This window comes from Nonomuraea indica (assembly GCF_002850745.1).
GTDB lineage: Bacteria > Actinomycetota > Actinomycetes > Streptosporangiales > Streptosporangiaceae > Nonomuraea > Nonomuraea indica.
On the sequence record NZ_PJOK01000064.1, the window covers coordinates 1 to 177,872 of the forward strand.

184 protein-coding genes and 1 other annotated feature are annotated in these 177,872 nt (G+C 72.7%); of the genes, 92 read left to right on the plus strand and 92 right to left on the minus strand.

Annotation, left to right across the window (positions count from 1 at the left end):
• Positions 1-369: 369 nt before the first annotated feature.
• Positions 370-1,167 (plus strand): hypothetical protein, encoded by a 798-nt coding sequence (locus CXR44_RS36350; protein ID WP_144070214.1) that lies wholly within the window; start codon positions 370-372, stop codon positions 1,165-1,167.
• A gap of 157 nt (positions 1,168-1,324) precedes the next feature.
• Here CXR44_RS36350 and CXR44_RS41880 read toward each other — a convergent pair whose 3' ends face one another.
• Positions 1,325-2,599, minus strand: a complete 1,275-nt coding sequence (locus tag CXR44_RS41880; protein ID WP_219602224.1) for a sensor histidine kinase — start codon at positions 2,597-2,599, stop codon at positions 1,325-1,327.
• Positions 2,600-2,680: 81 nt separating this feature from the next.
• Here CXR44_RS41880 and CXR44_RS36360 point away from each other — a divergent pair, with 81 nt between their 5' ends.
• Entirely contained in the window at positions 2,681-3,754 is a 1,074-nt protein-coding gene (locus CXR44_RS36360) for a hypothetical protein (RefSeq protein WP_101790702.1), read from the plus strand.
• Positions 3,755-3,851: 97 nt separating this feature from the next.
• Here the strand turns inward: CXR44_RS36360 and CXR44_RS36365 are convergent, their stop codons facing one another.
• From CXR44_RS36365 to CXR44_RS36390, 6 genes are all read right to left on the minus strand, one after another.
• A complete protein-coding gene (locus tag CXR44_RS36365) occupies positions 3,852-4,286 on the minus strand; it encodes an SRPBCC family protein (protein ID WP_245899870.1) in 435 nt (144 codons plus the stop codon).
• A complete protein-coding gene (locus CXR44_RS36370; RefSeq protein WP_245899872.1) occupies positions 4,283-5,368 on the minus strand; it encodes a winged helix DNA-binding domain-containing protein in 1,086 nt (361 codons plus the stop codon). The genes CXR44_RS36365 and CXR44_RS36370 overlap by 4 nt, the downstream gene beginning before the upstream one ends.
• Positions 5,369-5,420: 52 nt before the next feature.
• Positions 5,421-5,831: a RidA family protein gene (locus CXR44_RS36375; protein ID WP_101790704.1), complete on the minus strand. Its 411-nt coding sequence runs from the start codon at positions 5,829-5,831 to the stop codon at positions 5,421-5,423.
• A gap of 167 nt (positions 5,832-5,998) precedes the next feature.
• The gene (locus tag CXR44_RS36380; protein WP_101790705.1) at positions 5,999-6,409 is read right to left on the minus strand and encodes an SgcJ/EcaC family oxidoreductase; all 411 of its coding nucleotides are present in this window, start codon (positions 6,407-6,409) and stop codon (positions 5,999-6,001) included.
• A 47-nt stretch (positions 6,410-6,456) separates the two neighbouring features.
• A complete protein-coding gene (locus tag CXR44_RS36385) occupies positions 6,457-7,410 on the minus strand; it encodes an alpha/beta fold hydrolase (RefSeq protein ID WP_101790706.1) in 954 nt (317 codons plus the stop codon).
• A gap of 29 nt (positions 7,411-7,439) precedes the next feature.
• Positions 7,440-8,060, minus strand: coding sequence for a DsbA family oxidoreductase (locus tag CXR44_RS36390; RefSeq protein ID WP_180903879.1), 621 nt, complete (start codon positions 8,058-8,060; stop codon positions 7,440-7,442).
• Between the two features lie 157 nt (positions 8,061-8,217).
• Here CXR44_RS36390 and CXR44_RS36395 point away from each other — a divergent pair, with 157 nt between their 5' ends.
• The 5 genes from CXR44_RS36395 (at position 8,218) to CXR44_RS36415 (ending at position 14,193) form a co-directional block, all read left to right on the plus strand.
• Positions 8,218-8,784 carry an NADPH-dependent FMN reductase gene (locus CXR44_RS36395; protein ID WP_101790708.1) on the plus strand — a complete coding sequence of 189 codons (567 nt, stop codon included), beginning with the start codon at positions 8,218-8,220 and terminating at the stop codon, positions 8,782-8,784.
• Between the two features lie 2 nt (positions 8,785-8,786).
• Positions 8,787-9,773 (plus strand): zinc-binding dehydrogenase, encoded by a 987-nt coding sequence (locus CXR44_RS36400; RefSeq protein WP_101790709.1) that lies wholly within the window; start codon positions 8,787-8,789, stop codon positions 9,771-9,773.
• 11 nt (positions 9,774-9,784) lie between these two features.
• Complete coding sequence (locus tag CXR44_RS36405; RefSeq protein WP_245899874.1) at positions 9,785-12,526, plus strand: helix-turn-helix transcriptional regulator; 2,742 nt, start codon at positions 9,785-9,787, stop codon at positions 12,524-12,526.
• A gap of 63 nt (positions 12,527-12,589) precedes the next feature.
• On the plus strand, positions 12,590-13,477 hold the full coding sequence (locus tag CXR44_RS36410) for an endonuclease/exonuclease/phosphatase family protein (protein ID WP_101790711.1): 888 nt from the start codon (positions 12,590-12,592) through the stop codon (positions 13,475-13,477).
• Positions 13,478-13,557: 80 nt separating this feature from the next.
• Positions 13,558-14,193, plus strand: coding sequence for a LysE family translocator (locus CXR44_RS36415; protein ID WP_101790858.1), 636 nt, complete (start codon positions 13,558-13,560; stop codon positions 14,191-14,193).
• A 24-nt stretch (positions 14,194-14,217) separates the two neighbouring features.
• Here CXR44_RS36415 and CXR44_RS36420 read toward each other — a convergent pair whose 3' ends face one another.
• A complete protein-coding gene (locus CXR44_RS36420) occupies positions 14,218-15,846 on the minus strand; it encodes a multicopper oxidase family protein (protein WP_101790712.1) in 1,629 nt (542 codons plus the stop codon).
• Positions 15,839-16,246 carry a hypothetical protein gene (locus tag CXR44_RS36425; RefSeq protein ID WP_101790713.1) on the minus strand — a complete coding sequence of 136 codons (408 nt, stop codon included), beginning with the start codon at positions 16,244-16,246 and terminating at the stop codon, positions 15,839-15,841. The genes CXR44_RS36420 and CXR44_RS36425 overlap by 8 nt, the downstream gene beginning before the upstream one ends.
• A 108-nt stretch (positions 16,247-16,354) precedes the next feature.
• Here CXR44_RS36425 and CXR44_RS36430 point away from each other — a divergent pair, with 108 nt between their 5' ends.
• Positions 16,355-17,254 (plus strand): LysR family transcriptional regulator, encoded by a 900-nt coding sequence (locus tag CXR44_RS36430; protein WP_245899876.1) that lies wholly within the window; start codon positions 16,355-16,357, stop codon positions 17,252-17,254.
• Positions 17,255-17,301: 47 nt separating this feature from the next.
• Here the strand turns inward: CXR44_RS36430 and CXR44_RS39880 are convergent, their stop codons facing one another.
• From CXR44_RS39880 to CXR44_RS36455, 5 genes are all read right to left on the minus strand, one after another.
• Positions 17,302-17,706: a hypothetical protein gene (locus CXR44_RS39880; RefSeq protein WP_180903880.1), complete on the minus strand. Its 405-nt coding sequence runs from the start codon at positions 17,704-17,706 to the stop codon at positions 17,302-17,304.
• Position 17,707: 1 nt separating this feature from the next.
• Positions 17,708-18,253, minus strand: a complete 546-nt coding sequence (locus CXR44_RS36440) for a dihydrofolate reductase family protein (protein WP_101790715.1) — start codon at positions 18,251-18,253, stop codon at positions 17,708-17,710.
• A 104-nt stretch (positions 18,254-18,357) separates the two neighbouring features.
• Entirely contained in the window at positions 18,358-19,002 is a 645-nt protein-coding gene (locus tag CXR44_RS36445; RefSeq protein ID WP_180903881.1) for a response regulator transcription factor, read from the minus strand.
• Positions 18,993-20,138, minus strand: a complete 1,146-nt coding sequence (locus CXR44_RS36450) for a sensor histidine kinase (RefSeq protein ID WP_101790716.1) — start codon at positions 20,136-20,138, stop codon at positions 18,993-18,995. Before CXR44_RS36450 ends, CXR44_RS36445 begins: the two co-directional genes overlap by 10 nt.
• A complete protein-coding gene (locus tag CXR44_RS36455) occupies positions 20,122-20,739 on the minus strand; it encodes a DedA family protein (protein ID WP_219602225.1) in 618 nt (205 codons plus the stop codon). Before CXR44_RS36455 ends, CXR44_RS36450 begins: the two co-directional genes overlap by 17 nt.
• Before the next feature lie 99 nt (positions 20,740-20,838).
• Here CXR44_RS36455 and CXR44_RS36460 point away from each other — a divergent pair, with 99 nt between their 5' ends.
• Entirely contained in the window at positions 20,839-23,712 is a 2,874-nt protein-coding gene (locus CXR44_RS36460; RefSeq protein ID WP_245899877.1) for a DEAD/DEAH box helicase, read from the plus strand.
• Entirely contained in the window at positions 23,709-24,848 is a 1,140-nt protein-coding gene (locus tag CXR44_RS36465) for an SWIM zinc finger family protein (protein WP_101790719.1), read from the plus strand. Before CXR44_RS36460 ends, CXR44_RS36465 begins: the two co-directional genes overlap by 4 nt.
• A 100-nt stretch (positions 24,849-24,948) precedes the next feature.
• On the opposite strand, the gene CXR44_RS36470 is transcribed toward CXR44_RS36465, so the two are convergent.
• The 3 genes from CXR44_RS36470 to CXR44_RS36480 form a co-directional block, all read right to left on the minus strand.
• On the minus strand, positions 24,949-25,566 hold the full coding sequence (locus CXR44_RS36470; protein ID WP_219602226.1) for a MarR family winged helix-turn-helix transcriptional regulator: 618 nt from the start codon (positions 25,564-25,566) through the stop codon (positions 24,949-24,951).
• Entirely contained in the window at positions 25,563-26,198 is a 636-nt protein-coding gene (locus CXR44_RS36475; protein WP_101790720.1) for a hypothetical protein, read from the minus strand. The genes CXR44_RS36470 and CXR44_RS36475 overlap by 4 nt, the downstream gene beginning before the upstream one ends.
• A gap of 111 nt (positions 26,199-26,309) precedes the next feature.
• Positions 26,310-26,687: a NucA/NucB deoxyribonuclease domain-containing protein gene (locus tag CXR44_RS36480; protein WP_180903882.1), complete on the minus strand. Its 378-nt coding sequence runs from the start codon at positions 26,685-26,687 to the stop codon at positions 26,310-26,312.
• Between the two features lie 99 nt (positions 26,688-26,786).
• On the opposite strand from CXR44_RS36480, the gene CXR44_RS36485 reads away from it, so the two are divergent.
• From CXR44_RS36485 to CXR44_RS36505, 6 genes are all read left to right on the plus strand, one after another.
• The gene (locus CXR44_RS36485; protein WP_101790722.1) at positions 26,787-27,566 is read left to right on the plus strand and encodes a transposase family protein; all 780 of its coding nucleotides are present in this window, start codon (positions 26,787-26,789) and stop codon (positions 27,564-27,566) included.
• 1,087 nt (positions 27,567-28,653) lie between these two features.
• The gene (locus CXR44_RS36490) at positions 28,654-29,688 is read left to right on the plus strand and encodes an Acg family FMN-binding oxidoreductase (protein ID WP_245899879.1); all 1,035 of its coding nucleotides are present in this window, start codon (positions 28,654-28,656) and stop codon (positions 29,686-29,688) included.
• Positions 29,681-29,818 (plus strand): hypothetical protein, encoded by a 138-nt coding sequence (locus tag CXR44_RS39885; protein WP_180903883.1) that lies wholly within the window; start codon positions 29,681-29,683, stop codon positions 29,816-29,818. Before CXR44_RS36490 ends, CXR44_RS39885 begins: the two co-directional genes overlap by 8 nt.
• Entirely contained in the window at positions 29,815-30,996 is a 1,182-nt protein-coding gene (locus CXR44_RS36495; protein WP_101790723.1) for a TIGR04053 family radical SAM/SPASM domain-containing protein, read from the plus strand. Before CXR44_RS39885 ends, CXR44_RS36495 begins: the two co-directional genes overlap by 4 nt.
• Positions 30,997-31,140: 144 nt before the next feature.
• Positions 31,141-32,367 carry an MFS transporter gene (locus tag CXR44_RS36500; RefSeq protein WP_101790724.1) on the plus strand — a complete coding sequence of 409 codons (1,227 nt, stop codon included), beginning with the start codon at positions 31,141-31,143 and terminating at the stop codon, positions 32,365-32,367.
• A gap of 97 nt (positions 32,368-32,464) precedes the next feature.
• Entirely contained in the window at positions 32,465-34,930 is a 2,466-nt protein-coding gene (locus tag CXR44_RS36505; RefSeq protein WP_245899881.1) for a multicopper oxidase domain-containing protein, read from the plus strand.
• 121 nt (positions 34,931-35,051) lie between these two features.
• Here CXR44_RS36505 and CXR44_RS36510 read toward each other — a convergent pair whose 3' ends face one another.
• Genes CXR44_RS36510 through CXR44_RS36520 form a run of 3 tightly spaced genes read right to left on the minus strand, consistent with a single transcriptional unit; the run spans position 35,052 to position 37,554 of the window.
• A complete protein-coding gene (locus tag CXR44_RS36510; protein WP_101790725.1) occupies positions 35,052-35,801 on the minus strand; it encodes a DUF2249 domain-containing protein in 750 nt (249 codons plus the stop codon).
• Between the two features lie 24 nt (positions 35,802-35,825).
• Complete coding sequence (gene cysK / locus CXR44_RS41885) at positions 35,826-37,328, minus strand: cysteine synthase A (RefSeq protein ID WP_101790726.1); 1,503 nt, start codon at positions 37,326-37,328, stop codon at positions 35,826-35,828.
• A 10-nt stretch (positions 37,329-37,338) separates the two neighbouring features.
• Positions 37,339-37,554, minus strand: coding sequence for a hypothetical protein (locus tag CXR44_RS36520; protein ID WP_144070216.1), 216 nt, complete (start codon positions 37,552-37,554; stop codon positions 37,339-37,341).
• 251 nt (positions 37,555-37,805) lie between these two features.
• Between CXR44_RS36520 and CXR44_RS36525 the strand changes: the two genes are divergently transcribed.
• The 3 genes from CXR44_RS36525 to CXR44_RS36535 all read left to right on the plus strand — a co-directional run bounded on the left by CXR44_RS36525 (position 37,806) and on the right by CXR44_RS36535 (position 41,323).
• Positions 37,806-39,041 carry an MFS transporter gene (locus tag CXR44_RS36525; protein WP_101790728.1) on the plus strand — a complete coding sequence of 412 codons (1,236 nt, stop codon included), beginning with the start codon at positions 37,806-37,808 and terminating at the stop codon, positions 39,039-39,041.
• Between the two features lie 233 nt (positions 39,042-39,274).
• Complete coding sequence (locus tag CXR44_RS36530) at positions 39,275-40,210, plus strand: putative protein N(5)-glutamine methyltransferase (RefSeq protein ID WP_101790729.1); 936 nt, start codon at positions 39,275-39,277, stop codon at positions 40,208-40,210.
• A 243-nt stretch (positions 40,211-40,453) separates the two neighbouring features.
• Positions 40,454-41,323 (plus strand): cytochrome P450, encoded by an 870-nt coding sequence (locus tag CXR44_RS36535; protein ID WP_101790730.1) that lies wholly within the window; start codon positions 40,454-40,456, stop codon positions 41,321-41,323.
• A 68-nt stretch (positions 41,324-41,391) separates the two neighbouring features.
• Here the strand turns inward: CXR44_RS36535 and CXR44_RS36540 are convergent, their stop codons facing one another.
• From CXR44_RS36540 to CXR44_RS36565, 5 genes are all read right to left on the minus strand, one after another.
• On the minus strand, positions 41,392-41,973 hold the full coding sequence (locus CXR44_RS36540) for a hypothetical protein (protein ID WP_101790731.1): 582 nt from the start codon (positions 41,971-41,973) through the stop codon (positions 41,392-41,394).
• Positions 41,974-42,101: 128 nt separating this feature from the next.
• A complete protein-coding gene (locus CXR44_RS36545) occupies positions 42,102-42,785 on the minus strand; it encodes a hypothetical protein (RefSeq protein WP_101790732.1) in 684 nt (227 codons plus the stop codon).
• A gap of 151 nt (positions 42,786-42,936) precedes the next feature.
• Positions 42,937-43,710: a SigB/SigF/SigG family RNA polymerase sigma factor gene (locus CXR44_RS36550; protein ID WP_101790733.1), complete on the minus strand. Its 774-nt coding sequence runs from the start codon at positions 43,708-43,710 to the stop codon at positions 42,937-42,939.
• Positions 43,711-44,124: 414 nt separating this feature from the next.
• The gene (locus CXR44_RS36560) at positions 44,125-44,571 is read right to left on the minus strand and encodes a DUF6292 family protein (RefSeq protein ID WP_101790734.1); all 447 of its coding nucleotides are present in this window, start codon (positions 44,569-44,571) and stop codon (positions 44,125-44,127) included.
• 185 nt (positions 44,572-44,756) lie between these two features.
• Positions 44,757-45,818, minus strand: coding sequence for a helix-turn-helix transcriptional regulator (locus CXR44_RS36565; protein ID WP_101790735.1), 1,062 nt, complete (start codon positions 45,816-45,818; stop codon positions 44,757-44,759).
• 61 nt (positions 45,819-45,879) lie between these two features.
• On the opposite strand from CXR44_RS36565, the gene CXR44_RS36570 reads away from it, so the two are divergent.
• The 3 genes from CXR44_RS36570 (at position 45,880) to CXR44_RS36580 (ending at position 49,596) form a co-directional block, all read left to right on the plus strand.
• Complete coding sequence (locus CXR44_RS36570) at positions 45,880-46,866, plus strand: MDR family NADP-dependent oxidoreductase (protein ID WP_101790736.1); 987 nt, start codon at positions 45,880-45,882, stop codon at positions 46,864-46,866.
• Between the two features lie 113 nt (positions 46,867-46,979).
• Positions 46,980-47,951 carry a pirin family protein gene (locus tag CXR44_RS36575; protein ID WP_101790737.1) on the plus strand — a complete coding sequence of 324 codons (972 nt, stop codon included), beginning with the start codon at positions 46,980-46,982 and terminating at the stop codon, positions 47,949-47,951.
• Between the two features lie 370 nt (positions 47,952-48,321).
• A complete protein-coding gene (locus CXR44_RS36580; RefSeq protein WP_101790738.1) occupies positions 48,322-49,596 on the plus strand; it encodes an NAD(P)/FAD-dependent oxidoreductase in 1,275 nt (424 codons plus the stop codon).
• 102 nt (positions 49,597-49,698) lie between these two features.
• Here the strand turns inward: CXR44_RS36580 and CXR44_RS36585 are convergent, their stop codons facing one another.
• The 4 genes from CXR44_RS36585 to CXR44_RS36600 form a co-directional block, all read right to left on the minus strand.
• Positions 49,699-50,328 carry an SRPBCC family protein gene (locus CXR44_RS36585; RefSeq protein ID WP_101790739.1) on the minus strand — a complete coding sequence of 210 codons (630 nt, stop codon included), beginning with the start codon at positions 50,326-50,328 and terminating at the stop codon, positions 49,699-49,701.
• Positions 50,325-50,696 carry an ArsR/SmtB family transcription factor gene (locus CXR44_RS36590; RefSeq protein WP_101790864.1) on the minus strand — a complete coding sequence of 124 codons (372 nt, stop codon included), beginning with the start codon at positions 50,694-50,696 and terminating at the stop codon, positions 50,325-50,327. Before CXR44_RS36590 ends, CXR44_RS36585 begins: the two co-directional genes overlap by 4 nt.
• A 38-nt stretch (positions 50,697-50,734) precedes the next feature.
• Positions 50,735-52,216 carry an apolipoprotein N-acyltransferase gene (lnt, locus tag CXR44_RS36595; protein ID WP_219602227.1) on the minus strand — a complete coding sequence of 494 codons (1,482 nt, stop codon included), beginning with the start codon at positions 52,214-52,216 and terminating at the stop codon, positions 50,735-50,737.
• A gap of 109 nt (positions 52,217-52,325) precedes the next feature.
• Entirely contained in the window at positions 52,326-53,063 is a 738-nt protein-coding gene (locus CXR44_RS36600) for a TetR/AcrR family transcriptional regulator (RefSeq protein ID WP_101790741.1), read from the minus strand.
• 135 nt (positions 53,064-53,198) lie between these two features.
• Here CXR44_RS36600 and CXR44_RS36605 point away from each other — a divergent pair, with 135 nt between their 5' ends.
• From CXR44_RS36605 to CXR44_RS36635, 6 genes are all read left to right on the plus strand, one after another.
• A complete protein-coding gene (locus CXR44_RS36605; RefSeq protein WP_101790742.1) occupies positions 53,199-53,612 on the plus strand; it encodes a TOBE domain-containing protein in 414 nt (137 codons plus the stop codon).
• A 9-nt stretch (positions 53,613-53,621) separates the two neighbouring features.
• Positions 53,622-54,413 carry a molybdate ABC transporter substrate-binding protein gene (modA, locus tag CXR44_RS36610; RefSeq protein WP_101790743.1) on the plus strand — a complete coding sequence of 264 codons (792 nt, stop codon included), beginning with the start codon at positions 53,622-53,624 and terminating at the stop codon, positions 54,411-54,413.
• Positions 54,410-55,225 carry a molybdate ABC transporter permease subunit gene (gene modB, locus CXR44_RS36615; protein WP_101790744.1) on the plus strand — a complete coding sequence of 272 codons (816 nt, stop codon included), beginning with the start codon at positions 54,410-54,412 and terminating at the stop codon, positions 55,223-55,225. Before modA ends, modB begins: the two co-directional genes overlap by 4 nt.
• Positions 55,222-56,307 (plus strand): ABC transporter ATP-binding protein, encoded by a 1,086-nt coding sequence (locus tag CXR44_RS36620; RefSeq protein ID WP_101790745.1) that lies wholly within the window; start codon positions 55,222-55,224, stop codon positions 56,305-56,307. The genes modB and CXR44_RS36620 overlap by 4 nt, the downstream gene beginning before the upstream one ends.
• Positions 56,308-56,433: 126 nt before the next feature.
• Positions 56,434-56,862: a DUF6463 family protein gene (locus tag CXR44_RS36630; RefSeq protein WP_219602228.1), complete on the plus strand. Its 429-nt coding sequence runs from the start codon at positions 56,434-56,436 to the stop codon at positions 56,860-56,862.
• A 148-nt stretch (positions 56,863-57,010) separates the two neighbouring features.
• Positions 57,011-57,412: a hypothetical protein gene (locus tag CXR44_RS36635; protein ID WP_101790748.1), complete on the plus strand. Its 402-nt coding sequence runs from the start codon at positions 57,011-57,013 to the stop codon at positions 57,410-57,412.
• A gap of 58 nt (positions 57,413-57,470) precedes the next feature.
• On the opposite strand, the gene wrbA is transcribed toward CXR44_RS36635, so the two are convergent.
• On the minus strand, positions 57,471-58,082 hold the full coding sequence (gene wrbA / locus CXR44_RS36640; RefSeq protein ID WP_101790749.1) for an NAD(P)H:quinone oxidoreductase: 612 nt from the start codon (positions 58,080-58,082) through the stop codon (positions 57,471-57,473).
• A gap of 145 nt (positions 58,083-58,227) precedes the next feature.
• Between wrbA and sigJ the strand changes: the two genes are divergently transcribed.
• Positions 58,228-59,151, plus strand: a complete 924-nt coding sequence (gene sigJ, locus CXR44_RS36645; protein ID WP_101790750.1) for an RNA polymerase sigma factor SigJ — start codon at positions 58,228-58,230, stop codon at positions 59,149-59,151.
• Between the two features lie 211 nt (positions 59,152-59,362).
• Here sigJ and CXR44_RS36650 read toward each other — a convergent pair whose 3' ends face one another.
• The gene (locus tag CXR44_RS36650) at positions 59,363-60,232 is read right to left on the minus strand and encodes a quinone oxidoreductase family protein (protein WP_219602229.1); all 870 of its coding nucleotides are present in this window, start codon (positions 60,230-60,232) and stop codon (positions 59,363-59,365) included.
• A 141-nt stretch (positions 60,233-60,373) separates the two neighbouring features.
• On the opposite strand from CXR44_RS36650, the gene CXR44_RS36655 reads away from it, so the two are divergent.
• A complete protein-coding gene (locus CXR44_RS36655) occupies positions 60,374-60,826 on the plus strand; it encodes a MarR family winged helix-turn-helix transcriptional regulator (RefSeq protein ID WP_101790751.1) in 453 nt (150 codons plus the stop codon).
• Positions 60,827-60,884: 58 nt separating this feature from the next.
• On the opposite strand, the gene CXR44_RS36660 is transcribed toward CXR44_RS36655, so the two are convergent.
• Together CXR44_RS36660 and CXR44_RS36665 are read right to left on the minus strand one after the other, a co-directional pair.
• Entirely contained in the window at positions 60,885-61,544 is a 660-nt protein-coding gene (locus tag CXR44_RS36660) for a response regulator (protein WP_101790752.1), read from the minus strand.
• A complete protein-coding gene (locus tag CXR44_RS36665) occupies positions 61,541-62,695 on the minus strand; it encodes a sensor histidine kinase (protein ID WP_101790753.1) in 1,155 nt (384 codons plus the stop codon). Before CXR44_RS36665 ends, CXR44_RS36660 begins: the two co-directional genes overlap by 4 nt.
• Positions 62,696-63,023: 328 nt before the next feature.
• On the opposite strand from CXR44_RS36665, the gene CXR44_RS36670 reads away from it, so the two are divergent.
• Entirely contained in the window at positions 63,024-63,938 is a 915-nt protein-coding gene (locus CXR44_RS36670; RefSeq protein ID WP_101790754.1) for an alpha/beta fold hydrolase, read from the plus strand.
• An 89-nt stretch (positions 63,939-64,027) separates the two neighbouring features.
• Here CXR44_RS36670 and CXR44_RS36675 read toward each other — a convergent pair whose 3' ends face one another.
• Together CXR44_RS36675 and CXR44_RS36680 are read right to left on the minus strand one after the other, a co-directional pair.
• Positions 64,028-65,287, minus strand: coding sequence for an NAD(P)/FAD-dependent oxidoreductase (locus CXR44_RS36675; RefSeq protein ID WP_101790755.1), 1,260 nt, complete (start codon positions 65,285-65,287; stop codon positions 64,028-64,030).
• A gap of 116 nt (positions 65,288-65,403) precedes the next feature.
• On the minus strand, positions 65,404-66,960 hold the full coding sequence (locus tag CXR44_RS36680; protein WP_101790756.1) for a PucR family transcriptional regulator: 1,557 nt from the start codon (positions 66,958-66,960) through the stop codon (positions 65,404-65,406).
• A 199-nt stretch (positions 66,961-67,159) separates the two neighbouring features.
• Here CXR44_RS36680 and CXR44_RS36685 point away from each other — a divergent pair, with 199 nt between their 5' ends.
• Complete coding sequence (locus CXR44_RS36685) at positions 67,160-67,921, plus strand: class I SAM-dependent methyltransferase (RefSeq protein WP_101790757.1); 762 nt, start codon at positions 67,160-67,162, stop codon at positions 67,919-67,921.
• A 30-nt stretch (positions 67,922-67,951) separates the two neighbouring features.
• Here the strand turns inward: CXR44_RS36685 and CXR44_RS36690 are convergent, their stop codons facing one another.
• Positions 67,952-68,389: a hypothetical protein gene (locus CXR44_RS36690; protein ID WP_101790758.1), complete on the minus strand. Its 438-nt coding sequence runs from the start codon at positions 68,387-68,389 to the stop codon at positions 67,952-67,954.
• On the minus strand, positions 68,386-70,950 hold the full coding sequence (locus tag CXR44_RS36695) for a multicopper oxidase domain-containing protein (protein WP_101790759.1): 2,565 nt from the start codon (positions 70,948-70,950) through the stop codon (positions 68,386-68,388). The genes CXR44_RS36690 and CXR44_RS36695 overlap by 4 nt, the downstream gene beginning before the upstream one ends.
• Before the next feature lie 337 nt (positions 70,951-71,287).
• On the opposite strand from CXR44_RS36695, the gene CXR44_RS36700 reads away from it, so the two are divergent.
• Positions 71,288-72,685: an MBL fold metallo-hydrolase gene (locus CXR44_RS36700; protein WP_101790760.1), complete on the plus strand. Its 1,398-nt coding sequence runs from the start codon at positions 71,288-71,290 to the stop codon at positions 72,683-72,685.
• A gap of 28 nt (positions 72,686-72,713) precedes the next feature.
• Here CXR44_RS36700 and CXR44_RS36705 read toward each other — a convergent pair whose 3' ends face one another.
• Positions 72,714-73,427 carry a TioE family transcriptional regulator gene (locus CXR44_RS36705; protein ID WP_101790761.1) on the minus strand — a complete coding sequence of 238 codons (714 nt, stop codon included), beginning with the start codon at positions 73,425-73,427 and terminating at the stop codon, positions 72,714-72,716.
• 165 nt (positions 73,428-73,592) lie between these two features.
• Here CXR44_RS36705 and CXR44_RS36710 point away from each other — a divergent pair, with 165 nt between their 5' ends.
• The 3 genes from CXR44_RS36710 to CXR44_RS36720 all read left to right on the plus strand — a co-directional run bounded on the left by CXR44_RS36710 (position 73,593) and on the right by CXR44_RS36720 (position 76,320).
• Positions 73,593-74,063, plus strand: a complete 471-nt coding sequence (locus CXR44_RS36710; RefSeq protein ID WP_342748637.1) for an erythromycin esterase family protein — start codon at positions 73,593-73,595, stop codon at positions 74,061-74,063.
• Positions 74,064-74,129: 66 nt separating this feature from the next.
• Positions 74,130-74,894 (plus strand): PIG-L family deacetylase, encoded by a 765-nt coding sequence (locus tag CXR44_RS36715; protein ID WP_101790762.1) that lies wholly within the window; start codon positions 74,130-74,132, stop codon positions 74,892-74,894.
• Positions 74,895-75,060: 166 nt separating this feature from the next.
• Positions 75,061-76,320 carry a methyltransferase gene (locus CXR44_RS36720; protein ID WP_101790763.1) on the plus strand — a complete coding sequence of 420 codons (1,260 nt, stop codon included), beginning with the start codon at positions 75,061-75,063 and terminating at the stop codon, positions 76,318-76,320.
• Here the strand turns inward: CXR44_RS36720 and CXR44_RS36725 are convergent.
• Both CXR44_RS36725 and CXR44_RS36730 read right to left on the minus strand, forming a co-directional pair.
• Entirely contained in the window at positions 76,298-77,392 is a 1,095-nt protein-coding gene (locus CXR44_RS36725; RefSeq protein ID WP_101790764.1) for a serine hydrolase domain-containing protein, read from the minus strand. The two genes, CXR44_RS36720 and CXR44_RS36725, sit on opposite strands and share 23 nt — an antisense overlap.
• A 75-nt stretch (positions 77,393-77,467) precedes the next feature.
• Positions 77,468-78,178, minus strand: coding sequence for an SDR family oxidoreductase (locus tag CXR44_RS36730; RefSeq protein ID WP_219602230.1), 711 nt, complete (start codon positions 78,176-78,178; stop codon positions 77,468-77,470).
• Between the two features lie 173 nt (positions 78,179-78,351).
• Between CXR44_RS36730 and CXR44_RS36735 the strand changes: the two genes are divergently transcribed.
• On the plus strand, positions 78,352-79,227 hold the full coding sequence (locus CXR44_RS36735; protein WP_101790766.1) for a helix-turn-helix domain-containing protein: 876 nt from the start codon (positions 78,352-78,354) through the stop codon (positions 79,225-79,227).
• Between the two features lie 195 nt (positions 79,228-79,422).
• Here the strand turns inward: CXR44_RS36735 and CXR44_RS36740 are convergent, their stop codons facing one another.
• The gene (locus CXR44_RS36740) at positions 79,423-79,998 is read right to left on the minus strand and encodes a DUF2867 domain-containing protein (protein ID WP_101790767.1); all 576 of its coding nucleotides are present in this window, start codon (positions 79,996-79,998) and stop codon (positions 79,423-79,425) included.
• Positions 79,999-80,058: 60 nt separating this feature from the next.
• Between CXR44_RS36740 and CXR44_RS36745 the strand changes: the two genes are divergently transcribed.
• A complete protein-coding gene (locus CXR44_RS36745; protein WP_101790768.1) occupies positions 80,059-80,628 on the plus strand; it encodes a TetR/AcrR family transcriptional regulator in 570 nt (189 codons plus the stop codon).
• 256 nt (positions 80,629-80,884) lie between these two features.
• Here CXR44_RS36745 and lexA read toward each other — a convergent pair whose 3' ends face one another.
• Positions 80,885-81,544: a transcriptional repressor LexA gene (gene lexA, locus CXR44_RS36750; protein WP_101790769.1), complete on the minus strand. Its 660-nt coding sequence runs from the start codon at positions 81,542-81,544 to the stop codon at positions 80,885-80,887.
• 240 nt (positions 81,545-81,784) lie between these two features.
• On the opposite strand from lexA, the gene CXR44_RS36755 reads away from it, so the two are divergent.
• Both CXR44_RS36755 and helR read left to right on the plus strand, forming a co-directional pair.
• A complete protein-coding gene (locus CXR44_RS36755; protein ID WP_144070217.1) occupies positions 81,785-82,492 on the plus strand; it encodes a hypothetical protein in 708 nt (235 codons plus the stop codon).
• 409 nt (positions 82,493-82,901) lie between these two features.
• On the plus strand, positions 82,902-85,055 hold the full coding sequence (gene helR, locus CXR44_RS36760) for an RNA polymerase recycling motor ATPase HelR (protein WP_101790771.1): 2,154 nt from the start codon (positions 82,902-82,904) through the stop codon (positions 85,053-85,055).
• 89 nt (positions 85,056-85,144) lie between these two features.
• On the opposite strand, the gene CXR44_RS36765 is transcribed toward helR, so the two are convergent.
• From CXR44_RS36765 to CXR44_RS36775, 3 genes are read right to left on the minus strand one after another with little or no spacing between them, the layout of a single operon-like run.
• Positions 85,145-86,485, minus strand: a complete 1,341-nt coding sequence (locus tag CXR44_RS36765) for a glycosyltransferase (protein WP_144070218.1) — start codon at positions 86,483-86,485, stop codon at positions 85,145-85,147.
• A 48-nt stretch (positions 86,486-86,533) separates the two neighbouring features.
• Positions 86,534-87,145, minus strand: coding sequence for a TetR/AcrR family transcriptional regulator (locus CXR44_RS36770; RefSeq protein WP_101790773.1), 612 nt, complete (start codon positions 87,143-87,145; stop codon positions 86,534-86,536).
• A gap of 29 nt (positions 87,146-87,174) precedes the next feature.
• A complete protein-coding gene (locus tag CXR44_RS36775) occupies positions 87,175-88,167 on the minus strand; it encodes a helix-turn-helix domain-containing protein (protein ID WP_101790774.1) in 993 nt (330 codons plus the stop codon).
• Between the two features lie 110 nt (positions 88,168-88,277).
• On the opposite strand from CXR44_RS36775, the gene CXR44_RS36780 reads away from it, so the two are divergent.
• The gene (locus CXR44_RS36780; protein WP_101790775.1) at positions 88,278-89,306 is read left to right on the plus strand and encodes a saccharopine dehydrogenase family protein; all 1,029 of its coding nucleotides are present in this window, start codon (positions 88,278-88,280) and stop codon (positions 89,304-89,306) included.
• 80 nt (positions 89,307-89,386) lie between these two features.
• On the opposite strand, the gene CXR44_RS36785 is transcribed toward CXR44_RS36780, so the two are convergent.
• Positions 89,387-89,926: a TetR/AcrR family transcriptional regulator gene (locus tag CXR44_RS36785; RefSeq protein ID WP_245899883.1), complete on the minus strand. Its 540-nt coding sequence runs from the start codon at positions 89,924-89,926 to the stop codon at positions 89,387-89,389.
• A 194-nt stretch (positions 89,927-90,120) separates the two neighbouring features.
• On the opposite strand from CXR44_RS36785, the gene CXR44_RS36790 reads away from it, so the two are divergent.
• Both CXR44_RS36790 and CXR44_RS36795 read left to right on the plus strand, forming a co-directional pair.
• Positions 90,121-91,035: an NmrA/HSCARG family protein gene (locus CXR44_RS36790; RefSeq protein ID WP_101790777.1), complete on the plus strand. Its 915-nt coding sequence runs from the start codon at positions 90,121-90,123 to the stop codon at positions 91,033-91,035.
• Positions 91,032-91,493 carry an LLM class oxidoreductase gene (locus CXR44_RS36795; protein WP_219602231.1) on the plus strand — a complete coding sequence of 154 codons (462 nt, stop codon included), beginning with the start codon at positions 91,032-91,034 and terminating at the stop codon, positions 91,491-91,493. The genes CXR44_RS36790 and CXR44_RS36795 overlap by 4 nt, the downstream gene beginning before the upstream one ends.
• On the opposite strand, the gene CXR44_RS36800 is transcribed toward CXR44_RS36795, so the two are convergent.
• Complete coding sequence (locus CXR44_RS36800) at positions 91,460-92,449, minus strand: VOC family protein (RefSeq protein WP_245899885.1); 990 nt, start codon at positions 92,447-92,449, stop codon at positions 91,460-91,462. The genes CXR44_RS36795 and CXR44_RS36800 overlap by 34 nt on opposite strands.
• 84 nt (positions 92,450-92,533) lie before the next feature.
• Here CXR44_RS36800 and CXR44_RS36805 point away from each other — a divergent pair, with 84 nt between their 5' ends.
• Positions 92,534-93,112 (plus strand): TetR family transcriptional regulator, encoded by a 579-nt coding sequence (locus tag CXR44_RS36805; protein WP_101790778.1) that lies wholly within the window; start codon positions 92,534-92,536, stop codon positions 93,110-93,112.
• Positions 93,113-93,139: 27 nt separating this feature from the next.
• Here the strand turns inward: CXR44_RS36805 and CXR44_RS36810 are convergent, their stop codons facing one another.
• Positions 93,140-95,620: a tetratricopeptide repeat protein gene (locus tag CXR44_RS36810; protein ID WP_101790779.1), complete on the minus strand. Its 2,481-nt coding sequence runs from the start codon at positions 95,618-95,620 to the stop codon at positions 93,140-93,142.
• A gap of 175 nt (positions 95,621-95,795) precedes the next feature.
• On the opposite strand from CXR44_RS36810, the gene CXR44_RS36815 reads away from it, so the two are divergent.
• Positions 95,796-96,251: a carboxymuconolactone decarboxylase family protein gene (locus tag CXR44_RS36815; protein WP_101790780.1), complete on the plus strand. Its 456-nt coding sequence runs from the start codon at positions 95,796-95,798 to the stop codon at positions 96,249-96,251.
• A gap of 70 nt (positions 96,252-96,321) precedes the next feature.
• Positions 96,322-96,774 carry an iron chaperone gene (locus CXR44_RS36820; RefSeq protein ID WP_101790781.1) on the plus strand — a complete coding sequence of 151 codons (453 nt, stop codon included), beginning with the start codon at positions 96,322-96,324 and terminating at the stop codon, positions 96,772-96,774.
• Between the two features lie 34 nt (positions 96,775-96,808).
• On the opposite strand, the gene CXR44_RS36825 is transcribed toward CXR44_RS36820, so the two are convergent.
• A complete protein-coding gene (locus CXR44_RS36825; protein WP_101790782.1) occupies positions 96,809-97,660 on the minus strand; it encodes a MerR family transcriptional regulator in 852 nt (283 codons plus the stop codon).
• Between the two features lie 29 nt (positions 97,661-97,689).
• Positions 97,690-99,012 carry an aminotransferase-like domain-containing protein gene (locus tag CXR44_RS36830; RefSeq protein WP_245899887.1) on the minus strand — a complete coding sequence of 441 codons (1,323 nt, stop codon included), beginning with the start codon at positions 99,010-99,012 and terminating at the stop codon, positions 97,690-97,692.
• Between the two features lie 72 nt (positions 99,013-99,084).
• On the opposite strand from CXR44_RS36830, the gene CXR44_RS36835 reads away from it, so the two are divergent.
• Complete coding sequence (locus CXR44_RS36835; RefSeq protein WP_101790867.1) at positions 99,085-100,002, plus strand: branched-chain amino acid transaminase; 918 nt, start codon at positions 99,085-99,087, stop codon at positions 100,000-100,002.
• Positions 100,003-100,074: 72 nt separating this feature from the next.
• Here CXR44_RS36835 and CXR44_RS36840 read toward each other — a convergent pair whose 3' ends face one another.
• The 4 genes from CXR44_RS36840 to CXR44_RS41890 all read right to left on the minus strand — a co-directional run bounded on the left by CXR44_RS36840 (position 100,075) and on the right by CXR44_RS41890 (position 103,787).
• Entirely contained in the window at positions 100,075-101,334 is a 1,260-nt protein-coding gene (locus CXR44_RS36840; protein ID WP_245899888.1) for a serine hydrolase domain-containing protein, read from the minus strand.
• A gap of 315 nt (positions 101,335-101,649) precedes the next feature.
• The gene (locus tag CXR44_RS36845) at positions 101,650-102,027 is read right to left on the minus strand and encodes a DUF1048 domain-containing protein (protein WP_101790784.1); all 378 of its coding nucleotides are present in this window, start codon (positions 102,025-102,027) and stop codon (positions 101,650-101,652) included.
• Positions 102,028-102,029: 2 nt separating this feature from the next.
• A complete protein-coding gene (locus CXR44_RS36850) occupies positions 102,030-102,359 on the minus strand; it encodes a PadR family transcriptional regulator (protein ID WP_101790785.1) in 330 nt (109 codons plus the stop codon).
• Positions 102,360-102,458: 99 nt separating this feature from the next.
• Positions 102,459-103,787: an alpha/beta hydrolase gene (locus CXR44_RS41890; RefSeq protein WP_101790786.1), complete on the minus strand. Its 1,329-nt coding sequence runs from the start codon at positions 103,785-103,787 to the stop codon at positions 102,459-102,461.
• Positions 103,788-103,853: 66 nt separating this feature from the next.
• Here CXR44_RS41890 and CXR44_RS36860 point away from each other — a divergent pair, with 66 nt between their 5' ends.
• On the plus strand, positions 103,854-104,468 hold the full coding sequence (locus CXR44_RS36860; RefSeq protein ID WP_101790787.1) for a TetR-like C-terminal domain-containing protein: 615 nt from the start codon (positions 103,854-103,856) through the stop codon (positions 104,466-104,468).
• On the opposite strand, the gene CXR44_RS36865 is transcribed toward CXR44_RS36860, so the two are convergent.
• Positions 104,443-105,876 carry an alpha/beta hydrolase family protein gene (locus CXR44_RS36865; protein ID WP_101790788.1) on the minus strand — a complete coding sequence of 478 codons (1,434 nt, stop codon included), beginning with the start codon at positions 105,874-105,876 and terminating at the stop codon, positions 104,443-104,445. The genes CXR44_RS36860 and CXR44_RS36865 overlap by 26 nt on opposite strands.
• A 213-nt stretch (positions 105,877-106,089) precedes the next feature.
• On the opposite strand from CXR44_RS36865, the gene CXR44_RS36870 reads away from it, so the two are divergent.
• A complete protein-coding gene (locus CXR44_RS36870; protein ID WP_101790789.1) occupies positions 106,090-106,692 on the plus strand; it encodes a TetR/AcrR family transcriptional regulator in 603 nt (200 codons plus the stop codon).
• 70 nt (positions 106,693-106,762) lie between these two features.
• Here the strand turns inward: CXR44_RS36870 and CXR44_RS36875 are convergent, their stop codons facing one another.
• Positions 106,763-107,344 carry a TetR/AcrR family transcriptional regulator gene (locus tag CXR44_RS36875; protein ID WP_101790790.1) on the minus strand — a complete coding sequence of 194 codons (582 nt, stop codon included), beginning with the start codon at positions 107,342-107,344 and terminating at the stop codon, positions 106,763-106,765.
• A 110-nt stretch (positions 107,345-107,454) separates the two neighbouring features.
• On the opposite strand from CXR44_RS36875, the gene CXR44_RS36880 reads away from it, so the two are divergent.
• The 3 genes from CXR44_RS36880 to CXR44_RS36890 all read left to right on the plus strand — a co-directional run bounded on the left by CXR44_RS36880 (position 107,455) and on the right by CXR44_RS36890 (position 111,488).
• Positions 107,455-109,026 (plus strand): MDR family MFS transporter, encoded by a 1,572-nt coding sequence (locus CXR44_RS36880; protein ID WP_101790791.1) that lies wholly within the window; start codon positions 107,455-107,457, stop codon positions 109,024-109,026.
• 203 nt (positions 109,027-109,229) lie between these two features.
• On the plus strand, positions 109,230-110,099 hold the full coding sequence (locus CXR44_RS36885; protein WP_101790792.1) for a hypothetical protein: 870 nt from the start codon (positions 109,230-109,232) through the stop codon (positions 110,097-110,099).
• Positions 110,100-110,225: 126 nt separating this feature from the next.
• Entirely contained in the window at positions 110,226-111,488 is a 1,263-nt protein-coding gene (locus tag CXR44_RS36890) for a hypothetical protein (RefSeq protein ID WP_144070219.1), read from the plus strand.
• Positions 111,489-111,606: 118 nt separating this feature from the next.
• Here CXR44_RS36890 and CXR44_RS36895 read toward each other — a convergent pair whose 3' ends face one another.
• Together CXR44_RS36895 and CXR44_RS36900 are read right to left on the minus strand one after the other, a co-directional pair.
• A complete protein-coding gene (locus tag CXR44_RS36895) occupies positions 111,607-112,503 on the minus strand; it encodes a glycoside hydrolase family 16 protein (RefSeq protein ID WP_101790794.1) in 897 nt (298 codons plus the stop codon).
• Positions 112,504-112,686: 183 nt separating this feature from the next.
• Positions 112,687-113,685, minus strand: coding sequence for a helix-turn-helix transcriptional regulator (locus CXR44_RS36900; protein WP_101790795.1), 999 nt, complete (start codon positions 113,683-113,685; stop codon positions 112,687-112,689).
• 62 nt (positions 113,686-113,747) lie between these two features.
• Between CXR44_RS36900 and CXR44_RS36905 the strand changes: the two genes are divergently transcribed.
• Together CXR44_RS36905 and CXR44_RS36910 are read left to right on the plus strand one after the other, a co-directional pair.
• Positions 113,748-114,335, plus strand: a complete 588-nt coding sequence (locus CXR44_RS36905; RefSeq protein ID WP_101790796.1) for a DinB family protein — start codon at positions 113,748-113,750, stop codon at positions 114,333-114,335.
• Positions 114,332-114,793, plus strand: a complete 462-nt coding sequence (locus CXR44_RS36910) for a VOC family protein (RefSeq protein WP_101790797.1) — start codon at positions 114,332-114,334, stop codon at positions 114,791-114,793. The genes CXR44_RS36905 and CXR44_RS36910 overlap by 4 nt, the downstream gene beginning before the upstream one ends.
• Positions 114,794-114,853: 60 nt before the next feature.
• Here the strand turns inward: CXR44_RS36910 and CXR44_RS36915 are convergent, their stop codons facing one another.
• On the minus strand, positions 114,854-115,384 hold the full coding sequence (locus CXR44_RS36915; protein WP_101790798.1) for a MarR family winged helix-turn-helix transcriptional regulator: 531 nt from the start codon (positions 115,382-115,384) through the stop codon (positions 114,854-114,856).
• A 182-nt stretch (positions 115,385-115,566) separates the two neighbouring features.
• Between CXR44_RS36915 and CXR44_RS36920 the strand changes: the two genes are divergently transcribed.
• Positions 115,567-116,169 (plus strand): class I SAM-dependent methyltransferase, encoded by a 603-nt coding sequence (locus CXR44_RS36920; protein ID WP_101790799.1) that lies wholly within the window; start codon positions 115,567-115,569, stop codon positions 116,167-116,169.
• 31 nt (positions 116,170-116,200) lie between these two features.
• On the opposite strand, the gene CXR44_RS36925 is transcribed toward CXR44_RS36920, so the two are convergent.
• Together CXR44_RS36925 and CXR44_RS36930 are read right to left on the minus strand one after the other, a co-directional pair.
• Positions 116,201-116,650, minus strand: a complete 450-nt coding sequence (locus CXR44_RS36925; RefSeq protein ID WP_219602232.1) for a cupin domain-containing protein — start codon at positions 116,648-116,650, stop codon at positions 116,201-116,203.
• 184 nt (positions 116,651-116,834) lie between these two features.
• Positions 116,835-117,890 (minus strand): protein kinase family protein, encoded by a 1,056-nt coding sequence (locus tag CXR44_RS36930; RefSeq protein WP_180903884.1) that lies wholly within the window; start codon positions 117,888-117,890, stop codon positions 116,835-116,837.
• A gap of 190 nt (positions 117,891-118,080) precedes the next feature.
• Between CXR44_RS36930 and CXR44_RS36935 the strand changes: the two genes are divergently transcribed.
• From CXR44_RS36935 to CXR44_RS36945, 3 genes are all read left to right on the plus strand, one after another.
• Positions 118,081-118,680 carry an RNA polymerase sigma factor gene (locus CXR44_RS36935; RefSeq protein ID WP_101790801.1) on the plus strand — a complete coding sequence of 200 codons (600 nt, stop codon included), beginning with the start codon at positions 118,081-118,083 and terminating at the stop codon, positions 118,678-118,680.
• Between the two features lie 2 nt (positions 118,681-118,682).
• Positions 118,683-119,576 (plus strand): CU044_5270 family protein, encoded by an 894-nt coding sequence (locus CXR44_RS36940; protein ID WP_101790802.1) that lies wholly within the window; start codon positions 118,683-118,685, stop codon positions 119,574-119,576.
• A gap of 81 nt (positions 119,577-119,657) precedes the next feature.
• Complete coding sequence (locus tag CXR44_RS36945) at positions 119,658-120,398, plus strand: 3-keto-5-aminohexanoate cleavage protein (protein WP_101790803.1); 741 nt, start codon at positions 119,658-119,660, stop codon at positions 120,396-120,398.
• 291 nt (positions 120,399-120,689) lie between these two features.
• Here the strand turns inward: CXR44_RS36945 and CXR44_RS36955 are convergent, their stop codons facing one another.
• Positions 120,690-121,679, minus strand: a complete 990-nt coding sequence (locus CXR44_RS36955) for a TerC/Alx family metal homeostasis membrane protein (RefSeq protein WP_101790804.1) — start codon at positions 121,677-121,679, stop codon at positions 120,690-120,692.
• A 204-nt stretch (positions 121,680-121,883) separates the two neighbouring features.
• On the opposite strand from CXR44_RS36955, the gene CXR44_RS36960 reads away from it, so the two are divergent.
• Both CXR44_RS36960 and CXR44_RS36965 read left to right on the plus strand, forming a co-directional pair.
• A complete protein-coding gene (locus tag CXR44_RS36960; RefSeq protein ID WP_101790805.1) occupies positions 121,884-122,441 on the plus strand; it encodes a TetR/AcrR family transcriptional regulator in 558 nt (185 codons plus the stop codon).
• Positions 122,442-122,518: 77 nt separating this feature from the next.
• Positions 122,519-124,201, plus strand: a complete 1,683-nt coding sequence (locus CXR44_RS36965; RefSeq protein ID WP_101790806.1) for an alpha/beta fold hydrolase — start codon at positions 122,519-122,521, stop codon at positions 124,199-124,201.
• A gap of 58 nt (positions 124,202-124,259) precedes the next feature.
• Here the strand turns inward: CXR44_RS36965 and CXR44_RS36970 are convergent, their stop codons facing one another.
• Positions 124,260-124,952 carry a TetR/AcrR family transcriptional regulator gene (locus CXR44_RS36970; RefSeq protein ID WP_101790807.1) on the minus strand — a complete coding sequence of 231 codons (693 nt, stop codon included), beginning with the start codon at positions 124,950-124,952 and terminating at the stop codon, positions 124,260-124,262.
• Between the two features lie 35 nt (positions 124,953-124,987).
• Between CXR44_RS36970 and CXR44_RS36975 the strand changes: the two genes are divergently transcribed.
• Positions 124,988-126,184 carry an FAD-dependent oxidoreductase gene (locus tag CXR44_RS36975; protein WP_101790808.1) on the plus strand — a complete coding sequence of 399 codons (1,197 nt, stop codon included), beginning with the start codon at positions 124,988-124,990 and terminating at the stop codon, positions 126,182-126,184.
• Positions 126,185-126,198: 14 nt separating this feature from the next.
• Here CXR44_RS36975 and CXR44_RS36980 read toward each other — a convergent pair whose 3' ends face one another.
• A complete protein-coding gene (locus tag CXR44_RS36980) occupies positions 126,199-126,648 on the minus strand; it encodes a hypothetical protein (protein WP_101790809.1) in 450 nt (149 codons plus the stop codon).
• A 132-nt stretch (positions 126,649-126,780) separates the two neighbouring features.
• On the opposite strand from CXR44_RS36980, the gene CXR44_RS36985 reads away from it, so the two are divergent.
• Positions 126,781-127,410, plus strand: coding sequence for a TetR/AcrR family transcriptional regulator (locus CXR44_RS36985; protein WP_101790810.1), 630 nt, complete (start codon positions 126,781-126,783; stop codon positions 127,408-127,410).
• Between the two features lie 94 nt (positions 127,411-127,504).
• Here the strand turns inward: CXR44_RS36985 and CXR44_RS36990 are convergent, their stop codons facing one another.
• From CXR44_RS36990 to CXR44_RS37005, 4 genes are all read right to left on the minus strand, one after another.
• The gene (locus CXR44_RS36990) at positions 127,505-128,524 is read right to left on the minus strand and encodes an NAD(P)/FAD-dependent oxidoreductase (protein ID WP_101790869.1); all 1,020 of its coding nucleotides are present in this window, start codon (positions 128,522-128,524) and stop codon (positions 127,505-127,507) included.
• 168 nt (positions 128,525-128,692) lie between these two features.
• Positions 128,693-129,634 (minus strand): LLM class F420-dependent oxidoreductase, encoded by a 942-nt coding sequence (locus CXR44_RS36995; protein ID WP_101790811.1) that lies wholly within the window; start codon positions 129,632-129,634, stop codon positions 128,693-128,695.
• Complete coding sequence (locus tag CXR44_RS37000; RefSeq protein WP_101790812.1) at positions 129,631-130,770, minus strand: acetyl-CoA C-acyltransferase; 1,140 nt, start codon at positions 130,768-130,770, stop codon at positions 129,631-129,633. Before CXR44_RS37000 ends, CXR44_RS36995 begins: the two co-directional genes overlap by 4 nt.
• A complete protein-coding gene (locus tag CXR44_RS37005) occupies positions 130,767-132,200 on the minus strand; it encodes a carotenoid oxygenase family protein (protein ID WP_101790813.1) in 1,434 nt (477 codons plus the stop codon). Before CXR44_RS37005 ends, CXR44_RS37000 begins: the two co-directional genes overlap by 4 nt.
• Positions 132,201-132,292: 92 nt before the next feature.
• On the opposite strand from CXR44_RS37005, the gene CXR44_RS37010 reads away from it, so the two are divergent.
• Positions 132,293-133,822, plus strand: coding sequence for a class I adenylate-forming enzyme family protein (locus CXR44_RS37010; protein WP_245899892.1), 1,530 nt, complete (start codon positions 132,293-132,295; stop codon positions 133,820-133,822).
• Complete coding sequence (locus CXR44_RS37015; protein WP_101790815.1) at positions 133,819-134,997, plus strand: acetyl-CoA acetyltransferase; 1,179 nt, start codon at positions 133,819-133,821, stop codon at positions 134,995-134,997. Before CXR44_RS37010 ends, CXR44_RS37015 begins: the two co-directional genes overlap by 4 nt.
• Before the next feature lie 13 nt (positions 134,998-135,010).
• On the opposite strand, the gene CXR44_RS37020 is transcribed toward CXR44_RS37015, so the two are convergent.
• The 3 genes from CXR44_RS37020 to CXR44_RS37030 are packed head-to-tail and all read right to left on the minus strand — an operon-like array spanning position 135,011 to position 137,774.
• The gene (locus CXR44_RS37020; RefSeq protein WP_144070220.1) at positions 135,011-135,928 is read right to left on the minus strand and encodes a winged helix-turn-helix transcriptional regulator; all 918 of its coding nucleotides are present in this window, start codon (positions 135,926-135,928) and stop codon (positions 135,011-135,013) included.
• 29 nt (positions 135,929-135,957) lie between these two features.
• On the minus strand, positions 135,958-136,893 hold the full coding sequence (locus CXR44_RS37025; protein WP_101790817.1) for a sterol desaturase family protein: 936 nt from the start codon (positions 136,891-136,893) through the stop codon (positions 135,958-135,960).
• A complete protein-coding gene (locus CXR44_RS37030) occupies positions 136,878-137,774 on the minus strand; it encodes a helix-turn-helix domain-containing protein (RefSeq protein ID WP_245899894.1) in 897 nt (298 codons plus the stop codon). The genes CXR44_RS37025 and CXR44_RS37030 overlap by 16 nt, the downstream gene beginning before the upstream one ends.
• A gap of 103 nt (positions 137,775-137,877) precedes the next feature.
• Here CXR44_RS37030 and CXR44_RS37035 point away from each other — a divergent pair, with 103 nt between their 5' ends.
• From CXR44_RS37035 to CXR44_RS37055, 5 genes are all read left to right on the plus strand, one after another.
• On the plus strand, positions 137,878-138,312 hold the full coding sequence (locus CXR44_RS37035) for a helix-turn-helix transcriptional regulator (protein WP_101790819.1): 435 nt from the start codon (positions 137,878-137,880) through the stop codon (positions 138,310-138,312).
• A gap of 154 nt (positions 138,313-138,466) precedes the next feature.
• On the plus strand, positions 138,467-138,835 hold the full coding sequence (locus CXR44_RS37040; RefSeq protein ID WP_101790820.1) for a YciI family protein: 369 nt from the start codon (positions 138,467-138,469) through the stop codon (positions 138,833-138,835).
• Positions 138,836-138,876: 41 nt separating this feature from the next.
• Entirely contained in the window at positions 138,877-140,127 is a 1,251-nt protein-coding gene (locus CXR44_RS37045) for an RNA polymerase sigma factor (protein ID WP_101790870.1), read from the plus strand.
• 138 nt (positions 140,128-140,265) lie between these two features.
• The gene (locus CXR44_RS37050; RefSeq protein WP_101790821.1) at positions 140,266-140,694 is read left to right on the plus strand and encodes a MarR family winged helix-turn-helix transcriptional regulator; all 429 of its coding nucleotides are present in this window, start codon (positions 140,266-140,268) and stop codon (positions 140,692-140,694) included.
• On the plus strand, positions 140,684-141,196 hold the full coding sequence (locus CXR44_RS37055) for a hypothetical protein (protein WP_219602233.1): 513 nt from the start codon (positions 140,684-140,686) through the stop codon (positions 141,194-141,196). The genes CXR44_RS37050 and CXR44_RS37055 overlap by 11 nt, the downstream gene beginning before the upstream one ends.
• Positions 141,197-141,307: 111 nt before the next feature.
• Here the strand turns inward: CXR44_RS37055 and CXR44_RS39890 are convergent, their stop codons facing one another.
• Complete coding sequence (locus CXR44_RS39890; RefSeq protein ID WP_101790822.1) at positions 141,308-141,934, minus strand: transcriptional regulator; 627 nt, start codon at positions 141,932-141,934, stop codon at positions 141,308-141,310.
• Positions 141,931-142,320, minus strand: a complete 390-nt coding sequence (locus tag CXR44_RS37065) for a DNA-binding protein (protein WP_101790823.1) — start codon at positions 142,318-142,320, stop codon at positions 141,931-141,933. Before CXR44_RS37065 ends, CXR44_RS39890 begins: the two co-directional genes overlap by 4 nt.
• 59 nt (positions 142,321-142,379) lie before the next feature.
• Here CXR44_RS37065 and CXR44_RS37070 point away from each other — a divergent pair, with 59 nt between their 5' ends.
• Together CXR44_RS37070 and CXR44_RS37075 are read left to right on the plus strand one after the other, a co-directional pair.
• Positions 142,380-143,627, plus strand: a complete 1,248-nt coding sequence (locus CXR44_RS37070; RefSeq protein WP_101790824.1) for a PEP/pyruvate-binding domain-containing protein — start codon at positions 142,380-142,382, stop codon at positions 143,625-143,627.
• A gap of 113 nt (positions 143,628-143,740) precedes the next feature.
• On the plus strand, positions 143,741-144,355 hold the full coding sequence (locus CXR44_RS37075) for a histidine phosphatase family protein (RefSeq protein ID WP_101790825.1): 615 nt from the start codon (positions 143,741-143,743) through the stop codon (positions 144,353-144,355).
• A gap of 98 nt (positions 144,356-144,453) precedes the next feature.
• Here the strand turns inward: CXR44_RS37075 and CXR44_RS37080 are convergent, their stop codons facing one another.
• Together CXR44_RS37080 and CXR44_RS37085 are read right to left on the minus strand one after the other, a co-directional pair.
• On the minus strand, positions 144,454-145,323 hold the full coding sequence (locus tag CXR44_RS37080; protein WP_101790826.1) for a GNAT family N-acetyltransferase: 870 nt from the start codon (positions 145,321-145,323) through the stop codon (positions 144,454-144,456).
• A gap of 7 nt (positions 145,324-145,330) precedes the next feature.
• Positions 145,331-145,705 carry an FtsX-like permease family protein gene (locus CXR44_RS37085; RefSeq protein WP_101790827.1) on the minus strand — a complete coding sequence of 125 codons (375 nt, stop codon included), beginning with the start codon at positions 145,703-145,705 and terminating at the stop codon, positions 145,331-145,333.
• Positions 145,706-146,051: 346 nt separating this feature from the next.
• On the opposite strand from CXR44_RS37085, the gene CXR44_RS37090 reads away from it, so the two are divergent.
• Entirely contained in the window at positions 146,052-146,273 is a 222-nt protein-coding gene (locus CXR44_RS37090; RefSeq protein WP_101790828.1) for a hypothetical protein, read from the plus strand.
• A 7-nt stretch (positions 146,274-146,280) separates the two neighbouring features.
• Here the strand turns inward: CXR44_RS37090 and CXR44_RS37095 are convergent, their stop codons facing one another.
• The 4 genes from CXR44_RS37095 to CXR44_RS37110 all read right to left on the minus strand — a co-directional run bounded on the left by CXR44_RS37095 (position 146,281) and on the right by CXR44_RS37110 (position 149,910).
• Complete coding sequence (locus tag CXR44_RS37095) at positions 146,281-146,922, minus strand: Pr6Pr family membrane protein (RefSeq protein WP_245899908.1); 642 nt, start codon at positions 146,920-146,922, stop codon at positions 146,281-146,283.
• Positions 146,923-147,072: 150 nt separating this feature from the next.
• Complete coding sequence (locus CXR44_RS37100) at positions 147,073-147,933, minus strand: class I SAM-dependent methyltransferase (protein WP_101790830.1); 861 nt, start codon at positions 147,931-147,933, stop codon at positions 147,073-147,075.
• 111 nt (positions 147,934-148,044) lie between these two features.
• Entirely contained in the window at positions 148,045-148,638 is a 594-nt protein-coding gene (locus tag CXR44_RS37105) for a helix-turn-helix domain-containing protein (protein WP_180903889.1), read from the minus strand.
• A 99-nt stretch (positions 148,639-148,737) separates the two neighbouring features.
• A complete protein-coding gene (locus CXR44_RS37110) occupies positions 148,738-149,910 on the minus strand; it encodes an alpha/beta hydrolase (protein ID WP_101790831.1) in 1,173 nt (390 codons plus the stop codon).
• A gap of 195 nt (positions 149,911-150,105) precedes the next feature.
• On the opposite strand from CXR44_RS37110, the gene CXR44_RS37115 reads away from it, so the two are divergent.
• Together CXR44_RS37115 and CXR44_RS37120 are read left to right on the plus strand one after the other, a co-directional pair.
• Positions 150,106-151,230: a sensor histidine kinase gene (locus tag CXR44_RS37115; RefSeq protein ID WP_245899896.1), complete on the plus strand. Its 1,125-nt coding sequence runs from the start codon at positions 150,106-150,108 to the stop codon at positions 151,228-151,230.
• The gene (locus CXR44_RS37120) at positions 151,218-151,871 is read left to right on the plus strand and encodes a response regulator (RefSeq protein ID WP_101790832.1); all 654 of its coding nucleotides are present in this window, start codon (positions 151,218-151,220) and stop codon (positions 151,869-151,871) included. Before CXR44_RS37115 ends, CXR44_RS37120 begins: the two co-directional genes overlap by 13 nt.
• Before the next feature lie 224 nt (positions 151,872-152,095).
• On the opposite strand, the gene CXR44_RS37125 is transcribed toward CXR44_RS37120, so the two are convergent.
• Positions 152,096-153,013: a LysR family transcriptional regulator gene (locus tag CXR44_RS37125; protein ID WP_101790833.1), complete on the minus strand. Its 918-nt coding sequence runs from the start codon at positions 153,011-153,013 to the stop codon at positions 152,096-152,098.
• Between the two features lie 111 nt (positions 153,014-153,124).
• Between CXR44_RS37125 and CXR44_RS37130 the strand changes: the two genes are divergently transcribed.
• From CXR44_RS37130 to CXR44_RS37150, 5 genes are all read left to right on the plus strand, one after another.
• Positions 153,125-153,847 (plus strand): aspartate/glutamate racemase family protein, encoded by a 723-nt coding sequence (locus CXR44_RS37130; RefSeq protein WP_101790874.1) that lies wholly within the window; start codon positions 153,125-153,127, stop codon positions 153,845-153,847.
• Between the two features lie 29 nt (positions 153,848-153,876).
• Positions 153,877-154,353, plus strand: a complete 477-nt coding sequence (locus CXR44_RS37135) for a RidA family protein (protein ID WP_101790834.1) — start codon at positions 153,877-153,879, stop codon at positions 154,351-154,353.
• Between the two features lie 67 nt (positions 154,354-154,420).
• Positions 154,421-155,296 carry an acetaldehyde dehydrogenase (acetylating) gene (locus CXR44_RS37140; protein ID WP_101790835.1) on the plus strand — a complete coding sequence of 292 codons (876 nt, stop codon included), beginning with the start codon at positions 154,421-154,423 and terminating at the stop codon, positions 155,294-155,296.
• Positions 155,293-156,297: a 4-hydroxy-2-oxovalerate aldolase gene (gene dmpG / locus CXR44_RS37145; RefSeq protein ID WP_101790836.1), complete on the plus strand. Its 1,005-nt coding sequence runs from the start codon at positions 155,293-155,295 to the stop codon at positions 156,295-156,297. Before CXR44_RS37140 ends, dmpG begins: the two co-directional genes overlap by 4 nt.
• 75 nt (positions 156,298-156,372) lie before the next feature.
• Positions 156,373-157,095, plus strand: a complete 723-nt coding sequence (locus CXR44_RS37150) for a 2-keto-4-pentenoate hydratase (RefSeq protein WP_245899898.1) — start codon at positions 156,373-156,375, stop codon at positions 157,093-157,095.
• A gap of 219 nt (positions 157,096-157,314) precedes the next feature.
• Here the strand turns inward: CXR44_RS37150 and CXR44_RS37155 are convergent, their stop codons facing one another.
• The 4 genes from CXR44_RS37155 to CXR44_RS37170 all read right to left on the minus strand — a co-directional run bounded on the left by CXR44_RS37155 (position 157,315) and on the right by CXR44_RS37170 (position 159,709).
• Positions 157,315-157,641, minus strand: a complete 327-nt coding sequence (locus CXR44_RS37155; protein WP_101790838.1) for a DUF1048 domain-containing protein — start codon at positions 157,639-157,641, stop codon at positions 157,315-157,317.
• Between the two features lies 1 nt (position 157,642).
• Complete coding sequence (locus CXR44_RS37160; protein ID WP_101790839.1) at positions 157,643-157,999, minus strand: DUF1048 domain-containing protein; 357 nt, start codon at positions 157,997-157,999, stop codon at positions 157,643-157,645.
• Positions 157,996-158,322: a PadR family transcriptional regulator gene (locus CXR44_RS37165; RefSeq protein WP_101790840.1), complete on the minus strand. Its 327-nt coding sequence runs from the start codon at positions 158,320-158,322 to the stop codon at positions 157,996-157,998. Before CXR44_RS37165 ends, CXR44_RS37160 begins: the two co-directional genes overlap by 4 nt.
• Before the next feature lie 157 nt (positions 158,323-158,479).
• Complete coding sequence (locus CXR44_RS37170) at positions 158,480-159,709, minus strand: serine hydrolase domain-containing protein (RefSeq protein ID WP_101790841.1); 1,230 nt, start codon at positions 159,707-159,709, stop codon at positions 158,480-158,482.
• A gap of 182 nt (positions 159,710-159,891) precedes the next feature.
• On the opposite strand from CXR44_RS37170, the gene CXR44_RS37175 reads away from it, so the two are divergent.
• The 3 genes from CXR44_RS37175 to CXR44_RS37185 all read left to right on the plus strand — a co-directional run bounded on the left by CXR44_RS37175 (position 159,892) and on the right by CXR44_RS37185 (position 162,392).
• Positions 159,892-160,566 (plus strand): GbsR/MarR family transcriptional regulator, encoded by a 675-nt coding sequence (locus tag CXR44_RS37175; protein WP_245899900.1) that lies wholly within the window; start codon positions 159,892-159,894, stop codon positions 160,564-160,566.
• Positions 160,567-160,740: 174 nt separating this feature from the next.
• The gene (locus tag CXR44_RS37180) at positions 160,741-161,499 is read left to right on the plus strand and encodes a hypothetical protein (protein WP_144070222.1); all 759 of its coding nucleotides are present in this window, start codon (positions 160,741-160,743) and stop codon (positions 161,497-161,499) included.
• A 152-nt stretch (positions 161,500-161,651) separates the two neighbouring features.
• Complete coding sequence (locus tag CXR44_RS37185; RefSeq protein ID WP_101790843.1) at positions 161,652-162,392, plus strand: hypothetical protein; 741 nt, start codon at positions 161,652-161,654, stop codon at positions 162,390-162,392.
• Positions 162,393-162,491: 99 nt separating this feature from the next.
• On the opposite strand, the gene CXR44_RS37190 is transcribed toward CXR44_RS37185, so the two are convergent.
• Both CXR44_RS37190 and CXR44_RS37195 read right to left on the minus strand, forming a co-directional pair.
• A complete protein-coding gene (locus CXR44_RS37190; protein WP_219602235.1) occupies positions 162,492-163,307 on the minus strand; it encodes an SDR family oxidoreductase in 816 nt (271 codons plus the stop codon).
• A 91-nt stretch (positions 163,308-163,398) separates the two neighbouring features.
• Positions 163,399-164,229, minus strand: a complete 831-nt coding sequence (locus tag CXR44_RS37195; protein ID WP_101790844.1) for a class I SAM-dependent methyltransferase — start codon at positions 164,227-164,229, stop codon at positions 163,399-163,401.
• Positions 164,230-164,304: 75 nt separating this feature from the next.
• Between CXR44_RS37195 and CXR44_RS37200 the strand changes: the two genes are divergently transcribed.
• Positions 164,305-164,907: a TetR/AcrR family transcriptional regulator gene (locus tag CXR44_RS37200; protein WP_101790877.1), complete on the plus strand. Its 603-nt coding sequence runs from the start codon at positions 164,305-164,307 to the stop codon at positions 164,905-164,907.
• Between the two features lie 469 nt (positions 164,908-165,376).
• Here CXR44_RS37200 and CXR44_RS37210 read toward each other — a convergent pair whose 3' ends face one another.
• The gene (locus CXR44_RS37210) at positions 165,377-166,780 is read right to left on the minus strand and encodes an MFS transporter (RefSeq protein WP_219602236.1); all 1,404 of its coding nucleotides are present in this window, start codon (positions 166,778-166,780) and stop codon (positions 165,377-165,379) included.
• A gap of 90 nt (positions 166,781-166,870) precedes the next feature.
• Here CXR44_RS37210 and CXR44_RS37215 point away from each other — a divergent pair, with 90 nt between their 5' ends.
• Together CXR44_RS37215 and CXR44_RS37220 are read left to right on the plus strand one after the other, a co-directional pair.
• Positions 166,871-167,440: a TetR/AcrR family transcriptional regulator gene (locus CXR44_RS37215; RefSeq protein WP_101790845.1), complete on the plus strand. Its 570-nt coding sequence runs from the start codon at positions 166,871-166,873 to the stop codon at positions 167,438-167,440.
• An 84-nt stretch (positions 167,441-167,524) separates the two neighbouring features.
• Complete coding sequence (locus tag CXR44_RS37220; RefSeq protein WP_144070223.1) at positions 167,525-167,716, plus strand: hypothetical protein; 192 nt, start codon at positions 167,525-167,527, stop codon at positions 167,714-167,716.
• A 38-nt stretch (positions 167,717-167,754) separates the two neighbouring features.
• On the opposite strand, the gene CXR44_RS37225 is transcribed toward CXR44_RS37220, so the two are convergent.
• A complete protein-coding gene (locus CXR44_RS37225) occupies positions 167,755-168,420 on the minus strand; it encodes a TetR/AcrR family transcriptional regulator (RefSeq protein WP_101790847.1) in 666 nt (221 codons plus the stop codon).
• A gap of 105 nt (positions 168,421-168,525) precedes the next feature.
• On the opposite strand from CXR44_RS37225, the gene CXR44_RS37230 reads away from it, so the two are divergent.
• The 5 genes from CXR44_RS37230 to CXR44_RS37245 all read left to right on the plus strand — a co-directional run bounded on the left by CXR44_RS37230 (position 168,526) and on the right by CXR44_RS37245 (position 172,386).
• Positions 168,526-169,137 (plus strand): NADPH-dependent FMN reductase, encoded by a 612-nt coding sequence (locus tag CXR44_RS37230; RefSeq protein WP_101790848.1) that lies wholly within the window; start codon positions 168,526-168,528, stop codon positions 169,135-169,137.
• A gap of 2 nt (positions 169,138-169,139) precedes the next feature.
• On the plus strand, positions 169,140-170,162 hold the full coding sequence (locus tag CXR44_RS37235) for an aldo/keto reductase (RefSeq protein WP_101790849.1): 1,023 nt from the start codon (positions 169,140-169,142) through the stop codon (positions 170,160-170,162).
• Positions 170,159-170,296, plus strand: coding sequence for a hypothetical protein (locus tag CXR44_RS39895; protein ID WP_180903886.1), 138 nt, complete (start codon positions 170,159-170,161; stop codon positions 170,294-170,296). The genes CXR44_RS37235 and CXR44_RS39895 overlap by 4 nt, the downstream gene beginning before the upstream one ends.
• Positions 170,297-170,427: 131 nt before the next feature.
• Positions 170,428-171,189: a globin domain-containing protein gene (locus CXR44_RS37240; RefSeq protein WP_101790850.1), complete on the plus strand. Its 762-nt coding sequence runs from the start codon at positions 170,428-170,430 to the stop codon at positions 171,187-171,189.
• Between the two features lie 24 nt (positions 171,190-171,213).
• On the plus strand, positions 171,214-172,386 hold the full coding sequence (locus CXR44_RS37245; RefSeq protein ID WP_101790851.1) for a low temperature requirement protein A: 1,173 nt from the start codon (positions 171,214-171,216) through the stop codon (positions 172,384-172,386).
• Here CXR44_RS37245 and CXR44_RS37250 read toward each other — a convergent pair.
• The 4 genes from CXR44_RS37250 to CXR44_RS37265 all read right to left on the minus strand — a co-directional run bounded on the left by CXR44_RS37250 (position 172,373) and on the right by CXR44_RS37265 (position 175,067).
• Entirely contained in the window at positions 172,373-172,702 is a 330-nt protein-coding gene (locus tag CXR44_RS37250) for a thioredoxin domain-containing protein (RefSeq protein ID WP_144070224.1), read from the minus strand. The genes CXR44_RS37245 and CXR44_RS37250 overlap by 14 nt on opposite strands.
• Before the next feature lie 57 nt (positions 172,703-172,759).
• On the minus strand, positions 172,760-173,077 hold the full coding sequence (locus CXR44_RS37255; protein WP_101790853.1) for a winged helix-turn-helix domain-containing protein: 318 nt from the start codon (positions 173,075-173,077) through the stop codon (positions 172,760-172,762).
• A complete protein-coding gene (locus tag CXR44_RS37260; RefSeq protein WP_101790854.1) occupies positions 173,077-173,550 on the minus strand; it encodes a hypothetical protein in 474 nt (157 codons plus the stop codon). Before CXR44_RS37260 ends, CXR44_RS37255 begins: the two co-directional genes overlap by 1 nt.
• A gap of 353 nt (positions 173,551-173,903) precedes the next feature.
• Entirely contained in the window at positions 173,904-175,067 is a 1,164-nt protein-coding gene (locus tag CXR44_RS37265) for a coiled-coil domain-containing protein (RefSeq protein WP_245899902.1), read from the minus strand.
• Between the two features lie 448 nt (positions 175,068-175,515).
• Between CXR44_RS37265 and CXR44_RS37270 the strand changes: the two genes are divergently transcribed.
• Together CXR44_RS37270 and CXR44_RS37275 are read left to right on the plus strand one after the other, a co-directional pair.
• A protein-coding gene (locus CXR44_RS37270) for an IS3 family transposase (protein ID WP_425437463.1) occupies positions 175,516-176,765 on the plus strand; the annotation gives its coding sequence in 2 pieces (ribosomal slippage) (positions 175,516-175,825 and positions 175,825-176,765; 1,251 coding nt in all).
• Positions 175,818-175,931 (plus strand) — a sequence feature (AL1L pseudoknot). (Overlaps the previous gene by 114 nt.)
• Positions 176,766-176,939: 174 nt before the next feature.
• Positions 176,940-177,809 carry a hypothetical protein gene (locus CXR44_RS37275; protein WP_101790856.1) on the plus strand — a complete coding sequence of 290 codons (870 nt, stop codon included), beginning with the start codon at positions 176,940-176,942 and terminating at the stop codon, positions 177,807-177,809.
• Positions 177,810-177,872 lie beyond the last annotated feature (63 nt).

A 177,872-nucleotide genomic window follows, 5' to 3' on the forward strand; every position in this document is an offset into this window, starting at 1 on the left:
CTGCTGGCGGCGCTGGCCGTCGTCGTCCTGCTGGTGATCTCCGCGCGGCAGGAGGCCGTCACACAGCCCCGGCCGCGCGGCTTCACCTTGGCGGGCCTCGCCCTCACCGCGCTGATCTTCCTGCTGTGAGGAGTACGCGAAACCCTTGAACTCGGCCGCGCGGACAGGCCCGCCGCCGAGGGTGGGCGGCCCTGGGACTGGAAGGAGACCGGCACACTCTCGGAATCCAACCTGCCGACGTCCAGGGGCTCCTCGGCAATGGAGAAGGGCGTCGAGATCTATGTGGAGGAGACGACGGCCGCCGTCGAGCGTTACAGCGCCAAGCTCACCTTTAAGGCAACTGGAAGATCTGTTCCTAACGTGGCGCGCATGAGATTCAGCCCCTTCCTTGCGGCCGTCGCCGCCGCCATGCTCCTCGCTCCCTCCCCTGCCACGGCCAGGACCGCGGCCCCTGCCGCCGCCGAGGAGTCCGACCGCGAGGTCGCCTTGGCTCAACTCGACTACACGACCGGGCTGTCGGTGACCTTCACCGACAGCGTCCCGTCCGACGAGGTCGGGATGGTCCAGACCGGAATGATCGGTCGCGCCCCCCTCATCGCCCGTGACGACGAGGACACCCTCCTGGAGACCTATCTGGAGATCACCCCGCCCGACGTCGCGGTCCCCCGGCGTCTCGTCGAGGCCCACGGCGCCGACCTGCCCGCCGAGCTGCAGCGGCGCAGGATCACCGGCGAGCCGGTTACGGCGGGTGGCCTGACCGCCCCGGCGAGCGCGGTCCGCTCCGGCACGTCGACCTGCACGTGGTCACCTTTCGGCTGGACGCTCTGGCACGACGACGGCGTGCCAGGCCTGCCGGCCAAGTCGTACAGCACGTTCGACTTCGGCGGCTTCAAGCAGAGCATCGCCGAGAGCTACGTCGCCAACTGCACCCCGCAGAGCTCGTCGAGCAACCTCTGGGCCCGGCACCGGATCTACTACAGGAACATCCTCGGCAACTTCGTGAAGCACTTCGAGGGCCTGGTGCCGCCGGGGCACCACCAGGCCGTGGTGAAGTCGGGCGCGATCAAGCGGCACCGCACGGTCTCCTACGACGACGCCTGGAACGCCGACCCGTCCTGCGGCGGCGGCACCTGCGTCTACGCCCGTGAGGGCCGATTCCGCAGCTAGAAGCTCGGCGGCCGCCTGCCGGTGAGCAGCCCGCTCTGTGTGCCGACCGTCGAGAACCTAGGAACCTGCCGCCGGAGCCCGCTGCCCTTTCGGGTCGCCGCCACGACTGCCGGAAAGTCGTACGACAGGCAAGAGAGGTCAGCATGAGAGGGAGGGGTCAGCCGGTGGCGCGGGACGGGGGAAGGCGGGCGGTCAGCTCGAAGCCGCCCTCCGGCAGCGGGCCCGCCTCGATGCGGCCGCCGGCCCGGGCCACGCGTTCGGCCAGGCCCGGCAGGCCGCTCCCGCCGCCGTCCCGGCCGGGCGCTCCTGCCGGGTGTTCCGGTGTCGGGAGCGCCGGGTGCCCCGGTGGCGTGTACGCCGGTGGCGGAGGTGCCGGTTGCTTGCGACGCCGCTGGTGGCGCTGCGGCTGGTGTGAGGGCGTCGATCGTGTCGTCCGCGTCGATCGCGGGTGCACCGGTTGTGTCGCCGCCGGGCGGCCGTCGTCGCGGACGCGGACCATGTCGGCGCCCACCTCGATCTCCACCCGGGTGGCGCCGCTGTGCCGGATCACGTTCGTGACGCCTTCGCGCACCACCCAGCCCAGCAGCACCTCCCGCTCCCCCTCCGGCGCCGGGCCGATCCGGCGGACGGCGAGGTCGATGCCGGCGGCGGCCAGCGCGTCGCGGGCGCGGGCCAGCTCGTCCGGAAGATCGGCGCGGCGGTAGCCGGTGACGGCCTCGCGCACCTCCGTCAACGCCTGCCGGCCCACCGCCTCGATGTCACCGGCCTGGCGTTCGGCCTGCCCGGGGTCGCGCCGGGCCAGCCTCCGCACCGCCTCGGCCTTGACGACGATCACCGAGAGCGTGTGGCCGAGCAGGTCGTGCAGGTCGCGGGCGAAGCGCAGCCGCTCCTCGGCGACGGCCGCCTCGGCCAGCCGCCGCCGGGTCTCGCGCAGCTCCCCGATGACCGCGTACAGGTGCAGCAGCGTCGCCACGACCACGCCCGTGCTGAACGTCCCCCACGAGAACGCCATGACCAGCTCCACGGAGGCGCCCTGCGCCCACACCGTCGCGGCCGTCAGCACGGTCAGCGCCGCCAGGACGACCCGCACGGCCCTGCCGTACAGGGCGATCCCGCACGCCACCCCCACCAGCGGGAACAGGTAGCGCCAGCTCGCGCCGTAGCGGGCCGCCATGACCGTCACCACGGCGGTCAGCGCCGCGAGCGCGACCCAGGCCGGCCGCGGCCTGCCGCGGAAGGTGAGCACCACCACCGCCGCGTACAGGGCGCATCCGGCTGCCAGGCCCGTCCACGACGGCCAGGCGGGCCGCAGCGTGCCGTCCACGGTCTCGGCCACGACTCCGACGCCGAGCAGGGCGAAAGGCATGAAGCCGGCAGGGCCGGGCGGCCGGTGCGGCTTGCCGTCCAGCGGCGTCAGATGGGCGGGCAGCATGCCCCCACGGTAGGCCCGCCAGATCGGTTCAGGCGCCGGGCGCGACGAGGCCATCCCCCGCTCCGTGAGAAGATCACCCTCATGACCGGTCTCCCAGGCGCAGCGACGAGCGACCCCCGGGTCAAGGTCAGCGGCATCGGGCGGCTCGCCGGGCTGCGGCCCCGCCGCCGGCCCGGCGACGGCGGCGAGGTGAGCGGCGCCGACGTCGACCTGGTCGACGCGCTGGACCCGCTCGGTCGCGGCACGGTGACCGCGTGGCTGCGCGACACCCCCTCCCCCGCCCAGCGGCAGGTGCGCCTGCGGGTGCTGGCGTCGTTCCTGCGCTGGCTGCGCGCCACCGAGCCGGGCCTCGGCCTGCTGGCCGTCACCGGGGCGGAGGTGGAGCGTTACTGCACGGCGGCGCTGGCGGGCGGACCGCCCGCCGGGCCGCCCGCAGCGTCGTCCAGCGGGTCGTCCAGCGGGTCGTCGCGTGGGCCGTCCGGCGGGCCGTCCGGCGGGTCGGGTCTGCCGGGCAGGCCGCTGGCGACCGCCACGGTGGCCAGGCGGCGCGCCGTCCTCGACGCGTTCTACGCCTACGCCTGGCGGTGCGGCGCGTTACGGGCCGGCTGCCAGACGGGGACCGCCGGGACCGCCGGGGGCCGTGAGGTGCCGTGTGACCCGCCGTGTGACGGCTCGCGTGACGGGGGCGCGGCTGAGGGGATCACCCGTGAGGAGCGGCGGCTGTTGCGGCGGGGCGTCGCCCGCCTGGCCACGGGCGGCCTGGCGGCGCAGGCGGCCGCGGTCGCCCTGCTGGACGCGACGGGCGCGGACGTGGACGCGCTGGCCACGCTGACCCCGCAGGACCTGTGCGCCGTCGCCGACGGCGCCGGCGGCGACAACACCGTCGTCGTGCTGCGGACCGGCCGTGACGACATCGCCGCCTTCCCCGTGCCCGCGCCGGCCCGCCCGCTGCTGCGGACGCTGTGCCGGGACCGGGCCGCGACGGAGCCGCTGCTGCGCCGCGACGACGGCGAGCCCGCGGACCTGGGATGGTTCGGCGCCGCACTCATCCGGGCGGCGCTGGCCGGTGGCATGCCTGAGGAGCGGGCGAGCCGGCTGCATCCGCGGATGCTGCGCGCCGTCACCGTGGGACGGCTTCGCGGCGGCTCCGGCTGACGCCCGGCCCGTGATCGGGCGGGGCCATGATCGGGCCGGGCCGCCTCCAGCGGCGTGCGCCCGGGGAGGGGCCTGGGGCGATCGGCTCACGACGCTGTCATGGAGCGGGGGGCGTCGCGGCCAGGCGGGCCAGGCGGCGCAGCGACAGGCGGGCCAGCGCGCCGGCGACCGGGCGGGCCAGCGGCCACAACGCCCGCCCGAGCGGGCCGAACGGCAGATCGAGCCGTTCGGCCCACACGACCCGGCTGCCGCCCGGGCAGGGCTCGACGCGGAAGACGCCCTCGCCGCGCACGAGCCGGCCGGTGTGGCGGACCCGCACCAGCCGGGGCGGCTCCCAGCGGGTGATCGTCATGGTGTCCAGGAAGCCGAACGGCCCGATCCCGGTGAACGCCTCGACCCGGTCCTCGCCGGCGCTCCAGGCGTTGGTCAGCACCATCCACTCCCGGTGCCGCGGCCAGTCGGTGAGCAGGGCGAAGACCCGCTCCGGCGGTGCGGCCGCCCGCAGGGCGGCTCCCATGTACGCGTGGCTCACCCTTCGACCACCCTGACCTCGTGGACGGCGGACCTGCCCGGCTCGGCGAACGCCAGCAGGGCGAGCGCCTCGGCGCGGACCTCCTCCACCTGCCCCGCCGTCAGCGGCGCGAACGGCTCGACGGTCACCACGTGCTTGTCGCGCCGCCACACGCCGCGGACGAAACCGTCGACGAGGACGGTGCCGAGGACCTGACCGTTGACGGTGATGACGCGGCGGCGGTGCTCGTCGGAGATGACGCGGGTGCGGTCGGCGTGGCTGAGCAGCACGTTGTCGAACGGCGCCACCAGCCGCACGGGCGCGGGTTCGTCGGCGTCGGGCCGGGGCGCCTCGGGCAGGTCGAGGAGTTCCCTGCCGTTCTCGTCCCGCAGGCGCAGCAGGCTCGGGCGCAGCGGTTCGACGATCTCGCGCAGCCCGGTCAGTCCTGACCAGGCCTGCACGTCGGCCACCGTGGCCGGTCCGAACGCTGCCAGGTAGCGCAGCACCATCGTCTCCGGCGACGGGGCGGGATGCTGCTCGCGGCCGAGCCACGTCTCGATGGTCGCGTACGCGGTCTGCCCGGCCTTGCCCCACACGGCCCGTGGAGGCACCTGCACCAGGGGCACGAGGCAGCGCATCGCCTGCGCCAGCGTGTCGGCCCCGACGGCTGGGAAGTGTTCGGCCAGCTGGGCGGCCAGCTTGGCGGCGGTGAGCGGGCCGGCCTGGTCCAGGGTTTCGCGGCCCACCTTGACGAGCTCCTCGACGTCGACGTCGCGCAGGCGCGGGCCGTGCGCGGCGGTGAGGAACTTGGTGAGCATCGGTTGCACGAGGGGGCGCAACGCCAGGCCGTCGGCGGCGCTGACCAGGTGGACGGTGCCGCGCATCAGCACCATCCTGACGACGTCGCGCTCGACCAGCAGCCGGGCCAGCTCCTCGGGCCCGAATCCCTCCAGGCGTGACCACAGCCCGAAGTACGGCGGGAACGGCGCCTGCGCCTGCAGGCCGACGAGGTGCTCGACGGCCTGCAGGGCCGGCATGGCGTGGCGTCGCAGCAGCAGCTGGCGGGCGAGCGTGGCACGGTTGAGTTCGCGACGGGTGATCACGGCCTCACCCTAGTGCTCCGGTGGTGGCTCGCCGGGCCGGTCCCGCGGTGGGCTACCGGCGCGGCACCGCGGCCACGCCCTCGATCTCGACGGCCAGCTCGGGGGTGGCCAGCGCGGCGACCACCATGAGCGAATGGGCGGGCCAGTCGTCTTCCGGATACCACCGGGTGAACGCTTCCTGCATCGCGGCGCGGCAGCCCGGCAGGTGCTCGGCGCCCGCGACCATGGTCAGCAGCTTCACCAGGTTCTCCGGCCCCGCGCCGAGCGATGCGAGCAGCTTGTCGATGTTGGCGAGGACCTGCCGCGTCTGCGACTGCGCGTCCGGGCCCGCGAGGGTCCCGTCTTCCAGCACGCCGACCTGACCGGCGATGAACACCAGCTCGTGGTCGGCCGGCACGGCGGCCAGGTGGTTGTATCGGCCGATCGGCGGTGCGACGGCGTCCGGGCTCCAGCGGCGGATCATCGATTGTCTCCTTCGCCCACGACGGGCTCATCGATCAGGGTCGGTGCCGGCGATCGCCCATTCTGCCAGCGGGTGATCACGGGTCGGGCCCGCGGCCCGGCCCCGCCCTCATGCCGGCGCGCGGCCGTGGCCGGCGGGACGGTGACACGGGCGGTGGATCTCGGCCCTCACGCCACGTTCGTGTTGTGCATGGCGCTGATCCACCACGCTCCCTCCTTCTTGATCGCCACGATCGTGCCGTGGTTGGTGAAGGCCCTGTCCGGGGTGGTGGTGTGCTGTTCCACCTGGACGACGGCGATCTCGGCGGTCAGGAAACCCATGTCCAGGACGGAGACCCGCGTGCTCCAGTCGCGGACGGCGCCCGCCAGGCGGGCGGTGTGGTAGGCGAAGAGGTCGTCCCATCCGCGGAGCGTCGTACCGTCGGGCACGGTCAGGATGGCGTCGGCGGTGAAGCGTCCGTCGAGCAGGGCCGCGTCCTTGCGGTTGAAGCCGGCCTCGATGTCGGCGACGACCTCCTCGAGGTCGCGGACGTCCTGCTCGTCGGAGGCCGGGCGGTAGGCGTGGGGTCGTGCCGTCATGGTTCACTCACTTCCGGTGTCTTGGCTGGTCGAGCTGCGGGGTCGTCTCACAACGAGTTCAGGAACCGTACGAACGCCTCATTGACCTCCGCCGGACGCTCCTGCTGGGTCCAGTGGCCGCAGCCCGGCAGCACGACGGCCCGGCGCAGGTTCGGCACGGCGGCCGAGGCGCCGGAGATCAGCTCCGCGCCTCCCGGCAGGGCCGCGGCGCTGTCCCTGTCGCCGGTGATGTACAGGGCGGGTGGGGTGACGGCGGCGTGCCGCCAGGGGCTGGTCAGCGTCCAGTTGCGGTCGAGGTTGCGGAACCAGTTCAGGGCGGCGGTGAAGCCGGTGCGTTCGAAGTCGGCGGCGTAGACGTCGAGGTCGTCCTCGGTCAGCCAGCCGGGCAGTTTCTCGGGTTCGCTCCAGGTGTCCAGGAGCCCACCGCCTGGCGGGATGACGGGATTCCACGGATATCCGTCACCGGAGGCGCCGTAGAGGGCCCGGCGGATCGTGGCGCGCGGGTCGCGGGCCAGTTCCCGGTCGGCGACTCCCGGCCGCTGGAAGTAGGAGATGTAGAAGTCGTCGCCTGCCTGGGCGCGGATGCCGGCCAGCGGCGCGGTGTCGGGCCGCCACGTGTACGGGCCGCCCAGCGCGATCACGGCCCGTACCCGGTCGGGCCGCATCAGGGCGCTGTGCCAGGCGACGCCCGAGCCCCAGTCGTGGCCGGCCACGACCGCCTGCTCCTCGCCGAGTGCGCCGATCAGGCCGATGACGTCGCCGACGGTGTGCAGGATGGTGTAGTCCTCGACGGCGGGCGGCCGGTCGGTGCCGCCGTAGCCTCGCTGGTCCGGGGCGACGGCGTGGTATCCCGCCTCGGCCAGGGCCAGGAGTTGGTGGCGCCAGGAGTACCACGATTCGGGGAAGCCGTGGAGCAGGATGACGAGCGGGCCCGAGCCCGCTTCGGCCACGTGCATGCGGATGTCGCCCACGTGCAGGTGACGGTGGGTGATCTGGGTCATCTGGGGTCCTTCGGGGTGGTCGGTGTTTCTCACAGGTGGTGCGGGTGTTCCTGGGCGGCGGAGGTGAGCGCGGCCAGCAGCGTCTGTTCCGCCTGGGCGCCGGTCAGCGGCGGCCGGCCGGCGAACCGGTAGACCGGCACTCCGCGCACGCCCGAGTTCCGTACCAGCTCCAGCGCGGCCCGTGTCTCCTCGGCGCCTTCGTGGCTCCATCGGACGCCGGTCTCCTCGGCGAGGGTCTTGAGCGTGTCGAGGTCGGCGATGTTGAGCTCGTCGGTGTGGTGCGCGCGGAACAGCCGTTCGGTCATCTCCTCGCCCAGCCCTTGCCGGGCCGCGACCGCGATGAGGCGGTGCGCTTCGAAGGAGTTGGAGGAGATCGCGTTCTCGTGGCGGAACAGCAGGCCTTCCTCCGCCGCCATGGCCGTGATCCGGGTCACGGCGGCCTCCGCGTCCGCGCCGAAGGCCCGGCGGAGCACCTGGAGCTTGGGCTCTCCTTCCACGCTCGCGTCGGGGTCCAGCTGGAAGGGGAGCAGCACGACGTCGGCCTGACCGCCGTCGGCGCGGAAACGGGCCAGCGCCCGCCGCAGGCGGGTGAACCCGAAGTAGGACCACACGCACGGGATGTCGAAGACGAACTGCACGGTTGTGCTCATGCCGGCAACGCTAGGAGCGACGCCCGGCCGGGCTCCTCTGTCACCTGACTGGGGTCGGCGATCCAGGTCGGGGCACCCCGGTCGATCGACAGAGGAGTCACCGCCGCGCGGCGTCCTAGCGTCGTTGTCCTCACGCCCGACAGTTGAGGAGGACACGATGCTGAATGTGGCGATCATCGTCGGCAGTACCAGGCAGGGCCGGTTCGGGCCGGTGGTGGCCGACTGGTTCGTCGCGCAGGCCAAGACGTACGGCGGGCTGGAGCTCGACGTGATCGATCTGGCCGATTTCGACCTGCCGGTGACGCTGCCGCCGGGTCTGCCGCCCACCCCGATGATGGCGGACCTGTCGCGGCGGTTGCACGCGGCCGACGCGTTCGTGGTGGTGACCCCGGAGTACAACCGCAGCTTCCCCGCCTCGGTGAAGAACGTCATCGACTGGCACTACGCCGAGTGGCAGGCCAAGCCGGTGGGCCTGATCTCCTACGGGGGGATCTCCGGCGGGCAGCACGCGGCGCAGGCGCTGCGCGGGGTCTTCGCGGAACTACACGCGGTGACGCTCAGGGACACGATCAGCTTCGTCAACCCCTGGCACAGCTTCGACGCCGAGGGCGGGCACGTCGATCCCGAGGAGCCGGAGCAGGCCGCCAGGACGATGCTGGGCCGGCTCGTGTGGTGGGGGCGCGCGCTGAAGAACGCCAGGGCCGCGCATCCGTACGGGACCTGACGATGAGGGCGATCAGGCAGTACGCGTTCGGCGGTCCGGGTGAGCTGGTCCACGAGGGGGACGTGGCCGCTCCCCGGCCGGAGGCGGGCCAGGTTCGCATCGCGGTGGCCGCGGCCGGGGTCACCCGGCTGGACCTCGCCGTGCGCGCGGGCGCCGGCCGCTGGCTGCCCGAGCTGCCGACGATTCCGGGCAGGGAGGTGGCGGGCGTGGTGGAGTCGCTCGGCGACGGCGTGGAGCCGCGCTGGCTGGGCCGGCGCGTCGCGACCTGCCTGGGCCTGGCAGCCGGTGGGTACGCGGAGCTGGCCGTACGCGAGGTCGCCGCCGTGCACGAGCTCGCGGACGACGTGTCCGACCACGCGGCCGTGACGGCCATCGGCACCGGCCGCGCCGCGGTCGGCGTCCTGGACGTCGCCCGGCTGACGCCCGAGGACGTGGTGCTGGTGCTCGGCTCGGCGGGCGGGGTCGGCAGCCTGCTCGTCCAGGCCGCGGTACGCATGGGGGCGACGGTCGCCGCGGTGGCGGGCGGGCCGGCCAGGGCCGCCGTCACGCGCCGGCTGGGCGCGGCGGTCACCGTCGACCACACCCGGCCGGGCTGGGCCGAGCGCGTCCGCGAAGGGCTGGACGGCCGGGAGGTCTCCGTGGCGTTGGACGGGGTCGGCGGCGGTCTCGGCCGTGCCGCGCTGGATCTGCTCGGTCACGGCGGCAGGTTGGTCATGTACGGCTGGCTGAGCGGGCATCCCGTCGAGGTGACCCCGCGCGAGCTCTACGAGCGCGGGTTGAGTCTCTGCGCGGCGCCGGGGCCGAGGATGCCGGGGCGGCCGGGTGGGGTGCGCAGGCTGGAGGAGCGCGCCCTGGCCATGGTGAGGGACATGGTGCGGGGCGGCGGCCTGACGCCGCTGGTGCAGCGGTTCGCCCTGTCGGACGCCGCGGACGCGCACGCCGCCATGGAACGCAGGGACACGACGGGAAAAGTGATACTAGTTCCATAAGTTGTCCACTAATGTCCGAAAAGGTAGGCATGCTGTACGGGCGGCCCGAGGAAACGGCCACGATCGACCGGCTCCTGCAGCGAGCGCGCAATGGCGGCAGCGGCGCGCTCGTCCTGCGGGGCGAGGCCGGGATCGGCAAATCCGCCCTCCTCGATCACGCCGTCGAGACCGCCGCTGACCTGCGCGTCATCCGCGGAGCCGGGATCGAGTCGGAGAGCGAGCTGCCGTTCGCGGGCCTGCACCTGCTTCTGCGGGGCGTGCTCGACCGGATCGACGCCTTGCCCGACCGGCCGGCGCAGGCGCTGCGCGGAGCGCTCGGCCTGGCCGCCGCCGTGGAGAGCGACCGCTTCCTGGTGGGGCTGGGCGTGCTCCTGCTCCTGGCCGACCTGGCCGAGGAGCGGCCCGTGCTCTGCGTCGTCGACGACGCGCACTGGCTCGACGGCGCCTCCGCGGAGGCGTTGCTGTTCGCCGCTCGCCGGCTGGAGGCGGAAGGCGTGGTCATGCTGTTCGCCGTGCGGGAGGTGCACGCCCCCGCCTTCCCCACGCCCGGCGTGGCCGAGCTGCGGCTGGCGGGCCTGGCCCCGGAAGCGGCCGCGCGCCTGCTCGACGAGCAGGCGCGCACCCTGCCCCGGCATGTCCGTGACCAGATCCTCCAGGAGGCGCAGGGCAACCCGCTGGCCCTGCTGGAGCTGCTCGCCGCTCAGCGGGAGGGGCAGCTCGTCGCCGAACCCTACGGCGCCTACGCCCTGTCCACGTTCAGCCGTATCCAGCAGACGTTCGCCGACCGCATCGCCACGTTGCCCGAGGCGACGCAGACCCTGCTGCTGGTGGCCGCCGCCGAGCAGGACGGCGACCCGGCGACGGTGTTCGGCGCGGCCGAGCGGCTCGGCGCGGGCGTGTCCGACCTGGAGCCCGCCGAGGACAGGCGCCTGCTCGGCATGTCCGGCGACCGCCTGACGTTCCGGCACCCCCTGATCAGAACCGCCGCCTACCGCGGCGCCACGGTCAGCGCTCGCCTGGCCGTGCACCGGGCCCTCGCCCAGGTGCTGGACGGGGACCGGCGGGCCTGGCATCTGGCCTTCGCCAGCACAGGACCGGACGAGCAGGTGGCGGCCGAGCTCGAACGTACCGCCGAAAGCGCACGCAGGCGCGGTGGCCACGCCGCCGTCGCCGCCGCCTACGAGCGCGCCGCCAAACTCAGCGCCGACCCCCGCGAGCGCGGCCGCCGCCTGGCCCACGCGGCCCGCGCCGCCGCCGACGCGGGCCAGCAGGAGCGGGCGGCGACCCTCGCCGACGACGCGGCGGCCCTGATCACCGAACCGGTCGCCACGGCGGAGGTGGCCAAGTTCCGGGCGGGCCTGGCCGACGAGCGCGGCAACGCCACCGCCGCGCACCAGCTCCTGGCCGAGTCGGCCTGCGCCGTGGCGGGCCGGACCCCTGAACTCGCCGCCGACCTGCTGTTCTCGGCCGTCGAGATCGCCTGGACCGCGGGCGACTTCACCGCGGTCCGGACCGTGGCGGACCAGGCGCACCGGTTGCGGGTGCCCGGCGCCGGACGCATAGGCGAGCTGGCCGCCCGCATCACCACCCTGAACGGGCCCGGGGGCGACGTGGTCGAGGCCGCCGTCGCCGTACGCCTGCTCCTCGACCGGGATCTCGCCGCGGGCCCGCCCGGCCTGCGGGGGAACGCCAGGATCGCCTGGTGGGAGATGCTGCTCGGAGACTACGGAGCCGCCCACGACCGAGCCGTCGCCCTGGAACGCGAGAGCAGGGCCCAGGGGGCGATCGGCGTGCTGCCACGCGCGCTGATGCTGCTCGCGCGCGGCCAGCTGTGGGCGGGCGCGCACCATGATGCCCGAAGCAGCGCGACCGAGGGCGTACGCATCGCCCAGGACACCGGCCAGACCCACAACCTGGCCTTTCTCTGGGCCGTCCTGGCGCAGCTCGCCGCGATCGAAGGCGACCAGGAACGCTGCAGACAGCTGACGGCCGAGATGACGGCCCACGGCACCGCGCCCGGCCAGGCCCGCGCCACGGCCATCACGGCGCTGCTCGACCTGGGCCTCGCCAGGCACGAGGCCGCGCTGGTGAGACTGACCGAGGCGGTCGAGGGAGCCAACAAGCTGGGCACCGTCCACAGTCTCCCCGACCTGGTGGAAGTCGCGGCACGGACCGGGCACCGGGCCCAGGCGCAGGCCGCCGCCCGCCGGTACGCCGACTGGGCCGACCACACCGCGCAGCCGTGGGCCCACGCCATCGCCGCACGATGCCAGGCGCTGCTCGGGGCGGGCGAGGACGCCTGGGAGCGAGCCCTGCACCTGCATCGCCAGGAAGGCGATCCACCGTTCGAACGGGCTCGTACGGAACTTCTGTACGGAGAGTGGCTGCGCCGGCAACACCGCAAGATCGACGCCCGCGCTCCGCTGCGGTCCGCGCTGGAGACCTTCGAACGCCTGGGCGCCCGGCCCTGGGCCGACCGCGGAGCCACCGAGCTGCGCGCCGCGGGTGAGAGCGTCACCCGCCACGCGGAGGACTCCGACCCGCTGGCCCGCCTCACGCCCCAGGAGCTGCAGGTCGTCCGGCTGGCCGCCACGGGGCTGAGCAACCGCGACATCGGGGCGCAACTCTTCCTCAGCCCCAGAACGGTCGGATATCACCTGTACAACGCCTACCCCAAGCTCGGCATAACCTCCCGCGTCGAGTTGGCGGGGCTCGTGTCGGGGCTCACCTCGGGGAGCGGCTCCCCGAGGTGAGGTCGGGCCTTCGCCGACGCCGGCCCTGGACGGCCGCCGGGATCCTCGGTTGGATGACGGATCATGAAGAGGCGACCGACGTGGGCGGCCATCGCCGCCCTGGCCATGATGCCGCCCGCCCCCGCCGTCGCGGAGACGCGGACGGAGCTGGCCGTGATGACGTGGAACGTCTGCACGGCGACGAACTCCGCCTGCGGCCTCTACCGGGCCGACGCCGCGCGGCTGGCGCGGACCGTCGGCGAGTACGCGACGAGCCGGCCGATCAGGCCGGACGTGCTGTTCCTGCAGGAGTTCTGCAGCGGCGCGGACCAGGCGCTGGAGGCGGGGCTGCGGCAGCGGACCGGCCGCACCTGGCTGGTGCGCTCGTGGAGCCTCACGTCCGCCGCGGGCGCCCCGTACACCTGCCACCCCGACTGGCAGGGCCGCCCGCGAGGGGTCCAGAGCATCGCGATCGCCGTCGCCGCCGACACGGCGACCTTCCAGGCCCACCCGCTGCCCGCACCCCCCTGGTACGTCAGGCGCGCGGTGCTGTGCGCCACGATCGCCGCCAAGCGGGTCCACGCGTGCGGCACCCACCTGTCGGTGGGCACCGCGTACGACGACCGGGAGCCGGGGGCCCCGTACCGCACCAGGCAGATCAGGCGGCTGATGGCCGTCGCCGCCAAGCCCGGCCACCACAGCGTCTTCGGTGGCGACCTCAACGTCGCCCCGCCGGACAGCGGTACCGGCAGCGCCGCCGGCCGGCGAGCCGTCGCGCCCGTCTACCGGGCCTACCGGGAGTGTGACCAGCGCGGGACCGGCCGCACCGGCCGCTGGACGCACAGCGCCGGCGACAGGCGCAAGAAGCTCGACTACCTGTTCGCGCCGCGCGGCAGCGTGCTGCGCTGCCATGTGGCCGCGGCCACTCCCCTGTCCGACCACAGGCCCGTCTACCTCGCGGTGACGTTCTAGCCGCGCGCTCGTGTCCGCGCACGGGCCCGGCGGCCGAAAGGCGTTGAAGCGTCGTGGCGCGGTCGGCGAAGATGCGGGCCATGGACATTCTTTCCTCATTGCCCGCCTTCGTGGTGGCCGTCGTGCTGATCTCCGCCTCGCCGGGCCCGGCGATGGCGTTGATCCTGCGCCGGGCCGCGGTGCGCGGCCTGTCCGGCGCGGTGCCCACGGTGCTCGGGCTGGAGGCCGGCCTGTACGTGTGGGCGCTGTTCGCCGCCGCGGGGCTGGCCGCGCTGGTGGCCGCCTCCGAGGTGGCCTACCTGGTGTTGCGCGTCGCCGGTGCGGCCTTCCTGCTCTACCTGGGGGTGAAGGCGTGGCGCTCGGCGTGGCGGGGGGCGCCGCCGGCCGCCGCCGAGCCCGGCCCGGAGACGGCGCGGGGCTGGTGGAAGGCGTTCGGCGAGGGGGCGGTGGTGATGCTGGCCAACCCGAAGGCCGCCGCCTTCATGATCGCTTTCTATCCGCAGTTCGTGCCCGCCGACCGGCCGCTGTTCGCCACGACGGCGCTGCTGGCCCTGCTGCAGGTGGCCATCGAGACAGTCCTGTACCTGGCGCTCGCGGCGGTGGTGGGCCGGGCGGGGGCGTGGTTCCGCCGTCCGGCGATCCGGCGCCGGCTGGACGCGGTCAGCGGCACCGTGCTCATCGCCCTCGGCCTGCGGCTGGCCGCCGAGAGCCGCTGACCGGGCCGGCTGCCCGGAGCCCGCTCAGATGATCTCGAGGTTGGCCATCATGCCCATGTCCTCGTGTTCGGCGTTGTGGCAGTGGAAGAGATAGCGGCCGCGGTGCCCGTCGAAACGGGTGATGATCTCCACCGATTCGCCCGGCCGCAAGGAGACGGTGTCCTTCAGGCCTGCGTCGTGGGGCAGGGGCGGCCGGCCGCCGCGTGACAGCACCCGGAACCCGACCAGGTGCAGGTGGACCGGATGGTGCACGTCGGCGACCAGCCGCCACACCTCGACGTCCCCGAGACGCGTGACGACGTCGGAGCGGGCGGGGTCGAACGGCAGCCCGCCGATCAGCCATCCGCGACCGCCGTGCATGCGTCCGGCGCGGAAGGACAGGTCGCGCACCCGGACGGCGTCCGACCGGCGCCAGTCCGGCAGATCACTGGAGAGCACGCGCGGGATACGGCTGTCGTCGGCGGCCCTGCGCACGACGCGGAAGGCCATCACGTCGCGGGCCCGCCCCGAGCCCAGCCGGTTGACGACGGTGACGCGGCCGCCGACCGGGACGTCGGCGAAGTCGATGATCACGTCGAAGCGTTCGGCAGGCGCCATCGGCAGGAACCGGTGGGTGACCGGCGCCGCCAGCAGCCCCTGGTCGGCGCCGATCTGGACGAGATCCAGCCGGCGTCCGTCGTCGCCGACCGCTTCGAGTTCGTAGTGGCGGGCGTTGGAGGCGTTCAGGATCCGCAACCGGTAGCGGGCCGCGTCGACCTCGTGCACGGGCCACGGGGCGCCGTTGACCAGGATCACGTCACCCAGAACCCCGGCCAGATACGGCTCCCGGACGCCAGGCCGGTCGCGCAGCGTGGGGTCGAGGGCCGGGTAGTCGAGGCCGCCGTCGGCGGCGAACGCCCGGTCGGCGATCATGAGAGGGAGCTCGCGCTCCCCTGCGGGCAGGCCGAGCGCGTCCTCGGCGTCGTCGCGGACGATCTGCAGCCCGGCCAGGCCCCGCCAGATCGCCGGGGCGGTGAAGTCCATCCGGTGGTCGTGGTACCACAGCAGCGTCGGCCGCTGGTCCAGCGGGAAGGTGTAGTCCCGCGTCAGCCTGGTCACCACCGCCCGCGGATCACGCATGCCGTGCCCTGCCCCCATGCCGTGCCCGGCGGGTGTGTGGTGTCCGGTGGGTGAGCCGGCGTCCGGCCGGCTCGCGGGCAGGACGAGGTCGGTCGGGTAGCCGTCCGACTCCGCCGGGGTGCGGCCGCCGTGCAGGTGCATCACGGTCGGCACGGGCAGTTCGTTGCGATGCGTCACGGTCACCGGCCGGCCGCGGCGCGACTCGATCGTCGGCCCGGGGAAGGTCCCGTTGTAGGTCCACAGCGTGGTCCTGACGCCCGGCAGGATCTCCACGCTCGCTTCGCGCTGGGTGATCTCGTAACGGTCGGCCTCGCCCGAGGTGCTCACCGGCGCCAGCACGGCGGGAAGCGGCAACGGCACCCGGAACGCGGGGGGCAGCGGCACGGCGCTGCGCAGTTCGGCGCCGGTGAACGACGGCCGGCGGGCGAGCCCGGCCGCGGCCGTCAGCCCGGCTGCCGCGGTCAGCCCGAGCGCCCCGCCGATGCCCAGCAGCCGCCGCCTGCTCAGGTCGCGGCCGTCATCGTGCTCACGCATCGCGGGCCTCCCGTCGCAGGAGGGGCCGGCGCCAGACGGCGACGAACTGCACGACGAGCGCGGCGATGGTCATGACCCCCAGCGGGAGGTGCAACCACAGCGCGCCGTCCAACCCGGCGAAGTACTGCACCGTCTCGGCCGCCACCACCGCCGTCGTGGCGAGAAACGGCCAGCTCTGACGCAGCCGGACCCAGACCACGATCGCGGCGATCGCCTGCAGGTAGCCGAGAGTGGTGGCCACGTCGGCGCCGACGGCGTGCCAGCGCAGGCTGTCGAAGTCGCCGCTCAGGTACACCCCGGCGAACACCGGCTGGCCGGCGATCGCCACCGTGTGCGCGCTGACGACGGCCCGCAGCGTCCATCCCGTGGGGGTGGTCCGGGATGCGGCCACGGTGAGCATGGGATCCCTCCTCGCTCTGTGCTGGATGCGTGAACGATCCCGAACACTATGACTCGCGAGTTATCTTGTCTAAGATCTATATTGCTATGCGGTTATGCCTTGGGGGTCATGATGGACCTGAACGCGCTCAGGCAGTTCGTGGTGGTGGCGCGACTGGAGCACCTCAGCCGGGCGGCCGACGAGCTGCACGTCGCCCAGCCGTCGCTGAGCCGCACCATCGCCCGCCTGGAGAGCGAACTGGGCACACCGCTGTTCGAGCGGAGCGGCCGGCTGCGGCTGAACGAGGCGGGCAGGCTCTTCCGGGATCACGTCGAGCGTTCCCTGGGTGAGCTGGAGGCCGGACGACGCGCCGTCGCCGAGGCCGCCGGCGAGGGCCTGGGCACCGTGCGGCTGGCGTCGGAGACCTTCCTCACGCTCACCGGGCCCCTGGCGGCCTACAAGCGGGCCCATCCCCGCGCCGAGATCGAGCTCCACTGGTCGCCGGCCGAGGACATGGCGCGCCGCCTGCGGGCCCAGGACGTCGATCTGTGCGTCGCCTCGCAGCCGATCTCCGCCGAAGGCCTGGAGTCGAGGCGGCTGTTCGACGAGGCGGTGGGGGTCGGCGTGCCCCTCGATCATCCGCTGGCGGGCCGCGCCTGTGTGACCGTCGACGAGCTCGCCGGCCATCCGATCGTCACCGCCCGCAAAGGGCACTGGCAACGCCGGCTGCTCGACCGGCTCTTCTCCGCGAGAGACCTCACACCGAAGATCGTCTGCGAGGTCGACGAGTCCAGCGCCATCGCGAGCCTGATCAGCGCTGGTCTCGGCCTCGGCCTCGTCCCCGCCTTCGCCCGCCGCACCTCCACGCGCGCCCCCGGCACCTGGATCGCCGTCGACAGCGCCGAATGCCGCCGCACGGTCACCCTGTACTGGAGCGCCGGCAGCCATCTGTCGGCCGCCGCCCGGCTGATGCGCACCATGATCACCGATTGGGACTGGACCACCGGCGAAACCCCGCAGGAACACTGATCGGCTCGCGGGTGGGCGCGACGCGCCCCGGCCGTGCGCGCCTCGACTCAGGCGGAGCGGCCGCCCGTGAACGGGGGCTCGCCCTCCTTCAGCGGGCGGAAGCGCAGAGCCGACCAGACCTCGTCCACCGCCACCTGCCCGTTGGGGCGCAGGCCGTACTCGCCGACGATCGGCCACAGGGTGTCGCGGTTGATGTCGGAGGCGTTGCCCTTGGGGTAGGCCACCCACAGCGTCGCCGGGCGGGTGAGGTCGTCGCGGTGCTCATCGAGCAGGCTGCGGGCGGCGGCCGCGTCGGCGGCGAACAGCACCGCGACCGCGGCCTGCGCCAGGTCGTCGGTGTGGGTGGCCCCTCCGGGCAGCGGGCCCACACGGTCGCGGTGGTCGGGGCCGGAGATCCACAGGGTGCTGCCGGGCTTGACGAGGAGCTTGTCGGCGACGGTCTTGGCGGCCATGTCAGGCCCTCCCGTAGGTGAGGTAGACGATTCCGGAGGTGAGGGTACGGCTGGCGAGCAGGGTCAGCGGGAGGTGCCCGGTGCCGTCGTCGAACAGCCGCTTGCCGCCGCCCACGACGACGGGGTGGATGGTCAGGTGCAGTTCGTCCAGCAGGCCGTCGCGCAGCAGGCAGCGGACCAGGGTGGGGCTGCCGGTGACAGAGATGTTCGTGCCGGGCCGCCGCTTCAGCTCGGTCAGGTGGGCCGTGACGTCGCCCTTGACGAGCGTGGTGTTCTGCCAGGTGGCGGTGTCGAGGGTGGTGGTGACGACGTGCTTGGGCGTGTCGTTCATGTAGGGGGCCATGTCCTGGGCGCGCGCCTCGGGGTTCGGCCAGTACGCGGCGAACTCCTCGTAGGTGTGCCGGCCGAGCAGCATGGTGTCGGAGCCGGCCATCTGCGCGCCGACCACCTCGGCCAGCTCGCCGTCGAAGTAGGGGAAGTGCCACTTCTGCGGTGACTCGACGACGCCGTCCAGCGAGATGAACAGCCCTGCGACGATCTTGCGCATCGCTCTCTCCGTTTCTGGGGATGCCCCCACCGTCCCACCGACAAAAAAATTTGTCAAGGCGGGCGCGCGCCCGCCGGGTCACCGACCCGGCGGGTCTTGTCCCCTCAGGACTCCAGGTAGCGCAGGACGGCCAGCACCCGACGGCTGTAACCGGCCGTGTGCGACAGCTCCAGCTTGTCGAACAGCGCGTTGACGTGCTTCTCCACGGCGCTCTGCGACACGTGCAGCTCCTGCGCGATCGAGGCGTTGGTCAGGCCCTGCGCCATGCGCTCCAGCACCTCCCGCTCGCGCGGCGTCAGCCGGGCCAGCGGATCGACGTGCGAGGTGCGGGCGAGCAACTGACGCACCACCTCCGGGTCGAACGCCGCTCCCCCGGCCCCCACCCGCTCCAGCGCGTCCAGGAAGTCGGCGACCTGGGCCACCCGGTCCTTCAGCAGGTAGCCGACGCCCTCCACGTCGCCGCTCATCAGCTCGGTGGCGTACCGCTTCTCCACGTACTGCGACAGCACCAGCACGCGCACTCCCGGCCAGCGGCGCCGGATCTCCAGTGCGGCGCGCAGCCCCTCGTCGGTGTGGGTGGGCGGCATCCGCACGTCCACCACCACGACGTCGGGCACGTCCGCGGCCACGGCGGCCAGCAGCGCGGCGGCGTCGCCCACGGCGGCGGGCACCTCGTGGCCCTCCTCCAGCAACAGCCGCACCAGCCCCTCACGCAGCAGCGTCGAGTCCTCGGCCAGCATCACCCGCACGGCAGCTCCGCCACGATCGTCGTCGGCCCGCCCGCCGGGCTGTCCACCTGGAACCTGCCGTCCAGCGCGGCCACCCGGCGCGCCAGCCCCGACAGGCCGCCGCCGGAGGCGTTCGCGCCACCGGATCCGTCGTCCCGCACCGTCACGACGACCATGGTGCCGCACCGCCGCACGTCCACCGTGATGAGCCCGGCCCCGGAGTGCTTGGCGGCGTTGGTGACCGCCTCGCACACCACGAAGTACGCGGCCGTCTCCACCGCCATCGCCGGCCGTTCGGGCAGGTCGCAGGTGACCCGGACCGGCACGGACGAGCGTTCGGCGACGCCGGACAGCGCCTCGCCCAGCCCGAGGGAGTCCAGGCCGCTCGGATAGACGCGCCAGGCCACCTCACGCAGCTCGGCCAGCGCGCGCTGGGCCTCCTGATGGGCCTGGTCGAGCAGCTCGGGGCGGCCCCGCCGCGAACGGCCGATCAGCATCGACAGGGCGACCAGACGCTGCTGGAGGCCGTCGTGCAGGTCACGCTCGATCCGGCGGCGCTCGGAGTCGACCGCCGCCACGATGCCCGCCCGGCTCTCGGCCAGCTCGGCGATCCGGCGGTGCAGCGCCTCGGTGGGGTCGGGGGCCAGCAGCCGGCGGGCCAGCCGCCGCTCCAGGGCGTACACGCCGGCCAGGCCCGACAGGTCGAGGAAGAGCAGGACGACGCCGACGACGGCGGTGGACAGCGCCAGCGACAGGGAGCGGTGCATGCCGTCGTACGGCTGCCCGCTCGACCAGGCCAGCGCGAGGTCCACGCCGATGTAGGCCCCGTAGACCAGGAGCACCAGGATGAGGCCGCCGAGCACACCGGCGGGCAGGCGGGCGGCGAGATAGCGAAGCGCCCGCCCACCGTCCGTGGGGTCGTCGTCCGTCCGGCCACCCGGCCGGACGTCCAGGGGGCCGGAGGCCAGGCGCAGCAGGGCCGGGTCGAGGCGGAGCCGGCGGGCCTCCAGCCTCGCCAGCCGCACGGCGCCGGCCGAGACGTTCGGGTTGCCGAGGAACGGCAGCGACAGCAGCAGGAACGCCGCCTCCAGCACAGCGGTGACCACGCCGAGCGTCACCGCCGCCACGATCCTGGCGCCGTCAGCGACGTGAGGCATGCCGTCCCTTGCGCCGCTCGACCAGCCGCACGCCGACGAAGACGACGACCGCCAGGGCCACGAGGCCGAGCACCACCTTGGAGCCGACGCCGACGTAGGCCTCGACCAGCTCCCACTGCTCGCCCAGGGCATAGCCGGCCAGGACGAAAGCGGTGTTCCAGATCGCGCTGCCCGCCGTGGTCAGGGCGAGGAAGGTGGGCAGCGGCATGCGCTCCACGCCGGCCGGGACGGAGATGAGGCTGCGGAAGATGGGGATCATCCGCCCGAAGAACACCGTCATGCGGCCGTGCTTGAGGAACCACGCCTCCGTCTTCTCGATGTCGGACGGCTTGACCAGCGGCATCTTGGCGGCGATGGCCAGCACGCGGTCCCGGCCGAGGAGCGCGCCGACCCAGTAGAGCGCGAGCGCGCCGAGCACGGAGCCCAGCGTGGTGAACACCAGCACGTCGATCAGCCCCATGTCGCCCCTGCTGGAGGTGAAGCCCGCCAGCGGCAGCACCACCTCGCTCGGCAACGGCGGGAACAGGTTCTCCAGGGCGATCGCGATGCCCGCGCCCGGTGCTCCGAGGCGCTCCATGAGCCAAACCATCCATTCAGTCATGCGACAAGGCTAGGGGCGTTCTCGGGTGCGGGTAATGCGGAAGGCAACCAGGTGTTGCTGTGGTAAACCACAGCCCCATGTACCGTACACTGTACGGTCGTGAGCTCCTCAACGGATCTGGCCAGGCAGGCGGTCGTCTTCGAGCCCGGAGACCCGCCACGGACGGGCCGGATGGCCTTTTTCGACCCCGACGACGACACCCCGCCCGACGGCCTCCCGTCCGGAGATTCTCAGGCCGGCGACGCCCTGCTCGCGGTGGTGCAGCCGCACGAGGGCGGGCTGCGCACGCGCCGGGTCGGCGCCACCCGCGTCCCCGTCGCCGAGGCCGTGGCGGGCCTGGTCAGGGCCCGCCGAGACGAGGCAGCGCACCCGGCCGCCCGCTTCTGGGGGGCGGTGGCACTGGTGGCGCTGCAACTCGTCACGCGGGGCCGCATCGTGCCGGGCGTCACGGCCGGGGGGCACGACTCCTGGCGGGCTGGCCCGTTCGACCCCGCCGACATGCTGCGCATCAGGGAACTGGCCGACGCGATGCCCGCCACCGCGAGGGCCGTGCCCCTGGCCGGCGCGCAGTCCGACGGGCCGGTGCCGCACTCCGACGGGCCGGTGCCGGCCGAAGCGGAAGGGCCGGCGGACGTCGACGGGCCGGTGCTGGCCGGCGCCGACGGGCTGGTGCTGGCGGACGCCGAAGGGCTGGTGCGGGCCTTCATCGACGCGGTCGCCGACGCGATGCCGCGCTCGCCCGGCGCGGTGCGCGCCACCGGCACGACCGCGTTCGCGGCCGTCAGGCCGGTCAAGGCGGCGCACCTTCGCGGGTGGGCCGACGAGGTGGCCGCCGGGCTCGACTCGGGGGTGCGGCTGTCGCTGCGGCTGGAGGCCGACGACCCGGGCGAGGCGGAGTTCCGGGCTGTCGTCCAGGTGCACAGCCTGGCCGACCCCTCGCTCGTGGCCGACGCCGCCGAGCTGTGGGACGGCGGCGACCACGGGTTCGGGCCCCGGGCGAGGATCGACACGACCATGGCCGTGCGCCGGGCCGCCCGTGCCTGGCCGGCCCTGGAACGGCTGCTCGACAGCGCGGTGCCCGACGAGCTGACGCTGTCCGACGCCGATGTCGGGCACCTGCTGGCCGAAGGCGCGCAGCGGCTGGCCGCCGCCGGGGTGCAGGTGCACTGGCCGCGGTCGATGGTGCGCGGCCTGAGCGCCCGCGCGGTCGTCGGCGAGCGTGACGCCGCGCCCTCCGACCTGCCGTCGTTCTTCGGCGGCCATCACCTGACGAGCTTCGACTGGCAGCTCGCCCTCGGCGGCGAGCGGCTGACGGCGGCCGAGATGGACCGGCTGGCCGAGGCGCACCGCCCCGTCGTGCGGCTGCGCGACCAGTGGGTGCTCGTCGACCCCGAGACGGTGCGCAAGGCGCGCCAGCGCGACCTCAAGCCGCTGACCGGGCTGCAGGCGCTCGGCGCCGCGCTGACCGGCGCGGTCGAGGTCGACGGCGAGCAGGTGCCGGTGGAGGCCAGCGCCTGGCTGGCCGAGCTGCGCGAGCGGCTGACCGAGCCCGAGGACGTCCGGGCGCCCGAGGGTCTGGCCGCGACGCTGCGCGACTACCAGCTGCAGGGATTGCGCTGGCTGGCCAGGATGACCTCGCTGGGGCTCGGCGGCTGCCTGGCCGACGACATGGGCCTGGGCAAGACGATCACACTGATCGCGCTGCACCTGCACCGGCGCGGGCTGGGCGCCGGCCCCACCCTCGTGGTGTGCCCGGCGTCGCTGCTCGGCAACTGGGAGCGGGAGATCACCAGGTTCGCGCCCGGCGTGCCGGTGCGCCGCTACCACGGCAGCGCCCGCACCCTCACCGGGGAGGGGGCCGACGAGGGGTTCGTGCTGACGACGTACGGCACCATGCGGCTGGACGCGGCCCGGCTGGCCGAGCACCCGTGGGGTCTGGTCGTGGCCGACGAGGCCCAGCACGTCAAGAACCCCGCCTCCGGCACCGCCAGGGCGCTGCGCGAGATCCCGGCGGCCGCCCGCGTCGCGCTGACCGGCACCCCGGTGGAGAACAACCTGTCGGAGCTGTGGGCCGTCCTCGACTGGACCACGCCGGGCCTGCTCGGCTCGCTGGGCAGGTTCCGGACGCGGTGGGCCAAGCCGGTCGAGTCGGGTGACGCCGAGGTGGCCGAGCGGCTGGCCCGGCTGGTGGGGCCGTTCATGCTGCGCCGGCGCAAGTCCGACCCGGGCATCGCGCCCGAGCTGCCGGCCAAGACCGAGACCGACCGTCCGGTGCCGCTGAGCGCCGAGCAGGCCGGCCTGTACGAGGCCGCGGTCCGCGAGATGATGGCGCGGATCGAGGCTGCGCACGGGATGGCCCGGCGCGGTCTGGTCGTCAAGCTGCTGACCGGGCTCAAGCAGATCTGCAACCATCCGGCGCAGTACCTGCACGAGGCGCAGCCGCGGCTGGCCGGCCGGTCGGGCAAGCTGGAGCTGCTGGACGAGCTGGTCGACACGATCGTCGCCGAGGACGGCGCGGTGCTGGTCTTCACCCAGTACGTCGCCATGGCGCGGCTGCTGGAGCGGCACCTGACCGGCCGGGGCGTGGCCACGCAGCTGCTGCACGGTGGCACGCCGGTGGCCCGCCGCGAGGAGATGGTGCGGCGGTTCCAGGACGGTGGCGCCCCGGTGTTCCTGCTGTCGCTGAAGGCGGCGGGAACGGGGCTCAACCTCACGCGGGCCGACCACGTCATCCACTACGACCGCTGGTGGAACCCCGCCGTCGAGGACCAGGCCACCGACCGCGCCTACCGCATCGGGCAGACCAAACCCGTCCAGGTGCACCGCCTGATCGCTGAGGGCACCATCGAGGACCGCATCGCCGGGATGCTGGCCGCCAAGCGTTCCCTGGCCGAGGCCGTGCTCGCCTCCGGCGAGGCGGCCCTCACCGAACTGACCGACGCCGAACTGGCCGCCCTCGTGGAGCTGCGATGAGATCCGACGTCAGTGCCGCACGGGGGTTCCCCGCCTTTCCCCGGCAGCAGGCCGGCACCCGTTTCGCGACCTCCTGGTGGGGCCGCGCCTGGATCAAGGCGCTGGAGGACACCTCCCTGGACCAGACGCTGCTGAAGAAGGGCCGCGCCTACGCCAAGACGGGCCAGGTGGGTCCCATCACGGTCAGCCCCGGCCGGCTCGCCGCGGTCACCGAGGCCGGCTACGACGCCGAGCACCACACGGTGGTCCACGTCGAGCAGCTGGGCGAGGCGGAGTGGGATCGGTTCCTCGACCAGGTCGCCGCCAAGGCGGGGCACATCGCCGCGCTGCTGGACGGCGAGATGCCGCACGACCTGGTGGAGGCGGCCGAGCACGCCGGCGTGCCGCTGCTGCCCACGGTCGGCGACCTCGAGCCCGAGTGCTCCTGCCCCGACTGGGGACATCCGTGCGCGCACGCGGCCGCCCTGTGCTACCAGGCGTCGTGGCTGCTCGACGACGATCCGTTCGTGCTGCTGCTGCTGCGCGGACGCGGCCGGCAGGAGCTGGTGGAGGCGCTGCAGGGCCGTTCCCTGCCGGACCCCGCGGCCGGGACGCGGGCGGGCACGCCGGCCGCCGAGGCGTTCGCGCTGGACGTCCCGCCGCTGCCGGATCCGCCGCCGGTGGAGGTGGCCTTCGCCCCGCTCGACCTCGATCCGGCGCCGGGCGTGGAGGTGGCGGCGCTGCGGGTGCTGGCCGCCTCGGCGGCCGCGCGGGCGCGTGAGCTGCTGGTCTCGGGCCGGCAGGTCGTGCTGACCGAGTTCCAGGACCGGGTCCGCCTGGCCGCCGAGCACGACCTGGATCTCGGGCTGGAGGCGGCGGTGCGGGCCTGGCGGCACGGCGGCGTGACCGGGCTGGAGGTGCTGGAGTCGGCCTGGACGCCGCCCGGGCGGGAGCTGGCCCGGTCCCGCGCGTTGCTGGAGGCCGGATGGGAGGGCGAGGCTCCGCCGGCGGTGGAGGCGTGGCGCAACCGCTGGACGGTGGGCGCGCTCCAGCTGCGTTACGGCAGGGACGGCCGCTGGTACCCGTTCGAGCTGCGTGACGGGCAGTGGTGGCCGGCGGGCCCGCCCGCGCGCGACCCCTCGGAACTGCTGGCGTGAGCCTCGCGCGGTCGGCCGGCGGGTGTCGTGCGCCCGCACGGCCGGCCGCCGAGACGCGGGTCCCGGCCACAGGGCCCGAACCCGCCGGACGTGATCCCTCTCAGGTGCCGGCGGGCCTCGTCTGCTGGGAGACGAAGCGCTGCCAGGCGCGTCGCTGCTGCTCGGGTGAGGCGTCGACCTGCTCGGCGCAGTCCAGGCGCAGGTGCCGGTCGCCGAAGGGCTCGTTCAGGTAGGCGCAGTGGTGAGGTTCGGCGGAGCCCGCGTGGAGGTGCGGGTGGAAGTGCCGGCAGGTGAGGCAGATGCGCTGCGGCGGGATGTCGCCGTTGTGCTGCAACGTCCGAATGACCTTGACCAGCGAACGCAGCATGGCGGTCTGTTCGCCCGGGTCGAGGGTCTCCACGGCGCGGCTCAGGAAGTCCGGCCATGCGCTCGTACGGTCTGCCATCGACGCCCCGGATTCGGTGAGGCGCAGCGTGATGGATCGCTTGTCCGATCCCGGCTCCTTCACCACGAGCCCTTTGTGCACGAGGGCGCTGACGGCGTTGCTGGCCGTCGCGGTCGAGGCGCCCAGGCGGGCCGCGAGGACGCCGAGGCTCGCCGGCCGCTCGCGCAGCGACTCCAGCGCCTGCGCCTGGGTCGGTGTCACGCCTTCGGGCCCGGCTCCCTCCCACGCCCTGCTCTTGAGCACCATGCCGATCGTGGAGAGACCGCTCGTCACGCGTCGGGCGACAGGTCCGCTGATCGCGTCGAAGCTTCCTGCCAGGTCCCTTCAGGGATTCGGTAGAGGGCCCTGGTCGAGGTGGACCATTCCCGGTCGAGGAAGCGCCCGGTGATCCGGCCCACCATGCACAACATGAGATGCAGGCACCGGCTCAGGTCGAGCGGATCGCCGAGCGCGATCCCGCTCGCGTACGGCCGATAGTCGGGTAGTTCCATATATCCGCCTTCCTCGTACGGCGGAGTGACGTCCCCGACATGTTCCCCGTCATAGTAGAGATTCACCGGTTCGAGTTCCTTGAGATGGTCGTTGTAGCGGATCTCAAAGACGCGTCGCTTTCCCAGGTGCCGGATGGCGGGGTGGTACGGGTAGAGCCCGGAGGCGAGTATGTGCGTCCACCCGGGCGAGTGCGCGCCCATCCAGACCATTTCCCCGGATGAGGCTTGGAAGGTCTCCGTCGCCGCCTCGAGGCCGCACTCCTGCCGCGAGTCAGGGTCAACCCGAAGAAGAGCGCTCACCTCGTCCGCGTTTCCGCTCTCCACCCAGAGCCCGTGAAAGAGATACTCGATCCGGTGCTCGGCCAGCAGGGCCCACTGATCCTCAAGCGGATACTGCTGTGCCAGGTCTGCCACTTTCCTACCTCCGGCCGCGAACGTCGCACGCTGAATACAACGCGGGGTTGCCGGGCCTTCGTCTCGGCAACCCCGCCTGAGATCGCTAACTATACCTAGACCGTCTGACTCCTAATCCACGATCTTCACCCAGAACGGACTTTCGCTGGACACGCTGTGGTCCGGGTTGTAGGTGAGCAGGCGATATTGGCTGTAGAAGTCCTGGAGCGCATCTCCGTGCCTAGAGTTGTGACTGGTCCAGACTGCCTGCACGGAGTAATTTAACCGGTCCTTGGCCGCGCCTTCCTGCGTGGACGCGAATGGGTATTCGTCACATCGGAGCACTCCGATGCCGTGCTCCTCGTACATGTCCTCATTGTAATACTTGCAGTAGTTGGACCCCCATGCGTTGCCCAAGTGGAATTCGCGATCGGTGCCCTTGTGCACCCAAAATTGATGCCCGGCGAACACTGAACGTTTTTCATCCCCTGGCAGCGGAGCGCTGGTCACAGCGTGATCGCAAGGTCGACGTTCGCCTGACGACATAGAGAAACCCCTGGTAGACGGGTTGATCACCACAACCCACACCGTCACAACCAGGGGCTTCGGATGCTGTTCTATCGTGCTGCCGTCGATTTGTCGTCCCAGACGCTGAACTACGTCGCCGGGATCGTCCGGCGGCGCCGAAAGACGATCAAGTCGCCGTGGCGCCGGCTCAACCCGGGACAACAAGCCCTGCTGGTCCTGGTCTACCTGCGCAAGGGCGAGACGTTCGGCGAGCTCGGCGCCGGTTTCGGCGTAAGGACAGCGACCGCGTGGCGGCATGTGGAGGAGACGGTGGCGCTGCTGTCGGCGCGCTCACTGAGGCTTGACCGGGCGTTACGGAAGGCCAAGCGCGACGGGCTGCACTACCTGGTCCTGGACGGCACGCTGATCCGCACAGACCGGATCAAGGCCGACCGGCCCTACTTCTCCGGCAAGCACCGCGTGCACGGGATGAACATCCAGGTCATCGCCACTCCGGACGGAACCATCCTGTGGACGTCAGGGGCACTGCCGGGCAAGACGCACGACCTGAGCGCCGCCCGCATCTGGGGAATCCTGCGGGCGCTGGACAAAGCAGGGATCGTCACCCTTGCCGATAAGGGCTACCAGGGCGCCGAGGGACCGCTGATCACCCCGTACAAGGGCAAGAACAAGCCCGAATCCCAGAAACGGGCCAACCGTGCCCACGCCAGACTCCGCGGACCCGGCGAACGCGCGAACGCCCAGCTCAAAGGCTGGAAGATCCTCCGAAAGCTACGCTGCAGCCCTTCCAAGGCCGGCCATCTCTGCAAAACCATCGCTGTCCTTCAGAACCACCGTGTCGCTCACGCCGCCCGAGGATGAAAAACGTTCACTCTCCGGTTGACGGTGTCGTTCCCGTTGGGTCCCTCTCCAGAGGGGGAGGCCCGCATCGGTGCCCGGCGCCGCCGCATAGTTTCCTGAGATGACTTTGAACCGCTCGGTGCCTGTCTTTTCTCGCGCCGGCGGATATTCGTCGTTCCGGCCGTCGGTCGTGTCTCCGAGGCGATACGGCGGATTGGCATCCGCGTTCTTGTTCGGGTCCAGAGCCTTCTCGATGTGTGCGATGACATCCCGGAAAATTGGAATTCTTTGTCTTGGACATCGTGAAGACCCGGTCTGCCCTGATGTAGACCATGGGCATGGCGTGACAGGCGAGAGGAGACGACTTTGAGCGGTCCGACGTACAGGTTTTTGCTGGAGGGCTGGGAGAACCGCAGCGTGTAGGGCTGGGATGAGGACACCCGGACTCATTGGGCGTACCCGTGAGCTCGGTAGTCGGGCGGTATCGCCTCCAGCAGCCAAGAAACAGCCGACACCTTCCAATCGGGGTCTCCGGGCGCTGTGACCTGTCAGGCCAGCCAGGAGGCCTCCCGTCAACCGGCACCTCCGCGCTTGTTCCCGCATCACCGATGCGCCGTTCAGTTCGCTCATCCACATCTTCCACGCCGCTGTAGTCCTCCCGATCGAGGAAGACCCGCCTCGACGGCGGAACCCGCCCTTGGCGAGGTACCAGCTTGCCGCGTGGGCCAGGGATGATGTCGGTCCACGTCAACAGCGCCTCACGGCGGCCATCGATCGTCGTCCGCTGTTTCAGCATCTGGCCAGCCCCATCGGGCAGCAGTCTTACCACGGGCGGCTTCGGGATACAGCCAGCCTGGCCAGAACCGAATGCATGTTCTGATCCATGTGGTTGCGCTCCTGAAACTGCTGGTCTTACTGGCCGCGACAGGCTCGTCATGTCGCCCGCGGCGGCTGGCAGCGCGGGAACGCGTCCGCGTCCTGCGGGGTCCCGGGCGGGGAAACGGTCCATCGGAGGCGATCCCAGGGACTATGGTCCCTGCCGTGACCACGGCCAGGCGCGGGAACGTCGTCCCATGTCCGCTGTTACCTCCGCGCCGGGGACGTCCCGGTGACCGACACCGGCGCGAGCCCTGCCCCTCCTGACCCCGGATCGCTCGCCGCCCGCCGGCTCCCGTTCGCGACGCCCGGCGGCGTCAGCAGAACGGTGAACGCCGCCGCCGCGGCGCCGTCGGTGCACAACACCCAGCCGTGGCGCTTCCGCCGGGTCGACGACGCGACCATGGAACTGTACGCCGACCTCGACCGGCTGCTGGCCGTCACCGACCCCATGGGGCGCGGGCTCGGCATCAGCTGCGGGGCCGCGCTGTTCAACCTGCGCCTCGCGGTCCGGATGACCGGGCACGACGCCCAGGTCACGGCGCTGCCGGACCCGGCCGCCCGCCCCGACCTGCTGGCCACCGTGCGCGCCACCCCGGGCGAGCCGCCCGACCAGGACGAGCGGCTGATGTACGACATGATCCCGCACCGGCGGACCAACCGCTTCCCGTTCGACGACCGCCGGCTCCCCAAGGACGTCTTCGTCGAGCTGGTCCACGCCGCGCACGCCGAGGGCGCCACGCTCGTCCTGGTCAAGGGGCGGACGGCGCGGCGGGTGCTCGACATGATCGGTACGGCGGACGACACGCTGGCCGCCGAGGAGTCCTATCGCGCCGAGCTGGCCTCCTGGACGGATCCGAGCCGGCGCTTCGACGGCGTGCCCGAGCACGCCTTCGGCCCCCGCCCGCGCGACGGCAGGTTGCCCATGCGCGACTTCAGCCTGCGGGACGCCGCGCGGCCGAGTGCCGACTTCGAGGCGGACCCGCAGGTCGCGGCCCTGTTCACCAGAGGTGACGGGCCGCTCGACTGGCTGCGTGCCGGGCAGGCGCTGCAGCGGGTGCTCCTGACCGCGACCGCGCACGGCGTGGCGGCGTCGATGTTCAGCCAGCCGCTCGACCTGCGCCCGGCACAGCACCACGGCGAGCAGGCCGGGCCGCTCGGGCACGTGCAGATGCTGGCCAGGTTCGGGTACGGCCCGCCCGTCCCGCGCGTGCCCCGCCGCTCGGTGTTCGAGGTGCTCGACCCGGTGGAGGTCCCCGGTGGGTGAGCAGGTGGGTGAGCAGGTGTGTGAGCAGGTGGGCCGGCCGCCGCGGCGGGACACCGCCGTCCTCGCCCTGACCGGCGACCACCCGGCCGCCGACGCGGCGGCCCACAACCCGCGGGGAGTCAGCGCATGACGCAGCGACCGTTGCGGCGGGTCCGGCGGGACGCCGCCCACAGCCCGTTCATCGTCATCTGGGAGGCCACCCGGGCATGCCCGCTGGCCTGCCTGCACTGCCGCGCCGAGGCGGTGCCCGACCGGCACCCCGAGGAGCTGTCCACCGACGAGGCCACCGGGCTGATGCGGCAGGTGGCGGATTTCGGCCGGCCCGCGCCGCTGTTCGTGATCACCGGCGGCGACCCGTTCGAACGGCCGGACCTGCTGGAGCTGATCCGGCGGGCCCGCGAGCTCGGCCTCTCCCCCGCCGTCTCACCCTCGGCCACCCCGGCGCTCACCCCGGGCAGCCTCGCCCGGCTGCGCGAGGCGGGCGCCGCCGCGATCTCGCTCAGCATCGACGGGGCGACAGCCGGCGGGCACGACGCCTTCCGCGGCTACGACGGCGTGTTCACCCGTACCATGGCGGCCTGGCAGGCCGCTCGCGAGGCCGGGCTCAAGGTGCAGATCAACACCACGGTGACGCGCCGCAACCTCACCGGGCTGCCGGACATCGCCCGCCTCGTGCGCGACCAGGGGGCGCTGCTGTGGAGCGTCTTCTTCCTGGTGCCCACCGGCCGGGGCCGCGCCCTGTCCGCGCTGAGCCCCGAGGAGGCCGAGGACGTGCTGCACTTCCTGTACGACGTCGGCACCACCGTCCCGGTGAAGACGACCGAGGCGCACCATTTCCGGCGGGTGGCCCTGCAGCGGCTCATCCTGGCCGAGCACGGCGCCGACCACGCCGCGTCGCTGGGGCCCCTCTACCAGAACCTGCACCTGCGGGCGCAGCGCGCCGGGCTGATCGGCCGCAGCCGGGTGCGCCGCCCGCCCATCGACGTGAACGCCGGGCGCGGCTTCGTGTTCGTCTCCCACACCGGCACCGTGCACCCCTCGGGATTCCTGCCCCTGGGCGCCGGCAACGTACGCGATCGGCCGCTGAGCGAGATCTACCGGTCCGCTCCCCTGTTCGCCGCCCTGCGCGATGCCGACCGGCTGGGCGGGCGGTGCGGGGCATGCGAGTTCCGGGCCATATGCGGCGGATCGCGGTCGCGCGCGTACGCCTGCACCGGCGACATGCTCGCCGAGGAGCCGTGGTGCGGTTACGAACCGGGCAGCTTCCCCTACCAGGAGGACCTCGCCCGGCATCTCCAGGCGTCCTAAGTCCCCGAAGGTCGAGACCTTGGTCCATACCCCGCGCGGGACCTCCGCGCTGAGATGGGACCAGGACATCGCAGCACGTCGACGGGGCGCGCAGCCGCTGCCCGCCGAGTCCACCCCACGAACGCACGATCACGCGAGGAAGACATGACGAACCCACAAGCCGCCGCCCACGGTCGAAGGCCCGCGCTGATGCTCGCCTTGGCGACCCTCGGGTTCGCGGTGAACTTCTGGGCCTGGGCGCTGCTCAGCCCGCTGGGCCCGCGGTTCAAGGAACTGCTCGGCCTGTCGGCCGGGCAGCAGGCGCTGCTGGTCGCCGTACCGGTGATCGTCGGCTCGCTGGGCCGCATCCCCGTCGGCGCGCTCACCGACCGTTTCGGCGGGCGGGTGATGTTCCCGCTCGTCTCCGCCGCCACCATCGTCCCCGTGCTGTTCATCGGGCTGTTCGGGCAGACGTCGATGGTCGCGCTGCTGATCGGAGGGTTCTTCCTCGGCATCGGCGGCACCGTGTTCGCCGTCGGCGTGCCGTTCGTCAACGCCTGGTTCCCGCCGCACCGCCGCGGGCTGGCCGTCGGGATCTTCGGCGCCGGGATGGGCGGCACCGCGATCAGCGCGCTGACCACCGTCCCCCTGGTCCGGAGCGGCGGCGCCACCGCCCCGTTCCTGCTCACCGCTGTCGTCCTGGCCGGCTACGCCGTCATCGCGTGGCTGGTCCTGCGGGACGCGCCGGGCCGCACCGTCGCCACCGCGTCGATGGTGACGCGCATGGCCGCGACCCTGAAGCTGCCGATCACCTGGCAGGCGTGCGCGCTGTACGCGGTGGCGTTCGGCGGCTACGTCGCCTTCGCCGTCTACCTGCCCGCCTACCTGCAGACCGGCTACGGGCTCGAACTCGCCGACGCCGCCAACCGGATGGCCGGATTCGTCGTCCTGGCCGTCCTGGCCCGGCCGCTCGGCGGCTGGTTGTCCGACCGGATCGGCCCCATCCCCGTGCTGACCGGCGTGTTCGTCGTCATCGCCTGCATGGCGGGCGTGCAGGCGCTCACGCCCAGCCTCATGCCGGTCGGCACGATCGCGTTCCTGACCATGGCCGCGGCGCTCGGCGCCGGCAGCGGCGCCACCTTCGCCCTCGTCGCCCGGGTCGCCCCCGCCGACAAGGTCGGCGCGGTCACCGGTCTGGTCGGCGCCGCCGGCGGCCTCGGCGGGTTCGTGCCCCCGCTGGTGATGGGCTTCCTGTACGGGCAGTTCGGCTCCTACGGGATCGGCCTGGCTCTGCTGGCCGTGACCGCCGTCGCGACCGTGGTGCTGACGGCGACGGCGGTACGCGCCCTCGCCACGAGGCCGGCACCCGCCGCCGCCGGAACCAGTGATTAGCCGGAAGGCTCCCAGCAGCACCGGACCCGTACGACCCTCAGGAGCGCCGCCGCGGCCGGAACAGCCGCGGCGGCGGCCGGAGCGACCGGGGCCGCCGGTGGCCTGGCGGCGGCTGCCGCTGCTGGCCGGGGCCGCCGTCGCGCTGGCCGCCGGGATCACCGGCGGGCTCGCGCTGCTGATCGAGGCGATGCCGGCGCCGGCGTCCTTCACCGAGCACCACGGGCCGCTCATGGCGCTCGGCTTCCTCGGCACCCTGATCGCGCTGGAACGCGCGGTGGCGCTGCGCCGCCCGTGGGGATACGCGGCGCCGGCACTGGCCGCGGCGGGGGCCGTGGCGCTCGCCGCCGGCGCCGAGCAGACGGGACGGTTGGCGCTGACCGCCGCCGGCGGCTGGCTGGTGGGCGTCTACCTGGCGTTGCTCGGCCGCCGTCGCTCCCGTGAGACGTTCCTGCAGCTCGGCGGCGCGCTGGCGTGGCCGGCGGCGGGGCTGCTGTGGCTGGCCGGCCGGCCGGTGGCGGAGCTGGCCGTCTGGTTCGCCGCCTTCCTCGTGCTGACGATCGCCGCCGAGCGGCTCGAACTGGCCCACGTCGTGTTCCTGCGGCCCGCCGCATGGGCGGGCCTGCTGGCCGCCACGGCCGTGGTCGGCGCCGGGGCCGTCGTGTCGCTGCTCGCCCCGGCCGCCGGGGCGCGCACGGCCGGGGCCGGGATGGTGGCGGTCGCCGGGTGGCTGGCCTTCCACGACGTGGCGCGGCGGACCGTGCGCGGGTCCGGGCTCCCCCGGTACGCGGCCGTGTGCCTGCTGGCCGGGTACGGCTGGCTCGCGATGGCCGGGGCACTGTGGTCGATCACCGGGCTGGCGTCCGGGCGCTACCTGTACGACGCCGCGCTGCACGCGCTCTTCCTCGGCTTCGTCATGTCCATGGTCTTCGGGCACGCCCCGGTGATCCTGCCCGCGGTGCTGCGGGTCCGGCTGCCCTACCGGCCCGTCCTGTACGCGCCGCTGGCCGCGCTGCACGCCGCCGTGGGGCTGCGCGTGGCCGGGGACCTGGCCGCCGCGGCGGTGGTGCGCACGCTGGGCGGCGTGCTGGCGGCGGTCGCTCTGCTGCTGTTCGCCGGCTGCGCGTTCGCGCTGACGCGCTCCGGCCGTGCCCGAGTCGCGCCTCCACGAGGTCCGGTCGGGGCACCGCAGCCGCCTCGGGGTCCGCGCGCGTCGTGGCGCCCGCGGGCGAACCCGGGCGTGGTGGTCGGCTGCCTGCTGACGGCCGCCGCCGTCGTCGTCGCCGTGACCGGCGTCTCCGCGCCGCCGACGGTGACCGCGACCGGTTCCCGCACGGTCGACGTGACGCTGTCCGGGATGCGCGTCCGGCCCGCCGTGATCGAGGCGCCCGTGGGCACCGTGCTGACGTTGCGCGTCACCAACGCCGACGCCCAACGCCACGACCTGCGCCTGGCGACCGGCGAGCGCACCCCGATGCTCGCCTCCGGGCAGAGCTCCACACTGAGGCTCCGGCCGCTGGGCGAGGCGGTGGACGGGTGGTGCACGGTGGCCGGGCACCGCGCGGCGGGCATGACCCTGCGCATCACCCCGACCGGCTCGGCCGCCGCCACCCGGCCCGACCAGGGCACCGGCCACGACGGGCACGGCTCACCCGCCGCCGCGCAGCCGGACGCGCCCGCCCGGCTGGACCTGGCCGCGCCCATGTCACCGGGCTGGACCCCGTACGACGCGGCCCTGAAACCCGCCCCCGGCGGCACGGAGCACCGCGTCGAGATCCGCGCGGACGACACCGTCGTCCAGGAGGTCGCGCCCGGAGTGCGGCAACGCGTGTGGACGTTCAACGGGACCATGCCGGGGCCGGTGCTGCGCGGGAAGGTCGGCGACGTGTTCACGGTGACGTTCGTCAACGACGGCTCGATGGGACACGGCATCGACTTCCACGCCGGGGCGAACGCGCCGGACGGCCCGATGCGCACCATCCAGCCGGGCGAACGGCTGACGTACCGCTTCCGCGCGGAGTTCGCCGGGGCGTGGCTGTACCACTGCTCGACCATGCCGATGACCCAGCACATCGCCAACGGCATGTACGGGGCCGTCATCATCGACCCGCCCGACCTGCCCGACGTCGGCCGCGAGTACCTCCTCGTCCAGGGTGAGCTGTATCTGGGCGAGCCCGGCAGCCAGGCGCAGGTCGCCAAGATCCGGCAGGGTGACCCGGACGGCTGGATGTTCAACGGCACCGCCGCCGGCTACGACCACGCCCCTCTGACGGCCACGGCCGGAGAGCGGGTCCGCATCTGGGCCGTGGCCGCGGGCCCCGGCACGGGCACCGCCCTGCACGTCGTGGGCGCGCCGTTCGACACCGTCTACACCGAGGGCGCCTACCGGCTCCGCGCCGGGGACCCGGGCGGGGCGCAGGTGCTCGACCTGGCTCCCGCGCAGGGCGGCTTCGTCGAGCTCGTCTTCCCGGAGCCGGGCACCTACCCGGTGGTCGACCACACCATGCACCAGGCCGAGGCCGGCGCGCACGGCCTGGTCAAGGTGAGCGCTCCGCAGGACGACTGACCGCGCACGGCCGGTTCAGGTGAGCCTGGACGACCGACCGCGCGCACGAGCGTGGCCTGCCCCGTTGTCTCCTTCGGGGCAGGCCACGGTCATGCGCGCGTCCGGTGCGCGCGACGGACGGTCAGGGACGACCGATGCGGACCTTCCAGACCTCCGGCCCCGCCTCCAGGTAGTCCCAGGTGAACTCGCCGGGGTGCTCGGCGGCGAACTGGTAGTACAGCGGCTTCGGGTCGTGGTCGTTGACCAGCACGAACGCCGTCCCGGCCGCCAGCTCGCCGTACACGGTGAAGATCTGCTCGTGGCGCTGGGCCGGGACGAGGCGGCGCACGTCGAGTTCGACGTCGTCCTCACCGTCCGGGTGTCCCGTGTCGGCGCAGCCGCAGCAGGCGCCGCCGGCTGGCTCGCCGAGGATCTCGTGCGCGTCACCCAGCAGGGACTCCAGATCGACCCCGTGGGCGGCGAGAGCGGGCAGCAGGACGTCGTTCTCCTTCTTCAGGTGCGCCTGGAACAGGGCGTTCAGCGCGGACGACGCGCTCACGATCTCGCCGGGGGTGGTCGCCGTGGCCAGGTCGCCGGCCAGCTCCTGCAGGGCGGCGTGCTCGTCCAGCATCGCCCGGACGAGCAGCTCGGTGGCGGGCAGGCCGGCCGCGGCGGCGTACAGGGTCTTCTCCTCGGCCGCGGCGTGCGGCAGCACCTCGTCGGCGCAGAACGCCGCCAGCACCGCCTGCCGGGGCGCCGGGGACGTCAGCCGGTCGATGGAGCGGGCGATGGTCACGGCGTGGTCGGACATCGTACGGCCGAGCTGGTCGTGATGGGCGCGGATTCTCGCCAGCACCGCGTTCTGCGCGTCGGCCTGCGTGTGGGTGGTCATGGAAAGGATCTCCTCCAGTGGTGCCTACGGGGTGAAGAGGGGGGTGCTGAGGTAGCGTTCGCCGGTGTCGGGCAGGACGACCACGACGAGCCGGCCCGCGTTGTGCGGGCGGGCGGCGAGGGCGGAGGCCGCGTGCAGGGCCGCGCCCGCCGAGACGCCCGCGAGGATGCCCTCGGTGCGGGCCAGCCGCCGCGACGCCTCCCGGGCCTGCTCCACGTCCACGCGCACGACCTCGTCGTAGACCCCGGTGTCCAGGACCTCCGGCACGAAGCCGGCGCCGATGCCCTGGATCCCGTGCGGTCCCGGAGCCCGGCCCGACAGCACCGCCGATTCGGCCGGCTCCACGGCGACCACGCGCACCTCGGGCTTCTTCTCGCGCAGGAACCGGCCCACGCCGGTGATGGTGCCGCCGGTGCCGACGCCGCAGACCAGCAGGTCGATCTCGCCGCCGGTGTCCTGCCAGATCTCCTGCGCGGTGGTGCGCAGGTGGACGTCGGGGTTGGCGGGGTTGGCGAACTGCTGGGGCATGAACCAGCCGTGCTCGGCGGCCAGCCGTTCCGCCTCCGCGATCGCGCCCTTCATGCCGAGCGCGGCGGGGGTGAGGACCAGTTCGGCGCCGTAGGCGGCCAGCAGCGCCCGCCGCTCGGTGCTCATGCTCTCCGGCATGGTGAGGGTGAGCCGGTAGCCCTTCGCGGCCGCCACCATGGCCAGCCCGATGCCGGTGTTGCCGCTGGTGGGCTCGACGATGCGGGAGCCGGCGCGGAGCAGGCCGGCGTCCTCGGCGGCCTCGATCATGGCGCGGGCGATGCGGTCCTTGACGCTGCCGCCCGGGTTGGCGGATTCCAGCTTGGCGGCCAGCCGGGCGGGCAGTCCCGCGCCGAAGCGGGACAGGCTCACCATGGGGGTCGCGCCGACGAGGGACAGGACGTCGGGATGGATGCCGGGCACGGGTTCTCTCCTGATGGCGGTGGGGGTGACGGGTGCGTGCACGTGGGCGCCCGCGCGCACGTCGGCCAGGACGAGGGCGTGGGCGCCGATCGAGGCGTCGTCGCCGACGTGGACGCGGCCGAGGACGGAGGCGCCGACGCCGACGGTGACCCGATCGCCGATCACCGGGTGGCGGGGCGTGCCCTTGGCGTCGGACCGGTGTCCGCGGCCGCCCAGCGTGACGTGGTGGTACAGCGTGACGTCGTCGCCGATGACGGCGGTCTCGCCGATGACGACGCCCGCTCCGTGGTCGATGAACAGCCGCCGTCCGATGCGGGCGCCCGGGTGGATCTCGATCCCGGTGAGGGTGCGGGCCAGCTGCGAGATCAGGCGGGGAACGAACGGCACCCGGCGGTCGTGCAGCCAGTGGGTCAGGCGGTGGGTCCACACCGCCCAGACGCCGGGGTAGAGGAGCGCCTCCAGCCTGCGGTGACCGTAGAGGGCGGGATCGCGGCGCACGGCCGCGCGAAGCTCGTCGAGCATGAGGGTGATGTCCGTCCGGGTCCACAGCGAGGTCGGCCTGTCGGAGGGACGGGCCATGGGGTGCGGGTCAGGCCCCGGGACAGCGTTCGTCGAAGACGCGCCGGACGTGGAAGCCGGTCATGGGGGTCGCGAAGTCGGCGACCGGCTGCGGGCCGGACGGGCGGTGAGTCCGGGGATGGGTGTTGACGACAGCGACTCGCCGCCCGCCGGGGTCCGGGCCCGTCATGGACGCCACGGGCCGCGTGCCGGGTGGGCGGCGGATCGGGTGGCGCTCATCGGGCATGACCCACACGCTAGGTCCGGGGCCTGACCGGCCGGCACTGCCACAGGTCACCCTCGCGTGGGACTTTGGACCCGACCTCACAGGGCCGATCGGCAGCCTCCTGGCGGCCGGGGAACACGCCGTACCCGGGAGTGATCGATGTGCCGGTGCGCCCGCTCGCGCAGCCCGGCCACCGGCGTGCGTCTCCTCGGCGGCGGGATTGTCGGCTTGGTGTGTGACGATGACGTCTTCGCCGGAGGCCGGGGGGTCGCATGTGGAGGTCGCTGCCGTCGGCGGCGCGGGTCCTGCTCGCGGTACGGACTCTCAACGCGCTGGGCGCCTACGCGCTGTCGTTCCTGGCGGTGCTGGCGGGGGCGGACCTTGCGGCGGCGGCGCTGGCGCTGTTCGGAGGCGGCGCGCTGCTCTCGCGGTGGGCGGGGGCGTTCCTGCTCGACCGGTTCTCCCCGCGCGGCGTGCTGACCGCCGGGCTGGCCGCCACCGGTTCGGCGCTGATCCTGCTCGCACTGGCGCGGGGCCCGGTTCAGGTGCTGACGGCCGTCACCCTGGTGGGGCTCGCCTTCGAGGTGTACGAGCCGGCCTCCCAGGAACTGCTGGCACGGGCGAGCTCGGGCGAGCGGCGCCATGCCACCTACGCGATGCTCGGGGTGACGCTGTCGGCGGCCGGGGCGGCGGCCGGCCTGCTGGCGGCGGTGCTGTTGCCGCTGGGGGTGCGCTGGCTGGTCGCCGTGGACGCGCTCACCTGTCTTGTCGCCGCCGTCGTGGCGGCGGCGTTCCTGCCCCGCGACGACGTCCGGCCCCACAGACGGCCAGACCTCCAGTCCGACGACCGGCCCCACAGGCAGCACGACGTCCGGTCCGGCCTCCAGACTCACCGGCGGGCCGACGTCCGGCGCGGTGGGTTGCGCGATCGGCTTCGGCGGAAGGCAGCCCGGCGCTGGCGGCCGCCCGCCGCGCTGGTGCGGCTGACCGTGGCCGGCACCGCGTTCGCGGTCGGCACCCTGGCGGTGATGATGTACCTGCCGATGGCGCTGCTGGAGCGGGGCGCCCCGGCGTGGCTGCCCGGCCTGACGCTGTCGGGCGCCGCCGCGCTGGCCCCGCCGGCCCTGTGGGCGGCCCGCGGGCTGCTGGCCGGGCGCTCGCACGGCGTGATCCTGGGGACGGGCACGCTCCTGCTCGGCGTGCTCGCGCTGGGCATGGCCTCCGCCACCAGTGTGCCGCTCACGGTCACCGCCTACCTTGGCTGCGCCGTGGCCACCAGCGTGCTGCTGGGCCGCTGGCAGGCGGCGGTGGCCGACGCCGCGCCGGAGGAGGAGCGGCCTCGCTGGTTCGCCTTCCAGGGATCGTCGTGGGGTGTGGCGCAGCCCGTGGTTCCCCCGTTGGCGGCCCTGGCCGGCACCATCGCGGGCGCTGTCGGCGCCGGTGCGTTCCTGACCGCCGGCGTGGCGTTCCTGGCGGTGCCGCTGGTGCTGCGACGCCTGACGGCCTGACGCCCGCCGAGCACGCGAGCGCCACGGGCACCGACTCATCCAGCCCGGACCTCCACAGGGGTGCTTTGCCCCGCCCGGACGCGCTCCGATAGGGTGGCCGTCCCAGGTGGACACGACCGAGGAGGTGAGCCCCATTACCGCCATGTCAGGCCGGGTGCTCTCCCATCGTGATCGTGCCGTCGCCACGGTGTAGGTGACCGGGAGAGCGCCCCTGGGCACCCGAAAGGCGCTCCATGCCATCCCCGCTGTCATCCCCGACACCGTCCCACCCCTTGGACCCCGCGCTCGTCGTGACGAGACTCCGTGCCGCCGGCTGCGTGTTCGCCGAGGACGAGGCGCGGCTGCTCCTGTCCACCGCCCGCGACCCCGCCGAACTCGACGCCATGGTTCAACGGCGGGTCGCCGGCCTGCCGCTCGAACATGTCCTCGGCTGGGCCGAGTTCCGCGGCCTGCGCATCGCCGTGGACGCCGGGGTCTTCGTGCCACGCCGCCGCAGCGAGTTCCTCGCCGACCAGGCCACCGCCCTCGCCCGGACGACCCTCGCCCCGCCCGCCGGACCGTCCTCGGCCCCGGCGGGCCGCGAGAAGACTGGCCGCGGGGAGCCCGGCGGCGGTGACGGCGGGCTCCGGCCCGTCGTGGTGGTGGACCTGTGCTGCGGCTCCGGCGCGCTGGCCGCCGCCCTGGCCGCGGCGCTGGTCCCGGTCGTCGGCCGGTGCGAGCTGCACGCCGTGGACATCGACCCGGCCGCCGTCCGCTGCGCCCGCCGCAACCTCGCCGCCGCCGGTGGCCGCGTACACGAGGGCGACCTGTACGAGCCGCTGCCCTCGACGCTGCGGGGCCGCGTCGACATCCTGATCGCCAGCCCGCCGTACGTGCCCACCGAGGCGATCGGCCTGCTGCCGCCGGAGGCCCGCGAACACGAGCCGCTGGTGGCGCTCGACGGGGGCGCCGACGGGCTCGACGTGGTACGCCGGGTCGTGGCGCAGGCGCCCCGCTGGCTCGCCCCCGGCGGCCACCTGCTGGTCGAGACCAGCGAGCAGCAGGCGGCGCCGGCCGCCGAGGCGATCTCCCGTGCTGGGCTCGCGCCCCGGATCGCCACCTCCCGCGACCGGTATGCCACCGCCGTCATCGGCACCCGCCCCGCCCCACCCGGCTCCTCCGCCCGCTGACCCCGGCCGGCCGTCCCCGGACACGAGACGGCCGGCCGGAGGGCGGCTCCGGTCGTCGCCCTGGCGGGGTGGGCGCCGCTGCGGGACGAGGTGCCGCGCGACGGTTCCTCGGCCGTGGCGCGCCTGACGATGCTGCTCGACGTGGCGGGCGCATCGGGCCGGGCACGGGGCCGGGTATGGGGCGGGGGCGTGCCCGGCATCCTTCGGCGCGGGTCGAAGGAATCCGCGCCTAGCGTCGTACGCATGGTCATCACACGTCACGACGAGGCCCGGGCGGTGCTCGCGGACACCCGGTACGTCCCGCCGCCCGTGCGCCAGGACGCGCAGCCGGACACGCTGGGGTGGCTGCGGGCGCAGGTCTCGCGGTTCAGCAGCGGCGAGGCGCACGCGGAGCGGCGGCGGGCGCTGGAAGAACGGCTGGCCGTGCTCGACCCGGCCACGCTGCGCCGGCGGGCGCGGACGGCGACACTGGAGCGCGACGGCGACTGGAGGGGCGTGCCCACGGAGGTGCTGGCCGCCGCCCTCGGCGTCCCGGCCCCGGTCACGCTGGTGGAGGCGGTCGCCGCCGGCTATCTGTCCGGAGAGGAGACCCCCGCGGCGGACGCGGCGGTGGCCGAACTGGTCCGGCTGGCGGGCGACGCGCCATCCGCGATCACCGGTCTCACGCTGCTGCTCCAGGCCCACGCCGCCACCGAGGGACTCATCGCGAACGCCCTCACCCACGAGTATGCCGCCGAGTCCGAAGGGCTGCTGCGGGAGACCCTGCGCCACGACCCACCGCTGAAGGCGACCCGCCGGGTGGACCGGGCCACGGGTGCGGAGGTCGTCATCGACCTCGTCGCGGCCAACCGGGACCCCGCCGTGTTCGCCGACCCCGAGCGGTTCGACCCCGCCAGGGGCGAGAGCCCGCACCTGACGTTCGGCCACGGTGTGCGGCCCTGCCCGGCCTCGGTCCACGCGCTCGCGCTCGCGGCGGGGGTCCTCGACGCGCTCTGCCCCGCGCCTCGTCAGCCCGTGTCGGAGAGGCCCGTGTCGGAGAGGCCTCTTTCGGAGAGGCCCGTACCGGATCGGAACGGGACCGCGCAGTCCCCGCGGCCCGCCTCCCGCGGGTGACCCGGTGCAGCCGTCGCGTACCGGGCGGCTGCCCCGCGCCGATCGCCGTTCGTCAGGACGTCAGGACGTCAGGGAACGAGATGGACCAGAACCTGCGTGCCGCGCCCCGTCCGGTACCCGAGCATGCTCTGTTGCAGGTGCAGGGTGGGCGGCGTCTGGTCGCCGCGGCGCGTCGGGGTGTGGAACAGCAGGCCGGTGCGTCCCGTCACGAGGTCATGTACGGCAACGGCTGCCCTGCCGGCGGAGTCACGCTGGCGGAGCAGGACGTAGCGGCCCGCGTAGAGGTCGCCGTGCACGGCCTGCCCCGGCAGGGCACGGCGGCCGGTGCCGTCGCGCCGCCAGGCCTCGGTGCCGTCGAAGCACCACATCACCCCGCAGCCATGCCACGACGTCCGGCCCGCGGGAGGGACCGCGTTCCTGGTCTCGCCGGTCAGCACGTTCTTCAGGTGCTCCACCGGGCGGGCAATGGGGTAGTCCACTGTGGGGTCGTTGCGCGGCCACCCGGCCCAGGGCCATTCGGCCAGGTAGAAACCTCTTGTCCCGCTGGACAGAGTCGGCCTGCCGCCTTTCAGCGGAAGCCGGTACACACCGCCCTCCTCCGGTGACCACACCACGGCGCCGTCGGCGATGGCCAGGCGGTCGGCCCCCACGAGGACGTTGTCGCTGGTGATCGTGGCAGGTACAGCGGCGGGGCGCGGCCGGTGTTGCCTGAGCGGCAAGCGATGACAAAGCGGTCACATACCGCAGGACGCCCCGCCGGTGAGCCCGCCTGGGGGCATCAGCGTCCGGGCGGATCCGGGGCGTCGGCGCGCTCGGACGGAGAGACGAGCAGGAAGAAGCCGACGACCATGACCCACACGGGGAAAACCATCTCCGACCAGGCGATTCGGCTGACGAGCAGCAGCTGCACCAGCCCGACCAGGTAGCCGGCGAGGAGCAGCCAGCGGGGGAACAGGCCGAGGCGCGACACGATGGTCGTGGTGGTCAGCGTGAACACACCCGCCATGCGGGGTGCGTACTCGGTGAGCAGGGTGATCGTGAGATGACGCCCGTAGTGCGGCAGCCCGGTCGGCGGGAGGGAGCCCTTCAACGCGTCGATCGTGACCACGAAGGCCTTCGCCGTCGCGCCGAACACGAAGAGCAGCGCCACGTACAGCAGTCCGGCGCCGAGGAACACCGTGGCGAAGAACCTGTCCTCCCGGATGCCGATGGAGTCGCGTAGCGCGCCCATGAACCACAGGAAGAAGACACCCCCGAACGGCAGGAGGACCAGCGCCAGCCGCAGGGCGTCGTGACCTGTCGCGCCGGAGAGGTGGGCGGCCGCGTCGAGCGGGCGCTCGGGGATCGCCCTGCGCACCAGGATCATGGCGCCGCCCAGCAGGAGGGCGGACAGAATCCCGGCGGCTCCCGCAGCACGCGGCGTCCGCAGCGCCTTCGCCGGCGGTTCGGCCGTGTTCTGCATGCGGTCGTTGTTCCCGCCGAGGCGGCGGGGGACTCCTCCCGAGCCGGATGGTCCCCCGGCCGGGGCCGACGTGAGGGCGGCACCGCCGCGTCACACGCGCGTGCGTGCGGCGCGGCGGCGGCGGGCGGCGGACGGCGGTCCGGGCCGAGGGTCAGTCCGTCAGGGCGGTGCGCAGCTTGGTCAGCACGGCGCGCAGAATGCGCGAGACGTGCATCTGCGAGATGCCGAACTCCTTGGCGATCTCCGACTGGGTCATGTTGCCGTAGAAGCGCATCAGCAGGATGTTCTTCTCCCGGGCCGGGAGCGCGTCGATGAGGGGCTTGATCGCGTGCGTGTCGAGCAGGGTCTCGAGCGAGTGGTCCTGCGCGGGCAGGAAGTCGCTCAGCTCGGCCGCGTCCTCGTCCCCGCCGCCGACCGGCGCGTCCAGCGACAGCGCGGAGTAGGCGGTCGAGGCCTCAAGGGCGAGCAGCACGTCCTCCTCGGAGATGCCCAGCTTGGCGGCCAGTTCGGCGACGGTCGGCGAATGGCCGAGGACCTGGGTCAACTCCGCCGTGGCCTTGTTGATCTCGATGCGGCGTTCCTGGTAGACGCGCGGCACCCGGATGGCCCACGTGCGGTCGCGGAAGTGACGCTTCACCTCGCCCAGCACGGTCACCATGGCGTATCCCCGGAACTCGTGCCCGAGCGTCGGGTCGTAGCCGTTGATGGCCTTCATCAGGCCCACGTAGGCGGCCTGGCGCAGGTCGTCCAGGGGCTCGCCGCGGTAGCGGTAGCGGCGGATGACCTCGCTCACCAATCCCTCGTGCATCTCCACCAGACGCTCGCGGATGCGCGCGGCTTCCAGTTCGGAGATGTGCGGGCCGGCCAGGCCGGTCAGGAGTTCCTCGGCGGTCAGGTGCTCGAGTGCGGTGGTAAGGACAGGCACGTGCTGCTCCCGGATGTGCCGGCGGCCCCGTACACGAGAAAAAGCCCATGCAGAGGCACGCCTCGATTCGCGTGAGAGGAAGCCCTCTGCTGGACTTCGAGATCCACTCTCCCCACCCGACGGCCGCCTCTCACCTCCTTATGGCAACGAATCCATAACGGCTGCCCGCTGTGGCGCTGGCGCAGCAGTGACTGATCGGGTTCGGGGCGGCCCGCTCGCGGCCGAGCGTGGCGACGGTGCGGTCGATCGCGCCGGTGTAGGCGCGGTGGGTGTTGGCGTTGGTGAGGCGGGGTGTGGACAGGAAGGCGTCGGCGGCCCGCCGTCATGGTGACCGTCGGGCCGCGGCTCGCCGTGCTCGCGTACTCCCCTAGGCGCCAGGACTATCTGCCAGATCTGCGAGCGTGGCTGATGGGCCTAGCCCTCGCCGAGGTAGGCGGCCAGGGCCGCTTCGAAGTCCGGGTTGTGTTTGATGGCCATGCGGTACTTGCGTGGGGGACCGATGCCCAAGTGTTCCTCCCCTGCCAGGACCGAGTCGACGAGCCGTGCCACCTTGGCCGGTTCAGGCAGCACACCCAGTCCGAGGTCGTAGGAGGTGTAGGCGAAACCTCGCACCGCACCGGGCTCGTTGACGTCGAGCAACGTCCACCCGTGCTCCTCGTCCCATTCGAGGCTCATCTCGACGGTGTTCCCGAAGTCCGGAATGTGCCAGTAGCCGTCCAGGAGCGAGATCGTCAGGGCACGCTTCAACTTGCCCGGCTCCCCGGCCCGTGCGGCGCCACTGTTTTCGACGCCCGCCGCCGTCAGCGCGTTCGCTACAGCCCAGCCGTAACTGATGGCGTCGGCGCGTTCCCGCTTGGCCATGGCCTGGTCCTTCCAACGTTGGTGCTGCTCCTCAGGTAGGTGAGACAAACAGCAGGATGCCTCATGATTGATGAGACTGGCCCCAAGCGGTTCGCGACGCCGAGGTGGATCTGGTCCAGGGGCGGGCCGTGGTTTCGGGATCAGCGGCAGCCGCGGGTGGTCCCGGCCTGCCCGATGGCCAGGTGTCACTGAGACCTAGACGCGCGTGACGGCGGCTCAGCGGGAAGAGGTGTCTCGGATCTCCTGCCCCGGCATCGTTCGTTCTCAGGTTCGGCCAGGCCGTCGATGGGAGCTGCCGATCTATCGACGGCGTTGAGAAACCGTGTGCCCCAATTTCTCAGGTGATCGACGAATTCCGGCGATTCGAGCACCTCGAATTCGGCGCCGACGTTGCCCAGGGCCTGCGTGGGCCAGTCCAGGCTGGTGGAGATCATCGTGAGCCGGCATCGATGGCGAGCGACCGGTTCGATCTCACCCCATTGGCCGACCATCCGGCGCACGTGTTCCGCGGGTGCGTGAACCAGCACGACGACAGTGTGAGCGGCAGGAACCTGGGCCGCGGTGCGTACGAATGCGGCGGCGTCCCCGCCGGGCAGCGGCCGTGGCAGGAAAGGGGCGCCGGTGTTGCGTGGCTGTGCCAGCCGGTCGAGGCGGAAGCTGCGCCAGTCGTGTCTGGTCAGGTCGTAGGCCACCAGATACCAGCGGCCCCCGAGCGCGACGAGGCGATGGGGTTCCACTTCGCGTTCGGTTTGCGCGCCGCCGCGTGTGGTGTAGCGGAAGCGCAGCCGTTCCTGGTCCCGGCACGACTGGGCGATCATCGTCAACACCTCCGCCGCGATGACCGGCCCGGCGGACGTCGCCGAGACGGTCATCGCACGCAGCGCGTTCACCCTGGCTCGCAGGCGGGGCGGCAGGACCTGCACCACCTTGGTCAACGCGCGCACCGCCGCCTCATCCAGTCCCGCGATTCCGCTCTGCGCCGCGTCTCCCATGCCGACCGCCAGCGCGACCCCTTCTTCGTCGTCGAGCAGCAACGGCGGCAGCACGGCCCCGGGCTCCAGCTGGTAGCCGCCGTCGGTGCCCCGGGAGGCGCGTACCGGATACCCCAGCTCGCGCAGGCGATCGACGTCCCGGCGCAGTGTGCGTTCCGACACTCCGAGGCGATCGGCCAGATCTGCGCCTGGCCAGTGGCGATGCGTCTGCAACAACGACAGCAGCGTGAGCGTGCGGGAACTGGTGTTGGCCATATCCCTATCATCGGCGACTTCCGGTCAGAAACTGGCCGGAAGGCTCCATAGGGTCGTCACCATGATGACTCGCGAGGTTCAGTTGACCGCTCAGATCGCCGCCATCCCCGGCCCCGAGCACTTCACCATCGCTCCAGCGGAGATCGAGGGCGAGGTCGTGGTCCGCACCGGTTACCTGGGCCTGGCCGCCACCTATCTCGAACTCATGCGCGCCGACTGCCACCTTCCGATCCCGCCCTGGCAGCCCGGCCAGCGGGTGGGCGTCATGGCGATCGGCACCGTGCTGAGCTCAGAGAGCCCCGACCTGCAGGAAGGCGACCTGGTCCAGTCGATGAGCGGCTGGAGCACGCATTCGGCGGGACCGGCCGCCTCCTATGTCAAGCTGGACCCGGACGCCTATCCCGACCCGAGCTACCACCTGGGCCAAGGCCCGACCGCCTACTACGGCGTCGCGGACGTGGCCAAGGTCGGCGAGGGTGACATCGTGTTCGTCTCCGGCGCGGCCGGCGGTGTCGGCTCGCTGGCCGGGCAGATCGCCCGCAACCTGGGCGCCAAGAAGGTGATCGGCAGCGCGGGCAGCCAGGCCAAGGCCGACTACCTCGTGGACGAACTCGGCTTCGACGCCGCCTTCGACTACCACCACAGCCCGGTCGCCGCGCTCAAGGAACTGGCCCCAGAGGGCATCACCGTTTTCTTCGACACCGTGGGCGGTGCGCTGTATGACGCCGCGCTCGAAGTCGCCGCGCCAGGAGCCAGGTTCGCTCTGTGCGGATCCCTGTCCACCCAACTCGGCGCCGCCTCCGACCGCTTCCCCGAGCCCGACCGCGACGCCGCCCTGGCCAGGGGCGTCGAGCTGCTGCCGTTCTCCTGCTACCACACCCCCGACCAGATCGCCGCCTGGCACCACCACTTCCGAACCGCGCTCGACCAGGACCGCTTCGTCTACCCGCGGACCGTCGTCGAGACCGGCATCGACGGCGTGCCCGGCGCATTCCTGGCCATGCTGCGCGGCGACTACCGAGGCAACGTCTCGGTACGGCTGGCATGACCAGGTTCGCCCTCATGACGCACGCTACCGGGCTGCCTACCGTACGGAATAGTTGAAACATAAACTTGGTTGTCGGGTGCACATTCGCTCGAGGCCCTCGGAAGGAGCCCAGCATGCCCGCCGTAACCGTCGACAACCCGCTCACCCTCCCCCGCCTGCCCGAGCCGGCGGCGGCACGGCCGCAGCGCAGGGTCCTGACCGTCGAGACCGCCCCCAGTGGATTCGAGGGCGAGGGCTTCCCCGTGCGCCGCGCCCTGGCCGCGATCAAGCCGTCCTACCTCGACCCGTTCGTGATGATGGACCAGATGGGTGAGGTGGACTACGCCGCGGGCGAGCCCAAGGGCACGCCCTGGCACCCGCACCGCGGCTTCGAGACCGTCACGTACATGATCGACGGCGTGATCGAGCACCTCGACTCGAACGGCGGGGGCGGCACGATCACCAACGGCGACACCCAGTGGATGACCGCCGGCGCGGGCATCCTGCACAAGGAGGCTCCGCCGGAGTGGCTCGTCCAGCAGGGCGGCCTGTTCCACGGTGTACAGCTCTGGGTCAACCTGCCGGGCGCCAAGAAGATGACCGAGCCGCGCTACCAGGACATCTGCGGCTCCAGCGTCGTCCTGCTGAGCAGCCACGACGGCGGGGCGGTGGTGCGCCTCATCGCCGGCGGCCTCGCGGGACACACCGGCCCCGGCAGCACGCAGACGCCCATCACGCTGCTGCACGCCACGGTCAGCCCGGGCGCCCGGCTCACCCTGCCGTGGCGCAAGGACTTCAACGCCCTCGCCTACGCCCTGTCGGGGCGCGGGTCGGCCGGCACGGAGCGGCGGCCGTTCGGGAGCGGGCAACTCGCGGTGTTCGACGGCTTCGGCAACCAGCCGGGACTGACGACACAAGGGGAGAGCATCACGCTCACCGCCTCGGCGAAGGACACGCTTGACGTGATCGTGCTCGGCGGCGAGCCGATCGGCGAGCCGGTGGCCCACTACGGCCCGTTCGTCATGAACACCCGCGAGGAGCTGGTGCAGGCGTTCGAGGACTTCCAGGCGGGGCGGCTCGGCACCGTCCCCGCCGGTCACGTCTGACCACCACCTGGCGATCGCGCGCCGGGTCCGTCCCGCATGGAGCGGAGCCGGTCCTTCGTGAGGTGAGCAGGGCCATAGGCGGGCCCCGCTGGGGCGATCTCCGCGCACATCGGCCCGGCGTGGGCCGGCGCCGCGATCGGCGGCTCCGGGGCGACGCCGAACCTGTGCCTGACGGTCCAGCTCCTGAGCGAGCAGGTCTCCGAGGCCGAGCTCGTCGCCGCCCTTCCGAGCTTCCGGCCGGTCCCGGCGACGACTCTGGCAGCCGTACCGGTGAACTGAGAGTCCAGCCTCCCCTGCCTGGACGCGTGCGGTCGTTCGCCTGGTGTGCGGACACGCGTCTGAGGTGCGCGGGCGGGGGTAGGGCCTCGGCATGGACATCAGCCGGGGGACACGCGAGGCCGTCATCGTCGTGGGAGCCGGGGTGGCCGGGCTGGCCTGCGCGGTGCGGCTGCACGAGGCGGGCATGGCGGTACGCGTGCTGGAGGCGTCCGACGGGGTCGGCGGCCGGGTGCGCACGGACGTCGTCGGCGGTTTCCGGCTGGATCGCGGCTACCAGGTGTTCAACACCGCCTACCCCGAGGCCCGCCGCGTCCTCGACATCGACGCGCTCGACGTGCGCCCCTTCGCCTCGGGGCTGATCGTCCAGGGTGCCACCGCCCGGGCCAGGGTGATGTTGCCGTGGCGGCATCCCCGGCACGCGCTGAGCGGGCTGCTGGCCGGCCTCGGCACGCTGCGCGACAACGCCGTGCTCGCCGCGATCACCGCGCGCGACCTCGCCCTGCCCGGTTCCCGGCTGCGCGGCGGGCGCGAACGGCGTACCGATGAGGAGCTGCGCGCCTGGGGCATGTCCGCCAAGATGATCGACTGCCTGATGCGGCCCTTCCTGGCCGGCGTGCTCCTGGAACGCGATCTGGAGACCTCCAGCCGGGTCTTCCACCTGTTCTGGCGGTCGTTCGCGCGCGGCACGATCGGTCTGCCCGCGCTCGGCATGGGCCAGATCCCGCGACAGCTGGCCGACCGGCTGCCGCCGGGCGCCATCACCCTGGGCGCCCGCGTGACAGAGGGCTCGGCCGACGGGGTGCGACTCGCGGACGGCACCACGGTGGAGGGCCGGGCCGTGGTGGTGGCCGCCGACCCCGTCTCGGCGGGCGACCTGCTGGGCGGGATCGAGGTGCCCCCGATGCGCGCGGTGACCACCTTCTACCACGCCGCCCCCCGCTCGCCCCTGCACGAGCCGGTCCAGATCGTCGACGCCACCGGGGCGATCACCGACACCCTGGTCGTCACCGACGCGGCCCCGGAGTACTCCGCGGACGGGCGCGCGCTGGTGTCCACGTCGGTCCTGGGCCTGACCACCGACGAGGGACCGGTCCGCGAGCGCCTGGGCGAGATCTACGGCACCACCGCCGGCTGGGAGCACCTGGCCACCTATCCGATCCCGGCGGCGCTGCCCGCGATGCCGCCGCCGCACCCCCTGCGCAAGCCGGTGCGCCTGCACGCCGGGCTGTACGTGTGCGGCGACCACCGCGACACCGGCTCCCTCCAGGGCGCGCTCGTCTCCGGCCGGCGGGCGGCCCAGGCCGTGCTCACCGACTGCCGGCCCCGCCTCGCCGGCAGCCGCTCCGCGCCTGGGGTGACCGCCTGAACCGCGGGGCCGGATCCCGCCGGACGGGACCCGCCCTCGTCGCCTCCGGCAACGAAGAGGCCGGACGAGGAGAGGCCGGACGAGGAGAAGCCGGGCGTGAGGTCAGGTCTGCGGCGGGTGGGCGGGGACGTAGAACGCGATCGTGTTCGCCGCCATGGCCCGGGCCTGCTCGGGCGGCGCGCCGGCCGCCTCGTGGGCGACGCCCCACGCCTCCCCGCTCATGGTCATGAACTGGCGGGCCTCCTCGCTCTGCTCCCAGGCGCGGTGGTCGCCGACGGCGCCCCCCGTCAGGTGCAGGCCGAGGCCGAGCACCGTCAGGTCCCAGCCGACGCCGACGGCGCCGGGGCCGAACTGCGACCAGAACTCCGGCGGCACCTCCGCAGTGTGCCGCAGCCGCAAGTCGGTGGTGTCGTCCGCGGCGGGGGTCAGCCGCACCTCGACCTCCGACCTTCCGGGGGCGTCGCCCATCGTCCAGGTGATGCGGAGCAGGCGGGGCGGCTCGCAGTGCAGGATCTCGCCGCCGGCGTTGCCCTCGAGCTGGTAGCGGCCGCCCACGCGAAGGTCACCGGTGACCGGCAGGAACCAGCGGTTGATCCGCTCGGGGGTGGTGCAGGCATCCCACACGTCCTCGACGGGCGCGTCGTAGGTGCGGGTGATGGTGATCGTCTTGGTGACGCCGTCGTCGCCGACCTGCCGTCCGGCCCGCTTGATGGCGTCGATGATGTCGATCATGAATGGTCGTTCCTCTCGGGTGGTCCGTCGGGAGGCGACGCCGCGCGGCGCTGGCGCCTGCCCCGGGCCAGCTCGGTGGCCAGCGAGTCCAGGCGCTGGTCCCAGAAGCCGCGGAAGTGGTCCAGCCAGGCGTCGATCTCGCGCAGCGGGGCGGGGTCCACGGCGTACAGCCGCCGGGTGCCCTGCGCCCGCACGGTGGCGAAGCCGCTGTCGCGCAGCACCTTCAGATGCTGGGACACGGCCGGCTGGGAGATGCCGAATTCGGTCCGGATGACCGCGGTGACCTCGCCGGAGCCGAGCTCGCCGTCGGCCAGCAGCTCCAGGATCCGGCGTCGTACCGGGTCGCCCAGAACGTCGAACGCGTGCATGGCCACAGCCTTTCAGCGACCACTTATATAAGTCAAGGCTAATGGGTAGGGCGGCGTCCCCGGAGCCCGGCCAGCCGCCGGACCGCGCAGGCGGCGCCGGCCGCGGCCACGACCCCGGTCGCCAGGGCCGGCACCCAGTCGCCGAGCCGGACGTACGGCGTGGCCTCCCGCGACAGCGGCACCCCGACCACGAACACGCCACGGTGGTCGGGCGGCACCCAGGCCAGCCGCCTGCCACGCGCGTCGAAGGCCGCCGACGTCCCGTCGAGCTCGACGAGCACGGCCGGGCGGCCCGACTCGATGGCCCGCAGCGCCTCGAAGCTCGCCTGCTGGGCGTGCGCCCAGCTGCCGTGGAAGGTGGTCAGCGAGCCCTGCGCGATCGTGACGTCCACGTCCAGCCGGGCGAGCTCGCGCCGCAGGTCGGGGAAGGTCGACTCGTAGGAGATGAGCGGGCCGATCCGGCGGCCGGCCACCTCGAACACCGCCGGCCCGGCGCCGGTGACCCGGTCGCGCTCCGCCGCCTCGGTTGCGCCGGCGACCCAGCCGAGCAGCGGCCGCAGCGGGATGTACTCGCCGAACGGGGCCAGGCGCCGCTTGACGTAGGTGCCGGCCACGCCCGCCGGGGTGTAGTGGGTGGCCGTCTTCGCGATCCGGCCGGTCGGGCCGGTGGCGTCGACGTTGACCAGCAGGTCGCTGCCCGCCTCGGCGCTCGCGGCGCGCAGCCGACGGTCCACGTCCGGCCGCCGGGCCGGGTCGAGCCCGACGCTGCTCTGGCCCCAGACGACGACGTCGTGGTCGCGCCCGGCCAGTTCGCGGGTCAGCCGCAGGTGTTCGGCGACGCGCCGTTCGGGGCCGGGAACGATGCCCGGCTGCACGCCGGCCACCCGCATGGCGCCCGTCACGGCAGGTTCGGGCCGCAGCAGCCCGTACCCGGCCGCGAGGGCCGTCAGGGCGAGCGCCGCTCCCCCGCCGGCCAGCCGGGTACGCCGCCCGGCTCCGGGCAGGACGGCGGCGGCGATCCCGGTGTTGACGGCGACCAGCACGAAACTCAGCAGCCACACCCCGCCGAGCGCGGCCAGCTGCGCCACGGCGGGCGCCCGCCATTGCGCCGCGCCGAGCAGCCCCCACGCCCCGCCCAGGTGCTTCCAGGAGCGCAGCGCCTCGGTCACCACCCACACCGACGGGAGCACCAGCAACGCCATCAGCACGCGGGCGGGTGTGGCACGCCGCAGCAGCCCGTGGGCGGCCAGCCCGAACGGCACCCACACCCAGCCGATCACCACGATCGCCAGCGGCGCGAAGATCCCCAGGAACGGCAGCACCCAGTGGTGCAGCGTCGTGAAGAACGCGGCGCAGGCACACCAGCTCAGCCACGCCGCCTGCCGGTAGGAGCCCGCCCGCGCCAGCAGCACCAGGAGCGGGGCCAGGCCCGCCCACGCCCACCACCAGGCGCCGGCGACCGGGAAGGCCGGCGCCAGGCCGGCCCCGATCGCCGCGGCGAGCAGACGCGAGCGCCACACCAGGCCCCGCTACCCTCCCGGGAGGCACCCAAGCCGGGGGCGAAGGAGCGCAGCTCAGCCCCCCAGGAAGGGAACGCCGCTCGGCCGAACCGGGGCGAGAGGGCGCCGCTCAGGCGAGCCGGTGCCGCAGGCCGTCGAGGAGGCGCTGCAGCCCGTAGTCGAAGTCCTCGTCGCGGCGCCGGGCCAGATCCGACTGCGCCTCCTGCCTCGGGACGGCGGCGTAGAAGGCCCGCAGGTGGGGGTGGTCCCGCACGGCCTGTTCGGCCGCCGGCATCAGGGCCCGCAGTAGCTCGCCCTCGTCCTGGCCGCTCTGGGCGAGCACGTTGAGCCAGGCGGCCTCGCTCGTCGCCATCCCCAGGACGTACGCGACGAGCGCCTTCATGGCCCGGTCGGCCTCGGTGACGTCGAACCCCGCGGCGCCCAGGATGCCCAGCACCCGGTCGGACATCCGCATCATGTTGGGCCCGAGGAAGGCGAGCCCGACCTGGCCCACCACGGAGGCGAACCATGGGTGGCGCAGCACCATGGCGCGCAGGCTGCCGGCCGTCGCGGCCAGGGCCGCCCGCCAGTCGTCGGGGCCGGCCTCCGCGGGCACCTCCAGCTCGCCGAACACCTCGTCCACGGCCAGCTCGATCAGCTCGTCCTTGCTGGCCACGTGCCGGTAGAGGGAGGTGGCGCCGGCGCCGAGGCGGGTGCCGAGGCTGCGCATGCTGAGGGCGTCGATGCCGTCGGCGTCGAGCAGGCGGACGGCCTCGGTGACGATGCGTCCGCGGCTCAGGGCGGGCTGTTCGCGTTCCTTGCGCGGGCGCGTCCAGACGGACGGGACGGCGGGCTGCTTGGGCGGCATGACGTCTCCTTGGGGTCGAATGTCCCTCTCACTCTAGCGAACACTGTACGCACTGAGCGAACGCGATGTCAGCCATGGCAGGTGCGGCCCTATATGGCTTTGCAGGCTTGCAGCTGCCAGGTAGGGTGGGGTTCCGTGACCATGTTCCGCATCAGCGAGGCCGCCGCGCTGCTCGGCGTCAGCGCCGACACCGTGCGCCGCTGGATCGACACGGGCAGGCTGCCGGCCGAGCGCGACGAGCACGGCCACCGGCAGGTCGAGGGCGCCCACCTGGCGGCCTTCGCCCGCGCGCAGGTCGCGGCCGACGGCGGGAGCGGCCGCTCCTCGGCCCGCAACCGCTTCCGCGGCATCGTCACCGAGGTGATCAGGGACGCGGTCATGGCCCAGGTCGAGATCGCCGCCGGCCCGTTCAGGGTGGTGTCGCTGATGAGCCGTCAGGCCGCCGACGAGCTGGGTCTGGAGCCCGGCGTGGTGGCGGTCGCCGTGGTCAAGTCCACCAACGTCGTCGTCGAGACCGCCGGCCACGGGCGCGTCGCCGGCGACCAGTAGGAGGCCCGCATGCCCAAGTCGTCCCGGTGGGCGCTCGCGATCCCCCTCGCCCTCGTCCTGGCGGCTCTCCCCGCCTGCGGCGCCGGGCAGGCGGGCGGCACCCCGGCTGCGGAAGGCGGCCGGACCCTGACGGTGTTCGCCGCCGCGTCGCTCACCGGCTCCTTCACCGAGATCGGCCGGGCCTTCGAGGCCGCCCACCCGGGCACGGCCGTGCGGTTCAACTTCGGCTCCAGCGCCACGCTGGCCCAGCAGATCGTCCAGGGCGCCCCCGCCGACGTGTTCGCCGCCGCCAGCCCCGCCACCATGAAGCCCGTCACCGACGCCTCGCTCACCGCGGGCGCGCCGGTGACGTTCGCGCGCAACAAGCTGCGCATCGCCGTCCCCGCCGGCAACCCGGCCAAGGTGGACGCGCTGGAGGACCTCGCCGACGCCAGGGTGAAAGTGGCGCTCTGCGCCCGGCAGGTGCCGTGCGGGGCGGCGGCGGTCAAGGCGCTCGACGCGGCCGGACTCAAGGTCACCCCGGTCACCCTGGAGCAGGACGTCAAGGCGACGCTGACCAAGGTGGAGCTGGGCGAGGTCGACGCCGCGCTGGTCTACCAGACCGATGTGATCGCCGCGGCCGGCAAGGTGAAGGGCATCGCCTTCCCCGAGGCCGACCAGGCGGTCAACGACTACCCCGTGGCCGCCCTGGCCAAGGCGCCCGCCGGTGACCTGGCCCGCCGGTTCGTGGACCTGGTGCTGTCGCGGCAGGGCAGGCAGACGCTCGCCGCGGCGGGCTTCGAGGTGGTGCCCGCCCCATGACGACCTCGCCCGCCACCGAGCGGGGTGGCGTCACCGGCCGGGCGCCGTGGCCGCTGGTCGTGCCCGCCCTGCTCGGCCTGGCCTTCCTCGTGCTGCCCCTGGCGGGCCTCCTCGTCCGGGCGCCCTGGTCGACGCTGCCGCGGCGGCTCGCCGAGCCGCAGGTGCTGGAGGCGCTGCGGCTGTCGCTGGTGACCGCCAGCCTGGCCACGGCCGTGTGCCTGCTGCTGGGGGTGCCGCTGGCCTGGCTGCTGGCCCGCGCCTCCTTCCCCGGGCGGCGGCTGGTGCGCGCCCTGGTCACCGTGCCGCTGGTGCTGCCACCGGTCGTCGGCGGCGTCGCCCTGCTGCTGGTGCTCGGCCGGCGGGGCCTGCTCGGGCAGTGGCTGGAGAGCACGTTCGGCATCACGCTGCCGTTCACCACCGCCGGGGTGGTCGTCGCCGAGGCGTTCGTGGCGATGCCGTTCCTGGTGATCAGCGTCGAAGGGGCGCTGCGCGCGGCCGACCCCCGCTACGAGGAGGCCGCCGCGACCCTGGGCGCCTCGCGCTGGACCGCCTTCCGCCGGGTCACGCTGCCGCTCGTCATGCCCGGCGTGATCGCCGGGGCGGTGCTGTGCTGGGCGAGGGCGCTGGGCGAGTTCGGCGCCACCATCACCTTCGCCGGCAACTTCCCCGGCACCACCCAGACCATGCCGCTGGCCGTCTACCTCGCCCTGGAGACCGAGCCCGAGGCCGCCATCGTGCTCAGCCTCGTCCTGCTCGCCGTGTCCGTGGTCATCCTGGCCAGCCTGCGCGACCGCTGGACGAGCAGCCCGTGACCGGCCCCTCGACCGGCCCCTCGACCGGCCCCTCGACCGGCCGCGGCGCCGGGCTGCGGGCCCGGCTGGTCGTCACGCGGCCGTCGTTCGCCCTCGACATCACGCTGGAGGTCGCCGCCGGCGAGGTGGTGGCACTGCTCGGGCCCAACGGAGCCGGCAAGACCACCGCCCTGCGCGCCCTGGCCGGGCTCACCCCGCTGTCGGCCGGCGGCACCATCACCCTCGACGAGCTGCCGCTGCACCCGTTGCCCGCCGAACGACGCCCGATCGGCATGGTCTTCCAGAACTACCTGCTCTTCCCGCACCTGTCCGCCCTCGACAACGTCGCCTTCGGGCCGCGCTGCCAGGGCGCGTCCAAGGCCGAGGCGCGGCGCACCGCCGCTGACCTGCTCCGGCGCGTCGGGCTGGCCGAGCAGGCCTCCGCCAGGCCGGGGCGGCTGTCCGGCGGCCAGGCCCAGCGGGTCGCGCTCGCGCGGGCGCTGGCCGTACGACCGCGCCTGCTGCTGCTCGACGAGCCGCTCGCCGCGCTCGACGCCCACACCCGCCTGGAGATCCGCTCGCACCTGCGCCGCCACCTGGCCGGCTTCGACGGCGCGACCGTCCTGGTGACGCACGACCCGCTCGACGCCATGGTGCTGGCCGACCGGCTGGTGGTCGTCGAGCACGGGTCCGTCGTCCAGCAGGGCGGCCCCGCCGAGGTGGCGCGCCGCCCGCGCACCGACTACGTGGCCCGCCTGGTCGGCCTCAACCTCTTCCGCGGCGTCGCCGACGGACACCGGGTCGAGGTGGGCGAGCTGACGTTCAGCACCTCGGAGCGGCCGGCCGGAGCGGTCTTCGTCGCCTTCTCCCCCGCCGCGGTGGCCCTCTACCGCTCGCGGCCCGACGGCAGCCCGCGCAACCTGTGGCGGGCCCGCATCGACGGCATCGAACGGCACGGCGACAACGTGCGCGTCCACCTCGCCGGCCCGATCGCCGCCTTCGCCGACATCACCCCCGCCGCGCTGGCCGACCTCGACCTGGCGCCCGGCCAGGAGATCTGGGCCTCGGTCAAGGCCACCGAGACCCACGCCTACCCCGCCTGACGCGCTCCCCGGCCGGACGCCACCCGGACCTCGCCCCCTCGCGCCCGGCGCTCCCCGGAGCGAGGGAGGCGCATCCCCCGCACAGGGGAAGTCCGCCGGTCCGTGGCCCGGAAAGGATGGCCGACCATGAGCACCGCACCCGTAGCTTCCGCACCCGTATCGACGGCGCGCCCGAGCCGGCTCACGATCTGGGCCGGCTGGACCATGATCCTGATCGCCGTCGCGCACACCGCCGTCTTCGCTCGCCTCGCCCCCTGGGCGAGCTGGTTCGCCGGGGACCTCCGCGACCGCACCGCCGACAGCGACTCGGTGGCGACGTTCTGGGCGCTGCCCGGCGGGTTCGTCGTGGTGCTGGTGCTGCTCGGGCTCCTCGTGGCGCGGGCCGGCCGGCAGGGGCAGCATGTCCCCGCGTACGTCGGCTGGGGGCTCCTGGCCTGGGGAGCGGCGGGCGTGAGCCTGATCGGACCGAGCGGGTTCCTCAGCGCGGCCATCCCCTCCGCGCTGCTCATCGCGGCGCACATCACCGCCCGACGGCGCTCCACCCGCCGGCACTGACCGGCGACCGCCTCCGGGAATCGGGTCCCCGGAGGCGGCGACTTCGCGTCCGGTCTGTGGGATGCTCCCGTCGAACGCCCCGGCGAGCGATGAGTTCGTTCGCCGAGACCTGTCCGTGGAGGCGGGACCCGCTTCGAAGGAGACGGCGATGAGCAACGACCCGGCACTGCAGGCCCTGACCAGACTCGTCGGCACCTGGAAGATCACCGGCGGGCACGAGGGCACCGTGACCTACCGCTGGCTGAACGACTTCTTCCTCCAGCAGGACGTTCACCTCGGCGGTGCGCACGGCATCGAGATCATCGGCCGAGAGCGGAAGCTGATGGCCGAGCCCAGCGCCGACATCAAGTCCCGCTACTACGGCGACGACGGCAGCACCCTCGACTACACCTACGAACTCGAGGGCGACACCCTCACCATCTGGGCCGGTGAGAGGGATTCCCCCGCCTACTACCGGGGCACCTTCAGCGCCGACGGCCGCGCCCTCACCGGAGCCTGGGTCTACCCGGACGGGGGCGGCTACGAGTCCAACGCCGAACGCGTCGAATAGCGTCCGGGCGAACGCGCGCCAGTCGCGGCCCCGGGGCGGACGGTGTTCCGTGCCCCGATCAGGCGGCGCCGCGGCCCGCCTTGAGCGCGGCCGCGGCACCGACGACGCGGCGGGCCTGGTGACGGGCCGCCTGCAGGGCCACCTCGCCGGGCGGGCCGTCGCCGGCCACGTGGGAGGTGCCGTAGGGGTTGCCCGACTGGAACTGGACGGGGTCGGTGTAGCCGGGGGGCACGATGATGCCGCCCCAGTGGTAGAAGGTGTTCCCCAGCGCCAGGATGGTGGACTCCTGTCCGCCATGGGCGGTGTTGGAGGCGGTGAAGGCCGAGTACACCTTGTCCGCGAGCTTGCCCTGGAACCACAGGGGACCGGTGGTCTCGATGAACGCCCTGAGCGGGCTGGCCGGATTGCCGAAACGGGTGGGCGTGCCGAAGAGCACCGCGTCCGCCCACTCCAGGTCGTCGTGGCAGGCCTCGGCGATGCCGGCGGTGTCCCGCAGGTGCTGGGCCCACTCCGGCCTGGCGCTGATCGCCTCCGGCGGGGCCGTCTCGGCGACCTTGCGCAGCCGGACGTCGGCACCGGCCTGCTCGCCGCCCTCGGCGGCGGCCTCGGCCAGGGCGTGCACGGTCCCGGTGGCGCTGTAGTAGACGATGGCGAGGTTCACGGGTGGCATGATCGGATTCCTTCGTTCGCGGTCGGTCCATCGGGTACGACGACACGACCCCGCGGGATGTGAGGCGGGGCGCCGGCGTCACATTCCGGGACGCTGTGTCGTCGTTCCGGTGAGGACAGATGCGACAGAGGGAGTCGGCGAAACCATGACCATCCCATCCGGGCCAGGAGACGGCCGACTGGACCCGGGCCTGAGCGCCCTCATGAGCGAGCGGCGTCAGCTGTTCAACCTCGCCTACCGGCTGCTGGGCTCCCTGGCCGACGCCGAGGACGTCGTCCAGGAGACCTACGCCCGCTGGTACGCCCTGTCACGGCAGCAGCAGGAGGCCATCGAGTCCCCCGGCGCCTGGCTGACGAGGGTCGCCGGCCGCATCTGCCTCGACCTGCTCGGCTCGGCACGGGCCCGGCGGGAGCACTACGTGGGCGCGTGGATCCCGGAGCCGCTCCCCGACCGCACGGAGTGGAGCACGGGGCGGCCGGGCGGCACCCCGGTCGACCCGGCCGACCGCGTCACTCTCGACGAGTCGGTCAACATGGCCTTCCTCGTCGTGCTCGAATCGATGACCCCGGCCCAGCGCGTCGCGTTCATCCTGCACGACGTCTTCCGCTACTCCTTCACCGAGATCGCCGAGATCGTCGGCCGTACCCCGGCGGCCTGCCGCCAGCTGGCCTCCGCGGCCCGCCGTCGCGTCCACGCCGCACAGGCGCCCGCGGCCCCGGCAGCCCGGCGCGTCGACATCGTCAGGGAGTTCAAACAGGCCTGGGAAGCCCAGGACATCGACGCGCTCGTCGGCCTCCTCGACCCCGACGCCACGGCCACGGGCGACGGCGGCGGCCTGGTCAGAGCCGAGATCCACCCGATCCACGGCGCCGAGAACGTCGCCCGCTTCTTCGCCGATCGGCCCGGCGCGACGCTCCTGGAGCGGACGGTCAACGGCCAGCCGGGCCTGGTGGTCCAGCTGGACGGCGTCACCGTGTCGGTGCTGGCGTTCGACGTGACAGGCGACCGGATCAGGCACATCTGGGCCGTGCTCAACCCCGAGAAGCTCCGGCCCTGGACAGCGGGCTGACCGTCCGGACACCGCCGGCCGCCGGCCGGACCAGCTGCCATGGGTACCGGTAGGACACGGGCTTCAGGCGAACCGGGACGAAGGCATGGTCCGCTCCTGGGATGGGGCGGTCAGGGGACGAGGACGACGCGGTCGTCGGTCGCGGCGGTCCACGCCTGCGTGACCTGGGCCAGGGGTACGGCGCGGGCCCGTACGTCGATCGCGCCCGCGGTCACCGCTGAGGCCAGTTCCGGCAGCTCGGCGAGGATGTCGCGGGCGGGGACCGAGCCGATGCCGCTGCCGACGATCTGCAGGCGGGGGGGGGGCCGGAGCCGATGCCGCTGCCGACGATCTGCAGGCGGGCGGAGCGCAGGGCGGCGGAGGGGATCGGCGCGGTCTGGCCGGCGATGGATCCGATCTGGATCCACGTCAGCGGGGCGGTGCGGTCGGCGCGGGCGGCGAGCAGAGGGATCATGGCGTCGGCGGCGCATTCGCCCCAGACGTAGTCGATGACCACGTCCACGTCGGCGGCGTGGCCGATCCGGTCGAAGGTGATCGTCTCGTCGGCGCCCAGCGCGGTCAGCGCACCGAGGCGGGTGGCGTCGCGGCCGGCGGCGATGACCTGGGCGGCGCCGAACAGCTTGGCGATCTGGACCGCCATCCGTCCGGCGTTGCCGGTGGCGCCGAGGACGAGGACACGCTGACCGGCGTGGAAGTCGACGCGTCGGCGCAGCGCGACCCAGGACGACATGGCCGGGTTCATCGCGGCGGCGATCCGCACGGGGTCGGTGTCGCCGGGCAGGATCACGCTGCGGCGAGGGTCGATGAGGGTGCGGTCGGCGAACGTCCCCAGAGCCGTGTCGTCCAGGACCACGTAGCGGACGTTGCCCTCCTCGTCGCGTACGACGCCGTCGACGCCGGGGACGAGCGGGTACACGCCGTTGCCGGAGTAGTGGGAGCCGTTCGCCTTGGCCCTGGTCAGATGGTGCAGGCCGGCCGCGAGGACCTCGACGGCCAGCTCGCCGCCGTGGCGTGGCGCGGGGTCGGGGTGGTCGCGATAGACCGGCGGGGCATCGGACGCCTGGATGACGGCAGCGTGCATGGGAGCCTCCAGAAGATGGTTTGTATTACCAACCATCTCCATAATGGTTGGTAATACAAACCATGTCAACCGGCCGGTGCCGGCCCTCGCCGCTCCGCGCCTGGCTGGCAACGCCCGCCGGGCGCGCACTAGCATGACGACATGACCGCCACCGACGACGTCGTGGACGCCCTCGTCCGGACCACGTTCGAGGTGGCGGGGGTGCTGACCCGCATCGGCGGCGAGCACGACCTGTCGCTCACCCAGCTACGGGTGCTCGGCATCCTCCGTGACCGCCGCGCCCGCGTCACCGACCTGGCCGCCTACCTCGGCCTGGACAAGTCCACGATGTCCGGCCTCATCGACCGCGCCCAGCGCCGAGGGCTGCTGACCCGTGGCAGGAACCCCGAAGACGGCCGGGTCGTCGAGGTGTACATGACCCCCGCCGGGCTCGAACTCGCCGAACGCGTCGAGGACGACATCCGGCGTGCCCTGGCACCCGTGACCGGCCGCCTCGACCCCGAACAACTCGACCGGCTCGTCACCCTGCTCGACGTCGTCTCGGCCCGCTCGCCGCGGGCGGACGCCGTGCCAGGACCGACGGCCGCCCCCTGACGGTCGGAGTCCTGACGTCCGCGGCGTCCGCTCCCTCGGGGCCGGCGGGCGGTGTCCCTCAGCTCACCAGGCCCCTGCGGTAGGCGTAGACCACCGCCTGTACGCGGTCACGCAGGTCGAGCTTGGTGAGGATGCGCGACACGTACGTCTTGACGGTCTCCGGGCTGATCACCAGGGTGGCGGCGATCTCGCTGTTGGACCGGCCGTCGGCGATGAGGCGCAGCACCTCCAGCTCGCGGGGGGTCAGCGCGGTCTCGCCGGGTGTGGCCTGGGCGGGGCGGATCCGGGAGGCGTACCTGCCGACGAGCTGCCGCGTCACCTCGGGCGCGAGCAGCGCGGCGCCCGCCGCGACGGTCCGAATGCCGTGCAGCAGCTGGGCCGGAGGGGCGTCCTTCAGCAGGAACCCGCTCGCGCCGGCCCGCAGCGCCTCGTAGACGTACTCGTCCAGGTTGAACGTCGTCACCACGAGCACCTTGACCGGATGCTCCACCCCGGCGCCGGCCAGCAGACGGGTCGCCTCGATGCCGTCGAGCACCGGCATCCGTACGTCCATCACCACGATGTCGGGACTCAGCCGGCGGGCGAGATCCACCCCGGCGCGCCCGTCGCCGCACTCGCCCACCACCTCCAGGTCGGGCTGGGCGTCGATGATCGTCGCGAACCCGGTACGGATCAGCGCCTGGTCGTCACAGACCAGGACCCGGACCGGCGCCGTCACGACGGGCTCCCCGCCGGGATGCGGGCCCGTACGACGAAGCCGCCACCCGCCTGCCGGCCGGCGCTGAACTCGCCGCCCACGGCGTCCACCCGCTCGCGGAGCCCGGCGAGGCCTCGCCCGCTCCCGCCGGGAGAGACGGCCCGGAAACCGGAGCCGTCGGTGCTGACCTCCACGATGATCTCCTTCTCGCCGTAGCGCACCCGGACCCCGGTGCGGCTGCCGTGGGCGTGTTTGAGAGCGTTCGTCAGGGCCTCCTGGACGACCCTGTAGGTGACGAACTCGGCGCTGCCCGCCGATTCCGCCGGAGTGCCCTCCTCGGCGAACTCCACCGGCTGCCCGGCCTGGCGGGTCTGCTCCACGAGCGTTCGCAGCTCGCCGGCGGAAGGCAGGCTGACATCGGTGTCGTGATCGGCCTTGAGCAGGTCGAGCATGTGCCGCAGATCGGTGATGGCCCGCCGGCCGGTGTCGGTGACGGCGCTCAGCGTCGCGTCGAGGCGGTCGGGGGCGGCGGTCAGGTAGCGTGCGGCCTCGGCCTGCACGACCATCGCCGTCACGTGGTGCGTCACGACGTCGTGCAGTTCGCGGGCGATCCGGGTGCGTTCGGCGGCGCGGGTGGCCTCGGCGACATGGCGGCGGCGTTCCGCCTCGGCGGCGCGGGTGGAGCGCAGCCGGGCCCCGATGCCCCAGGCGAGGGCCAGGGCCAGGTAGAACACCACGTACCCTTCCACCCGCTCGGTCGCGCCGAGCCGGTGGAGCGCGACCGCCAGCGGCACGTACGCCATGGAGAGCAGGAGCACGGTGACGCGCCGGTGACGCTCCAGGTGGGCTCCGGCGCTGATGAGCGCGATGGGCATCGCGTTGCTCGCGAACACGTGGTAGCCACGAAGCTGGTCGAGGACGAAGCCGAGCGACACGAGAGCCAGGCACACGCCCGGCCATCGCCGGCGCACGGCCAGCGGAAGGCACTCCAGGGCGATCACCACGAGCGCCAGGTCGTCGAAGGGGCGCGCCGGCAGGTCGCCGACCTGCGTCCCCTTGCCATGGAGGCCCGGCAGCAGCGAGGTGACGGCCATCGCCAGCCCGAACGGCAGATCCCGGACCACGACGTCGCACCGCTGCCACAGGTCCGTGACCCGCCGAAGATCGATCACTGGGCGAGCGTAGCGGTATGCGGTGGTCCGGGATCGTCCCCGCACGGGGGACAGTCTCGGGTAGCTCGCACGGGGGACAAGCCCCTCGTACGCCGCCGCGGGCCGCGTACGTCTTCGGCGGCGTGCGGCACGACACGGCACGGCGATCGGATCTCTCCCCGGCACCCCGCGCCTGTCCCCCGCACGAGCTACCGGTGAATGTCCACCGTGCGGGGACGATCCCGGTCCGCCGGATCCGTAGCGTTACGACGCGGCCACGGCGCTCCGTCGCCTTCCCGCCACACCGCCGTGCGCACCACCCCGCGTCCGCTCCCCGCTGGAGGACCTCATGCTCCCCAAGACCAAGACTGTTGTCGTGTCCGCGCTGTGCTGCACCGTGCTCGGCGCGGCCGTCGCCGGCTGCGACGGCGACGCGGTGCAGAACTGGGACCCCTTCGCTCCCGCCACGCGGACAGCCGGTCCCGCCCCGCTCTCCGGGACGCAGAGGATCGACGTCGCGGGCCGGTCGGTGAACGTGTCCTGTTCGGGCAAGGCGGAGAAAGGCGCTCCGGTCATCGTCCTGATGCACGGAGGAGGCGAGACGCTGGACAAGATGGCCGCCCTGCAGAGGACGCTGAGCGCGAAGAACCGGGTCTGTTCCTACGACCGGCTCGGCGCCGGCGCGAGCGACCAGCCGGACGGCCGGCAGAGCCTCTCCAGCACCGGGAAGATCCTGAGCGGGGTGCTCGACCGCGTCGCCGGTGACGGCCCGGCCGTCCTGGCCGGGCACTCGCTGGGCGGGCTGATCGCCGCCAGGTACGCCCCCGACCACCAGGACAGGGTCAAGGGGCTGGTCCTGATGGACGCCACCCCGCCCACCATGGTGGAGGACATCACCAAGACGATCCCCAAGACCGCCACCGGCCCGGCGGCCGAGTTGCGCGCGCAGACCCTGGCGGTGTTCCAGGGCGAGAACCCGGAGAAGCTCGTCATCACCGACGGCGAGGTCCGTTCCGCGGGGAACATCCCGGTGGAGGTGATCCAGCACGGGAAGCCGTACCTCGAGGCCGTCCCCGAGTACGGGCCGCGCCTGGAGCGGGCGTGGGCCGCCGGACAGCGCGCATGGCTCGCCCTGTCCAGCGGCGGCAGGCTGAGCACGGCCGCGAACAGCGGCCACCACATCTTCGTCGACCAGCCCGAGGTCGCCGTCCAGGCCATCGAACGCGTCACCGCGCAGGCCGCACGCCAGGCGCAGGGCGAGTAGCCGGCCCGGCCGCTCCCGCCGGCGGTGGCGGCAGGCCGTGGGGCCGAGGTCAGCGCCGTGGGGCCGAGGTCAGCGCAGCGGGGCCGAGGTCAGCGCAGCGGGTCGAAGGGGCGCAGGGCGGCGGACTGCTTGCCGGTGGTGATCTGCTCGGCCAGCAGGCGGCCGGTGGCCGGTCCGTGGGCGAGGCCCCACATGCCGTGCCCGCCCGCCACGTAGATCCCCGGGGTGTTCGTGGCGCCGATCAGCGGCGTCCCGTCAGGGGTCACCGGGCGCGGGCCGACCCAGACGTCGGTGCGCTTCTCCCAGCGCACGCCGTCCAGCAGGGGGCGCGCGGAGGCGATGATGGCCTCCAGGCGGGCCGGGACGCGCGGGGCGTCGGGGTCACGGAACTCCATCGTGCCCGCCACGCGCAGTGCCCCCTGGTACGGCGTGCACGCCACGCGCACGTCCGGCAGGTAGATCGGGCCGGGCACGGGGCGGTCGACCGGCACGGTGAAGGAGTAGCCGCGCCCGGCCCGCACCGGAACGCGGACCCCCCACCGGCGGGCCAGTCGCGGCAGCCACGCCCCGGTGGCCAGCACCACCGCGTCGGCCGACAGGGGCGTGCCGTTGCCGGACACCACGAGGGCCTTCCTGCCGTCGGTGCGCACGTCGGCCACGTCCAGCGCGTAGACGGTGGCGCCGCGGGCCATGACGGCCTCGCCCAGGGCGCGCACGAAGGCTCCCGGGTCGACGTACCGCTGGCCGTCGATCCGCACGCCCGCCTGGAGCCGGTCGGAGGCGAGCGGGATGTACTCGGCCAGCCGGTCACCGTCCAGGGTGACGTGGTCGACCCGCTGCCCGGCCCTGGCCAGCCGCCGCAGCTCGCGCAGCAGCCCCTCGGCCTGCCTGCGGGTGCGGAACGCCGCGGTGATCGGCGCCGGAACGGTGCGCGCCGCCACCCCGTTGCCGGTGAGCACGTCGTACGCCTCGATGCTCTCCTCGTTCAGCGGCAGGTTGTCCCGCACCGCACGCGTCCACGACGACCACCGGCAGTTGGCGGCGAACCGGATCAGGAACGACCACAGGCCGGGATCGACGGTCGCGGGGACGTGCAGCGGAGCGGCCGGGTTCAGCAGCGACCGCAGGCCGTAGCGCAGCACCGACGGCTCGTTCAGCGGGATGGCCAGGCCCGGCGCGATCCATCCGGCGTTGCCCCAGGACGCGCCCGCCGCCACTCCCCCGCGGTCGACCACGTCGACCTGCACGCCGCGTTCCTGCAGGAACCACGCGGTCGAGAGGCCCACGATGCCCGCGCCCACCACGATCACCGATCGCGGCCCGTTGCCGATGCGTTCGGCGCCGACCATGACGAACCTCCATACGCGACGAGTTGCCGTTGCCGAGGTCAGCATGGCCCGGAGGACGTCACGCGGCGTTGTACGGACGCCACAATTCCGTCGCCGGACTTGTGGCCGGGCGACAGTCAGGGGCGTCCGTGGCGGGCGGTGGCCGGCTCGTCCGCTGCCGCCAGCATGATGATCATGGCGAGGCGCTTACGGGCGTCGTCCAGGTCCAGCGGCGTGACCTCGTTCATCCGGCGCAGCCGGTTGCGCACGGTGTTCGGGTGGACGCCCAGCCGGTCGGCGGCCACGGTGAGATCGCCCTGCGCCTCCAGCCAGGCCCGCAGCGTGGCCACGTAATGGGTGGAGTGGACGGCGTCGTGCCCGCGCAGCGCGCTCACCGGCCCGCGCGCGGGTGTCCGGCCGGTGCGCGCCGCGGCCCGCAAGCGCTGCAACAGGATGTCGTCCCACGACTCGTCGTAGGTCGGCGGCGTAGCCGGCGGGACGCCCTTCTCGTGCAGCGCCAGGCACTCGTCGGCCTCCTGCCGGCTGGCCGGCAGCTCCGCCGCGTCGGCCGCCGCGCCGATCCCGGCCACGAGCCGCACCTGTGATGGCAGCGCGGCCCGCAGGCCGGCCACCCACGCGCGCGCCGCGTCGGCGCCCTCACCCGGCAGGACCGTGTAGAGGGTGTCGCCCAGAAGCGTGCTGCGTCCCGGCCGGGACCAGCCGAAACCGGTGGTCGCCTGCTCGAAGGCCAGCAGCAGCGCGGCGTGCAGCTCGGCGGCGAGGTGCGCGCGGACCGCGATGACCCGCATCGCCGTCTGCGGCAGCCCGAGCCGGCTCACCATCGTCGCGGCGTCGGCGCTGCCCTCCAGCAGCCGGATCACCAGGTCCGACTCCACCTGCCGTTCCAGGTCCGCGCTGGCGCGGGAGCGCAGCAGGTGCAGCGCCACCGTGCGCGCACCGTCCGCCAGGGCGCGGTAGCGCGCCCCCGTCAGCGGGCTGCCGCAGGTCACCCACACCGAGCCGAGCAACTCGCGGCCCGCGCGCACCGCCACCGCCATCCGGCCGGTCAGCCCGTGCCGCGGGTCGGGTTCGACGAACACCGGCTCGTCCGCCGCAGCCAGCCGGGCGAAGACGCCTCGCACCTGGAACAGCTCGCGCAGGCTGTCCGGGACCTGCCGGGCCAGGATCGTCTCCAGCCGGGCCGGATCGCCGGCCTGCTGGGACCGTGAGTACGCCAGCACCCGCGAGAGCCGGTCCTCGATGGTCACCGCGCCGTCCACCACGTCCGCCAGGCTGTCGGCCAGCGCGAACAGGTCCGTCGGCCCGCGCCCCGACTCGGTCTCGCGCCCCTCCAGCACCAGCCCGTAGACGAGGCCGGCGAGCTGGCTCCAGGACACCTCGGGATCGACCAGCAGCACGGCGACGCCCTGGCTCTCCCCGGCCGCGGACGCCTCGCGCTCGGCCTCGGCCCCGGCGCGCACCAGGACGGCCGTGGCCCGGGCCGACACCGCCCACCGCACCGCCTCTGTCACCGAGGCGGCTCCCACGGCCAGGAAGACGTCACCGGAGACCCACCGGTCGGCGTCGCCCGGCATCGCCACGCTGCGCAGCTGCGCCGAACGCGTGCCGGGCCCGCCGCACAGCCGCACCCCGTACCCGCCCAGCACGTTGACCAATCGGTCCAGTCTGACCACCGGCGCCCACCTCCGCTGACAAGCCACCCGACCATAGCCCGCGAAGCCAGGGCGCGAAGCGGGCGACCCGTGACGAAACGGGCGCGCGGTCCTCACCCGGCGGCCATTTTTGCCTTCCTCATACGCGGGGGTGATGGAGGGCTGACACGGCACTGCCTAGATTCCGAATCCCCGTAGGAATCACGTCAGGTGGCCACCGTTGAAACACAACCGTTCGAGCCTCGCGCACCAGGCCCGCTACGCGCTGCGCAACCCCCAGAAGATCGCACCGCATCTGCGCAGGCTGGCCCGCGACACCTGGCTGCGGCTGAGCACCCGCGACCACGTCGCCTACTACCGGGCCGTCATGAAGTCCGACACCGCCCGCAGCCCCGAGGGCGCGGTCGGCTCGCACAGCCACGAACGCTGGCTGGCGCTCGGCCGCATGCAGTTCGACTACCTGCTCGAGCACGGGCTGAAGCCGGAGTTCAGGATGCTGGAGATCGGCTGCGGCAACCTGCGCGCCGGGCATCTGTTCATCGACTACCTGCACACGGGCAACTACTACGGCATCGACATCTCGCCGGACATCCTCATCGCCGCCCAGGGGACGCTGGTCGAGCACGGCCTGCGCGACAAGCTGCCGCACCTGACGCCGGTGCGCGACCTGCGGCTCGCGTTCCTGCCGGACGAGCACTTCGACGTCGTGCACGCCCACAGCGTCTTCTCGCACTCGCCGCTGTCCGTCATCGAGGAGTGCTTCGCCCACGTGGGCCGGGTGATGCGGCCGGACGGGTGGTTCGACTTCACCTTCGACCGCACGGAGGGCAAGGAGCACCACGTGCTGCGGGAGGACTTCTACTACCGCACCGAGACGCTCGTGGCGCTGGCGAACCGGTACGGCCTGGACGCGAGGTTCATGGACGACTGGGAGAAGCTCCCGCACAAGCAGTCGAAGATCCGCATCACCCGGAGGGCCTGAGCTCCGCCCGGGCGCGCGATCGTCACGGCCCTACGTGGCGGGCAGGGCGGTGGCGAGCAGGACGATGCCGAGGGAGCCGACGAGCGAGGCCACGGCCAGCGCCCGCGCGGTGCCCGCCCGCCCCGCCCCGCTGGCCCACCCGTGCAGGCCGGCCGCCAGCATCACCGCGCCGAACAGCAGCAGCTTGGCCGCCAGGACGCGCCCGTAGCCGGGCTGCAGCAGCGAGGCCCAGGTGACGCCCTTGTGCACGGCGATGGCCACGCCGGTGGCGAGCTGCACCGGCAGGAACACGGCGGCGGTGAACATCCCGAACCGCCGCCCGACCTCGCGCAGCACCGTGGCCCGGCGCTCGCCGTCGAGCAGCCGCCGGGCCAGCGGCAGCACGATGAGCGAGACCGTGAGCTGCCCGCCGACCCACAGGGCGGCACCGAGGACGTGGAGGAAACGGACGACCGACCACCACGTCACGGCGCCCTCACCTCGAAGATCCCGTGCGCGCCCGCCTCGGCGCGCGGCATGGCGTGGTCGACGAACGGGTAGTGCCCGGCCTCGGGGAAGACCCACTCGACGAAGCCGCCCTGCGCGGGCGCCAGGTCCAGCACCTGGGAGCCGCCCGGCTGGTCCTCGCGCAGCAGGTACGCGCCCTCCTTGTAGACGGTGTCGAACCGGACGCCCACCACGTGGAAGGCCGTGCCGGTGCCGGGTCCGGCGGCCACCACCCAGACGCGGACCCGCTCGCCCGCCTTCGCGGTGACGGGGGCGTGGTCGTAGCCGGCGGCGGTGCCGTTGAACATCCACCCGTCGGGGCGGCTCTCGCGGATCCGGGCCGCCTGGGCCGCGTCGCCCGGCCGGCCGAGGTACAGCTCTCCCTGGACCAGGACGAACTCCCGGTCGACCTTCTTCAATTCCGGCGGGTCGATGACGACCGCGCCGTACATGCCGTGGGCGATGTGGTGGCTCATCGGCATGGTGGAGCAGTGGTACAGCCACGCCCCGGCCCGGTCGGCGCGGAAGCGGTAGGTCAGCCGCTGCCCCGGATCGATGGTGCGCATGGGGCCGTCCGGCGCGAGCGCTCCGGCGTGGAAGTCGATGCCGTGCCCGATCGTGCCGTCGTTGACGAACGTCACGACGAACACGTCGCCCACCTTGCCGCGCAGCGTCGGGCCCGGCAACGTGCCGCCGAACGTCCACACCGTGCGGCGGACGCCGGGGGCGACCTCCTGCTCGGTCTCCTTCACCCGGATCTCCACCTCGTGCGTCCCGCCGCCCGGCGCGGGCGGCAGCACGGGATCGTACGGTTTCCAGCCGGGTGACATGGGCGCCCCGAGGTCGAGACCCGCGCCGGTGTGGCCGGAGTGCGCGGCGGCACCGGGCGCCGCGGTGGGGGCGGCGGCGGTGGCGGAGGTGGGAGTGATGCGCAGGGTCATGCCGGCGGCCCGGTGGCCCGCGACCGTGCACCAGCCGTCCACCGGCTCGGCCAGCGGGGCGAGCGTGAGCGCGGCGGTGGCGCCCGGGGCGAGCATGGGGGTGCGTTCGCCGGTGGACAGCCGCAGGTCGTGCCGCTGCGCGTCGGTGTTGGTCACGCGCAGCGTCAGCACGGTGCCGGGGGCGGCGGTGATGGTGGCGGGCCGTACCCGCATTCCCGACAGCGTCACCTCGACCGTCCGCGCGCCGCCCGGCGCGACGTCGTGCCGGGCCGGGGTGTCGCCTCCGGACATCGCCACCGCGACGGCAGCGGCGGTCAGCAGGCAGCCGGCGACCAGCCCGGCGTGCGCGGGCGACATCCGGCCGCGGGGCCGCAGCAGGGCGACGGCGGCCAGCGCGACGAACGCCGCGCCGGACGCGAGCACGAGCGCCCACCCCGCCAGGCCGAACGGCTCGGGCAGCGGCAGGGCGAGCAGCGCCACTCCGAGGTTCGCCGCGGCCAGCCGGTACGGCCAGCCGCGTTCGAGCAGGGCCGCGTTCTCCTTGAACCGCGCCGGGCCGCCGCCGAGGACCGCCGGCAGCAGGTGCATGAGGGAGCCGAGCAGCACCTGCGCGACGAACCCCGCGAGCAGCAACGGCAGCAACGGCTCCAGGGCGGACTCCAGGCCGTCGGTGCCGCGCGTGGCCACGATGACGAGGTCGGCGACCAGCGCGACCACCAGCCAGCAGCCGCTCGCGGCGAGCGTCCAGGACGCCCCGGTGTGCGGGCGGCGGCGCCGCAGGGTCTCCACGAGCGGCGCCAGCGCCACCGCCACGCCCGCCGCGTAGACCGCGAGCCCGGCGACCGCCACCCAGCGCCAGCCGAGCAGCAGGCCGGCCACCGTCACGGCGAGCCCGGCCACCGACGGCCACAGCGCGGCGCGCGAGCAGCGGCGGGTCACCTCCGACAGGCGCGTCCGCAGCACGGTCGGCCACAGCGTGAACAGTGTGCCGAGCACCGTGAACGTCACCCAGCCGAACAGGTTGACCTCGGTGTGGGCGGCGTACATCCGGGCGTGCGCCACGCCGTGCCCGCCCTGACCGGTGTGGGCGGCGAGCAGCCCGCCGAGGGTGCCGCCGGTGGCGAGTGCCCCCGCGGCGGCCAGGTACCAGCCGATGACGTGCCCGAACCGGCCCGGCAGCGCTCGTTTGACCATCCGGGCCAGCACCACCGCGTGCCAGCAGGCCACGCCCACGATCGCCGCGGCCCCGGCCGCCGCCACGGGCCAGGGGCCCACGGTGACGCCGGCCAGCACGGCCACGGTGGCGGCGTTGAGCGCGCCCAGCCGGGTGAGGCTCGCCCGCTGGTCGGGGCCGCGGGTGCGCAGCAGGGCGGTGGCGAAGTGCTCGCTCCAGATGAGGATGGCGGTGCTCACCGCGCCGAGCAGGAAGAGGTGGACGACCAGCCAGCGGGGCGCGGGCAGCTCCCCCTGGGCCAGGGCCGCCGCCACGGTGAGGCCGAGCCAGGCCACCACGATCGCGTTCGCCCGTAGGTGCCACGAGGCGCGCGGCCTGGCCGGTGCCCGTTCCTTGTCGGCTCCGAGCATCACCTCTACGGGTGGCATGCCGGCTTCCTCCCTCTGCGAGCCGGGAGCACGCGACCCCGGTCGTGCCGCCGCCCGGTTCGTCGACCGGGTCATGAGCACGCTACGTCGCGCCGCCGGGCGGGTGAGGGGGCGTAAGGTCCACGATGGCCGGGACCAAAGTCCCTCGTGGGGACAGCCGGACATCATCGGTTGGAATGTACCTCCCGGGGTATGCGTTTCCTCAAGATGTGAGGCTGGGTACCCCCTGGGGTATATGCGGACACGCGTGACGGTGGACGCCCCCGACACCCCCGTAGGTGTTCCTGCACACGACGACGACCGCTCCCGATCCCGACGACGCTAAGGCGGCACGACGATGACCACGATCCACGTCGAGGTGGTGGAGACCTCCTCGCTGGGCGACCGCAGCTACCTGGCCCATGACGGCCGCGTCGCGCTGGTGGTCGACCCGCAGCGTGACATCGACCGGATCCTGACCCTGGCCGGACGGCTCGGCGTGCGCGTCACCCACGCGGCCGAGACCCACCTGCACAACGACTACGTCTCTGGCGGCCTGGCCCTGGCGCGGATGACCGGCGCCACCTACCTGGTCGCCGGCGCCGACGAGGTCGGCTTCGACCGGCTGGCGGTGGCGGACGGCGACGAGATCGCCGTCTCCGACGCGATGCGGGTCTCGGCGGTGGCCACCCCGGGTCACACCTTCCACCACCTGTCCTACATCCTGACCGGCCCGGCCGGACCCGAAGGCGTCTTCACCGGCGGGTCGCTGCTGTTCGGCACCACCGGCCGCACCGATCTGCTCGGCGCCGAGCACGCCCACACCCTGGCCCACCACCAGCACGCCTCGGCGCGCCGCCTGGCCGACCTCCTCCCCGACGGTGCGCAGATCTGGCCCACCCACGGGTTCGGCAGCTTCTGCTCGGCCGCCCAGTCGGACGCCCCGGCCTCCACCATCGGCCGCGAGAAGCAGGCCAACCCGGCGCTGCGGCTGGAAGCCGACGACTTCGTCACCCGGACGCTCGCGGGCCTGGACGCCTACCCGGCCTACTACGCCCACATGGGCGCGCGCAACAGCGCCGGCGCCGACCTGCTCGACCTGACCCCGGTGCGGGCAGCCGATGCCGCCCAGCTGCGCGAACGCATCCAGGCCGGCGAGTGGGTGGTGGACCTGCGCTCGCGCAAGGCCTTCGCCACCCGCCACCTGACCGGCACGCTCAGCTTCGGGCTGGACGGGCCGATGTCGACCTGGCTGGGCTGGATGGCCCCCTGGGGCGCGCCGATCACGCTGCTGGGCGAGTCGGCGGAGCAGGTCGCCGCCGCCCAGCGCGAGCTGGCCCGCATCGGCATAGACCGCCCGGCCGCCACCGCGACCGGCACCCCCGAGCAGTGGGCCGGCGGGGAGCAGACCCGGCTGACCGGGCTGACGGTGGCCACCTTCGCCGACCTGGCCGCCGCCCGCGCCGGCCGGACCGGCCACGACCTGCCCGCTCCCGACGTCGTGCTGGACGTGCGCATGACCAACGAATGGCACGACGGGCACATCGACGGCGCGACGCACATCCCGCTGCCTGAGCTGCCCGCGCGGCTGGCCGACGTGCCGGACGGGACCGTCTGGGTGCACTGCGGCTCCGGCTACCGGGCCGCCGTCGCCACCAGCCTGCTGGCCCGGGCCGGACGGGCGGTGGTGCACATCGACGACGACTACTCCGGCGCCGCCGCCGCGGGACTGACCATCACCGCCCCGCAGGACTGAACGCCCCACCCGCCGCCACCGTCCACCCTCAACCCGGGCGGGAGCCGAGATAGGCGTGCAGCGCGGCGGCGCCCGCCAGCATGGCGCGGCTCCTCGCCGAAAGGCGGGCGTGCCAGTCGCGCAGCGTCGACTCCAGCGGCACGACCCCGCCGGCCGAGCGGACCTGCGCGATCAGCGGGGCGATCTGCTCCAGCAGGTAGCCGCCCCGCCTGAGCTGGTGGACCAGCCGGGCGTCGCGTACGTCGGCCGCGCTGTAGACGCGGTAGCCCGTCCGGGGGTCGCGGCGCGGCTGGACCAGCCCGGCGCGTTCCCACTTGCGCAGGGTGGCCGGGCGCAGGCCGAGCCCTCTCGCCAGGGGGCCGACGAACGTGTCGCCGCGCTCCTGCGGGACGGGAGCGAGGTCGCGGAGCGCGGCTTCGACGGCCCGGAGGGTGCGGCGGTCGTCGAGGAGCTGGGCGTGGCTCTCGTCGATGAGGCGGAACGCCTCCTCGGCCGCGTCCCGGTTGACCGCCTGCATGATCGACGTGGCCGTCGGATGGCCGTGGCCGGGCACGAGGGCGAGGAACGCGCGCAGGGCCTGCGCGTGCAGCGGGGTGTAGGTGCGGTAGCCGTGGGCGGTGCGACCGGCGGCGGGAAGGATGCCGGCCTCCTCGTAGTTCCTGATCGCCTGCGTGGACAGGCCGTGCTCGCGCGCCAGGTCGACCGGCCTCAGCCGATCGCCGCTTCGAAGGTTTCGTCTCATCGCCCTAGCGAAGTCGTGGGAAAGTATCAACGGAAGGTTCAATGATACCGTTGAAGGCATGACTTCTGGCAGCCAGGCAGCCGCCCACCCCGTCGACGCCGCCACCGGCCTGCTGCGCTACCACTTCTGGATGGCCGACACGTCACCGAGCCGCGTGACACGGCTGTGCGCGCTGCGGGATTCGATGATGGCCGACAACCTTCTCGCCGTCGCCGAGCGGGGCCGGCGCTGGTCCACGGCCACAATCTCCATCTCAAGCGGGACAAGAGCCGGATGCGGCTGGGCGACCTGCGGCCGGAGTGGTGGAGCGCCGGCGCGCTCGTCAGCGCCCGCCTGGGCGAGAGGTACGCCTTCGTGGCCACGGCCCTCGGCACGATCCGGCACCAGGGGGTGGGCACCCCGCCCTCGGACACCGTCGAGGGCCTTCTGTACGCGCTCCCGGAGGACCGCTACGTCGTCGACCCTGACCGGCTGGCCGCCACCTTCGGCCACGCCGGACCCGTCCCCCGCGTGTCCCCCTGGTTCGGCTACTTCCCGCTGGACCCCGCCCACCTGGCCGCGACCGACGGGATCCTCTTCGTCAAGGACGTCCCCCGCACCCAGGCCCCCCGGCCTGCTTCGCCGACGTACGAGTGATCTTCGGTCCCGGAGCGCGTTCCCGGCTAGCATGAGGCGCTGAAGATCACCAAGAGGGGGAGCGGGATGGATTTCGGCCTGCTGTGCGTGCACGCCCATCCGGACGACGAGGCCATCTGGACGGGCGGCACCCTGGCCAGGTACGCCGACGAGGGCGCCCGGACCGCGGTGGTGACGAGCACCTGGGCGCAGGGCACCGTCCGCGCCGCCGAACTGGAGCGGTCGCTCGGCATCCTCGGCGCGGGGAGGCCGCGGCTGCTCGGGTACGCCGACGCGCGCAAGGCCGAGTCGGCGCCCGGCGCCCCGCGGTTCGTGGACGTGCCGCTCGACGAGGCGGTGGGGCGGCTGGTCGAGCACATCAGGGAGTTCCGGCCGGACGTCGTGATCACCTACGACGGCTACGGCTCGTACGGCCATCCCGACCACGTCCACGCCCACCGGGTGACCCTGGCCGCGGTCGAGGCCGCCGGGTACGACCAGCTCTATCCCGGCACCGGCGAGCCCTGGCGGCCCCGCGCCGTGTACCTGACGACCATCCCGCGCTCGGTGGTGGCCGCGCACTGGGAGGCGGTCTTCGGCTCGCCGCCCGCCCCCGGCCAGACGCTGCCCGGCGTCCCCGACGAGCAGGTCACCACGCACCTGGACGTCGGGCGGTGGGCCGATCGCAAGTGGGAGGCCATGCTCGCGCACGAGTCGGAGGTCGGGAGGGGCGCGTCGATGACGCTGCTGACAGCCCTGCCCGAGCAGGCCCGCGCCCAGATGCTGGCCAACGAGTGGTACCGCCGCGTCGCCTGGACCGGCTCCCCCACGACCACACTCGATAGCATGTGATCGTTCACGTCCCCACGAGGAGGTCGATCATGACGTTCCCGCCGCCCGGCATGGTTCTCGGCGACGTCCCGGCACGCACCTCCTCGCGGGAGGGCACGACCGGCTGACACCCGCCGCGACGAGGTGCTTCTCATGACCATCATTGGTTCGATCATGAGGAGCCCGAGTGCTCGAGATTCACTGGACCGAGGACGGTGAGGCGCGCTCCGCGCGCTGGCGTTCCGCCGCCGGAGCGCCGCCGCCCGCTCGTGTCGTGGTCGCCGACGACCGCATCAGTGCCGACACGGCCTACCGGCTGGCCCGCGACGGCACGGCGCTGCTGTGGCGCGGCGACTTCCACAACGCCCGCCAGTTGCTGAGCGCCATGGCCCGGCGCGACGCGCGCAGCCGGGTCATGGCCACCCGGGCGGAGCCATCCGGCGACGCCGCCCTTGCCCCACCGGCTGACGCCTCGCCGGTCGGTGCCTCGCCGGTCGGCGCGCCACCGGTCGGTGGCGCGCCGGGTGACGGCTCGCCGGCCGATGGTTCGCCGGCCGCCGCCTTCCACCGGCACAGGCTGGCCCGCTCGCGGACGGCGCGCGTGCTCGGCCGCCTGCTGGTGCCGCTGCTGGCCGACCACACCGTGCCGCTGCGGCGCGCCCCCGACCTGCGCCGGGCGTGCGCCGAGGTGTACGGTCCCGCCACCGGGCCGTCGGTGGCCCCGCTCCGCGAGCTGCTGGGCATCGCCGGGGCGCACGAATGGCGCAGGAAGGGGGTGGAGGTGCCCGCGCTCGGTGCTCGCGTCCATCCGCACCACGGCGTCTTCTCCCCCGTCCGCGGCGAGTACGTCGACCTGGTCGCCAGGGCGCCCCTGCCCTCCCGGACGAGGGCGTTCGACATCGGCACGGGCACCGGCGTGCTCGCCGCCGTGCTCGCCCGCCGGGGTGTCGAACGGCTGGTGGCCACCGACCAGGACGCGCGCGCGGTGGCCTGCGCCCGCGACAACCTCGACCGGCTCGGCCTGGCCGGCCGGGTGGAGGTGCTGCGGACCGACCTGTTCCCGGCCGGCCGCGCTCCGCTCGTCGTGTGCAACCCGCCGTGGATCCCGGCGACGCCGGTCTCCGCCGTCGACCACGCCGTCTACGACCCCGGCTGCCGGATGCTGCGCGGGTTCCTGTACGGGCTGGCCGGCCACCTGGAGCCGGGCGGCGAGGGCTGGCTGATCCTGTCGGACCTGGCCGAACACCTGGGGCTGCGCACCCGCGATCACCTGCTGGCCGACATCCGGGCGGCAGGGTTGCGGGTGGCGGGCCGCCTCGACACCCGGCCGGGGCATCCGCGCGCCGCGGACCCGCGTGACCCGCTGCACGCGGCCCGCGCCGCGGAGGTCACCTCCCTGTGGCGGCTCCGCCCGGCCGAGGACGCTACGCCACCGCCTCCAGGATGAGCGCGCGCAGGTCCTCCATCGGGTCGTCCTCTCCGGCTGTGAGGAGGTTCTTGGTGGCGGCGAGGGCCAGACCGTGGGCCGGAGCGGCCCCGGCCAGGCTGCCGCCGCTGCCGCTCGCGCCGAACATGGCGCCGCCCCCCTCGATCGAGTAGCCGAGGGCACGCTCGACATCGGCGCCGAACACCCAGTCCGGCCCGCCGACCGCCACCGCCGTCATCTCCGCCAGGCGTTCGGGAGAGACGAGGCGGACCCCGTCGACCTCGCCGATGAGCGCGGCGTACATCCGCGCCGCCGCGCGGGCGGTCATCGTGCCCACCGCGGGCACGTCGGCGCGCAGGACGTCGGGCCGGCCGCCGATGGCGGCGTCCGGCCGCACGCCGGGCGGCGCGACGAGGTCGAGCCGGGGAACGGCGGAGCTGATCTGCTCCAGCGCCGCCGACCAGTTGCCGTCGCGCAGGACCGCGAGCCGGTGCTGCTGGTCGGCGGGCACGCCGAAGAACAGCTCGCCGGGCACCTTCAGCGGCTCGGCGACGTCCTCGGCGAGGACCTGCGCGAGGGTGCGGCCGGTGGCGCGGCGCACGGTCTCGCCGACCAGCCAGCCGTAGGTCCACGCGTGGTAGCCGTGGGCCGTGCCCGGCTCCCACAGCGGCTCGCTGCCGGCCACGAGCGCGCACATGCGGGTCCAGTCGGTGAAGTCCTCGGCGGTGACGCCGGCGGGCAGGGCGGGCACGCCGGCCGCGTGGGTCAGCGCGTGCCGCAGCGTGGTGCCGCCCTTGCCGTGCTGGGCGTACTCCGGCCACACGTCGGCGATGCGCAGGTCGTAGTCGAGCTCTCCCCGCTCGACCAGGACGTGGACGGCGGTGGCCGTCATGCCCTTGCCCGTCGAGAAGCTGAAGAACGGCGTGTCCGGTGTGACGGGCCGGCCGGAGCCGGGGTCGGCGACACCCGCGCACGCGTCGACGACGAGCTCGCCCCGCACGTAGGCGGCCACCTGGACACCCAGCTCGCGGCCCGAGGCGACCAGCTCGTCGATGGCCCGCTGCACCCGTTCCTGGAGCGCGTTCACTGTCATGAGAACTCCTAGGTAATTTCCTAATGCTCCTAGGTTAGCAGGGGCGAGCCGGGCACCGGCCGACGCCGGACACGCTCACGTCTGCTTGGCCGGCATGACGATCACCTCCGGCAGGCTCACATGGGCCGGGCGGCCGACGGCGAAGGCGACGACCTCCGCCAGGTCCTCGGCCGCGAGGGGGTCGATGCGGGTCTTCATGTCCTCGGACCAGGCGGTTCCGAGCTCCGACCCTGACAGGAGGTCGGTGACGACCATGCCGGGCTGGATGTCGGTGACGCGGATCCCGGCCGGGGCCAGCTCCAGCCTGAGGTTCCTGGACAGGTGGCTGACGGCCGCCTTGGTCGCGGCGTACACGCCCGCGCCGAACTCCGCCTTGCTCGCCGCGACCGACGAGATGTTCACCAGGTCGGCGGGCCCGCCGGCCGACGCGGCCTCGGTGAGGAACGGCAGGAACCCCCGGGTGGACCGCAGCAGGCCGGTGAGGTTCACCTCGACCTGGCGCTCCCACTCGTCGATCCGGCCGTCCGCCGCCAGGCCCGGCGTCAGGATGCCTGCGGCGTTGACCAGCAGGTCCACGCCGCCCAGCTCCCGCGCCACCGCCTGCCCGTCGATCTGACCGGCGGTGAGGTCGAAGGGCACGGCCACGGCCGACCCGCCCGCGTTCTCGATCTCCTTGCGCACGGCGTCCAGCCGGTCCCGGCGGCGGGCGACGAGAGCCACCCGTGCCCCCTGTGCGGCGAGCAGCCGGGCCGTGGCCGCGCCGATGCCCGATGAGGCCCCGGTCACGACAGCTCGCCGGCCGGTGAGAGGTGAGTTCGCAGTCATCGCGTTCCTCCAGTGCTCGAGTTCTTCGCTGGGCTCGATGCTGCGCGAGGTCGTACGGGGCCTGCCAGCACCCCTGCGAAGGTGGTACTGGCAGGGTCAGGTCCGCCACGGCGGGATGCCCGATACTGGGCGGCATGGACACGGGCCGCGAACTGGGTGACTTCCTGCGATCGCGCCGGGCGCGCCTGCGACCGGAGGACGCGGGGCTGCCGACCTACGGCGAGCGGCGCAGGGTCGCCGGGCTGCGCCGCGAGGAGGTGGCGTTGCTCGCCGGGGTGAGCGTCCCGTACTACGTCCGGCTGGAGCAGGGGCGGGCCGCGAACGTCTCCGACGAGATCCTCGACGCGATCGCCCGGGCCCTGGCGCTGGACGAGACCGAGCACGCCCACCTGCGCAACCTCGCCCGGCCCCGGCAGACGGCGCGCAGCCCCGCCCCGCGGGTGCGGCCGACCATCCAGCGCATGCTCGACGCGGTCGACGCGCCCGCGTTCGTCCTGGGCCGCCGCTGCGAGCTGCTCGCCGCCAACCGGCTGGCCACCGCGCTGTTCTTCGGCAGCGTGAGCGCCGAGCCGATCCTGCCCGCCGCGGGGCTCAACTGCGCGCGCCTGGTCTTCCTGGACCCGTCGTTCCGCGCCCTCTACCGCAACTGGGAGGACAAGGCCCGCGAGACGGTCGCCTTCCTCCGGCTCGACGCGGGCCGCCATCCCGGCGACCGGCGGCTCGCCGCCCTGATCGGCGAGCTGTCGATGCGGAGCCCCGACTTCCGGCGACTGTGGGCCGGGCACGACGTCAAGGAACGCTCGACCGGCACGGTGCATCTCGACCATCCGCTGGCGGGCGAGATGCGGCTCGACTGCGAGACGCTCCGGGTCGGCGGCGACCCCGACCAGGTCCTCGTCACCTACCTGGCGGAGCCGGGCTCGGCCGCCGAGCAGGCCCTGAGCTTCCTGGCGAGCTGGGCCGCCCGCCCGGCCCCGCGGCTCGAGGTCCGAAGCGACCGCGATTCCTGAGCCATGCCCCCACGGCGGCCCGGCCGGGCCTGCCACGCTCTCCCCCCGCCCCCGCCCCCGCGCCGCGCCTCCCCGCGCCGCGCCTCCCCGCGCCGCGCCTCCCCGCGCCGTGTCCCGCAGCGTGTGACGAGCCGGCGTGTCCCTCTGCGTGCTCACGCGGCGGGATCGGCGGCGCGCCGCTCACCGCCGGGCGGCTCACCGGGCGGCGTGGCGCCAGCCGCGTCCCATCATGCGGACCACCGCCGGATCGACGATCAGCCGCCTGAACGGCCTGATCGCCGCCATGTAGGCCGCCCCGAACAGCCCGTTGGGCTTGACCAGCACGGCCATCTGACCGCGGTACCCGCCCGCCCCGTCGGGCACCCAGCCGATGTGCATCACCGTGTGCACGGTCCGGTTGGCCATCTCCGCCGCCCACTCGTCGCGCGTCCGGTAGACCGAGGTGAACGGGATCGCGCGGGGGTCCGGCCCGGCTGGGGCGTCGCGGAGGTCCGCCGGCAACCGGTCGCGCAGTGTCCGCACCCGGGCGCCGACGGCCGAGTCGGGCCCGTCCCAGCCGAGCAGCTCCCCGATCTTCCAGCGGAGCGCGAAGAGCACGCGGGTCGCTCCGGAGAAGCGTCCCTCCCCGGAGGTGATCTGCCGCACCAGCAGCTCCAGCTCGTCCGGCCCTCCCGGGGTCGGCAGCGCCCACACGTCCTCGAGCCGGAAGTCGCGCGCGATCTCGTGGATCCGCCAGGGGCGCGACGTGTGCGCGGTGTTCGCGAGTCTCATACGGACAACCTCCTGTGTTCGCCAGCATAGATTACGATTGCTAGCACACAAGGAGGTGGCGTGACAACGCGACGAGAGCAGACCAGCCAGGAGAGCCGCGAGCTGATCCTCACCGCGGCGGCGGAGCTGTTCGCCGAGAAGGGATACCGGCAGACCACGTTCGCCGACGTGGCCGAACGGTCCGGGATCAGCAGAGGCTCGATCCCCTGGCACTTCGGCAGCAAGGAGGGCCTGCTGCTGGCCGTGCTCGAACGCTCGGTCCAGCTGGTCCGCCTCGGCGTCACCGAGGCGGAGAGCGTGGAGGCGGGGTTCGAGCGCCTGGTGGAGGGGCTCGGCGCCCTGCTGACACTGCCGACGACCCGGCTCTTCGTCACGCTCCTGGTCGAGGCGCTGGAGCCGGGCTCGCCCATCCACGGCCGCTACCTCGAGATCCACGACGCGCTGCGCGAACACTGCAGGCGATGGCTGGAGCGGGTGCCGCTGCCACCCGAGCTGCCCGCCGACGCGCTGGCCGTCGCGATCGTCGGCGCGGGCATCGGCATCCATCAGCAGTGGCTCCTCGCGCCCGACCGGGTCGACCCCCACCGGGCGCTCGCCGCGCTGCGCACGCTGGTGTCGGCGGCACTGTAGTCCCGGCCACACCCGACGCCGTGGGACTCAGGGCTTGACCGCTCCTTCGCTCCGGGAGCTCTCGAAGCGCTACGGCCACCATCCGAAGGGCGGTGGCCAGCCCGCCGACCGCGGCCGGCTGGGCCGGTGCGATCTGGCGACTGCGGCTCTCGCCGGGCACCACGGTCGACGGCGTTCCCCACGCCCCGGCACGACCGAGCATCTGCTGGTCGCCTCCGCCAGCCTCCCGGCAGGTCCGGCCGACGACCTCGGGTGCTCAGACGCTGCGCAGGACCGAGACCACGATGCCCAGCACCGTGGCGCCGTCGCCGTCGATGATCTCGTAACCGGCGTTGCGCGGTTCGAGATAGACGTGCCCGTCGCGACGGCGGTACACCTTGACAGTGGCCTCACCGTCGATCATCGCGGCGACGATCTGGCCGGAGTGGGCCTCGGGCTGCTGCCGCACCACGACGATGTCGCCGTCGCAGATCGCGGCTCCGACCATCGACTCGCCCCGCACGCGAAGGCCGAACACGGTGCCGCGCCCGGTGAGGTCGCGAGGCAGGGTCAGGGTGCCGTCCAGGTGCTCGTCGGCGGAGATGGGGCTGCCCGCGGCGATGTCTCCGACCACGGGCACGGTCACCAGGTCGGCCACCGGTCGCGGCGCCGAGGCCCGCAGGAACGGCCGCACGTCGATCGGCCGGGTCATCGTCGTGGCCCGGCTGAGGAATCCCTTGTCCTCCAGGCTTCTCAGGTGCTTCGACACCGACGACGGCGACCGCAGGCCGACCGCGCGGCCGATCTCGCGCGTGCTCGGAGGATGCCCGTACCTGACCACCCAGTCCCGGATCGTGGCCAGGATCCGCTGCTGGCGCTGCGGAAGGGCCGAGAAGTCCAGGTGGCCGAACGTGTCAGGATCGTCGTAGGTGGTCACCCGCGAAATGCTAGACGCGGTGCGTCCCGCGTATCCGCCGGACGGTGCGACCGCCGAGCCTTCCTCCCGGCATCCTCGTGGGCGCAGCGACAAGAGCGTCCGCCAGGAGGTGTCGGCTGCGGGTGCCGACGCCGGAGGCGAGTGTCGGCCCGGACGTCTACTATCCGGACTCACTGGTGATCAGATGTGACCACTGTCTCCGGCTGAAGGGGCGCCCCCAGCGTGACCACGATCTTTACCGTGTCCGTCGACTCCGTCGACGGCTCCACCCTCCGTGGGAGGGTGCACATCGTCAACCCCGACGTCCCCTTTGTGCCGGAGGAGACCGTCTTCCCCCTGTCCCTCCTGGTCGACGCCTGGTGGAAGCTGGACCACGGGTATCTGCGCGACGAGGACGACGAAGACGGAGAGCGGTACCCCTTCACCGAGCACCAGGGCAAGGAGATCACCACAGGCATGCGGCTGAAGGACGAGTTTTCGAGTCTCTTCGAGCTCATCCTCGGCAAGGAGATAAGGGTCACCGAAGACGGGTACCTGCTCGCAGACGACGGCGAGACCGTCCTCGAACCCAGGCGCAAAGCCGAAGACGTGTACAAGCTGAGCGGGGGCAGCCGCCCCGGCTATTCCGTGTTCACTTCCGGCAACGCCGAGGAGTTCTCACAACGCGCCGCCGACATTGTGACCTCCTACGACATCAGCCCGTACCGGAACGTCCCGCTACGGAGCGAGGTCGCGGCGCTGAAGGACCCGAACGAGCCCTGGGATCCCGAGGAGCCGGACGGTCCCGCCGATCTGGACGACTACGACGTGTGGGCCGTGTTCGACGACCACTCCCTGGCCGGACTTCCGTACGCGGAGATCACGGTGACGGTCAGCGACGCGGGCTACCTGGAACACATGGTCGCCGGCATGCGCTGGGACACGACCATGACAGGGGAAGTGTGCTGAGAACTCGCCACAGCACGAGGTGGGTGGGCGAGCGCCAGGGCCGGGCGGCCGCTCAGCACGGTGGAAGGGGCGGCGTACGTACCGGATCTGCCGTAGCGGAAGGTGTGCGGGAGCTGAGGAGCGCCGGACGAACTGGCCTTCGGCGGTCGACTCGCTCCGAGCCGGTGCCCGGACGGCGACCCGGACGGCGAAAGAAAGAAGGGTGATCCTCCTTTCCACTCTCAACGTATAGCGCAGCGGGGGGCTTGCGGCAAGACCCGGGTCGTGCCGCAGAATCGTCCGCCGGAGCCGGAACCCGGGGAGACGACGGTTCCCGGCAGCCGTGCCTGAGACGGCTCCCACCACCCCGGACCCGCGCGGGAGCGAGGGCCGGGCGTCATGGTCGCCGGCCACCCACAGATCGGAGCAGATGAACGTGAACCCGCTGACCACCAGTGCGTTCGACCTTCCCGAGCACCTCTCCCCCAAGGCCGACGCGGCGCTGATCGGCGGTGACGAGCGGCACTTCGCGGCCATCGCGGAGAGCCTCGAACAGGCGATCGCCGACCTGTCCGACCGCCTCGACGCCGAGCGCAGGTCGCCCGGCGGAAAGGGCCGGCAGGCGATGGACCGGGACATGGAGATCCACCGGCTGACCGCTCGCCTGCGCGCCCTGCGTCGCTTCGGCCTGGACCTGTGCCTCGGACGCATGGTCGGCGCGGACGATCCCGAGCCCGTGTACGTCGGACGCCTCGGCCTCACGGACAGGGCGGGCCGCCGGCTGCTGCTCGACTGGCGCTCCCCCGCGGCGGAGCCGTTCTTCGGAGCGACCCACGCCAACCCGATGGGGCTGGCGAGCCGCCGCAGGTATCGCTGGGCCCGCGGCCGGATCAACGACTACTGGGACGAGGTGTTCGTCCAGGACGGGTTCGACGGGCACGCCGCGCTCGACGACCAGTCCGCCTTCATCGCCAGCCTGGGCGGCGACCGGTCGCCCAGGATGTGGGACGTGCTCGGCACCATCCAGGCCGACCAGGACGCCATCATCCGCGCGGGGTCCCGCGGCGCTCTCGTCGTCGACGGCGGCCCGGGGACGGGGAAGACCGTCGTCGCCCTGCACCGTTCCGCCTACCTCCTCTACTCCGACCCCCGCCTCGGGCACCACCGGGGCGGCGTGCTGTTCGTCGGCCCGCACCAGCCCTACCTGGCCTACGTCGCCGACGTCCTGCCCAGCCTCGGGGAGGAGGGCGTACAGACCTGCACCCTGCGGGACCTCGTGACCGAGGGAGCCGGAGCGACGGTCGAGACCGACCCGGACGTGGCCCGCCTGAAGTCGTCCGCGGACATGGTGAAGGCGATCGAGCCGGCCGTCAGGTTCTACGAGAACCCGCCCACCGAGGGGATGACGGTCTCGACCCACTGGTCGGACGTCTGGTTGGGCGCCGACGACTGGGCCGAGGCGTTCGGAGCGGCCGAACCCGGCACCCCGCACAACGAGGCGCGCGACCAGATCTGGGAGGAACTGCTCACGATCCTGGTGGACAAGCACGGCGGCGACGCGCCGGAGCACCTGCTCCGGCGGTCGCTGCTGCAGGACAGGGAGCTGCTCACGGCCTTCAACAGGGCGTGGCCGGTGATCGAGGCGGCCGACCTCGTGGGAGACCTGTGGTCGGTGCCCGCCTACCTGCGGATGTGCGCTCCGTGGCTCAGCGCCGACGAGGTTCGGCGGCTGCAACGCGCCGACCCCCAGGCCTGGACGGTGTCCGACCTGCCGCTCCTCGACGCGGCACGGCAGCGGCTCGGCGACCCGGAGGCGTCGCGGCGCAGGCGCCGCCATGAAGCCACTGTCGCCGCCGAGCGCGAGCGCATGGCGAGCGTGGTCGACAACCTGCTCGACGCCGATGACGACGGCGAGGGGGTGGTGACGATGCTGCACGGCCAGGACATCCGGGACGCCCTGGTGGACGAGGCGGCGCTGCCCCGCGTCGAACCGGACCGGCTCGCCGGCCCGTTCGCGCACGTCGTCGTGGACGAGGCCCAGGAACTGACCGACGCGGAGTGGCAGATGCTGCTGCTTCGCTGCCCGTCCGGGAGCTTCACCGTCGTCGGGGACCGTGCCCAGGCCAGGCACGGGTTCACGGAGTCGTGGCAGGAACGGCTCGGGCGGATCGGGCTCGACCGGATCAACCTGGCCTCCCTGAGCGTCAACTACCGGACGCCGGAGGAGATCATGACCGAGGCCGAGCCGGTCATCCGGGCCGTGCTCCCGGACGCGAACGTGCCGACCTCCATCCGCAGCAGCGGAATCCCCGTCGAGCACGGGTCCGCCGCGGATCTGGGCTCGATCCTCGACTCCTGGCTCGCCGCCCACGCCGACGGGATCGCCTGCGTGATCGGCGACCCCACGTTCCGGGCGACGCCGCGCGTCCGGTCGCTCACCCCGGAACTGGCGAAGGGGCTCGAGTTCGACCTGGTCGTCCTCATCGACCCGGAGACGTTCGGCCAGGGCGTCGAAGGGGCGGTCGACCGCTACGTCGCCATGACCCGTGCGACCCGGCGGCTCGTCATCCTCACAAGCCCCTGACGCGCGACCGCGCGGCCCACTGGTGGGCCGGCCCCGCATCCGTACGCCGTGGCGTCCGTACCGGACGAGCGGCATCCGTGAGAGCCGGCCTAGTGGGCCGGGGTGAACGTGGTGCGTATCTGGTCCCACATGCGCTCCGCGGCCGCTTTCCTGCCGTCGCCGCTCCGGATGGTCGCGGCCAGGTCCCGGGCGTGGCGCCGGTAGGAAGGCGTACCGAGCACGGTCCGGATGGCCTTCCTGATCAGCGGGGCTCGCCAGCGCCGTGCCGGGATCCTGATCCCGGCGCCGCGCCCGGCCACGTGGTCGAGGTTGATCTGCTGCTCGACCTGCATGGCGACGCCGACGATCGGGGTGCCGGCGGCGAGGGCGGTCTGCACGGTGCCCTGGCCTCCGTGGCTGACCACGAGGTCGGCGAGCGCGTTCACGGCCGGTGCGGGCACGAACGCGTCGGTGATGACGATGCCGGGCCGCTCGACCGCCTGCGCCCGCGCCTCCTCGAGCGGGCAGACCGACGGCGAGGCGAGGATCACGGCGTTCCAGGGGTCGTCGGCGCGGCCGCCGATGGCCCGGACCGCCTCCAGGAAGGCGTCCTTCGTTCCCGAGCTGCCCATCGTGCAGAAGATCTTGGGGAGGTGGCCGTCGGACGTCAGGACGGACTGGATCGCGGGGTCCAGCGTCGCCGGCCCGTCTCCCGGGGCAGCTGAAGCTCCCGGGGCGAAGAGCGGGCCGGTGATCGCCATGTGCTCGGGGATCACGCAATCGGCGTAGAAGTCGGGCAGATCGTTGATGAGGGTGAGGTCGGCCCGCAGCATCTCGAAGATCGTCCTGGGCGGCTCGCCGGGCCAGCCGCACTGGGCGATCGCCTGACCCAGCCGATGCTGGGTGAATGCGCCGAGCCCGGTCTTCACGCCTGCCGGGATCATCCTGACGATCATCTCGCGGACGGGGCGGGGCAGCCTGGGGAGCACCGGGACCACGTCGGGAAGGTCCCGCAGGAGGCCGCCCGCCACGCTGGCCGGGTCCAGCGGGATCGGCAGGAAGCACATCGTGCGGATGCCGAGCAGGCGGGCGGCGATGTTGCCGAACGGCCAGAACCCGTGCAGGACCACGTCGGGCCGCAGGGTCTCCAGCGCCTCCCGCTCGCCTTCGATGAGCTCCCGTGCCAGGGCCGCGGACCCGACGATCTCGGGCGGGTCCCATTGCAGGTCGTGGGCGATGCTGCGCCCTTCGAGCCGGGGCGCGCAGTGCGTGATGTCGAAGCCGGCCTGCCGGATCATCGGCTCGAACCGGCTGCCGTGCGACAGGAACGTGATGTCCAGGTGCCAGCCGTCGGGGCTGGACTCCCGCAGCCCTCTGGCGAGTTCGACCGCGCGGGTCGCCTCACCGGCGTCCTGGAGCGCCACCGCGATGGCCATCCGAAAACTGATCATGCCCGCATATTACGCTACAGAGTCCGTAGCGTAATATGCGCGGCGGTGCTAGCCGGGCGGCCTCCGGGCGACCAGGGGCAGTGCCAGGGCCACGACCGCCCGAGCCCACTCCTCGTCCACGCCGCCCTCGATCGCGAAGCGCGCGAAATATGAGCCGAACAGCAGGTCGCCCACCCGGCGGTAGTCGGCGTCCGGACGCAGCTCGCCGGCGGCCACACCGTCCTGGAACACGCGGTGCAGCAGCTCCAGCCGAGGCGCCAGCACGCACTGCCGGAACGTCTCGGCGAACTCCGGATCCTCGGCCTCCAGGAACAACGTCGCCACCACCCGCAGCCCCACGCTCTCCACCCCCTGCCGGAACTGTTCGAGCAGCACCACCAGCCGGTCGGCGGTCGGCAGCAGCGGTGAGGGCTCGGGCAGCTCGGCCACGGACCGCAGGGAGGCGTGCAGCAACTCACGGCGATTGCGATAGCGGCGATAGATGGTCGTCTTCGCGACCCCGGAGTATTCCGCGACCCCCTCGACCGTCACCCTGGCGGGCCCGCGCTCGGCCAGCAGTCTCAGCGCGGCGGCGGTGATCGCCCGGTCGGCCTCGCCGCTGCGCGGACGCCCCGCGGAAGAGGTCTTCGTCGGCACGCGATCGTCATTCGGCTCGCTCATGCCCCCGAGAGCATAGCGGGCGAACGCCGTCACCCCCTGGTGCGTCGCCCGCCGTCGTCCGCGCCGTCGTCCGCGCCGGGTCCGGTCCATGAGCGGAAGGTGCGGCGGTAGGTGTCCGGGGGTACGCCGACCGTGCGGTTGAAGTGCCTGCGCAGTGTCGTGGCGGTGCCCATGCCGGTGGCCGTGGCGATGGCCTCGACGCTGTCGTCGGTGGTCTCCAGCAGCTCCTGGGCGTGGCGGATCCGCTGGGTCAGCAGCCACTGCAGCGGGGTGGTGCCGGTCACCGACCTGAAGTGCCGGCCCAGGTTGCGCGAGCTCATCCGCGCCTGGCGGGCCAGGTCCTCCACGGTCAGCGGCTGGTCCAGCCGTGCGATCACCCAGGGGAACAGGTCGGCGAGCGGGTGGTTGTCCGGGGCGGGCACCGGGGTGGTGACGAACTGCGCCTGGCCGCCGTCCCGGTGCGGCGGCACGACCAGGCGGCGGGCGGCCGCGTTGGCGACCGAGGACCCGTGGTCACGACGGATCAGGTGCAGGCACAGGTCCATGGCGGCGGACTTGCCGGCGGAGGTGAGCACGCTGCCGTTGTCGACGTACAGGACGTCCGGGTCGACGTTCACCCGGGGATAGCGGGCGGCCAGGGCTTCGGCGTGCACCCAGTGCGTGGTGGCGCGCTTCCCGTCCAGCAGCCCGGCTGCGGCCAGCACGAACACGCCGGTGCAGAGGGAGGCCACGCGTGCGCCGGCCTCGTGGGCCGCGCGCACCGCGTCGACGAGGTCGGCGGGTGGATCCACCTCGACGTCGGCCCAGCCCGGGACGATCACGGTGTGGGCGCGTGGGAGGTGGTCGAGGCCGTGGTCGGGCTCCAGCCGGAACCGGCCGACCCGCACGGCGCGCGGCCCGCAGAGGACGACGCTGTACCAGGGATCGGCCACGCCGGTCGGATCGGTCCCGAAGACCTCGTACGCCAGGGACAGCTCGAAGTGCAGCATCCCGTCCGTGACGGCCAACGCGAGAGTAGCCATGTCCGGAATTGTACGGTACCTGGCGTTCCGGACACTCGTGGCGGGCGCCGGCCCCTGTCAGGATGTTCGCGACGGACCGCAGCAGACCATGTGAGCTGGGAGAACGACCTATGGGATCAGAGCAGGCCGTGACGGTGTTCGGCGCGTACGGGCACACCGGGCGCTTCGTGGTGGCGCAGCTGAGGGATCGCGGGTTCGCCCCGATCCTGTCCGGGCGCGACGCCGACAAGCTGAAGCTGCTGGCGTCCGAAACCGGACTGGAGGACCGTGCGGCGTCGGTCGATGACCCGGCCTCGCTCGACCGCGCACTGGCCGGCGCGGCGGCAGTGATCAACTGTGCCGGGCCGTTCGCCACGACGGCCGCCCCGGTGATCGAGGCGGCGCTCCGCGCGGGGATCCCGTACGTGGACGTGGCGGCCGAGATCGAGGCCAACGCCGACACGTTCACGCACTTCAGCGACCGCGCCCGCGCCGCGGGAGCGGTGATCGTCCCCGCGATGGCCTTCTACGGCGGTCTCGGCGACCTGCTGACCACCGCCGCGATGGGCGACTGGACGGCGGCCGACGAGGCGCACATCGCGTACGGGCTGAGCAGCTGGCACCCCACGGCCGGGACCCGGGCCGCGGGCGCGGTCTCCCGCCAACGGCGGGACGGCCGGCGCGTCCGTTACGCGAACGGCCGGCTGGAGTACCGCCACGACGACCCGCCGACCCTGGAGTGGCCCTTCCCCGACCCGATGGGGCCCCGGGCCGTCATCGGGGAGTTCTCGATGGCCGACATCGTCACCGTGCCCAGCCACCTGGCCATCCCCGAGGTGCGCACCTACATGACGGTCGAGGCGGCCAAGGACGTCCTGACCCCGGACACGCCGACGCCGGTCCCGGCCGACGAGCTGGGGCGGTCGGCGCAGACCTTCCTCGTCGACGTCGTCGTGCGCCTCGGCGGCAGCGAACGGCGCGCCGTGGCGAGGGGGCAGGACATCTACGCCGTCACCGCGCCGCTCGTGGTGGAGGCGGTCGACCGCATCCTGACGGGGCGGACGCGGACGGTCGGCGTCGCCTCCGCCGGTGAGATCTTCGACGCGCCCGACTTCCTCCGCGCGATGTCCTCGCACATGTCCCTGGACCTGCGTTCCTGACGGCACGTCCGGCGCGGGAGCCGTACGGGCGCCGGGCGGATCGCCTCTCCCGCGCACTCCTCCGGCAGGCGCATGCCGTGTCACATCGCCCGCTCCGCCGCGTCTCCCGCGGGGCGCACTCCCGTCAGGGCGAGGGTGAGCAGCCGGCCGGCCTGGACCGCGCCGTCGGGTTCCCCCTCGACGGCCAGGCTGATGGCGTTGACGAGGGTGAGCAGGTCGGTGATGGAGACGTCGGGCCGGGCGGCGCCCGCCTCGCGGGCATGGGCCAGCAGGTCCGCTCCCGCATTGATGATCATGGTGTGGCAGCCGGCGCCCAGCGTGGGATCGCCGTCATGGGCTCCCCCCATCAGGGCGGCGGCCAGGCCCCGGTTGTGCGCGGCGTGCCTGGCGACGGCTCCCAGCCAGGTCGCCAGCGCGTGTCCGGGGTCGGGGTGGCCGGCCAGGTCGGCGGCGGTGGCGCACAGCGCCTCGACCTTGCCGCGGAAGACCGCCTCCAGCAGGTGCTGCCGGGAGGGGAAGTGCCGGTGCAGCGTGGCCGATCCGACGCCGGCGCGCCGGGCGATCTCCTCCAGGGACGCCTCGGCCCCGTGCTCGGCGATGGCATCGGCGGCCGCGGTCACGATGCGGTCGTGGTTGCGGCGCGCGTCCGCGCGTGTCGGTCGAGAGGGTGAGGTCGTACGGCTTGCCGGCGGCATGCGGTCTCCGGGTGGCTTGCACAAACGGGGTGGTCCTCCATATCGTACTCCCCACAGAACCGGAGGGGCACCCCAGTTAGGTGGGCGCCTCCGCATGCCTACTTGTCGGGAGACACTTCGTGAAGACGATCGTGGTGGTGGGGGCCACCGGCCTGCAGGGCCGGGCCGTGACGGCGCAGCTGCTCGCCGGCGGCTGGCGGGTACGGGCGGTGACGCGCCGGCCGGACGCCACGCCGGCCCGGGCGCTGGCCCAGGCGGGCGCCGAGCCCGTCCACGCCGAGATGGACGACGTCGCCTCGCTCGTCGCCGCAGCCGAGGGCGCCCACGGCCTGTTCAGCGTGCAACCCACCGTCGGCTCCCCCGGCACCCCATCGGGCTTCTCGGCCGAGGACGAGGTCCGCTGGGGTCGCAACGTCGCCGACGCGGCACACGCCGCCGGTGTGCGGCATCTGGTCTACGCCTCCCTCGCCGGCGCCGGCCGCCACGACACCGAGAAGCTGCCGCAGAACACCGTCAACAAGTGGCGGATCGAACAGCACATCAGGAGGCTCGGCCTGCCCGCCACCTTCCTGCGCCCGGTCTCCTTCATGGAGAACTACACCGGCGCCTACCACCTGCGCGACGGCGCCGTGGCCACCGCGTTCGCCGCCGACGTGCCCCAGCAGATCATGGCCGTCGACGACGTCGGCGCCTTCGCCGCACTGGCCTTCGCCCACCCGGGCGAATGGATCGGCCGCACGGTCGACCTGGCCGGGGACGAGCTGACCCCGCGCCGGATCGCCGCGGTCATCTCCGAGGCGATCGGCCGGACGCTGCCCTACGTCCAGATCCCGATCGAGGTGATCGCGCAGGCCGGCGAGGAGTTCGCCGTCGCCTACACCTGGCTCAACGAACGCGGCTACCGCGCCGACGTCGCCTTCACCCGCGCCCTCCACCCGGGCCTGATGGACCTGCGCACCTGGCTGGAGCGCACCGGAGCGGCCCGGATCGCCGCCTTCCCGGCCGCTCAGGACGCCGCCGGACAGCACCGGTGAACGCGCTCGGTCTGGGGCGGGTCGGCATCTGGGCGGGCGAGATGGACCGCTTACCCGCCTCCGTCGTGCGTCGGACGGCTGCCGCCGTCGAGGATCTCGGCTATCCGGCCCTGTGGTTCCCCGAGACGACCGGCCGCGAGGCGGTGGCCCAGGCCGCCCTGCTGCTGTCGGCCACCCGGCAGGCGGTCATCGCCACCGGCACCGCCAGCATCTACGCCCGCGACGCGACCAGCGCCGCGGCCGCGCAGACGCCGAATCCCTGGACGGACGGCTGGTCGGCGCCCTGGTCGCCACCGGCGGGCCCGAGGACGTCGTCCGGCGGGTCCGAGGACGTCGTCCGGCGGGTCGGGGAGCATCTCGACGCCGGCGCGGACCACGTCAGCCTGCACGTGCTGACGGCCACGCCGGACGAGCCGCCACTGCGTCAATGGCGGGAGCTCGCCGCGCGGTTGCTGTGATCATCCTGGCGGAAGATGATCGCCGTGCCCAGCGCGGCGTCGGCCGGCACGAACAGCTCTCCGGATCCGGTGCGGGCGATCGGGACGTCGTTGTCGCGCAGAAGCCGCTCGGTGCCGCCGACGTCGCGTACGGACACCGTGTAGGCGACGAACGCCGGCAGGGCGGACGGCCGTTCGCCGGGCAGCAGATCGGCGAGCGCCGACGCGGGCACGACGGTGACGGCCGCCCGGTCGAAACGCGTCACCTCGCCGGCTCGCGCCTGACCGAAGTAGGCGCCATAGCGCTGCTCCACCTCGGGCAGCGCCGTGTCGGCGACGCACAGCAGGCATTCGACCAACCCGGTGGCGCCGTTGGGGTGGTCGGCGTGCCGCCCGTCCTCGTTCGCCTCGACCGGGGCGTTCTCGGCGAAGCCGATCCTGCCCTCCGGCACGCGTCCGGCGGGCCGGCCGGGGCCGGAGATCTCCAGGTAGCGGGCGGGCTCCATCACGGTGCCGGCTCCGGTCTCGACGGGTCGCTGGATCGCGTGCACGCCGCCGTGGCCGACGCCGGCCGCGGTGAGCCGCGCGGCGACGCCGTCGAGGTCCGGCGTGTCGGCGATCACGATGTGGATGCCCTCGAACCGCTGGAGGAAGGACGTGATGTTGGCGGCGGTGGCGCGGACGGCGGCCGTCAGCCCCGGCAGCTTGTCGTCGGGCACCCGCAGCGGGATCGGGCGTGCCTCGCCGGGCAGGTCGCCGGGGTCGTCGATGACGGCCACCAGTTCGATGAAGTCGCCGGGGAAGTACACGTGGGTGTTGGCCACCCCGAACGGTTCGGCGGCGCCTCCCACGACGCGGGGCAGGACGGGGAACGCGGGGGCCGCGACGGTGAAGCCGAGCCGGCGGTACCGATCCATCGCCTGGCCCAGGTCCCGCACGACGTGCCCCACATGATGCAGGCCGTTGATGTCGGCCACAGGCCACCTCCGTCACATCCGATATGAGAGTCAACTCTCATGTGAGATTACACCCTCATTTGCGTGCGCGATAGATTGTGACGCATGGGCGACAGCGGGCTACGGGAACGCAAGAAGGCCAGGACCAGGGAGACGATCCTGCGCGAGGCGTTCCGGCTCTTCCGGGAGCGCGGCTACGCCGCCACCACCGTCGAGCAGATCGCCGAAGCGGCCGAGATCTCCCCCGCCACGTTCTTCCGCTACTTCCCGGCGAAGGAGCATCTGGTCGCACTCGACCGTTTTCCGCCTCTCGTCGAGGCACTGGCCGCCCAGCCGCCGGGCCCACCGGTCACCGTGCTGCGCGGCGCGTTCCGTACGGCGTTCGCCGCCCTGTCCGCCGAGGAGATCGCCGCGGGACACGCGCGGGAGGTGTTCGCCGCCACCGTGCCCGAGCTGCTGGTGGCCAACCTGCGCAGAAGCCCGGGTCTGATCCGCGAGGTCTGCGAGGTCGTGGCCGGCAGGGCCGGATGCGCCGCGGACGACCCGCGGATACGCAACGCCGTCGGCGCGGTCCTCGGGGTCGTGGCCATGGTCTGGCTCGCCTGGGCGGGAGACACCGGCATGGACGGGCCCGCCGAGATCGACAGGGCGCTGGCCCACCTGGAGTCCGGCCTGAGCCTGTGAGCCCTCCACCCGGGGGGTGCGGGCGCGTCAGAGCCCGGCCGTGAGCTCCTCCCGGACGGCCTGCGCCGCCGCCCGGTGCTCGGCGGCGGCCACCGGGTCCGTCTCGTCGAGCACCGCGGCGATCCCCTCGTGGGCCTCCGCCTCCTTGTGCCGGTAGCCCACCTTCGGGGCCAGCTCGAGCGCCTGACGGTGCAGGCGCAGCGCCTCGCCCGGCAGACCGGCCAGCCGGCAGGTCTCGCCGTAGTCGTTGAGGAAGTGGATCTTCCACATCTCCTCGAACAGCTCGTCCAGGAGCGCGAACGCCTGCCGGTGGCTGGCCAGCGCCTCCTCGTAGCGGCCCATCCGGCGCAGGGCGACGCCCAGGCAGTTGAGACACCACGCCTCGTTGTGCTGGTGGCCGTCCTCGCGGGCGAACGCCAGGGCTTGGCGCAGGTGCGCGGTGGCCTCGTCGGACCGCTCGTGCGCGATGGCCATGCCCAGGGTGACCCGGGCGGTCAGCGCGGCCGGCCAGGCGGGCTCGTCGCGCGTGATGTCCAGCACCTCACGGGCCAGGCGCGCCGCCTCCTCGCGGTGTCCCAGCTGCAGCATCGCCCAGGCCTCGTAGGCGGTCGCATGGGCGGCGCCCATCGGGCAACCGGCGTCCGTGTACAGCCTCCCCGCCAGCCGGAAGAGGTCGAGCGGCTCCTCGACATGGCCCTCGTCCCACCTCAGGTAGCCGCGGCGCATGACCAGATCCGCCTCGGAGCGGGTGTCACCGGCCTGGGACACCAGCGGCGCCGCCGCCTCGTACGCGGCACCCGCCTCCGCCAGCCGGCCGGCGTTGTAGCGGGCGAACCCCAGGTCGCTGTGCGCCTCGGCCAGCTGCCGGGGATCGGCCAGGCGCTGCGCGGCCCCAAGTGATCGCTCGAACAGGACGTTGAGGTGCGTCGTCCCGCAGCGCCGCGCGAAGAACGCCCGCATGAAACGCGGCAGCTCGCACGCGTGCGTGTCGGCTCCGGTGGCGACCGCCGCCTCGAAGGCGCCCATCAGGTTGGTGTACTCGGTGGCGAACCAGCCGAGGGCCGCGTGCTTGCCGGTGAACTGCGGCAGCGCGGCCGGAGGCCGGCCCGCGGAGGCCGGGCGGCTGCCGGACTCGTTCGGCATCGCGGCGTCGGCGGCGGCCGCCGCGTGCACGTAGTAGTCGAGCACCCGGCCCAGCGCCTGCTCCCGCTCCGCCGGAGAGTCCTGCTCCGCGGCGGCGCGGCGCGCGTGCCGGCGCACCAGGTCGTGCAGCGTGTAGCGACCGGCCGACGGCTGCTGGACGAGGTGTGCGTCGAGCAGGTCCTCCAGCATCGTCCGGGCGCCGCGCAGCGGGATGTCGGCCAGCGCCGCCGCCACGTACTCGTCGAAGGACGACCCGGGGAGCAGGCCCAGCAGCCGGAACAACCGGCGCTCCGTGCGGTCGAGCTGCCGTACGGACATGGCGAACGCGGTGTCGAACTCGTCGGCGCCCTCCGCCATCCGCTCGACGAGGATGCCCACGGTCCAGCCCGGCCGGTGCCGCAACCGGGCCCCGGCCAGCCGCAGGGCCAGCGGCAGATGGCCGCACAGCCGCAACACCTCGGCCGCGGACTCCGGATCACGGGCCAGCCGGCCGTCGGGGCCGCTGGGATCGCCGCTGGCGCGCGCCAGCAGCTCCGCGCTCTCCGCCGGGGTCAGCACGTCCAGCGACACCGGGGGCACCTCCTCCAACCCCAGCAGCCGGTTGCGGCTGGTGATCAGGGCGACGGAGGGGCCGGCGCCGGGCAGCAGCGGGCGGACCTGCTCGGCGCTCGCGACGTTGTCGAGGACCACGACGGCCCGCCGTCCGGCCAGCTCGGACCGCCAGCAGGCGGCCAGCGGCTCGATACCACCCACCTGCGGGATCTTCTCCGACGGGACGTCGAGTGCGGCCAGCAACGCCCGCAGCGCGGCATCGGGATCGAGGGGCTCGCGCCCGTCGGTGAACCCGTGCAGATCCAGATAGAGCTGGGCGTCCGGGTAGTCGGCGGCGAGCCGGTGCGCGGCGTGCACCGCCAGGCAGGTCTTGCCGACACCGGCCATGCCGTCGACGGCGACCACCCGGCTGCTGGTCACCGCGGCGAGGACGGCGGCGAGCTGCTCCGCGCGACCCGTGAAGTCGGGCACGTCACGCGGCAGGTCGTTACGGGGCGGGCGGGGAGCTCCGGCGGGCGGCGCCGGGGGCTGGACCTGGCGGCTCGTCTTCGGGGGCGCCGGCAGGGGGTTCGCCGCCCGGTCCCACAGGGGGCGCAGCGGCCGGGGGTCACGTTTGACCAGGCGGCACAGTTCGATCACCACGGGCCAGGGCGGCACCGACTGGCCGCTGAGGTAGCGCGACAACGACGACGAGCTGAGGCCCGTGTCCCGCGCGAGGGCCCGCACACCCCGCCCGGACAGCTCCTGGAGCAGGCGCAGCCTGGTGGCGAGCTCGTCCTGCGGGTCAGTCGCCGTCCGCTGTCGAGCAACCACCGTGTCCCTGCCTCTCTGTCCCGTCGCGCAAGAAACTTACCGGGACGGATCGCCGCAGGCCAACGCCGTCTCAGCTGTCCCACGGTGTCCCACCGCCGTCGTCGCGGCAAGCCCGTTCCGCTGAGATGGAGTCACGCCCCGAGAGCAGGGGCCGAACCGGAAGAGGAGAACCACGATGCAGTCCCGTATGAAGAACCCGGCCTTCGTCCTGCCCGGCGCGATGCAGCCCATCCAGGAGCTGTTCAAGGCCGTGCACGCCGGCGGGGTGGACGGCCAGACGCTGGAGCTGGTGCACCTGCGGGTCAGCCAGATCAACGGGTGCAGCTCATGCGTCGACGCGGGCACCAAGTCGGCCCGCAAGGCCGGGGTGAGCGAGGAGCGGCTCGCCACGGTCGTCGCCTGGCGGGAGACCCCGTACTTCACCGAGGATGAGCGGGCGGCCCTCGCGCTGGCGGAGGCCGCGACGCGGCTGGCCGACCGTGCCGACGCGGTGAGCGACGAGGTGTGGGACCGGGCCGCCACCTATTTCGACGAGAAGCAGCTGGCCGCGATCGTCCTCATGGTCGGCGTCACCAACCTGTTCAACCGGCTCAACGCGACCACCAGGCAGATCGCCGGCGCATGGGGGTGAGCGACCGCCGCCCCACATGTCCTCCGTACGACAATCGTTTCAACCAGAACACGCAGACAAGGAGATTCCCATGGTGAACGAGAAGGCTGACCCGAAGTTCGACGGTTTCACCGACGAGGAGCGGGCGGCGATGAAGGAGCACGCCCGGGAGCTGAAGACGGCGGCGCGTCGCGGCTCGCGCGCGACCAAGGCCGACGGGGAGCGCGACGTGCTCGCGAAGATCGCCGAAATGGCGGAGCCGGACCGGGTCCTTGCCGAGCGTGTGCATGACGTCATCACGGCCGCCGCCCCCCACCTTGTGCCGAAGCTCTGGTACGGCATGCCCGCCTACGCCAAGGACGGCAAGGTCGTCTGCTTCTTCCAGAGCGCGCAGAAGTTCAAGGCGAGGTACGCGACCCTCGGCTTCAACGACGCGGCGGCCCTCGACGACGGCACCATGTGGCCGACGTCCTTCGCGCTGACGGAGCTGACCGCCGCCAACGAGGCGACGATCGGCGAACTCGTGAAGCGGGCGGCACGCTGAGGACCGCGCGTGCCGCGACGGGGCCCGGGGACGGTCACGGGGCGGGCGCTCCGGCGCTCGCGGGCGAAGGACCGCCGGTCTCGGGCCGGGTACGCCGGTCCTCGCGGCGGCTGGTCGCGGCGGCGGACACGTGCTCGGAGATGCGGCGCACCGCCTGGCGGACGACCTCGGCCTGCGCCGGGGCCAGCTCGTCGAGGAACGGTTCGACGGCCTCGGCGTCCCATCCCGCCAGGTCCGGGGCGTCGTCGTTGAGGAGGTGCTCGGTGGCGAAGCCGGTGAGCGTGGCGGCCAGGTCGGCGACCCTCGGATCGGCCGGATCGGCGTCGGCCAGCTCGTCCAGCCGCCGGTAGAAGTCGTTGCCGCGCTCCACCAGCTCCGGGTCGGCGACCAGCGCCGCGAACGTCGCCCACGAAGGCTCCCCCGCGTCCGCCCGCCCCACGCTGTCGACGAGCGTCAGCAGGTCGCGGTCCCACGCCGCGGCCCTGGACCGCGGCACGTCCACCAGCTGGAGATAGGCCGCCAGCTCGGCCGACACCGTGTCGTCCGGCCCGAGCGCGCCGGTCTGCGCCTTGCCGATCAGCTCGGCGATCCGGGCCCGCCTGACGTGGATCTCCCGCTCCTGCCGGGCCAGGTCGGCGTCGATCTCGGCCAGGATCTCCGGCAGCTCCCGCGTCCGGTCGTCGGAGACGACGTCGCGCACCTCGTCCAGGCTGAGCCCGAGCTGGACCAGCCGGCGCACGCGGGCCAGCGCGATCGCGTCGCGCATGCCGTACTCGCGGTAGCCGTTGGCCCGGCGGGCAGGCTCGGGCAGGACCCCCTGGTGGTGGTAGTGGCGCACCGTCCGGGTCGAGACGCCCAGCAGCGCGGCCAGCTCTCCGATCCGCATGCCCCCAAGGCTAGGACCTCGGCCCCGCGTCAAGGTCGGCTCAGCCGGGCCCAGGCCCGCGCGAGCGCCGCCACGGCCTGGTCGGCCACCGGCGGCGGCGGCGCGAAACTGAGGCGCAGGTGGTCGCGATGGCGGCCGTCCGGCGAGAACAGCGAGCCGGGCGCGACCGCCACCCCCTCCTCCCGGGCCAGCGCCGCGAACCTGTCACCGTCGGCGCCCGGCAGCCGCACCCACACCGACAGGCCTCCGGCGGGGCGCGTCCAGGACCAGTCGGGCAGCAGGTCGGCCAGGGCGGCGGTGAACCGGTCGCGGCGGCGTGTCAGCTCGGCCACCCACGGGCCGACGGGGTTGTGCTCCAGCAGCTCGGCGGCCAGCCGCTGGGCGACGGCGCTGGTGGCCAGGTCGGAGTCCAGCTTGACCTCGGCGATCCGGGCCAGCAGCGCGTCGGGCGCCGTCAGCCAGCCGACCCGCAGGCCGCCCCACAGCACCTTGGACAGCGAGCCCACCGTCACCGTGCCGTGCGGGTGCACCCGGGACAGCGGCTCGGGGGGCGCGGCGCCGTCGTGGACGAGCGCGGCCAGGGTGCGGTCCTCCACCAGGGGCACTCCGGCGTTCCTGGCCAGCTCGGCGACATGCCGCAGCTCGGGCACGGCCCCGGTCGGGTTGTCGACGCCCACCACGTAGACGGCGGCCGGGCGATGGCGGGCGAAGGCGGCCTCGGTGGCGGCGGGGTCGGTGAGGTCCACGGCGACGGCGTGCGCCCCGGCCCGGCGGAACGCCGCGAGCGCCCCGACGTACGTGGGGTCGCCCACGAGCACCCGCTCCCCCGCCCGCAGCAGCGTGCGCGCGGCCAGGTCGATGCCCTGCTGCGCCCCGCCGGTGATCAGCACGGAGCCGCCGGGCGTCGCGGCGTCGCCGGAGCCGAGCAGGGCGCGCAGGCGCGGGTCGCCCATGGCGTCGTAGCCGTGGCCGCTCGGGCTGCGCAGCAGCGTGGCCGGGTCGAGCGGCGGCATCGCCAGGTGGGAGGGGTCGGGCACGACGGAGGTCGACAGGTCGGCGGGCAGGGCGGCGCCGGTGAGCAGCCCCGCCATGGACCGCGTCCGCGTCACGTAGGTGCCGCTGCCGTGGCGGCGCTCGCACAGCCCCTCCTCGCACAGGGCGTTGAACGCGGCCGCCACCGTGCCCCGGCTCATGCCGACGGCCTGGGCCAGCTCCCGCTCCGACGGCAGCCGGTCGCCGGCGGCGAGGGCTCCCGTCTGGGCGAGGTCGGCCAGCGCGCCCGCCAGGCGGCGGCTCGGAGGCCCCTGGTGGAGCCGGATCCGGTCGCGGACCAGGGTGACGAGCGGTTCCATGCGGCCCATACTAGCTTGCCACTCTGCCATTCAGTGGCATAACGTGCTGAGCCACTTGGAAGGGTGGTGTCCATGGAGACAGGCCACATCTGGATGGACGGGACCCTCGTCCCGTGGGGCGAGGCCCGGGTGCACGTGCTCTCGCACGCGCTGCACTACGGCACCGGCGTGCTGGAGGGCACCCGGGCGTTCGACACCGGTGCCGGGCCCGCGGTCTTCCGGCTGGGCGAGCACCTCGAACGCCTCCACCGCAGCGCCCGGATCCTCGGCATGCGGGTGCCGTACGAGGTGGACGAGCTGGCGGCGGCCACGCTGGAGACCGTCGCCGCCAACGGTCACCGCGCCTGCTACATCCGCCACCTCGTGCACCGCGGCTACGGCCAGCTAGGACTGGCCGCGCGGGCCAACCCGGTCGTGGTGTCGATCGCCACGTGGGAGTGGGAGACGCCGGCCGCCGGCGTACGGCTGATGACCAGCTCGTGGCGGCGCAACGACCAGGCGGCCGTGCCGACGGCGGCCAAGGCGACGGGCCCCTACCTCAACTCCGTGCTGGCCAAGGCCGAGGCGGTCGAGGCCGGCTACGACGAGGCGGTGCTGCTGAACGCGGCCGGCCAGGTCAGCGAGTGCACCGCCGCCAACCTGTTCGTGGTCCGGGAAGGGCGGGTCAGCACGCCGCAGGCGAGCGCCGGGGCCCTCGAGGGCATCACGCAGGACACCGTCGAGCACCTCGCCGCCGACCTCGGCATGCCGGTGGCGAGGCGTGACGTGATGCGTTCCGACCTCTACGGCGCCGACGAGGTGTTCCTGTGCGGCACCGCCGCCGGGGTGGTGCCGGTGCGCTCGGTCGACGGGCGCGACCTGGCCGCGCCGGGACCGGTGACGGCCGCGCTGGCCGCCGCCTACCTGGCGGCCGTCCACGGCCGTGACCCCCGCTACCGGCACTGGCTGACCCCGGTACGGGCGCCCCTGGTCGCCGGGCCGCGCCCCTGAGCCGGGCGCCCCGGCGTGACGACGGACGCGACGATCCGCCCCCCGCTCCCGAAGGTGTCCCCGGCGGCCTGGTCAGCCGGCGGCCTGCTCGCCGCAGAACACCGCCCTGACCAGCCCGTCCAGCATCTTCGGATAGGTGGTGACGTCGAACGGGGCGTCGCCGGCGGTCAGCGACGCGGTCAGCGTCTTACTGCCGTCGGGCGTGCTGTACATCAGCGCCGCGTAGCCCGCCGGAGGGCTGCCGTTGTGGTTGAGAACGGTGCCGCAGGCCGGGCCCAGGTCCTTCACGAACAGACCGAGGCCGTAGCGGCCGTAGAGGGGGTCGCTCTTCGGGTGCGGTTCGCGCATCTCGGTCAGCAGCTTGGCCGGCAGGAGCTTGCCGCCGTTCAGCGCGGAGAAGAACCGGTGAAGATCCCGGGTGGTCGAGATCATGTCGCCGGCGCCGGCCAGCAGGGAGGGGTTCTGGCGGGAGACGTCGGTCACCTTCCACTGGCCGGCGTCCTGGTAGCGGAAGTAGCCATGGGCGTACGGGCTGGGCAGTTGCGTCCGGTTGCCCGGCACCACGGTGCCCTTCAGCCCGAGCGGCCGCAGGATCCGCCGCTTCAGCTCCGCGTCGAACGAGTGGCCGGTGACCTTCTCGATCAGCAGCCTGGCCAGCGTGTAGTTGGTGTTGGAGTAGCTCCAGTCCGTCCCCGGCGCGAACTTCGCCGGCTTGGACAACGCGAACCGCACCAGTTCCTCCGGCCGGTACGAGCGGAACCGGTTGTCCAGCCACTCCTTGCCCGTCGCGGGCAGACCCGGGACCCAGGTCCCGTCGGCGTCGAGGTCGCCGGTGTAGTTGAACAGTCCGCTGGTGTGCTGCAGCAGCATCCGTACGGTGATCCGCCGGTCCAGGCCGAGCTCCGGCAGGTAGCCGGCCACCGGGGCGTCCAGCCTGATCTTGCCCTCGGCCACCAGCTGCAGCACCACGGTCGCGTGGAAGGTCTTGGTGACGCTGCCCACCCAGAAATGCCCGTTCGCCGGCGGCTTCGCGCTCGTGCCCAGCTTGCGCTTACCGGCGCTGCCGACCCACTCGCCCCGCTCGTCGTTCACGCGCAGCTGCACCCCGAGGAAACCGGCATCGACGAACGCCTGGACGGCCTTCCGCAGCTCCGGGCGATCCTGCCCGGCGGCGGCCGTCGACACGGCCGCGCTGCTGTCCGCGGCGGCCAGACCCGGCGTGGCCACCGCGGGCGCGATCGTCCCGGCCAGCAACCCGGCCGCCAGCGCCGTGACCGCCACCGGCCGGCGCAGCCCTGCTGCGGAGAGGCCGCTGTTGCCTTGTCCCATCATGAATGTCCTCATCTCCAGTGTTCGATCTTGTGAGAGCTCCCCGGTGTGGCGCTCGTGGGCAGCCTGCAGCGACGCACGAGGGCGGGGGTTGAGCTTGGCGTTTGCCGGTTCGCGGCCCCTGGGGCGTGATCGCCGGACCGTTCATGGCATCCACCATCGCCGGCCGCCCTGGTACCGGGCCGTCACCGGGTTGACGCCGCTGCCGGAACGCGGCAAGAAGCAGCGGGGCGGGCGGCCGGGCATGACCCGTGGCCGCTCGGTGCAGCCAGTCGATGAAGGTGGCGCCCTGTCACCGGCCCCGGGCTGTGTCGTCGTTCAGACGGTCTTGTCGTCTCCGCCGGCGGCGCGCGCGATGGCGTTGATCAGCCGCTCCCGCTCGCGGGCCGGGGCGTAGCCACCTTCGGAGTAGTTCTTGACGAACGTCTCGGCGAACTCCACCGGGTCCTCCCCGACGATCTCGCGGATCGGCGTTCCGTCCGCCGCAGCCTGTTCGAACAGGTCGGCGAGGTCCTCGAACATCGACGCGCTGCTGTCGCCGTCGGTCGGCACGAAGTGCATCAGGTACCGCTCGATCGCTTCGACCGCCGTGCGGTGGTTCGGCGGGAGTTGTTTCACGCGCGCCTGGTACTCCCGCCACCGGCGCTTGGGGCCGATCACCTTGGACAGGAAGCCGCCCTTTTCGGCGTCGGACATGGTCATCTGCCTCCTTTGTGAAGCTGTTCGATCCGTTCCGTGAGGAAGCGCCAGGTCTTCCAGAACTCTTCGAGGTACGCCTGTCCCTGCGCGTTGAGGGAGTACACCTTGCGCGGCGGACCCTTCTCGGACGGGACCTTCTCCACGTCGACGAGGCCGCGCTGCTCGATCCTGACCAGCAGCGCGTAGACGGTGCCTTCGGCGATGTCGGAGAAGCCCTGGTCGCGCAGCCAGGCGGTGATCTCGTAGCCGTAGGCGGGCCGGCCGGACAGGATCGCGAGCACGATGCCTTCCAGTGTTCCCTTGAGCATCTCGGTCATCTGCTTGCCCATGGGACACCCCTCCCTCCAGCTACTTGGCGTCGCTGACTACCGGTACAAAGTAACACCGACTACCGGTACTTAGCAACAACGAATAGTCCCCCCTGGACCTCATCTGTGGTCGTGGAGGAAGGCGGGGATGTCGGCGCGGGTCGGGTAGTTCGGCAGGGGCGACGGGCCGCCCTGGAGGAACGCGGTGATGACGGCGGCGGCGCGCTCGTTGTTGTCGTCGAGGCCGTTCCACATGCGGTGCCCTACACCGGGCATGTAGTGGGTTCGCTCGATGGCCGGGTGGGCGGCGAGGATGCCGGTCTGCCACTGGCGAATCTGTGAGGAGCATTCGGCGATCATCAGCATCGACGGGGTCCGGGTGCGGCTCAACCCGGAGGCGATGGAGGGCGAGTCCCGGATCGTCTGCTGGATCCGGAGGCTGGCGGCGGCGTTGAAGGAGAAGTTCTCCGCGGTGTCCTCGGTGGGGATGCGGCCGGCGTCCCGCGCGCAGTAGGCGGAGGCGGTGTCGCTGCCGAGATCGGCGGCCTTGAAGGCGTTGACACCTTCGGCCTGCGTGATCAGGCCGGTGTCAGGTGGCAGGAGCCCGAGCTGGATGAGGCCGAGCGCGACGGCGTACCGGGGGACGCGCGTCGCCCGCGCTCCGGTCGGGGCCGGGGCGAGGCCGCGCGCGGACGGTCGCCCCTGCGGCCCGCTGATCAGCGCGGTGGGGCCGTCCATGGGGCCGGGTTCGGCGATGATCGCCCGGTGCACGCGGGCGGCGGTGTCCGGGGCGGCCAGGGCCCGGGTGAGCACGATCGCGCCCGCGGAGAAGCCGAGGACGTCGGCCGGCCCCTTGCCCAGGCGGTCGACGAAGGCGGCGAGGTCGCGTACGGATCTGGAGATCGTGTACTGCTCCATGGGGAGCAGGTCGCTCCGCCCGCCGCCGGCGTGCTCATAGGCGTACACGTCGTAGCCCTGATCGGCCAGGAGTCGCAGGAACCGGTGGTCGAGCACGGAGATGGAGCGGACGGGCCCGCCGTGGAGGTAGACGAGCGGCCTGGGGCGGCGGGTGGCGCCGGCGGAGGGGGGATGGCGGTAGACCGCGACCCGGCTTCCGGTGCTCAGGCTCCAGCGCTCCGTCGCTACGAAGGGCAGGTCAGGCGGGTACTGCCGGGTCGTGGGAACGGTGGGGACGCAGACCGACGCGGTGAGCGCCGCGGCGGCGGCCACCGGGACGAAGGGCCACAGCCGACCCGGCCAGGCACGGCCCCGGCCGCGCCACAGTGCGGCGATGACGCCGGCTGCGAGGACGGTCAGCCAGGCGGCGAGCCCGGAGCGCGCGCCGTCCGTCAGGACGACGAGGGCGAGGAACAGCCCGGCCAGCCCCACCACGGCGAGCAGAGCCAGGATCAGCCGGCCGAGGAGGCGAAGGGGAACGGGAAGAGACATGGAGTTTCCAAACGTTGTTTCAAAACAATGTTTGGAAACGCTACCAGCTCGGCTAGGCTGGCCGTCGTGGGAAGGCCGAGAACGAACGACGACACCGTGAAGGACCGTCTCATCGAGTCCGCGACCGAGATGTTCGCCACCCGCCCACGGGAGTCGATCACCATCCGCGCCCTCGCCGCCGCCGCCGGGACCGCGACCGCCGCGGTCTACTCGCTGTTCGGCGGCAAGGACGGGCTGATCGCCGAAGTGCGCGACAGGGCGGTCGCCGGACTGTCGCAGAAGCTGTCGGCGGTACCGACCTCCGACGACCCCGTCGCCGACCTCTACGCGCTGGCGGTCGCGTACCGGCGATGGGGACGTGAGCACCGCCACCTCTACACGGTGTTGTTCGGCGGCGTGCAGAGCTTCGATCCGTCCGGCGACGTGGGCGCCGCGGACCCCGTCAGGCCGCTCATCGAGGCGATAGACCGCGCTCGATCGGCATCCGCACTCTCGGGTGACGCGACCTCCATCGCGCTCTCCCTCTGGGTGACCCTGCACGGCCTGGTGACTCTCGAACTGGCCGGGGCCCTCGACACCGCCACGGCCGAGACCACCTTCCGCTCGGCGATCCCCGCCGCGCTGCGCGGCTGGGCGGTGGTCCCCCGCGACCCCCTTACCGGCCTGCCCGGTGGACGGTGAGAGAGCCGTACCTCGACAGATGCGCCGCGACGTCCACCGGCCTGTCGCGCAGGGTGGCGTCCAGGAAGACGGCCGTGGCCTCGACGGTGAGGCGCGGTCCCCCGTCCCGGCCCCGCGAGCCGACCAGCGAGGGCAGCGGCGGCAGGTAGAGCGGCGCGTCGGTGAAGGTCAGGTGGGCCGCGCCGCGGACGATCACGTGGTAGCCGGTGGCGGTGCCGAGCTTCAGCACCCGCGTCAGGCGCGGGATGTAGTCCTGGTTCTCGCCCGGATCGACCGGATGGGTGAGGGCGAGGAACGGCTGGTGGAACGGTCGCGGGTCGGGGTCGTGCGGGTAGCCGTCGAGGTTGATCACCGCCGCGAACCGGGGGTCCTGGTGGGCGGCCTGCAACGCGGCTCCGCCGCCGATGGAGTGCCCGGTCGCCGCCGCCCGGCCGGTGTCGAGGCGGCCGGTCAGTGTGCCAGGGCCCGGCGGGTCGGGGATCTCGCCCCGGTCGAGCCGGCCGAGCTGGGTGAGCACGAAGCTGAGGTCGGCGGCGCGCACCGCCGTCCACCCGGCCGCACGCCGGGCGTCCTCGGCCGGATCGCCGGTGGCGGCCACCCGCGTGCGCACCGTCCGGCCGCCGGTCAGGGTGACGGCGGCCGAGTCGTACGGGTGGTCGAGGGCGGCGACGACGTAGCCGCGACCGGCCAGCTCCTCCGCCCAGGCGGTGTTCTGGGTGCGGACCCCGCCCAGGCCGGGTGAGAACACCACGACGGGCCACCGGCCCCCGTCTGCGGCCGGAGCCCCGGGCACCGCGTGCGACCTGGCCTGCGGCAGCTCGTCCAGCAGGAAGCCGGGCACGCCGAGATAGCCGGTCAGCCCGCGGGCGACGGCCCGCGCCTCCCGTTCGGTGCGGCCGAGATACCGCGCCCGCTCCACGCCGGCGGGGCTGGGCCGCGCGGGGTACCAGAGCTGGACCACGACCGCGCGCCGGTCGTCCGGCTCCGCGGTGGCGGTCTCGGGCCGGTCGGGGTCGGTCCACCCCAGGACGGTCGTCCCGACGGCGTACGGGCCCGACGGCGCGGGAAACACCGGCCTGGGCAGCGCCCACGCCGCCGCCACGCCCGCGGCGACCAGCCCCGCGCAGACCGCCGTACCGGGAACGGCCAGCCACCGGGGCGCCCGCCACGCCGGACGTCCGCCACGCCGTCGCAGCAGGGGCGACACGGCGAACGGCGCCGCCAGCAGACCTCCGGCGAGGATCGGCACGAGTTGCCAGCGCACGCCGGTCACCAGCAGCGCCGCCCCGGCCGGCACGAAGACCGCGACCGCCGCCCACGTCACCGCGCGGCGCGCCCGGGACGGCGCCCAGCGGGCCGGCCCGAGAGCGGCGGCGCCCGCCACCACCAAGATCTCCAGAAGCGTCATGCGCCCATCGTCGGAGAGGTGACCGCGCCACCGCATCGGCCCATCGTCCGGACCGGGTGCCACCCAGGTCGCACCGCGGTGTCCGACCCGGGTCGCACGCCGCCACGGCGCGGTCACGGCGCGGTCACGGCGCTTGAGTGGTCCGCGGTCGGTGCCGGGACCGCTCATGCCGGTCAGCTCTGCCTGACGCCGAGGACAACTACAGTGGCCCGCATGGTGGAGAAGCAAGGACTGCGGGAGCGCAAGAAGCAGCGGACCCGGCAGGCACTGATCGAGGCGGCGGCGCGCCTGTTCGAGGACAGGGGCTATGACCACGTGACCGTGGCCGAGATCGCCGACGCCGCGGAGGTGTCCCCTCGCACCTTCTTCCTCCACTTCCAGACCAAGGAGGACGTGCTGCTGGCCGACGCCGACGTGCGCGTCGACCTGGCGCTGCAGGCCATCGCCGAGCGCCGTGCCGAGGAACGGCTGCCCGAGGTGCTCGTGCGGGCGGTGGACCAGATGATCGCCGACACCTGGGACGGCGATCTGCACAGCGGGCTCGCGGCTCTGCGGGCGCAGCTGGCCGCCTCGGTGCCGGCGCTGCAGGCGCGGCTGCTGCAGCGGTACCTCACCGCGCAGAGCGAGCTGGCCGAGGCACTGCGGCGGGCGTTCCCCGGCAGGCTCGACACGATCACGGCCTCGGCCCTGGTCGGCGCGATGGTGGGCGCGGTCAGCGCGTCCGCGATGACCGCCCTGCAGCGCGGCGACGGGCCCGACGAGGTGCGGGACGCCATGCGACAGGCCATGGCCCTGGTGGCGCGGTCCGTCGCCTGACCGGTGGCCGTCGTCCTCGGCGTGTCAGGTCCCCCCGTCGGTGTCAAGTCTCCACGCTGAGAGGCGGCCGTCAGCCGAACGGCTGGGCGATCTGGTCGAGCACCTGGTCGGTGATCTCGCGCAGCGTGCGCGTCTCGCCATCGGCGATCCACCGCTGGGTTGCGACGCGCAGCCCGGCGAGGAACGCGGCGGTGATCACCTCGGCGGCGACCCCGCCGGCCGCCCGTCCGGCCAGCGCCTGGGTCAGCTGGGTCTCCAGCCGCACCCGGCTGGCCAGCTGCCTGGCGAGCAGTGACGGGTGCCGCTTGGCCAGCTTGGTGCGGATCAGCCAGTCGCGGTCGGGACTGCCGTCCTCGTCGAAGAGACACTCCAGGGCCCCGCGCAGCGCCCGCCAGGCCGACAGCTGTGCCGGCTGGTCGCGAACGTGCTGCACCAGCTCGCCGAGGCGGCGCTCGTCGCCGTAGAGGAGCGCGTCCTCCTTGCTGTCGAAGTAGTTGGAGAACGTCCGGCGCGAGATGTTGGCGGCGTCGGCGATGGCCTCGACCGTGACGTTGTCGAGGCCCAGCTCCACGGCGAGCCGCAGCGTGGCCTCGTGCACCGCCTGGCGCGTCTCGGCCTTCTTGCGTTCGCGCAACCCCACTGTGGCGTCCATGATGCGGGCAAGCTTACCCGAACGGAATAAATGCCCAATGCGCAAATTTGCTCACTGGGAAGGTAGGGTGTCCGAGTTGCCCGCAGTGCCCTAACAGCCGGAGGTTGCGCATGACCGCACAGACGGCGACGCCGTCCGTGGCCGAGCCGATGACCCATCGTCAGATCCTGGAGCCCCTCAGCGGCCTGCTGCTGGTCCTGTTCGTCGCGATGCTCAGCGGCACCGTCGTCTCGGTGGCGCTGCCGCAGATCATCGGCGCGCTCGAGGGCAGCCAGTCGCAGTACACCTGGGTCGTCACCGCGTCCCTGCTGGCCTCGACCGCGTCGACACCTGTCTGGGGCAAGCTGGCCGACCTGTTCGACAAGAAGCTGCTGCTGCAGATCTCCATCGTGATCTTCATGGTCAGCTCGCTGGCCTGCGGCTTCGCCCAGGACACCGGGCAGCTCATCGCCTTCCGCGCGGTCCAGGGGCTCGGCATGGGCGCGCTGCAGATCCTCGCCCAGGTGGTCATCGCCGCGATGATCAGCCCCAAGGAGCGCGGCCGCTACAACGGCTATCTCGGCGCCGTCATGGCCGTGGCCACCGTCGGCGGTCCCTTGCTCGGCGGGCTCATCGCCGACACCTCCTGGCTCGGCTGGCGCTGGTGCTTCTTCATCGCCGTGCCGTTCAGCGTCGCCGCCTTCGCGCTGCTGGCCAAGACCCTGCACCTGCCCACCGTGCGCCGCCCGGACGTGAGCATCGACTACTGGGGCGCGACCCTGATCGCGGCCGGCGTCAGCGTCCTGCTCATCTGGGTCACCTTCGTCGGCAACGACTTCGCCTGGCTGTCCTGGCAGACCGCGGCCATGGCCGGCGGCGGCGTGCTGCTGCTCGCCGTGGCCACCTGGGTCGAGTCGAAGGTCAAGGAGCCGGTCGTCCCGCTGCACGTCATCAGCAGGCGCACCCCCGCCCTGGCCATCATCGCCAGCCTCTCCGTCGGGATGGCCATGTTCGGCGGCGCGGTCTTCCTCGGCCAGTACTTCCAGATCGGCCGCGGCTACGGCCCCACGGCCGCCGGTCTGCTGACCATCCCCATGATGGCGGGCGTGCTGGTGTCCTCCACCGTCAGCGGCCGGATGGTCTCCCGGAGCGGTCGCACCAAGCCGTACATCCTGACCGGCCTGGTCGTCCTGCTGCTGGGGTTCGCGGGCCTGGCCACGATCGACCACGAGACCTCGATCGTGCTGATCTCGGTCTACATGCTGGCCGTCGGCGTCGGTGTCGGCATGTCCATGCAGAACCTCGTCCTGGTCATCCAGAACACCGTCCCGCTGCGCGAGATCGGCGCCGCCAGCGGCGCCGTCACGTTCTTCCGCTCGCTCGGCGGCACCGTCGGCGTCTCGGTGCTCGGGGCCATCCTGGCCAACCGGGTCGCCGCCCACATCACCGAAGGCCTGGCCAAGGCCGGCATCCCCGTCACCGAACGCGCCGCGAGGGGCAGCCTCAACCTCGCCGCGCTGCCCGAGCCGGTCAAGGCGATCGTCCGGGCCGCCTACGGTGACGCCACCGGCCACATCTTCCTGATCTCGGCCGGGATCACCGTCGTCGGCCTCGTCGCGGCCGCCTTCCTCAGGCCCGCCGTGTTGCGCGACAGCCTGGACCTGCCCGAGCCCGCCGCGAAGGAGGCCCGGACCGGCGCGTGACCGGCGGCCGTCGACGCCACCGTCGCCGTCCGCATGGGCGGGATGGAGCGCCTGGTCCAGGAGGACGCGGCACTGGTCGGGCAGTCTCGCAAGCCCTCCGCCTGACGCCCCCCTCGCCGCGACAACGGGATGCAACCTGCGTGCAAGCGCTCCCCTGTTACCTGACGGGGCACGAACCCGACCGGCGAGCGAGGAAGACGCTGATGATGCGCAAGGGAATGCTGCTCCCGATGGGAGTGGCCGTGGAGGTGATCGGCGCCGGCGTGCTGGCCGCCGGGGTCGCCGGGATGTTCATGTGGCCGATGCCGGGCTGGGCGGTCACCGCCTTCACGGTCGGCATGGCGCTGACGGTTCCCGGAGCGTTCCTGCTCGTGTGGGGCCTCACCAGCCGTGCGATGGGCAGGGCCATGGCGGGCTTCGACGGGGCACCGGCGCGGCCGGGCGGGGCCGGCGGGCTGTTCGGGCTGCTCAAGGACATGGCCGGTGGCGGCAACCACGATCTCCTGGCCAACGGCGTGCGGGCCGGCGCGGTCGTCCTCGCCATGCGCGACACCGGCGTGACGGTCAACGACCAGCCCGTGGTCGCGTTCGATCTGGAGGTGCACCCCGCGGACGGGGAGGCCTACCGGCTCGCCCACCGCGACTCGCTGCCCCGCCTCCTGGTGGGCGCCGTCCTCCCGGGCGCCCGCCTGCGCCTCTTCGTCGATCCGCACGACCGCGGCCGTGTCCGCATCGACTGGGAGCAGGCCCCGGCGCAGGGCTTCCCCCCGGCGGGAGAGCGGGTGTCGGCCGCCGACATCCTCGCCCGGGGCGTACCCGCCGTGGTCACCGTCCTCGGTACGTTCTCGACGAACGGGATGACGGCCGACAACGGCGATCCCATCGTGGGGCTGCTTCTCCGCGTGGACGGCCCGCACGGCCCGTACGAGGTGCGCCTCGCCCACCGGGTGCCGCCGCACCACCTGGCCGGCCTCCTCCCCGACGCCCGGCTCGTCGCCAGGGTCGCCCCCGAGGACCCGCAGAAGGTCGCCATCGACTGGGACGGGGTGCACGCCGCCGGCCGAGGGCGCTGAGCGCTGCCCCGACCGGAGCCGGGGAATACTGGCGTCATGGGTGGCGACGACACGGCAGGAGGTCAGCGCGCGAGGCCGGCAGGTGAGGTTGTCCGCCGCGTGGTGGCGTGGGCGCATGCCACGCGGGTGAGGCGCCTGCTCGCCCGCGGGTTCGATCCGCACACCGCCCAGTCGCGCGAGGCGGGGGCCCTGCGGGAGCTCGCCCGCCTCATGTGGGCGGCCCCTGAGGACAGCCGGGAGGCCCGGATCGCCGCACGGGCGGCCGACGAAGCCGCCGCCGACCCGTTCGCGCTGCGGGAGTTGCTGGCCGAGTTCTGCGCGCAGGCCGTGGGCGGCGTCCACCGCCGCACCGACTTCTCCCGGCTCCCACCCCGCCGCGTACCACCACAGATCACCGCCTTCCTTCTCGAACCCGTGGACGGCGCCGTTCACCAGCCGGGCGTACGGGCTGTCGCCTACCTGGACGCCCCGGAGCTCCCCCTCCCCGGGCCGGTGCACGGGTCGCACCGCGACCTGGCTGAGTGGCTCGTGCACGCGGCCAACGCCGAGAGCCCCGCGGAGACCTCCTTCGGTCCGCTGTCGGGCCTGCTGGCCCGCACCGACCAGCCGCACCTCCTGGCCGCCCTGAGCTCGGCGTTCGTCTCCGGGGTACGCGACGGGGCTCACCACGCGACGCACCCGGACGCGCGCGAGCAGCCCAGGCCGTACCTGCTGTGGCGCGAGACGGAAGCGGCCCCCACCCTGCTCACCCGGATGCTGCGGGCCAACCCGCACCTCCCCCTCCTGCCGCCGGCGGCCGGGAAGGACGACCCGCCCCGGTTCGCCGGAGCCCACGCGGTGCTGCTCGCCCTGTTGAGGGACCGGCCGGACCTGGCCGGCCCGATCGCGCGTGCCACGGACGCGAGGAAGCTCGTGGACGCGCTGGCTCAGGGTGTCCTGCAGCCGGGTCCGCCCGAGATCGCCCAGGGTTGTCGCCGGCTGCTGCGGCGGCTGGACGACTCCGCGGCCCGGGACGAGGCGTGCGGGCGCGCCCTGGCCGGCGACGACCAGGAGATGCGCGCCGCCGTCGCCGAGGCCGGATACCTGCCCTCCATGCTCGACGAGAGCGGGCGCGCGGCGTTCCTCTTCGCTACGGAGCAGTGGGAGCGTTATGACGCGGCCGACCCCCGCGGCCTCCTGGTGACCGGCTACTTCGCCGACGTCTCGTCCCGGCCCGCCGGTGGGGAATGGTGGTGGTGGACGCTCAAGTACGCCGTCGTGACGGCCGCGGCCCGGTCCGGCCGGCCCGCTCCCCTGCCTGCGCCGCCCACGACACCCTCCCCCTCGCGCCGGAAGGGGCCCATCGGCAGCTGGCCGACCAGCTACACGGGCGGGTTCGGCAGCCACTGAAGGAGCGGCCGAACCCGCGAAGGATCATGCGCGGGTGGCCCCGGGCCGGCAGGCATCCCGGGGCCGACGGCGCGGCAGAGGCTCGCGCGTTGACGTCGTGTGCCTCAGGGACGGCGGGTCACCAGGCGCGGGTCCGCCCGACCCACACGTTGCGGGCGCGGAAGTAGGTGTTGCCGGTGGGGCCGGGCTGCTGCGCCCAGTCGGCGTCGCCGGGCTCACCGGAGGCGTAGGAGCCCATCTGCAGGTTGATGATCAGCCGCTGCGGGATGCCCGCCCAGCCGACTCCTCGATGGGTCGCCTTCCAGACCCCGTCGAAGTAGTAGTCGAGCATGACGTCGTCGCCGTCCTTGTACATCCAGACGCGGTACTTGTGCCAGGCGTCGGGATTGGCGACCTCGACGCGCTCCCGCTCGACGACCTCGCCTCCGTTCGCGTCCTTGCTCCAGGTGTTGAAGAGGTTCGTGGAGTCCCCGACGTACTCGAGGATGTCGGTCTCCGGCGGCCAGGCCGGCCAGGTGCCGGTGGTCCAGAAGGCCGGCCAGATGCCTCGGCCGGTCTGCGTGCGGAACTCGCCCTCGATGTCGTACTCGGGAAACTGGTCGTTGACGAGGATCTGCTCCTTGGCGTGGACCGCGCCGGAGCGGTACCACAGTGGAGCGTTCGGCGCGTGCGGGCTGGTCCCGTCCGGCGCGGCCAGCCGGGTCGCCGTCAGGGTCAGCACGCCCTGGCTGAGGGAGACCTGGCCGGCGTGCATCCGGGCGGCGCCGTTGTGGGTGTCGGCGTCGCCCTCCCAGGGGTAGAGGTAGTTCCATTCCTGGTTGAAGGCCGACAGGCTGGAGAAGGAGGACTTCTCGATGAGGTTCTCCCACGTGGCTCCGGCGCGGCGGGTGCGGTTGGCGTCCGGAGGCGTGGCGTGTGCCGCCGAGGGGCCGAGCGAGAGCCCCAAGGACAGACCGCCGGCGGCCGCCACCGCCGAGGTCAGCAGCCGGCGCCGGTTGAGCCCTTGTTCGGACATGTTCGTTCCTTTCCTCGATCCCTGAGCCTGGACGGTGGCGGCCGGCGCCCTGACGCGTGTCGGCTTTGCCGCAATCTGTCCTCATCCGGGGGAATGATCATGGTTAGGCGGGATCAGTATGGCACCGGCTTCCACGGAGGGAAGGAAAGATCGTCAAGTTTCGGGCTCGGGTGTCGCCGGGGCTCACGACTCCTCGACATCCGGCCCCGGTGGCATCGTCGTACCGGCTGACAGCAGCCTCTCCGCCAGCGCCCGACAGCGCTCCCCGAGCTCCGGAGGGTCGAGCACCTCGAAGTCGTGCCCCAGCAGGAGCACGTGCATGAGTACGAAGTCGAGGTTGCCGGCGCCGCTGACCACCTCGCACCGCTCGCTCCCCCGCTGTCGTACGACGGCCGCCGACGCCGGAACCTGCGCGCGCACCGTGTCGGCGGGCGCGTGCACGAGGAAGCGCGCCTGGTGCGGGTAGACCCGGCTCGCCACGCTCTCCTGCACGTACGTGGCCGCGTCGGGCGCAGCGCGCGGGCGGAAGCGCCAGGCCCGTGCCGACACGTCGGTCATCCGGTCGACGCGGAAGCTGCGCCAGTCGTCGCGATCGAGGTCGTAGGCCAGGAGGTACCAGCGCCGGTCGGAGGCGACCAGACGGTAGGGCTCGACCCGCCGCCGGCGCACCTCGCCCCCTGACGGGTAGTCGAAGCCGGCCTCGACCTCGTCGCGGCAGGCTCTGGCGAGCGTCATGAGCACCTCGGGATCGACCGGCGTACGGGCCACGCCGAAGGACTCCACCGCGCCGGACAGTGCCCGCACCTCGTGCCGCAGCCGGGTCGGCAGCACCCGGTCGAGCTTGGTCAGCGCCCGCAGAGCGGCGTCGCCGGCGCCGGCGACCGCGCCGCCCGCGCCGGCGAGCAGCGAGACCGCCGTGGCGATCGCCTCCTCGTCGTCGAGAAGCAGCGGCGGCAGGTCCCGCCCCGCGCCGAGCCGGTAGCCACCGCCGACACCCTGGCCGGCATGCACCGGGTAGCCGAGCGCGCGCAGCCGCTCGACGTCACGCCGGATCGTGCGCGGTGTCACGCCGAGCCGGTCGGCGAGCTCGGGGCCGGTCCAGACCTGGCGCTGCTGCAGCAGCCCCAGCAGGGTGAGCACCCGCTCCGTCGTGCCCCGCTCGGCGCCGCCCGCGATGTCCACGTCACTCACCCTGCCACAGATAGCGGACCGATCCTGTCCGCCAGAGGTGTCAGGGTAGCCCCATGGATGCAGACGGACTCGACTGGAACCGGACCCTGCGCGAGCAGTGGGAGTTCCACTGGAACCATCAGCTGCGAGCCCGGCTCGACGGCCTCACCGACGACGAGTACTTCTGGTCACCCGTGCCGGACGCCTGGAGCGTGCGGCCACGCGGCAGCTCGGCGGCGCCCGTGCAGGCCGGCGGCGGGGACTTCACCCTGGACTACGCCTTCCCCGAGCCGGTCCCCGCGGCCTTCACCACGATCGCCTGGCGACTCGGTCACGTCATCGTCGGCGTCCTCGCCTTGCGCAACGCGGCGCACTTCGGCGCGCCGGCGGCGTCGTACGAGTCCTGGGAGTACGCCGGCAGCGCCGCCACCGCGCTCGACCAGCTCCAGACGCAGCTCGACGTCTGGCTGGCCGGAGTGCGCGGCCTCGGCGAGGCGGGGCTCCGGGTCCCCGTCGGCGCGAAGGAGCCCTACCCGGAGGCGTCCATGGCGGACCTGGTGCTGCACATCCACCGCGAGCTGATCCACCACCTGTCCGAGGTCTGCCTGCTGCGCGACCTCTACCTGCACACGAAAGCCGCCACGAACGGAGCCACCCGATGAGCCGCCACATCCAGGTCACCTTCGACGCCCACGACCCCCGGGCGCTGTCGTCCTTCTGGCGCGACGTGCTGGGCTACGTCCACCCCGCCCCGCCGGGGGTCGAGCTGCCCGCGGACGCGGACCCGCTGGCCGCGTGGGACGACTTCCTCGCCCGAGCCGGCGTACCGGAGGAGCAGCGCAACACCAACTCGGCCGTCGAGGACCCGGACGGGCACGGTCCACGGCTGTTCTTCCAGCGGGTCCCGGAGGGCAAGGTCGCCAAGAACCGCGTCCACCTCGACGTCCGCGCCGCACCCGGGCTGCGGGGCGAGGAGCGGATGGCGGCCCTGGAGGCCGAGTGCGACCGGCTCGTCGCGCTGGGAGCGAAGCGGGTGCGTCGCCACGAGCCGGCTCCCCCGCTGAGCGCCGGCTTCATCGTGATGACGGACCCCGAGGGCAACGAGTTCTGCCTGGACTGACGCGGCTCGTCGCGGTCGCGGAAGCCCGGACCGGTCGAAGCGGCCGAGGCGGCCGGTCGGCTACCGCGACGCGTGGCGCTCGGGCGTGTCCTCCTCGGTGGAGGTGTCTCCGAGCGACTCGAGGAGGCCCCGCAGCAGGCCGGTCAGCCGCTCCCGTTCCTCCGGCGCCAGCCCGGCGAGCAGGCGCACCTCGTTCGCCACATGCGGCCCGACGATCTCGTCCACCATCGCGCGGCCCTGATCGGTCAGGCGGACGCGCACCGAGCGCCGGTCCTCCTCGTCGGGCAGGCGCTCGACGAGCCCCCGGGCCGCCAGGCGGTCGATCCGGTTGGTGACCGCGCCCGAGGTCACCATGGCGGCCCGGTTCAGGGCCCCCGCCGTCAGTTCGTACGGCGGCCCGGACCGGCGCAGGGTGGCCAGCACGTCGAACTCCCAGCGCTCGAGGCCGTGCCCGGCGAAGAACTCCTTCAGCTCCCGGTCGAGCAGCCGGGACAGCCGGGTGATCCGCCCGACGACCCCCATGGGCCAGACGTCGACGTCGGGACGCTCCCTCCGCCACTGGGCGAGGATCTGATCTACGACGTCGCTCATCGGCGGGGCCTCTCTCGGCGAACAATCTCAACGTTCATCTACTCGGCGGAGAGGATTCTCTCACGCGGCGCGGCGCGCCTCCCCGGCGAAGAGCACGGACGGGGCGGAGGTGAAGTACGGCCTCCATCCTGGTATTCGCAGAGGCCGATGCGGCCACCGGATGTGTCCGACAGGATGATCACATGGCTGTGCAGAACCGCAAGCGGTGGAACCACAACATCCACTACCACCCCCGCGTCCTGCGCGCGGTCCCCGACGGCGCCCGGCGCGCCCTCGACGTCGGCTGCGGCGAGGGCATGCTCGCCCGCGAACTCCGGCGCACGGTGCCCCACGTCACCGGCATCGACCTGGACGAGCCCAGCATCGGCCAGGCCCGAGAGCAGTCGGACGACGTCGAGTACGTCCTCGGCGACTTCCTCACCCACCCCTTCGAGCCCGCCTCCTTCGACGTCGTCGCGTCGGTGGCCACCCTGCACCACATGGACGCCGCCGCGGGGCTGGCCCGCATGCGTGACCTGCTGCGCCCCGGCGGGGTCCTGGCCGTCGTCGGCCTGGCCCGTAGCACCATGCCCGGCGACCTGCCGCGCGACCTGGCCGGCGTCGCCGTCGGCGTGTGCCACCGCGTGGTGAAGGGTCTCTGGCAGCACCCGTCCCCCACGGTGTGGCCGCCGCCGGTGACGTACCGGCAGATGCGGGCGCTGGCCGCCGACATCCTGCCCGGCTCCGAGTATCGCCGCCATCTCCTGCTGCGCTACAGCATCATCTGGCGCAAACCGCGGGACTGAGCGGCGCCCGCCGCATGAACGCCGGGCAGCGCTACGGCCTTCGCGACGACGTCTGAACCACCCCGTTCGCGGCCGGAACACCGTCATCCGGCCACGCCTCGGTCCGCTTCTCCAGCCGGCCGCCTCGGGGCAGGGCGACGGCCATGACGGTGCTGGGGATGTCCAGCGCGATGCGGTGCCATCGCCCGCGCGGGACGATGACGGCGGTTCCGGCCGTCAGCCTGATCTCTTCCTCCTCCTGCCCCGGCCGCTCCGGGCGAAGGAAGAGGCGGAACTTCCCGATGAGGCAGCACACGACCTTCTCGCCCTCGGGGTGGACCTGCCAGTGGTCGGCGTGGACGTCGGCGCCGGTCTTCGCGTGGAAGGCCGACACCTGCCAGCCGTCCTGTTCGGAGTCCGTCGATCTTCGCCCGGCATGGATGCCGCCGCCCTGGTGAAGGTGGAGAAGGGACGTGAAGAGATCGATCGGGGTGATGGTCATGCCGATCCGGCCTGTCTGCTCGTCACTGTCACTGACCTCTTGGATGGTGGGAGGTACCCGTGACCGCAATCGTCGTCCGGTCGCCGTTCGGAGACATCCTGCGAGCGAAGTCGTTCGCCGCTACCGCACCGGGTGCACGACCCGCCAGGCTACGACCCAGGGAGTATCACGCGTCAGGCGGCTTTCACTCGAGCGGCAGGGCGTGCCGTTCGGCAACCTGGCGGATCTTCTCCAGCGGGTACGGCGTCTTCCTGCTCTCACTCTGCAGGCCGTGGTAGAAGTCGTTCAGCACGGTGGCCAGCGGGCTGTGCCGCGACAGTAGCGCGGCGACCCCGCCGGGCACGCCGGTCGGCCGCTTTCCCGCCGCCCATGTCCGCACCAGTTCGCGACGCTCCGGCCAGCCGACGCCGTGGAAGGCCCCGGCCAGCCAGTTCACCAGGTACGTCAGCGTGTAGGTGCGGTCGAAGGTCAGGTGCCGGCGGCAGAAGGCCTGCTCCTCCTCCGACAGGTCGAACCGGGGCGACACGGCCTGCCCGAAGTCGGTCACGTAGAGGCGGCGCCCGTCGGTGAGGATGTTCTCGAAATGCGCGTCGAAGTGCAGGAGGCCGCCCGCGTTCATGAACGACACGGCCTCACGCAGGCCCTGGTCCACCAGGGCGCACGCGCGGTCGGCGTCGCCCGCGCGCACCCGCTCGTCCAGCCACTGGTGCAGGCTGCGGGGAAAGTACTCCAGGAAGAGCGTCAGGCTCGCCGGAGCCCCTGCCAGAGCTTCGAGGCGGCGGCGCACGCCCGGCGCGCCCTCCCAGAACGTGACCGCCCGATCGATGTCGGCCAGCCCTCCGTACAGCGGGGCGGGCTCGGCGTTGGGCAGCACCCGCCAGTGATACAGCAGCGGGAAGCCGGGGAACCGGCCGGTCAGCACCCACTCGGTGGTCATCCTGTGCGCGGCCAGCTCGCGCCAGGCGCCGAAGCCGGGCGAGCCGATGCCGTACTGGCAGAAGGGCGGCAGCCCGAACAGGTCGGCCGTCGAGTGCGGATGGCGCAGGTCGGGCTCGGTGAGGGGCACGCGTTTGACGAAGACCGAGGCGCCGCCGACCTCGAGCCGCGCGGACGTCCCGCCGATGCCGGTGCCGAGGGACACGGCCTCGCGCTCCAGCAGCTCGGCCAACTCCCGGTCGCCGTAGCGAGCCATGGCCGCGGAAACGTCACGGTGGGTGATCAGCCGCGCGTCCGTCATCATGATCACCCTACCGGCCGATGAGGGCTTGACGGCGCGTGGTTCGTCCCATCGCCCTTCCTGGCGCCGCTTCGTCTGAAGCGGATGTCGCATTGCCCTCCACGACAGCTGGTGAAACACATGTCCGTCCATCGGCGAAGGAGGGCGACCGTTCACGCTACCGAAGGCAGACAATGACACGAAAGATCTGGATATGTCCGCAATGACCCGGGCGCTTCCGGACCAGGAGGTCACTGACGCGGCGATCATCGAGCAATCGTGGCAGGACCCGGAACGCTTCGCCGCGGTCTTCGACCGCTACTACTTCCAGATCCACGGGTTCGCCGCACAGCGGTTGGGGCCGAGCCTCGCGGACGACGTGGCCGCGGAGACGTTCCTGGTCGCGTTCGACCGGCGTGGCCGCTACGACCTGTCGCGTGAGGATGCCCGGCCCTGGCTGTACGGGATCGTCACCAACCTGATCGCCCGGCATCATCGGGCGGAGGCCAGGCGGTATCGGGCGCTTTCCCGGACGCCTCCCACGCAGGCCGACGACGGCCACGCCGACCAGGTCGCGGGCCGTGTCGACGCCCAGGTGCAACGGGTGCCTCTGATGGCGGCGCTCGCGAAGATCCCCCGCTCCCACCGTGAGGTGCTCCTGCTCATCGCCTGGGGCGGGCTGAGCTCCGAGGAGGCGGCCGAGGCACTGGGCCTCACCGGCGCCGCCGTCCGGACCCGGCTGCACCGGGCCCGCAAGACCCTGCGCGCCTCACTGAACGGCGCCGAGCCGACAACAGCCGGAAAGGACGGTTGACCATGGACGACATCGAGATGCTGCACGCGGTGCGCCCGCAGCCCGACCCTCCCTCGCACGCCGCCTGCACGGCCGCCCGCGCGGCCCTCCTGGAACGCGCCGGCAGCCCGTCGCCCACGGCGCGCCGGCGCACCCCCTGGCGGCGGGCGCGATGGATCCTGATCCCAGCGGTCGCGGCGGCCATCGCCGCCGCGCTCGTGATCGTGCCGGGCCGGGTCGGCGACTCCCGGCCGCCGGTCATGAGTGCGCGTGACGTCCTGCTCGTCGCCGCCGACACGGCCGAGCGCACCCCTGAGGGGGCCGGGACGTACTGGCACATCACCATCACCAACGAGGCGGCTGAGACCGAGGAGTACTGGTATCGGCGCGACGGTCATTTCTGGATCAAAGGCAAGGGGCTGAAGGGGGAAGGCAAGCTCTTGGAGTGGCCGATGAAGCCTCAGCCTTTCGCGGTGGGGCCGCTGCGCATGACCTTCGAAGAGTTGCGGTCACTGCCCGCCGACGACAAGGCCCTGTACACCCGGCTCTGGTCGGCCGTCCCCGGAAGCGGTGTCCGCCCCAGCGGAGGGCCGATCACGGCTGCCGAGCAGGACGGCCTCGCCATGGAGGCGCTGATCTCGCTGATCAGTGAGGCGCCGGTCTCGCCCCAGGTCCGTGCCGCCGCCTATCAAGCGCTCGCCGCACGTCCCGGAGTCATCGATCTCGGCGAGACCGATGGCGGGCGGCGCCTGCAGGTCCCCGTGGCTCTCGGGAAGGGCACCATGGTCGTCGACCCGGACACCGGGCGGATCCGCGAAACCTCCGTATGGGCGCCCCTCACAGGCGGAATGGCCTATGACCTGGACGGCATGCGGACGATCCGCGCCGAGTGGACGGACCAGCTCCCGTCCGGGTGAAGTGCGCTTCTCCTCGAGGAGCGCCTGTGTCTGGTCGCCTGCCACGGAAACCCCCTGGGTACCACCTGCGAAGATGGCGCCATGCTGCAGGCTTGTCTCAACGGTGCTCGAAGCCGTGCCGAGTGTTCCCATCTGCCGGTGACCGCCGACGAGCTGGCGGCGGCGGCCCGTGAGGCTGTCGCCGCCGGCGCCGAGGACGTCCATCTGCACCCCAAGGACCGCGACGGTCAGGACACGCTGGAAGCCACCGCCGTCGCCGCCGCTGTGAGCGCGGTGCGGGTTGCTGTCCCGGGTATCCCGGTTGGGGTCACCACCGGTGCATGGGCCACGGCAGACCCTCAGGTCCGTGCCGCGCAGGTCCGCGCCTGGACCGTGCTGCCCGACCACGCTTCCGTGAACTGGCACGAGGACGGCGCCGCCGATGTCGCCGCGGCCTTGCTGGACCGGGGGGTCGGCATCGAAGCCGGCATCTACTCCGGTACTCCCGCGGCACAACGGTTTCTGGGCTGGCCCGGATCTCGCCGAGTCCTGCGTGTCCTGGCCGAGATCACCGAGGCCACCCCGCAGGACGCGCTCCATGCCGCAGCCGGCCTGCTCGATGAACTCGAACCGGCTGCCGCGCCGATTCTCCTGCACGGCGAAGACACCACCGCGTGGCCCATCCTGCGACTTGCGGCCTCCCGCCGGCTGGACGCCCGCATTGGCCTGGAAGACGTGCTCCACCTCCCCGACGGCGCCCCCGCCCCGGGCAACGCCGCCCTCATCCGCGTAGCACGCGAGATCATCCAGCACACGCGCAGGACACTCCTCAGCGAGTCGTGATCACGTGCTCTGCGTGAGTTCCGTGATCCAGATCATGGAGGCGCGGAGGCGGAGTCCGGCTTGGTAGCTCTCGGCGCAGCAGGCTGGGCCGCACGGCGGCCTTCACCGGGCGGCATGCCCATGCCCGCGCCGGGCGGGCATGGGCATGCAGGTGGTCCCGCTCTGTGCCGTCCAGCCGCAGGGCCTGGGCGAGGGCGTCCAGGACGCTGTCGGGGACCCCGCCGAGCTCGGCCAGGGGGTGACCGTAGGGCGCGGCCGGGGCTCCACCGTACGTGTCAGCGCAGGTGTGGTTCAGCGCACCGCCCGGCTCTCGGCTCGCAGGCTGGTGAGCGTGACCGTGACCAGCACCGTGACGATGACGCCGAGGGAGAGCAACGTGGGGATCTCGGGCACCCACGCCCACAGGCCGTGCGCCCAGTGCAGGATCAGCTTGACCCCGATGAACGCCAGGATGACGGCCAGCCCGTGGTTGAGGTGCCGCAGCTTGGCGAGCGCCCCCTTCAGCACGAAGTACAGCGCGCGCAGGCCCAGCAGCGCGAAGGCGTTGGTGGCGAAGACGAGGAACGGGTCCTCGGTCACCCCGTACACGGCGGGCACCGAGTCGACGGCGAAGACGATGTCGGTGGCGAACACCGCCACGGTGGCCAGCGCCAGCGGCGTCACGGCCGGCCTCCCGGCCTCCCGGACCACCAGCCGGAAGCCGTGGTAGTCACGGGTCACCGGGACGAAGCGGCGCAGCAGCCGGACGCTGCGCATGGAGTCGATGTCGACCTCCTGCTCGCCGCCCCGCACCGCCTCCCTGAGCACCTTGCCGGCCGTCACGATGAGGACGGCTCCGAACAGCAGGAACGCCCATGTTCCGCTCTGCAGCGCCGCCGCCCCGAGCGCGATGAACACCGCTCGGAGCACCAGCGCCCCGACGATCCCGTACAGCAGCACCCGCTGGGCCAGCTCGGCCGGCACCGCGAACGCCGCCAGCAACAGCATGAACACGAACAGGTTGTCCACCGACAGCGACTTCTCCACCACGTAGCCGGTGAAGAACTCCACCGCCGTGGTCCCGCCGAACGCCCCCCACAGGTAGGCGCCGAACGCCACCGGCAGCACCAGGTAGAACACCGACCACGCCACCGCCTCGCGCATGCGCACCTCGTGCGGGCGGCGGGTCAGCACGATGTCGATGGCCAGAAGCAGGAGCAGGGCGGCGACGGTGACCCACCACAGGCCGGTGGACGCGATGCTGTCCGGACCGGACGCAGCCAGAACTGTCCCCACGGGCATGAAACCTCCTCGAACGTCACTCAGTCGTTCGAGGTCTCCTTCACCCGGGGGTTACGGGCGGCCGTCCGGGGACGCTCGGTGCGTCCGTACTGACCGGAGCGGCACTTGGGAAGTACTCCCCTCGCCAGGCCCCAGGGTAGGTCAAGTGACGCGGGCACACCACCCGTACTTGAAATAATATGTAGAGCGGTCTACTTTGGCGGGGTGGGACAGAAGGGTTCGGAGACACGGGACCGGCTGCTCGACGCCACCCAGGAGCTGATCGAGACCGGAGGATACCTCGGGGCCGGGCTCAACCAGGTGGTCGCCGCCAGCGGCGCACCGCGCGGCTCCCTCTATTTCCATTTCCCCGACGGGAAGGACCAGCTGGTCGGCGAATCCGTACGGCGGGCCGGCCGGGTGATCGGCGGCGCGATGGACGACCTCGCCGGCTCCAGCTCCTCCGTGACGGAGTTCGTCGAGGGCGTGCTGCGCTACCTGGGCGACCGGCTGGAGGAGTCGGGCTGGCGCAAGGGCTGCCCGGTGGCCACGGTGGCACTGGAGATGGCGGCCACCAGCGACCCGCTGCAGCAGGCCTGCTCGCAGGTCTACACCGACTGGGAGGCGGCCCTGCGTACCCGGCTGGAGGGCCGTCCGGACGCCGACGACCTCGCCGTGACCATCCTGGCCCTGGTCGAGGGGGCCCTGCTGCTGGCGCGGACGCATCGCAGCAGGGAACCGCTGAGCCGGGTTTCCCGCCGGATCGCCGCACTGCTGAACTGACCGGACAGGCCCGCCCAGCTGGGTGGGCCTCTTTTCTGGCCAGAAAATATGTAGACCGATCTATTTTTGGAGGGTCCATGGACGCGATCGTCTTCGGCGCGACAGGTTTCATCGGCCGGTCCCTGGTCGCGGAGCTGCTCGGCAGAGGACAACAGGTGGTGGCGGTCGTACGGAACGACACGCTCACCCCCTGGCTGAAGTCCCGGAACGTCGGCACCGGCGGGCTGACCGTCGTCACCGCCGACATCAGCCGGCCGCTCACCGGAGCCGGGCTGCCCGGCGCACGCGACGTCTACAACACCGCCGGCCGCTACTCCTTCGGCCTCGGCGTGCCGGAGGCCCGGGCGGCCAACGTGACCGGGGCGCTCAACGTGCTCGACTGGGCCGCGACGCTCCCCGGTCTGCGGCGCGTCGTCCACATCAGCGGATACCGGGTCAGCGCGTCCGACGCCCAGCCCGACTACGCCAGGCTGGGGGCCTACGAGGCGTCGAAGGTCGAGGCCGACCACGCGGTGCGCACCCGCGCCGCCGAGCTCGGGCTCCCGCTGACCATCGCCAACCCCAGCAGCGTGATCGGGCCTGGCCAGTACATCGGCCTGGCCGCCCTCGTCAAGGACCTGTGGAACGGGCGGCTCCCGGCGCTCCCCGGAGGCCCCGACGTCTTCGTGCCGATCGTCACGATCGACTACCTCGTCGGCTTCCTGGCCGAGATCCCCGCCGCACCGGCGGGCGAGCACTACTGGGTGCTAGACGACACCACTCCCCTGCTGCCCGAACTGATCAGCACGATCGCCGGCCACCTGGGCGTGCGGGCGCCCCGCCGGACCATCCCGGTGGGTCTCGTACGCCGCCTGCCGCGCGGCCTGACCGGCGCCGATCCCGAGACGCTGTCGTTCCTGTCGTCCGACCGCTACCCGACGGCCTCGGCCCGCGCGTTCGCGGCGGCCGCCGGTCTGGAGCCACCTCCGGCCGTCGAGGCCCTGCGCGCATGGGCCGACGACCTGGTCGCCACCCGCTTCGGCGCCGCCTCACCCTGGCTGCGACCGTACGGCTTCCGCTCCGTGGCGGGCAGCCGCACCTGGGTGGCCGGCGAGCGGGACCGCCCGGCCCAGGTCCTGCTGCACGGCCTGCCCATGAACGCCGACCTCTGGGCGCCCGTCGCCGCGCACCTCCCGGGACCGGTCCTGGCCCCCGACCTGCCCGGCCTGGGCCGGTCCGCCCCCGCCGACGGGCGGACCGACGCCTGGCTGGCCGAGCTGCTGGCCCCGGTGCGAACCCGGCCCACGCTGGTCGCGCACTCGCTGGCCTGCGGTCCCGCGCTCCGCTTCGCCGTCGAACATCCCGAGCGCGTCAGCCGGCTGGTCCTCGTCTCCCCGGCGTTCCTGCAGGCGCCCGGCCCGTGGCTGAACCGCTCGCTCCTGGCCGTCCCGATGCTGCGCCGCATGTCCGCCGCCCGCCTGGCCGCGACGCTGGGCCTTCCGGAGGGGCCCGAGGTGGCGAGCGCCGCGACCGACCTGCGCCGGCCCGGCGTGGCCCGCCGGGTGGTCGCGGCGCTGCGTGCGGCCTCGGCCGCCCGTGACCGGTCACGGGCACTGCTGGACCGGGTGAGCGTCCCGGTGCAGATCGTCACCGGCTCGGCCGACCCGCTGACCGTGGACACCGGCCACCCGGTGGCGGAGATCGCGGGGGCCGGCCACTATCCGCAGCTCACCCACCCGGCCCGGGTCGCCGACCTCATCGGCGGGGGTTCTCTCCGCTGAGCGAAGAAGGCCGCTGCGACGGCAGCGCCGGCGACCACAGGCGGGATGCCCCCGAGAGTCAGGCCGGCGGCCGGGCGAGTTTGGCGGCCACGGCGTCGAGGACCCAGTCCAGGCCGGTCGCGAAGGACTCCTCGGCGTCCACCTCCGTGCCGTCGTGCACGAGCTTGGCCAGCGCCGGGAAGCGGCCCGTGGCCAGCATCCGCATCACATGCGGGCCGGAGGCGCGCTGCCAGTCGCGCTTGGACAGGCCCGTGGCGCGCTCGGCCCGCAGGTTCGCGATCTCGCGCCTGATGGCGCCGGTGAAGTAGGCGCTGACGGTCTCCACGGCGCCCATGACCGTGTCGAGATCGGCGAGGCCGTCGAGGGCGGCCAGCGTGGCCTCGGTCACGGCGAGGGCGTTCGGGCCCAGGGCCGGACGGCCGCCGAGCAGGTCGGCCAGCCATTCGTGACGGAGGGCGGCTTGCCTGGTGCGGACGGCGCGGATGCGCAGGACCTCCCGCCAGTCGCCGGGCTGCTCCCCGGGGAGGATCTCGGCGTGGACCTCGTCCACCATGAGGTCGAACAGCTCCTCCTTGGTGGCGATGTATCCGTACAGCCGCATCGGGCCGACGTCCAGCCGGGCGGCCACCTTGCGCAACGACACCGCCTCCAGCCCGCCCTCGTCGGCCAGCGCGATGGCGGCGGCGACGATCCGCTCCCGGTCGAGCGGCGCCGGGCGAGTCGGCGGCTCCGGCCGGTCCCACACAGTCATGGATACATCGTACGGTTCCGATACGCTGTATCGTCATGAGACATCGTATCGCGGTGGTCGGAGGCGGCCCCGCCGGCCTCACCTTCGCCCGCGTCCTGCGCCGCCACGATCACTCCGTCACCGTCCTCGAACGCGATCCCGCCCCCGACGCGCGGCCCCCGGGCGGCACCCTGGACCTGCACGAAGGGCTGGGGCAACTCGCGCTGGACAAGGCGGGGCTGCTGAAGGAGTTCCGGGCGCTGTCCCGTCCCGAGGGCCAGTCCATGCGCATCCTGGACACGGACGGGACCGTGCTCCGCGACTGGCGGCCCCGTCCGGATGACCGGGCCAACCCCGAGATCGACCGCGGGCAACTCCGTGACCTGCTGCTCGGCCCCCTGGACGTCCAGTGGGGGCGGAGCGTGACGGACGTGGTGCCGGGCAGCCGGGACGGCGTGCTGGTCCATCTCGCGGACGGGCGACAGGAGACGTTCGACCTCGTGGTCGGCGCGGACGGCGCCTGGTCCCGGGTCAGGCCGGCGGTCTCGTCCGCGACGCCGCACCACACCGGCGTCACGCTGGTCGAGACGTTCCTGGACGCGGTCGACACCCGCCACCCCGACCTCGCCCGGCTGGTCGGCGACGGTTCCGTGGCCGTGTACGGCGTGAACCGCGCCCTCGTCGCCCAGCGCAACAGCGGCGGTCACGTCAAGGTGTACGCCCTTTTTCGCGCAACGCTGGACCGGCACCCGGACCTGGACCGGCATGCGGGCCCGCACCGGCATGCAAGCCTTGACACAGACCTGGACACAGACCTGGAGGCGGGTTCGGGACGGGTCGACGTCGAGGCCGTGCGATCAAGCCTGTTGGCCCTGTTCGACGGTTGGGCCGCTCCCGTCCTCGACCTCCTCCGCCACGGCACCGCTTTCGTCCGTCGCCCCCTCTACGTCCTGCCCGTGGCCCACACCTGGACCCACGTACCCGGGGTGACGCTCCTGGGCGACGCCGCCCACCTGCTGCCCCCGTTGGGGGTGGGCGCGAACCTCGCGATGCTGGAAGGCGCCGAACTCGCCGAGTCCGTCGCCGCCGCCCCAGGCCCTGGCGACTTGGACGCGGCCGTCCGCGCCTTCGAGGAGCGGATGTGGGCACGGGCCGGCAGGTGGGCGAGGATCACGGCGGCCGGTCTGGAACGCCTCGTGAGCCCCGACCCCGCCGAAGCCCTCGCCCTCTTCGACGAAGTCCAGCCATCCTGATCGCCGGACGCGGGTCATTCCGCCCTTCTCCAGAGCACGACCGCGGCGAGACCGGGCACGCACGGGAGGACCAGCAGCCAGCCCAGCAGCGGCGCGAGGCCGACATCGCCCGAGGTGTCCCGGACGGTCAGCGCGGCGACCGCGAGGCAGGCCGCGATCGCGAGCAGCCCGGTCGCCAGCGGGCGGGCCCAGCGCACGCCGGCCCGGAGGGCCCAGATCGCGCCGAGCCAGCCGAGGAGTCCCAGTACCCCGATCACGGACAGGATCGTCACGTAGGCGGTGATGGCGGCGTCGACGGCGTCGGGCCCGTAGGCCGGATAGCCGGCCCTGACGTGGTCCGCCAGGACGGTCGTCGTGGCCCGGTCGACGAACGGGAAGATGGCCGCGATCGCGGTGAGCGCCGCCCCGACGCACATCATCGCCACGGGAAGCCGGTTGCGCGATCTCTGCTTCGACGCCGTCATGGCCTGGGTTCCTTCCATGGATTTGTGACAGTCACTGTCTTGAGCAAGTGACTCTAATGACGGCGTTTCAGGCAGTCAATGTCATTTGAGAGTGACATTCTTCAGCGTGCGACTGCCTGCTACTCTGATCGCATGAACGGGCTTCGCGAGCGCCGGCGCATCAAGGCCATGCGCTCCATCCAGGAACGCGCCCTCGATCTGTTCGACGAGAGAGGGTTCGCCGCGGTCACGATCGAGGAGATCGCGGCCGCGGCCGAGGTCTCGCCGTCGTCGGTGTACCGCTACTTCGGCACCAAGGAAGGGATCGTGGTCGCCGACGAGTTCGACAGGATGAGCCCGGAGGCGCTCAAGGACGTCCTGGACCCCGGCGATCCCATCGGCAGCCTGCTCCAGGCCGTCCTCGCCTACGAATCCGCACCGGAGGGCGCCGCCGGTTCCGACGGCGACGGCGAGGGCCCGCACGCCGCGAAGAGCCCGTGGCGCAGGGTCCGCTACTTCTTCACCGAGCCGTCGGTCCGCACGGCCGTCTGCGCCACTCTCGACCGCGCGAGCCGGCGGATCGCGCCACTGATCGCGGCGACCGGCGAGCTGACCGAGACGCAGGCTCGCGTGACCACCAACGCCCTCGTCTTCGGCTACTTCGCCGCACTCGAACAGTGGTACCTCGACGGCGGCGACCGCCCCATCGCCGCCTACGTCGAGGAGGGCATGCGCCCCCTGCGCGGCATCTGGCCCGCCCCTGGCCACGGACACCCCGCCTAGAGGCCGGGGGCCGTCGTCCCAGGAGCCTCGGCGGCCGCCTGCCGGGCGGGCCGCCGATGCCGCCCGCGGAGTCCGCCGCGAGGCCGGGCGGGAATCACGGGCCGTGGCGGCGCTCACCCATGGCCGGCTCGCCGAGGCTCGTCTCGTGCGCGGCGGAGTACGGGTCCCGCCAGGCGGCGACGGCGCGGCGGGTGTCCTCGGCGACCAGATCGGCGTTGACGTGGGCCGCAGCGTTGGCGCCCGCCGCCGCCGCGGCGCCGACCTGGGCGGTCAGGTCGGTGACGTTGCCCGCGACCCACACGCCGGGCACCTCGGTGCGGCCGGTCGGGTCGGCGGGGACGTGTTCGCCGACTCCCAACGGGTGTTCGACCGGCCGCAGGCCCAGCTCCGCCAGGAAGGCGACCCGCGCCGTCATCCGCGACGAGACCGCCAGCACCTCCCGGCCGGCCACCGTGCCGTCGGCCAGGCGGACGCCCACGAGCCGGTCCCCGGCGACCTCCAGGGCCGCCACCTCGCCGGTCACCACGCGGATCCCGCGGGCGGCCAGTTGCTCCTGCTCCGCGTCGCCGGGCGGCGGCATGGTGTGGGTGAAGAGGGTGACGTCGGCGCTCCACTGTCTGAACAGCAGCGCCTGGTGCACCGTCAGCGGCCCGGACGCCAGCACGCCGATGGCCCGGTCGCGGACCTCCCAGCCGTGGCAGTACGGGCAGTGCACCACGTCCCTGCCCCACCGGGCCCGCAGCCCCGGGACGTCCGGCAACTCGTCGACCAGCCCGGTCGTCACCAGCAGCCGGCGCGCCCGGACGGCCCGCCCGTCGGCCAGCGCCACCGCGAACCCGTCGCCGTCGCGCGCCACCGCGCCGACCTCGCCGGACACCACGTGGCCGCCGTACCGGCGGACCTCGGCCCGGCCGCGTTCCACCAGCTCGGCCGGGGGGATCCCGTCCCGGGCGAGCAGCCCGTGGACGCCCGCCGCCGGGGCGTTGCGCGGGGATCCCGCGTCGATCGCCGCCACCGACCGCCGCGCCCGCGCGAGCTGCAGCGCTCCGCTCAACCCCGCGGCGCCTCCGCCGACCACCACCACGTCATAGCTGCCGCCCAGCTCATCGGTCATCGTGACCACCTCCGTGACCACCATGCCGACCATGTCACAACAGCGGCAAACTCTCTTGCCGATCCGGCAAATCGGTCGATGGAGACCACGGCCCGATCGCGTCCCTCGACCGTCCAGCACGCAGGCGCTCCGGCGCGTCCGGGCCGATCCGCTGACGGCCGTGCTCCCTTACGGCCGTCCGGCGAGGGCCTGGAGGGTCCCGGCGCCGCCGGGGTCGCGGTCCGTGCTGACCGGGACGATCGCCACCTCGTCCACCCCCGCCGCCGCGTAGGCCGCCAGCTGCTCCCGCGGATCGCCGAGCAGGGCGACGGAGGCCACGAGCTCGTCGGGGACGGCGGCCAGCAGGTCGCGCGGGTGCGGCCGGGTGCGGGCGAACGCGACGACGTCGCCGAATCCGGCCTCGGCGAACATCTCGCCGTAGCCGGGAGCGGGCAGGTAGCCGACGACGGCGCGGCGTACCCGGTCCACGGCCTCGCGGTCGGGGTCGGCGGCGGCCGTGACCCAGGCGGTGACGGGCACGTCCGGGTCGGCGGCGCGCAACCGGGCGACGAGCCGCCCGGCGGAGACGGGCGTGACGAGGTTGAGCACCATGCGGTCCGCCAGGGCGGCGGTGCGGACGGCGGAGGGGCCGAAGGCGGCCACCGCGAGCCGGGAGCGGGGGGCGGGCAGGCGGAGCCGGTAGCCGGTGCTGCGCACGTGGGTTCCGGTGAAGTCGGACCTGTCGCCGTCGAGGAGCGGCCGGAGCGCTCGTACCGTCTCACGCAGCGCGGCGGCGGACCCGGCGCGGGAGCGGCCGTGCCAGCTCTCCACGACCATCGGGCTGGACGTGCCCACGGCCACGTCGACCCGGCGGCCGGTGACCGAGGCGACGGAGGCGACGCCCATCGCGATCATCATCGGGTCGCGGACGGCCACCGCGAGCGGGCCCACGGTGAGTCCGATCCGGTCCGTGGCCAGGCCGATGGCGGTGGCCAGGGCGAAGGCGTCGTAGGTCGCCATCTCGCCGACCCAGAGGGAGGGGTAGCCCAGTTCGTCGGCTGCGCGGGCGGTCAGCAGGGCCTCCTCGGCCGGGCGGTCCTGCCACAGCCCCAGGGACACGGACAGGTTCATACGCGCTCCAGCAGGACGGCCGAGCCGGAACCCGCCGCGCCGCTGACCGCCGCGACTCCGTAGCGGGCGCCGCGGCGGTGCAGCTCGTCCACGCAGGCGGCGATCAGGATGGCGCCGGTGGCGCCGAAGGCGTGGCCCATGGCGATGGTGCCGCCGTTGACGTTGAAGCGGTCGTCGCCGACCCCGAGGTCCCGCTGGAACTTCAGGCAGAGCGCCGCGAAGGCCTCGGCGAACTCGAAGACCTCGACGTCGTCCGGCGACAGCCCGGCCTCGGCCAGCACCCGCTCGACCGCGAGCTGCCCGGCGGTGAGCATGGTGACCGGGTCGCCGACGGCGGTGGCGGCGCCGGCGACGCGGGCCAGCGGCGGCAGGTCGAGGTCGCGGCCGACGAGCACCAGCCCGGCCGCGTCGCAGAGGCTGGGCGAGGTGCCGCGGGTGTGCAGGTGGCTGACGGAGTCCAGCTCGGGCAGGTGCCTCAGGACGATCTCGTCCTGGCCGGGGGTCGCGGCGAAGGCGGGTTCCATGGCCGCGAGCGCGCCGAGCGTGGTGCCCGGCCGTACGTGCTCGTCGTGGGTGAGGTCGCTCACGGGGACGAGCGAGCGGGCGTGGCGGCCGGCGGCCCAGGCGTCCGCCGCCAGGGTCTGGGTGCGCAGGCCGTACGCGTCGAGCTCCTCGCGGGTGAAGCCCTCCAGAGTGGCGACGGTGTCGGCGGCGACGCCCATGTGGAGCGAGCCGACGGGCAGCGACCACAGCGGCCCGCGGTCGGAGAACATCGGGACGCGGGAGACCGACTCGACCCCGCCCGCGACCACGGTCCGGCGCGAGCCGGACGAGACGAGTGCGGCGGCGGTGCTCACGGCGTCGATGCCGGAGGTGCAGAAGCGGTTGAGCGTCATGCCGGGCGAGTCGAAGCCCGTGGTCAGCGCGGCGGTGCGGGCCAGGTTGCCGCCCTGGTCGCCGTGCTGGCCGGCGCAGCCCACCAGGAGATCGTCCGCCCCCCGCAGCCCGGTGCGTTCCACGAGGGCGGCGAGCAGGCCCTCCAGCATGGCGAGCGGTGTGACGTCGGCGAGGCCGCCGCCGGGGCGCGCCTTGCCGCGCGGGGTCCTGACGCACTCGTAGACGTAGGCCTCGCTCATCGCAGCTGCTCCGCGCGTACCCAGGTGGCGTGGAAGCCGAGCGGCACGCGCTGCGGCAGCAGCACGCGGGCGACGGGCCCGTCGGAGATGCGCGACGCGTCGAGGATCTGGACCTCCGAACGGCCGGCGGCCGAGTCGGTGGCGAAGGTGACGAGGTAGCCGTCGTCCTCGCCGGTCGAGCCGTCGCGGGGCGCGAAGGGGGCCTCGCTGCCGTAGACGCCGGGGCCGTAGGAGTAGGTCTCCTTGGTTCCGGTGACGTTGTCGTAGCGGACCAGGCCGTCGAAGAGGTTGGTCTCGGCGTCGGCGACGGAGACGTTGTAGGCGTAGCGGGTGCGGTAGCCGGTGGAGCGGGCGTCGATAGAGGGGAACTCGGTGTTGTGGTTGCCGTCCACGTACTCCTCCGAGGTGCGCCCGGTGCGCAGGTCGAAGCGGTAGCGGTACATGCGCGCGTCGAGCTTGAGGTAGGCGATCATGCGGGTGAGCGGCGAACCGCCGCCGTGGGGCGCCGGGCGGGAGACGCGGCAGACGTCCATGACGATCTCCTCGCCCTCCTCCCAGGCGTTGACCACGTGGTAGATGTAGCAGGGCCTGGCCTCGAACCAGCGCACCTGATGGCCCCGCCTGGGGATCACGCCGAAGCGTGCGGGCAGCTCGCGGTCGAAGGTGAGCTTGTAGCGGCCCTGCCGGGCGGCGTCGAGGTCCTGGTAGAGCGGCAGGTCCATGAGGATCGCGTGGTTCTCGGTGATCGCCATGTCGTGGGGCAGCCGGGCGCCCGGCAGGTCCAGCTCGACGCAGTGCTCGACCGCGCCGGACCGGCCGACGACGCCGTAGCGCAGGTACGGTGGCCGCGGCCCGTAGTCGAACCAGAACAGCTCGCCGGTGCGCTCGTCCACCTTGGGATGGGCCATGAAGTCGCCGTCGAGCGTGTCGAGGAAGGTGTCGACGCCGAGCGTCTCCAGGGAGAGCGGGTCCAGGGTGTACGGCGTGCCGCACAGGTACCAGGCGGCGAGGACCTTCCCCCGGTGGAAGATCACGTCGGTGTTGGCCGTGTCCTTGTACGGCAGGCCGCGCGCGTTGCCGAACGGGTTGCCCTCGGGGTTCTCCATGACGCCTGTCCACAGAGACCTGCCGGCGGCCGACTCGGCCTCGAAGGCGCGGGTGCGGATCCAGCGGTTGCGGTAGCGGGCCCTGCCGTTCTCGAAGTGCACGGCGTGGACCATGCCGTCGCCGTCGAACCAGTGGTAGCGCCCCTTCATCGGATAGCGGGCGTTGGGCCCGTTGCGCAGGTAGACGCCGTTCAGGTCGGCGGGGATACGCCCGATCACGGTGAGCTCGTCGGCGGTGACCTCGTCCTGGACCGGGGCGTAGACGCCCAGCAGGTACGGGTTCTGCTCCCCCGACTCGTCCATCATCACGACACTCTCGGCCATGACCGGAAGCTACGATAGAAGAAGCCAGGTGTCAACGTTGACGTGCTGGCTTCGGCTTTCGTAGTGTTCGGCCATCACCGATGGGAGTCGCGATGACGCATTCCGCCGATCGGATCGCCCGCTACACCGCCGAGGGCTGGTGGACGGCCGAGACCATCGACCAGCTGCTCAGGACCCAGGTGGCGGCGCGTCCCGGCGCCACGGCCGTCGTCGACCCGCCCGACAAGACGATCGGACCGCCGAAGCGGCTGACCTGGGCGCAGCTCGACGCGGAGGTCGGCAGGCTCGCCGGCGTGCTCCATGCCCGCGGCGTCGGACCGGGCGACGTGGTCGCCATGCAGCTGCCCAACAGCGTCGAGCTCGTGGTGAGCTTCCTCGCGATCGTACGGCTCGGCGCCACCGTCACCCCCTTCCCCGTGCAGTACCGCGAGTACGAGCTGGCCCAGCTGCTGCCGTTGTCGGCCGCCACGCTCCTGGTCACGGGGCCCGAGTCGCGCGCGCCGGAGGGCACCCCGACGCTCTCGTGGCCCGCCGACCTGGAAGGCGTCACCGGTCCCGAGGCGCCGCGCCGCGTCGCCGATCCGGCCGAGCGGGTCACGATCTGCTGGACCTCCGGCACCGAGGCCACGCCCAAGGGCGTGCCCAGGTGCCACTACGACTGGCTCGCCGTCGCCGCCATCTGCACCGCCGCGCCCGCCCTGAGCGCCCGCGACGTGATACTCAACCCCTTCCCCATGGTCAACATGGCCGCCATCGGCGGCGTCCTGCTCCCCTGGCTGCGCACCGGAGCCGTGCTGGTCCAGCACCACCCCTTCCACCTGCCCACCTACCTGGCGCAGATCGCCGACGAGAAGGTCACCTACACGCTGGCCCCGCCCGCCCTGCTCTCCCTCCTGCTGCACCAGGGCGTGACGGTCGCGGAGTCGCTCACCAGGATCGGCTCGGGCTCGGCGCCGCTGCCGCCGCCCATGGTCAAGGGCTGGCAGGAGCGGCACGGCATCGCCGTCATCAACTTCTTCGGCTCCAACGAGGGCGTCACCCTGCTCTCCGACCCCGAGCGCATGCCCGACCCCGAGATCCGGGCCCGATACTTCCCCCGCCCCACGATGCCGGGAGTGCGGGTCAAGCTCGTCTCGCCGGACGGCGTGGAGATCACCGAGCCGGGGACACCGGGAGAGCTGCGGCTCAGCGGCCCCACCGTCTTCGCGGGCTACCTGCCCGGCACCGCGGCCCTCGACCCGTTCGACGAGGAGGGCTACCTGCGGACGGGCGACCTGTTCGAGATCGCCGGCGACGAGGGCCAGTACCTGCGTTACGTGGACCGCGCCAAGGACATCGTCATCCGCGGCGGCATGAACATCTCCCCCGCCGAGCTGGAGTCGCTGCTCGCCGGTCATCCCTCGATCGCCGAGGTGGCCGTGGTCGGCTACCCCGACGAGGTGCTGGGAGAGAAGGTCTGCGCGGTCGCCGTCCCCAAGGGCGAGATCTCCCTGGAGTCGGTGGTCGCCTTCCTCCGCGACAAGGGCATCGCCTCCTACAAGCTCCCCGAGCGGCTGGAGCTGGTGGACGCGCTGCCCCGGAACCCGGTCGGCAAGATCCTGAAGCGGGAGCTGAAGCTGTGATCCGTGTCCTGGGCGGCTACCAGACCGACTTCGCCCGTTCGGGTGTGGGCCTGTTCGACCTGCTCCACGAGTCCTGTCTCGGCGCGCTGGCGGCGGCCGGCGTGCCCGCGGAGGACGTGCAGGTGGCCCATGTCGGCAACCTGGCCGGTGAGCTGTTCGCCGGCCAGGCGCACCTCGGTGGCATGGTCGCCGCCGTCCACCCCGCGTGGGCGATGCTGCCCACGTCGCGGCACGAGGCGGCCTGCGCCTCCGGGTCCATGGCGGTGCTGGCCGCCATGGCCGACCTGGAGGCGGGCCGGTACGACGTGGCGCTGGTCGTGGGCGTGGAGGTGATGCGCAACGTCGGCGCCAAGGAGGCCGCCCGGAACCTCGGCTGCGCCGCCTGGGCGGGGCGCGAGGCGACCTCGGCCGACTACCCGTGGCCGGCGCTGTTCGCCGAGATCGCCGAGGAGGTGGACGCGCGCTACGGACTCTCCCACGAGCACCTGGCGCGCATCGCCGACGTCAACCACGGCAACGCGCTGCGCAACCCGCTCGCCCAGACCCGCTCGTGGACGTTCCCCGACGGCTGCTTCGACGAGGACGACGAGCTCAACCCGGTCGTCGAGGGGCGGCTGCGCAAGTACGACTGCGGGCGCATCACCGACGGGGCCGCCGCCGTCGTGCTCGCCTCCGACCGGTACGGCGGGCGCGGCCCCGTCATCTCGGGATGGGGGCACCGGACGGCGCCGATGCTGCTGAAGGACAAGCTGGCCGTGCGGGAGCCGTACCTCTTCCCGCACCTGCGCCAGGCGGTGCTCGACACCTACCGGCGGGCCGGTCTCGACGGTCCCGCCGCGGTGGACGTGATCGAGACGCACGACTGCTTCACCATCACCGAGTACGTCGCCCTCGACCACCTCGGTCTGACCCCGCCCGGCGAGTCGTGGCGGGCGATCGAGGCGGGCGTGATCGACTTCGACGGGAGCCTGCCGGTGAACCCGTCAGGCGGCCTCATCGGCCTCGGCCACCCCGTGGGAGCCACCGGCGTGCGCATGCTGCACGACGCCGCCCGCCAGGTCTCCGGTACGGCGGGCCCGTGCCAGGTCCCGGGCGCCCGCACCGCGCTGACGCTGAACATCGGCGGCAGCTGCACCACGGTCGCGCTGTTCGCCGTCACGGCGGCCGACGACTGACCACCGGCCGCCGTCACCCGGTCGCGTCGCGCTCCGGCAGGGCGAAACGCACCCGTTCGCGGCTGATCGCCTCGCCGCAGGAGCAACAGCGCAGGCAGGGACGGAACGGCAGGCCGCACGCCTGATGGGTGACACGCAGGTCCGTGTCGGGCGGGCCCGTGTACCACCGCTGCGCCCAGTCCACGAGGAAGGCGAAGATCCCGAAGAAGTCGAGGCCCTTGTCCGTCAGGTGGTACCTCGGCCGCGCGCCCGGCTCCTCCACCTCCAGCACGCCGAGATCCGTGAAGCGCCGCAGCCGGCTCGACAGCACGGACGGCGCCACCCCCAGCTCCCCCTGGAAGTCGGCGAAGCGCCGCAGCCCGAGGAAGGCCGCGGCCAGGATCACCGTGCTCCACCGGTCGCCCAGCACCTCGAAGGTCTCCGGGAGGTACGACAGCGGGTCGGCCGCGCCCCTGACCGTCCTGCGGTGCAGGCGCGGCACGGTCACCTGCGCGAACGTGGCCGCGCCACGGACCGTCGCGGTGTCGCGCGCGGTCACCGGGGCGTGGCCGCAGCTCGCGCACCCCAGCTCCACGTCCGCGCGCTTGCCGCAGGCCGTGTGGACCAGCTCGGGCAGCCCGTGCCGCCTCGGCACCCACCTGCGCTCCCACGACCAGATCTCCACCAGCACCGGCCACAGCTCCACGGCCCGCTCGGTGAGCCGGTATTCGGTCCTGGTGCGGCCCTCCTCGCGGTACGGCACCGGCTTCAGCAGGTCGCCCGCGACCATCTCCTTCAGCCTGTTCGCCAGCACCGACTCCGACATGCCGAGCTCGTCACGCCAGTCGGCGAAGCGGCGCACGTGCAGGAGGAACGCACGCTGGAGGATCAGCAGGGTCCACTGGTCGCTCACGGCCAGCAGCGCCTGCCCGATCGCGCTGGGGCGCTCCACTGCGCACTCCTTCACCCGATTGACTTTCGTTATGAGAGTACCGGGCCCTCCTTCCTCCGGCGGGTTCCGGTGGACACGGCGGGCGTGTCACCGGAGGGGGCGTCGGTGACGTGGCAGGCGCCGGAGGCGCGGAACGGCTCGGCGAGCTGGGCCAGGTAGCCGGTGGGGTAGTTCGGTTTGGCGGCCATGCCGAGCTGGTCGGAGGTGAAACGACGGTCGGGGTCGTAGGAGAAGGTGCCGAGCAGGTGGTCCCAGATCAGGGTGAACAGCCCGAAGTTGACGTCGCCGATGCCGGCCCACTTCAGGTGGTGGAAACGGTGCCCCTCGTTGAGCGCGAGCACGTACGTGAGCGCGCCGACGCGGTAGTCGGCGTTGGAGTGCTGGAGCAGCAGCTGGACGGCGACGATGACGGCCAGCGCGGAGGCGACGTCGAACGGCAGCCCGATGAGGACGAGCGGGGCGACGCCGACGGCCATCTCCAGGGTCTGGTGCAGAGGGTGCTTCATCAGGCCGTTGAAGCCGTAGAAGCGCTTGATCGAATGGTGGACGGCGTGGAAGCGCCACAGCACGCCGATCTTGTGGCTGGCGTAGTGAGTCAGCGTGATGCCGAGGTCGGCGATCAGGACCGCCCCGAGGACCTGCAGCGCGAAGGGCCAGGAGCGCGGCCACACGTCGGCGACGGTGACGGTGGCGGCCAGCAGCGGGATGACTCCGACGCTGACGAGCAGCAGCAGTTCGTTGACGCCGGCGTGCGCGACGTCGCGGCCGCCGTCACCGGCCGCCCTGTTCCAATCGGCCTCGTACGGCAGGACCCGTTCGGCGGCGAAGGAGCAGCCGATCGCGGCCAGCAGCAGGCCGACGAGCCAGAGCTTGGAGCCGCCGGAGGCGGCCACGGCGACGGCGGCGCCGTTGACGCCGAGCAGCATGAACGGCACGTAGCCGTAGCGGATCAAGGTGCGATACATGCCGTCCAGCGTCGCGGCGACGGGGCGGGCGAGGCTTGGACGGATCCGCTGACCTCGCCTGAGAACCTGTCCGCCGCGCCGGGGCGGACGGCGTGCAGCAGGCGCGAGGGGGCCATGCCGAACATCTCGCGGCAGGCACGGGTCAGGTGGGAGCTGTCGGCGAATCCGGCGCCATGGGCGGCCTCGGTCAGCGTGGCGCCGCCGCGCACCGTCTCCATGGCGTGCAGCAGCCGGGCCCAGCGCCGCCAGGCCGGGTACGGCAGGTGCAGGTGCTCGGCGAACAGGTGACCCAGCCGGCTGGCCGACAGGCCCACGCGGGCGGCCAGTTCCTCCAGCGGCAGGGGGCCGCTGATCAGCTGCGGGATCGCCTCCAGAGCGCGGGCCAGCGCCACCGGAAGCCGCTCACGCTCCCGGTCCGACGCGGCCGAGCAGAGCACGGCCGGCACCGGGGACACCGCAGCCCCGGGTGTGCCCGGCCGTGGACCGGCCGCGGCCTGCCAGGTTCCCACCTCGGCGGCGTCGCCGCTCGCGGCCACCCGGGCGGTGGCCGCCCGGCCGGCACGCCCGGCCGGATCGAGGTAGGCCAGGAGGCCATGCGCGCCCGGAGCGGCGCGCAGCTCGTGCCGGTGACCGGCGGGAATGATCGCGGCACTCACCTGGCGCTGGTGACCGCGCCGGTCGGCCAGGGTCACCTCGCCGCCGAACACCAGGAGAACCTGGACGGCGGCGTGCGCGTGCGGGGCGGCCGAGCCGATCCCGCCGGTGAAGGCCAGCAGTCCCGGCGCGGCGGTCGCCGTTCCTGCCCAGCTCACCGCAGGGGAGCCGCCGCTCGCCGGGCGACGCCGGCCCGGCGCTCTCTCCCCCATCACGCGATCCTGCATATCGCGATTATCGGTGCGAACTTTCGGTGATGCGTCACACCGCCGTCGCCGGCGAGCGGCCCCGGACTAGGCAACTGCGGCCCGACATGGCACGATCTCGCAGGTGACGAGCAGTTCCACCGCGGCGCAGCGCCTCACCGACCTCGCCCGGCTGCGCCGCGTCCGCGACCGGATCGACCGCGAGTACGCGCAGCCCCTGGACGTCGAGGCGCTCGCCCGCGGCGCGCACATGTCGGCCGGGCACCTCAGCCGCGAGTTCAGGCGCGCGTACGGCGAGTCGCCGTACTCCTATCTGATGACGCGGCGCATCGAGCGGGCGATGGCGCTGCTGCGCCGCGGCGACCTCAGCGTCACCGAGGTCTGCTTCGCGGTCGGCTGCTCGTCCCTGGGCACCTTCAGCACCCGCTTCACCGAGCTGGTCGGCATGCCGCCCAGCGCCTACCGGCGCGAGGCGGCGGACTCCGCGGCGGGGATGCCGTCGTGCGTGGCCAAACAGGTGACCAGACCGATCCGGTCTCGACAGGCGGCTGGCCCGTGACGCTCTTCGGCGGCGTCCCGGCCGCGGCGCACGCTGATGCCACGGGCTGCGTCCCGGCGAGCGATTTCTTCGGGATCGTGTCGATCCGCGGGCCGCTCGTTCGACGTGTGGGTGCGAGGGACGAGAAGCGGCCCCGCCGGACGAGGAGGACGCGATGCCGAAGTACCTACTGATCATGCGCGGCACCGACGAGTCGAACGCGGCCATGATGGCCGACATCGACGAGGCGATGGCCACGACCCGGCAGTTCATCGAGGAGATGGCCAAGGCCGGGGTTCTCCTCGCGGCGGAAGGGCTCGACGATCCGGGCCAGGGTGTCGTGGTCGACTTCAGCGGTGAGGCCCCGGTGGTCACGGACGGGCCGTACGGCGAGACCAAGGAACTGTTCGGAGGCTTCTTCCTGCTCGACGTCGCCTCGAAGCAGGAGGCCATCGAGTGGGCCAAGCGGGTTCCGGCGGTCCCCGGGTCCAAGATCGAGGTCCGGCGGGTGCCGGGGAGCGACGAGGTCCCGCAGGTCGGCTAGTGATCGCCAAGGGCCGGGCGCGAGAGCGAGGGCCGGATCTGATGGGCGCGGCAGACGTCGAGGCCGTCTGGCGGATCGAGTCGGCGCGGATCGTCGCCGCGCTGACCCGGTTCACCGGCGATTTCGGGCTGGCCGAGGACGCGGCCCAGGAGGCGGTGGCCGAGGCGCTGGTGTCGTGGCCGTTCGCCTCCCCGGCGAATCCGGCCGGCTGGCTGATGGCCACGGCCCGGCGGCGGGCGATCGACGCGATCCGCCGCAGGACCGCCCTCCAGGACCGGTACGTCCTGCTGGCGGCCGACCTGGCGAGCGGCTCGGCGGGCGGCTCGGCGGGCGGCTCGGCGGGCGGCGGAGACATCGATCCCGACAGGATCGATGACGACGTGCTGGCGCTGATGTTCGTCAGCTGCCACCCGGTGCTCTCCCCCGAGACCCGGGTGGCACTGACCCTGCGCGTGGTCGGCGGCCTGTCCAGCGAGGAGATCGCCCGCGCGTTCCTCGTACCCGTGCCGACCGTGCAGGCCCGCATCACCCGGGGCAAGAAGACGATCGCGGCGGCCGGGGTGCCGTTCGAGCTGCCGCCGGCCGCCGAGCGCCGGGAGCGGCTGGGCGGCGTGCTCAGCGTCCTCTACGTGATCTTCACCGAGGGGTCGACGGCCACGTCGGGCGACCGGCTGCTGCGCCCCGACGTCGCGTACGAGGCGATCCGGCTGGCCCGCACGCTGGCCGCGCTGCAGCCGGAGGAGCCGGAGGTGCACGGCCTGCTGGCGTTGTGCGAGCTGACGGCCGCGCGTTTCCCGGCCCGGACCGGCCCGGACGGTTCGCCGGTGCTGCTCGACGAGCAGGACCGGCGGCGGTGGGACGTCTCGGCGATCCGTCGTGGACTGGCCGCGCTGGCCAAGGCGTCGACCCGCGGCCTCGGCCCCTACGGCCTGCAGGCCGCGATCGCCGCCACCCACGCGGCGGCGCCCTCGGTCGAGGCGACCGACTGGGACCGGATCGTGGTGCTCTACGAGGCGCTCGGCCGGGTCGCGCCCTCGCCGGTGGTCGAGCTCAACCGGGCCGTCGCCGTCGCCATGGCCTCGGGCCCGGCGCAGGCCCTGGCCATCGTGGACGAGCTGATCGCCTCGGACCGGCTCCCCGGCTCGCACCTGGTCCCGACCGTACGCGGTGAGCTGCTGGCCCGGCTCGGACGGCGAGCGGAAGCGCGCGCCGAGCTGGAACTGGCGGCCCGGCTGTGCGCCAACCGGCGCGAACGCTCAGTACTGCTGAGCAAGGCCGCCACGCTGAGCTGACGCCGCCGGCGAGCGATCGCGCGCAGGAACCCGCTCGCCCCCACGGCGCGCACGTGGTGGCCGAGGTCGTCAGCGCACGATCTCCCTCGTCGGCATATCTGGTTGTTCGCTACAACTATGTGGTTGTATGGTCGAACCATGGCGGATGATCGCGAACTCCAGGAGGCCGTGGCCCGGTTCGTGCGGGCCTTCGGTCTCCACCGGCCGGACCAGACCCCGTGCGGGCAGCCCATCCCCACCTCGGAGGCGCACGCCCTGGGCGAGCTGGCCAGGGACGGCGCGTTGCGCCAGAGCGAGCTGGCGCAACGGCTGCGGCTGGAGAAGAGCACCACCAGCCGGCTGGTCACCCAGCTCATCAACCGCGGCTGGGCCGAGCGCGCCCCCGCGCCCGGTGACGGGCGCGGGGTGCTGGTCGAGCTCACCCCGCACGGAGTGAATGCCGCGGCCCGCCTGGCCGAGGCCAGGGCGAAGCGGTTCTCCGCCGTGCTGGACCGTGTCCCCGAGGGCGAACGCGCCGGCGTGCTGCGTGCCCTGACCATCCTCACGGAGGCCATCGATGAAACATGAGAACCGGCGCCTCCAGGCGCTCCTTGCCGCGCTCGCCCTCGTCGTCGTCGCCGCGACGGCGTACGTGCTCATCAGCCGGAACGAGCAGGCGCCGGCCGCCCGGCAGGCCGAGATCGCGGCCAACAGCCGGACGGTGATGCCGTTCGACCTGGAGCGCACCACGCACCGCTTCGCCAAGGCCGCCACCGGCGGCGTGCAGACCGTCACCTCCGACGACCCCGGCGACGCCGGACAGGTCGCCCTGATCCGCGAGCACCTGACCGCCGAGGCGGCGGCCTTCAGCAAGGGCGACTACGGTGACCCCGCCTCCATCCACGGCGGCGAGATGCCCGGCCTGCGCGAGCTCGAGGCGGGCCATGACCGCATCGACATCCGCTACGCGGAGTCCCCCGCCGGGGCCCGGATCACCTACACCACCTCCGACCCGGCCCTCCTTCAGGCGCTGCACGCCTGGTTCGACGCCCAGGTCACCGACCACGGCCGGCACGCCGAACACGGATGACTTCCCCGCCTGGGCGATCCTTCCTCCGGAGAGCAGGATCGGTCCCCGTCCGGGCCGCCGACGCGACCTCTCGTTCGCACGCTGCTCGACCGCCCTCCGCGGACCTGCTGGTCAGGCCCGGGTGAGGCCGAGCGTGGCGATGAGGTCTTCGTGGAGCTCGAACCAGACGCGATGGCAGGAGTCGACGTCGCTGCGGTCGACCCAGCCGCCCTCCCCCGCCCGGGCGCGCGCCAGGGCCGCGGTGAACCGCGTGTCGTATCCGCGGAACCGTGTCAGGACGCTCCCGAGCCTGCCCGCGAGTGACGCGAGCGCGCGATCGAGGCCGGCGAGCTCATGGAGGATCCTGGCGTCCCAGGCGGCGTCGGAGTGGTCGTTGGCGGCGAGCCGATCGCCGGCGGTGGGCCGGAGCTGCCAGTCGGTGCAGGCTCGGAGCAGGAGGGCGTTCAGCGGGAGGAACTCGCGGTGGACGGCACGGACCTCCTCGGCACCGCCGACGTGGGTGAGCTCGGCCGCGAGCTGCCGCTCGTTCTCGGCTCGGCCCGCTTCGGTCAGCGACCAGCCTCCGGTGCCGGCGAAGGAGGTGTGCTCCACCCAGCCGCGCGCCTCGGCGTCGAGGAGCAGCTCGCGCGTCTCGGCCGCGTCGAGGCCGTAGCGGTGTGCGATCACCGGAGTCTCCGCGAACCCGGTGATGCGCACGGCGTGCAGGGCCAGGAGGGCGGGCGGGGAGTCGTGGGTCACGAGCCGGCGTCCTGTCGTGCGGTCAGGCGGGTGTAGTGCTGCTGGCACGCCTGCGGGGAGTTGAATCCCAACGCGTCCGCCATCTGCGCCCAGGTCAGCCCCGCGCTCCTGGCCGAGAACAGCAGGGCCGATTCGAGCCCTTCGACCTCGGCGCGCGCGGCGGGCAGGAGGGTGAGCGCGCTCAGCACGTCCTCCGGGTCGAGGTCGGTGTGGCGCCAGACGGCGAACTGCACGAGGTCGATCGCCGCGGGCGGGGCGGGCGGGGGACGCCACGGGCGGGGGGCGAGCGCGTCCGCGCCCAGGCTCAGGAGACGCTCACGCGCGTCCTGCTCACGTCGAGCCAGAACGTGGTCGGCGCGCTGATCGAGGTCCTTGTTGCGTTCCATGTGACTCACGATGCATAATCAACGAAATTTTGTCAACAAAACGTTGAAGGCGAGCGTGGATGACCATACCCCTCATGGAGGCCGCCGCCGGCACCTGCGGCGGCAAGGCCGGCACACTCGGCGCGTTGCTGCGCGCGGGTCTGCCGGTTCCCGACGGCTTCGTCGTCCCGTTCGACGCCCACCTCGCCGCCGTCCGCGACCTGGACCTCGCGCGGATCACCGGGGAGCCGGACGGCCCCGCTGCGGCACGGCAGGCGATCATGGCCCGCCCGCTGCACGCCACGGTCATCGACGCGCTGGGACGCGCCCTCGACGACCTCGGCGATCCCCCGGTGGCGGTGAGATCATCGGCAGCGGGCGAGGACACGGCCCGGGAGTCGGCGGCCGGCCAGCACGAGAGCTTTCTCGCCGTGCACGGAGTCCACGAGGTCGCCGACGCCGTACGCGCCTGCTGGGCCTCGCTGTCGTCCCCGCGCGCCGTCGCCTACCGGGCCGCCTCCCGCCGCGACGACCCGCCGTCCGCCGAGCCCGTGATGGCCGTCATCGTGCAACGCCATCTGGACGCCGAGTCCTCCGGGGTCATGTTCACACCCGCGGGCCAGGACGACCCCACCGAGATCGAGGCGTCCTGGGGCCTGGGCCCCAGCGTCGTCGGAGGCACGGTCACCCCCGACGCCTACCACGTCGCCGAGGACGGCACGGTCACCCGTGCCATCGCCGACAAGCGGACCCGCCTCGACCGGCGTGGCACGCGGCTCGTCGTGAGCGACGTGCCCGCACACGCCCGGCGCCGACCGGCGATCGACGACGAGACCGCCGCGCGGCTCGCCGAGCTGGGCAGGCAGATCGCTGACGTACTCGGCGGGCCCCAGGACATCGAGTGGGCGATCGCCGACGGCCGCACCTGGGTCCTGCAGGCACGGCCGATCACCGCCGCGCCCCCACGACGGCCTTCGTCGTACGGCGCCACGGACGTCCCGGCCGCCGCACTCACCGGGGCCCCCGGCAGCCACGGGACCGTGACCGGCCCCGCGAGGATCGTCCGCGGCCCCGGCGACTTCGCGCGCGTGCGCCCGGGCGACATCCTCGTCTGCCCCTTCACCGACCCGGCGTGGACACCGCTGCTGCGCATCGCCGCCGGCGTCGTCACCGAGACCGGAGGCGTCCTGTCCCACGCCGCGATCGTCGCCCGCGAGCAGCGCATCCCCGCCGTCCTCGGCATCGCGAACGCGACAGGCAGGCTCCACGACGACACGCTCATCACCATCGACGGCACCACGGGCACCGTTGCGGCGGCCGGCGCCTGACCGATGCCCGCCGAAGGCGGACCCGCCCAGGGCATCCCGGAGCCGAACCCCCGCCGACGAAGCGAAAGGAGCGGGGCGAGCGGGCCCGCACCGGCCCCGCGCCCCGAGCGCTGATGACAACACGACACCTCTACCTGGCGCGCCACGGTGCGGCCGACGCGCACGGAGAGCTCACCGACATCGGGCACCGGCAGGCGGGCCTGCTGGGCGAACGCCTCGCCGGCGTGCCGATCGACGCGGTGTGGCATTCACCGCTGCCACGCGCCGCGGCGAGCGCGCACGAGCTCGCCCGGCATCTCCCGGACGTCCCCGTGGCCGAGGCGGCGGAACTCGTGGACCACGTGCCCTACGTTCCCGGCCCGGCCGAGACACCCCCGTCCCGGGCCGGCTTCTTCGACGGCCTCGACGACACCGAGGCGGCCGCGGGCCGACGGCTCGCCGAGGCGCTGGTCGCCCGGTTCGCCAAGGCCCCCGACGCGACCACGGAAGGGACCCGGCGCGACACGCACGAGGTCCTGGTGACGCACGCCTTTCAGATCGCATGGCTGGTGCGGCACGCACTGGACGCGCCGCCGTCCCGGTGGCTCGGTCTGAACAGCGCCAACACCGCACTGACGGTCATCGAGTACCGCACCGGCCTGCCGCCGGCGATCGTGATGTTCAACGACATGAGCCACCTCCCGGCCGACCTGCGCTGGACCGGATTCCCCGCAAGCGTGAGGCCATGAGGCGACGACCCCGGCCGCGTACCGGAGCGCAGCCCCCACCACGGTCGCCGAGTCCGGGCCCGCCCCGGGGCACGCGCGAGGCAGGCGGGTCCAAGGCCTCAGGAAGCGTCGCGGTACAGGTCACGCCTCTCGGACAGCCGCTCCAGGCCGGCCGACCGGTAGGTGGCGACGGCGCCGGCGTTGGAGCTCGGCGTGCACACGTCCACGCTTGACGAACCCGACTCCTGCAGGGCGCGCGCCGCGGCGACCGTGATCGCCCGGCCGTGACCCTGACCGCGGTGTGCCCGGTGCACCCCCATCGGCTCGATCAGCCCCGGCCTGCCCACACCCGCCGACCACACCGTCACGGCCGCCACCGCCTCGCCCTGCTCGTTGCGGACGACCAGGCACTTCGCGTCGCCGTACGGCGTACCTGCCGCCATGGCGTGCCAGCGCTCGTCGGTGAACGTGGAACCGTCGAACGACGCCCGCAGAACCGCGACCCATTCGTGGGCCTGGTCCGGCCTGATCACCTCGACGCGTACGCCGGGGTCGGGCACCAGCGCGCGGAGGTCACGCCGAAGCAGCGTCCACGGCTCGCCGCTCCCCCAGCCATCCTCGGACAACAGGTCCTGGACCAGCGCGCCGATCGGCGCCTCGACGTACACCTTCCCCTCGGGGAGCACGCCGCGCTCGGGCGCCGACACGTCCTCCACCACCTGCCGCGCCAGTGACTCGTCCCGCAACGCCTCCGGCGCGAACCCCAGCCGCAGCAACTCCGCACCGTCCAGCAACCCGACCGCCAGCACCTTGCCGGCCCGGCTCCAGGTCCGGACGGCCTCCGCCGTCCGCTGCGCACCGAACCGCCAGAACCAGCCCACATCCCCCGGATGCAACTGCACGGGCGCCGCGCCGTCCTGCCACTCCCGCAGCACCCGCACCACGTCGCCGAGCCCGTCGGCTCCCGGCCTGCCCATCTCGATCATCATCGACCCCTCACACACCACTCCACCGCCGGCCGGCGACGGGGGCGATCAGCGTCGCCGCACTCGCCAGGACGGGCAGCCCGACCACGACGGCGGCCAGGAACAGCCATGGTACGGCGATCGTGGCGGGGTCGCCGGCGCCGAGTGTCGTCATGGGGCGGGCCAGCGCCAGGCCCGTCACCGTTCCCGCGAGCAGTCCCACCAGCGCGCCGAGCCCGGAGATGTAGAGGGCCTGGCCGGCCACGACCGCCCGCAACGTCCTGGGCGGGGCGCCGATGGCCACCATCGTCGCCTGCTCGGGCCGCATGTCGGCGGCTGCCAGGCGCGTGGCGGCCAGCGTGCCGCCGACGACGAGGACGAGAGCGCCGCCGAGCCAGCCCCACAGGCCGGGTCGGGCACGTTGCGATGGCCCTCCTCGACGGCGACCGTGACACGGCGATCCACCTTGGCCAGATCACGCCACAGCGTCGAGTCGGCCGACGGCCGGTGCATGGCGTAGAGCTGGCGCTCCGCCGTCGAGAAGCCGGCCTGCTCCACCAGGCCACGCGGCAACAGGGCGCCGCCCTGGTGCTCGTCGGCGGGTGCGGCCAGCACCGCGGGCACCTCCAGCCGGCGCGCGGGGCCGGACGTGGAGCTCGCCCGCAGGGTGAGCTTGCCGTCCCGCAGCGCGCCCGCGTCGAACACCACCGACCGCGTCACGCACGGACATCCGCAGAGGGAGCCGCAACCGCGTGGCCAGGCGCCCGGTGAAGCCGACCAGCCACGGCGTCAACACCACCAGGCCGAGCAGCACCAGCACGGCGGAGGTGAGCACCCACATGGAGTCCGGCCGGCGCCACGCCACCGCGGTCGCCCCCAGTCCGGCCAGCACCAGCACCGCTCCCGCCAGCGGCCATCCCGGCCGCTCGGACACCGCGGGCGCCCGGCCCGAGAGCACCGCCGCGCCGGCCTGATCACCGATCATCGTGTTGGGGCCGCGGTGTCGGCGGGAGATGAAGGTGTGGAGACCACGGCCCTACGACTGTCACGGTCGACCAGGCGGCGCAGGGCGATCAACCCATAGCCGAGCAGCACGAAGCAGACGGCCAGCGCCAGCGCCATCAGCGCCACCCCGCCGTACCCGAACCTGTCCACATCCAGAAACGGATAGGGATACCGCTTCCACGCGCCAGGAGGCAGCAAGGCGCCTCTGACCAGGGCAAACACCAGATAGGCCATCGGGTAGATCAGCCACCTGAGAGCGGCCGCCCATGTCGGCCGAGGAGCGGCCCGGTCGAAGAACAGCCAGTCGATCACGGCCATGACGGGCGTCACGTAGTGAAGAAGAAATTTGCCCAGACCGTGACCGTGAAGGGAGAGGTGCTCGAAGGGGTTGGCTCCGCGCATGCGCAGAAAGTGCCAGACCAGACCAGTGATCACGATGTAGAGCGTCACCGCCCCCTTGAGCTCGACAGAGGAGCGCCATCTGCCGACCACCTGCCAGGAGCAGAACCCCGCGAGCAGCAGATTGCTCTGCACGGTGAAGAGCACGAGCGGGTTCAGCGGACTGCCCAGGGCCATCCACGTATGGATCAGGCCGACCACCGCGGCAAGGATCAGCATCAAGCGGTACGCCCTCACCCCAAGCATAGGGATCATGGTCGCACAGAGCGCATCACGCCGACCGACCGTTCGCCGATCGCTGGAACGCCGGAGTGAAGGCCTTCGGGCAGGGCTGCCCGAAGGCCGGCCCCCGGCCGCGATGGCCGCCTTCTAGGAGGTGCGGCGTGCGGCCCAGGCAGTGCGTTCGGTGCGCACCGCGAGGTCGTCGCGGCGCAGGATGCTGTGCGGGCCGGCCACGTCGAGCAGCCGGTCCAGTGCGGCCAGGTCCTCGGCCGAGAGCGCGCCGGCCACGCTGTGGCGCAGCCGCCGCAGGCCGGCGAGGGCGTAGGCGCCGACCGCCTTGCTGCCGGAACCCGTGACGTTCACGGCGACAGTGCGCTCCCCCTCGACGGCGAACCCCGCCTCGGCCAGCTTCGGCCCCCAGTCGGCGCCGCGGTGGGGGACGCGTTCGGCGTGGAGCCGGTCGCTCGCCTCGTGGCAACGATCCTCCAGGCCGGGCCGGTCCTCCGGGACGTCCTCGGGCAGGAATCGCGGGAAGCCGGACAGTTCCACCACCGCGAACAGGCCGCCGGGGGCCAGCAGGTCGTGAACGCGGCGCAGGACGCGGTCGGGACGGGCTACGTGGTGCATGGAGGCCGATGCCCACACCAGATCGGGCGTGCCGAGATCGGGCCAGTCGGTCCCGTCGAGATCGGCCTGAACGGTGCGCACGCGCCCCTCCACGCCCCGGGCGCACGCCTTCTCCAGCAGGCGCTGAAGGTGCGGGGCCGAGACGTCGACCGCCGTGATGCGCGCCTCCGGGAAACGGTCGAGGAGCGTGAAGGTGCCCGCCCCGGTGCCGCACCCGAGATCCACGATCTGGCCGGGAGGTTCCTGGACGGGCAGCCACCCGGCGATGGTGGCGGTGTGCTCGGCCAGGACCTCCGCGTCCAGGTCGAGGATCTCCGCCTGCCCGTCGGCGTGCTGCTCGTGGTGGCCGTGAGAGGAGTTGCATGGGTCTGCGTGAGTCATGCCGTCACGCTAGGACGATGACGTGCGCGGGGCGCGATCACTTCCCGGACCCGCAACCAGATGGCCGCGCGGCATGCCGGACGCGCAAGACGCCCCCATCCGGGCGGGCGGTCAGGTACGCGAGCCGTCCGATTCGCCGGTGCCGCCGGCGCGCTGATGACCGCGACGGGCGTCGCGGTCGAAGATGCCCAGGATCTCGCAGGGACCCCCCTCGGCCCCGATGGCGTGCGGCAGCATCGTGGGGAACTCGGCGGCCTGGTTCGTCTCGACGCGCAAGCGCCGGTGGCCCAGCAGGAGGATCGCCGTTCCGGACAGGACCACGAGCCATTCGCGACCCGGGTGGGCGCGCATCCGCGCGGGATTGTCCGGGGGCGGCCCGGTCATCCGCTGACGCACGACGGTCATACCGGGGTCGCTCTTGACGGGCCAGCGCATCAACCCGTGCGCACCGTCGATCACGGGGCTGGTGACGACATCGTCGGAGGCGGTCTCCACCAGTTGGTCCAGGGAGGTGTCCAGGGCTCGGGCGAGGGTCACCAACTGGTCCAACGCGAGACGGCGCCGGCCGTTCTCGATACGGGAGAGCGTGGACGGACTGACCCGGGCGCGGATCGCCAGCTCCTCCAGGGACCAGCCCTGCGCCACCCGGAGGGCACGGATGCGTCTGCGTACGAGACCGTCGAGGTCTCCATCGTCTTGCGTCACAAGCACTACCGTATGCCCCTCGCGCAAGGTCCAGGACTGTCCGGCGTCGAGGCCGGCGACCAGAGCAGCCGATGCGAGTGCCATGAGCCGACGCCACGGTCACCCGGCTGCGGCTCGTCTTTCCCTTGATCTCACCCAGGCGGTGAAGCCCTCGATCGCGTCGATGACGGCCTCGAAGCGGACAGAGTGGTACAGGTCGAAGGCGTGGTTACCGCCGCGCAGCTCGGCGTAGACGACGGGGGCGGCCGAGGCCTGACGCAGCCGGTCGGCGAAGTGCCGGGCATCCGCCACAGGCACCAGCGGGTCCAGATCGCCGTGGGCCACGAGGAACGGCGGCGCGTCCGGTGTGATGTGGGCCAGCGGCGAGGAATCGGGGCCCTGGCCGAAGTAGGCGCCGTACCAGCCGTTCAAGTAGATGGCGCCGGTCACGGAGGTGTCGGCGTCCTCGAAGCCCGGCTGGAAGGCGGGGTCGTTCTGGGTGAGCGCGGCCAGTGCCGCCATGTGCCCGCCCGCCGAACTGCCCGCGACGAACAGCGTCGACGGGTCGGCGCCGTACTCGTGGGCGTGCTCGCGCACCCAGGCGATGACCTTCTTGAGGTCGATCAGGTGGTCCGGGTGCCGGGCCTGCGGCCGGAGCCGGTAGTTGGCGCTGACGCACACCCATCCCTGGCGGGCGAGGTGGTGGAGCAGGGGAAGCGACTGGCTGTTCTTGCGGCCGCCGGAGTAGCCGCCGCCGTGCAGGTGGATCATCACGGGGGCGCCGGAGGGGCGCGAACGGTGGTGGTAGAGGTCGAGCAGGTTGCGGCGGCCTGCGTCGCCGTAGGCCAGATCGGGCACGCGCCGGACGTCCAGGCGGCGCCGGAAAATCGGCATGAGCAGGATGCGGACCCAGGGGGGACGGCGCCGCAGCCCACCTCCAAGGTCGGCGTCGATGGCGGCGCGCCACCCCGCGCCCAGCCCGGAGTCCATCGCGCGCTCGATCCTGGCCCGCTCGCCCAGCGCGCGGTAGGCGATGAACGCGAGCCCGAGCACGGTCACGGCGGCCAGGGCGACTACCGCCCAGCTGCCCGCCGAGTCGATGTCACCGTCGGCGAACGCCAGCGCCGTCGGAAGCAGCAGCATCCAGAAGAAGACCGCGAACGGCAGCTCGTTGGCGGCCAGGCCGAAGTAGTAGCTCGGGCGGCCGAGCGGGCGTGAGAACGGCACCGGCCGCAGCGCGAACAGCGTACCGATCGCGGCGAGCGCCACGGTGAACAGATACCCGAAGGGCACAGAACCTCCAAAGATCGCAATCTGCACGAGGGCATGCCCGCCCGCGTCAGAGTCGCCGGTGCACGTCCGGCAGCCTTGCCCGGCCAGGCGGGTTGCCGCATCGGGCTCGTGGTCGCGCTCCGTCCTTCCGAGGTGGGGTCAGGGTCCTCCTTTGGTAGGTGACGGCCGCGCCGTGGCGGCCACTAGCCTGAGCCGGTGAGTGAGAGGCGATCCCCCGGGCCCACGAGCGTGATGATCGTGATGCTCGGAGTGGGCGCCCTGACCTCGGTGACACTGTGGGGGCAGTCCGGCGGACCCTTCGTGGGGCTGGACGTCGTCATCGCGCTGGTGAGCCTCGTCGCGACACTCGCCCAGCTGTGGTGGCCGGTCCCCGGGGCGCTCGCCGCCACGCTCCTCGCGGCGATCTCCCCGGCGGCGACGCCCGCGGCGACGATGGGGGCGCTGCAGGCCGCCCAGCGCGGACGGTTCGGCGTCGCTGTCGCTGTGGCGGCGGCGGGCGTCACGGCTCACCTGCTCCAGGCGCTGTGGAGGCCGAACTCCGGCCTCTCCTTGGGATGGTGGCTGCTGCTGATCTTCACCTCGTACGGCGCCCTGCTCGGCTGGGGCGCGCTGGCCCGTTCCCGCCGAGCCCTGCTCATCTCGTTGCGCGAGCGCGCCCGCCGCGCCGAGACCGAGCAGGGCCGCCGGATCGCCGAGGCGCGCATGGCCGAGCGTCGCAAGCTCGCCCGGGAGATGCACGACGTGCTGGCCCACCGCCTGTCGTTGGTGGCCACACACGCCGGGGCACTGGAATACCGCCCGGACTCCTCCCCCGACCAGCTCGCCCTGGCCGCCGGGGTGGTCCGCTCCGGAGTGCACCAGGCGCTGGAGGAGCTGCGCCAGGTGATCGGCCTGCTCCACGAGGACAACGACCTCCTGGACGAGCGCGGACCGTGGCCCACGCTGGCCGACCTGCCGCGCCTGGTCGCCGAGGCACGCCAGGCCGGCCAGGACGTACGCGTCAGCGACGAGCTCCCCGACGCCGTCCCGCCCACCACCGGGCGGACCGGCTACCGCGTCGTTCAGGAAGGACTCACCAACGCCCGCAAGCACGCCCCCGGCCAGCCGGTGGACGTGCACCTGCGCGGTGCTCCCGGCACGTCCCTGCTGATCACCATCACCAACCCGATCCCGCCGCCGGGCGGGGCACCGACCGCTCCCAGCAGCGGAGTCGGACTGGTCGGGCTCACCGAGCGAGTACGGCTCGACGGAGGACAACTGGACCACCACAGCGGCGACGGACGGTTCCGGCTCCACGCCCGGCTACCATGGCCGGCGTGATCCGCGTGCTCCTGGTGGACGACGACGCCCTGGTCCGTGCCGGACTGTCGATGATGCTCGACGGAGCCGCCGGCATCACCGTCGTCGCCGAGGCGGCCGACGGCCAGGAGGCCATCACCGCCACCGACGCCCACGCCCCGGACATCGTCCTGATGGACCTGCGCATGCCCCGCGTGGACGGCATCACCGCAACCCGTCGGCTGCGGGCCCGCACCCACCCGCCGGAGGTCATCGTGCTGACCACCTTCGACACCGACGAGAACATCGTGCACGCGCTACGTGCCGGCGCCAGTGGGTTCCTGCTCAAGGACACCCCGCCGGCGCGGATCGTCGAAGCCGTCACCCGGGTCGCCGCGGGAGACCCGATCCTGTCCCCGCGCATCACCCGGCGCCTGATGGAACGCACAGTCACCCAGGCCGGGGCCTATGAGCGGGCTCGTGCCGCGCTGGCCACCCTCACCCCGCGCGAACACGAGGTGGCCGTGGCGATCGCTCAAGGCAGGACGAACGCGGACATCGCCACGGAGCTGACCATGGGCATCACGACCGCGAAAGCCCACGTGTCCAGCATCCTGACCAAGCTCGGCCTGGACAACCGCACTCAGATCGCGCTCCTCGCCCACGACGCGGGCCTGTCCTGACCACCTGTGCCCACGGGAACCGGCCGACAGCAGCGACCGGGCCCGCGCCTGCACCGACGAGCTCCGCCACCGGGGTCACGTCGCCCACTCCATGATCCGCAACCTCACCGCGGCCGAACCGAGCCCCGCACCGAACCTGGACGACCTCATGGACTCCGCGCCGTGGAGGCCGAGGCTCGCCATGGCGAGCGCCGGTCGGATCGCCGGCACGACCTGGGCGGCGTTCAGGCGTCGGTGGTCCTGGGCCCGTCATCGCGATGCCGGGCCTTCACGGTGTCCAGAGCGATCATGAAGCGGGTGAGGAGCGGGTTCGTGTTCCCGGCCAGCCAGACAAGGTGCAAGGTGGTGGCGGTACCCGCGAGTCGTCGAGGTGTCACCCCCTCCCGATGCAGCACCCGATAGGAGTCGGCCATCACGGCCGCGCCGAAACCCGCGGCGACGAGCGCGAGGATCGTCTGGACGCTCCGGCCTCGTGCGCCGACGCGCGGCACGATTCCGGCGTGGTGGCACAACGAGGTGATCTCGTCGTGCGCGTGGGGTGCGGACTCCCGTGGCCACAGCACCAAGGGGATCTCACCGAGCACGGACACCGGCGCCGGCTCGCGGGTCCTGGCGAAGGGGTGCCCGGCCGGCAGGAAGATTGTCAACGACTCGCGTGCGCAGACCCGTGTGGCGAGACGGGCGTCGCGGACCGGCAGCCGCTGCACCGCCACGTCAAGGCTGCCGTCCAGGATGCCGGCCGACATCTCGGCGTCGTCGAACAGTTCCACCAGGGTCAGCTCGATGTCGGGGAATTCCACCCGCAGCCGCCCGAGAGCGGCGCCCAGCACACCGTTGATACCTGATCCGGCGAACCCCACCGTCAGGCGGCCGGTCTTGCCCTCGGCGGCCAGCCGTACGTCGTTGAGAGCGGCTTCCGCGTCGGCCAGCATCTGCACGGCACGCCGGATCAGCACCTCCCCGGCAGGGGTGGGAACGAGTCCGCGGCCGGCGCGCGTGAACAGTTCGGCCCCCAGGCGTCGTTCGAGCTCACCCAGCTGCCGGCTCAGAGTCGGCTGGGTGAGCCGCAGGCGGCGAGCGGCTCCGCTGATGGATCCCTCTTCGGCGATCGCCACCACGTAACCCAGCAGTCGTAGATCCATCTATGCCTCCACGGCATGACTGCCATATCGATCGATGCCTCAGAGTAGGCGCCTGGGTACGACCCGGTAAAGAATGAGGTCGTCCCAATGTTCGGAGATGCCGGAGACGTCGTGAAACACCTCGGAGTTCTCGCTCACAGCACGGGAGGAGCCGCCCTCTGCTTCCTCACCTATTGCGAGGAGGGATTCCGCCGGACAGGTCGCAACGAGCATCCCGACGTCACCCTGGACTACATCGCCTTCGGGTACAGCATGCCTGCCTGGGACGCGGGGGATCACGCGAGCGTCCGGGCCACCCTGGCCACCAGCGCGCAGCGACTCGCCCGAGCCGGCGCCGACTTCTTCGTATGCCCGGACAACACCGCCCACCTGGCTCTGGAGGTGCCGGGAGCGGACCTCCCACTGCCGGGCCTGCACATCGCCGAGGTCGTCGCGGACCAGGCCGCCGCCGAGGGGCGCACCCGCGTCGGCGTGCTGGGCACCAGGTACACGATGGACGGCCCGCTGTACCCGCGGGCCCTCGCCGCCCGCGGGATCACGGCGGAGTTGCCGGACGCGAGCGACCGGCAACTCGTCAACGAAATCATTTTCAAGGAACTGGTGAACGGCGTGATCAGCGATGCGTCGCGCCAGGAGTACCTCCGTGTCATCGAACGGCTTGCCGACCGGGGCTGTGACGCCGTCGCCCTTGTGTGCACCGAGATCCCCCTGCTGATCACGCCAGAGGTCTCCCACCTGCCGACGCTGGACTCCACCCGGCTGCTGGCGCGTGCGGCCTACGAGGTCGCTGTCGGCGAGCGGGCGATGCCCGACTGGCGGGGCGGCCCTCGATGAGCTCAGGACGCCACGGAACGGATCGCGCAATGCCGGATCCCCATCAGCGGCTCCGGGAACTGGGGCTGGTGTTGCCGCAGGTCGTCCCGCCAGTCGCGACCTATGTGCCGGCTGTACGCAGCGGTGACCACATCCACGTGTCGGGCCAGGTGCCACTGCGCGAGGGACGGTTGATCGCGGCTGGCCGGCTCGGTGACACAGTCGGCGTGGAACTCGGGTACGAGTGCGCGCGTCAGTGCGCCCTCAACTCGCTGGCGGCCCTGCAGGCGGAGGCCGGCGACCTGGCGGAGGTGGCCCGCGTGGTCAAGGCCCTGGTGTTCGTCGCGTCGACGACCGACTTCACCGGGCACCCACAGGTCGGCGATGGGGCGTCGGACCTGCTCTGCGAACTTTTCGGCGATGCCGGACGGCATGCCCGCTCGGCCGTCGGGGTGTCGTCGCTGCCCCTGAACGCACCCGTCGAACTGGAACTCCTGGTCGAGCTTCGCCGACCGGCTCGCGGCTGAGTCCGCGTATCCCTGGGCCCCCCGCCCCGCGGGAGGGCGCCATCTTTCGGCAACAAGGAGGGCGCGCATGCCCGCGAAAGTCCCGGCGGCGATCGTCGGTTCAGGCAACATCGGAACGGATCTGCTCTACAAGCTACGCCGGTCCGAGCTCATCGATCCGCAGTTCATGATCGGCATCGATCCTGGCAGCGAGGGGCTGCGGCGGGCCGAGGACCTCGGCGTCGAGGTGTCCGCGGAGGGCGTTGACTGGCTGCTCGGGCGGTCGGACCTGCCCTCACTGATCTTCGAGGCGACCTCGGCGACGGTGCACGCCGCGGCCGCGCCGCGCTACGCGGCTGCGGGGATCATCGCCATCGACCTGACTCCCGCGTCGGTCGGCCCCTGGGTCGTGCCCGCCGTCAACCTCGACGACCATCTGCAGGCACCCAACCTCAACATGGTCAGTTGCGCGGGACAGGCCACCATCCCCCTGCTGTACGCAATCGACCAGGTTGCCGACGTCTCCTACGGCGAGATCGTCGCGACCATCGCGAGTGCCAGTGCCGGTCCGGGCACCCGGTCGAACCTCAGCGAGTTCAGCGAGAAGACCGCACAAGCCCTGGTCTCGGTCGCGGGGGTGGACGAGGCCAAGGCGTTCTCACTGATCAATCCAGCCGAGCCGCCCATGGTCATGCGCGACACCGTGTACGCGAAGGTCCGCCGCAATGACGCCGGCCGGATCGAGCACGCCGTGCGAGAGATGGTGGAGAAGGTTCGGCGCTACGTGCCCGGATACCGGCTGCGACTCGTGGAAGTCGATGGCGACCTGGTGACCGTCATGGTGCAGGTGCAGGGCGCCGGTGACTTCCTTCCCGCGTACGCGGGCAATCTCGACATTATCACCGCCGCCGCGGTCGCCGTCGCCGAACGGATCGCGGCGAAGACCCTGGGAGCCGCTCGATGATCACCCTTGTGGACACCAGTCTGCGTGACGGCATGAGCAGCGTCTCGCACCAGTTCACCCCGGAACAGGTCGGCGCCGTGGCGGCAGGCCTCGACCGGGCGGGGGTCCGGGTCATCGAGGTCGCCCACGGCATCGGCATCGGCGCCTCCTCGATTCAGTACGGATTCGCCGCCGCGACGGACGCCGAGTACGTACAGGCAGCCGTCGCCGCGGTGGACAGAGCGGACATCGCCGTGCTGTACGTGCCGGGGATCTCCACCCTCACGGCCCTGGACGCCGTCCGCGAGGCGGGGGGGTCCACGGTACGAATCGCCACGCACTGCACCGAAGCAGACTGCGCCGAGCAGCCGATCCGCCACGCCCGCGAACGCGGCATGCGCGTGATGAGCTTCCTGATGATGAGCCACAAGCTGGAACCTGCGGCACTCGCCGAGCAGGCCGCCACACTCGACTCCTACGGCGCGCAGGTGATCTACGTTGTCGACTCCGCCGGGGCGCTCGTGCCCGCTTCCGCCGGAGCTCGCGTCGCCGCGCTGCGTGAGGCAGTCCATGCCGACATCGGGTTCCACGCTCACAACAACCTGGGGGTGGGTATCGGCAACGCGCTCGCCGCGGTCGAGAACGGTGCGACCTACATCGACGGGTCACTGCGAGGTCTGGGGGCCAGCGCCGGCAACGCCCAGACAGAGGTTCTCGCGGCGGCGCTGGAACGAGCCGGTCACGACCCTGGAGCTGACGTCTTCGCACTGATCGAGGTCGCCGAACGCGTCATCGCACCATTGATGACCGAGCCCCAGATCGTCGACGAGACAGCGCTCCTGCTCGGCTACGCCGGTCTCTACTCCACCTTCTTCCACCCGGCCAAGCGCGCCGCAGGCAAGTACGGCGTGCCCGTGCGCGAGCTCCTTGGGGAACTGGGGCGGCGCGATGTCATCGGCGGTCAGGAGGACATGATCATCGACGTCGCGGCGGAGCTTTCGAGCCGGGCGCGGAGGGCGTAGGTGAGGGCTTCCGAGGTTCGTGAGGCGGCCGCCGCGCTGCTCGGCGCCTACCGGTCGGGCACGCCGATTCCTCCCTTGAGCGCGACCTACCCCGGCGCGACCATCGCCGACGCCTACCGGATCCAGCAGGAGCAGGTACGTGCCTGGGCCGACGCCGGAGACCACGTCCGCGGCCACAAGATCGGCCTGGTCTCGGCGGCGATCCAGCGGCAGATGGGCGTCCACGAGCCTGACTACGGCCATCTGACCGCCGGCATGTTCCGCTCGGAACACCGGCCCATCCCCGCCGGCGCGTTCCTCCAGCCGCGGATCGAGCCGGAGATCGCCTTCGTCCTCGGCGCCCCCTTGCGGGGACCCGGCGTGACGGTGGACGACGCCAGGAGAGCGGTGCGCTGTCTGCTGCCGGCACTCGAGATCGTCGACTCCCGGATCAGGGACTGGAGGATCTCGATCGTCGACACGATCGCCGACAATGCGTCAACCGGGGCGGTGATCCTCGGAAGCACGCCGATCGATCCGGCCGACGTCGACCTGGCGTCCACGAGCTGCGTGCTGCTCAGGAACGGCACGGTCGCAGAAGCCGGCACGGGAGCGGCGGTCTTGGGCACTCCCCTGAACGCTTTGGCCTGGCTGGCGAACGCTGTCGGTGGGCTCGGAGTGTCGCTGGGGCCGGGCCAGGTCGTCCTGTCCGGATCCATCACCAGGGCCATCGCCCTCGCGCCCGGCGACAGCATCACGGCGGACTTCTCCGGAATCGGGAGGGTGACGGCGATGCTGGGTGAGGAAGACGCACCATGAGAGGGGGACGCCGCCCCTGAGCACTTTCGTCCGCAGTGCCTCTCCGGCCCGGACGGCGCCCGTGGCGGTCCTCGCGGTCAGCGGGCCGGGTGCACGGTCGACGACGATGTCGCCGCTGGGCGCGTTCACCCGGCAGCTCGCCGGTTCGGGCATCGGCCGGCATGTGACCACGCGCACACTCTGGCGCTGATCAAGCGGTGAAGGCCGGGGAGACGGGTGTCACTTCTCGGCGGTGCCGGGTTTGCCGCTGATGGACTCCTGGTAGGCGTCCGCGTAGGTGCGCGAGTCCTTGATCAGGTCGTCGGCGAAGGCGGCGACGTCGTTGCCGATGAGTTCGAGGACTCCCTTGCCGGACGCGACGCCCTCCTCGAAGAAGTCGACGATGCCGGGGAGCAGGGGCCCGTCGATCACGTCGATCGGTCCGACCTTGAAGAAGTACTTCTGCATCTCCTTGTAGACGATCTGGTAGTCCGGCGGGAGCGCCTTGACCCGCGCCATGTGCGCCCGCCACTGCTTCTTGCCCTCGATGATGTCCTGGATGCCCATGTCAGCCTCCCAGCCGGCCCAGTTTCCTCGCGACGTTCCTGTTCAACTGTTCGCGCCACCGGTCGCGATAGCTTCTGGCGCCTTCTCCGCCGGCCAGCGCCGCGCAGAAGCCGCCGATGTCGTCACCCAGCACCTCCTGAATGCTCTGCCCGTCGGCGGCTGTCTCCTCGAGCAGTCCCAGAGCGCCGTCGACGATCGGCGTCAGGTTGCGGCCGGTGAAGTCCCCGTACGAGAAGAGATGGGCTTTGATCTGTTCCCACGCCGCCCGGTGGTCGGCCGGCAAGGCCGCGGCCCGAGCCTCGAACGCCTTCCATTCCCTGGTGAGATCGCTTCCTGTGATGGTCTCCCAGAAGTTCATCTCCCGCCCTCCTTGAGCTTGTCGATGCGTGATGAGACGTACTCCCATTTCGCCCAGAACCTCGCGAGTTCCTCGTGTCCGGCGTCGTTGAGCGCGTAGAACTTGCGCGGCGGGCCCACCCCGGACGGGCGTTTCGTCACCTGGACGAGCCCGTTCTTCTCCAGCCGCAGCAGGATGGTGTACACCGTCCCCTCCACGACGTCGGCGAAGCCGAGTTCGTTCAGCCGGCGCGTGATGGCGTACCCGTAGGTCTCCTCGCTGCCGATGATCTGGAGCACGCAGCCCTCGAGCGTGCCTTTCAGCATCTCCGTCAGGTCGTCCATCGTGAGTCCTCTTCCGTCCCCCTCTTGGTACTCGGTGGTACCGAGTACTGCTATACAGTACCACAAAGTAGCGGGAGGACGCTCGGCGCGCGGCTACACCACCTCACCCTCACCCCGCGCGCCAGGAGCGTGAACACCGGGCCGGCGTCTGTGGCGGTCAGCTCGCGCCCTGCCCGCCGCAGAACACCTCTTTGAGGAGCTTCTCGTGGGGCTTCACGTACGCCTGCGACGGTTCGATCGCGGCGTCCCCCATGGTGATCGAGCCGGTCAGGGTCTTCTTGCCGTCGGGCGTGCTGTACATGATCGACGCATAGCCCGCCAGGGCGTTGCCGTTGTGGTGGAGAACGGTGCCACAGTTCGGCCCCAGGTCCTGCACGGACACCCCCAGGCCGTAGCCGAGTGCGCCACTCTTGGGGTGCGGCCTGCGCATCTCGGTCAGCAGCTTGGCGGGCAGGAGCTTGCCGCTGTTCAGTGCGGAGAAGAACCGGTGGAGATCCTCGGAAGTCGAGATCATGCCGCCTGCGGCGCCCAGGTAGGTGGGGTTCTGCCGGGTGACGTCGACCACCTTCCACTGGCCGGCGTCCTCGTAGCGGTAGTAGCCGCGGGCGTGCGGCCCGGGGATCCCCGTCCGGGTGCTCGGCGGCACGGTGTGCTTGAGGCCGAGCGGCCGCAGGATCCGCCGCCGCATCTCCTCGGCGTAGGAGCGGCCGGTGACCTTCTCGATCAGCAGCTGGGCCAGCGTGTAGTTGGTGTTGGAGTAGCCCCAGCCCGTCCCCGGCTCGAACCGCGCCGGCTTGGAGAACGCGAACCGCACCAGATCCTCCTGCCGGTAGCTGCGCAGTCGCTTCTCCACCAGATCCCTGCCCGGCGCGATCAGTCCCGGCACGAACGTCCCGTCGGGGTCGAGCTCGCCGGTGTAGTTGTACACCCCGCTGGTGTGCTGCAGCAGCATCCGCGCCGTGATCCGCCGGTCCAGCCTGTCCTGGGGCAGGTAGTCGGCCACCGGGGCATCCAGCTTGATCCTGCCCTCGGCCACCAGCTGCAGCACCAGCGTCGCGGTGAAGGGCTTGGTGCTGCTGCCCAGCCGGAACAGCCCGTTCGTCGGCGGCTTCGCGGGGCTGCCCAGCCTGCGCACCCCGGCGCTGCCGACCCACTCGCCCCGCTCGTCGTTCACGCGCACCTGCACCCCGGCGAAACCGGCATCGACGAACGCCTGGATGGCCTTCTGCAGCTCGGGGCGATCCTGCCCGGCAGCGGCGTTCGGTGCGGCCGTACGGCTGTCCGCGGCGGCCGCCCCGGGCGCGACCGTCCCGGCCAGCAGCCCGGCCACCAGAGCCGTTACCGCCGCCGGGCGGAAGATCTTGACGGGGCGGAGGGATTCACTCATCGTCGTTCCTTTTCGCGATAGTACGTGTTTTGGACGACTCGAAAGCTACGTTGCATTCCGGATCGAGTCAATCGACCGATGCGCATCTATCCAGGTCAAAGCCCACAAATTGACGCAATGACGCTGTCCCGAAAAGCAACAGCCATGTTGCAATGAATGGCCGCTAAGGCAACACTGACGGCATGCCACGACGACGACTGACCCAGCAGGACCGCCAGCGCATCGCCGCCGGGCTCGCCGACGGACTCTCCTACCGCGAGATCGCCAGGCGGCTCGACCGGCCGACCTCGACGATCACCCGCGAGATCGCCCGCAACGGCGGCCCCGCCGGCTACCGGCCTCAGCAGGCCCACCAGGCGACGATCCAGCGCGCCAGGCGCGGCACACCGGCACCCCCACCCGCGGCCACGCCACCGGTCGCCACGATGGAACACGAAATCATCGAGATGGCGGTCGGAGCGGGGATGCCGAGGACGGCCGCCCGCGTGCACCACGACCTGATGCTGTCCGAGGACGGCAGACGCACCGCGGCCGAGCTGACCCAAAGGCTGAACGTCAGCCCGGCCTCCGTCTCCGTAGCCGTGAACTACCTGGTCCAGCACGGGTATGCCCGGCGCGAGCGCGATCCGCGGCGGCGCCGCGACCTCTACGTGATCGACAACGACGCCTGGCACGGGTCCGTCGTGATCAGCAGGCGGCAGACGCTCGAGACGGTGCGGGCCATGATGGCGGTGGCCGAGGCCTGCGGGCTCGACAGTCCCGTGGGAGAACGGCTGGCCAAGACGGCAGCGTTCCTGGAACACGTCAGCCTGGACATGATCGAGTCGGCCGACCGCTGGCGCCACCTCCTGACGTGACGGGACCCGGCAACCTGACGAGCCGCCCCCGCGCATCCGCCATCACGGCCGCCGCGCCTCGGCCGCGAGGCCGCCAAGAACAGAGGACGTCGTCGTGCGCTGAGCTCATGTTTAAGGCCACTGAAAGATCGGTTCCTAACGTTCTGCGTGGCAACCTCAACCGCAAGGAGTGACATGAGGGCAATCGCAGCTATCGCCGCCACGATGGTGCTCGCCTCCTCCCCGGCCGCGGCCGAGACCGAGGAGAGCGACAGGGAGATCCCCCTGGCGCACATCGAATACACGACCGGTCTCACCGTGAGCTTCACCGACAGCCAGCCCTCCAACGAAGTGGGGATGTCCCAGCTCGGGATCATCGGCCGCGCGCCGCTCATCGCCTGGGAGCGGAGCAACAGCTACCTGCAGACCTACCTGGAGATCACCCCGCCCGACGTGCCGGTGCCCCAGCGCCTCGTCGACGACCACGGCACCGACCTCCCCGCCGAGCTGCACCAGCGGCGGATCACCAGCGAGCCGGTCACCGTACGCGGCCTGACCGCCCCGGCCGGCGCGGTGCTCTCCGCCTCGTGCACCGCCGAACACTGGGGCTGGCACCTCTGGCACGACAACGCCCAGGCCGGCATGGCTCCCAAGTCGTACACCACCTTCGACTTCGGCGGTTTCAAGGAGCGTCGCGCGGAGAGCTTCATCTTCAACTGCCTGCCGGTGGGCTCGCCGAGTTACCTGTGGGCCCGGCACCGGCTGTACTACTGGAACGGCACCAGCTGGTGGAAGCAGGCGGAGGAGAAGGTCGGCCCCGGGCTGCAGGCGGAAGAGGTCAAGGGCAAGATCAAGCTCCACCGCAAGGTCTCCTACGACGACGGCTGGGGGTCCAACCCCAACTGCCTCAGCGGGGCCTGCAAGTACACCCGTGAGGGACGTTTCACCAGCTGACGGCTGACTGGCCGCCTAGGCAAGGCTCAGCCGTACTGTGGAGAAACTCCAGTCTCAGGGGTCGCGGCCGATGGCGAGACGGGCACGGTGGCACACGTGCCGGCGGTGGCGTGGCCGGCAGCGCACGATCCTCGGGTGCGAGAGCAACGATCGTGGCCGCGCGTGGCGCGCTGCTGGCGGAGGTGTCGTGGGAGTGGGAGTTCGAGGCGGGTGGTGTGCTGGGTCGGCCGCCGCTGCACCGAGGTGCCACGGCGGCGAGGTCCGTCCTGGCCGCCGTGGGCGGCGCCACCGCCGGCCCCGCACCGGCCGGCCCCGAACTGTCCGACGCTGCGCCGGCGGCCTCGATGGCCGCCGCCCTGCCCCCGCCGTCGGCGTACGGCAAGGGCATGACGCCATGGACAGCTCGAGGGGAGGATCCCCGCGCGCATGAGTGGGTCTGCGGAGAACCCCTGCTCGAGGCCAGTTCGTACGGCGGCGCGCCCGCCGTCAGCCGCCGCCTGATCGGTGAGGTATCGGTCCGCGAGGACGTGCTGTTCCTGCCTGACGAGCAGAGCGCCGAACGGGCCCGCACCGGGCCGCTCGGCTGGAACGGCTCATGCCGCTCCGACGAGGACGAGCAGTCCTACAGCAGCGGCCCCCGCCTTGAGCCCTTCGCCCAGGGCCCGTGGACGGGCGAGATCAAAACCTTCGCCGTGCGGCGCCTCGACCCGCCGCACCGGTCCAGGGGCGCCGCCCTCCGCTTCGTGGCACACGTCGCCGTGGGCGTGCGCCGCGGCACGACCGTGGTCTACCTCCGTTGGCAGGGGTCGGCCGAAACCGACCCGGCCGCCGCCCTGCGGACCGGCCGTGCCGCCCTCATCCGCACACTCGCCCGCCTGCCCTCCGGCGGCTGAAAACCGTGAGCCCGTAACCCCGGGACGGCCGGCCTGAAGGCATAAGCGCGCTCTCCCGCAGGTCAAGGTGCACAACAGACGCCTCTCCGGTCAGTGCTGTCACTTGACCCAGCGCCGGAACCCGCCCTCGGAGTTGATCACCTGGCCGGTGATCCATGCCGCCTCGTCCGAGGCGAGCCAGCGGACCAGGCGAGCGACCTCCTCCGGCCGCCCCCACCGTCCGGCAGGCAACGCGTTGCCGACCTGCCGGGCCAGTTCAGGCCTGGCCCACCCGGTGTCGACGGGGCCGGGATTGACGGTGTTGACGGTGATGCCGCGATCGACGAGCGCGTCGGAGAGGCTGGCGGTCATCTGGTGGATCGCGCCCTTGCTGATGGCATACGGCAACTCCAGAGGCATCGGGGCCAGATGCTGGCCGGACGTGAACAGGATCACCCGGCCACCGGGTCGGCGATCATCATGCTGAGCGGCGAACGCCTGGGTGAGGAGGACGCTGCCGCGAGCGTTCACCGCCCAGGACAGGTCGAGCTCGGTCGCAGTCAGTTGCTCCAGTGACTGTGCCGAGCTGCGGGCATGGTTGGCGACCAGCACGTCAACGTGCCCGAACCGCTCGCCAGCCTCCTCGATCACCCGCGCCGGCTGCAGTGGATCGGCGAAGTCCGCCTGCACGTGCGCCAGCCGGTCGCCCAGCCCGCCCAAGGCATCCAGCACACCGGACATGCCTGCCGGATCGCTGCCCCATGCCTGATCGGCATCATGAGGTGTCCATGACTGCACCAGCACCTTCGCCCCGGCCGTCAACAGCTCCCGTGCCACGGCGAACCCGATCCCGGCCCGCCGGCTCACGCCGGTCACCACCGCGACACGGCCGTCCAGAGGACCTCGCTGGGCACCTGCGTTCTCTTCGACGATCACTCAGAGATGATCGCTGATCCGGGTGGACGTCACCACCCGGCAGAAGCGATCGGAGATCTACTTCCTACCGCTGTCAGCCTCCTCGAAGGCCTCACGTGGCTCCGGTTCGGGACGCGGTGACCGCCATCGTGGTGTAGGACATCGTGAAGCCGCCCCCGAGCGCGTCGATGGCAGTCCCGACGCCTGCCAGCACCTCGGCCAGCTTGTCCGCCGGAAGCCGGGTGAGGCCACCGGTCGTGGGCAGGAGATCCAGCCATTCATCGCGGGTGTAGCGCTGCTCCCAGTCGAACCGCCACTGCTCCGGGTCGCTGAACCCGCTGTCCGCCTCTCTGATTCCGTCGGCGAACGTGGTGAACATCGCTTGGTAGACGTCCAGGGCCTGCTTCGGCGGCTGACCGTTGAACGGCGAGTCGGGCACCACCCGCCGGTAGGCCGTGGCGAAGGCTTCCGCGACAGCGGCAGGAGGGGCGAAGGCATGCGCGAACACCGCCAGCAGGCCACCGGGCCGCAGCACCCGGGCCGCCTTGACCACGCCCGCGACCGGGTCCACCCAGTGCCAGGCCTGTCCCGCGACGACCGCGTCGAACGACCGGCCGGCCGGATCCCATGCCTCGAACGTCGTCACCTCGACCTCGACCCCGGTGCGCCGCGCGAACTCGGCCATCCGCGCATCCGGATCGACGCCCAGCACCGTGCAGCCGGCAGCCTGGAACTGCCTGGCCTCGATGCCGGTGCCGCAGCCGACGTCGAGGACGTGCGGACCAGGACTGGCTGCGACGATCCGTTCCACCAGGGCGTCGGGATAGCGGGGCCGGGTCCGGTCGTAGCGCTCGGCGTCCACTCCGAACGACTCGGCCATCTGCCGGGCCTTGTGGGGCTCGTTCTCAGAGGGATGTGGCTGTTCCTGCGATAGAATGGGCATGTGCCCACCATAGTGGGCATGTGCCCACTCAGCAATCGGGCAGCCGTTTGCGGTAAGCGTAAGAAGGGGCCTGTGGTGCCGACCGGGGTGCACATTCGCGACGCGCGCCAGCAACTGTTCGACGCAGCCGAGCGCGTCCTGCTCCGCGACGGGGCCCACGCGCTGACCAGCCGCGCCGTCACCGCCGAGGCAGGCGTCGCCAAGGGGGTCCTGCACCGGCACTTCGCCGACTTCGACGACTTCCTCGTCGAGCTCGTGCGAGACCGCATCGCCCGGGTCGACGACCAGGCCGCCGCGCTGCGCGCATCCGCCGGGACGGGCAGCGTCGCCGGCAACCTCACCGGAGCGCTGACAGACCTGTTCGACTCGGTCGCGGTGGCGATCGTCAGTCTCGTCATCTTCCGGGACGAACTGCGCACCCGACTGCGTCGAACCAGGCCGACTCAGGGCATTCCGGTCCTGACGGAAGCCGCGGCCATGATCGCCTCCTACCTCCGCGACGAGCGCGACATGGGCCGCATCGCGGCGGACGCCGACGTCGAGGCGCTCGCACTCTCCCTGATCGGGGCCGGGCACCTGCTGTTCGCCGGCCAGGAAGGCGCCCCACCGGAGATGGAAGCCATCGACAAGGTCGTGACCACGGTCATCGCCGACGTCGTGCAAAGACGGCTGCTGTGACCGCCCCTCCACGCAACCCGGGGTCCCCCGATCACGAGATCGAGCACCTGGCGTGGAGGCCCCCACAAGGCAGAACCCGGCCCACCCCGTCGCGGCCTGCGTGCCACCGGTGTGGAGATCTCGGGCAGCCAGGTAGCTCGCCCCAGGTCAGCGATTCTGGGATCGCCCCACGTAGATGATCGGCTGCGGCCGGTACCGGTGCGGATTCTGTACCGTCCCGGTGCTTGATGCGGGGAGCTGCGCCGGGCCGACATCCAGCTGCAGCTGCTGTCCGGCCCGTGGCAGGGCTCTACGACCCGAGTGGGCGCGGCGCTGTGCGTCTTCTTCGTTCGAGGCTGCCGCGGGCGGCGACATGGACGCCCTGCTCGCCATGCTCGCGCCCGACGTGGTGCTGCACGGGGACGGTGGCGGAGCGCGACGTGGGTTCTCAGCAGGCCTACGCCAAGCGGCTCAAGACGGGGAGGAGCTGTCAGCGGCCGCTCGCTGCCTGCTTGGCCTCCTGGCTGTTCGGCGCGGGCGCCCCTCGGCGTCCGGCCGCGGTCAGCCACAGGCCGGTGAACACGGCGCAGACCAGCGTCACGGCACCCGCTGCGAGGAAGGCGCTGTTGAGGCCGGATCCGAAGGAGGCGCCGCCGGACTCCCGCGTGTGGACGATCGCCCCGAGCACCGCCACGCCGAGCACCGCGCCGATCTGCCGGGTGGTGCTGCTGACGCCTGAGGCCAGGCCGCCCTCCTGGGGGCTGACCGCCTGGATGGCGGCTCCGGTCAGCGGCGACATGGTCAGAGCGAACCCGATGCCGACGACCGTAAGCCGCCACCACACGTTCCCGTAGCCGGTATCGGCGTGGACGAAGCCCAGCGCCAGCAGCCCCAGCCCGGCCAGCGCCAAGCCCGTGCTGACGACGACACGGAAGCCGTACCTGGCCGCCAAGCGGCCCGCGTACGGGCTGACGATCACCATGGCCAGTGAGACGGGCAGGGTCTGCAGCCCAGCGACCAGGATCGAAGCGCCCTGGACGTAGACGAAGAACTGGGAGAAGAAGAACGACGCCCCCATCAGCGCGAACCCGACCACGACCATCGCCGTGTTGGACACCGCGAACAGCCGCTGACGAAACAGTCGCAGCGGCAGCATGGGCGTCGATGCACGACCCTCGACCACGACGAACGCGGCCAGGAGCGCCAGCCCGGCGGCGAAGCTACCCAGGATCACCGGCGAGGTCCAGCCTCGGGAACCGCCCTCGATAAGGCCGAAGGTCACAGCGCCCACGCCCGTGGCGGACAGGACCGTGCCGGGGACGTCGATCGGCGGCGCGCTCGGGTTGCGGGACTCCCCCAGCACGCGCAGCCCGGCCAGCAGCAGGACGACCCCGATGGGCACGTTGACCAGGAAGATGGCGGGCCAGCCGAAGGACTCCACCAGGATCCCGCCCACCAGCGGTCCGACGGCCAGGCCAGTGCCGCTGAACCCGGCCCACAACCCGATCGCTCTGACGCGCTCTCTCGGGGCGGGACACGCGGCGGTGAGCAGCGCCAGTGAGGCGGGGCTCAGCGCCGCGGCTCCGACGCCCTGCAGTACCCGTCCGGCGATCAACCAGCCGATCGAGGGCGCGAGCGAACACACCACCGACGCGGCCGTGAACACCACCACCCCGGCCAGGAACACCCGCCTGCGGCCGAACCGGTCGGCGAAGACGCCGCCCGACAGCAACAGCATGGCCACCAGCAGCACGTAGGCGTCGACGATCCACTGCAGGCCGGTCAGCCCGGTGTGGAGCCGCTGCTGCATGTCCGGCAGGGCGGCACCGACGATCGTGTTGTCGAGCAGCACCATGAACTGACCTGCGCAGGTCAGAGCGAGCAACGCTTTCACGAACTTCCCTCCTAAAAGCAGTTCACGACTGCGTTAACGTAGACCCGTGGAGGCTCTAACGCAAGCCACAACTGCTTTAAGGTGAGGGGCATGGATGAGCAGGGGCGGGCCAGGCGGCCCGGCGGGCGCAGCGCCCGGGTCCGCGCGGCAGTGCACCAGGCCGTTACCGACCTGGTGAGGGAGCGCGGCTACGGAAACTTCACAGTCGGCGACATCGCGGCCCGCGCGGGCGTGGCCGACACCAGCCTCTACCGCCGGTGGGGCAACCTCCAGGCCCTGCTCGGCGATGTGCTACTGACCCGGCTCAACGCGCGGTCGCCGATGCCTGACACCGGCAGCCTGGCCGGCGACCTGCGGACCCACGCCGCCAACGTGGCCCGCGAGGTCACCGGACCCGACGGCCTGGCGCTGGTGCGGCTGACCCTCGCGCTGTCAGGCGAGGGTCAGCAGGGCCTTCAGGCGCGCGACGAGCTCCTGGCCGACCGCACCAGGCAGTTGCAGGCCATGCTCGACCGCGCCCGCCGCCGCGGCGAGGACCCGCCTGACGTACTGGAGGTGCTGGACCATCTCGTGGCGCCGATCTACATGCGCGTCCTGTTCGGCGCGGGCCCGCTCACCCCTGACTACCTCGACGGATTGGTCGATCGGTTGCTCGCCTGATCCAGTCCTTCGCGCTTCGGAACAGCCGGTGCCCGTCGACCGTCGTCGGCGAGCGCAACCTGGCGGATGACGGAGGCGCACCGCATGGATCCGGTCATCGCCGAGCTGACCGCGACGCCGGTGCGCGCGTTCCTGGCCGGGCTCGCCGAACTGTCGCCGGCCAGCCGCAACGGACTAGGCCTGAACGTGGCCTCGGCACTTTGCGCCCGATCAACGCGCCGACCGGCGAACAGCGACCTCGAAGACGCCGTCAGCCATCTCCCCGCCGATCAGTAGGGCCACCGCGATGGAAGGCGTCTTCGCGCCACTCCGCGTCAGGCGTCACTCGTGTCCTGGGTGCCGACGAAACGCAGGTGGCCGTGCAGGAAGGTGTGGACGCCCGCGGTGACCGTCTCGTCGATCATGTCGGCGGACAGGCTGGCGTGAACCGTCGGCAACCCCGCCGAGACCAGCAGGAGCAGGTGGAGCGCCGCACGGTCGGGGTCGTCGATGCGGAGCACCCCTTGCTTCGCCAGCCGCTGCAGATGGCCGGCCAGCTCGCGGCGGACCCGCCGTGGCCCGGTCTCCTGCCAGGCGTCGACCGCCTCCTGGGGGATGTGGCCCGCTTCGGCGTTGATCTGCCTGACCAGGGAGAAGTGGGCGGCGCTGTCGGGCCTCGGTGTCACCCAGTCCCGGCCGAACTCGATGAGGTCGGCCTCCACGTCGGTGACCTTGTGCAGGTGGCGGTCGATGATCGCGATTTGGGCGTCGGCGGCCTGTCTGGCGCTTTCCTGGATCACGGCGAGGAACAGTTCGGCCTTGTCGGCGAAGTGGTTGTAGATGGTCCGGGTGGACACCCCCGCCTCGGCCGAGATCGCGTCGATGCTGGCGCGGGTGTAACCGTCGCGGGCGAACACCGTGAGGGCGCCGTCCAGGATCGCCTGCCGCTTGCCGGTCAGCCCTCGGCGCGGCCGGGGCGTTGTGCCGTCTTCCTTGGTCATCCCAGGTCCTCCGACAGAAATGCAATGAACGTTGTACTTTTTGCCATGCACGTTGTACTTTACCTCGTGCCGCACCCCGGCGGCACCGTCGCGAGGAGTACACGCATGATCAAGATCGCCATTGTCATCGGCAGCACCCGCCCTCGACGCAGGACCGCGGTAGCGGCCCGCTGGGTCGGCGAAGTCGCCGCCCGCCACCCGGCCGTCATCGCGGAAGAGGCCGCCTTCGAGGTCGTCGACCTGGCCGAATACGGCCTGTCCGTACTGGATGAGCCGCTGCCCGCCCTGTTCGGCGACTACCACCACCCGCACACCCACCGGTGGGCCGAGACCATCGCCTCCTTCGACGGGTTCGTGTTCGTCACCCCCGAGTACAACCACTCGGCCCCGGCGGCGTTGAAGAACGCCATCGACTTCCTGTTCGCCGAGTGGAACAACAAGGTCGCCGGGTTCGTCAGCCACGGCGTCCATGGCGGCGTACGCGCCGTTGAACATCTGCGGCAGGTCATGACCGAACTACAGGTCGCGAACGTGCGCACCCAGGTCGCGCTGTCGGCCTTCACCGATTTCGAGATCACCGATCCGGCCGAGCCCGGCACCATCGCGCCCGGCCCGCACCAGGAGCCGACCCTGAACGAGTTGCTGGACGAGGTCATCGCCTGGTCCCGGGCACTGAGGCCGCTGCGTCAGCAAGCCGGTCAGGCGGTGGGCGCATGAGCATGCGCTACCGGCTGCTGGGCCGTACCGGATTGCGGGTCTCCGAGGTCTTCCTCGGCGCGATGACCTTCGGTGACGAAGAGATCGGTGCCTCGCCCCAGGAGGCTCGTCGCATCCTGGACCTGTACGGCGAGGCCGGCGGCAACCTCATCGACACCGCCGACTTCTACTCGGGCGGGCGGAGCGAGACCATCCTCGGCGAACTGCTGACCGGTCGCCGCGACCGGTTCGTCCTGGCCAGCAAGTACACCGTCTCGCGCGACGGCAGTGATCCCAACGCCGCGGGCAGCCACCGCAAGAACCTCATCCTGTCCCTGGAAGCCAGCCTGCGCCGGCTGCGTACCGACTGGCTCGACCTGTACTGGGTCAATCTGTGGGACCGGCACACCCCGATCGAGGAGACCATGCGGGCGCTGGACGACGCCGTGCGCGCCGGGAAGATCCTCTACATCGGCATGTCCGACGCCCCGGCCTGGGTGGTCGCGCAGGCCAACACCCTGGCCGACTGGCGCGGCTGGACCCCGTTCGCGGCCCTGCAGGCTCCTTACAGCCTGCTCAACCGCGACATCGAACGCGAACTGCTGCCCATGGCCGAGACCCTCGGCCTGACCGTCGCCGCCTGGGGACCGCTTGCCCACGGCGTCCTGTCGGGCACGTTCACCTCCGCGAACGGGCCGCGAGAGAGCACGCGGGTCAGCCCGCGCTCTCTCGGAGCCCGCGAGCACGCCGTCGCCCAGGCGGTGCGGGAGGTCGCAGACGAGATCGGCGCCACCTCCGCCCAGGTGGCCGTCGCCTGGACCCGGGCGCGATCCCGCGCCGTGCATCCGATCCTGGGCGCCAGGAGCGCGGCGCAACTCCAGGACACCCTCGGCGCCCTGGACCTCACCCTGCCCGAACAGGCCGTACGACGCCTGGAGGCGGCCACCGGCTTCACCCTCGGCTTTCCCGGCGACTTCCTCTCCCAGGCCGGCCAGGCGGTGTTCGGCGAGGCCTCGGCCAGGCTCGATGGAAGACCCCTGCCATGAGCGGGGAACGCATGCCCGCGGCCGTCAACGCCTGGCTCACCGTGCCGCCCGCCATCACCGCCCCGTGGCTCCTCGGCCCGCTGGCCACCATCGGTACCGGCCTCGTGCTGGGAGCCGGCCTCGCCGCCATGTGACGCCAGGCCGCCGCTCATCGAGGCGGGCGTTGTCTGGTCACGATGCCCAGATGCGACAAAGCTGATTACATGATTACAGATCGCCTGATATGTTCCTACGCGAGATCGATATCAGCCAAGGGCGGGATCCAATGATCGTCGAGTACATCCGCTACCGCATCCCCGGCGAACGCTCGGCGGAATTCGAGGAGGCCTATCGCAGGGCGTCCCGCTTTCTGGCCGGTGCGCCGCAGTGCGTGAACTATGAGCTCAGCCGCTGCGTGGACGAGCCCGCCTGTCACATCCTGCGGATCACCTGGACCTCGACCGAGGACCACCTGGAGGGGTTCAGAGGCGGGGAGCTCTTCCCCGGGTTCCTGGCAGAGATCAAGCCCTATGTCGGGATGATCGAGGAGATGCGCCACTACGAGCCGACCGGGGTGCGCGGCGACGGCGGCTCGGTCCCCACCCTGTACACGTGGATGGGCGGGACCGAGGCCCTGGAACGGCTCACCGAGCGGTTCTACGAAACGGTCAAGGCCGACGAACTGATCGGGCCGCTGTTCGCACACATGGACCCGGCCCACCCTCGCTACGTGGCCATGTGGCTGGCGGAGGTCTTCGGCGGCCCGGCGCGCTACACCGGCGAGCGCGGCGGCTACCCGCACATGCTCGGCATGCACCGCAACAGAGCCATCACCGAAGCCCAGCGCCGCCGCTGGGTGAACCTCCTGGCCGACGCCGCCGACGCGGTCGGCCTGCCGGACGACCCGGAGTTCCGCGCCGCGTTCATGGGCTACATCGAATGGGGCACCCGCCTGGCCCTGGCCAACTCCCAGCCAGGCGCCACCCCCGTGGAGCAGGCCCCGGTGCCGCACTGGGGCTGGGGCGTCGCCCCGCCGTACCAGGGCTGAGACTCCTCGTCAGAAAGGACGGCCATGGCCGGCATCCTCCGAGCGCGCGAACACGACGCCAAGGTCGTGCCCATCGAGCTCTTCTTCGACCTCGTCTACGTCTTCGCCATCACCCAGCTGTCCCACCTGCTCCTGGGCCACCTCGGGCCGGCCGGAGCGGCGCAGACGCTGCTGCTGACACTGGCGGTCTGGTGGGCCTGGATGTACGCCACCTGGACCACCAACTACTGCGATCCCGACCATCCCGCCATGCGGCTGACACTGGCGGGCATGATGCTGGCCGGATTGGCCATGGCAGCAGCCGTGCCGCAGGCGTTCGGCGCCCGCGCCCTGTGGTTCGCCGCAGCCTACGTCGCCCTCCAGGTGGGGCGCTCGGCGGTGGTCGCGATCGCGGCGCGCAACACCCCGAACGGGCACCTGTTCCGGCTCATCCTCATCTGGCACACGGTCGCCGCGCTGCTGTGGATCGGCGGCGCGCTGGCCGGCGGCACCGTCCAGGTGGCACTCTGGGTGGCGGCGCTGGCCGCAGAGTACGCCGCGCCCTGGCACGGCTACCGGCTGCCGTTCCTGCGCCGCTCCAGCACCGCCCAGTGGACCATCGACGGCGCCCACATGGCCGAGCGCTGCCAGCTCTTCGTGATCCTCGCCCTCGGCGAATCCATCCTGATCATCGGACTGACGCTGGCCGACGGCGATCACCTCTCGGCGGCCACCGTGGCCGCGTTCGCCGTGGCCTTCCTCACCAGCATGGCCATGTGGTGGGTGTACTTCGACAGAACCGCCGAGGCCGCCGCCGAGAAGATCGCCGCCTCGGCCGACCCGGGACGGCTGGGCCGTTCGGCCTACACCTACGGCCACATCCCCATCGTGGCCGGCATCATCGTCACCGCCGTCGGCGACGAGCTGGCCATCGCCCACCCGCTCGCCGCCACCACGGCGGGCACCGTGCTCACCGTCCTGGGCGGGCCGATCCTGTTCCTGGCCGGGCATGCGGCCTTCCATCGAGCCGTCTTCGGCGACCTGCCGACAGGCAAGTTCACCGCCATCGCCGTCCTTGCCGCGACCGGGCTGGCCGCTCTCCTCGTCCCCTCACTCCTGCCGCCTCTCGCCCTGGCGATCATGGCCGCGGTCGTCGTCGGCGCCGTCGCTCTCCAGGACCGCCGCCCACCGGCCCGCGGAGCGGTCATGCCCGGCTGAACACGCTCTGCCCCGACCGGCCTGCCCCGGCTTTCCGCAGGCCGGCCGGGGCAGAGATTCCCTCCGGTCCCACCGCGCGTCCTGACCCGGACGGGCGGGGCGGTCTCCAGCGGGTGCCGGGGTGCTCGTTCGGCGGGAAGATCGGATAGAAGACGTGCTCGCTCCTTCCCTCCCGGATGATGAGCGTGCGGCGCCGGAAGAAGCGCTTGCCACCGGCCTGGAAGGTCGGCAGCCCCAGGGTCTCGGCCAGCCGGAAGCCGGTGTCGGCGAGCATGGCGTACGGCAGCCGCAGTCGTTCCGCTGAGTGCACTGTCACCGACACCGAACGGCTGACCCGGAGGCGGACCCCGCACCCAACATCCTCAGGACACTTCTAGTCGGCGGCGGGCTGGCCGGCGGATTCGCGGGCGAGGGCGACGATCCGCTCCAGGGCCGCCGCATGCCGCTGGAAGGCCAGCCGTCCCTGCGGGGTGAGCTGCACGTACGTCCGTCGCGCCCGCTTGTCCTGGTCCTTGCGGACGGTGACGTATCCGGCGGCGGCCAGTGCGGAGACCTGCTTGGACAGCGCCGAGTCGCTGGTGCCGACCGAGTCTCTGAGAAAGCCGAAGTCCACCCACTCGGCCGGCGCCAGCAGCGCCACGACCGACAGACGCGCCGGGACGTGCAGGAACTCGTCGAAGAGTGGATCCATCAGGCGGCCCCGCCGCCCTGCTGGACGATCGACTTCATGATGGAGCGGTTCACGGGCATGGCCGCGACGTACACCACGGCCGCCACGATCGCGCCTGCGGCGGCCTGTGACAGCAGCCCCTGAGCCGGCAGGTCGAACAGCGCGAAGGCGGCGATCCGCCCGATGCCGAAGGCCACCATGATGCAGGCCACCAGCCCGAGGTGGAACAGGGTCTCCTGGCGGGTGACCCTCCGGCGGACCGAGGCGCGGTGCTCGTAGACGATCCCCACACCCGCGTACAGAGCCCACCCGATCGCCGGGCCGACGAAGTACCAGGGGCGAGGGAGGTCGATGGCCGCGAGGGCGACGAAGATGCCGAGCGCGGAGATGACCACGCGCGGGGTCGCGAAGCTCTGGCGGACGATCTGCTCCCGGGTCCTGTCCTGGAGGCGGTGGATGTCGTCGAGCGAAGCCTGGGCGTCGTGCTGGTTCATGGGCATCCCCCGGAGTCGACTACTACTTTCCTGCGAGGAAAGTACCATCTGTTTTCCTTACAGGAAAGTGGTCGACGCTGGACCGGTGACGGCGTTGCACGCGGACGACCGGGCGCGGTGGCGGCATCGCCTCTGACCCACATCAACCACTCTCCCTGCGACCTGGCCGCCCCCCTGCGCCGACCCGGCCACCCGCCCGCTTCCGCATGCCCCCCAGGCGGGACCCTCCCGGACCGAACGGTGGTCAACCGGAGAGCGAGCCCCAGGCGGTGATGCGCCTCCACCGCGTCAGCACCAGCGCTCGACCCACGTCGCCAAGGAAGAAGAACCGCCTGTGCTCCCACGACGCGCGGTCAACGCGACCGCAGCTCCGCCGCCACCGCCCGCTCCCGCAGCCCGGCCGCCTCGGCCCGCGCGGCGTCGAGCTGAGCCCGTACGTCATCAAGACGCGCCCGCTCCAGCCGCAACTCCAGCCGCAGCTCGTCACACTCGCCGGCCAACGCGTCAGCCCGTGCTCGTTCGGCGGCCACGGCCTCGGCCGCCTGCGCGGCCTCACGTGAGCCGGCCTCGGCGGCCTGCCGCTCAAGGGCCGAGAGCCGCTCGAGCAGCGCAGCCAGCTCGTGGGCCGTCCTCTCCTGCTCCTGCCTGGCCTGCGCCACCTCCGCCTCGGCGACCTCACGTGCCAGCCGAACCTGCTCGGCCGCGTTCTCGCGGGCCTGCTCGGCCTCGTTGAGCGCCACCGCGCGGTCCCGTTCGGCCTCCGCCGCCGTACGGGCCGCGCTCTCGGCACGGGCGACCGCCCGGTCACGTTCCTGGGCGGCCGCCTCCGCCCTGGCCTGCGCGGCCGCCACATCGCGCTCGGCCTCCTGCAGGGCGCGTACGGCTCCAGCCACCTCCTCACGCGCTCGCTCGCTCTCGCCACGCGCCCGCTCGGCCTCCTCGGCGGCCTGCGTGGCCCGCTCCTGCGCCTCCCGGACCTGCGCCTCGGCCTCTTCCACCCGCTCGGCGAGCTCCCGAGCCGCCTGGTTCCTCGCCGCCTCCGCCTGTTCGGCCCGCCGTGCCGCGTCGTCCGCGCGGCGTTCGGCCAGCTTGGCCCGCCGGGCTGCCTCCTCGGCGTTCTGCAGCGCCTGCCGCTCGGTGCTCGCGGCCTCGCGCAGCGCGGCCAGCGCCTGCTCGCGCGCCCGTTCGGCGTCGCTCAACGCGTCGTCCCGCTCCGCCTGCGCCTCGTCGACCCGCAGCCGCATCTCAGCGGCCTCCCTGCGCGCGTGCTCGGCGGCCTCGCGCGCCAGCCGTACCTGCTCGAAAGCCTGTTCCCGCTCGGTACGCGCGATCGCCACGCGGGTGTGCGCCTCCGCCTGAACCGCGCTCAGCTTGGCCTCCACCCCGGCCGGACTCAGCTCCTCGGCCAGCGCACGAGCGAGCGGCTCGATGGCGGCGGCGAGGCCGGTCTCCATCCGCTCGTACAGTTGCTCAGCTCTGGCGAGCGCCCCTTCCAGCCCCGGGGTCGCGCGGCGCATCTCCCGCTCCCGCTTCGCCGCCGCCTGACAGTCCCCTTCGGGGCAGTACGCCTTCGGCCGCCCCCTCCCCCGCCGCTGCTCGATCGGCGCCCCACAGTGCTTACACGGCGTCACCACAACCGTCTCTTCCGTCACACCTCGAGGATACCATTTCTGATTTTCCAGAAAATCAAAATCAGAAAACACGGTCTGTTGCACCGCCCGCCACCTCGCTCAACTTGCGAGAAGGCTGAATTCCCGCAAGTTTCCGCACCTACGCCGGCCAGGATTGCCGCTCTGTGCGGGGATCGCCTGCGGATTGCCACGGTGGTCCTGAGGTAATGCCACTTCATGTCAGCAAGGGATCTGCAGGCTGGAAACGTGTCGAGAATCCCGTTCCCCCAGCTCAGGGCATACTGAACTGCGCTGGGATTGATGGAGGCTTCATCGGTTGGAAAGGATGGAGTCCATGTCAGGTCGATCCAGTTCCCCACACCCCGCCCAGCGTCGTTATCCACCGGAGCTGAAGGAACGGGCAGTGCGGATGGTGCAGGAGGCCATCCAGCAGTCCGGGGAGTCGTTCGGCGTGATCACCCGCGTCGCCCGTCAGCTCGGCATTGGATCCGAATCGCTGCGCAACTGGGTCAGGCAGGCAGAGGTCGACAGCGGTCAGCGGCCCGGTACCAGCACCGATGAGGCCAAGCGGATCGCCGAGTTGGAGCGTGAGGTCCGCGAGCTGCGCCGGGCCAACGAGATCCTGAAGGCGGCGTCGGCTTTTTTCGCCAGAGAACTCGACCCTCGACCGCCGAGATGAATGCCTTCATCGACGCCCACCGCGACCGCTTCGGCGTCGCGCCGATCTGCCGGGTCCTGCAGGTCGCGACATCGACGTACTACGCGGCCCGTAACCGTCCACCATCGGCGCGGGCGGTGCGCGATGAGCACCTCAAGAAGGAGATCAGCCGTATCTACCAGGACAACTACTCCTGTTACGGCGCCCGCAAGATCTACCACCAACTCCGCCGCGAGGGCCTGCTTGTCGCCAGGTGCACCATCCAGCGGCTGATGGGCGAGCCGGGCATCGCCGGACTGGTCCGCGGCACAGCCTGGCGCACTACTATCACCGGCGACCAGGCCGAGCGGCCGGCGGATCTGGTCCGGCGCGACTTCCACGCTGCGGCGCCGAACCGGCTGTGGGTCGCCGACCTCACCTATATCCGTACCTGGTCGGGGTGGGTGTACGCGGCGTTCGTCATCGACGTCTACTCTCGGATGGTCGTGGGCCGGCAGACCGCCACCCATCTCCGCACCGACCTGGCGTTGGACGCCTTGGAGATGGCCATCTGGCGTCGCGGCCACGACGCCGGCGCCGACCTGTCGGAGCTGGTTCATCACTCCGACCGCGGAGTGCAATATCTATCGATTCGCTACACCGAGCGCCTGTCCGACGCCGGCGCGGTCGCCTCCGTCGGCAGCCGCGGCGATTCCTACGACAACGCCCTGGCTGAGTCGTTCAACGGGTTGTCCAAGGCGGAGCTGATCCGCCGCTACGGGCCGTGGAAAGGCCTGGACGATGTCGAGCTGGCCACGCTGGAGTACCTCGACTGGTACAACCATCGCCGGCTGCACACCGCCTGCGGCGACATCCCACCCGCAGAGTACGAAGCGATCCACTACCGTCACCAACAAGCCGCAGCGACCGCGGCAGAAACCAAGTAGCCGAGTCTCCACGAAACCCGGCGCAGTTCACAAGGCTGGCGTGCCCATCACCCGGTGGAACGAGAGGTACGCGCCGAAGATCCGTGAGGATGTCGCGGCGGTGCACACCGAACTTCTGCTTAACATCGGCCGCCTCGCAGGGGCCCGCGGATGACGGCGGCCAAGGAAGATCTCATGAGCAAGAAGCGCAAGGGATTCGACGATCTCATCGCTCGCCGCGAGGAACTGGGCGACGTCTCCCCACCCTGGGTTACTGAGTCAGTTGAAGAACCCCATCCCCAGGAGCTGGTTGTCCAGACAGCGTCGACAGCTGCCACCGCAACGTCTCTGCCCAACCCCGACACAGTTCCGGCTCCGTACTCGAACGAGGCCGCCGGCGAGCTGAGCGAGCAAGAACGGGCGGACCTAGCCACATGCGAGGCCGCTTTGGATGGCCTACGCCTGGCCTGGTGGGCGGCCGGTAAAGCCCTGCAGACCATCAGGGACGCTCGACTCTACAGAGCGGACTATCCCTCCTTTGAGGAGTACTGCACCGACCGATGGGACATGTCCCGTCGCCAAGCGGACCGACTCATCGCGGCCTGGCCTCTCGCCGAGCAACTGAGACCAATTGGTCTCGCCACGATCAATGAGGGACAGGTCCGAGAGCTCCTCCCGGTAGCCGAGCGTCACGGCCAGGATGCGGCCGTTACGGTCTACCGGACCGTCCTCGAGGCAGACGGCGTGAAGGTGACGGCGGCCCTGCTAAAGGGTGCTGCTGGCGTCATCGCAAACAGTGAGCAGTTTGACCCCGTCCAAGCAGCTGCGCAGATACGTGCCTATCTCACCGGTGAGGCCAAGCCTGGAGCGCCTACAGATCCAGGTGAGGCATTCACCGCCGAAACGGAACGCTTGCGCGCCGTGCTCACCAGAACGGTCAAACGCCCGGCCTTCCTGACCTACGCGCGCACGCATCCTGAGCAGGCTCGCGCGGTCGTGGCCGAGCTGCGTGCGCTGCTGGACGACATTGAGCAGGCGGCTACCGCGGCCGAGGGACCAGAGTGACGGTCTAGACGAGTAAGTCCTAAGTCGCTGTGGTGTGAAGTGCGGGAAGGGCGAAGGGTGTTG

Coding starts and splice junctions, on each gene's coding strand:
- CXR44_RS36360 (WP_101790702.1), top strand. CDS start 2,681: ATGACCGGTCTCCCAGGCGCAGCGACGAGCGACCCCCGGGTCAAGGTC.
- CXR44_RS36910 (WP_101790797.1), top strand. CDS start 114,332: ATGAGCCGCCACATCCAGGTCACCTTCGACGCCCACGACCCCCGGGCG.
- CXR44_RS36825 (WP_101790782.1), bottom strand. CDS start 97,660: ATGCGGATCGGAGAGCTGGCCGCGCTGCTGGGCGTCTCGACCCGGACG.
- CXR44_RS36885 (WP_101790792.1), top strand. CDS start 109,230: ATGATGCGCAAGGGAATGCTGCTCCCGATGGGAGTGGCCGTGGAGGTG.
- CXR44_RS36425 (WP_101790713.1), bottom strand. CDS start 16,246: ATGCTCACCGTGGCCGCATCCCGGACCACCCCCACGGGATGGACGCTG.
- CXR44_RS36510 (WP_101790725.1), bottom strand. CDS start 35,801: ATGACCACCCACACGCAGGCCGACGCGCAGAACGCGGTGCTGGCGAGA.
- CXR44_RS36915 (WP_101790798.1), bottom strand. CDS start 115,384: ATGAGCGACGTCGTAGATCAGATCCTCGCCCAGTGGCGGAGGGAGCGT.
- CXR44_RS37125 (WP_101790833.1), bottom strand. CDS start 153,013: ATGGATCTACGACTGCTGGGTTACGTGGTGGCGATCGCCGAAGAGGGA.
- CXR44_RS39895 (WP_180903886.1), top strand. CDS start 170,159: ATGAGCGGGGAACGCATGCCCGCGGCCGTCAACGCCTGGCTCACCGTG.
- CXR44_RS36350 (WP_144070214.1), top strand. CDS start 370: ATGAGATTCAGCCCCTTCCTTGCGGCCGTCGCCGCCGCCATGCTCCTC.
- sigJ (WP_101790750.1), top strand. CDS start 58,228: ATGACCATCCCATCCGGGCCAGGAGACGGCCGACTGGACCCGGGCCTG.
- CXR44_RS36845 (WP_101790784.1), bottom strand. CDS start 102,027: ATGTCCGACGCCGAAAAGGGCGGCTTCCTGTCCAAGGTGATCGGCCCC.
- CXR44_RS37140 (WP_101790835.1), top strand. CDS start 154,421: ATGCCCGCGAAAGTCCCGGCGGCGATCGTCGGTTCAGGCAACATCGGA.
- CXR44_RS36990 (WP_101790869.1), bottom strand. CDS start 128,524: ATGACCGATGAGCTGGGCGGCAGCTATGACGTGGTGGTGGTCGGCGGA.
- CXR44_RS36980 (WP_101790809.1), bottom strand. CDS start 126,648: ATGACGGCGTCGAAGCAGAGATCGCGCAACCGGCTTCCCGTGGCGATG.
- CXR44_RS37000 (WP_101790812.1), bottom strand. CDS start 130,770: ATGAGCGAGGCCTACGTCTACGAGTGCGTCAGGACCCCGCGCGGCAAG.
- CXR44_RS37045 (WP_101790870.1), top strand. CDS start 138,877: ATGGGCGCGGCAGACGTCGAGGCCGTCTGGCGGATCGAGTCGGCGCGG.
- CXR44_RS36725 (WP_101790764.1), bottom strand. CDS start 77,392: ATGACAGTGAACGCGCTCCAGGAACGGGTGCAGCGGGCCATCGACGAG.
- CXR44_RS37230 (WP_101790848.1), top strand. CDS start 168,526: ATGATCAAGATCGCCATTGTCATCGGCAGCACCCGCCCTCGACGCAGG.
- CXR44_RS36765 (WP_144070218.1), bottom strand. CDS start 86,485: ATGATCAGTTTTCGGATGGCCATCGCGGTGGCGCTCCAGGACGCCGGT.
- CXR44_RS36440 (WP_101790715.1), bottom strand. CDS start 18,253: ATGCGCAAGATCGTCGCAGGGCTGTTCATCTCGCTGGACGGCGTCGTC.
- CXR44_RS36560 (WP_101790734.1), bottom strand. CDS start 44,571: ATGGCCAAGCGGGAACGCGCCGACGCCATCAGTTACGGCTGGGCTGTA.
- CXR44_RS36965 (WP_101790806.1), top strand. CDS start 122,519: ATGGACGCGATCGTCTTCGGCGCGACAGGTTTCATCGGCCGGTCCCTG.
- CXR44_RS36415 (WP_101790858.1), top strand. CDS start 13,558: ATGGACATTCTTTCCTCATTGCCCGCCTTCGTGGTGGCCGTCGTGCTG.
- CXR44_RS36935 (WP_101790801.1), top strand. CDS start 118,081: ATGTCCGCAATGACCCGGGCGCTTCCGGACCAGGAGGTCACTGACGCG.
- CXR44_RS37025 (WP_101790817.1), bottom strand. CDS start 136,893: ATGTATCGCACCTTGATCCGCTACGGCTACGTGCCGTTCATGCTGCTC.
- CXR44_RS36380 (WP_101790705.1), bottom strand. CDS start 6,409: ATGACGGCACGACCCCACGCCTACCGCCCGGCCTCCGACGAGCAGGAC.
- CXR44_RS36985 (WP_101790810.1), top strand. CDS start 126,781: ATGAACGGGCTTCGCGAGCGCCGGCGCATCAAGGCCATGCGCTCCATC.
- CXR44_RS36995 (WP_101790811.1), bottom strand. CDS start 129,634: ATGAACCTGTCCGTGTCCCTGGGGCTGTGGCAGGACCGCCCGGCCGAG.
- CXR44_RS37195 (WP_101790844.1), bottom strand. CDS start 164,229: ATGCCCATTCTATCGCAGGAACAGCCACATCCCTCTGAGAACGAGCCC.
- CXR44_RS36835 (WP_101790867.1), top strand. CDS start 99,085: ATGGAGACAGGCCACATCTGGATGGACGGGACCCTCGTCCCGTGGGGC.
- CXR44_RS37010 (WP_245899892.1), top strand. CDS start 132,293: ATGACGCATTCCGCCGATCGGATCGCCCGCTACACCGCCGAGGGCTGG.
- CXR44_RS36570 (WP_101790736.1), top strand. CDS start 45,880: ATGATGACTCGCGAGGTTCAGTTGACCGCTCAGATCGCCGCCATCCCC.
- CXR44_RS36580 (WP_101790738.1), top strand. CDS start 48,322: ATGGACATCAGCCGGGGGACACGCGAGGCCGTCATCGTCGTGGGAGCC.
- CXR44_RS36545 (WP_101790732.1), bottom strand. CDS start 42,785: ATGCAGAACACGGCCGAACCGCCGGCGAAGGCGCTGCGGACGCCGCGT.
- CXR44_RS36815 (WP_101790780.1), top strand. CDS start 95,796: ATGCAGTCCCGTATGAAGAACCCGGCCTTCGTCCTGCCCGGCGCGATG.
- CXR44_RS36820 (WP_101790781.1), top strand. CDS start 96,322: ATGGTGAACGAGAAGGCTGACCCGAAGTTCGACGGTTTCACCGACGAG.
- CXR44_RS36770 (WP_101790773.1), bottom strand. CDS start 87,145: ATGAGCGAGCCGAATGACGATCGCGTGCCGACGAAGACCTCTTCCGCG.
- CXR44_RS36410 (WP_101790711.1), top strand. CDS start 12,590: ATGAAGAGGCGACCGACGTGGGCGGCCATCGCCGCCCTGGCCATGATG.
- cysK (WP_101790726.1), bottom strand. CDS start 37,328: ATGGCCCGTCCCTCCGACAGGCCGACCTCGCTGTGGACCCGGACGGAC.
- CXR44_RS37260 (WP_101790854.1), bottom strand. CDS start 173,550: ATGAACCAGCACGACGCCCAGGCTTCGCTCGACGACATCCACCGCCTC.
- CXR44_RS36630 (WP_219602228.1), top strand. CDS start 56,434: ATGAGCACCGCACCCGTAGCTTCCGCACCCGTATCGACGGCGCGCCCG.
- CXR44_RS37255 (WP_101790853.1), bottom strand. CDS start 173,077: ATGGATCCACTCTTCGACGAGTTCCTGCACGTCCCGGCGCGTCTGTCG.
- CXR44_RS36495 (WP_101790723.1), top strand. CDS start 29,815: ATGACGCAGCGACCGTTGCGGCGGGTCCGGCGGGACGCCGCCCACAGC.
- CXR44_RS36970 (WP_101790807.1), bottom strand. CDS start 124,952: ATGACTGTGTGGGACCGGCCGGAGCCGCCGACTCGCCCGGCGCCGCTC.
- CXR44_RS37170 (WP_101790841.1), bottom strand. CDS start 159,709: ATGAGTGAATCCCTCCGCCCCGTCAAGATCTTCCGCCCGGCGGCGGTA.
- CXR44_RS36590 (WP_101790864.1), bottom strand. CDS start 50,696: ATGCACGCGTTCGACGTTCTGGGCGACCCGGTACGACGCCGGATCCTG.
- CXR44_RS37070 (WP_101790824.1), top strand. CDS start 142,380: ATGACCATACCCCTCATGGAGGCCGCCGCCGGCACCTGCGGCGGCAAG.
- CXR44_RS37095 (WP_245899908.1), bottom strand. CDS start 146,922: ATGCTGATCCTTGCCGCGGTGGTCGGCCTGATCCATACGTGGATGGCC.
- CXR44_RS39880 (WP_180903880.1), bottom strand. CDS start 17,706: ATGGCCGCCAAGACCGTCGCCGACAAGCTCCTCGTCAAGCCCGGCAGC.
- dmpG (WP_101790836.1), top strand. CDS start 155,293: ATGATCACCCTTGTGGACACCAGTCTGCGTGACGGCATGAGCAGCGTC.
- CXR44_RS36520 (WP_144070216.1), bottom strand. CDS start 37,554: ATGCCCGATGAGCGCCACCCGATCCGCCGCCCACCCGGCACGCGGCCC.
- CXR44_RS37055 (WP_219602233.1), top strand. CDS start 140,684: ATGAAACATGAGAACCGGCGCCTCCAGGCGCTCCTTGCCGCGCTCGCC.
- CXR44_RS36870 (WP_101790789.1), top strand. CDS start 106,090: ATGGTGGAGAAGCAAGGACTGCGGGAGCGCAAGAAGCAGCGGACCCGG.
- CXR44_RS37275 (WP_101790856.1), top strand. CDS start 176,940: ATGAGCAAGAAGCGCAAGGGATTCGACGATCTCATCGCTCGCCGCGAG.
- CXR44_RS37155 (WP_101790838.1), bottom strand. CDS start 157,641: ATGGGCATCCAGGACATCATCGAGGGCAAGAAGCAGTGGCGGGCGCAC.
- CXR44_RS36715 (WP_101790762.1), top strand. CDS start 74,130: ATGGATTTCGGCCTGCTGTGCGTGCACGCCCATCCGGACGACGAGGCC.
- CXR44_RS36400 (WP_101790709.1), top strand. CDS start 8,787: ATGAGGGCGATCAGGCAGTACGCGTTCGGCGGTCCGGGTGAGCTGGTC.
- CXR44_RS37065 (WP_101790823.1), bottom strand. CDS start 142,320: ATGGAACGCAACAAGGACCTCGATCAGCGCGCCGACCACGTTCTGGCT.
- CXR44_RS36530 (WP_101790729.1), top strand. CDS start 39,275: ATGCCATCCCCGCTGTCATCCCCGACACCGTCCCACCCCTTGGACCCC.
- CXR44_RS36840 (WP_245899888.1), bottom strand. CDS start 101,334: ATGATGGGACAAGGCAACAGCGGCCTCTCCGCAGCAGGGCTGCGCCGG.
- CXR44_RS36395 (WP_101790708.1), top strand. CDS start 8,218: ATGCTGAATGTGGCGATCATCGTCGGCAGTACCAGGCAGGGCCGGTTC.
- CXR44_RS37005 (WP_101790813.1), bottom strand. CDS start 132,200: ATGGCCGAGAGTGTCGTGATGATGGACGAGTCGGGGGAGCAGAACCCG.
- CXR44_RS36535 (WP_101790730.1), top strand. CDS start 40,454: ATGGTCATCACACGTCACGACGAGGCCCGGGCGGTGCTCGCGGACACC.
- CXR44_RS36895 (WP_101790794.1), bottom strand. CDS start 112,503: ATGTCCGAACAAGGGCTCAACCGGCGCCGGCTGCTGACCTCGGCGGTG.
- CXR44_RS36780 (WP_101790775.1), top strand. CDS start 88,278: ATGGGATCAGAGCAGGCCGTGACGGTGTTCGGCGCGTACGGGCACACC.
- CXR44_RS36925 (WP_219602232.1), bottom strand. CDS start 116,650: ATGACCATCACCCCGATCGATCTCTTCACGTCCCTTCTCCACCTTCAC.
- CXR44_RS36740 (WP_101790767.1), bottom strand. CDS start 79,998: ATGAGACTCGCGAACACCGCGCACACGTCGCGCCCCTGGCGGATCCAC.
- CXR44_RS36775 (WP_101790774.1), bottom strand. CDS start 88,167: ATGGCTACTCTCGCGTTGGCCGTCACGGACGGGATGCTGCACTTCGAG.
- CXR44_RS37265 (WP_245899902.1), bottom strand. CDS start 175,067: ATGCGCCGCGCGACCCCGGGGCTGGAAGGGGCGCTCGCCAGAGCTGAG.
- CXR44_RS37050 (WP_101790821.1), top strand. CDS start 140,266: ATGGCGGATGATCGCGAACTCCAGGAGGCCGTGGCCCGGTTCGTGCGG.
- CXR44_RS36565 (WP_101790735.1), bottom strand. CDS start 45,818: ATGGCCAACACCAGTTCCCGCACGCTCACGCTGCTGTCGTTGTTGCAG.
- CXR44_RS37235 (WP_101790849.1), top strand. CDS start 169,140: ATGCGCTACCGGCTGCTGGGCCGTACCGGATTGCGGGTCTCCGAGGTC.
- CXR44_RS36525 (WP_101790728.1), top strand. CDS start 37,806: ATGTGGAGGTCGCTGCCGTCGGCGGCGCGGGTCCTGCTCGCGGTACGG.
- CXR44_RS36695 (WP_101790759.1), bottom strand. CDS start 70,950: ATGCCACCCGTAGAGGTGATGCTCGGAGCCGACAAGGAACGGGCACCG.
- CXR44_RS36805 (WP_101790778.1), top strand. CDS start 92,534: ATGGGCGACAGCGGGCTACGGGAACGCAAGAAGGCCAGGACCAGGGAG.
- CXR44_RS36430 (WP_245899876.1), top strand. CDS start 16,355: ATGATGGACCTGAACGCGCTCAGGCAGTTCGTGGTGGTGGCGCGACTG.
- CXR44_RS36850 (WP_101790785.1), bottom strand. CDS start 102,359: ATGGGCAAGCAGATGACCGAGATGCTCAAGGGAACACTGGAAGGCATC.
- CXR44_RS36945 (WP_101790803.1), top strand. CDS start 119,658: ATGCTGCAGGCTTGTCTCAACGGTGCTCGAAGCCGTGCCGAGTGTTCC.
- CXR44_RS36450 (WP_101790716.1), bottom strand. CDS start 20,138: ATGCCTCACGTCGCTGACGGCGCCAGGATCGTGGCGGCGGTGACGCTC.
- CXR44_RS36600 (WP_101790741.1), bottom strand. CDS start 53,063: ATGCCGCCCAAGCAGCCCGCCGTCCCGTCCGTCTGGACGCGCCCGCGC.
- CXR44_RS36830 (WP_245899887.1), bottom strand. CDS start 99,012: ATGGAACCGCTCGTCACCCTGGTCCGCGACCGGATCCGGCTCCACCAG.
- CXR44_RS36465 (WP_101790719.1), top strand. CDS start 23,709: ATGAGATCCGACGTCAGTGCCGCACGGGGGTTCCCCGCCTTTCCCCGG.
- CXR44_RS36675 (WP_101790755.1), bottom strand. CDS start 65,287: ATGGTCGGCGCCGAACGCATCGGCAACGGGCCGCGATCGGTGATCGTG.
- modB (WP_101790744.1), top strand. CDS start 54,410: ATGACGACCTCGCCCGCCACCGAGCGGGGTGGCGTCACCGGCCGGGCG.
- CXR44_RS36905 (WP_101790796.1), top strand. CDS start 113,748: ATGGATGCAGACGGACTCGACTGGAACCGGACCCTGCGCGAGCAGTGG.
- CXR44_RS36485 (WP_101790722.1), top strand. CDS start 26,787: ATGCTGTTCTATCGTGCTGCCGTCGATTTGTCGTCCCAGACGCTGAAC.
- CXR44_RS36635 (WP_101790748.1), top strand. CDS start 57,011: ATGAGCAACGACCCGGCACTGCAGGCCCTGACCAGACTCGTCGGCACC.
- CXR44_RS37180 (WP_144070222.1), top strand. CDS start 160,741: ATGAGGGCAATCGCAGCTATCGCCGCCACGATGGTGCTCGCCTCCTCC.
- CXR44_RS37215 (WP_101790845.1), top strand. CDS start 166,871: ATGGATGAGCAGGGGCGGGCCAGGCGGCCCGGCGGGCGCAGCGCCCGG.
- CXR44_RS37100 (WP_101790830.1), bottom strand. CDS start 147,933: ATGACTCACGCAGACCCATGCAACTCCTCTCACGGCCACCACGAGCAG.
- CXR44_RS36735 (WP_101790766.1), top strand. CDS start 78,352: ATGGACACGGGCCGCGAACTGGGTGACTTCCTGCGATCGCGCCGGGCG.
- CXR44_RS37030 (WP_245899894.1), bottom strand. CDS start 137,774: ATGCAGGATCGCGTGATGGGGGAGAGAGCGCCGGGCCGGCGTCGCCCG.
- CXR44_RS36385 (WP_101790706.1), bottom strand. CDS start 7,410: ATGACCCAGATCACCCACCGTCACCTGCACGTGGGCGACATCCGCATG.
- wrbA (WP_101790749.1), bottom strand. CDS start 58,082: ATGCCACCCGTGAACCTCGCCATCGTCTACTACAGCGCCACCGGGACC.
- CXR44_RS36940 (WP_101790802.1), top strand. CDS start 118,683: ATGGACGACATCGAGATGCTGCACGCGGTGCGCCCGCAGCCCGACCCT.
- helR (WP_101790771.1), top strand. CDS start 82,902: ATGAACGTGAACCCGCTGACCACCAGTGCGTTCGACCTTCCCGAGCAC.
- CXR44_RS41880 (WP_219602224.1), bottom strand. CDS start 2,599: ATGCTGCCCGCCCATCTGACGCCGCTGGACGGCAAGCCGCACCGGCCG.
- CXR44_RS36975 (WP_101790808.1), top strand. CDS start 124,988: ATGAGACATCGTATCGCGGTGGTCGGAGGCGGCCCCGCCGGCCTCACC.
- CXR44_RS36955 (WP_101790804.1), bottom strand. CDS start 121,679: ATGCCCGTGGGGACAGTTCTGGCTGCGTCCGGTCCGGACAGCATCGCG.
- CXR44_RS36700 (WP_101790760.1), top strand. CDS start 71,288: ATGACCACGATCCACGTCGAGGTGGTGGAGACCTCCTCGCTGGGCGAC.
- CXR44_RS36420 (WP_101790712.1), bottom strand. CDS start 15,846: ATGCGTGAGCACGATGACGGCCGCGACCTGAGCAGGCGGCGGCTGCTG.
- CXR44_RS36920 (WP_101790799.1), top strand. CDS start 115,567: ATGGCTGTGCAGAACCGCAAGCGGTGGAACCACAACATCCACTACCAC.
- CXR44_RS37220 (WP_144070223.1), top strand. CDS start 167,525: ATGGATCCGGTCATCGCCGAGCTGACCGCGACGCCGGTGCGCGCGTTC.
- CXR44_RS37175 (WP_245899900.1), top strand. CDS start 159,892: ATGCCACGACGACGACTGACCCAGCAGGACCGCCAGCGCATCGCCGCC.
- CXR44_RS36875 (WP_101790790.1), bottom strand. CDS start 107,344: ATGGACGCCACAGTGGGGTTGCGCGAACGCAAGAAGGCCGAGACGCGC.
- CXR44_RS37240 (WP_101790850.1), top strand. CDS start 170,428: ATGATCGTCGAGTACATCCGCTACCGCATCCCCGGCGAACGCTCGGCG.
- CXR44_RS41890 (WP_101790786.1), bottom strand. CDS start 103,787: ATGTCTCTTCCCGTTCCCCTTCGCCTCCTCGGCCGGCTGATCCTGGCT.
- CXR44_RS36375 (WP_101790704.1), bottom strand. CDS start 5,831: ATGATCCGCCGCTGGAGCCCGGACGCCGTCGCACCGCCGATCGGCCGA.
- CXR44_RS37120 (WP_101790832.1), top strand. CDS start 151,218: ATGGCCGGCGTGATCCGCGTGCTCCTGGTGGACGACGACGCCCTGGTC.
- CXR44_RS36455 (WP_219602225.1), bottom strand. CDS start 20,739: ATGACTGAATGGATGGTTTGGCTCATGGAGCGCCTCGGAGCACCGGGC.
- CXR44_RS36575 (WP_101790737.1), top strand. CDS start 46,980: ATGCCCGCCGTAACCGTCGACAACCCGCTCACCCTCCCCCGCCTGCCC.
- CXR44_RS36500 (WP_101790724.1), top strand. CDS start 31,141: ATGACGAACCCACAAGCCGCCGCCCACGGTCGAAGGCCCGCGCTGATG.
- CXR44_RS37135 (WP_101790834.1), top strand. CDS start 153,877: ATGCCGGATCCCCATCAGCGGCTCCGGGAACTGGGGCTGGTGTTGCCG.
- CXR44_RS36670 (WP_101790754.1), top strand. CDS start 63,024: ATGCTCCCCAAGACCAAGACTGTTGTCGTGTCCGCGCTGTGCTGCACC.
- CXR44_RS37245 (WP_101790851.1), top strand. CDS start 171,214: ATGGCCGGCATCCTCCGAGCGCGCGAACACGACGCCAAGGTCGTGCCC.
- CXR44_RS37080 (WP_101790826.1), bottom strand. CDS start 145,323: ATGATGATCGAGATGGGCAGGCCGGGAGCCGACGGGCTCGGCGACGTG.
- CXR44_RS37225 (WP_101790847.1), bottom strand. CDS start 168,420: ATGACCAAGGAAGACGGCACAACGCCCCGGCCGCGCCGAGGGCTGACC.
- CXR44_RS36650 (WP_219602229.1), bottom strand. CDS start 60,232: ATGCACGCTGCCGTCATCCAGGCGTCCGATGCCCCGCCGGTCTATCGC.
- CXR44_RS36390 (WP_180903879.1), bottom strand. CDS start 8,060: ATGAGCACAACCGTGCAGTTCGTCTTCGACATCCCGTGCGTGTGGTCC.
- CXR44_RS36880 (WP_101790791.1), top strand. CDS start 107,455: ATGACCGCACAGACGGCGACGCCGTCCGTGGCCGAGCCGATGACCCAT.
- CXR44_RS37160 (WP_101790839.1), bottom strand. CDS start 157,999: ATGAACTTCTGGGAGACCATCACAGGAAGCGATCTCACCAGGGAATGG.
- CXR44_RS36585 (WP_101790739.1), bottom strand. CDS start 50,328: ATGATCGACATCATCGACGCCATCAAGCGGGCCGGACGGCAGGTCGGC.
- modA (WP_101790743.1), top strand. CDS start 53,622: ATGCCCAAGTCGTCCCGGTGGGCGCTCGCGATCCCCCTCGCCCTCGTC.
- CXR44_RS37165 (WP_101790840.1), bottom strand. CDS start 158,322: ATGGACGACCTGACGGAGATGCTGAAAGGCACGCTCGAGGGCTGCGTG.
- CXR44_RS36930 (WP_180903884.1), bottom strand. CDS start 117,890: ATGATGACGGACGCGCGGCTGATCACCCACCGTGACGTTTCCGCGGCC.
- CXR44_RS36705 (WP_101790761.1), bottom strand. CDS start 73,427: ATGAGACGAAACCTTCGAAGCGGCGATCGGCTGAGGCCGGTCGACCTG.
- CXR44_RS36655 (WP_101790751.1), top strand. CDS start 60,374: ATGACCGCCACCGACGACGTCGTGGACGCCCTCGTCCGGACCACGTTC.
- CXR44_RS37075 (WP_101790825.1), top strand. CDS start 143,741: ATGACAACACGACACCTCTACCTGGCGCGCCACGGTGCGGCCGACGCG.
- CXR44_RS37040 (WP_101790820.1), top strand. CDS start 138,467: ATGCCGAAGTACCTACTGATCATGCGCGGCACCGACGAGTCGAACGCG.
- CXR44_RS36865 (WP_101790788.1), bottom strand. CDS start 105,876: ATGACGCTTCTGGAGATCTTGGTGGTGGCGGGCGCCGCCGCTCTCGGG.
- CXR44_RS36405 (WP_245899874.1), top strand. CDS start 9,785: ATGTCCGAAAAGGTAGGCATGCTGTACGGGCGGCCCGAGGAAACGGCC.